This window comes from Corynebacterium sp. sy017 (genome assembly GCF_017918135.1).
Classification (GTDB): domain Bacteria; phylum Actinomycetota; class Actinomycetes; order Mycobacteriales; family Mycobacteriaceae; genus Corynebacterium.
This window is the reverse complement of sequence record NZ_RZUE01000001.1, coordinates 403,701-634,386: the sequence shown is the minus strand read 5'-3', so window position 1 is coordinate 634,386 and position 230,686 is coordinate 403,701. Positions and strand designations below refer to the sequence as shown.

General features: G+C 47.4%; 197 protein-coding genes, 3 tRNA genes, 1 other RNA gene and 1 pseudogene (2 of these 202 only partly in view). 134 read left to right on the top strand and 68 right to left on the bottom strand.

The genetic code is table 11. From position 1 onward, the window contains the following. On the top strand, positions 1-1,115 hold the 3' portion of the coding sequence (locus EML15_RS02840) for a hypothetical protein (protein WP_144273320.1). The gene continues 337 nt to the left of window position 1, outside the view; the window shows 1,115 of its 1,452 coding nt (coding positions 338-1,452); the start codon falls outside the window, past its left edge; it ends in the stop codon at positions 1,113-1,115. A 65-nt stretch (positions 1,116-1,180) separates the two neighbouring features. Here EML15_RS02840 and EML15_RS02835 read toward each other — a convergent pair whose 3' ends face one another. From EML15_RS02835 to EML15_RS02790, 10 genes are all read right to left on the bottom strand, one after another. Beyond that, positions 1,181-2,614: an MFS transporter gene (locus EML15_RS02835; RefSeq protein WP_144273319.1), complete on the bottom strand. Its 1,434-nt coding sequence runs from the start codon at positions 2,612-2,614 to the stop codon at positions 1,181-1,183. A 4-nt stretch (positions 2,615-2,618) separates the two neighbouring features. Then, positions 2,619-3,335 (bottom strand): purine-nucleoside phosphorylase, encoded by a 717-nt coding sequence (gene deoD, locus EML15_RS02830; RefSeq protein WP_144273318.1) that lies wholly within the window; start codon positions 3,333-3,335, stop codon positions 2,619-2,621. Between the two features lie 63 nt (positions 3,336-3,398). After that, a complete protein-coding gene (locus EML15_RS02825; protein WP_144273467.1) occupies positions 3,399-4,874 on the bottom strand; it encodes an ABC transporter ATP-binding protein in 1,476 nt (491 codons plus the stop codon). Between the two features lie 37 nt (positions 4,875-4,911). Beyond that, on the bottom strand, positions 4,912-5,664 hold the full coding sequence (locus EML15_RS02820; RefSeq protein ID WP_246847001.1) for an ABC transporter permease: 753 nt from the start codon (positions 5,662-5,664) through the stop codon (positions 4,912-4,914). A gap of 98 nt (positions 5,665-5,762) precedes the next feature. Next, positions 5,763-6,707, bottom strand: a complete 945-nt coding sequence (locus tag EML15_RS02815) for an ABC transporter permease (protein ID WP_144273316.1) — start codon at positions 6,705-6,707, stop codon at positions 5,763-5,765. Further along, positions 6,704-8,290, bottom strand: a complete 1,587-nt coding sequence (locus EML15_RS02810; protein ID WP_144273315.1) for an ABC transporter substrate-binding protein — start codon at positions 8,288-8,290, stop codon at positions 6,704-6,706. Before EML15_RS02810 ends, EML15_RS02815 begins: the two co-directional genes overlap by 4 nt. Before the next feature lie 89 nt (positions 8,291-8,379). After that, on the bottom strand, positions 8,380-9,396 hold the full coding sequence (locus EML15_RS02805) for an LLM class flavin-dependent oxidoreductase (protein ID WP_144273314.1): 1,017 nt from the start codon (positions 9,394-9,396) through the stop codon (positions 8,380-8,382). A gap of 70 nt (positions 9,397-9,466) precedes the next feature. Next, on the bottom strand, positions 9,467-10,900 hold the full coding sequence (brnQ, locus tag EML15_RS02800; protein WP_144273313.1) for a branched-chain amino acid transport system II carrier protein: 1,434 nt from the start codon (positions 10,898-10,900) through the stop codon (positions 9,467-9,469). Positions 10,901-10,953: 53 nt separating this feature from the next. Then, on the bottom strand, positions 10,954-12,081 hold the full coding sequence (locus tag EML15_RS02795; protein ID WP_144273312.1) for an aminotransferase class I/II-fold pyridoxal phosphate-dependent enzyme: 1,128 nt from the start codon (positions 12,079-12,081) through the stop codon (positions 10,954-10,956). A 68-nt stretch (positions 12,082-12,149) separates the two neighbouring features. Continuing rightward, positions 12,150-14,012 carry an ABC transporter ATP-binding protein gene (locus tag EML15_RS02790; RefSeq protein ID WP_144273311.1) on the bottom strand — a complete coding sequence of 621 codons (1,863 nt, stop codon included), beginning with the start codon at positions 14,010-14,012 and terminating at the stop codon, positions 12,150-12,152. A gap of 146 nt (positions 14,013-14,158) precedes the next feature. Between EML15_RS02790 and EML15_RS02785 the strand changes: the two genes are divergently transcribed. The 3 genes from EML15_RS02785 (at position 14,159) to EML15_RS02775 (ending at position 17,219) form a co-directional block, all read left to right on the top strand. After that, positions 14,159-14,659, top strand: coding sequence for a hypothetical protein (locus EML15_RS02785; RefSeq protein ID WP_144273310.1), 501 nt, complete (start codon positions 14,159-14,161; stop codon positions 14,657-14,659). A gap of 138 nt (positions 14,660-14,797) precedes the next feature. Beyond that, positions 14,798-15,502 carry a DUF3558 family protein gene (locus EML15_RS02780; protein ID WP_185967147.1) on the top strand — a complete coding sequence of 235 codons (705 nt, stop codon included), beginning with the start codon at positions 14,798-14,800 and terminating at the stop codon, positions 15,500-15,502. A 46-nt stretch (positions 15,503-15,548) separates the two neighbouring features. Then, positions 15,549-17,219, top strand: coding sequence for a hypothetical protein (locus EML15_RS02775; RefSeq protein WP_144273308.1), 1,671 nt, complete (start codon positions 15,549-15,551; stop codon positions 17,217-17,219). Between the two features lie 37 nt (positions 17,220-17,256). Here the strand turns inward: EML15_RS02775 and EML15_RS02770 are convergent, their stop codons facing one another. Both EML15_RS02770 and EML15_RS02765 read right to left on the bottom strand, forming a co-directional pair. Next, a complete protein-coding gene (locus tag EML15_RS02770; protein ID WP_144273307.1) occupies positions 17,257-18,234 on the bottom strand; it encodes a phosphotransferase in 978 nt (325 codons plus the stop codon). Positions 18,235-18,239: 5 nt separating this feature from the next. Then, on the bottom strand, positions 18,240-19,796 hold the full coding sequence (locus EML15_RS02765; RefSeq protein ID WP_144273306.1) for a carboxylesterase family protein: 1,557 nt from the start codon (positions 19,794-19,796) through the stop codon (positions 18,240-18,242). Between EML15_RS02765 and EML15_RS02760 the strand changes: the two genes are divergently transcribed. From EML15_RS02760 to EML15_RS02750, 3 genes are read left to right on the top strand one after another with little or no spacing between them, the layout of a single operon-like run. Further along, positions 19,795-21,849 carry a M3 family metallopeptidase gene (locus tag EML15_RS02760; RefSeq protein WP_144273305.1) on the top strand — a complete coding sequence of 685 codons (2,055 nt, stop codon included), beginning with the start codon at positions 19,795-19,797 and terminating at the stop codon, positions 21,847-21,849. The two genes, EML15_RS02765 and EML15_RS02760, sit on opposite strands and share 2 nt — an antisense overlap. Before the next feature lie 5 nt (positions 21,850-21,854). Beyond that, complete coding sequence (locus EML15_RS02755; protein WP_144273304.1) at positions 21,855-22,139, top strand: hypothetical protein; 285 nt, start codon at positions 21,855-21,857, stop codon at positions 22,137-22,139. A gap of 6 nt (positions 22,140-22,145) precedes the next feature. Beyond that, positions 22,146-22,313, top strand: a complete 168-nt coding sequence (locus tag EML15_RS02750) for a hypothetical protein (RefSeq protein WP_185967163.1) — start codon at positions 22,146-22,148, stop codon at positions 22,311-22,313. A gap of 25 nt (positions 22,314-22,338) precedes the next feature. On the opposite strand, the gene malQ is transcribed toward EML15_RS02750, so the two are convergent. After that, positions 22,339-24,540: a 4-alpha-glucanotransferase gene (gene malQ / locus EML15_RS02745; RefSeq protein WP_144273303.1), complete on the bottom strand. Its 2,202-nt coding sequence runs from the start codon at positions 24,538-24,540 to the stop codon at positions 22,339-22,341. A 180-nt stretch (positions 24,541-24,720) separates the two neighbouring features. Between malQ and EML15_RS02740 the strand changes: the two genes are divergently transcribed. The 17 genes from EML15_RS02740 to EML15_RS02660 all read left to right on the top strand — a co-directional run bounded on the left by EML15_RS02740 (position 24,721) and on the right by EML15_RS02660 (position 42,218). After that, positions 24,721-26,550 (top strand): long-chain fatty acid--CoA ligase, encoded by a 1,830-nt coding sequence (locus tag EML15_RS02740; RefSeq protein WP_144273465.1) that lies wholly within the window; start codon positions 24,721-24,723, stop codon positions 26,548-26,550. Between the two features lie 170 nt (positions 26,551-26,720). Beyond that, entirely contained in the window at positions 26,721-27,407 is a 687-nt protein-coding gene (locus EML15_RS02735) for a hypothetical protein (protein ID WP_144273302.1), read from the top strand. 17 nt (positions 27,408-27,424) lie between these two features. Then, positions 27,425-28,615, top strand: coding sequence for a radical SAM family heme chaperone HemW (gene hemW / locus EML15_RS02730; RefSeq protein ID WP_246846891.1), 1,191 nt, complete (start codon positions 27,425-27,427; stop codon positions 28,613-28,615). Positions 28,616-28,678: 63 nt separating this feature from the next. Then, a complete protein-coding gene (gene hrcA, locus EML15_RS02725) occupies positions 28,679-29,728 on the top strand; it encodes a heat-inducible transcriptional repressor HrcA (protein ID WP_144273300.1) in 1,050 nt (349 codons plus the stop codon). 75 nt (positions 29,729-29,803) lie between these two features. Then, complete coding sequence (gene dnaJ, locus EML15_RS02720) at positions 29,804-30,940, top strand: molecular chaperone DnaJ (protein WP_144273299.1); 1,137 nt, start codon at positions 29,804-29,806, stop codon at positions 30,938-30,940. 38 nt (positions 30,941-30,978) lie between these two features. Then, complete coding sequence (locus EML15_RS02715; RefSeq protein WP_255455972.1) at positions 30,979-31,779, top strand: 16S rRNA (uracil(1498)-N(3))-methyltransferase; 801 nt, start codon at positions 30,979-30,981, stop codon at positions 31,777-31,779. A 133-nt stretch (positions 31,780-31,912) separates the two neighbouring features. Then, a complete protein-coding gene (locus EML15_RS02710) occupies positions 31,913-32,980 on the top strand; it encodes a PhoH family protein (protein WP_144273298.1) in 1,068 nt (355 codons plus the stop codon). Next, positions 32,977-33,606: an rRNA maturation RNase YbeY gene (gene ybeY / locus EML15_RS02705; RefSeq protein ID WP_144273297.1), complete on the top strand. Its 630-nt coding sequence runs from the start codon at positions 32,977-32,979 to the stop codon at positions 33,604-33,606. The genes EML15_RS02710 and ybeY overlap by 4 nt, the downstream gene beginning before the upstream one ends. 12 nt (positions 33,607-33,618) lie before the next feature. Beyond that, positions 33,619-35,040: a hemolysin family protein gene (locus EML15_RS02700; RefSeq protein WP_144273296.1), complete on the top strand. Its 1,422-nt coding sequence runs from the start codon at positions 33,619-33,621 to the stop codon at positions 35,038-35,040. A gap of 51 nt (positions 35,041-35,091) precedes the next feature. Then, complete coding sequence (pdxY, locus tag EML15_RS02695; protein WP_144273295.1) at positions 35,092-35,943, top strand: pyridoxal kinase PdxY; 852 nt, start codon at positions 35,092-35,094, stop codon at positions 35,941-35,943. A 137-nt stretch (positions 35,944-36,080) separates the two neighbouring features. After that, complete coding sequence (gene era / locus EML15_RS02690; protein WP_144273294.1) at positions 36,081-36,998, top strand: GTPase Era; 918 nt, start codon at positions 36,081-36,083, stop codon at positions 36,996-36,998. Beyond that, positions 36,998-37,741, top strand: a complete 744-nt coding sequence (gene recO, locus EML15_RS02685; protein ID WP_144273293.1) for a DNA repair protein RecO — start codon at positions 36,998-37,000, stop codon at positions 37,739-37,741. The genes era and recO overlap by 1 nt, the downstream gene beginning before the upstream one ends. 78 nt (positions 37,742-37,819) lie before the next feature. Beyond that, a complete protein-coding gene (locus tag EML15_RS02680; protein WP_144273463.1) occupies positions 37,820-38,566 on the top strand; it encodes an isoprenyl transferase in 747 nt (248 codons plus the stop codon). Then, a complete protein-coding gene (locus EML15_RS02675; protein ID WP_144273292.1) occupies positions 38,563-39,732 on the top strand; it encodes a VIT1/CCC1 transporter family protein in 1,170 nt (389 codons plus the stop codon). The genes EML15_RS02680 and EML15_RS02675 overlap by 4 nt, the downstream gene beginning before the upstream one ends. Positions 39,733-39,844: 112 nt before the next feature. After that, the gene (locus EML15_RS02670; protein ID WP_144273291.1) at positions 39,845-41,230 is read left to right on the top strand and encodes a glycine--tRNA ligase; all 1,386 of its coding nucleotides are present in this window, start codon (positions 39,845-39,847) and stop codon (positions 41,228-41,230) included. Positions 41,231-41,232: 2 nt separating this feature from the next. Next, a complete protein-coding gene (locus EML15_RS02665) occupies positions 41,233-41,775 on the top strand; it encodes a hypothetical protein (RefSeq protein ID WP_144273290.1) in 543 nt (180 codons plus the stop codon). Next, complete coding sequence (locus EML15_RS02660) at positions 41,772-42,218, top strand: hypothetical protein (RefSeq protein ID WP_144273289.1); 447 nt, start codon at positions 41,772-41,774, stop codon at positions 42,216-42,218. Before EML15_RS02665 ends, EML15_RS02660 begins: the two co-directional genes overlap by 4 nt. Before the next feature lie 27 nt (positions 42,219-42,245). On the opposite strand, the gene EML15_RS02655 is transcribed toward EML15_RS02660, so the two are convergent. Next, a complete protein-coding gene (locus EML15_RS02655; RefSeq protein WP_185967146.1) occupies positions 42,246-44,312 on the bottom strand; it encodes a TPM domain-containing protein in 2,067 nt (688 codons plus the stop codon). Between the two features lie 315 nt (positions 44,313-44,627). Here EML15_RS02655 and EML15_RS02650 point away from each other — a divergent pair, with 315 nt between their 5' ends. From EML15_RS02650 to EML15_RS02625, 6 genes are all read left to right on the top strand, one after another. Further along, complete coding sequence (locus EML15_RS02650; protein WP_144273287.1) at positions 44,628-46,103, top strand: hypothetical protein; 1,476 nt, start codon at positions 44,628-44,630, stop codon at positions 46,101-46,103. Positions 46,104-46,436: 333 nt separating this feature from the next. Then, complete coding sequence (locus EML15_RS02645) at positions 46,437-47,765, top strand: hypothetical protein (protein ID WP_144273286.1); 1,329 nt, start codon at positions 46,437-46,439, stop codon at positions 47,763-47,765. A 197-nt stretch (positions 47,766-47,962) separates the two neighbouring features. Further along, positions 47,963-49,231, top strand: a complete 1,269-nt coding sequence (locus tag EML15_RS02640; RefSeq protein ID WP_144273285.1) for an MFS transporter — start codon at positions 47,963-47,965, stop codon at positions 49,229-49,231. 375 nt (positions 49,232-49,606) lie between these two features. Beyond that, a complete protein-coding gene (locus tag EML15_RS02635) occupies positions 49,607-51,070 on the top strand; it encodes a hypothetical protein (protein ID WP_144273284.1) in 1,464 nt (487 codons plus the stop codon). A gap of 219 nt (positions 51,071-51,289) precedes the next feature. Beyond that, positions 51,290-51,871 (top strand): hypothetical protein, encoded by a 582-nt coding sequence (locus tag EML15_RS02630; RefSeq protein ID WP_144273283.1) that lies wholly within the window; start codon positions 51,290-51,292, stop codon positions 51,869-51,871. A gap of 11 nt (positions 51,872-51,882) precedes the next feature. Continuing rightward, positions 51,883-53,157 (top strand): deoxyguanosinetriphosphate triphosphohydrolase, encoded by a 1,275-nt coding sequence (locus EML15_RS02625; RefSeq protein WP_144273282.1) that lies wholly within the window; start codon positions 51,883-51,885, stop codon positions 53,155-53,157. Between the two features lie 29 nt (positions 53,158-53,186). On the opposite strand, the gene EML15_RS02620 is transcribed toward EML15_RS02625, so the two are convergent. After that, complete coding sequence (locus EML15_RS02620; RefSeq protein WP_144273281.1) at positions 53,187-53,696, bottom strand: ribonuclease domain-containing protein; 510 nt, start codon at positions 53,694-53,696, stop codon at positions 53,187-53,189. 101 nt (positions 53,697-53,797) lie between these two features. On the opposite strand from EML15_RS02620, the gene glmS reads away from it, so the two are divergent. Beyond that, positions 53,798-55,675, top strand: coding sequence for a glutamine--fructose-6-phosphate transaminase (isomerizing) (glmS, locus tag EML15_RS02615; RefSeq protein WP_144273280.1), 1,878 nt, complete (start codon positions 53,798-53,800; stop codon positions 55,673-55,675). On the opposite strand, the gene EML15_RS10185 is transcribed toward glmS, so the two are convergent. Then, the gene (locus EML15_RS10185; protein ID WP_255455971.1) at positions 55,636-55,764 is read right to left on the bottom strand and encodes a hypothetical protein; all 129 of its coding nucleotides are present in this window, start codon (positions 55,762-55,764) and stop codon (positions 55,636-55,638) included. The two genes, glmS and EML15_RS10185, sit on opposite strands and share 40 nt — an antisense overlap. Here EML15_RS10185 and dnaG point away from each other — a divergent pair, their 5' ends adjacent. Beyond that, entirely contained in the window at positions 55,765-57,657 is a 1,893-nt protein-coding gene (gene dnaG, locus EML15_RS02610; RefSeq protein WP_144273279.1) for a DNA primase, read from the top strand. 16 nt (positions 57,658-57,673) lie between these two features. Here the strand turns inward: dnaG and EML15_RS02605 are convergent, their stop codons facing one another. After that, positions 57,674-59,182: a PTS ascorbate transporter subunit IIC gene (locus tag EML15_RS02605; protein WP_144273278.1), complete on the bottom strand. Its 1,509-nt coding sequence runs from the start codon at positions 59,180-59,182 to the stop codon at positions 57,674-57,676. A gap of 3 nt (positions 59,183-59,185) precedes the next feature. Beyond that, on the bottom strand, positions 59,186-59,992 hold the full coding sequence (locus EML15_RS02600) for a PTS sugar transporter subunit IIA (protein WP_144273277.1): 807 nt from the start codon (positions 59,990-59,992) through the stop codon (positions 59,186-59,188). Between the two features lie 209 nt (positions 59,993-60,201). Between EML15_RS02600 and EML15_RS02595 the strand changes: the two genes are divergently transcribed. Further along, the gene (locus EML15_RS02595) at positions 60,202-60,582 is read left to right on the top strand and encodes an SdpI family protein (RefSeq protein ID WP_144273276.1); all 381 of its coding nucleotides are present in this window, start codon (positions 60,202-60,204) and stop codon (positions 60,580-60,582) included. 101 nt (positions 60,583-60,683) lie between these two features. On the opposite strand, the gene EML15_RS02590 is transcribed toward EML15_RS02595, so the two are convergent. The 3 genes from EML15_RS02590 to EML15_RS02580 all read right to left on the bottom strand — a co-directional run bounded on the left by EML15_RS02590 (position 60,684) and on the right by EML15_RS02580 (position 61,392). Further along, positions 60,684-60,926 (bottom strand): hypothetical protein, encoded by a 243-nt coding sequence (locus tag EML15_RS02590; RefSeq protein ID WP_144273275.1) that lies wholly within the window; start codon positions 60,924-60,926, stop codon positions 60,684-60,686. 140 nt (positions 60,927-61,066) lie between these two features. Then, positions 61,067-61,234 (bottom strand): hypothetical protein, encoded by a 168-nt coding sequence (locus tag EML15_RS02585; RefSeq protein WP_185967145.1) that lies wholly within the window; start codon positions 61,232-61,234, stop codon positions 61,067-61,069. Positions 61,235-61,319: 85 nt separating this feature from the next. Then, positions 61,320-61,392: transfer RNA gene (locus tag EML15_RS02580), tRNA-Asn, on the bottom strand. 217 nt (positions 61,393-61,609) lie between these two features. Between EML15_RS02580 and EML15_RS02575 the strand changes: the two genes are divergently transcribed. Together EML15_RS02575 and EML15_RS02570 are read left to right on the top strand one after the other, a co-directional pair. Then, positions 61,610-61,683, top strand: a tRNA-Ile gene (locus EML15_RS02575). A 48-nt stretch (positions 61,684-61,731) separates the two neighbouring features. Next, positions 61,732-62,574, top strand: a complete 843-nt coding sequence (locus EML15_RS02570; RefSeq protein WP_144273274.1) for a serine hydrolase — start codon at positions 61,732-61,734, stop codon at positions 62,572-62,574. A 5-nt stretch (positions 62,575-62,579) separates the two neighbouring features. Here the strand turns inward: EML15_RS02570 and EML15_RS02565 are convergent, their stop codons facing one another. Beyond that, positions 62,580-62,879 carry an acyl carrier protein gene (locus EML15_RS02565; protein ID WP_144273273.1) on the bottom strand — a complete coding sequence of 100 codons (300 nt, stop codon included), beginning with the start codon at positions 62,877-62,879 and terminating at the stop codon, positions 62,580-62,582. A gap of 71 nt (positions 62,880-62,950) precedes the next feature. On the opposite strand from EML15_RS02565, the gene EML15_RS02560 reads away from it, so the two are divergent. Beyond that, the gene (locus EML15_RS02560; protein ID WP_144273272.1) at positions 62,951-63,886 is read left to right on the top strand and encodes an alpha/beta hydrolase; all 936 of its coding nucleotides are present in this window, start codon (positions 62,951-62,953) and stop codon (positions 63,884-63,886) included. A 116-nt stretch (positions 63,887-64,002) separates the two neighbouring features. Here the strand turns inward: EML15_RS02560 and aceE are convergent, their stop codons facing one another. Continuing rightward, on the bottom strand, positions 64,003-66,741 hold the full coding sequence (gene aceE / locus EML15_RS02555) for a pyruvate dehydrogenase (acetyl-transferring), homodimeric type (protein ID WP_144273271.1): 2,739 nt from the start codon (positions 66,739-66,741) through the stop codon (positions 64,003-64,005). Between the two features lie 263 nt (positions 66,742-67,004). Between aceE and EML15_RS02550 the strand changes: the two genes are divergently transcribed. The 3 genes from EML15_RS02550 (at position 67,005) to cbiB (ending at position 68,609) form a co-directional block, all read left to right on the top strand. Next, positions 67,005-67,439 carry a DUF3052 domain-containing protein gene (locus EML15_RS02550; RefSeq protein ID WP_144273462.1) on the top strand — a complete coding sequence of 145 codons (435 nt, stop codon included), beginning with the start codon at positions 67,005-67,007 and terminating at the stop codon, positions 67,437-67,439. An 86-nt stretch (positions 67,440-67,525) separates the two neighbouring features. Next, positions 67,526-67,601: transfer RNA gene (locus tag EML15_RS02545), tRNA-Val, on the top strand. 72 nt (positions 67,602-67,673) lie between these two features. After that, entirely contained in the window at positions 67,674-68,609 is a 936-nt protein-coding gene (gene cbiB / locus EML15_RS02540; protein WP_144273270.1) for an adenosylcobinamide-phosphate synthase CbiB, read from the top strand. Here the strand turns inward: cbiB and EML15_RS02535 are convergent. The 3 genes from EML15_RS02535 to EML15_RS02525 form a co-directional block, all read right to left on the bottom strand. Beyond that, entirely contained in the window at positions 68,538-69,473 is a 936-nt protein-coding gene (locus EML15_RS02535; protein ID WP_144273269.1) for an SURF1 family protein, read from the bottom strand. The genes cbiB and EML15_RS02535 overlap by 72 nt on opposite strands. Positions 69,474-69,519: 46 nt before the next feature. Beyond that, positions 69,520-70,374 carry a zinc transporter ZupT gene (gene zupT / locus EML15_RS02530; RefSeq protein WP_144273268.1) on the bottom strand — a complete coding sequence of 285 codons (855 nt, stop codon included), beginning with the start codon at positions 70,372-70,374 and terminating at the stop codon, positions 69,520-69,522. Positions 70,375-70,464: 90 nt separating this feature from the next. After that, positions 70,465-70,932, bottom strand: a complete 468-nt coding sequence (locus tag EML15_RS02525; protein WP_144273267.1) for a low molecular weight protein-tyrosine-phosphatase — start codon at positions 70,930-70,932, stop codon at positions 70,465-70,467. A 79-nt stretch (positions 70,933-71,011) separates the two neighbouring features. Between EML15_RS02525 and cobC the strand changes: the two genes are divergently transcribed. From cobC to rnpB, 5 genes are all read left to right on the top strand, one after another. Continuing rightward, on the top strand, positions 71,012-72,103 hold the full coding sequence (gene cobC, locus EML15_RS02520; RefSeq protein ID WP_144273266.1) for an Rv2231c family pyridoxal phosphate-dependent protein CobC: 1,092 nt from the start codon (positions 71,012-71,014) through the stop codon (positions 72,101-72,103). A 14-nt stretch (positions 72,104-72,117) separates the two neighbouring features. Then, positions 72,118-73,272 (top strand): Nif3-like dinuclear metal center hexameric protein, encoded by a 1,155-nt coding sequence (locus EML15_RS02515; RefSeq protein ID WP_144273265.1) that lies wholly within the window; start codon positions 72,118-72,120, stop codon positions 73,270-73,272. A gap of 22 nt (positions 73,273-73,294) precedes the next feature. Beyond that, entirely contained in the window at positions 73,295-74,008 is a 714-nt protein-coding gene (locus EML15_RS02510) for a C4-type zinc ribbon domain-containing protein (protein ID WP_144273264.1), read from the top strand. A gap of 30 nt (positions 74,009-74,038) precedes the next feature. Next, on the top strand, positions 74,039-75,310 hold the full coding sequence (locus tag EML15_RS02505) for a bifunctional RNase H/acid phosphatase (RefSeq protein WP_144273263.1): 1,272 nt from the start codon (positions 74,039-74,041) through the stop codon (positions 75,308-75,310). A gap of 80 nt (positions 75,311-75,390) precedes the next feature. Further along, an RNA gene (gene rnpB, locus EML15_RS02500) (RNase P RNA component class A) lies at positions 75,391-75,793 on the top strand. Between the two features lie 67 nt (positions 75,794-75,860). On the opposite strand, the gene EML15_RS02495 is transcribed toward rnpB, so the two are convergent. Beyond that, positions 75,861-77,114 carry a galactokinase family protein gene (locus EML15_RS02495; protein WP_185967144.1) on the bottom strand — a complete coding sequence of 418 codons (1,254 nt, stop codon included), beginning with the start codon at positions 77,112-77,114 and terminating at the stop codon, positions 75,861-75,863. Positions 77,115-77,533: 419 nt separating this feature from the next. Between EML15_RS02495 and EML15_RS02490 the strand changes: the two genes are divergently transcribed. Beyond that, positions 77,534-77,743 carry a hypothetical protein gene (locus EML15_RS02490; RefSeq protein ID WP_246846887.1) on the top strand — a complete coding sequence of 70 codons (210 nt, stop codon included), beginning with the start codon at positions 77,534-77,536 and terminating at the stop codon, positions 77,741-77,743. 49 nt (positions 77,744-77,792) lie between these two features. Here EML15_RS02490 and EML15_RS02485 read toward each other — a convergent pair whose 3' ends face one another. Continuing rightward, a complete protein-coding gene (locus EML15_RS02485; protein ID WP_185967143.1) occupies positions 77,793-79,391 on the bottom strand; it encodes a CYTH and CHAD domain-containing protein in 1,599 nt (532 codons plus the stop codon). 42 nt (positions 79,392-79,433) lie between these two features. Further along, the gene (locus EML15_RS02480; RefSeq protein ID WP_144273260.1) at positions 79,434-80,165 is read right to left on the bottom strand and encodes a DUF2786 domain-containing protein; all 732 of its coding nucleotides are present in this window, start codon (positions 80,163-80,165) and stop codon (positions 79,434-79,436) included. Positions 80,166-80,344: 179 nt separating this feature from the next. Here EML15_RS02480 and glnA (EML15_RS02475) point away from each other — a divergent pair, with 179 nt between their 5' ends. The 3 genes from glnA (EML15_RS02475) to EML15_RS02465 all read left to right on the top strand — a co-directional run bounded on the left by glnA (EML15_RS02475) (position 80,345) and on the right by EML15_RS02465 (position 85,234). Beyond that, the gene (gene glnA, locus EML15_RS02475) at positions 80,345-81,685 is read left to right on the top strand and encodes a type I glutamate--ammonia ligase (RefSeq protein WP_144273259.1); all 1,341 of its coding nucleotides are present in this window, start codon (positions 80,345-80,347) and stop codon (positions 81,683-81,685) included. After that, positions 81,686-84,856, top strand: a complete 3,171-nt coding sequence (locus EML15_RS02470; protein WP_144273258.1) for a bifunctional [glutamine synthetase] adenylyltransferase/[glutamine synthetase]-adenylyl-L-tyrosine phosphorylase — start codon at positions 81,686-81,688, stop codon at positions 84,854-84,856. A gap of 69 nt (positions 84,857-84,925) precedes the next feature. Continuing rightward, on the top strand, positions 84,926-85,234 hold the full coding sequence (locus EML15_RS02465; protein WP_144273257.1) for a hypothetical protein: 309 nt from the start codon (positions 84,926-84,928) through the stop codon (positions 85,232-85,234). A 40-nt stretch (positions 85,235-85,274) separates the two neighbouring features. Here EML15_RS02465 and galE read toward each other — a convergent pair whose 3' ends face one another. Further along, positions 85,275-86,300 carry a UDP-glucose 4-epimerase GalE gene (galE, locus tag EML15_RS02460; protein ID WP_349236852.1) on the bottom strand — a complete coding sequence of 342 codons (1,026 nt, stop codon included), beginning with the start codon at positions 86,298-86,300 and terminating at the stop codon, positions 85,275-85,277. 155 nt (positions 86,301-86,455) lie between these two features. On the opposite strand from galE, the gene thrC reads away from it, so the two are divergent. The 3 genes from thrC (at position 86,456) to EML15_RS02445 (ending at position 89,982) form a co-directional block, all read left to right on the top strand. After that, a complete protein-coding gene (thrC, locus tag EML15_RS02455) occupies positions 86,456-87,889 on the top strand; it encodes a threonine synthase (protein ID WP_144273255.1) in 1,434 nt (477 codons plus the stop codon). Between the two features lie 48 nt (positions 87,890-87,937). Further along, the gene (locus EML15_RS02450) at positions 87,938-88,477 is read left to right on the top strand and encodes an NUDIX domain-containing protein (protein WP_144273254.1); all 540 of its coding nucleotides are present in this window, start codon (positions 87,938-87,940) and stop codon (positions 88,475-88,477) included. An 89-nt stretch (positions 88,478-88,566) separates the two neighbouring features. Next, positions 88,567-89,982, top strand: a complete 1,416-nt coding sequence (locus EML15_RS02445; RefSeq protein WP_144273253.1) for a Na+/H+ antiporter NhaC family protein — start codon at positions 88,567-88,569, stop codon at positions 89,980-89,982. Between the two features lie 88 nt (positions 89,983-90,070). Here the strand turns inward: EML15_RS02445 and EML15_RS02440 are convergent, their stop codons facing one another. The 3 genes from EML15_RS02440 to glnA (EML15_RS02430) form a co-directional block, all read right to left on the bottom strand. After that, positions 90,071-91,612 (bottom strand): glutamate synthase subunit beta, encoded by a 1,542-nt coding sequence (locus tag EML15_RS02440; RefSeq protein WP_144273252.1) that lies wholly within the window; start codon positions 91,610-91,612, stop codon positions 90,071-90,073. Next, positions 91,612-96,180, bottom strand: a complete 4,569-nt coding sequence (gene gltB / locus EML15_RS02435; protein ID WP_144273460.1) for a glutamate synthase large subunit — start codon at positions 96,178-96,180, stop codon at positions 91,612-91,614. Before gltB ends, EML15_RS02440 begins: the two co-directional genes overlap by 1 nt. Positions 96,181-96,511: 331 nt before the next feature. Next, positions 96,512-97,948, bottom strand: coding sequence for a type I glutamate--ammonia ligase (glnA, locus tag EML15_RS02430; RefSeq protein ID WP_144273251.1), 1,437 nt, complete (start codon positions 97,946-97,948; stop codon positions 96,512-96,514). 201 nt (positions 97,949-98,149) lie between these two features. Here glnA (EML15_RS02430) and EML15_RS02425 point away from each other — a divergent pair, with 201 nt between their 5' ends. After that, positions 98,150-98,623 (top strand): RDD family protein, encoded by a 474-nt coding sequence (locus tag EML15_RS02425; protein ID WP_144273250.1) that lies wholly within the window; start codon positions 98,150-98,152, stop codon positions 98,621-98,623. Positions 98,624-98,757: 134 nt separating this feature from the next. Here the strand turns inward: EML15_RS02425 and EML15_RS02420 are convergent, their stop codons facing one another. Together EML15_RS02420 and fepB are read right to left on the bottom strand one after the other, a co-directional pair. Then, complete coding sequence (locus EML15_RS02420) at positions 98,758-99,534, bottom strand: DUF4191 domain-containing protein (RefSeq protein WP_144273249.1); 777 nt, start codon at positions 99,532-99,534, stop codon at positions 98,758-98,760. Between the two features lie 194 nt (positions 99,535-99,728). Then, positions 99,729-100,805 carry a Fe2+-enterobactin ABC transporter substrate-binding protein gene (gene fepB, locus EML15_RS02415; protein ID WP_144273248.1) on the bottom strand — a complete coding sequence of 359 codons (1,077 nt, stop codon included), beginning with the start codon at positions 100,803-100,805 and terminating at the stop codon, positions 99,729-99,731. A gap of 584 nt (positions 100,806-101,389) precedes the next feature. Here fepB and EML15_RS02410 point away from each other — a divergent pair. The 4 genes from EML15_RS02410 to EML15_RS02395 all read left to right on the top strand — a co-directional run bounded on the left by EML15_RS02410 (position 101,390) and on the right by EML15_RS02395 (position 104,483). Then, positions 101,390-101,920 (top strand): hypothetical protein, encoded by a 531-nt coding sequence (locus tag EML15_RS02410; protein ID WP_144273247.1) that lies wholly within the window; start codon positions 101,390-101,392, stop codon positions 101,918-101,920. A gap of 66 nt (positions 101,921-101,986) precedes the next feature. Beyond that, the gene (locus tag EML15_RS02405; RefSeq protein WP_144273246.1) at positions 101,987-102,733 is read left to right on the top strand and encodes a hypothetical protein; all 747 of its coding nucleotides are present in this window, start codon (positions 101,987-101,989) and stop codon (positions 102,731-102,733) included. A 161-nt stretch (positions 102,734-102,894) separates the two neighbouring features. Further along, positions 102,895-103,632: a hypothetical protein gene (locus tag EML15_RS02400; protein ID WP_144273245.1), complete on the top strand. Its 738-nt coding sequence runs from the start codon at positions 102,895-102,897 to the stop codon at positions 103,630-103,632. A 446-nt stretch (positions 103,633-104,078) separates the two neighbouring features. Further along, positions 104,079-104,483, top strand: coding sequence for a hypothetical protein (locus EML15_RS02395; RefSeq protein ID WP_144273244.1), 405 nt, complete (start codon positions 104,079-104,081; stop codon positions 104,481-104,483). Positions 104,484-104,726: 243 nt separating this feature from the next. On the opposite strand, the gene lipA is transcribed toward EML15_RS02395, so the two are convergent. From lipA to sucB, 6 genes are all read right to left on the bottom strand, one after another. Then, positions 104,727-105,779, bottom strand: a complete 1,053-nt coding sequence (lipA, locus tag EML15_RS02390) for a lipoyl synthase (RefSeq protein WP_144273243.1) — start codon at positions 105,777-105,779, stop codon at positions 104,727-104,729. A gap of 62 nt (positions 105,780-105,841) precedes the next feature. Further along, positions 105,842-106,648, bottom strand: a complete 807-nt coding sequence (gene lipB / locus EML15_RS02385; RefSeq protein WP_144273242.1) for a lipoyl(octanoyl) transferase LipB — start codon at positions 106,646-106,648, stop codon at positions 105,842-105,844. A gap of 92 nt (positions 106,649-106,740) precedes the next feature. Beyond that, the gene (gene gcvH / locus EML15_RS02380; RefSeq protein WP_144273241.1) at positions 106,741-107,136 is read right to left on the bottom strand and encodes a glycine cleavage system protein GcvH; all 396 of its coding nucleotides are present in this window, start codon (positions 107,134-107,136) and stop codon (positions 106,741-106,743) included. Positions 107,137-107,274: 138 nt separating this feature from the next. After that, entirely contained in the window at positions 107,275-108,390 is a 1,116-nt protein-coding gene (gene gcvT, locus EML15_RS02375; protein WP_144273240.1) for a glycine cleavage system aminomethyltransferase GcvT, read from the bottom strand. A gap of 56 nt (positions 108,391-108,446) precedes the next feature. Next, the gene (gene gcvP / locus EML15_RS02370; RefSeq protein ID WP_144273239.1) at positions 108,447-111,302 is read right to left on the bottom strand and encodes an aminomethyl-transferring glycine dehydrogenase; all 2,856 of its coding nucleotides are present in this window, start codon (positions 111,300-111,302) and stop codon (positions 108,447-108,449) included. Between the two features lie 270 nt (positions 111,303-111,572). Beyond that, a complete protein-coding gene (gene sucB, locus EML15_RS02365; RefSeq protein ID WP_144273238.1) occupies positions 111,573-113,273 on the bottom strand; it encodes a 2-oxoglutarate dehydrogenase, E2 component, dihydrolipoamide succinyltransferase in 1,701 nt (566 codons plus the stop codon). Between the two features lie 197 nt (positions 113,274-113,470). Between sucB and EML15_RS02360 the strand changes: the two genes are divergently transcribed. Next, on the top strand, positions 113,471-113,806 hold the full coding sequence (locus EML15_RS02360; RefSeq protein ID WP_246846885.1) for an oxidoreductase: 336 nt from the start codon (positions 113,471-113,473) through the stop codon (positions 113,804-113,806). 77 nt (positions 113,807-113,883) lie between these two features. On the opposite strand, the gene EML15_RS02355 is transcribed toward EML15_RS02360, so the two are convergent. After that, a complete protein-coding gene (locus EML15_RS02355) occupies positions 113,884-115,416 on the bottom strand; it encodes a leucyl aminopeptidase (RefSeq protein ID WP_144273236.1) in 1,533 nt (510 codons plus the stop codon). Between the two features lie 144 nt (positions 115,417-115,560). Between EML15_RS02355 and EML15_RS02350 the strand changes: the two genes are divergently transcribed. Then, positions 115,561-116,667, top strand: coding sequence for a branched-chain amino acid aminotransferase (locus EML15_RS02350; RefSeq protein ID WP_144273235.1), 1,107 nt, complete (start codon positions 115,561-115,563; stop codon positions 116,665-116,667). Positions 116,668-116,734: 67 nt separating this feature from the next. On the opposite strand, the gene EML15_RS02345 is transcribed toward EML15_RS02350, so the two are convergent. Genes EML15_RS02345 through EML15_RS02330 form a run of 4 tightly spaced genes read right to left on the bottom strand, consistent with a single transcriptional unit; the run spans position 116,735 to position 120,051 of the window. After that, the gene (locus EML15_RS02345; protein WP_144273234.1) at positions 116,735-117,592 is read right to left on the bottom strand and encodes an adenosylcobinamide-GDP ribazoletransferase; all 858 of its coding nucleotides are present in this window, start codon (positions 117,590-117,592) and stop codon (positions 116,735-116,737) included. A 1-nt stretch (position 117,593) separates the two neighbouring features. Next, positions 117,594-118,667, bottom strand: coding sequence for a nicotinate-nucleotide--dimethylbenzimidazole phosphoribosyltransferase (gene cobT / locus EML15_RS02340; RefSeq protein WP_144273233.1), 1,074 nt, complete (start codon positions 118,665-118,667; stop codon positions 117,594-117,596). A gap of 56 nt (positions 118,668-118,723) precedes the next feature. After that, the gene (locus EML15_RS02335) at positions 118,724-119,281 is read right to left on the bottom strand and encodes a bifunctional adenosylcobinamide kinase/adenosylcobinamide-phosphate guanylyltransferase (protein WP_144273232.1); all 558 of its coding nucleotides are present in this window, start codon (positions 119,279-119,281) and stop codon (positions 118,724-118,726) included. After that, a complete protein-coding gene (locus EML15_RS02330) occupies positions 119,281-120,051 on the bottom strand; it encodes a DUF3043 domain-containing protein (RefSeq protein WP_185967142.1) in 771 nt (256 codons plus the stop codon). The genes EML15_RS02335 and EML15_RS02330 overlap by 1 nt, the downstream gene beginning before the upstream one ends. Positions 120,052-120,375: 324 nt before the next feature. Here EML15_RS02330 and EML15_RS02325 point away from each other — a divergent pair, with 324 nt between their 5' ends. After that, entirely contained in the window at positions 120,376-120,735 is a 360-nt protein-coding gene (locus EML15_RS02325; RefSeq protein WP_144273230.1) for an iron-sulfur cluster assembly accessory protein, read from the top strand. A gap of 120 nt (positions 120,736-120,855) precedes the next feature. Here EML15_RS02325 and asnB read toward each other — a convergent pair whose 3' ends face one another. Further along, a complete protein-coding gene (gene asnB, locus EML15_RS02320; protein WP_144273229.1) occupies positions 120,856-122,778 on the bottom strand; it encodes an asparagine synthase (glutamine-hydrolyzing) in 1,923 nt (640 codons plus the stop codon). Positions 122,779-123,295: 517 nt separating this feature from the next. On the opposite strand from asnB, the gene EML15_RS02315 reads away from it, so the two are divergent. The 9 genes from EML15_RS02315 to EML15_RS02275 all read left to right on the top strand — a co-directional run bounded on the left by EML15_RS02315 (position 123,296) and on the right by EML15_RS02275 (position 133,601). Further along, positions 123,296-124,387: a cytochrome c oxidase subunit II gene (locus EML15_RS02315; RefSeq protein ID WP_144273228.1), complete on the top strand. Its 1,092-nt coding sequence runs from the start codon at positions 123,296-123,298 to the stop codon at positions 124,385-124,387. Between the two features lie 12 nt (positions 124,388-124,399). Beyond that, a complete protein-coding gene (locus EML15_RS02310) occupies positions 124,400-124,852 on the top strand; it encodes a cytochrome c oxidase subunit 4 (protein WP_144273227.1) in 453 nt (150 codons plus the stop codon). Positions 124,853-125,379: 527 nt separating this feature from the next. Continuing rightward, entirely contained in the window at positions 125,380-125,997 is a 618-nt protein-coding gene (locus tag EML15_RS02305) for a heme-copper oxidase subunit III (protein ID WP_144273226.1), read from the top strand. Positions 125,998-126,067: 70 nt separating this feature from the next. Beyond that, a complete protein-coding gene (locus EML15_RS02300; protein WP_144273225.1) occupies positions 126,068-126,970 on the top strand; it encodes a cytochrome c in 903 nt (300 codons plus the stop codon). Further along, the gene (locus EML15_RS02295) at positions 126,967-128,187 is read left to right on the top strand and encodes a ubiquinol-cytochrome c reductase iron-sulfur subunit (RefSeq protein ID WP_144273224.1); all 1,221 of its coding nucleotides are present in this window, start codon (positions 126,967-126,969) and stop codon (positions 128,185-128,187) included. The genes EML15_RS02300 and EML15_RS02295 overlap by 4 nt, the downstream gene beginning before the upstream one ends. Beyond that, positions 128,187-129,812, top strand: a complete 1,626-nt coding sequence (locus tag EML15_RS02290; RefSeq protein WP_144273223.1) for a cytochrome bc complex cytochrome b subunit — start codon at positions 128,187-128,189, stop codon at positions 129,810-129,812. Before EML15_RS02295 ends, EML15_RS02290 begins: the two co-directional genes overlap by 1 nt. Positions 129,813-130,490: 678 nt before the next feature. Then, positions 130,491-131,123: a C40 family peptidase gene (locus tag EML15_RS02285; RefSeq protein ID WP_144273222.1), complete on the top strand. Its 633-nt coding sequence runs from the start codon at positions 130,491-130,493 to the stop codon at positions 131,121-131,123. A gap of 261 nt (positions 131,124-131,384) precedes the next feature. Continuing rightward, positions 131,385-132,419: an NlpC/P60 family protein gene (locus tag EML15_RS02280; RefSeq protein ID WP_144273221.1), complete on the top strand. Its 1,035-nt coding sequence runs from the start codon at positions 131,385-131,387 to the stop codon at positions 132,417-132,419. Between the two features lie 24 nt (positions 132,420-132,443). Beyond that, positions 132,444-133,601, top strand: a complete 1,158-nt coding sequence (locus tag EML15_RS02275; protein WP_144273220.1) for a glycosyltransferase family 4 protein — start codon at positions 132,444-132,446, stop codon at positions 133,599-133,601. Between the two features lie 35 nt (positions 133,602-133,636). Here the strand turns inward: EML15_RS02275 and EML15_RS02270 are convergent, their stop codons facing one another. Further along, positions 133,637-134,968: an MFS transporter gene (locus tag EML15_RS02270; RefSeq protein ID WP_144273219.1), complete on the bottom strand. Its 1,332-nt coding sequence runs from the start codon at positions 134,966-134,968 to the stop codon at positions 133,637-133,639. A 191-nt stretch (positions 134,969-135,159) separates the two neighbouring features. On the opposite strand from EML15_RS02270, the gene EML15_RS02265 reads away from it, so the two are divergent. The 6 genes from EML15_RS02265 (at position 135,160) to EML15_RS02240 (ending at position 140,323) form a co-directional block, all read left to right on the top strand. Next, entirely contained in the window at positions 135,160-136,116 is a 957-nt protein-coding gene (locus EML15_RS02265) for an ROK family glucokinase (protein ID WP_144273218.1), read from the top strand. A gap of 89 nt (positions 136,117-136,205) precedes the next feature. Next, a complete protein-coding gene (locus tag EML15_RS02260) occupies positions 136,206-136,937 on the top strand; it encodes a lysophospholipid acyltransferase family protein (protein WP_144273217.1) in 732 nt (243 codons plus the stop codon). A gap of 96 nt (positions 136,938-137,033) precedes the next feature. Then, positions 137,034-138,098 (top strand): acyltransferase family protein, encoded by a 1,065-nt coding sequence (locus EML15_RS02255; RefSeq protein WP_144273216.1) that lies wholly within the window; start codon positions 137,034-137,036, stop codon positions 138,096-138,098. A gap of 11 nt (positions 138,099-138,109) precedes the next feature. After that, positions 138,110-138,289: a hypothetical protein gene (locus EML15_RS02250; RefSeq protein WP_144273215.1), complete on the top strand. Its 180-nt coding sequence runs from the start codon at positions 138,110-138,112 to the stop codon at positions 138,287-138,289. Positions 138,290-138,302: 13 nt separating this feature from the next. Further along, positions 138,303-138,839 (top strand): polyadenylate-specific 3'-exoribonuclease AS, encoded by a 537-nt coding sequence (locus EML15_RS02245; RefSeq protein ID WP_144273214.1) that lies wholly within the window; start codon positions 138,303-138,305, stop codon positions 138,837-138,839. 95 nt (positions 138,840-138,934) lie between these two features. Continuing rightward, positions 138,935-140,323: a 3-deoxy-7-phosphoheptulonate synthase class II gene (locus EML15_RS02240; RefSeq protein WP_144273213.1), complete on the top strand. Its 1,389-nt coding sequence runs from the start codon at positions 138,935-138,937 to the stop codon at positions 140,321-140,323. Positions 140,324-140,433: 110 nt separating this feature from the next. Here EML15_RS02240 and EML15_RS02235 read toward each other — a convergent pair whose 3' ends face one another. Then, entirely contained in the window at positions 140,434-141,588 is a 1,155-nt protein-coding gene (locus EML15_RS02235) for a glycosyltransferase 87 family protein (protein WP_185967141.1), read from the bottom strand. Further along, entirely contained in the window at positions 141,578-143,791 is a 2,214-nt protein-coding gene (pknB, locus tag EML15_RS02230; RefSeq protein ID WP_144273211.1) for a Stk1 family PASTA domain-containing Ser/Thr kinase, read from the bottom strand. The genes EML15_RS02235 and pknB overlap by 11 nt, the downstream gene beginning before the upstream one ends. A gap of 132 nt (positions 143,792-143,923) precedes the next feature. Here pknB and EML15_RS02225 point away from each other — a divergent pair, with 132 nt between their 5' ends. Then, on the top strand, positions 143,924-144,313 hold the full coding sequence (locus EML15_RS02225; protein ID WP_168195061.1) for an Rv2175c family DNA-binding protein: 390 nt from the start codon (positions 143,924-143,926) through the stop codon (positions 144,311-144,313). Here EML15_RS02225 and EML15_RS02220 read toward each other — a convergent pair. Next, a complete protein-coding gene (locus EML15_RS02220; RefSeq protein ID WP_185967140.1) occupies positions 144,310-145,806 on the bottom strand; it encodes an alpha-(1->6)-mannopyranosyltransferase A in 1,497 nt (498 codons plus the stop codon). The genes EML15_RS02225 and EML15_RS02220 overlap by 4 nt on opposite strands. Positions 145,807-145,842: 36 nt before the next feature. After that, positions 145,843-146,943, bottom strand: coding sequence for a polyprenyl synthetase family protein (locus EML15_RS02215; RefSeq protein WP_144273209.1), 1,101 nt, complete (start codon positions 146,941-146,943; stop codon positions 145,843-145,845). Between the two features lie 151 nt (positions 146,944-147,094). Between EML15_RS02215 and EML15_RS02210 the strand changes: the two genes are divergently transcribed. Continuing rightward, on the top strand, positions 147,095-148,069 hold the full coding sequence (locus EML15_RS02210) for a methylenetetrahydrofolate reductase (protein ID WP_144273208.1): 975 nt from the start codon (positions 147,095-147,097) through the stop codon (positions 148,067-148,069). Between the two features lie 67 nt (positions 148,070-148,136). Here EML15_RS02210 and EML15_RS02205 read toward each other — a convergent pair whose 3' ends face one another. Further along, positions 148,137-148,811 (bottom strand): GNAT family N-acetyltransferase, encoded by a 675-nt coding sequence (locus EML15_RS02205; RefSeq protein WP_144273207.1) that lies wholly within the window; start codon positions 148,809-148,811, stop codon positions 148,137-148,139. 13 nt (positions 148,812-148,824) lie between these two features. On the opposite strand from EML15_RS02205, the gene EML15_RS02200 reads away from it, so the two are divergent. The 21 genes and pseudogenes from EML15_RS02200 (at position 148,825) to EML15_RS02100 (ending at position 175,540) form a co-directional block, all read left to right on the top strand. Beyond that, on the top strand, positions 148,825-149,328 hold the full coding sequence (locus EML15_RS02200; protein WP_144273206.1) for an SAV_6107 family HEPN domain-containing protein: 504 nt from the start codon (positions 148,825-148,827) through the stop codon (positions 149,326-149,328). 127 nt (positions 149,329-149,455) lie between these two features. Further along, positions 149,456-149,845, top strand: a complete 390-nt coding sequence (locus EML15_RS02195; RefSeq protein WP_144273205.1) for a DUF3040 domain-containing protein — start codon at positions 149,456-149,458, stop codon at positions 149,843-149,845. 525 nt (positions 149,846-150,370) lie between these two features. Then, positions 150,371-150,802, top strand: a complete 432-nt coding sequence (gene mraZ, locus EML15_RS02190; RefSeq protein ID WP_144273204.1) for a division/cell wall cluster transcriptional repressor MraZ — start codon at positions 150,371-150,373, stop codon at positions 150,800-150,802. A 201-nt stretch (positions 150,803-151,003) separates the two neighbouring features. Next, positions 151,004-152,068, top strand: coding sequence for a 16S rRNA (cytosine(1402)-N(4))-methyltransferase RsmH (rsmH, locus tag EML15_RS02185; RefSeq protein ID WP_144273203.1), 1,065 nt, complete (start codon positions 151,004-151,006; stop codon positions 152,066-152,068). Between the two features lie 34 nt (positions 152,069-152,102). Next, positions 152,103-152,879, top strand: coding sequence for a hypothetical protein (locus EML15_RS02180; protein WP_246858059.1), 777 nt, complete (start codon positions 152,103-152,105; stop codon positions 152,877-152,879). Between the two features lie 246 nt (positions 152,880-153,125). After that, positions 153,126-155,006 carry a penicillin-binding protein 2 gene (locus tag EML15_RS02175; protein WP_144273458.1) on the top strand — a complete coding sequence of 627 codons (1,881 nt, stop codon included), beginning with the start codon at positions 153,126-153,128 and terminating at the stop codon, positions 155,004-155,006. Between the two features lie 57 nt (positions 155,007-155,063). Continuing rightward, entirely contained in the window at positions 155,064-156,608 is a 1,545-nt protein-coding gene (locus EML15_RS02170) for a UDP-N-acetylmuramoyl-L-alanyl-D-glutamate--2,6-diaminopimelate ligase (RefSeq protein ID WP_144273202.1), read from the top strand. Next, entirely contained in the window at positions 156,601-158,118 is a 1,518-nt protein-coding gene (murF, locus tag EML15_RS02165; RefSeq protein WP_144273201.1) for a UDP-N-acetylmuramoyl-tripeptide--D-alanyl-D-alanine ligase, read from the top strand. The genes EML15_RS02170 and murF overlap by 8 nt, the downstream gene beginning before the upstream one ends. A gap of 114 nt (positions 158,119-158,232) precedes the next feature. Further along, positions 158,233-159,339, top strand: a complete 1,107-nt coding sequence (gene mraY / locus EML15_RS02160) for a phospho-N-acetylmuramoyl-pentapeptide-transferase (RefSeq protein WP_144273200.1) — start codon at positions 158,233-158,235, stop codon at positions 159,337-159,339. Between the two features lie 39 nt (positions 159,340-159,378). Then, a pseudogene (gene murD / locus EML15_RS02155) lies at positions 159,379-160,842 on the top strand (UDP-N-acetylmuramoyl-L-alanine--D-glutamate ligase); the annotation flags it as partial. A 67-nt stretch (positions 160,843-160,909) separates the two neighbouring features. Then, positions 160,910-162,661: a putative peptidoglycan glycosyltransferase FtsW gene (locus EML15_RS02150; protein ID WP_144273198.1), complete on the top strand. Its 1,752-nt coding sequence runs from the start codon at positions 160,910-160,912 to the stop codon at positions 162,659-162,661. A gap of 60 nt (positions 162,662-162,721) precedes the next feature. After that, positions 162,722-163,783 (top strand): undecaprenyldiphospho-muramoylpentapeptide beta-N-acetylglucosaminyltransferase, encoded by a 1,062-nt coding sequence (murG, locus tag EML15_RS02145; protein WP_144273197.1) that lies wholly within the window; start codon positions 162,722-162,724, stop codon positions 163,781-163,783. Between the two features lie 14 nt (positions 163,784-163,797). Next, positions 163,798-165,246, top strand: a complete 1,449-nt coding sequence (murC, locus tag EML15_RS02140) for a UDP-N-acetylmuramate--L-alanine ligase (RefSeq protein WP_246858058.1) — start codon at positions 163,798-163,800, stop codon at positions 165,244-165,246. A 58-nt stretch (positions 165,247-165,304) separates the two neighbouring features. Beyond that, complete coding sequence (locus EML15_RS02135; protein ID WP_144273196.1) at positions 165,305-165,964, top strand: FtsQ-type POTRA domain-containing protein; 660 nt, start codon at positions 165,305-165,307, stop codon at positions 165,962-165,964. 228 nt (positions 165,965-166,192) lie between these two features. Continuing rightward, the gene (gene ftsZ / locus EML15_RS02130) at positions 166,193-167,428 is read left to right on the top strand and encodes a cell division protein FtsZ (protein ID WP_144273195.1); all 1,236 of its coding nucleotides are present in this window, start codon (positions 166,193-166,195) and stop codon (positions 167,426-167,428) included. A 33-nt stretch (positions 167,429-167,461) separates the two neighbouring features. Beyond that, positions 167,462-168,190 (top strand): peptidoglycan editing factor PgeF, encoded by a 729-nt coding sequence (gene pgeF, locus EML15_RS02125; RefSeq protein WP_144273456.1) that lies wholly within the window; start codon positions 167,462-167,464, stop codon positions 168,188-168,190. Positions 168,191-168,292: 102 nt separating this feature from the next. Then, positions 168,293-168,754 (top strand): cell division protein SepF, encoded by a 462-nt coding sequence (sepF, locus tag EML15_RS02120; RefSeq protein ID WP_144273194.1) that lies wholly within the window; start codon positions 168,293-168,295, stop codon positions 168,752-168,754. A 184-nt stretch (positions 168,755-168,938) separates the two neighbouring features. Continuing rightward, positions 168,939-169,232 carry a YggT family protein gene (locus EML15_RS02115; protein ID WP_144273193.1) on the top strand — a complete coding sequence of 98 codons (294 nt, stop codon included), beginning with the start codon at positions 168,939-168,941 and terminating at the stop codon, positions 169,230-169,232. Between the two features lie 303 nt (positions 169,233-169,535). Then, positions 169,536-170,468 (top strand): DivIVA domain-containing protein, encoded by a 933-nt coding sequence (locus EML15_RS02110; RefSeq protein ID WP_144273192.1) that lies wholly within the window; start codon positions 169,536-169,538, stop codon positions 170,466-170,468. 299 nt (positions 170,469-170,767) lie between these two features. After that, entirely contained in the window at positions 170,768-173,956 is a 3,189-nt protein-coding gene (gene ileS / locus EML15_RS02105; RefSeq protein WP_144273191.1) for an isoleucine--tRNA ligase, read from the top strand. 189 nt (positions 173,957-174,145) lie between these two features. Beyond that, positions 174,146-175,540: a GntP family permease gene (locus EML15_RS02100; protein WP_144273190.1), complete on the top strand. Its 1,395-nt coding sequence runs from the start codon at positions 174,146-174,148 to the stop codon at positions 175,538-175,540. Here the strand turns inward: EML15_RS02100 and EML15_RS02095 are convergent. Next, entirely contained in the window at positions 175,527-176,009 is a 483-nt protein-coding gene (locus tag EML15_RS02095) for a gluconokinase (RefSeq protein ID WP_144273455.1), read from the bottom strand. The two genes, EML15_RS02100 and EML15_RS02095, sit on opposite strands and share 14 nt — an antisense overlap. A 103-nt stretch (positions 176,010-176,112) precedes the next feature. Between EML15_RS02095 and EML15_RS02090 the strand changes: the two genes are divergently transcribed. Together EML15_RS02090 and EML15_RS02085 are read left to right on the top strand one after the other, a co-directional pair. Further along, positions 176,113-177,537, top strand: coding sequence for an amino acid permease (locus tag EML15_RS02090; protein WP_144273189.1), 1,425 nt, complete (start codon positions 176,113-176,115; stop codon positions 177,535-177,537). 33 nt (positions 177,538-177,570) lie between these two features. Beyond that, complete coding sequence (locus tag EML15_RS02085; protein ID WP_144273188.1) at positions 177,571-178,935, top strand: DNA polymerase IV; 1,365 nt, start codon at positions 177,571-177,573, stop codon at positions 178,933-178,935. Here the strand turns inward: EML15_RS02085 and EML15_RS02080 are convergent. Continuing rightward, positions 178,927-179,865, bottom strand: a complete 939-nt coding sequence (locus EML15_RS02080; RefSeq protein WP_144273187.1) for an asparaginase — start codon at positions 179,863-179,865, stop codon at positions 178,927-178,929. The two genes, EML15_RS02085 and EML15_RS02080, sit on opposite strands and share 9 nt — an antisense overlap. 302 nt (positions 179,866-180,167) lie before the next feature. Between EML15_RS02080 and EML15_RS02075 the strand changes: the two genes are divergently transcribed. Further along, complete coding sequence (locus EML15_RS02075) at positions 180,168-180,785, top strand: hypothetical protein (protein ID WP_144273186.1); 618 nt, start codon at positions 180,168-180,170, stop codon at positions 180,783-180,785. A gap of 101 nt (positions 180,786-180,886) precedes the next feature. On the opposite strand, the gene EML15_RS02070 is transcribed toward EML15_RS02075, so the two are convergent. Beyond that, positions 180,887-181,885 (bottom strand): DUF6263 family protein, encoded by a 999-nt coding sequence (locus EML15_RS02070; protein ID WP_144273185.1) that lies wholly within the window; start codon positions 181,883-181,885, stop codon positions 180,887-180,889. 153 nt (positions 181,886-182,038) lie between these two features. On the opposite strand from EML15_RS02070, the gene lspA reads away from it, so the two are divergent. Genes lspA through EML15_RS02055 form a run of 3 tightly spaced genes read left to right on the top strand, consistent with a single transcriptional unit; the run spans position 182,039 to position 183,966 of the window. After that, positions 182,039-182,497, top strand: coding sequence for a signal peptidase II (gene lspA, locus EML15_RS02065; protein WP_144273454.1), 459 nt, complete (start codon positions 182,039-182,041; stop codon positions 182,495-182,497). Then, positions 182,490-183,416, top strand: coding sequence for an RluA family pseudouridine synthase (locus tag EML15_RS02060; protein ID WP_144273184.1), 927 nt, complete (start codon positions 182,490-182,492; stop codon positions 183,414-183,416). Before lspA ends, EML15_RS02060 begins: the two co-directional genes overlap by 8 nt. A gap of 13 nt (positions 183,417-183,429) precedes the next feature. Further along, entirely contained in the window at positions 183,430-183,966 is a 537-nt protein-coding gene (locus tag EML15_RS02055) for a hypothetical protein (RefSeq protein ID WP_144273183.1), read from the top strand. Here the strand turns inward: EML15_RS02055 and rarD are convergent. Further along, positions 183,947-184,822 carry an EamA family transporter RarD gene (gene rarD / locus EML15_RS02050; RefSeq protein ID WP_144273182.1) on the bottom strand — a complete coding sequence of 292 codons (876 nt, stop codon included), beginning with the start codon at positions 184,820-184,822 and terminating at the stop codon, positions 183,947-183,949. The genes EML15_RS02055 and rarD overlap by 20 nt on opposite strands. A 162-nt stretch (positions 184,823-184,984) precedes the next feature. Between rarD and dnaE the strand changes: the two genes are divergently transcribed. Then, positions 184,985-188,545 (top strand): DNA polymerase III subunit alpha, encoded by a 3,561-nt coding sequence (dnaE, locus tag EML15_RS02045; RefSeq protein ID WP_144273181.1) that lies wholly within the window; start codon positions 184,985-184,987, stop codon positions 188,543-188,545. Positions 188,546-188,555: 10 nt separating this feature from the next. On the opposite strand, the gene EML15_RS02040 is transcribed toward dnaE, so the two are convergent. After that, the gene (locus EML15_RS02040) at positions 188,556-189,527 is read right to left on the bottom strand and encodes an endonuclease/exonuclease/phosphatase family protein (protein ID WP_144273180.1); all 972 of its coding nucleotides are present in this window, start codon (positions 189,525-189,527) and stop codon (positions 188,556-188,558) included. A 123-nt stretch (positions 189,528-189,650) separates the two neighbouring features. On the opposite strand from EML15_RS02040, the gene ilvA reads away from it, so the two are divergent. The 4 genes from ilvA to EML15_RS02020 are packed head-to-tail and all read left to right on the top strand — an operon-like array spanning position 189,651 to position 192,278. Then, positions 189,651-190,988: a threonine ammonia-lyase IlvA gene (ilvA, locus tag EML15_RS02035; protein ID WP_144273179.1), complete on the top strand. Its 1,338-nt coding sequence runs from the start codon at positions 189,651-189,653 to the stop codon at positions 190,986-190,988. Further along, entirely contained in the window at positions 190,988-191,635 is a 648-nt protein-coding gene (locus tag EML15_RS02030) for a YigZ family protein (protein WP_144273178.1), read from the top strand. The genes ilvA and EML15_RS02030 overlap by 1 nt, the downstream gene beginning before the upstream one ends. A gap of 2 nt (positions 191,636-191,637) precedes the next feature. Further along, positions 191,638-191,871, top strand: coding sequence for a hypothetical protein (locus tag EML15_RS02025; RefSeq protein WP_144273177.1), 234 nt, complete (start codon positions 191,638-191,640; stop codon positions 191,869-191,871). 14 nt (positions 191,872-191,885) lie between these two features. After that, complete coding sequence (locus tag EML15_RS02020; protein ID WP_144273453.1) at positions 191,886-192,278, top strand: RNA-binding S4 domain-containing protein; 393 nt, start codon at positions 191,886-191,888, stop codon at positions 192,276-192,278. Here EML15_RS02020 and EML15_RS02015 read toward each other — a convergent pair. The 5 genes from EML15_RS02015 to EML15_RS01995 all read right to left on the bottom strand — a co-directional run bounded on the left by EML15_RS02015 (position 192,252) and on the right by EML15_RS01995 (position 198,313). Continuing rightward, positions 192,252-193,241, bottom strand: a complete 990-nt coding sequence (locus tag EML15_RS02015) for a GTP pyrophosphokinase family protein (protein WP_144273176.1) — start codon at positions 193,239-193,241, stop codon at positions 192,252-192,254. The genes EML15_RS02020 and EML15_RS02015 overlap by 27 nt on opposite strands. 65 nt (positions 193,242-193,306) lie before the next feature. Next, on the bottom strand, positions 193,307-193,924 hold the full coding sequence (locus EML15_RS02010) for a hypothetical protein (protein WP_144273175.1): 618 nt from the start codon (positions 193,922-193,924) through the stop codon (positions 193,307-193,309). A gap of 96 nt (positions 193,925-194,020) precedes the next feature. Further along, positions 194,021-195,436 carry an exonuclease domain-containing protein gene (locus EML15_RS02005; RefSeq protein ID WP_144273174.1) on the bottom strand — a complete coding sequence of 472 codons (1,416 nt, stop codon included), beginning with the start codon at positions 195,434-195,436 and terminating at the stop codon, positions 194,021-194,023. A 49-nt stretch (positions 195,437-195,485) separates the two neighbouring features. Further along, positions 195,486-197,705 carry a glycogen debranching protein GlgX gene (glgX, locus tag EML15_RS02000; protein ID WP_246846879.1) on the bottom strand — a complete coding sequence of 740 codons (2,220 nt, stop codon included), beginning with the start codon at positions 197,703-197,705 and terminating at the stop codon, positions 195,486-195,488. 38 nt (positions 197,706-197,743) lie between these two features. Then, complete coding sequence (locus EML15_RS01995) at positions 197,744-198,313, bottom strand: TetR family transcriptional regulator (RefSeq protein WP_144273173.1); 570 nt, start codon at positions 198,311-198,313, stop codon at positions 197,744-197,746. Positions 198,314-198,510: 197 nt separating this feature from the next. Between EML15_RS01995 and EML15_RS01990 the strand changes: the two genes are divergently transcribed. The 14 genes from EML15_RS01990 to lgt all read left to right on the top strand — a co-directional run bounded on the left by EML15_RS01990 (position 198,511) and on the right by lgt (position 209,485). Continuing rightward, the gene (locus tag EML15_RS01990) at positions 198,511-199,272 is read left to right on the top strand and encodes a hypothetical protein (RefSeq protein WP_144273172.1); all 762 of its coding nucleotides are present in this window, start codon (positions 198,511-198,513) and stop codon (positions 199,270-199,272) included. Between the two features lie 60 nt (positions 199,273-199,332). Next, complete coding sequence (locus tag EML15_RS01985; RefSeq protein WP_185967139.1) at positions 199,333-199,902, top strand: hypothetical protein; 570 nt, start codon at positions 199,333-199,335, stop codon at positions 199,900-199,902. Positions 199,903-199,982: 80 nt separating this feature from the next. After that, positions 199,983-201,308, top strand: coding sequence for a histidinol dehydrogenase (gene hisD, locus EML15_RS01980; RefSeq protein ID WP_144273170.1), 1,326 nt, complete (start codon positions 199,983-199,985; stop codon positions 201,306-201,308). Positions 201,309-201,350: 42 nt separating this feature from the next. Further along, complete coding sequence (locus EML15_RS01975) at positions 201,351-202,502, top strand: histidinol-phosphate transaminase (RefSeq protein WP_144273169.1); 1,152 nt, start codon at positions 201,351-201,353, stop codon at positions 202,500-202,502. A 38-nt stretch (positions 202,503-202,540) separates the two neighbouring features. Further along, on the top strand, positions 202,541-203,146 hold the full coding sequence (hisB, locus tag EML15_RS01970; RefSeq protein WP_144273451.1) for an imidazoleglycerol-phosphate dehydratase HisB: 606 nt from the start codon (positions 202,541-202,543) through the stop codon (positions 203,144-203,146). 56 nt (positions 203,147-203,202) lie between these two features. Next, positions 203,203-203,427, top strand: coding sequence for a hypothetical protein (locus EML15_RS01965; RefSeq protein ID WP_168195103.1), 225 nt, complete (start codon positions 203,203-203,205; stop codon positions 203,425-203,427). 95 nt (positions 203,428-203,522) lie between these two features. After that, positions 203,523-204,155 carry an imidazole glycerol phosphate synthase subunit HisH gene (hisH, locus tag EML15_RS01960; protein WP_144273450.1) on the top strand — a complete coding sequence of 211 codons (633 nt, stop codon included), beginning with the start codon at positions 203,523-203,525 and terminating at the stop codon, positions 204,153-204,155. 59 nt (positions 204,156-204,214) lie between these two features. Beyond that, on the top strand, positions 204,215-204,952 hold the full coding sequence (gene priA / locus EML15_RS01955) for a bifunctional 1-(5-phosphoribosyl)-5-((5-phosphoribosylamino)methylideneamino)imidazole-4-carboxamide isomerase/phosphoribosylanthranilate isomerase PriA (RefSeq protein ID WP_144273167.1): 738 nt from the start codon (positions 204,215-204,217) through the stop codon (positions 204,950-204,952). 1 nt (position 204,953) lies between these two features. Next, on the top strand, positions 204,954-205,727 hold the full coding sequence (locus EML15_RS01950; protein WP_144273166.1) for an inositol monophosphatase family protein: 774 nt from the start codon (positions 204,954-204,956) through the stop codon (positions 205,725-205,727). Between the two features lie 68 nt (positions 205,728-205,795). Continuing rightward, positions 205,796-206,587 (top strand): imidazole glycerol phosphate synthase subunit HisF, encoded by a 792-nt coding sequence (gene hisF / locus EML15_RS01945; protein WP_144273165.1) that lies wholly within the window; start codon positions 205,796-205,798, stop codon positions 206,585-206,587. After that, positions 206,571-206,936: a phosphoribosyl-AMP cyclohydrolase gene (gene hisI / locus EML15_RS01940; RefSeq protein ID WP_144273164.1), complete on the top strand. Its 366-nt coding sequence runs from the start codon at positions 206,571-206,573 to the stop codon at positions 206,934-206,936. Before hisF ends, hisI begins: the two co-directional genes overlap by 17 nt. A gap of 12 nt (positions 206,937-206,948) precedes the next feature. Beyond that, on the top strand, positions 206,949-207,602 hold the full coding sequence (locus tag EML15_RS01935; RefSeq protein ID WP_255455970.1) for a TIGR02234 family membrane protein: 654 nt from the start codon (positions 206,949-206,951) through the stop codon (positions 207,600-207,602). 83 nt (positions 207,603-207,685) lie between these two features. Then, the gene (gene trpC / locus EML15_RS01930) at positions 207,686-208,492 is read left to right on the top strand and encodes an indole-3-glycerol phosphate synthase TrpC (RefSeq protein WP_144273163.1); all 807 of its coding nucleotides are present in this window, start codon (positions 207,686-207,688) and stop codon (positions 208,490-208,492) included. Between the two features lie 96 nt (positions 208,493-208,588). Next, positions 208,589-209,485, top strand: coding sequence for a prolipoprotein diacylglyceryl transferase (gene lgt / locus EML15_RS01925; protein ID WP_144273162.1), 897 nt, complete (start codon positions 208,589-208,591; stop codon positions 209,483-209,485). Positions 209,486-209,581: 96 nt separating this feature from the next. Here lgt and EML15_RS01920 read toward each other — a convergent pair whose 3' ends face one another. Beyond that, positions 209,582-210,880, bottom strand: a complete 1,299-nt coding sequence (locus EML15_RS01920; protein ID WP_144273161.1) for an MFS transporter — start codon at positions 210,878-210,880, stop codon at positions 209,582-209,584. 537 nt (positions 210,881-211,417) lie between these two features. Here EML15_RS01920 and pyk point away from each other — a divergent pair. Then, positions 211,418-212,836 (top strand): pyruvate kinase, encoded by a 1,419-nt coding sequence (gene pyk / locus EML15_RS01915; protein ID WP_144273160.1) that lies wholly within the window; start codon positions 211,418-211,420, stop codon positions 212,834-212,836. 171 nt (positions 212,837-213,007) lie between these two features. Next, entirely contained in the window at positions 213,008-214,282 is a 1,275-nt protein-coding gene (locus EML15_RS01910) for a solute carrier family 23 protein (RefSeq protein ID WP_144273159.1), read from the top strand. A gap of 69 nt (positions 214,283-214,351) precedes the next feature. Here the strand turns inward: EML15_RS01910 and EML15_RS01905 are convergent, their stop codons facing one another. Together EML15_RS01905 and EML15_RS01900 are read right to left on the bottom strand one after the other, a co-directional pair. Then, positions 214,352-216,367 carry a fructose-specific PTS transporter subunit EIIC gene (locus EML15_RS01905; protein WP_144273158.1) on the bottom strand — a complete coding sequence of 672 codons (2,016 nt, stop codon included), beginning with the start codon at positions 216,365-216,367 and terminating at the stop codon, positions 214,352-214,354. A 33-nt stretch (positions 216,368-216,400) separates the two neighbouring features. After that, positions 216,401-217,369: a 1-phosphofructokinase family hexose kinase gene (locus EML15_RS01900; protein ID WP_144273157.1), complete on the bottom strand. Its 969-nt coding sequence runs from the start codon at positions 217,367-217,369 to the stop codon at positions 216,401-216,403. A gap of 315 nt (positions 217,370-217,684) precedes the next feature. On the opposite strand from EML15_RS01900, the gene EML15_RS01895 reads away from it, so the two are divergent. The 4 genes from EML15_RS01895 to EML15_RS01880 are packed head-to-tail and all read left to right on the top strand — an operon-like array spanning position 217,685 to position 222,793. Next, positions 217,685-219,103, top strand: coding sequence for an APC family permease (locus EML15_RS01895; RefSeq protein WP_144273156.1), 1,419 nt, complete (start codon positions 217,685-217,687; stop codon positions 219,101-219,103). Between the two features lie 60 nt (positions 219,104-219,163). Then, positions 219,164-220,462 (top strand): glutamine synthetase family protein, encoded by a 1,299-nt coding sequence (locus EML15_RS01890; protein WP_144273155.1) that lies wholly within the window; start codon positions 219,164-219,166, stop codon positions 220,460-220,462. Continuing rightward, a complete protein-coding gene (locus EML15_RS01885; protein ID WP_144273154.1) occupies positions 220,452-221,609 on the top strand; it encodes an amidohydrolase family protein in 1,158 nt (385 codons plus the stop codon). Before EML15_RS01890 ends, EML15_RS01885 begins: the two co-directional genes overlap by 11 nt. After that, positions 221,606-222,793: a M20 family metallopeptidase gene (locus EML15_RS01880; protein ID WP_144273153.1), complete on the top strand. Its 1,188-nt coding sequence runs from the start codon at positions 221,606-221,608 to the stop codon at positions 222,791-222,793. The genes EML15_RS01885 and EML15_RS01880 overlap by 4 nt, the downstream gene beginning before the upstream one ends. Here the strand turns inward: EML15_RS01880 and EML15_RS01875 are convergent. Both EML15_RS01875 and EML15_RS01870 read right to left on the bottom strand, forming a co-directional pair. After that, a complete protein-coding gene (locus EML15_RS01875; RefSeq protein ID WP_144273152.1) occupies positions 222,790-223,635 on the bottom strand; it encodes a MurR/RpiR family transcriptional regulator in 846 nt (281 codons plus the stop codon). The genes EML15_RS01880 and EML15_RS01875 overlap by 4 nt on opposite strands. A 53-nt stretch (positions 223,636-223,688) precedes the next feature. Further along, a complete protein-coding gene (locus tag EML15_RS01870) occupies positions 223,689-224,465 on the bottom strand; it encodes a GntR family transcriptional regulator (protein ID WP_144273151.1) in 777 nt (258 codons plus the stop codon). 173 nt (positions 224,466-224,638) lie between these two features. Here EML15_RS01870 and EML15_RS01865 point away from each other — a divergent pair, with 173 nt between their 5' ends. The 6 genes from EML15_RS01865 to EML15_RS01840 all read left to right on the top strand — a co-directional run. Further along, the gene (locus tag EML15_RS01865) at positions 224,639-225,754 is read left to right on the top strand and encodes a TIGR03364 family FAD-dependent oxidoreductase (protein WP_144273150.1); all 1,116 of its coding nucleotides are present in this window, start codon (positions 224,639-224,641) and stop codon (positions 225,752-225,754) included. Positions 225,755-225,900: 146 nt separating this feature from the next. Beyond that, positions 225,901-226,842: a phosphate/phosphite/phosphonate ABC transporter substrate-binding protein gene (locus EML15_RS01860; protein ID WP_144273149.1), complete on the top strand. Its 942-nt coding sequence runs from the start codon at positions 225,901-225,903 to the stop codon at positions 226,840-226,842. 38 nt (positions 226,843-226,880) lie between these two features. After that, positions 226,881-227,711 (top strand): phosphonate ABC transporter ATP-binding protein, encoded by an 831-nt coding sequence (phnC, locus tag EML15_RS01855; RefSeq protein ID WP_144273148.1) that lies wholly within the window; start codon positions 226,881-226,883, stop codon positions 227,709-227,711. After that, on the top strand, positions 227,708-229,432 hold the full coding sequence (gene phnE, locus EML15_RS01850; RefSeq protein ID WP_144273147.1) for a phosphonate ABC transporter, permease protein PhnE: 1,725 nt from the start codon (positions 227,708-227,710) through the stop codon (positions 229,430-229,432). Before phnC ends, phnE begins: the two co-directional genes overlap by 4 nt. 88 nt (positions 229,433-229,520) lie before the next feature. Next, positions 229,521-230,204 (top strand): HAD-IA family hydrolase, encoded by a 684-nt coding sequence (locus EML15_RS01845; RefSeq protein ID WP_144273146.1) that lies wholly within the window; start codon positions 229,521-229,523, stop codon positions 230,202-230,204. After that, positions 230,204-230,686, top strand: the beginning of a protein-coding gene (locus EML15_RS01840) for an alcohol dehydrogenase catalytic domain-containing protein (RefSeq protein WP_144273145.1). Its footprint extends 558 nt past the window's final position; 483 of the gene's 1,041 nt are visible here — the first part of the coding sequence; it begins with the start codon at positions 230,204-230,206; the stop codon falls past the right edge of the window. Before EML15_RS01845 ends, EML15_RS01840 begins: the two co-directional genes overlap by 1 nt.

The window sequence follows — 230,686 nt, the reverse complement described above, 5'->3', positions numbered from 1 at the left end:
CTGAATTGGATCTATCCAATGTTGAGCGTGATGCTACGTATGGTGTTACTCCGTTTTATAAGTTCACTGCTGAGGAATCAGAGAAGTTGAATCAGCCTCGTGGTGTTGAGCCTTCGTCTTTTGCTGATCAGCCTGAGTGGAATTTTTACCAGATTAGTTTGGGAATGAATGCTGGTGTTTATACTTTTGAGGTCACCGGTACTGTTGAGGCTGTTGGTGAGGATACGTATGTGCCGATTCGCGTTGATACCCTGTTATGGAGTTGCTCTGGTGAAGATGTGTTTGGTAGCGGTGAGGGTAAAGAGGGCTGTCAATCCTTGAAAGATTATGAGTGGGGTCGTACGGGTGAGTTGCCTCCTGTTACTACCAAAGAGCAGTCTGAGGATACTCGTAACAAGATTGTGGAATTATACGAGAATCAAGGCTCGAAACATGGTGTGACTGGTGTGGGAACCTGTGCTGTGACAGCAGATATTGGTCGTTTCGATACGATTGGTAGTGATATTGAGGCTACTGTTGGTGATCGTTATCGGAAATATGCGCAGACGTTTAATCTTCACTTGAATCCTCAGGTGAATTTTTATGGTTCGCTCAAAGGTGCTGAGGATAACTGTGATCAGGGTTTCCAGCATATTACGTTGTGTCCTGATGAGGATTCTGAGGTGCCGCCTAGTGAGGAGCCTGTAGAGTCTGAGGAACCTACTCCTTCTGAGGAAGAGGAAGTTGAGCCTACTAAACCTTCCAAGGAAACAGAGGAGCCAACCTCTAGCGAAGAACCACAGGAGTCTGAAGATCCTACACCTTCTGAAGAACCACAGGAGTCTGAGCAGGTTAAGCCTGTGAAGCCAGTTGAGCGTCCTGAGGAACGTGAGGAGCCTAAGATTCCTGTTGTTCCACCAACTGTGCCTGACACAGACACAGAGCAGGGTGAGATCGTTACCACCGTTGTAGAGCCTGAGCAGGACGAACCTGCCGATTCTAAACCAGAATCTAAGCCTGCACCTAAGACCGTTATTTCTGAAAGTGTGAAGGATAACGTCGCTAAGCAGGCTAAGACTGTAGCGAAGAAAGACCGTCCTAAAGTTACTACTGGTGGTCACTTGCGCGTAGCGTAACAGCTGTTTAGCGAAAAACAAAAGACCTTATACCAACTGGTATAAGGTCTTTTAGGTATGTTTAGTTAGTTTTCGGCACCTGCTGCTGTGTGTCCTGTGCGGTGGATGATTTTACTTGTCGCCAAGTAGAGCACCATGCCACCAAGCGCAATGAAGGCAAGAATCCACAAGAGAGTCGCTGCGGTCTGTTGTTCAGGAGTAGCAGCTCCTCCTGGAACGTAGGAGAGGAAAGCAAGCCCGGTTGGGGCTAGTTCCAGTAGCTTTGCACTGTAGGCAATGCCGACGGGGATTGCAATGTTGATAGTGAGGTTGTAGAAGCCGATGGCAACCCCAGATTTTTCTGCGCTAATCCTGCTTACTGAGGTAGAAACCAGTGGCGCGTAGATCGTCGCAAAGCCAGTGGGGAAGAGAATCATGGAGACTACCAACACGGCTACTGGCGCGTCGATAAAAATTGCTGGCAAAATCAGTGCCGCGGTAATGAGCACCAAACCAAGAATAATGGTGCGGTGTGAGCTGAGCACTCTACCAACTCGACCAGCGAAAATACCCGCCAAAATGGCGCAAATATACCCAGGTGCGAGGATATACGACGCACCACTGAGGTTAATGCCATGCAAGGAATCAACCATATAAGGCAAAAGAATGGCGGTATAACCTAGCTGCACTGAGTAGACAATAAGGACAATGAGCAAAATCAAAATATATTGTGCATTGCTAAAGAATTCCGGTTTGACCAGTGCGTTCTTATTGTATTTCACGTGCGCAGCAAAGAGCACAATACCAACGGCAATGGGAATGAGGAACACCGCATTGAATGCTTGGATATATAGAATAACCGAGGTGGCAATGACTGCAATAAAGAGCAAACCTAGGATATCCACATGAGCGCTGGTTTTTGCCTGGGGCGGTACAGTCTTAATCAGGAAAGGAATGGCAAGAACCAAAGCACAAGAGATGAGGAACATTGCTGTCCAGGAGATATAAGTGGCGATAAAACCTGAGGTGAGCGTACCAATCAGCATGGCTGCTTGGAAAGAAGATGTGGAAAAGCCCAAGTAGGTTTTTTGATCCTTTTCGCTGAGGTACTTAGTTACATAAATAACGTATAGTGTTTCTGCTGCTGCTAAGCCTGTGGTCTGAATAACTCGCCCGGCAAGAACCATTGGCCACACATTTTGGAACGCAAAACCAAGGATGGAACCTAGCGCTACCATGCTAATGCCGGCAATCATGAGTTTGCGGATTGAAATCGCGTCGGCAAGCGCAGCGTAGACCACAGCGCCAATACCAATGACGATACCTGCCAGGGTTGCTTGCAAACTTGCTGTTGAGGGGCTCAAACTGAGATCTTCGGCAATGGGTTTTGTCATGAACTTAAAGCCGTTATCGACGACCAAGCTAAACACAAAGCAGAACAATAAGATGGGCACAGCTGCCTTTGGTGAGGACACATTAGCTGTGGGTTTGCTGAGGTTATGTGCGTGAGAAGAAGTCATGGTGTTAGACCTTTGCTAGTGGTAATGCCAATTCCATCATGGTGGTAAACGCAGTTTCGCGCTCCTGGGCGCTGGTTTTTGCGCCGGTGCGGATATTATCGCTGACTGTAAAAATACCCAGTGCCTCCACACCAGCTTGAGCAGCTGTGGCATACAATCCAGCTGATTCCATTTCTACCGCCAACACGCCCATGCGTGCCCACCGCAGATGTGCATCTTCGGTGTCATTGTAGAAAATGTCACTGCTGAGGATATTTCCCACATGAGTATCAATGCCTGCTGCGCGTGCACGCGCTCGTACATCTTCAATGAGTCGGAAAGAACCAGTGGGGGCATAGGTGCCCGGAATATCATATTGGTGCAGGAATCGAGAATCAGTCGAAGCTGATTGGGCAATGATGACGTCATACAGGTTGAGGTTTTCCTGTAATGCACCACACGACCCTACGCGAATGAGTTTTTTCGCCCCAAAAAAATGAATGAGCTCGTAGGCATAAAGCGAAATAGAGGGAATACCCATGCCAGAACCCATCACAGAAATAGGTGCCCCCTCAAAGGTTCCGGTGTAGCCAAGCATATTGCGCACGGAGTTAAATTGCTGCACGTTATCTAAATAAGTCTCAGCAATAAACTTGGCGCGCAGTGGATCACCGGGCAATAACACTGTGGGGGCGATAGGCACATCACCAGGGTTAATGTGCGGTGTTTGTACGTTATTCATATAGTGAGCCTAAACTGTCTCATGCCTGACTGGCAATTGCTGAGAAAAACTAGGGGGAGCTGGCTATGATCTGGTGCGTCGGTGAAGGCGTGGTACTGCGTCGATAAGCGCTTGGGTGTAGGAGTGTTGTGGGTTGGCAAGCACGTCGGCAACTGCGCCTTGTTCGACGATCCTGCCTTGATGCATCACAACAAGATCATTGCATAATGCCTGGACAGCAGTGATGTCATGAGAAACAAACACAAGAGTGAGATTATGCTCAGTGACCAACTCATTGAGCAGGTCAAGAATTTTTTTGCGCACGCAAATGTCGAGTGCAGAAACTGGTTCGTCGGCAAGCACAATGCGTGGGCGTGGGGCGAGAGCACGCGCAATGGAAATGCGTTGGCGCTGTCCCCCGGAAAACTCATGGGGGAAACGGTGCATATGTTCTGGTTTGAGCCCTACATCACGCAGTACTTCAGCGACTCTATCTCGGTCAGGGGTGGGCAAAGTCTCATTGATAATGTGTTCGATACGCATACGAGGGTCAAGTGAGCCAAACGGATCTTGGAAAATCATCTGAAAATCCGCATGAATATGCACAGCACCTGAGCTGGGTTTTTCTAAACCTGCGATCATCTTGAGTGTAGTGGTTTTTCCAGATCCAGACCCACCCACAATACCTAGCCGCTCGCCGCCATGAACTGTGAGATCAACTTGCTCGACTGCCACCGTGTGCTTATATTTTTTCGCCACATCACGCAACTCAATAAGCACCTGTTTACTTGGTTGATGTGCGGGCGCAGGATCGAGAATAGACGCCGAGACAAGCATACGGGTATAAGAATGTTGTGGATCATGAAGCACAGTGTGGGTATCACCGCGTTCTACAATCTGCCCATCCTTCATGACCAGCACCTGCTCGCATACCTGGGCCACCAGACCTAAATCATGAGTAATAAACAAGAGGCTCATGTCGTACTTGTCCACTAGCGAGTCGATGAGCTGCATGATTGCCGCTTGGCTGGTCACATCTAAGGCAGTAGTAGGCTCATCACAGATAAGCAGCTGAGGTCTATGCGCCAGTGCCATCGCAATGATAATTCTTTGCCGCTGCCCACCAGAGAGCTGATGAGGATAACGCCCAAAAAGCTCAGCGCCTAATTCCACATCACTGAGTAATTCCAGTGCAATACGCTTGGCAGTGCGCCTGCTCATAGTCCGTCCGGCATGGATACGCACTGCTTCTACAATTTGCTTTCCGACGCTCATCAGTGGGTTGAGCGCAGTCATAGGCTCTTGGAAAATCATTGCTATGCGATTGCCTCGGATGGCACACAGCTGCTTTTCTTCGGTTGTGAGTAGTTCTTTTCCGTCGAAGATAATGCTGCCTTGGGCGTCGATAAGCCGCATAATAGCCAGGGCAGTGAGGGTTTTACCTGAGCCGGATTCGCCAATAATCCCCAGGCGTTGCCGAGCATGAATATCAAAAGACACAGAGTGCACTTGGTTAAGCACGCTGAGATTTTCCACACGCAGCACGCATGGCATAGTCATGTGCTCTGCTTTGGTGTCCTCGTTGTTTTTCTTGTTGTTATGCACGTGGATCATTGTTATCTCGCAGACCATCGCCGAGTAGATTAAACCCAAGGACACTCACTGCAATGGCACCTCCTGGTGCCAGAGCTAGGTGCGGGGCAGAACTCAAAAAAGAACCAGCAGCTTGGAGCATTCTTCCCCAGCTTGGAGTCGGGGGAGCAGTGCCTAGACCTAAGAAACTCAGTCCGGCCTCAGCCAAAATAGCAAGGGCAAAAGCAATAGAGGCTTGAACAATAATGACTCCCATGATATTCGGCACCACATGACGTAGCGCTACGTGCATATTGCTTTTTCCTGCACTATAGCTTGCTGCAATAAAGTCGCGAGTCATAACCGACAAGGTGGCGCTGCGGCACACTCGAGCAAAAGCAGGCACACTGGCTATGCCAATGGCAATCATTGCGGTGAGCGTCGAGCCGCCAAAGATGGCACTGGCGATAATTGCCATGAGCAAAGCCGGGAAAGCGAGGAAAAGATCAGCGCCACGCATGATAAGTATTTCTGCAAGCCCACGACGCATACCTGCATAGATCCCCAAAGGAATACCGAAACAAGCAGCAACGGCAACTGCTATTACTCCGACGAATAATGTAATACGAGCCCCCACCATAAGTTGGCTGAAAATATCACGACCATAGCGGTCTGTACCACACAGGTGCTGCCATGACGGTGCAGCTAGCCGCAGTGCTGGATCGACGTGGAGTGGATCATAGGGAGTCCAAAAGAAAGACACGATGGCGGTGCTCATAATGCCAATAACGATGACCAGACCGACATATCCAGTGGCAGAAATTCCGCGTAATGCCTTAGGAGCTTGCAATGCTTGAGGCGTGGGGGTGCTCATTGTTATGCCTTCTTTCGGATACGCGGATCAATGAGAATGCACAGTAGATCAACGACAGCATTGGTGACTATTGCAAAGACCACCAACACCATAACAATAGTTTGCACCGTAATGAGATCCCTACCATTGACCGCGTTGAGTAGCATTGTGCCCAGACCAGGTATGACAAAAACTTTTTCAATGACCACAGCGCCCACTATCAAGGAAGTCAGTTGCACCCCAGAGACGGTAATCACTGATAATGCAGCATTGCGTAATCCATGAGCTCTTAATGCGCCCAAGGCAGATAATCCTTTTGCTCTGGCGGTGCGCATAAAATCTTCATGCATGATGTCGAGAATCGCGGTACGCACGTAGCGGGTCATAATTGCAGCTTGCACAATTCCTAAGGAAAAAACCGGCAAGATGAGTCTGGCACAAAACCCAGAGAAGTCACTATCAGGGCTTACCCAGCCATTGGGGGGTAGCCAACTGAGTTTGATGGCAAACAAGGCAACGAGGAGAATCGCTGCCAAAAAGCTCGGGATGGCAATGCCAAGTTGAGAAAAAACCCCGATGAGTTTTCCGTCGATATGCTGCGTACGCCACGCAGCCCACACACCTGCAGGAAGAGCAATTACTAAAGCAAAGAACATGGAGCTAAGCACCAAAATGAGGCTCACGGCGCTGCGGTCGAATACCAGTGGAGAAATATCAGTACCGGAGGTAAGTGAGGTGCCAAAATGACCAGTTAACAGCCCAATGACCCAGGAAAAATATTGCACGGTCAGGGGGCGATCTAACCCTAGGGAATGTTCTAGCTGAGCTATGGTCTCCGGGGAGGCGTTAATTCCTAAAGCAATGTGTGCAGGATTACCAGGAACAATGCGTAGGGCAATGAAAATGATGAGGCTTGCTATCCATATGGTGAGTCCATAGCGGGCTAAGGTGAGCGCAATGGTTTTCATTGTTGCTCCTCATGAGCAGCTGTGGATGGGGTCGCGTGGGTGCTAACTCGGGGATTAGTTCCGGTATCAATTCCGGCAAAGGCTAAGCCGTCACTGACGATGTTAATGGGAATGTTGGTAATTGAGCGCCGTGCAACGACGATATTCGGCAAATTGAATAAGGTATCTGCCCCTGCATCATTCATGATTTCTGATACTGCTTCTTGCATGAGTGCGTTATAATCTGCTGCTGGTGCCTGATCGGCTTCTCGCAGTACATCTTGCACTTTTTTATTATCAAAGCCAAGGTAATAATGAGGGTCGGCGAAAAGAGTCGGAATATCGCGCGGTTCCACATGAGCCACAATCGACATATCGTAATCTTTTCCTTTCATTACCTTTGCTAACCATACAGCGGGGAACTCAGTGGACTCAATAGACACATCAAAACCAATATCACGCAATTGCGAGTACAACATTTCGGAGATATTTTGCGCATAAGGCAAGGACGGCACTGAAATAGTAATTTTGGCACCCCATGCATGAGCTTGGCGCATGAGCTCTCGTGCTTTGGCTGGATCAAATGAGTACGGTGAACTGCCTACATACCAAGGATCAGTAGGAGCCACAGGAGTGCCTCCAGTATCAACACCAAAACCATCCCAGGCTGCGTCGATAATTCCTTGACGATCCACACCATACAGTACCGCTTGGCGCACCCGAACATCATTAAAAGGGGCACGCTTATTATTCATGCTGAGTAGGACTTCACCTTGAGTAGACCCCACAGAAATGTCCAAGTTTTTTTGTCGTTTGATGAACTCAAGCAGCTCCGGTGATTGCAAACCATAAGCAATATCAATATCCCCACTACGAATCGCATTAGATAATGCAATAGGATCAGCAAAATAACGCAGCAATACAGTCTTTGCCTTAGCGGGAGCCCCCCAATAGTCTTGACGTGCTTTATAGCTTATCGACGTCCCGACCGACCAATTAGTGACGGTATAAGGACCAGTACCGATAGGGTCGGTAGCCAGTGTTGCGATCCCAGAAGGGGACATCATAGCGCCAATGGCCGTGCCCATATTCCATAACCAAGAATTAGATCGAGAATGGAGCACTACTTTTAAGGTGTAGTCGTCAATTACTTCTGTGCGAGCAACAACAGACATCTTGGTTTTTAAGCCATTTGTCCAGGCATCAGAACGTACGCGATCAATGGAAAATTGTGCGGTATGAGCATTAAAAGCTGTACCATCGCTAAAAAACACATTCTTTACTAAATGGAATATATATTCTGTGCCTTGGGCATTTTCTTCCCAACTATGCGCAAGCAGGGGTTCGAGCGTTCCTTGTTGATTGATACGCACAAGACCTTCATACACATTACCCATGAGAGCTTGGGGAATAGCAGCACCAGCGGTGGTAGTGAAATCCAAAGAAGCAGGAGCAGCAGTAGCACCAATGGTCAATGTGCGTTGTGTGTCTGATGGGACTGTAGATACAGCAGTATGCCCAGCGGAACACGCACTGAGAAAACATACTGCTAAAAGCACTAAAACGGAGCACAATTTGCCATGCTGCTGCTCATTATCAAGCATGACAGTAGGGTAACTGCGCTAGGCGACATGACACAAATATGGGGGTGATAGTAGCCATTGGTGCAGCTACCGCGTGTCTACACGAGTATCTATAGCGTGTCTATAGAGTTTAATTCCCATGCCTGGGCCAATAACCGCAATGATTCCATAGTGTCTTGCCAGCGTGGTGCACGCAAAGAAATCATCAGCTCATCTGCCTGCGCATGACGCTGGAATTTTTCTAAATAGTCTCGAACCTCATCCGCAGTTCCTACTGCGGTATAACGCATCATGTCCAAAATTTTACGACCAGCATAGGAATCCATAACTTGATCGAGCTGCACATCATTAAGATAACGTCCACGAGATGCCATATTCCGCACCCATGCACGTTGTACTTGCACAAAGCGCTCATGCGCCTGGGCACTTGTTGGCGCAGCTAACACATTGACAGCAGCAATAACATATGGCTTATCCCCAGAGCGCTGTGGCTGGAATTGTGCACGATACAAACTTACTGCTTGCTCCAGCAAATCAGGGGCAAAATGCGAAGCAAAAGAATAAGGTAGACCAAGACGAGCAGCCAACTCAGCACCAAAAAGCGACGAACCGAGAATATAGAGCGGAATATGAGTACCAGCTCCAGGCACAGCGCGTACCCCATCAATAATCGATTCATCAGCTAGATATTTCTGCAGCTCAACCACATCATCCGGGAAAGTTTGTGCAGCATCAGGTAAGCGTCGTAAAGCACGACCAAGTGTGAGCTGATCGGTACCAGGGGCGCGACCTAAACCTAAATCAATACGGTCAGGATAAAGCTCAGCAAGGGTGCCGAATTGTTCAGCAACAACATAAGGAGAATGATTAGGCAGCATAACCCCACCAGCGCCTAACCGAATACTATTTGTCTGCGCACCAATATGTGCGATAAGCACCGCGGGGGAGGCAGAAGAAATAGAAGACATATTATGATGCTCGGCATACCAAATACGCTGGTATCCGAGCTTTTCCGCCTCTTGTGCTAATGCTACTGAACGCTGGAAACTCGTACCTGGGCGCTCATGATCAAAAATCATGGCAAAGTCCAAAATAGATAAAGGGGCGCGAGTAAACTGTTCTGACATATTTTTTCCTTAGCAAAAGAAGCGATAAATAGCACGGTAATCTGTCAGAACAACGCAGCAGCAACGCCTTTTATTCCCGGCTAGTCCTAGCGCGATCGCTAGAAAGAACAGTCCCGCGTCGATAATCCACCCCGGTACCAATGACAGCAGCAAGCAGAACCGGCATAATCCAGCCCAGATCCATTGCGGACAATGGTACCCAAGCAACATAGTGAGGAACTACAATGCTCAGCGCACTAAAAATCGCTGCAGTCCACACCGCAAACGCAAAACCATAGTGAAGCTGAAGCACAGGGAAGAGCTTATCGACGATAGTAAGGAAAATAATGCTAATTGCAATGGGGTAGAGGAAAGAAATAATAGGAACTGCAATAGTGAGCACTGTGGAAAGCCCCAAAGAAGCCACAATAAAAGAAATCAGACTAAAGCTGATGACCCAGGTGCGATAAGAAAAACGCGGCAGTAGTCGGTGAAAAAACTCACTCGTTGCTGCTAATAATCCGACCGCAGTAGTCATGCACGCGAGCAATACGATTGCCCCTAAGACAATCTGACCAGGGCGACCAAGCATTGCATATGATGCTTGTGCCAAGAGTGCGGCACCATCGTCGAAACTTTGCCCATCGGGGATATTGTGCCCGATGAAAGCCAAACCCACATAAATAGCGGCGAGCAAAGAACCAGAGATGAGAGCCGCAATAGTAGACATACGCACTAAATTGGTGGGTTCTTTAATATCATCAGCGTCGATAATGCCACTTGGGCCGCTGGCAGCCTCAATTTCCCGAGAACTAATAGCTGACGAGTTCTCTAAAGCGGCATGACGCAGCGCCGAGGTAACCAGAATGCCGAAAGTCAATGCTGATAGCGAATCCATAGTCATATACCCCTCATGCAAGCCTACGGCTAAAGGATTCTGCGCAAACTTTTCGGTGGCTATGGCAGAGCTACCCGGTAACTGAAAGAAAGCCGTGACGATGAGCACTCCCAGCAAAACCAACAGGGCAGGGGTGAGCCACTTACCCAGGCGATCGACTAAACCGGTGGGATTAAAAGCTAAGGCAAGAGCTGCGCCAAAGAACAACACATTAAAAATCACCGACGCAAGCGTTGAGTCCAGACCAAAAACAGGTGTTATCGACATCGAAAAACTCACGGCACCAGTGCGCGGAATCGCATAAAAAGCTCCAATTGCCAGGTAAGTTGCCACCGCGAATGACACACTAAACACTGTGCCGCCACGTGCGCTGAGGTCACGAATATCCCTACCAGAAAGTGCAACAGCAATAATTGCAATCACAGGCAACACCACGGCACCAATTAAGAATCCAATGGTAGCGGGCAGGAAATTATCTCCCGAACCAGCCCCGACGACGGGCGGGAAAATAAGATTTCCCGCTCCAAAGAACATGGAAAAGAGCATAAGAGAAATAGCTACCAATGCCGAAGGCGGTACAGCGAGACGATGTCGTTTAGTTTTAGCGAATAAAGATTTGTGGGACATAAAAATTTTCTAGAGTAACAAAGAATAAAAATTAGGTGTGCGCACTATGGCATTCATAGTGCTTGTACTGCTTCTTCCATACGAGAAAGAGCACGGTCAAGAACCTCACGGGAAGTAGCAAAATTAAGGCGAACGCAATTTTTGCCCAACTCACCAAACCACTCACCGTCGTTCAGCATGACCTTTGCCTTTTCCAAGAAAAACTCAGACGGATTGCCAGGGACAACAGTATCGGAAAAATCAAGCCAAAGTAAATAAGTAGCTGCCGGTGCACATAATTTGATACCAGGGAAACGACGAGGTAATTCCTCAACCAAAAAGCGTCGATTAGCATCCAGATAAGCCAATTCCTCAGCCAAAAACTCGCGCCCATGCGTATAGGCAGCCTCGGCAGCAATCAGACCAAAAGTAGAAACACCGTCTTTGACAATAGGGGAAAGAGCATTCCACGTGCGTACATCCTCAGCATTAGAGAAAATAAGCTGTGCACATTTAAGCCCAGCAGTATTCCATGCCTTTGAGGTTGCAGTGGCTGTGATACACACCCGAGCCGCAGTGTCAGAAACACCAGCTGCGACAATATGCGTGCCCTCATACACCAGTGGGGCATGAATCTCATCAACCAAAACTCGAGCATCATAGCGCGCTGCCAGGTCACAGAGCTTAACGAGATAATCCTGCTTAAAGACAAACCCCAATGGATTAAAAGGATTACACAGCACAATCGCCCCTGCACCTTGTTGGAAGGCAGCTTCTACCTCAGCTAAATCAATGCCATCTCTGGCGTCGAGAAACACGCCTTCGCGGTTGGTCGTCGAAAGCAACTGGAAAAATGGTGGATAAGCAGGAACCGGAATAATAACAGCAGAATCTTTGCGGGTAAAATGCTCAATCGCGATACACAACGCACGTACCACATCGGGCACCGGAAAGATCCACTCCGGGCGCGCTGGATAACCATAATGATCCTGGTAGAACTGTGCCGTTGCTGCCGCAATACCCGCATTATCAGGTGGATAACCAAAACTCTCATGCTCCACGGCACGTGCAAGAGCCTCGGTAATTGCTGGACAAGTGCTAAAATCAGACTCGGCTACCCACAGCGGGATAACATCATCAGGGTAGCGAGTCCACTTTAACGTGCGACGATTCTTTAATTCTGCATAACTTGGAAATAACATAGGCTCCATACTAGACCAGTATTAGACCGTCTAGTCTATTTAAGTTCCTTAGAACTCCTTAGAGTTCTTTAGCCGTGAAAACCAAAGCGCTTGAGCTTGGCTTTGTTCTCTTCACTACTATGCAAAGTCAAATCCAATAACTGAGAATAAATACCGCCAGTGTGAGCCAATTGAGCAGGGCTGCCAATCTCATCAACCTCGCCTTTATCTAGCGTAATGATTGTATCCACATCGGCAATGGTCGAAAGCCTATGCGCAATGATAAGCGTTGTTCTGCCCACCATCAGCTCATCAAGACCTGCTTGTACCGCAATCTCTGCTTTTGCGTCGAGCGCTGACGTAGCCTCATCGAGAACCAAAATAGGCGCATCCTTGAGCATCGCTCGTGCAATGGAGACGCGCTGCTTCTGCCCACCAGATAAACGCAAACCGCGCTCACCAATCACAGTGTGATAGCCGTCGGGGAAAGCAGAAATAAAATCATGAGCATGCGCTCGCTTAGCGACGGCAATCACATCGTTCAGCGACGCATCAGGGCGACCATAAGCGATATTCTCAAAAATCGTTCCCGAGAATAATGATGCCTCTTGGAATACCACACCCACATTGGCGCGCAATTGCTCAGCTGAAAGATGCCTCACATCATGGCCAGCAACCATGAGCTGCCCTGACGTCGGACGATACAACCCAAGGAGAAGATTAACAATCGTAGATTTTCCACCACCTGATTCACTGACCAAAGCGATACGTTGATTCTTGGCGGCTTGAAAACTAATCGAGTTCAGTACCGGTTCGTTGCTCTCATAGGAAAAACTGACATTATCGAAGCTAATCATGACATCGGAAGCAATATCAGTTTCTGGCAATTGTTCTGGTTTATGGGTGCTCAGCTGTGGAACGTCGGAAGCCTGAGTAGCAGCAGCAATTTCTTTGTTGACGGTATTTTCAAGATTGTGTTCCATAACCTCGAAATAATCTTTGGAACCAGCAATCGCTCGCTGCGTGGTATCAACCACCCAACTCATCATGGTCATAGGCTGACGCGCCATATTCACCAACTGCAATAACAACACCATATCGCCCAGGCTAAACGCGCCTTCGAGAGTGCGGAAGAACAGCATGAGATAGATAGCGAAGAAAATCACATCCATCACTCCGCCGCGCAGCACATCCATAAGATGCCACCACGAGGATTGCGTCTTGGTGTAGTTCACCGTATGGCGATAGCGCTTCGCAAAAGTATCTAATTCGCGCAGCTCAGAGACAAAAGATTTCACAACTTTAATCTGACCAACAACTTCGGCAAACCGACCCCCGGCAAGATCAATCTGCTCATTTTTCTTACTCTCGGTACTCTGCCAGCGTTTACTGGTCAAAGAAGTAAGCCACATATAAATCGGGATAATCGCGGCAAGGAGCAAAGCCAAAGGCCAGTAGTACCATGCCGAAATACCTAGCACAGCGCCAAGGGTAATAAGCATGGGAAAGAAACTATTAGCCATCGACTGCAATGCTTGAGTAATGGAAGAAATAGACCGATCCAAACGCGCAATGATCGTACCAGTTACCTGATTATCAAAATAACGCTGCGGCATTCCCAAAAGCTGCGCAAAATACCTCGTAGAAAGAATCTGACGCATTCGTGCAGCCATAACATCACCAATGTATCCACCCACATTGCGCAAAATAGTGTTTAATAATTGGGCTACGAGCAACGCAATAGCAAGCACCATGAGATGGCTTTTTGCCTCAGCCCACCCCGATTTACCCGACTTGTCGGAGAGCGCTTCGACGATCGTATCTGTAGCATCGCGCAAAATAAAAGGAATAAGCAATGATAAAAGCGAAATAATAACTGCGCTGCTTATCACTCCCAAATAATAAGGCCATAAGGTTTTTGCGCTGCGTAAAATTCTTGTGATCGAACCCATTATGCAATAAACACCGAAACTTTCTAAACTCTTAAGACAAGCTAGAATCATAGTAACGAAGAAAACAATACGCTCATGTTGCCTACTGCGCTGCGTTGCGGCTGCATTGTTGTGGATATTGAGCTAGTTAGACAAAGGAATTATCAATGAAGAAAAAGAGCATTGCTGCTGTGACAATTATCGCCACCATGACGTTAAGTGCCTGTAGTGATGAACAAAAAACTGCTAATTCAGAAATCTCACTAGCACCGACCACTACCACTGCGCCAGCGTTTGTTGCCCAACCAGTTGAGCCTATTACCGTAACGGATTTTACAAAGCCTACGGAAGATCCTGGACTCCATATCTCAGTAGAGCTGCAAGGAACAGGGTATAACCAAGAAGGCGGAGGCAACTTTGTTTATGTGCTTATTACCAACAACAATGATGTTCCACTGCCGCCAAATGCACTTGGGCAGCCAACCTTAAGTATTTCTGGCTCAGAAGCCTCGAGGGTATCTGGAGGAACTATCGCACTTGACCTGCCACTTGGTCCCCACGCGTCGACTAACCTAGCCTTTGCTTTTGACACCAGCTATGGCAGCCTTTACGACGCTACCTTTAGCATTGGCAATCTTAGATTCACCGGTGACCTCAACAACGCATAGCGTGCTACCTGCGACTTTTCCTTTTAGTCGTCTCTTTTAGCCCCGTGGAACCCTTTTGCGTTTCTACTCGTCTATTTCTTTTTGAGTGTGAACTGTGTCTACTACGCAGCACACTAAAAAGAAGAGTAAGGAATGTTCATGATTTTTACAACGCAAAAGGATATGCGCAGTTACCTGGGCATAACGCTGCACAGTATGTTCATGCTGTGCAGCATATGTTTTGTGCTTTGCGCATGTTCTACCGCAGGCAGCAGCAAAGAGGAGGGGAAAGCTGCTGCTTCGTCAAAACTTGCCACATCGGTAGTCACATCAACATCAGGGAAACCGACATCCGCTGTGGCAACTTTTGACCGAGATTCCCCCGACTTTCACTACGTCAATATCTGCGCCGAGCTTTCGACGGAACAGTTTAGGGAGATGGGGCTGGAATTTACGGGGGAAGTTTATGAAGGAGAACATAAGTATCCACATATCGGATGTTCATTTGGATCACAGGAAAAAGATATTTCTGATTCTGATACTCCCGATATAGATGTATCAGGTGTGAGTAAATATCTTATTGTTTTGGGAGTGGATACCTCTAGCAGAGAGATGGTGGAAGAAAAGACAACAAGAGTATGGGATATTACAGACCCTATGTTGGTTGGGGCGTATGCTAGTTTGCTCCAGGGGCCACCTGAGCAATGTATGGCTAGTATAGCCACGCCTAATGGTCGTCTTTATGCTGCGTATGCTTCAGGCATTCATTCCGAAGTCGGAAACGAAGAATTATGCACAATGGCAGCACGAACATTGAGACAAATATATCTAATGAAGTGGGGGAACAATGGATCTATTGCTTGACATAAAGGAATTAGGGGCAGCAACGAACACTTTGATAGTTTTAGCAATGACCTCTACAACTGGGATTGGTTTTTCCGATATAGATACAATCTCAGGCGGCTATTCAAGCGTATCTGGATTAGACCAGTTAGGTGCTGGGCACGCTATGGTGTTGCATGGTGGCGTTGGTTCTGCACAAACGATTCTAAACTCTTTTAATCAGCAGCTTTCTTGGTTGAGCAAGAATGCTCGTATTACATTGCGAGCTTTAACAGGGCAAAATAGCTACATGGGGCGAGCAATGGATATTGCTGATGAGGGTGGCAGTGTTGGTGCAGAGGCGGCTCTTTTCCCAATGCGTCCACCAACGCGTTTCGAGAATTTCTTTTTCCCACCACCAGTAGTAGCACCAGCAACATCAATAGAAGCACTAGCAGCGTCGTTGGCGGCAACTAATGATGCTGATGTTGTGGCAGCAAGCACTACATGGAGAAATATGAGTAACCATTGTGCACAAGTCGCTGCTCAGCTACGTGGCGTAGCAGGACAAATCGCAGCAGCAAATAGTGGTGTTGTATTTGATAGAGCAGTAGCTCGAATCAATGAGATGGCTACGCAAGGTGAATTCTTTGCAGCCAATGCTCAGATATTAGCCAGTGACGTAGACAAACTATCAATGATTAAAGCAGCCATGCTCAGTGAAGTATCGGCAGCATTACCAGCGATAGAGGCGATCACTGATCCGGTAGAACGTAAAGCAGTAGAGCAAGGTTATCTTGCAAAAATGCAGGCTTCTTTGGCAAGCTATGTCGCTGCAGCGGTACCAAAGATTAACAATCTCATGGTCAACAATGCTGCACTCAGTGGGGGAATAGGTACTGAGATTGGCATGGATGCCATTGCAGGCAAGGGGCGGACCAACACATCTGGGTTAGGTGCCACAGGTGCACCAGTGGCCACGCATAGCGCAGCCGCACAACCCGGGGCAGGTAATTTCAACGCAATTGATGCGCAAGCAGCAAAACTCAATAATGCTGAAATGGCGCATATCGCAAGCAATCCAGCAGCAACAAATACGCACACTGGAGCTGGATCAGCAACACCCACTTCTGGTGTTGCGCCTACATCACCGCAGGGGCTATCTTCTCACAACGCGATGAGCACACCAGCTATGAACTCTGCACTTAATCCAGTTGCTCATAGTACACATGGTGGCTCAGAGTTAGCAGGTCATACTGCTACACGCAGTGCAAGTAGTGGATTAGGCGGACATAGTCAGTTTGGTTCGACAACTACTTCGCACGACAGTCATACAGCGCACAATGCTAAAAGCGCCAACAGGAAAGCAGCCTTAGCATCTGCTGGACTAGGTCTTGGCACACTCGGTGGTGTACGTGGTGCAGGATCACTTTCTGCAAGTGGTACTTCCGGGTTACCTCAGCAATTGGCAGGTACGTCAGCATTACGGGCTATGAATATGTCAGGTTCGGGCTCAGGTGCAGGATCATTGCCAGCTATGGCAAGTAACTCTGCACCACCAATGCAGGCAGTAGCACAAGGACGCGGGGCAAATATGATGGGAGGAATGCCAATGCAATCTGCTGCTTCAAGCGCCAAGTCCAATAAAAAGCCCAAAGGGATTATCACTGAGGTAGAGGTTGACGACAACATTGCGGCACTCATAGGAAAACGCGAAGGAGTTGTTCCGGGAGTGATTGGTGCCTGGGTAAGAAATTAACTCACGGCACTGTTAAGGAAAACAACGGCACCAATGGTTAACGCAGCACAGGGATGAAATGAGCGCTCGATAATGGGCGCTCTACCCAATCAGGACGATGGTTAAGCTCATAAATAACTTCATATAAGAACCGATCAACAATATAGGCAGATAGCACCATGTCATTGAGTGTTTCGTAGGAAGTTGTTTGTCGATATCCAGATAAGAACTCGTGTTGTGGGAACTCAAGACCAGCGTAATGAAAACTACGCGCGATACCAGCAATATCTCGCAGTGGAGAATCAAGGACTGTGTTGTCTGAGCCTGGTTCGCCCTCAAAATCGAGGAAATAAAAACCAGAAGTATCAGAGAGTATCTGTCCTAAGTGCAAATCGCCATGAATACGCTGGGTAGGAATCGTTGCTACCTGAGTAAGCTGGTTATACAGCTGACGTGCTGATGATACGAAAGGAGAAATGAGCTCACTAGCCTGGGCAAACTCATCAAGTCGAACATTGAGCTGATTGGCGAGAGCAACACCAGAAATATGTGAGTGTGGGCAGTTCCGGAATAGTTCTTGGTGAATCTCACCAAGACAAGTCCCCAGCTCAGCACTCCGCGCAAGCAAACGTGGACGCATAGAATCATTATGAATCGCAGACCAACAATCCTGTGCCGTGCCAAGAAACTCGGTAATAATACCAAGAGTGTAGGTATTCCCATCAAGAGAGTAAGTCATATAGCCCACCAAGGTAGGGATATGCTTCGTGATGAACTGAGGCAACACCACCTCAGGACTCAAACCATCAGGTAAATCCGCATAAAATTTCCATATAGTCCGAGGATAAGGTGCCCGCGCCTGATCAGCTCTAACCACAAAAGAGTCATTAGTTTGCTCAACATCTAGAGCTTGAGTGCAAACAATACCGAACTCATCAGGAACACACCCATGTAACTGCACCCCATCTGGAATATCTCCACTACACAGTGCCGCGATTAAGTCACCGCACTGTGCACTACTAAAAGGATTTTTCATCTGAATTACTCATCTCTACGGAACACACCACGCAAGTGTGCAAAAGGGTCAGCAACAAGTGTGGCGTGCGCATCAGCCAAAGAAACCGAAAGGACCTGAGCTGACTCACCATAGGGGTTCCAGTCAGGTTTATGACCACGAATAAACCGCACTGCACGCTCATGAGAACTCGAAACTAATTCCTGAGCAGGATCGCGTAACAACTCCCAGGAAGTTCCAGCGATTTCTGCTTGAGAATTAAATATCCACGGTATATCTGCACAATGCACCCCAGGAGCAGCATCACTTCCTGAGTATTGTATGACCCACGTCGAATGCGGCGCCGCAGCTGCTGTTTTTTCAATAATGCACCGGAAAAAGAAATCAGTGAGCAGTTGTTTATAAGAATCCCAACGATAATGTCGTGCAACCCGATACATTCTGCGCATAAAAGCACGCACAGGTGCAGTAGCACCATAGCGAGACTGGTCAAGTTTGATAGCAGGAGCAAAATTATAAAATTCTTGCTCCAAGCAACTCAACACAATAGGCACCTCTGCCAGCTCAGATGGCTGCCACGGATACGGACCCACGGTAAGATCCAGATACATTTTGCGAAATCGACGATACCGTCGCGTGAGTTTTTCTGGAGCTAGCTTTGCTAAACCTTCTCGAGTCAGCGGCACACCAAGGCTTGCCCGCAACAGAGTCTTACGACGGGCAAAGCTGCTAGCTGGAAAAGCAGGAGACATAAGCCATGCACGTCGAAAAGTTCCTTTATAGTGATCTTTTCGGCACAACCACAGTCCAATTCCCGCGCCCGCCGATTGTCCCATGAGCGTGACATTAGTGGGGTCACCACCAAAATCCTCAATATGCTTTTGTACCCAATCCAAAGCAAGCAAACAGTCATTAACACCGCGATAGTGGCCAGGAGTATCGGCATAAAAAGGTAAAAAACCAGCCAAACTGAGTCGATAACTAATAGTGACCGTAATGATATTGCGTGCAGCAAACCCCGTGCCAGAAAACCACGGTTCTTCTCTTGAGCCACCCTCATACGCTCCGCCATGAATAAAAACCACAACTGGTAAATCATCCCCGCTTTGTACAGTGGCAGGCGTAGTAATACTCAATTGCAAATCATGACCTGGAAAGGCATAAGAGGAGCTAGAGCCAGGAATAGTAGTATCTACTGCGGTTGTGGTGCTGGCGCTTGCTGCACCATGATCAGCACCCTGATTAGCACCATAATCAACATTATGATCTGGATAGCTCGCCAAGACCGCATCACCATAGGTGCTGCTGAGTTTCCCATAGCTGATATAGGGGTAAAAATGCTGTTCACTGTGGGTATTGCCTGCGCTATGTTGGGCATACGAAGTGCGTGAGTTATGTGTTTCACGCGTGCCATGTGTATTGCGTTTTATTCCAACAAACGTGCCTGCAGGGCAGAGTACCCGCTGGGCAGTGGTGTAATCGGGATAAGAATCAGCAGAATGTGGCGGCATGGACACCATCATAGCAATGCTCAAAACAAAAATAAGTGCTAGCCCTATAAAACCACTAACATAGATAAACATGAGCGAACATAACACACAAAACCCATTTTTTAGCCCCTCTACGTTGCCTTATGCACTACCTGATTTCCAAGCAATTAACCCTTCCCACTATGAGCCAGCTGTTGCACACGGCATTGCACAACAGCGTGCAGAAATAACAGACATCATTAACAATCCGGCTGAAGCAACATGGGAAAACACCGTCGAGGCTTTTGAGCGATCAGGAGCAATCCTCAACCGTACTCTAGATGTTTTCTTCAATTTACTTTCCACCGATAGCACCGAAGAATTAGAAGGAATAGCAGAAAGAATTATCCCTGCGCTTACTGCTCATGACGATGATATTTACCTCAACCATAATCTTTACCAACGCATAGCAGCAGTAACCCCACCACAAGACGCAGAGTCCGAACGCTTGCATGAGCATTTACTTCGCCTTTTTACTCGTCGTGGCGCTCAATTAGAGGGACACCAACGCGAGCGTCTTAAAGAAATTAACACCAGATTGTCTGTGCTCAGTGACCAATTTGGACGCAACTTACTCAAAGATACAAAAGAACTAGCAGTATCTTTTGACAATCCAGAACAATTAGCAGGGCTAAGCCCTAGCAGAATTGCCTCTGCCGCGGAAGACGCAGCAGCTTTAGGTAAAAGCGGTACATATGTGTTGCCCCTTGAATTGCCAACAGTGCAGTCTGAGCAAGCAAATCTCACCACGCATCAAGCACGTGCAGCACTCTATGAGGCAAGTCAGCAACGAGGAAAAACCAGCAATGCTCAGTTGGTGATAGAAACGGTGCAATTACGCGCAGAACGGGCACGGTTGCTTGGCTATGATACGCACGCAGACTACGTAATTGCAGAAGAAACAGCTGGTAGTGCTCGTGCTGCTCGTGAATTGCTCTATGACCTTGCTCCTGCAGCAGTCACAAATGCAGAACATGAGTTAAAACTCCTCAGCGAGGCAACCTCTGAAGAAATCACAGCTGCTGACTGGCCATATTGGGAATCACGCGTTCGCGCTCGTGACTTTGATCTCGATGAAGAAGAACTATCGCACTACTTCCCGCTGCGTCAAGTGCTTATCGACGGAGTGTTCTACGCAGCACAACGCCTTTATGGCATAAGCGTCGAACCGCGCCCAGATCTCAAAGGTTATGCCGAGGGCGTAGAAGTATGGGAAGTAAAAGAAGAAGATGGCACTGGTATTGGTTTGTTCGTGACGGATTACTATGCCCGTCCGTCGAAACGCGGCGGGGCATGGATGTCTTCTTTTGTGAATCAATCCCAACTATTAGATTCCAAACCCGTGGTAGTAAACGTGATGGGTATTACAAAACCTGCCGACGGCAGCGAAGCGCTCCTCAGTATTGATAACCTCACCACGCTCTTCCATGAGTTCGGACACGCATTGCATGGACTACTATCCAATGTGCGCTATCCAAGTTTCTCCGGCACCAATGTTCCCCGTGACTATGTGGAGTTCCCATCGCAAATCAATGAAAACTGGGCATTTGATCCAGTGATTTTGCGCAACTATGCACGCCATATCACAACAGGTGAGGTGATTAGTGATGAGCTTGTTGCCGCTATTGAAAAATCTCGTCAATTTGGGCAGGGCTTTGCCACCACCGAGTACCTTGCTGCTGCCATTATTGATCTCGCCTGGCATAGTTTGAGCCCCGAACAAGCTGCACAGTTGAGTGCTGCTGATATTGAACAATTCGAGAAAGAAGCATTGGCGGCGGCAGGTATTGAACTAGAGCAGATAGCGCCGCGGTACCGCTCTACATACTTCAACCATATTTTTGCTGGTGGTTACTCTGCCGGTTATTACTCGTATTTGTGGGCAGAAGCTCTCGACGCTGATGGATTTGATTGGTTCCAAGAACAAGGCGCTGCTGGTACTGGGGAAACTGATACCGCTGCGCGCCAAGCTGGTCAGCGGTTTAGAGATGTGGTTCTTTCTCGTGGTGGCGCTGATGATTACACCCAGGCGTTTATTGCACTACGCGGACGAGAAAAAGATATTACGCCTTTGCTGCGCCGTCGCGGGTTAGCAGGGGCGCTATAAAACATATGGGTGTGGTGATAAGCGGCGCATATCAGTGGTTTATTGCGCGAGTAGATGCGCTGAGTCAATTTTTAACCTCAGCGCCACTATGGCTGCAAAGCCCTGTGGTGCTTATGATCGTGCTGCCGCTCTGTGGTGTTTTAGCATTGATCTGGTTGCGCTGCGTGGACGCGTGCGGCACCTGGATTACGCGGGCTTTTTCCCTCGTAGCCCGACGGCTAGGATTAAAAACAGGATTAAAAACAAAAGTGCGCACACCTCATCTTGACCAAAGTCAAAGTCAAGACTGAGCTACCGTGACACAAAGAGACAACGATACAACTATGGCAAACCCAGAACAATTACGTAAAGAAGATCAACAGCTACCCAAACAAAAGAGAAAATACCCACAATCACGTGTTACCCAGGCATTATATTTATTGCTTGCGGTAGTTTTCATCGCGTGGCTTGTGAGTCTTCTCTAAAACAGTCAGCGCACCTATGTAGCACCTATGTGGCTAAGCGACGACTTGCCTGCGCTATGCGAGCAAATTGTTCTAGACCAGCAAGATCTTCTAACAAAAGAGCTTTCCCAGAAGCATCGCTAAGGGGTATGCACCAGTTAGGGTACATATCTTTAGTGGTTCCTGGTTGATTTTGGATACGAGTATCGCCAACCATGTCCACCAATGCTGTGCAGGTCAGGGCAGAAGGCGTTGCAGCAATAAAGCGATGTAACCCAACAAGAATATCCACCACATCGCCACGTTCCTCGCGCGTGAGGGAATGGAAATCGGTAGCGTCGAGAGCTAAACCGGAAAAAGCACCTTGTTCTTTAACTCGGTTGAGCACTTCGGCTTGCCAGTGCATATCCTGTGCATGATCCGCATGGGATTGTTCACTGTCTGCGCCTAGCAAACCTAGTTGTTGACGTAGCGCAACATGGGTGCCAGCTAAATAACCTGCCGTAGGCGGTAAGTCATGCGTGGTCACTGAACTAAGCGCTAATTGTCGATATTCTTCCTGATAGCGTGGACCTGGATGATGCTCAGAACTCTCGAACCACAAAATAGAGGTGCCCATGATGCCACGATGAGCCAGAGTATGCTGAATCCACGGCTCGAATGTGCCAAGATCCTCGCCAATAACGACGGCATTTGCTCGTGTGGCTTCAAGCGCGAGGATACCAATAAGCGCATTGTAATCGTAGTGAACATAAATGCCCGTTGCGGCAGGTTGCAGTCGCGGAATCCAAAAAAGTCGGAATAACCCGAGAATATGATCAACACGAATGCCACCACAATGGGCAAGGACAGTGCGCAATAAATCGCGCCAAGGAATATAGCCCTGCTCGGCAAGCCGTTCTGGATGCCAAGGCGGCTGGGACCAGTCTTGTCCGTGTTGATTGTAATTATCTGGGGGAGCGCCCACGGAAGCCTCAGGAGCAAGAACCGACGCTAATGTATGGGCATCAGCACCACCTGGGTGAATTCCCACTGCTAGGTCAGCTATGATGCCAATGCGCATCCCAGCGTCGCGTGCTTGGGATTGTGCGGCAGCAAGTTGCTGGTCGCAAATCCACTGTAGCCACATATAGAATTCGGCGGTTTGGGTGATATCTTCAGGCAAAGCATGGGCGCCAGTTTCTGAGTCAGCATGGTGTGACTTATGTTCCTGGGCACACCATAGGGCAAATTCTTTGAGTCCTTCGCCTTGGTCAGTGATAAAATCTTGGAAATCTTGTTCGCGTGCCGCTGCGCGCCCAATATGGAAAATTTCTTGCAGCACTTGTAGTTTTGCTTGATATATCCGGTTACGGTCGATGGTGTCGCTACTGTGGTTGAGGGCACGAAGTTCATTGGCGATGGTATGCACGTCAGCTTTAATATCTTCACTCAAGTCGAGATATTCTGGTATATCCTCTATCCGAATATAAATAGGGTTGATGAATCGCCTGGTGGTGGGTAGGTAAGGGGAGTCTTCCACCGGTGGGAAAGGTTCGGCGGCGTGCAGTGGGTTGATTAACAAAAAATCTGCCTCTGCTTCAGTGGCAAGCAGTTGCGCCAGCTGACCCAGATCATGAAAATCACCCATTCCCCAAGAATTTTTGCTGCGCACAGAATAGAGTTGTGCCATCACACCATGAGCGGGTTTGTCAAGGAAAGTATCAGCAGTATGCAAGCGTTCAGGAGTAATAACAAGAAAAGCGCTCGCCCTAAGCTCATGCGAGCGTAGCGTAAGTGTGTGCCAGCCCAGTGGTAAGTCTACAGGCAGCTTAAACGACGCTTCTCCCCAGGTAATGCCGTCGATAGTGCGTGGGGGAGTCCAGTTGTCGATTTGTTCTGGATAGGCCAGAGAGCCGTCTTCTAGCTGAATCTCTAGGTCGGCTGGGGCACCATCGTGAACGTGTACGTGAAATACATGAGGATCGCCTGCCACGGCCACAATTGCTGGTGGCAGTGGTTGGCTAAAGAGTGCGTTGTGGCGTGCTTGGATTGCGTGGCGTAATTGATCTTCAGTGGGTGCGTCAGAGTTTGCAGAATTTTCGGCGCCTGCGGCAGCGGTATCCTTGTCAAAGGTCACTCCGTAGGCATGGAGGATTTTTAGTATCGTATCGTTGCTTGCGGTTATGTATTCGCCACCAAATCCGTGGTAGCCAGTGGCAATGTGATAGGTAGCGGCGAGTTCATGCAGAGTTTCTTGGTAGCTCACAAGCGCTATTGTGCCATAGCTGTATTCTTGGTGCTAAGCCACGTCGATAAGCGAGAATATACAGTTTTGGTGGCAAATATGATTAAAATATGAGTAAAACATCAGTTTTAGTTCTCTGGTATGGCTGCCGACGATACGCCTACCAAGAAAACGCGTGCTTGCGTTAGGTGGAAAGAATATATGCAGGAAATAACTACAGAAGCTCAGTACACTATTGGGGAGAAGGAAACGTGTCTTACTGCCCTTATGGCTACTGCCCAGGCGCGCCCGTATGGTGTACTGTTTACCCGCCCGAAGAATTATGAGTGGATTAACGTTACCGCAGCTGAGTTTATTACTGAGGTTTATGATGTTGCGAAGGGGCTTATTAGTGCTGGTGTTCAGCAGGGCGATCGCGTGGCATTGTTGAGTGAGACTCGTTATGAATGGAATTTGTTAGATTTTGCGATTTGGGCTGCTGGCGCTGTTACTGTGCCGATTTATGGTTCTTCTTCCTTGAAACAAATTGAGTGGATCATTGAAGATTCTCAAGCTGTTTTTGCCATTACAGAAACCCGAGATCACACTGATTTAGTAAAACACCTCGAGTTGGGCGAAGATGGTACGCCTGCGTTGCAGGGATCTAATTCACAGTTGCGTCGGATTTTGGAGATCAATAGTTCGGCGGTGGAAACACTCAAGTTTGAGGGGCGTAGCATTGATAGTTCGGAAGTTGATGCGCGTATTGCCGCAACTAATTCCAGTGATCTTGCGTCTCTTGTATATACCTCGGGTACCACAGGTCGCCCTAAAGGGTGTCGATTAACTCATGCGAATTGGCTGGCAGAGGCACGTGCCGTGTTGACCAACCCTATTGGTGCCATTGCGACACCAGGTACTCGCGTGTTAACTTTCTTGCCGCTGGCTCATGTGTTTTCTCGGGCGGTGTCGTTGGCGGTGGCTATTGGCGGTGCGACGCAATCTCACTGGTCTGATTTTTCTACTATCTCCCTAGAGTTCCAACGCGCTAGACCAAACTTGATTTTGGGAGTGCCGCGTGTGTTTGAGAAGGTGCGCAATTCTGCAGCAACCAGCGCCTATGAGGATAGTTCACTCAAGGGAGCATTATTTATTCAGGCGGAAAAAATTGCCCAGGAGTATTCTAAAGCATTAGATACCCCAGAAGGACCTTCTCGTTTCCTCAAGCTCAAGCACGCTGCATTTGACAAGCTCGTGTATGCAAAAATACGTGCGGCAATTGGTAATTCGGTAAAATACTGTATTTCTGGTGGCTCTGCGATGAGCCCAGAGTTGCTCCATTTTTTCCGCGGCATCGGTGTGCCTATTTATGAAGGATATGGCTTAACTGAGACTACTGCTGCTGCTGCGGTTGATTTCCTTGACCAAAAGATTGGTACTGTGGGTAAGCCTGTGGGCGGCGTATCACTGAGAATTAACGAAAATGGTGAGATTCTCGTTAAAGGTAATGTCGTTTTTGACGGCTACTGGAATAATGAAGAAGCCACCAAAGAATCTTTCGACGGTGAGTGGTTTAATACTGGTGATCTTGGTGAGCTACTTGATTCTGGTCATTTGGTTATTACTGGTCGCAAGAAAGATCTGATTGTTACTGCTGGTGGTAAGAATGTATCACCTGGTCCTATGGAAGATGCTTTGCGCGCGCATCCGATGATCAGCCAGGCGATGGTTGTTGGCGATGGTAAGCCTTTCGTGGGATTGTTGATCACATTGGACGAGGAAGCTCTCAAACGGTGGCGTTTGGATCGCAATATCCCAGAATCTCGTTCGATTAGTGATTTGGCTACTGACCCTGTGTTGCGTGCAGAGATTCAAGATGCCGTGAATGCAGTTAATTCTACTGTTTCTCATGCTGAGGCAATTAAGAAATTCTACATTCTTGATAGGGACTTAAGCGAAGAGGCTGATGAGCTTACGCCAACGATGAAGGTAAAGCGTAATATCGTTGCGCGTCGTTATGCTGATGCTATTGATCATTTGTATAAGCGCTAACTCTGAATTAACTTATCTGCCAATAACGGCGAGCCGCCACCCAAACCTTGAAGAACTACTTTAGAGTTTTCTTTCGTAGAGAAGACGAGACTAAGGATATTTTCACATTCATCATAACTGGTTCTCATGGTGAATGGTTGGGAAGAATCAAGAAAAGGGGTGGCGCTGCCATGAAGGTACATGATGCAACACTGCGTCACCGTGAGCTTGTGCAAGAGATTTTTAATATCGGTGATGAAGTCGCCACCTATATTGAAAATCTTGCTGAGGCCATTGCGGATTGGGATGAAGAACTCGTCGAAGACTGCATCACAGAGTTCGAGGAAATTATTGCAGAAGCTAGTCAGGATTCCCGCACTATCTTGGCTGAGCTATATGGGCTAAACCAAGCACTTACTTCTGGTCTTGCTGCTGGTACTGTAGCACTTGGTGAGGAATCTTCCATTGCTCTTTTACCTACTCCTGTGCTGATTAACACGCATAGTTTGCGAGAGCGGTTTCCTATCACACAGTCACCGATTATCGTTGGTGAGCTAACTCAAGCTCTTGATTCTCGCACTGAACTGGTAAAGGAATATCTCGCCCATGTGACTCAGTGGGAACTGGGGCAGACAGAGTATGCGGCGCGGAATCCTGGCCTGAGTAACTTGCCGCGTTTGTATAACCGTACGCGTAATATGGTTCTTTCTGTTGGGCACGCGTGGTTGGCTGCTGTGGCTCAAGAGCACCCGCACTATGCTCGTACCATGCGCGGTAGCAATCCACCTCAATTCCTTAATGAGCGTGCACGCATTGATGCTATCGTCGCTAGAGTGCGTAGCAAGAAAAATAGTGTTGCTAGTGCTGACGCATCCTAGACATGGTGAGTAAATTCATGGTCGATTTCCCGCTTTTCGACGCCGTCTCAATTGATGAGCATACCCCTTTTGGACTCTATATCCATGTCCCGTTTTGTAGCTCAAGGTGCGGGTATTGCGATTTCAATACTTATACTCCTGGGGAGTTGGGGGCGCAGGCTTCTACTGAATCTTATCTTGATGCCTTAGAAAAAGAACTTGAATTAGCTGCGCATCTACGTGCCGACAAGGGCGATACTCGTTTGGTGCGCACAATTTTTATTGGTGGGGGTACGCCAAGTATGCTTGGCGCGGTTGGTTTGAGGCGGATTATGCGGGCAATTCGCAATAATTTTAGTATTTCGCCCGACTGCGAAATTACAACTGAGTCCAATCCGGAATCGACTTCGCCGCGTTTCTTCGATGAGCTTAAAGAAGCGGGTTTTACGCGTATTTCGTTGGGAATGCAGTCCGCGTCAGCACAAGTGTTAAAAGTGCTAGAACGCGCGCATACTCCTGGTCGTGCTTTTGCGGCGGCGAGAGAAGCACGTGCAGCGGGGTTTTCCCATGTCAATCTGGATATGATTTATGGCACGCCCACAGAGACAGATGCTGATGTTGCGCATACTTTAGAGCAGGTGCTTGCTACAGGTGTAGATCATGTGAGTGCTTATTCACTTATTGTGGAAGATGGTACGCGGATGGCGCGTAAGTTAAAAAAGGGATTGTTACCGCAACCTGATGAAGATACTTATGCTGATCGTTATCAGATGATTGATACGGCATTGCGTGGTCATGGTTTTGAGTGGTATGAGGTGTCTAATTGGGCGCAACCAGGTGGTCAGTGCGAGCATAATTTATGTTATTGGCGTGATGGTGACTGGTGGGGTGCCGGTCCAGGTGCGCATTCTCATATGGGGTCGGTGCGTTTTGCTCATCTCAAACATCCAGCTACTTATGCGCGTGCTGTGGCGCAGAATCAGTTGCCCATTGCAGATAGTGAATGGTTGAGTGCGCAACAGCGTCATGAAGAACGTGTGATGTTGGGTCTAAGATTACGCGAGGGCATTGATAAAGCTGAGTTGAGTGCTCGTGAATTACGTGTTGCGCAGAGTTTTGTTGAGCGTTCTTTGGTGCGTATTGATGACCGGGTAGCAGTAACTGATGCCGGGCGTTTGCTTGCCGACGGTATTATCGCTGACATACTCTTTGATGAGATAGATAACTAAATCGTGAGCTAGAAACCGGCAATACTAGGATCGGCAATAAGGGTAAAGGTAAGAGGAGGAACGATGGCATATTCAGCGCAGACAAGACGTAAACAAGTGTTGCAGGCGATTGTTGCTGATTATATTTCTTCTCAGGAGCCAGTGGGATCAAAGTCTCTGGTGGAGCGCTATAAATTTGGGGTTTCTTCTGCCACGATTCGTAATGATATGGCAGCGTTGGAATCTGATGGTTATATTGTTTCGCAACATACCAGTTCCGGGCGTATTCCTACCCAGAAAGCATATCGTCTTTTTGTTGATTCTTTGCATGAGGTGAAGCCTTTGTCTGTTGCCGAACGCAAGGCAATCCTGTCGTTTTTGGAAGATGGTGTGGATTTAGAAGATATCTTGCGACGTAGTGTGCAGCTTCTTAGCCAGCTCACCAGGCAAGTAGCGGTGGTGCAATTACCTAATCTCCATGTCGCTCGGGTAAAACATTGTGAGTTGGTATTACTGGGTGCTCATCGTTTGCTCTTGGTGCTTATTACTGATTCTGGTCGAGTGGAACAGCGCAATGTGGAATTAGTACAGGAATGTACCCAGCAGCAGGTTCATGTTATGCGCAATGTGCTCAATAGGGTACTTGGTGGTAAGACTCTTTCTGATGCGTCAGTATCGTTGACGCAACTTTTAGATCCCAGTTGCATAGAAGGCAGCGTGACTGTTGATATTCATCAGCACCTTGTTGCTTGTGCCACGGTGTTAATTGAAACTTTGGTAGAACAGCCTAATGATCGACTTATTCTCGCTGGTGCTTCGCATTTAACCAGAGCAAGCCATAGTTTTCCTCAAGGGCTACCGGCTTTGTTGGAGGCATTAGAAGAACAAGTTGTGGTGCTGAAACTTTTGGGTGCTGCTTCTGATTTGGGGCAGGTGAATGTGAGTATTGGTGATGAAAATGAGGACGAACATTTTAGTCAGACGTCGGTAGTTGCTACGGGCTATGGATTGCAAGGTCAGGCTTTGGGGGGACTGGGCGTGGTAGGACCGACATATATGGATTATTTGGGAACTATGTCTAAGGTGTCAGCCGTTGCACAATATGTTGGCAGGGTTTTGGACAATAGCGAGTAGTATATTATTTTTCTCTTGGCTAAAATACCTCGCCAGGAGTAGAACAAAATGAGAAAAGGAAGCTGTTAAAACACCGTGGCTCGTGACTATTACGCAATTCTAGGTATTGATCGTGGTGCAAGCGATAATGAGATTAAAAAAGCATATCGAAAATTAGCACGTAAGTATCATCCAGACGTTAACGATACAGAAGAAGCTGCCGAGCGCTTTAGTGAGATTTCTTTGGCACAAGAGGTGCTGTTGGATCCGCAAAAACGTCGTATTGTTGATGCTGGTGGTGACCCTATGGAGCAAGGTGGCGGCGCCGGCGGTTTTAGTGGCGGCTTTGGTGCTGGTGGCTTAGGGGATCTATTTGAGACTTTCTTTGGTGGTGGCGTTGGTAGTCGAGGTCCGCGCTCACGAGTACAACAAGGCTCCGATGCGCTGTTGCGTGCGCGTATTACGTTAGAGGAAGCCTTTAACGGTACGAAGAAAGAAGTAACTATTGACACCGCCGTGCTGTGTGATGAATGTACCGGTACTGGCTCGCAAACTAAAGCAAAACCAGTTACGTGTACTCAGTGTCAAGGTAGTGGTGAGATACAGAGTGTGCAGCGTTCTTTCCTTGGCAATGTGATGACTTCATCACCGTGTCCTAGCTGTTCTGGTACTGGTGAGGTTATCACTGATCCTTGCAGCAAGTGTGCTGGTGATGGTCGTGTTGCGGCAAGGCGTGATCTCAGCGTTAATATCCCTGCTGGTATTGCAGAGGGTATGCGCATTCGTATGGCTGGGCAGGGTGAAGTAGGTCATGGTGGCGGTCCTGCCGGTGATTTATTTATCGAAATATCTATTGAGCGCCACCCGGTTTTCCACCGTGATGGTGATGATCTGCACTTTAGCGTGAGCGTCCCTATGGTTGATGCAGCATTGGGTGTGGATTTTGAGGTAGAAAACCTCGCTGGAGAAAAAATTACTGTCACTGTTCCTGCTGGTACTCAACCTGGTGAGGATATCACTGTGGAAGGGCAGGGTATGCCGCGGTTGCGTCAGCAGAGCAGCGGCAATATGCACGCCCATATCAATGTGGTGGTGCCTAGCCATCTCGACGAAAAGCAGAAGAAACTTCTCGAGCAACTGCGCGGCACCAGTAAAGAGCGCACGGATGTGCATAAGCGCAAAGAGGATGAGAGCTCTTTCTTCGGCAAGTTCCGTAATCATTTCCGTAGGTAAAACTTCTGGTTGGCGTCGATAAGCGAGAAGGAGATTATGTGTCTTTGCCGGTTTTTATTCACGACCTAGAGGGCTATCTGAATGCCCTCGGCACTGAGGACGCGCAGGCGCGTACTCCTTGGGCGGTGTCTGTGGGGGAGCAGATAACGCTCAGTGGGGCAGAAGGTCGCCATGCCGTGAGTGTGAAAAGAATAAAACCTGGTGAGACTATTGAGCTTATCGACGGTGTGGGTACGCGTGCGCAGGTAGAAGTAAGCGCAGTGTCTGGCAAAGAACAGTTAAGTGGTGTGGTGCTCGCATATGAATATCAGAAGTTACCTGCTTTGCAGGTGAGTGTGGTTCAGGCGTTGCCTAAGTCGGAACGCAGCGAGTTGGCTGTGGATTTGCTGACCCAAGGCGGGGCAGATGAGATTCTGGCATGGCAGGCACATCGTTGTATTGCTAAATGGCAGGGGGCAAAGACCCATAAAGCGGTGTTGAAATGGCAGCAAAGCGCAATAGCTGCAGCTAAGCAATCCCGACGGGCACATATCCCTAAGGTCAGTGGTCCTTTTTCCACCACAGAAATAATTGATTACCTCAGTGTTGCTGGTCGGTTTGATATGGTCGTGGTGCTCCATGAGGAGGCAACGGTGGCTTTTCGTAGTCTAGAGTTTGGGGAATCTGGACGCGTGGCACTCATTATTGGTCCAGAAGGCGGGATTACCGATCAGGAGTTGGAACAATTCCATGCTGCTGGTGCTACCTCAATCAAATTAGGGGCAGAAGTGCTCAGAACGGCAAGTGCTGGCATGGTAGCGCTAGCCGCCATTGGGGCACGGAGTTCGCGCTGGTCATGATGATCTTATGTGGATAAGACCTGAATGGATGGTGTACGCGTGGAAAATACTGCACAATGAGCACAAGCGCAATATGATGGAAGTGCAGTCAAAGTGCATGAGTGTATGAGTGCATGAGAGTACACAAACAGTTATGTATGGTAGTGCAGAGAAAACTAAGAAAGTACATGGTGAACCTATAGTGGCGCACACTGAGTATGCAACGCGAACAGTTGAAGTAGATCCTGCTCATATTCATACGATATTGGGTATCAATGATGAGAACTTAAAAACTCTAGAAAACCAACTGGACTGCAATTTTGTTGTCCGTGGCACCAAAATTAGCGTCATTGGTAGGGAACATGAACTAGCCCGCGCACTGACAGTGCTCAAAGAACTGCAAGCTATTGCCCGGCGTGGTCATGTCATTAGCCCTGATTCAGTCAAGCATGCTATTAGCATTGTCACCACTCAAGCGCCACAATCATTTTCCCAAGCTCTAGCGCATGATATTATTCGTCGGCGTGGGAAAGCCGTTCGTCCTAAGACCTATGGCCAAAAAGAATATGTTGATGCCATTGACGAGAACACCATCACATTTGGGCTTGGTCCTGCTGGTTCTGGTAAAACATATTTGGCAATGGCAAAAGCGGTGCAGGCTTTGCAATCAAAGCAGGTCAATCGCATTATTTTGACTAGACCTGCGGTGGAGGCGGGGGAAAAATTAGGATTTTTGCCCGGTACACTCAATGACAAAATTGATCCTTATTTGCGTCCTTTGCATGATGCACTGCGCGATATGGTTGATCCAGAGGCGATCCCGAAAATGATGGAAGCGGGAATTGTTGAGGTAGCTCCGCTGGCTTATATGCGTGGTCGTACCCTCAATGACGCATTTGTCATTTTGGATGAGGCACAAAACACCACCCCTGCTCAAATGAAAATGTTTCTTACCCGCTTGGGGTTTGGTTCCAAAATGGTCGTGACCGGCGACATCACCCAGGTCGATTTGCCTACTGGGCAGAAGTCCGGTTTGCGCCTTGTACGTCATATTTTGCGTGGTGTACCTGGAGTGCATTTTTCTGAACTTTCTAGCCAGGACGTCGTCCGACATCAGCTTGTTGGTCGCATTGTAGAGGCATATGATCATTATGAAACTCAAACGCAACAAGACCAAGACCAAAATCAGAACACTACGCCTAAGACAGGGAGTACACAATGAGCATTGAGGTAGTAAATGAATCTGGTTTTGCTGGTGTCAACGAGCAAGCGCTTATCGACGTTGCCACCTTCGTTCTTGGCGAGATGGATGTTCACCCTCATGCAGAAGTAGAACTATCATTAGTGGATCTAGACACTATGAGTGACTTGCATATGCGCTGGATGGGGTTGGAAGGTCCTACTGATGTGATGAGTTTTCCGATGGATGAACTCACTCCTGGGCGAGGGAAACCACATGGAACAATGACTGAGCCTGCGGAAGAGCAAGAGGGGACAATTCTGGGCGATATTATCCTTTGCCCAGAGTTCGCCGAGCGCCAAGCAGAAAAGGCTGGTCATGATTTAGGTCACGAACTGGTATTATTGACCACTCATGGTTGTTTGCATCTGTTGGGCTATGATCACATTGAACCAGACCAAGAACAACAGATGTTTGCATTGCAGAATGAATTACTGCGCGATTGGTATGCTGATTGCCAGCGTCGTGGTGTGAGTTATCAACCAAAGCCTAGTGGAGCAGGGGCTTTTCCTTCTGCAGCTGATCGGGCGCAATTAGACTTGTTGGTTCCTGGCGGCGGTATTCCTGCTATTGCACAACCACGTGAGCATGACGAAAATAGTGAATAAGGTGGCTAATTAGTGAGTCCGTTTATCGCGGCATTGATTATTTGCGCAGCGCTATTGCTGTCTGGATTAGTAAGCACTATCGAAACTGCACTGAGCACTATTTCTGTTGCCCGTGTGGAAAATATGGCAAAAGAAGAAGGCTCACACGCTGTGCGACGTTTACTGCGCATGGTGCGTCGGCGAGGTGAATACATCAACTTGTTGGTGCTTGGGCGCACGATTCTAGACACCACAGCTGCTGTTTTTGCTGCATTGCTCGTCTACCATTTGATTGATACCTCTACCTGGGCATTAGTGATAGCTATTGCGGTTATTTCTCTGGTGAGCTTTGCGATTATCGGGGTGTTTTCGCGCACTGTCGGGCGCAAAAATCCGTATTCCATCTCGCTTGGTTCTTCCTTAGTGCTGTATATCTTCGGCACTATTTTTAGTCCTTTTTCTCGGTTACTCATCCGCATTGGAAACACTATTTCTCCTGGTGGCGATAAGGGCGATCCTTATGCCTCCGAGGTTGAGCTGCGCGAGCTCGTCGATAAGGCGCAACAGCAAGGCGTGGTGGAAGTAGAAGAACGCAGGATGATTCAATCAGTTTTTGATCTCGCGTCTACTACTGCGCGTTCTGTGATGGTTCCGCGCCCAGAAATGCTCTGGATTGAATCAGGTAAAACGGCGGGTCAGGCAACAAGTTTATGTGTTCGTTCGGGTCATTCTCGTATTCCGGTGATTGGTGAGACAGTGGATGATATTCTGGGCGTGGTATATCTCAAAGACCTGGTGGAGCGCACGTATTATGCCACCGACGGCGGGCGTAGTGTAACAGTAGACGAGATTATGCGCCCGGCTATTTTTGTGCCGGACTCAAAAAATCTGGACGCTCTTTTGCAGGAAATGCAGCATGATCGTAATCACATTGCCATGCTTGTCGACGAATACGGTGGCATTGCTGGGCTGATTTCCATTGAGGATATTCTCGAAGAAATCGTCGGTGAGATTGCTGACGAATATGATGAGCTTGAGGTTGCCCCAATTGAGCCGTTAGCACTTGAGGAGACTGATAGTGTGGCTTCTGCTGCGGGCAGTATGGCGTATCGGGTGGTGTCGCGGTTATCGCTTGATGATCTGGTAGAGCAGATTCACGAAGATCATGGAGATGAGGGAATCAACATTGAGTTTGATGAGGAGATACGCAACCAAGTAGATACTGTTGGTGGGCTTTTGGCATATGAGCTTGGTCGAGTGCCGCTACCAGGTACTACAGTGCGTATGGGGATGTTGGAGTTGAAGGCTGAAGGCGGTCGTGATCGTCGTGGGCGAATCCGAATGCAGTCGGTTGTGGTCACGCTCTTGACACCAGAACAAGAGCAAGAGGAACATACAGGTGCTATGCACGCGGTCGACACGGCAGATACTGCGCCCGCGGCAGAGGATAACTAATTTTTTAAGAAAAATTTATCAGGATAAGACAGGATAAGAGAAGATAAAGATATGAGTATTCTTTCTATACAATCTCACGTCAGCTATGGTCATGTGGGTAATTCTGCTGCAGTATTCCCATTGCAAAGAATTGGCTATGAGGTATTACCGGTTCACACTGTGAACTTTTCTAATCATACTGGTTATGGCCAGTGGGGCGGAGAGCTTATCCCTGCAGCTCAAGTGCGTAGTGTTCTTGAGGGGATTGAGGCACGTGGTGGCTATAGCGATATCGATGCGGTGCTATCGGGTTATCAAGGCGGTAGTGATATTGCTGATGTGATTATTGAGGCAGTTGAGCGGGTGAAAGAGGTGAATCCACGCGCGGTGTATGCGTGTGATCCTGTTATGGGCAATGCGAAGTCAGGGTGCTTTGTCTCGGATCTTATTCCACCGCTATTGCGTGATCGGGTGGTGCCTATTGCCGATATTATTACTCCTAATCAATTTGAGTTGGAGTATCTCACTGGTGTGGCAGCGCATGATTTAAGCAGTACGCTCAATGCTATTGAGGCGGCTCGTAAAATTGGCCCGGATACTATTTTGGTTACCTCGGTGTTGCGCCCTGATCGTCCTGATAACACTGTGGAGATGATTGCTGCTAATGATTCTGGTGCGTGGAAAGTACAAACACCATTTCTAGATTTTAAGCGCAATGGTTCCGGTGATGTGACGGCAGCGTTGTTTACTGGGCATTATGTGCGTAGCAATGATGTTGCTGATGCCTTAGCCCGTACCGCATCGAGTGTATTTGATTTGATTTCTGACACCTTTGCTGCCGACGCACGCGAGCTTACTCTTATTGACTCGCAGGAGCGTTTTGCTCACCCTGAGATGCAATTTGGTGTGGAAAAAATCGCGTAGTTGGTGCAAGTTTGTCAGCTGTAGACGCTAGTTGCTGTTGCTGGTGTGTTAGGCTGAGGAAAATAATTGATGGTGGAATGTTTGCGTGCTTGTGCTGTTGTGCTCAAACTATATCCCTAATGTTGTGAAGGAGTCAGGTGTCGTACACCGAAGTGCCAGCAGATTTCCGTTCTGGTTTTATTAGTTTTGTGGGTCGTCCTAATACTGGAAAATCCACTCTTACCAATGCTTTGGTAGGGCAGAAAATTGCTATTACTGCCAACCAGCCCGAAACAACTCGTCACCCTATTCGTGGTATTGTGCACCATGAAAAGGCGCAGATTGTCGTCGTTGATACGCCGGGGTTGCACCGTCCTCGCACATTATTGGGTGAGCGTCTCAATGAGGTGGTTAAGGATACGTATGCCGATATGGATCTCATTGGGGTTACTATTCCTGCAGATGAGAAAATTGGTCCTGGTGATCGTTGGATTATTGAGTCGGTGCGTCGGGTAGCGCCTAAAACAAAGCTCATTGGGATTGTTACCAAAATTGATAAGGTATCGCGGGATCAGGTTGGCGAGCAGCTTATTGCTGTGCATGAATTGCTTGGTTCGGATAGTGAAGTGGTGCCGGTATCTGCGGTGACTGGGCAGCAGCGTGATGTGCTGATCGACGTTATCATCTCTCAGTTGCCCCAAGGCCCAAAGTTCTATCCTGATGATCACATTACTGACGACGATACCGAGACTCGTATTGCGGAGCTGATTCGTGAAGCTGCATTGCGTGGGCTCAAAGATGAATTACCGCACTCTGTGGCGGTGCAGGTTGATGAGATTCTTCCCGATGATGATCGCCCCGGTACGCTTAATGTTCATGCGGTCATTTATGTGGAGCGACCTGGGCAAAAGACCATCATTATTGGTAAGCAAGGGCGTCGATTATCGCGTATTGTCTATGAGGCACGTCCTGAGATTATGAAACTCCTTGGGCAAAATATCTATCTTGACCTGCGTATCAAAGTGCTTAAGAATTGGCAGGGGGATCCGAAACAGCTAGGTAGATTAGGGTTCTAGTGGTTGCTCGTGGTCAATCTTATCGAGAGCGTGCTTTTGTGGTGCGCTCTTTTGATTTTAATGAAGCGGATCGCATTATTGTTTTGCTCACAAAAAATCATGGTCTTATTCGTGGCGTAGCCAAAGGAGTACGTCGAGCAAAAAGCAGGTTTGGTTCTAGACTGCAACCTTTTGTAGAGCTTGATGTCCAGCTGTACCCGGGTAAAAACCTTGAGTCCATAACTGGGGCAGATACTATTACGTATTTCGGCTCAGGCATTATCGACGATGTGACGCGGTATTTAGCAGCTAGTGCGGTATTGGAGGCCGTCGAAAAGCTCAGCGAAGCAAGTTTTGCTGAGGAAGAATCCCTATTCGATCTGGTCAAGGATACGATTGCCACATTACAGCACCATGAACATCCGTTATTGATTCTGGATAGTTTTTTACTGCAGGTTATGGATATGACTGGCTGGCAGCCAAGTCTTTTTGCTTGCGCGCAATGTGGGCGGGCTGGTCCGCATCATGCTTTTCATCCCGGTGCTGGGGGTGCGGTGTGTGTGCAGTGTCGTCCGAGTGGTGCGGCAGATATCGATCCAGAGGTTTTGCATATTATGTGGCTATTGCAGCATGGGCACCAGGGGCAGGTAGATCAGTTGCTCGACAAACAACGTTTGGCTAGTGTACATCGACTTACGCGTGCCTATTTGCAGTGGCACGTCGAAAAAAGTTTGAGCAGTCTTAATGTTTTGGATCAAGCGTAGTGCACGCCATAATCGAGCTAACTAGCCAGGCGACTAGGAAAACTGGCACAATAGGGTGCTGTGAGTAATGCACCTGAGATAACACAGCCTGACAGGGCACAGCCGCCGCATATTCCTAGCCAATTTTTACCACAGCATATTGCACTTGTGATGGACGGCAATGGTCGGTGGGCACAAGAACGTGGTCTGGCTCGTACGGAAGGGCACAAGCGTGGTGAGGCTGTGCTGCTGGAGATGGTGCGTGCGTGCCTGGAATTGGGCGTGCCTTACTTATCTGCTTATGCTTTTTCCACAGAGAATTGGCGCAGATCTGCTGAGGAAGTTCGTTTCCTCATGGGGTTTAACCGTGATGTGCTCAGGAGGCAACGCGATATTCTCCATGAATGGGGAGTGCGGATTCGTTGGGCAGGCAGACGCCCACGGTTGTGGCGCAGCGTAATCCGAGAGATTGAACAAGCCCAACAGCTCACGCAGCATAACACAAAGATGACGCTGACCATGTGCATTAACTACGGTGGTCGAGCAGAGATCGTCGACGGCGTGCGTGAGATTGCTCGGCAGGTGGCGGCAGGTGAGCTGAGCGTGGATGCGATTAGCGAGAAGAACTTTCCCCAGTTTTTGTATCAGCCGGATATGCCAGATGTGGATTTGTTTTTGCGCCCTTCGGGAGAAAAGCGCACCTCGAACTTTTTGTTATGGCATAGTGCGTATGCGGAAATGGTGTATCAAAATAAACTGTTTCCAGATTACACAGCAGCTGATCTCTATGATGCGGTATTAGAATATGCGCAGCGTGATCGCCGTTTTGGGGGTACTAGCAAATGAGCGGTGTGCAGGATACAAACCATAACTATTCGGGAGATGGTAAGCGATCTGAGCACCCAAGATCGCAGTCGCAGCCTAGTGCCAAGCAGATTAGGCGTTGGCAACAGTATCTTGCTAATGAACGTGCCGAAGCAGCAGTGTATCGGGAGCTGGCAAAGCACAAAGAGGGCGAAGAAAAAGACATTTTGCTGAGCATTGCGGATGCTGAGGCGCGCCATGAGCAACATTGGCGAACATTATTGGGTGATGAAGTGGGGTTTCCGCGCCGTCCCGACTTATCGACGCGTTTTCTGGGGTTTTTGGCGCGCAGATTTGGTTCGGTTTTTGCTTTGGCGATGATGCAAGCCTCGGAAGCCCGCAGCCCTTATGGTGCTGACGACGATGCCACAGAACAAATGCGTGCTGATGAAGCCATCCATGCAGAGGTGGTGCGCGGTTTGGCTGCCCGGGGCAGGGAGCGCATGAGTGGTAATTTCCGTGCTGCGGTTTTTGGCGCCAATGATGGTTTGGTGTCTAATTTGGCGTTGGTGTTGGGGGTGATGGCCAGTGGTGTTTCCTCTCATATTGTGCTTATCACGGGGATATCTGGGTTGCTTTCTGGAGCATTGTCGATGGGGGCGGGGGAGTATATTTCAGTAAAAAGCCAGAATGAATTATTGGAGGCTTCGACGCCTCATCCAGAGACTACAAAAGCGGTGCCGCAGCTTGATGTGGATGCTAATGAATTAGCGTTGGTATATCGTGCTCGTGGTATGAGTGAAGAATCTGCTCAAGAAAAAGCTGATTCAGTTTTTGCTCATTTGGCTACTATGCAGAACTCGGCGCATAATAGCGCGGAACATATGGCTGCCGTGGATATTGGCTTGGCTACGCATACAGCAGCTAATACAGGTGGGGCGTGGTCGGCAGCAGTGTCGAGTTTTTTGTGCTTTGGCACTGGCGCTCTTATTCCCATTATTCCGTTTATTTTGGGGCTTGGCGCACCGACGGCAGGAATATGTGCTTTGGTTTTGGTGGGTTTTTCTTTGATGATAACGGGGGCAATTACGGGTATTTTGTCTGGTAAACCTCCGCTCAAGCGAGCTATGCGACAGCTACTCATTGGGTTTGCTGCTGCTGGGGTGACATATGCGCTCGGTTCGATTTTCGGGGTTAGCGTCGCTTAGCTAAACTTAAGCACAGATAGCTGATAGCTTTGTGGGCATTGGTGCTGAGAAGCTACATAGAGTATCGCAGCCAGCGGTACTTCAAGAGAAAATAAGGAGTTGGCTATACCTCATGGCAACAAATACTGTCATTGATACTGTGGTAAACCTTTGCAAGCGTCGTGGGCTTGTGTATCCCTGTGGTGAGATCTACGGTGGTACTCGTTCTGCTTGGGATTATGGTCCACTTGGCGTGGAATTAAAAGAAAACATTAAGCGTCAGTGGTGGAGGTCAATGGTTACGTCGCGCCCTGATGTTGTGGGTGTGGATACTTCCGTTATTTTGCCACGACAAACATGGGTTTCTTCAGGTCACGTTGAGGTATTTACTGACCCGTTGGTGGAGTCGTTGCATACTCACAAGCGTTATCGTGCGGATCATCTTTTGGAGGCTTATGAAGAAAAGCATGGTCATCCTCCTGCAAATGGTTTAGCAGATATTAACGATCCAGAAACCGGGCAGCCGGGTGCGTGGACAGAACCAAAGGCTTTTTCTGGATTGCTCAAAACTTTCCTGGGGCCAGTCGACGACGAAGAAGGTTTGCACTATCTTCGTCCAGAAACTGCTCAAGGCATTTTCGTTAATTTTAAGAATGTGATGACCTCGGCTCGTATGAAGCCGCCTTTTGGTATTGCCAATATCGGTAAGTCGTTTAGGAATGAAATCACCCCGGGTAACTTTATTTTCCGTACTCGTGAGTTTGAGCAGATGGAAATGGAGTTTTTTGTTAAGCCGGGTGAAGATGAGCAATGGCACCAGCACTGGATTGACGCTCGCCACCAGTGGTACATTGACCTGGGGATTAAGCCAGAAAATCTGCGCCTTTATGAGCACCCTAAAGAGAAATTGTCTCATTACTCAAAGCGTACTGTTGATGTGGAATATGCTTTTGGGTTCCAAGGCTCTAAGTGGGGCGAGCTAGAGGGTGTTGCGAATCGTACTGATTATGATTTGCGTGTTCATTCCGAGGGCTCCGGGGAAGATTTGAGCTATTTCGACCAGGAGACGGGCGAGCGTTGGATTCCTTATGTTATTGAGCCTGCTGCTGGTCTTGGGCGGTCAATGATGGCGTTTTTGGTGGATGCTTATCATGAGGATGAGGCTCCTAATGCTAAGGGTGGCGTCGATAAGCGTGTGGTGCTAAAGCTCGATTATCGTTTGGCACCGGTGAAAGTTGCGGTGTTGCCGTTGAGCAAGAAGGAGCCGTTGACTGCTAAGGCGCAGGAGCTTGCGGCACAATTGCGGGCGATTTGGAATATCGATTATGACACTTCTGGTGCGATTGGTCGCCGTTATCGTCGCCAAGATGAGATTGGTACGCCATTCTGTGTCACGGTTGATTTTGACACGCTTGAGGATAATGCGGTGACTGTGCGTGAACGTGACACGATGGAGCAGGAGCGCGTGCCACTTGATGAGCTGCAGGCTTATTTGGCTTCTCGGTTGATTGGTTGCTAATCATGGAGCACACCAGGTGGAATCGCACCCGTGTGGCTGGCAGCAAAGTTGCCGAGCTGCGCAGCAATGACGATGTGCTATTGGCCAGTTTTGCGCAACCAACTCCTGAGCAGGCTGATGTAGAAGTTTTAGGGCACCATTGGCATATATGTGCCACGCATACTGAAATTCGAGCCACGTTGCCTGATGGTCGGGTGTACCGGGCTGTTCCGGAAGATGAGGGCAAGAAGTTCAGTAGGTCAAAGCGGGTCGTGGTGCGTACTGATCGGGATAGTTACGCTGTTAATGAGGCTAGACAAGATTGGGTGTATGTCAGCGCTGATGCTGCTGAGGATAAGCTCGGCCAATTTTCCGGTGGCAATAAGGGCGTGCGCCAGGCCATTACGGAGTTTGAGCCAGATTCTCAGCTCAGTGATTCCGAAAAGATCTTCTTTTCTTTGGTCACCCGCCACATTCTTGAGGCGCGGCTTGATTCCACCAGTTTAGTGCTGAGTATTTCGCTGTTAATTTTGACACCGGTTATTATTCTTTTCGCTATCCTATGAGCTTATCGACGTTCACCTGGGAAAAAGGCGATCTCATAACCCCAGAGGGCACTCTCATTGCCAGAGTGCGCTCTGATGTGCTTGAGTATGGGCAACAGCGTTTGCTTATTGAAACATCACCTGGGACACTGATGAGTTTTCGGATGCGTGCCACAGACCGTGATGGTCAGGTGTTTACACTACAAAAAGAAAAGATAACAGTGTTTGAGCTTATTGCTCAGTGCGCGGATCGAGCATATACGTTGTCTCGTACAAGTCATTGGCACCGTAGGCGTGTGATTAAGGTGGGAACTACTCCGGTGGCAACTATCCGAGCCTTGGTTGGTGGGGGGCTAGAGTTGGGGCTTTTGGCGGCTGCGGAGCAGGTTCCTATGCTCGATCTTGTATTTATGAGTTATGGTTGTTTTCTCATTGATGGGGTTACTGGTTACGTGCATCGCTAGTGGGCAGCGAGGTGAGAAACTACCCGGTTAGAAGCTGCCGCTGCGACCACTACCGCCGCCAAAGCTACCACCCATACCAGAGCCACCACCGAAACCGCCGCCAAATCCGCCGGAGTTTCCGCCGAGAATCTGCCCGAGCACCATGCCAGTGAGGAAAGAGGTACCGGAGCCACCACCAGTATTGCGACGCTGATAAGAATCCTCATCATGACGCGCATGACGCAATGCACTTTTCGCACTTTCTGCTGCTTGTCGAGCTTGCTGGGTAGCAGTGCGTGTGTGCGTGATTCTATTTTGTAGGGCTTGGGCAAAGAGTTGCTGGGCGTCGGCAAGCTGAGTGCGTGCACGAGAACCAATGACACGACCACGCGTAGAGATGAAGTCATTAGCGGCTTGGATTGCTGCTTGTGCTGCTGCGGCTTGCTGGTCAAAAATCCGCAGCTGACGCTCATGCTGGCTTGTTTGCTCGCGTAGTACATCGAGTTGTTCGTCTAGACGAGAGTCAATGTCGGTCAGTAGTGTCCACGAGCCAAGCGGATCGTTTTTCTTATTTCGTACTGTTTCGAGTGCGCCTTGTGCAGCAGCGACGATAGCGTCAAGTTCTGCCCAGTCTGCAGCTGTGCCTTGCTGTTGTCCTTGTTCGCGCAGGTGTAATGCCTCGGTGATTTCTTCATCGATTTCTGCTTTGAGTGCAGGCAGTTGTTCTTTCGCCAACAAGATATTGTCTTGTGCGTGCTCAATGGCGCTCAAAGAATTATCAGCGTGTGCTAATGCTTCTTCCGCATTACGAATCGCTGCTACTAAACCACTCTGTTGCCCAGCAGGTTTAGCCACAAGAGTTTTGCCCATTTCGAGGTTTTTCTCGGCCTGCTCGATACTTACCTGAGCTAGGTCAGGATTGTGCACAATGGATTCAAGAATTTCTGCTGGGTACGCCTGATTGAGGGTATCCAAGGTTTGTCGTGCTGCGCTAAGGCGTGCCCTTGCCTCGATAGTTTTCTGGGTGATTGTGTCGAGCAACTCTGGTGCGTTGATGAGCACATTGCGCAGTTGTGCAAAGTTTTCTGCTTCTTTATCGAGAGCGTCGTCGGCAAGCCCGCAGGTAGAGACAATTTCTACTAGGACGCTGCGTTTTTCAATTGGGTCTTTGATGCGCCCGGAGTTAATCTGCCCCATGAGCGAAAATGCTTTTTGCAAGGTCATCGTAGAGTGGTTCATTGCGCGAGTAAAAGTACGGATACGTTCTGCACCAAACTCTGCCTGAGCAAGCTCTAGTTCTTGTTTCGCATTGCGGATTGACTCATCAGTGGAAACCAATTCCTCTTCTGCCAAAGTATGCAAGGTTTCTAGCGGCAGCTGTTCTAGTTCCTCGGTTTTATGCGGTGCAATTGCGCGCCCAGCCTCGAGGTTTTGCTGGTGTGTTTCTTTGCGCCTGCTTCGGCTGTACGCCCATGCGCCACCACCGACAAGAGCTATACTGCCCACTCCTGCCCCGAGCCAGAGCGCACTATTACCACTGTTTGCGCTGGTATTCGTTTCTGTGCTTGGTGTATATGTGGAAGTATCTCGGGCTGCGGTGAGGAAAGCATCGATAGATGCGCCGACCGCAGTGGCATCATTTTGGAGTACCGCAATACTGTTTTCATAGAGGCTATCGACGTTGCCGCCACGCCAATTCTCGCCAACCTGAACCGCAAATTTACGTTCCTCCATACTCAGGGCATACACTGCGGTATTTGATTGTGTGCCACCGTTTTTGCTCAATACTTGTGAGCTCCACACCGTAGGGTTAGTGCCATCAAAGTTTTTTGCAATAACGACGACAATCCGAGCGCCTAGTTCCTGCTCAACATCAGTGATGGTCTGGGTAATGCGTGTTTTTTCTTCTTCACTGAGCACATTATCTGCGTCGGTAAGCGACTGCGGATACGATGCTGGTGCTTCAGCCAGGTAAGTCAGGTGCGTGGAAGGCGTGGTGGCACTGGCATAGAGTGGGGTGGCAGTAATACCCACAGCGCTTATCCCCGCGACGCAGCTAAGGCGGGCAGCTTTAGCGAAGAAACCTGATGATGTTGAAGAAAAAACCGTTGGCATAGTGTTCATCATAGTGATTTTGGGGGTATGAGGTTGGTTGAGGGGTGTGGTATCTGCTTGTTGTGGTGTATTGAGTGAACTTGTGGTTATGATGAGTGTGCTTTTAGGTTTTTCTCAGCTTTGTGTTTTGGGGCTGAGGGGAATCTGGAAAGTGTTTTTTGTTCTTTTTCCTAGGAGAGAAATAATGTTGTTGAATCGTTTTGCTAAGCGTGCTGCGGCTGTGGTTGCCGTGAGTATGCTTGGTTCGAGTTTTCTAGCCCCCCCCCCTCGGTATTAGCCGGCGGAGCTGAGAATGTTCATGGTTATTGGGGCGGTGTGAACTGTGATACCGGTACTACCTGTGTGAAAAAAATTGGTGATAAAGCAGAGGTTACCTGGCAAGTACAGGTAGCACCATTAGTGCAAGCTGAGGATCATATACAGACCTCGAAGGGTGCTGAAATTATGGTGCCTGCCACGGTTGATGTGACTTCTATTCGTTTAACTCATATGCCTACACGCCTTGAGCCTGGTGATGAGTCCAAGGGGGAGGATCCTGATAAACGCTATGGGAAAGATATTCAGGGCAATACTGTAGGAGGGGCTCTTGAAGATGATGGGGAATTTATTGCTGAGTTAAAGTTTGCTCCTGTGCAGGAAGTGGATTATGAGGTTCCCATCAAGGATAGTTCTGAATTGGATCTATCCAATGTTGAGCGTGATGCTACGTATGGTGTTACTCCGTTTTATAAGTTCACTGCTGAGGAATCAGAGAAGTTGAATCAGCCTCGTGGTGTTGAGCCTTCGTCTTTTGCTGATCAGCCTGAGTGGAATTTTTACCAGATTAGTTTGGGGATGAATGCTGGTGTTTATACTTTTGAGGTCACCGGTACTGTTGAGGCTGTTGGTGAGGATACGTATGTGCCGATTCGCGTTGATAACTTGATGTGGAAATGCTCTAGTGAAGATGTGTTTGGTAGCGCTGAAGAGGGTTGTCAGAGTCTGAAAGATTATGAGTGGGGTCGTACAGGTGAGTTGCCTCCTGTGATGACGAAAGAGCAGTCTGAATATACCCATGAAGAGATTGTGGAATTATACGAGAATCAAGGCTCGAAACATGGTGTGACTGGTGTGGGTACTTGTGAGGTGACGTTGAATACGGATCGTCTTGATACGATTAGTGTTGATCTTTATCCTGATTACTTTAGTAGTCGCTATCGGAAGTATAGCGAGACGTTTAATCTTCGCTTGAATCCTGCGGTGAATTATTATGGTTCACAGCTTGGTCGTGAGGATAACTGTGATCAGGGCTTCCAGCATATTACGTTGTGTCCTGATGAGGAGACTGAGGTGCCGCCTAGCAAGGAGCCTGTAGAGTCTGAGGAACCAACGCCTTCTGAGGAGCCACAGGAATCTGAAGAGCCTACTCCTTCTGAGGAAGAGGAGGTTGAGCCTGCTAAACCTTCTAAGGAAACAGAGGAGCCAACTTCTAGTGAGGAACCACAGGAGTCTGAGCAGGTTAAGCCTGTGAAGCCAGCTGAGTATCCTGAGGAGCGTGAGGAGCCTAAGATTCCTGTTGTTCCGCCAACTCTTCCTGATACAGACACTGAGGTTGAGCAGGGTGAGGTTGTTACCACAGTGGTAGAGCCTGAGGATAAGGAAGAACCTGCTGAGTCTAAGCCTGAGTCTAAGCCTGAGCCTAAGACTGTTATTTCTGAAAGTGTGAAGGATAACGTCGCTAAGCAGGCTAAGACTGTTGCGAAGAAAGACCGTCCTAAAGTTACTACTGGCGGACATCTGCGCGCAGCGTAATTTTTGTTTTATGCAAGAGTCCTAGCACCATTGGTGCTAGGACTTTCTTTATATCTTGGGTTATGATGGGAAACGCTTTTAGGTTTTTCTCAGCTTTGTGTGGTTGAGGATGGCTTGGAAAGTGCTTTTTTGTTCTTTTTCCTAGGAGAATAGAGGAAATAATGTTGTTGAATCGTTTTGCTAAGCGTGCTGCGGCGGTTGTTGCCGTAAGTATGCTTGGTGCGGGTTTTCTAGCCCCCCCCCTCGGTATTAGCCAATGTTGGCGGCAGTGCCAATATTAATGGTTCGTGGGGTGGTGCGAACTGTGATACTGGTTCTACCTGTGTAAAGCAAGTGGGGGATGAAACACAGGTCACCTGGAAAGTGCAGTTATCACCGTTGGTGATGTCTGAGGATCACATCCAAACCTCTCGTGGTGCGCAAATTATGATCCCATCTACAGTCAAAGATGTGTCGATTAACTTGGTGTATATGCCACTGATTTTTTCGTATGACGACGGTGAATGGCATGATGTAGAGGGCAATATCGTTGAGGTAGATCATCCTGAAGTGGTATATAACTATTCTGTCCCTGCACAAGAGGTGAGTTATCAGGTTCCTATTGTCGATTCTTTCGAGACGGACAATAAAGGGATACCGTATCTGATTGATAATGACACGTATAGATTGTCGTCATTTGTGAAGAATCCTTATGGTTCGTTGAGTGAAGTTGAAGATTCTGTTACGACGTATGGTGTGGAGCCTTCTACTTTTGAGAACCAGCCTGATTGGGATTTCTACCAAGTTGGTCTGAATGAAATGGGTATTTATACCTTTGAGGTTACCGGTACGGTGGAATCTGTTGGCGAGGATACCTATATTCCGATTCGTGCAGATAATACCTTGTGGAAGTGTCATAAAGAGGGGGGTGGACCTGGTAGTGCTGAGGAAGGGTGTGCACCGCTGAAGCGTAATTATGATTGGGCTCGTAGTGGTGAATTGCCTCCTGTGACAACTGCTGAGCAGTCTGAGGATACTCGTAACAAGATTATTGACTTATATAAAAAACAGGGTACTGCTGATGGTTTAACTGGTGTGGGAACCTGTGCGGTGACACAGAATACAGATCGGTTTGACATTATTGATACTGATATTGAAGCTGCTGCTCCGGGTAAATATGGTGCTTATCAGGAGGTGTTTGGTCTTGCCTTGAATCCTGCTATCAACTACTGGGGTCCTTTGCTTGACGCTGAGGATAATTGTGACCAGGGTTTCCAGCATATTACTCTTTGTCCTGATGAGGAGTCTGAGGTGCCGCCTAGTGAAGAGCCTACACCTGTAACTGAAAAGGAGGAGGTTGATCCTGCTAAGCCTTCTAAGGACACTGAGGAACCAACTTCTAGTGATGAGCCACAGGAATCTGAGGAGCCTACATCTTCTAAGAAATCACAGGAGCCTGGAGAACCTATTTCTAGTGAAGAACCTGTTTCTTCTGAGAGTAAGTTTGTACCATCTGCTCAATCTGAGCAGGACAAACCTGCCGATTCTAAGCCTGAATCTAAGCCTGCACCTAAGACCGTTATCTCTGAAAGTGTAAAGGATAACGTCGCTAAGCAGGCTAAGACTGTAGCGAAGAAAGACCGTCCTAAAGTTACTACTGGCGGACATCTGCGCGCAGCGTAATCCTGTTCCTTAGAAATCTAAAAGTCCTGGCACTAACCAGTGCTAGGACTTTTCTGTGTTTCTTAGGTTCTGATGGGAGTTTTCCAGCTAGGTTAGATTCAAGAGAAAAGTCTTTAGCCAACCGCGCTTTGCTACGTTTATTGCATGCCCTAACGGGCGTTTTGAGTTACAGTCACGATTGATCAGCGAGGAAAAGTATGAGACGTATTGAACGATACTATGCCAGTTCCAATATGTTCGACGCTTTCGCCGGACGCACTGTAGATCTAATAACGCAGCTTGTCGTAGTAAATCAGCTTGGATTCACGGGTACGGAGCTGGGATTTCTGAGTTCTCTCTCGATTGTCTTGTACTTAGTTTCCGCTGTACCCATTGGGAAGTTGGTCGACTCTTTAGACCCGATTAAGGTATTGATTTACGCCTTGACGGTTAAGGCTGCTCTCCTCACGGCATTCGCTTTTCTTTATTTGTCTGGAGGATTGTCATTTTGGACCATTCTGGTTCTTCAGGTTCTTCAATCGTTTGTCGGTATTTTCATCGACAACTCTCAAATAATTACAGCGGTATCAATCCAAAAAATTGTGGGAAATTCCAAGCTAGTTGCCCAGCTTGAATCTGCAGACAAGATGATCGGTATTGCTGCCCCTGGTGTGGTAGCACTGATTGCAGCAGGGGAATTCTATAGGGAAGGATATATTGGGGCAGCAGCACTCGCGATGTGTGCCCTAGCAATGATTGCATTCCCGGTAAGAAGAATGGTTCAGAATGTTAGCGATACTAACATTGACGAAAGCTCTAGCCAGCTAGAGGACACTGACGGTAAAGGAACGCTTCTTAGCGGCTTCTTATTCATTGCACAGAGTAAGGAACGTCTGATACCGGTACTACTCATTGCCGCAGGAAACCTTGGATTGGCCTTTATCGACTCTCCACAATCACTGTTCTTGCTGCGGGAAGTAGGAATGAATCCGTCGGGCTTTTCAACCCTGAACATAATCGACGCCCTTGCAGCTCTTTTTGCATCAGTGTTGGTAGTACGACTCATTGACCGTTTCGATTTCGCAAAAATGATTACGCTAGCAACTTTTGGTCAGGTGCTCTCAGCACTGTTTTTTCTGTTCGTGGTTATTTGTGACGCGCCAGCATTCATTTTCACGGCAATTTCGGGCGCACTGTGGTCGATAGCAGCCACGTTCATCAACGTCTCCGCAATGAACTACTTTGTTAGCCAGCTGCCTCAAGGGAAAATCGGCGTGGGACTTTCTTCAATGCGAACGTTTGTTATGGCGGTGGTTCCACTAGGAGCAATCTTGGGTGGATATAGTGCAGATCGTGTGGGATACGCGTTCTCTGTCATCGTTTGGACTGCAATAGCTATTGCGACGTTTCTCATTGGGCTGAGTCAGTTTTTAGGACGAAAATCTGCTCCATCTATTGAGCACGATGTAGATACAGAAATCGCTTAAGTAACTTCCTTGCCCTGTTTGTCTGTTTGCTTGCCTGTCACCGCCTGTTCTTCTGTGGAGTCCTAGTGCCAGTTGGTGCTAGGACTTTCTTTATATCTTGGGTTATGATGAGAAATGCTTTTAGGTTTTTCTCAGCTTTGTGTTTTGGGGTTGAGGGGAATTTGAGAAGTGTTTTTGTTCTTTTTCCTAGGAGAATAGAGGAAATATGTTTTTACAACGTTTTGCTAAGCGTGCTGCGGCGGTTGTTGCCGTAAGTGTGCTTGGTGCGGGTTTTCTAGCCCCCCCCCCTCGGTATTAGCCGGTGGTGGCTACGATAATGTTCATGGTTTTTGGGGTGGTGTGAACTGTGACACTGGTTCTACCTGTGTAAAGCAAGTGGGGGATGAAACACAGGTTACTTGGCAAGTGCAGGTAGCGCCATTGGCGATGGGTGAGGATCAAATCCAAACCTCGAAGAATGCACAGATCATGATCCCATCTACGGTCAAAGACGTGTCTATCAAATTGACGCATATGCCTGTTAAGCCTAACGAAGATATAGATCTTTATACGAGTTTTATGCCTGTGCGTATGGTTGATTATCAGGTTCCTATCAAGGATAGTTCTGAATTAGATTTATCTAATGTTGAGCGTGATGCTACGTATGGTATTACTCCGTTTTATAAGTTTACTGCCGAGGAATCAGAGAAGTTAGGGCAGCCTCGTGGTGTGAATCCTTCGTCTTTTTCGTATCAGCCTGAGTGGAATTTCTACCAGATTAGTTTGGGCAGTGTGGGTGGTGTCTATACTTTTGAGGTCACCGGTACTGTGGAGGCTGTTGGTGAAGATACCTATATTCCGATTCGCGTTGATAATGTGATGTGGAAATGCTCTAGCCAAGATGTGTTTGGTAGCGCTGAGGAGGGGTGTCAGAGTCTGAAAGATTATCACTGGGGGCTTACTAATGAGTTGCCTCCTGCGTCTATTCCGATGATTCCTGAGGATGAGTCTGCTTCTTCAGCTCGTAAAGCAGAGATTGAGCAGCGCAACAAAGAAATCGCTTTGGAGAATGAGAAGATTGCTGCTTTGTATGCTGATCAGGGTACTCGCCATGGTTTGACGAGTGTGGGAACCTGTGCTGTTACTCGTAATACGAATCGTTTTGACATGATTGGTAACGATATCGAGGCTGGTGGTGATAGATATGAGAAGTATGTAAATACGTTTAATCTTCACTTGAATCCTGCGGTGAATTATTTTGGTTCGCTCAAAGGTGCTGAGGATAACTGTGATCAGGGTTTCCAGCATATTACGCTGTGTCCTGACGAAGAATCTGAGGTTCCACCTAGTGAGGAGCCTGTAGAGTCTGAGGAACCAACACCAAGTGAGGAAACCCAGGAACCTACTCCTTCTGAGGAAGAGGAGGTTGATCCTGCTAAGCCTTCTAAGGAAACAGAGGAGCCAACTTCTAGCGAAGAACCACAGGAGTCTGAGGAGTCAACTCCAAGTGAGGAAACTCAGGAACCTACTCCTTCTGAGGAGCCTGAACAGGAGAAACCTGTGAAGCCAGCTGAGCGTCCTGAAGAACGTGAGGAACCAGTTAAGCCTGTTGTTCCACCAACTCTTCCTGACACAGACACTGAGGTTGAGCAGGGTGAGGTTGTCACCACCGTTGTAGAGCCTGAGGATAAGGAAGAAAAACCTGAGGACAAACCTGCCGATTCTAAACCAGAATCCAAGCCTGCACCTAAGACCGTTATCTCTGAAAGTGTGAAGGATAACGTCGCTAAGCAGGCGAAGAGTGTTGCGAAGAAAGACCGTCCTAAAGTTACTACTGGTGGTCATTTGCGCGTAGCGTAATTCTTGCTTAAGAGTTGAAAGCTCCCCGCTGGTTGGATCAGTACATGATTCTTAGCTGACGGGGAGTTTTTTACGTTAGCTGACTCAAGTGGTATGTGATGAGTGCTGTTTCGCGTCATGATGAAATGTGCAGCTAGGTGGATAGCTTAAATATCTTTTGACAGTCTTTCCTATGGCGGTGATACTGAGCTTGTCGGGCGTCTATGAAGGGATTACAGTATGCGCAACCACCGCAACCACCGCAATTATGGAAAATTACATACGCATATATCCTATATCCTTTGTTTCTTAGTAGTTTTACCTTTTCTTTCTTCTCTTGAAGCGAAGATTAGTTCTGATTTTCTCATTTCTTTGGTTGCTTTTCCGTGGTTGTGGTTATGGATTGGTTTTTGTGCTGCTTTGGTTTTTGCTGATGCAGGCGCGTTTGTGAGCATTATGCTTGGGGCTGTGTGTACTGGGGCAGCGTTAGCAATCGAAACTGGTACGGATGTGCTCTTAGGTGTTGGTGCTAGCTTTACTCCGGTTGTAGAGGCGGCAATGTGGTTTATTGTTGGTACTGGTTGTGGCTTTGTGGTGGCGTTTTTGGGTTGTGTTGTTATTACTGCACGTAGGCCTGTGGCATTATGCGCGTTGGTTACTTTTGCTGTGCTCATTGTGTTGTCTTTTGGTTGGGAGCTGAAAGTCAATAATCCGAGTGCTCGGTCGATTATTTATGGTGTGATGTGGCTTGTGGTTAATATATTCGCCCTGGTTGCAGTCTATCGACGCTGGATTGCTGGGCGAGGCACGAGAATCGTCTAGAATCGTCAAGGGTGAGCTACCACTACATTGATCAGGATTGTCAGCGCCGGTATTCAGAAGGGGAAAAGGGAAGTGTACTCATTGCGCACACTGACACTCGTCACCCTTTTGCGCGTGATCGTGCGCGGGTGTTGCATTCTGCGGCGCTGCGTCGTTTAGCTGATAAAACACAGGTAGTGGCACCTGGGATTGGTGATACGCCGCGTACTCGGCTTACTCATTCTCTTGAAGTGGCACAAATAGCGCGTGGCATCGGTAGCGGGTTGGGCTTAAATGCTGATTTATGCGAGATGGCTGGTCTTACTCACGACATTGGGCATCCACCGTATGGGCATAATGGTGAGCGTGCGCTCGACCAGGTCGCACAAGACTGTGGTGGTTTTGAGGGAAATGCTCAAACGCTGCGGATTTTAACTCGCCTAGAGCCAAAGATTCTTGACGAGAGCGATACTTCTTTTGGGCTTAATCTCACCCGCGCAGCTCTCGACGCTGCCTGTAAATATCCGCGCACCAAAACCAATACCGATGGCAGTATCAATAAAAAATATGGTTGCTATGACGAAGACCGTGACATTCTTACGTGGATACGCCAGGGGCATACTGATGACCGTCCTTGTGCAGAGGCTCAGGTCATGGATTTTAGTGATGACATTGCGTATAGCGTCCACGATGTAGAAGATGGCATTATTGCTGGCAGAATCACATTAAGTGTGCTGTGGGACTTCGTCGAATTAGCTGCATTGGCGCATAAAGGGGCACGAGCTTTTGGCGGTGAACCAGAGCAGCTTATCGACGCCGCGGATCGCCTGCGCGATCTTGACGTAGTAGCCAGTGCCGCAGAATTCCACGGTAGGTTGCGTGACTACACTCAGCTCAAAGCAATGACTTCGCAGTTGGTGGGCAGATATGTAGGAGCAGTAGTAAGCGCTACCCAAGAAGCAGCTCAAGGGCAGCCATTGGGGCGAATGTATGGCACGGTAGTTATTCCTGAACAGGTATGGGCTGAGGTGACGTTGCTCAAAACCATTGCGGTGCTCTATGTGATGGATCAGCCTGCGCATTTAGCGCGTCAAGATCGGCAGCGCGACCGTATTTTTAGAGTCTACGATTATTTTTCCGCAGGTGGCGCTGGTACTCTTGACCCTCTCTTTCGCCTGTGGTGGGAGCAGGCTGATACTGCTGCACAACGTGAGCGAGTCATTATTGATCAAATTGCGTCAATGACAGAATCGCGTTTGGAGCGGGTAGCTGCTCAGGCGGCACAGTGGTCGGGTTTCCTGGGATAGTCCTTTGCTGCCACGCTAGAGTCGTAGCGTTAGTTCTCAGCGTCAGGTATGGCGCAAAAACTCTCGTAATGATCCTCAGTGTAGTACCACACCTCGGGGTCGGTTTCTGTGCCGCCACCTGTGACAATCCTTTTCTCCCCTCGGTGCCCAAGACCTGGGGTTTCCACGGTATATTCGCGGTAGTAACTACTGCCTTGGCGGGGGAGTTTGCGCTCATAGTTGCCAAAGTGAGAACCATCAGTCTCTGGAAACTCATAGGGACCACCCTGCAAAATATCGGCTACGACTTCCTCGGCCTCTGCCGGTAAAGTATCCAGCTCACAGTTTTTGAGTGTTGCGCGACCTGCCTTAGCGGATTGCGTAGCACCAGCGGGTAGGCGTGCGCTTTTTGTGCTGGTTGCATGAGCGTCGTTAGTGGAATTATCGGTGGAATTATTGTGCGAAATGCCAAACCAGATGCCGGCTAATGCGAGTGCAGTGGTGCCAGCACCGGCAATCAATTTTGAGGTAGTTTTGGGTGACCGTGATTGTCCACTCATAGTGCTATGGTGGCATAGTTGTTCCTGGAACGCTAGTAGAACCTTTTGGCAGCCCCAAGCCGTGCCCCACTAGAGGCATATTTGGAGTAGAATGCGACACTATGTGTGGAATTGTTGGATATGTAGGCTCTTCGCAATCAGCTGCAGAATATACAGCTTCAGATGTTGTTTTACAGGGGCTTAAACGTTTGGAATATCGCGGTTATGATTCCGCAGGTATTGCCGTTGCCTCTGAAAAGGGCATTGCTTTTTGTAAAAAAACTGGAAAAGTTGCGGTTTTAGAAGACGCTATTACCCAATCACCACTAGGCAGTGCTCAGGTTGGCATTGGGCATACGCGTTGGGCAACTCATGGTGCGCCCAGTGATACTAATGCGCATCCGCATATTGTTGCCGATGGTCAGGTTGCTGTTGTCCACAATGGCATTATTGAAAACTATGCTGAGTTAAAAAAAGAGCTCACTGATAAAGGCTATAACTTTGTTTCTGAAACAGACACAGAGGTAGCAGCTACGCTCTTAGCTGATATTTTCGCTCACGACGCGCAGGCTCAAGGCGATTTAAGCCATGCCATGCGCCTGACCAGCAAGCGTTTGGAGGGGGCGTTTACCCTTCTGGCTATTCATAAGCAATGCCCGGATCGTATTGTGGCATCGCGCTCTGGTTCACCCTTGCTGGTTGGCGTAGGCGAGGGCGAGTTCTTCCTGAGTTCTGATGTCAGTGGTTTTATTGAATACACGAAAGACGTCGTCGAGCTGGCAGATAACCGAGTGATTACGCTTACCGCACAAGGTTATGACATTACTGATTTTGACAATAACCCTGATGAGGGCAAGAAATTTGTGGTGGAGTGGGATATTTCTGCTGCTGAAAAAGGCGGCTATGACTTCTTCATGGTCAAAGAGATTCATGACCAACCCACTGCCGTGCGCGAAACCCTCATGGGGCGTTTTGATGAGAATAACAAGCTCACTCTCGACGAACTCCACATTGATGAGGCAGTGCTACGCAGTATAGACAAAATCATTGTTATTGCCTGTGGTACAGCTGCTTATGCTGGTCAAGTGGCACGCTACGCCATTGAGCATTGGTGTCGTATCCCTACTGAAGTAGAGCTCGCGCATGAGTTCCGTTACCGCGACCCCATTGTGAATGAGAAAACCCTGGTGGTTGCGTTATCTCAATCTGGTGAGACGATGGACACGCTCATGGCAGTGCGCCACGCTAAAGAACAAGGCGCAAAGGTACTCGCCATCTGCAACACCCGTGGTTCCTCTATTCCACGCGAGGCAGACGCAAACCTATACACCCATGCTGGTCCAGAGATTGCAGTGGCCTCGACCAAAGCATTCTTGGCGCAAATCACAGCATCCTATCTGCTGGGTCTGTATTTAGCACAATTGCGTGGCAATATGTTTGCTGATGAGATTGAGCTTATTGTGCGTGAGCTCAAAGCCATGCCAGATAAAATTCAGCAAGTCATTGATGCTAAAGCAAGTATTGAAACCCTGGGCAAGAATATGCAAAATGCTAACTCGGTGATTTTCCTTGGTCGCCATGTTGGTTTCCCAGTAGCACTCGAAGGTGCCCTGAAGCTCAAAGAAATTGCGTATCTCCACGCAGAAGGTTTTGCTGCTGGTGAGCTCAAACATGGTCCGATTGCCTTGATCGAAGAAGGACAACCCGTGTTTGTGATTGTCCCTTCTGCAAAAGGGCGTAATTCTTTGCACGCAAAGGTAGTGTCTAATATCCAAGAGATTCGGGCACGTGGCGCGATTACCATTGTGATCGCTGAGGAAGGCGATGAAGTCGTAGACGCTTACGCTAACCATGTGATTCGGATTCCTCAAGCCCCAACACTGTTGCAGCCTTTGCTTGCTACTGTGCCATTGCAGATTTTTGCTTGTGCCGTTGCTGCGGCTAAAGGCTTGGATGTGGATCAGCCACGCAATTTAGCTAAGGCAGTTACTGTGGAATAATCCACGGCACGCGCCTGGGATACGTGGGATTGTGAGGTAGTAGCGGTGCCCAGGGTGGCATCTGCGGTGAAAGGAGGTTGAGCAGACATATGAGAAAAGGAAAAATACCGGCATCTGATGTGCAGGCAATTCGAGAGAGAATTAGCCTAGAGGACGTCGTCGGTGAGTATGTGCAGCTCAAGCCTGCCGGTGCTGATTCGTTGCGCGGGCTTAGCCCATTCAAGGACGAAAACACCCCTTCTTTCTTCGTACGTCCGCAACACGGCTACTACCACTGTTTTTCCACTGGAAAAGGCGGAGATGTGTTTGCTTTCCTCATGGAAATGGAGCACGTTTCTTTCCCGGAGGCAGTGGAAATATGCGCAGACAAAATTGGGTACCGAATTAACTATGAGGGCGGTTCCACTGGTGCCCGCAGAGAAGAACCTGGAACCCGTAAACGCCTCATTGAAGCTAACCGAGCAGCACATAAGTTTTACCGAGAACAATTAGAAACCCCTCAGGCAGCCACTGCACGTAATTTCTTACTCAACCGTGGGTTTTCTAAAGAACTCATCTATTCCTTTGAGTGCGGTTATGCCCCCGAGGGCTGGGATACTCTCACCAAGCAGTTACTTCGTCAAGGCTTTAGTTTCCAGGAACTAGAGGCTGCTGGTTTATCGCGCATGGGTAAACTCGGTCCCATTGATCGTTTTCATCGCAGACTACTCTGGCCGATTAAAAACATATCGGGTGATGTAATCGGATTCGGCGCCAGAAAACTTTTCGACGACGATAACCTCGGTAAATACATGAATACCCCGGAAACGCTCTTGTATAAAAAATCAAAGGTACTCTTTGGCCTTGATGTGGCAAAGCGTGATATTGCTACCAGACACCAGGCGGTAGTCGTCGAGGGCTATACCGATGTGATGGCCATGCACGCAGCAGGGATTACCACAGCAGTAGCAGCCTGTGGTACTGCTTTTGGCGATGATCACCTGCAAATGATCCGTAGGCTCATGCTTGACGATAACTTCTTCCGCGGGGAACTCATCTATACTTTCGACGGCGATGAAGCTGGACAAAAAGCAGCTATGCGTGCTTTTGAGGGGGATCAAAAATTTACTGGGCAATCCTTTGTTTCAGTGGCACCAGAAGGAATGGATCCTTGTGACCTGCGTCTGCAACGCGGTGATAGTGCTGTGCGTGAGCTCATCGCCTCAAGGGTTCCCATGGTGGAGTTCGCACTCCAAACCCTCATTGCCCAATACTCTCTTGATTCTGTGGAAGGGCGCTTACAAGCACTGCGCCGCACAGTTCCAGTGGTCGCAAGTATCAAAGACAAACCACTTCAAGATGAATACGCCAGGCTATTAGCTGGGTGGATTGGTTGGCAAGACCCGCATGAGGTAGTGCAGCAAGTACGAGCACAAGCACGCAAACCCCGTACACCACAGCGCAAAGCACAGCGTTTTCATAATGCTGCCCCTGCCGCTCAACCTGACTCAGTGCTATCTTTGCCCAACCCCAAAGATCCGCGGCTTTGGACACAGCGCGAATGTCTGAAAATTGCCCTGCAATACCCTGAGGCTGTGGGAAAGCGATTCGACGACCTTGCCCCACAAGTATTTACCCATGAGACATACCGAGCGCTCAAAAAAGCAATTGATTCTGCTGGTGGGTGCAGTGCGCAGCAATCAGGGGCGCAATGGATTTCCTCGGTAAGCGATCATATGCTCGATCTCGTAGGAAAATCATTAGTATCTGAACTTGCAGTAGAAGCATTCCACGTTACTGAAGAAGATTTCTTGCCACACATCGACACCACATTGGCTAGATTGCAAGAGCAACAGATCGGCAACCAAATTGCCCTGCTCAAAGGCAAAATGCAAAGAATGCGCCCATCAGAAGATGAGCGCACCTACAATGCGTTATTTGCCGAACTTGTGGAATTAGAGCAGCGTCGTCGGGAGCTATTGGACTTAGCTTTTGGCAGCTAAGGCGCTCCTTGGGTCATTACTCATAGTCAATATGGGCTGGTGGAATAGGAGCCCCATGCGGGCGCGGAATTTTGGGATAATCATGCTGTTGCCTAGCAGCAGATACCTTAGGTGTTTCTTGAGCAGCTAGCGGTGCAAGATTTTTCTGCGCAAGCAGAGCCAACCCCAGCACCCCAACACCAATGAGCAGAATGAGAATCAGTCCCACGGCCTGTCCGGCGTGAGTGCTGTATCCGATGAGCAAGCCCAACCAACCAAAGTCGGCGTCGCCAAAAGTGGTGGTGTTTGAGCTGAACTTACCCAAAACAGACATCAAAAACGCAGGTAAGAATGTGATGATGAGTCCATTAGTCAGCGCGCCAAAAAATGCTCCCCGACGCCCACCAGTGGCATTACCATACACACCAGCCGCACCACCGGTAAAGAAATGTGGCACAAGACCAGGCAAAATAAGAGCCACACCGAATGCGGGTGATAACCATGCAGAAAGCACAGCCAAGCCAAGCAGTCCGCCTAAGAATGAAGCAAAGAACCCAATCAGCACTGCGTTTTGTGCATAAGGGAACACGATCGGACAATCAAGAGCAGGAATCGCACCAGGAACCACCTTATCGGCAATGCCTTGGAATGCGGGAATCAGTTCACCCAACACTGTACGCACCCCGAAAAGAATAATGGCAACACCAACACCAAAGGTGAGCCCTTGGGTGACAGACTGCATAAAGTAATTACCCACTGAACTGGCCTCTTGCTCAAAAATGGCAAAGGCATCCGTGTTGCCTAGTCGTGGCAGTGCTATTGCCGCAATGATCACATACATCAGTGCCATCGAAAGCGCAGTAGTGACCATAGAATCACGCAAGAACTTTAACCCAGAAGGCAGTTGCAGATCCTCTGTGGAAGGGGAGGGGCGAGCTATTTTATTCAGTGCGCTGCCAACGCACGCCGAGCTAACATAGCCCAAGGTGCCAAAATGCCCCATTGCGATGGAATCATCGCCAGTGATTGTGCGGGTCCATCGCTGGGATAGTGCCGGCAAAGAAACCATCATAATGGCAAGCACAATAGCGCCGACAAGAATCACAGTCACACTGTTATATCCTGCGGTGGCAAGGATAATGGTCAGCATTGTTGCCATGAATAAGGCATGGTGACCAGTGAGAAACACATACCTCAGGCTGGTAAAACGCGCAATGACTAGGCTAAGTCCAAAACCTAATATCAACAGCCAGGCTACTTGAGAGCCATATTCTGCTTGCGCAATTCCTGCGATTGCCTCATTGGTGGGAATAACACCTTGTGCGCCGGTAGCCGCATTAATCATTGCCCCCAATGGTTCGAGTGCGCCCGATACTACACCAGCGCCTGCACCAATGAGCATGAAACCCAGCACAGCTTTTAAGGCAGCACCAATGACATCACCAACACTGCGTCGTAGTGCAAACAATCCGACTGCGGTGATGATACCAATGAGAAATGCGGGCACTGACAAAATCTCATTAACAAGAAACTCTAGAATCTGCATAGGTCATTCTCCAAGGTCATAGATGGTACGAAGCACATGATCTACTTCTTGTGGGGAAGAAAAATTCTCAATAACATACACCGGTATGCCAATCTCGCCCAAGGTGCGCGCGATAGCGTCGGACGTGAGAACAAAATCAGCCGACTGGGCTTTTCCCTTTGCAGAAATTGTGTCTGTCGCCTCCACCGAAACATAGCTTGACCAGCCCCAACGCTCTAGCACCTGTTCGAGGGTGCTTTTGAGGAAAAGCGAAGTACCCAATCCATTGCCGCACACGGTCAAAACGTGACCAGTGCTTTCTTGCTTTTCGACGTTCGCCTGAGCCTTCTTCAGTGCGCTCGTTGTGCTCGTTGTGTTTGGTTGGGCACCACCAGCAAGTATCTCTGCAATCTGCTCCGGGGTCTGCGCTTGGCTGAGTGCTTGGCGAGTGCTCTTGGTAGACAAGAGGGTAGCAAGGCTGCGCATAGCGTCGATATGTGCGTGAGAATCAGCTGCTGCCAAAGCAAAAACTATATGTACTGGATCATTCTTGGGGTGCCCAAACGTGATGGGGGTACGTAGCCGCACAAAAGAAAGACAACTGCGTATAACAGCGTCAGAGCTGCGGGCATGAGCAAAAGCAATACCAGGAGCAATGACAATATAAGGACCATTCTCAGTGACATTATCAATCATTGCCTGAGTATAGGCGGCAGTAATACTATTGCTGCGCTCTAATAATTCACCTGCAATGCTTATGGATTCTTGCCAGCTATCAGCGCTAACATCGAGGAGAATCCGATCCTCAAGGAGATCATTAAGACTAGACATGAGCTCTTTTCTTACAAGTAGTAAAAACACGAAGTGATTAACTATCCTAACAGCGGCAGCCGACGTTACTAAGCACGATATGGTGCAAGAAGGGGCAAAATTAAAAGAAAGTAAAGGTTCGATGAATCTTTCATCACGAAGGACTACGAGGTCACCGCGGTTATTTACAATAAAAGAGCAGGGACGTTCACAATAAGGAAGGAAAAACCATGCAGATTGCTGCTGTATTCATCGCTGCTGTGGGACTGATTCTATTGAGCACATTGTGCTTAAGTATTCCTAACACAGCTACCTCGGGAAAACTATATCGCAATTCAATAATGGGACTACGTACAACACAAACCAAAAAATCTGATGCAGCGTGGCTGCAGGGTCATAAAGAAGCCGCACCTATCTTGAAAGTGACAGGAATGCTCGTTATTGCCCTCACCGCAGTGCTACTCATTTCAGCATTTTTTGTGCAGGATGTTCCATTTGTTTCTTTGACCACCGGAGCTATCTCTTATGTCTTAGCGATAGGTGGAATCATCTGGGCAGCTGTTATCGCAGATAAAGCTGCAAAAAAGGTAAATAACCAGGTAGCGGCATAATTTATTTCCGCTGTTTTGCGTCGTGCGGCTTGTCTAGTGCGACAAAAAGCTCTTGGTCACCGTCGATTGTGTTGAGATCGCGGTAGCCAAGAGCTTTTGTATTAGTCGTGATCTGGTTCCAAAATAGTGGAATTATCTTTAGTCCTAATGTTTTTTACTTCCTTCATCCGTGGCTGTGGATCAATTTTATTAGCAATCACCCGACGAGTGGTGGTCACTGCCTTTTTAGTAATAGGAGAATTAACGGCTGTGTGATAGCCCTTCTTGATTTGTTCATATCTGCGTCGCCCTGCTTTAGTACCAAAAATATAGCCAGCAGCTGCACCTACGACGAATTGAATCATGAAAATAGCCTCCCATATTATTGTGAACCTTCTGCCCACCACTATACGGGTTTTAGCACAGGAAGGGGGAAGGAAGTGGTGGCAGGTCAGCTGTTAACACACTTGCGTGGGATTACCCCTATCCGCATTCTCTTTGTGCATTACTCGTTTGTTTCCTCTAGTGTCATCCGCTTAGTCATTTCAACAGTTTGTTTCCAAGCCTGACACACCTCATCACTTGTCATTCCTGGTCGCCAAGACTTCAACAACAAAACCGACACCAGTTCCACACCAACAGTCACCGAAGTCATCAATATAGCCGACGACACAAACCCCACTATCGCATAGGTGAGCGCATAATACACAGCAGTAACTCAAAAAACCGCCTACACTTTTGTAGGCGGTAGAAGAAAGCTCCCCCAACTGGGCTCGAACCAGTGACCCTTCGATTAACAGTCGAATGCTCTGCCAACTGAGCTATGGAGGAATGTTATCTAGCTGAAACGCATCAACGCGTTCAACCGAAATAAACTATATCTACCCAATCTTGCACTTGCAAATCTGCAGCTTATTGCATATTTTTCTCGAAAGTTATTCTTCTGTCCATAAGCTACTTGCCCTTTTTTCACTAGAGAGCATTCTAGTGTTATACTTTTCTAGTCTTGCGTGCGGTTGCCCAGCAATCACACATAAGAATGGTGTTAGGGGCTATAGCTCAGTCGGTTAGAGCTGCGGACTCATAATCCGTCGGTCCCCGGTTCGAGCCCGGGTGGCCCCACACATAGGCTCCGCAGCAGTATCGCCGCGGAGCCTTATAATATGCCCTATGGATCTTGAAGCACATTTGGCACAATGGGACGTCACCAACAAAGCAGCAGCAGTGCTTGACTGGGGCGATAATGCCCATGCTCATGGCGTCGAAAGCGCACTCGTTGCTACTGCTGGCGATATTCACCGCGTCTTTGAGCTAGCCAGCGTCACAAAACTACTATGTGCCTACGGATTTCTCATTGCCATCTCAGAAGGGGTTGTTGAGCTAGATACCCCATGCGGTCCCACGGACGCTACAGTAAAACACCTATTAGCTCATGCCGCAGGAGTGGGTTTTAGCCAAGACGACCCAATCAAAAAACCTGAGCAGCGCCGCATCTATTCTTCCTACGGTTTCGAGCTACTCAGCGCGGCAGTAGAACGCGAAACAGACATTCCCTTTCCCGAGTACCTCCATGAAGCAGTATTCGCTCCATTGGGTATGCACAATTCTTTATTGCACGGCAGCGCAGGGCACGGCGCACGCTCGAGTGTTTATGACCTCACGCTTTTTGCTCGTGAGGTGCTATTCCCACAGCTTCTCGACGACCAGACAGTAGCACAAGCCTGCCACACCACATTTCCTGGTCTAGCCGGAATCGTGCCCGGCTATGGAATGTACAAACCCTGCGACTGGGGGTTGGGCTTTGAGATCAAAGGTGCAAAGAATCCACACTGGACAGGGCAGAGTATGCCCAGCGATGTGGTAGGGCATTTTGGGCAGTCGGGAACATATATGTGGCTGCATCGTCCTAGCAAGCGAGCAATGATAGCACTGACCGATCGAGCTTTTGGACCGTGGGCTAAAGAAGTATGGGGTCAAACCAATGACCACATCTGGCAGGAGTTAACCCACTGAGCACGTTACCCTTGGGCGGCGTCGATAAGTACTGCAAGATCAGCAATGCTCATGGTTGCCCGAACCTTGTCGCTACGTAGCTGCTGTGGAAACTCAATCTCCAAGCGCACTGCGATCTCAATGATATCGAGCGAACTCGCGCCGAGGTCTTGCAAGAGAGTGCTCGTAGCAATGGATTCTGGTTCTTCGCCAAGGACGCGGGCGATGATGGTACGAATTTTTTGTGCAGTTGTCGGTTGGGCAGTGCGCGCATCAGAGTCCTGGGTGCTCTGGAGTTTTGCTAATTGTTCTTGCAGCGAAGCCATCCTTGTCCTTTCTGCCCATGAAGATTTAGTTCCTTGCTAAGTTTATGCTGCACTCGACTAGACTACAACGCATGGCTTTTCTTCGACTAACGAAACGTTCCAAGCGCAATCATTGGCTTGCTAGCGTGCCGGCAACACCGCCACGCGGGGAAGAACATTTTTCGACCAAGCGCACAGTGGGCAAAAATACCTATTTCCTCACCGGCCCCGAAGATAGCGCAGTAACAGTCGTGTTTGTGCACGGCTTCACTCTTGCCGCAACCCAATGGCAATACCAAACTGAAGAAATAGCACATCGAGCTCGTTGCCTGCTGCCTGATTTTCGCGGGCATGGACAAACCCCCCAATATCCCGTGGCAGAATGCAGCGTCGATGGAGCTGCCGATGATGTCTATGCAGCCATCACCGACGCAAACATTACCGGACCGATTATTCTTGTCGGGCACTCTCTAGGTGGAATGGTCAGTTTTAATCTCTTACGACGCTACCCCAAGCTGCGCAAACAAATACGTGGCATGGTGCTCATAGCCACCGCAATCGAATCCTTTTCCGGAAAAGGTACCCCTCAACTCTTAAAGCTCCCCGTGGCAGATGACATTAGAAATGCTATGGAAATCTCTCCAGAAGAAGCGCAAAAACTACGCTCGGAGTTTGCGGCTTTGATTGCCCCCACGCTGGGTGTGACCATGTTCAAGAACAGTGGCATGAGCCCCGCGGTGAAACTGCACGCACAATTGCTCAATTCCACTCCCATAGAAACCTATGTCGGTTTCCTTGATGATCTAGAAAAACACGATGAGTTAGCAGCAGCCCAAGCAGTAGCTGATATTCCTGCTGTAGTCATCGTTGGTGACAAAGACGACGTGACACCACTGGCACAGGCAGAGAAGATTTGTGAGCTTATGCCGCACGCTGCGTTGCAAGTAATACCACAGGCGGGGCATATGTTGCCGCTAGAAAACCCTGCCGTTGTCAATAAAGCAATTGCACATTTCATAGCTCAGTAGTTATTGGGTTCTAGCTGCATACGCCACTCATATAGAAACGCGCTACCTCACCTAGGTGAGGTAGCGCGTTGAGCTTAATCGAGGTTTGTGGCGCGAAATGCGCCTAGCGCCATAGATTATGCTTTGGTTGGGTCGTTCAAGTTGAACTTTTCTGCTGCCTGGGCAACAATTTTGCGCTCAACTTTGCCTTGGCGTGCCAGTGCTGCCAAAGCGGCAACCACAACGGATTCAGCGTCAATGTTGAAGAATCGTCGTGCAGCAGGGCGAGTATCGGAGAATCCAAAGCCATCTGCGCCCAAGGTGGTGTAATCACCTGGGACAAAGCGTCGGATTTGCTCTTGGAGATCAGATGCGAAGTCGGAAACTGCAATGTATGGGCCAGCAGCCTTCTTCAACTGAGTTGTCGCAAATGCTTCTGCTACCTCAGCTTCTGGGTGGCGCAATTGCTCGAGTTCTTTCTTGCGTCCTTCACGAGCAAGCTCAACCCAAGAAGTCACCGAGAATACATTGGCACCAATGTTGTATTCGTCGCGCAAAATATCACGTGCGCGCAATGCTTGCTGCATACCGATACCAGAACCAAGCAATGATACTTCAAGCTCAGTGCCAGTTTCTGCCTTTTCATAAAGGTAAATACCTTTGTGGAGCCCTTCAACATCGAGGTTTTCTGGCTCTGCTGGCTGAGGAATCGGCTCATTGTAAATGGTGAGATAGTACATGATGTTCTCGCCACCATCTTTGCCGTACATACGATCAATGCCTCGATGGATGAGGTGAGCGATCTCATAAGCAAAGGCAGGGTCATAAGAAACCATTGCAGGGTTAGTGGATGCCAAAATTTGGGAATGACCATCCATGTGCTGCAAACCTTCACCTGTTAAGGTGGTGCGTCCTGCGGTAGCGCCAAGTATAAAGCCACGAGCCATTTGGTCGCCTGCTGCCCAGAAAGAATCGCCTGTGCGCTGGAAACCAAACATGGAGTAGAAGATATAAATTGGAATCATTGGTTCGCCATGCGTTGCATACGCTGTACCAGCTGCAATGAATGCTGCGCTAGAACCTGCTTCATTGATACCCTCGTGCATGATCTGACCATCTGTTGCTTCACGATAGGACAGCATGAGGTCATGGTCCACCGGCACGTAGTTTTGACCATGTGGGTTATAGATTTTCAGCGTTGGGAACCAGGAGTCCATACCAAAGGTACGAGCCTCGTCAGGGATAATAGGCACAATGCGCTTGCCCAATTCCTTATCGCGCATAAGCTCCTTGAACGCGCGCACAATAGCCATGGTGGTGGCAACTTCTTGCTTACCAGATCCCTTGCGGATACTACGCAGTTTATCCAGATCCGGTAATTCTAGTGGCGTGTAGTTTTCCCGACGCTCTGGCAAGAAACCACCAAGAGCTTTACGACGCTCCAGCAAGTATTTAATTTCTGGCGAGTCTTCACCTGGGTGGTAGTAAGGTGGCAAATAAGGATCCTTTTCTAATTGCTCATCAGAAATAGGAATGCCTTGCTTATCGCGGAATTTCTTGAGATCCTCGAGGGTGAGTTTCTTCATCTGGTGCGTTGCATTGCGTCCCTCGAAGTTATGACCAAGACCATAACCTTTAATGGTGTGCGCCAAGATAACAGTAGGGCGATCCTTGGTTTCTAGGGCACGCTTATAAGCTGCGTAAATCTTGCGGTAATCGTGTCCACCACGAGGAAGTTTCCAGATTTCCTCATCGGTCCAATCTGCTACGAGTTTTGCAGTACGTGGATCGCGGTTGAAGAAGTGCTCACGCACATACTTTCCGTCATTGGCCTTGAAGGTCTGGAAATCCCCATCAGGAGTGGTATTCATCAACTCAACGAGGGCACCGTCTTTGTCAGCCTCGAATAGCTGATCCCATTCGCGACCCCATACCACTTTGATAACTGACCAACCAGCTCCACGGAAGAAAGACTCAAGCTCTTGGATGATCTTGGTATTACCACGAACCGGACCGTCGAGACGCTGCAAGTTACAGTTGATGACAAAGGTGAGGTTGTCGAGGTTGTTCAGCGCTGCCATTTGGATAAGACCGCGTGATTCTGGCTCGTCCATCTCACCATCGCCAAGGAAGGCCCAAACGTGCTGCTGAGAAGTATCTTTGATACCGCGATTATGCAGGTAACGGTTAAAACGTGCCTGATAAATAGCGTCCATTGGGCCAAGACCCATAGAAACGGTAGGGAACTCCCAGAAGTCTCTCATGCCATGTGGGTGAGGATAAGAAGGCAAACCGCCTTGTGGGCGCGATACTTCCTGACGGAATCCGTCGAGGTCGTCCTCAGTGAGGCGTCCTTCAAGGAAAGCACGAGCGTACATACCAGGAGAAGCGTGACCCTGGAAGAAAATTTGGTCACCGCCACCTGGATGATCTTTACCACGGAAGAAGTGGTTGAAGCCAACCTCATAGAGTGGAGCTGCACCAGCATATGTTGAAATATGCCCGCCGACGCCAATCCCAGGGCGTTGAGCGCGGTGCACCATAATCGCTGCATTCCAACGAATCCAACGACGGTAGCGCTTTTCCATCTCCTCGTCACCAGGGAAATCTGGTTCCATGCTGGTAGGGATGGTGTTCACATAGTCAGTGGAGGTGAGCGGAGGCAAAGCTACTCGCTGTGCTGAGGCACGTTCTAGTAGACGCAGCATGATAAAACGTGCTCGTTCTGGACTTGAGTCTGCCAACATTCCGTCGAGAGAATCGATCCATTCATTTGTTTCTTCTGGATCGGCGTCGTTGAGATAAGACGCAACACCATCGCGGATCATCGCAAAATTAGTGTCCTCAGCGTGCTTTCCCTGAGTTGGGTCCGCCATTCCACACCTCCAAGTGAGAGTTCATGATTGTGTAATCACAATGAGATTTATATGTGCATGTATGTGCATAAAAAGGCACACATTACGTTTTCTAGAATACGCCAGTTGCGGTTGCTTTGCTCATGGTCAAACCCAATTAGGGGACAGTGGATATTTCTTGAACTGTTCTACGAACTATTCTGCGGTCTAATTTTTTCTAAAAATTAAGAAAATAACCCCAGAAAATGAGAGAAAATCACAGAATGGGAGTATTGTTCCTAGTGATGAACGAAACAGTATCGAAGGAGAAAAAAGCCGCAGTAACTCCTGCGGATCATGCACGCCGTTTAGGTTTTACAGACGGCATGGTGGTGCAAGAAATTGGCTGGGATGAAGATTGCTACTCTGAGCTAAGCGAAGCAATCGAAGACATCATCGGTGAAGAACTCTTAGACGAGGACACAGATGAGGTATGTGACGCCGTTTTGCTCTGGTGGCGCGAAGAAGATGGCGATCTAGTAGACGGTCTCGTCGACGTTATTCGTCCGTTGGCTGGTAATGGTCGCATCTGGCTATTGACTCCTGGTGCTGGGAAACCGGGTTCATTAGAGCCAGGCCTTATTGCAGAATCCGCACAGTTGGCTGGATTGGTGCAAACTAAAGCAGAACGCTTAGGAGCATGGCAAGGTTCATGCCTTGTACCCAGCGGAAACAAGTGAATTTTCTTTATTTCACTACTGTGTGTTAAGCTTTACGACGTTGCTAAGAGAGCTGCTGAGATATTCAGTAAGTTTCTCAGCATACTGCGCCTTTAGCTCAGCTGGGAGAGCAGCTGGTTTACACCCAGCAGGTCGGCGGTTCGATCCCGTCAGGGCGCACCACAAAAAGCACTTTCCAAAGGGAAGTGCTTTTATTTTTATATAGCCTATACCCTTAAAATATGCGGGGGTCATATGTTTCGTGGTCTATTGGCCGGAGTAATTGCCGACAGAATTATTGGCGATCCAGGAGGGCGGCTCCATCCCGTTGCCTTATTTGGTTCCTATGCCGCGCAGATGGAAAAAATCTGTTATCGCCCCACCAAAGCAGCAGGAGCAACATATGTATGTGCGTGCATTTTGCCGCCTACATTGGTGGTTGCGCTGTGGGCAAAGAAAAGACCACAATTGGCACTTGCGCTGGGATTATGGTCAAGTCTTGGTGGAACAACACTAGAAAAAATAGGTCAGCGGGTGCATGATGAACTAGCACAAGACAATATAACAGCAGCACGTGCGCTTATTCCTTGGTTGTGTTCTCGTGATCCAGAGGCATTGGATCGCGCGGGTATCATTCGCGCCACTGTGGAGTCTTTAGCAGAAAACACTTCCGACGCAGCGATCGCTCCGTTATTCTTTGCAGCTTGCGGTCGTTATGCCGCAGTAGCAGTAGTCGTGCACCGGCTTGCTAATACTCTTGACGCAATGGTGGGGTATCGCAGCCAACGCTATGCACAATTTGGTTATGCAGCAGCAAAATTTGACGATGTATTAGCGTTTATTCCTGCCCGTATTACAGCATTGAGCCACCTTGCCTATGGGTGGGTGCACGGCAATGCACGTCGGGTGCTTGGTGCATGGCGTACAGATGCTGCCGCACATCCTAGCCCCAATGCTGGTGTGGTTGAGGCAACGGCTGCTGGTGCACTTGGCGTGCAATTGGGTGGGAAAACTCAATATGCACATGGGGTAGAACAGCGCCCAACATTAGGTAGCGGAAACCCACCACAGATACATCATATTCAGCAGGCAGTGACGTTATCCCGGTGGGATCAACGCCTAGTAACGATTACGCTTGTTTCGATAATGATCGGGGCGCGTATTACCATAGCGGCTACGCGTCGGAAGTGATTGCTGTTGGGCGGACTCACTAGGGAGTGAGGGTTTCGTGTCGGCATTGTGGTCTTGAGCAGTAGGCGCGCTAAGCATTTCTGCTTCTTCTTCGCGCACGCGTCTGCGTTCGCGTAGCTCAGAGTACACCATATAGCCCAAGCCCAGCGGTGCCATAATGCCAAAAGCAATCCATTGGAAACCATAAGACAAATGATTCCCTCGATCTAACTTTGGCACTGGTATTGGATTAAGTCCACCAGCTGAATCCTCAGAAAGCTGCAAGTAGTCTGTGCCCAGGCTTACCCCGATGAGTTCGGAAATTTGTTGAGTGTTAATACCATAAACTTGCTGGTAACCACCGTCATTCATGGGATTGGTAGCTGGTTTTTGTTCATTGAGACGGGCATTGGCAGTGATCGTCATCTCGGCACTAGGAGGGGTGGGGATATCTGGTTTTTCACTTGCCTTAGTGGGAACCCAACCGCGATTAATGAGCATGACAGTGCCGTCGTCAAGCTGAAAAGGAACAAGAGATTGATAAGAAGGACCAGATTCTACCGGGCGTAATCGAAGCAACACTTCTTTATCGCTCAAAAATCTGCCGCGAATAGTCACACGCATCCATTCTTGCCCGTCTTTGACACTGCCATCATTAGTGAATACCGCGGTGAACGGTTGCGGGTCTGTTTTATAAGCCTTCTCGACGTGCTCATTACGCGATACAATTGCCTCATCCTTGCCCAGCTGCCATGGTGACAACACAGTCAGCGCAGCATAGGAAAAGGCAATAACTAAAAGGAAAGTAATAACCCACCCCGGGTGTAGAAAAGTTTTCCACCAAGGTTGTGTAGCATCTGTGTGCTTTTTTCGCTGCTTAGCCATGATGTCTTAAGAATACACCTCAGAGATTGACTGCTGCACTCAGCTCTTATACCGCGTGGGTATGGTGGAACAATAATAACGACAACGCCATAATGGCCATGCCTAGGATGACACCATAGATCGCTGTGTGCTGCTTATTGGTTGATAGAGCAGCCGGGAGTAATTTATCGAGACTGATAAAAACCATAACGCCGGCAACACAAGCAAAAATGATACCGAGTGCCATGCCATTCATAAAAGGCATAAGGAACAATAAACAAACAAGAGCACCGAGTGGTTCAGTAAGACCAGAGATAAGCGTCCACAATAGTGCCTTCTTTTTAGAACCGGTGGCTTCTCTAATCGGAACCCCTACTGCGATTCCTTCTGGGATATTGTGTATGGCAATTGCACATACCACCGGGAGTGCGATAGAGGCTTGTGCAGTACCGGCCACAAAGGAAGCAGCACCTTCAGGGAAATTATGAATCATAAGCGCAAGAGCAGCCATAGAACCTGTTTTCATCATTGCTTGTTGATGTTGGCGTGCTGCTTTATCTGACATATCATGCTCAGACACGTGCATGGGTTCTGGAATAAGACGATCGATGAGTGCAATCGCTGCCATACTTAAGAAAAACACAGAAACTGCTATCCATGAAGCAGTGTGCGCTGCATGGTCTGTATGCCCTGCATGATCGTGACTATGACTGGTGAGCGATTCAATGCTTTCAGGCAGTAGCTCAATAAAAGAGACATAAAGCATGACGCCAGCAGACAAGCCCATTGTTCCTGCCAAAAAATGCGGACCAGGGTTTTTCTTTGCAATGGCAATCAACCCACCAATTCCTGTGGCAAGTCCGGCGAAAACAGTCAATGCAAAGGCAAAAAGCACTGTCGAAACAGAATAATCAGTAATCATATTTATTTAACAAACAACCTAGAAAAGAGTAAAAATACCTAACAACTATCACTGTAGATTAGTTGTCAAATTACAAGGTCATTGCAGTTTCTACCCCTTATATTCTGCAGAAATATGCGCAATTATTCCTGGAATAGCAGCCTCGACCTGAGCTAAGGTGAGTGCAAAATCATCCAGCGAGCCATAATAAGGATCAGCCACGTCAAGATCGCCGTCTGCTGCAGGATCGAAACTACGCAGCAAACGGATCTTTTCTGGTGCAACGCCAAGCGCTTGTAACTCACGCACATGCCCACTATCAAGAGCAATGAATAAATCAGCTGATTGATGTGACGCACCAAATTGTGCAGCCCTATGTGCGGAACCATCATAACCAGCAGTTTCTAATGTGCGAAGCGCACGCGAATCAGCTGGTTGCCCGCTATGCCAACCACCAATCCCACAGGAAGAAACCATAACCTCAGCCATAGTGCTCTTGCGTAAATGCTGTGTTAGTACCACATCAGCAATAGGGGAACGACAGATATTGCCAGTGCATACAAAAACCACATGGTACATTTATGTTTCTCCTTAAAATTTTATGAGCAACCGCCGGGAAAGAACTCTAGCTACATACACTGCTATATACAATAGGCGAGTGACGGTTCCACCACCTCCTACCAGAGTACGAATACACGGCGACGAAGATGCCAGAGGCGCAACGCTGAACTTTAGCGTCAATGTGTTAGATAATATGCCCCCAACCTGGCTTCAAGAAAGCCTGGCCAAACATATTCCCACCTTGTCCGCGTATCCCGACGCGCGCCTTGCCCAAAAAGTACGCACATCTATTGCTCAGTATCACAATGTGCACCCAGAAAACGTGCTGCTACTCAATGGAGCAGCAGAAGGTTTTTCCCTCTTGCCGCGCCTGGCACAAAAACCAGCAATTATTCACCCTGGTTTTAGCGAACCAGAGCTTATTTTCCATGAGAGTGGCGTCGAGAGCGATCGGATTATTCTCCAAGAACCTTTTAAGGACTTAGGCGGTATTTCCGAGCAGCTACAACACAATGACAATGACATGGTCATTATCGGCAATCCGACAAACCCTACAGGGGTTCTCCATGACCGAGAAAACATAGCTGAGCTTGCCACTCATACCAGGGTAGGAACTCAGCAGAAACCTCTGCTCGTCGTCGACGAAGCATTTTTGGATATTGTTCCAAATGGAGAATCCTATAGCATGGCGGCAGCTATTTCCTCAGGTGAAGAGCATATCATTGTGCTGCGTAGCCTTACGAAAACCTGGGGATTAGCCGGCTTGCGCATAGGCTACGCACTGGCCAGTACCAAACTCATTGCCCAACTAGAACGCGGCAGAATGCACTGGCCCCTGGGGAGTATGCAATTAGCTGCTGCGGCAGCAGTATATGAACGTGGCATCACACAATTACCGCAATTACAGCAACAGGTCGCCAAACAACGAGAAGCCATGCAACACAGCTTATCGACGGCAGGCTTTCGCCTTGCAAGTGATTCCCTAGCACCATTCTTATTGGTAAAAGTACCCCATCCTCATCCAGAACCTATCCGACAAGCACTTTTGCAAAGAGGAATAGCAATTAGGCGCTGCGATACCTTCCCCGGACTTGGCGTAACGTATTGGCGACTCGCTGTGCGAGAGCAATCCCAAGTCAAGGCATTCTTGGCGGCTTTTGCCGAAGAGAGCCAAAGAATAGTTCACTAACAGGTACACTGATAATGGTGAATACCACTGTAGAAGACGTCAGAAAAGTAATGGATAATGCCTATCCGCCGTATTTGGCGCAAAGCTGGGATCAAGTTGGTTTAGTGTGTGGTGATCCCGCTGCAGAAGTGTCGAAAATTGTCCTAGCCCTAGATTGCACTCAGGAAGTTGCCCAAGCAGCAGTGGACCAAGGCGCTGATATGCTTATCACACACCATCCGTTGCTTTTGCGAGGCGTAAGCTCAGTAGCAGCCGATACCCCCAAAGGCGCGATTATCCATCAACTCATTCGCTCAGGTGTGGCATTATTTAGCGCGCACACTAATGCAGATTCCGCGCGCCCCGGCGTGAACGACAAACTAGCAGAGCTTGTGGGCATTAGCTCTGGTCGACCGATTCAACCCCATGCTGAATCCTTAGATAAATGGGGCGTATATGTTCCTGCTGCGGACGTCGACAAGCTCAAAGAACAAGTCTTTGCGGCAGGTGCAGGAAAGATAGGAAACTACAGTGAGTGTAGTTTTGAGACACCTGGAACAGGGCAATTTCGCCCACAATCAGGTGCTCAACCAGCACAAGGCACAGTGGGAGAACTAGAACGCGTTGCTGAGATTCGGGTGGAATTTGTGGCTAAACCACAAGAACGGCAACGGATTATGGCAGCATTGCGTGCCGCACATCCTTATGAGGAACCTGCCTACGACGTTGTGGCATTGCACGATACTCAGGAGCTGGAACACGCTTATGGGCTAGGGCGCGTTGGGCAATTGCCGCAGCCTATGCGTTTGCGTGACTTTGTGCAACAGGTCGCCAACGCACTGCCAACTACCACGTGGGGAGTACGTGCCGCAGGTGATCCGGATGCAATGGTACAGACCATAGCAGTATCCTCTGGTGCTGGCGATAGTTTCTTGGACGCAGTACGTGGACTAGGCGTTGATGTATATGTCACCTCAGATTTACGCCACCACCCAGTTGATGAGTCATTGCGTGCTGGCGGACCATTCATTATTGATACTGCGCATTGGGCAAGTGAGTTTCCTTGGACTGAGCAAGCGGCACAGATTCTGCGAGAACAATTGCCTGAGGTAAGCGTCGAAGTGCTTGATATTCGTACTGATCCGTGGACTATTTCTGTGCATTCGACACATTTGGTACCGGAAAGATAATGAGGAAAGTAGAGGAAAACATATGAAACTATCGCCACAACAGCAAGAAGAACTTTTAGAACTGGCAACGCTCAGTCGTGCTCTAAAACATAATTCTCATATTGAGCCAGAACCAAGCGAAGAACATAAAGAACTAGCTCGGCTCGTTGATGAACGAGAAAGAATGGTGCAAGCTGCATCCTCTGCACAATTAGCTGTGGATGATATGGAATTAGAGATTGCGCGCATTCAGGCTGATGAGACAAAGCTGCGGCGTCGAGAAGCTGATGATAAACGACAACTTGGCGCAAGTATCGACAGGGAAACCCGTAAAGATTTAGAGCATGACCTCTACTCGGTAAAGTCGCGCATTGCAGATTTAATGTCTGAGTTGCAAGAAGCACACAATCAGATTCATGCACTGCGCAATAATGTGGCTGTGCATGGGGCGCATTTATCAGAGTTGGATCGCAAAATTGAGCTTGCCAGCCGTGCTGCCGACGCAGCGCCAACGGCTTGGAGCTTACAAGAAAAACATGAGCGCATTGCGCATTTGCGTGCGACATTACCCCACGATAGTGTTGCTCTTTTTGATCAGAGTTTTGCGGAAAATGGGGTGGGGGTAGCAAAGTTTAATGGACGCAGTTGTAGTGGGTGCTTTATTACATTGCCGCCAGTAGAGATTGCTAAAATTCGCCAAACGCCAGCTGATGAGCTTGCGCAATGCCCTGATTGTAATAGTTATTTAGTGCGCTAAAAATCGCTGAAGAATCAAGGACACACAATTATGGCAGAGATTATCCTCGAAACAGATGGTGGTTCGCGTGGTAACCCCGGCATAGCTGGTGCAGGTAGCGTTGTTATTGATGCTGCTAGTGGCGTAGTAGTGGAAAAAATAGCCTATGTGGTGGGGGAAGCTACTAACAATGTTGCTGAGTATTATGGGTTGCTCAATGGGTTAGCTGCGGCACAGCGTCATGGTGCCACGGTGGTTCATGTGAAAATGGATTCTAAGCTGGTGGTAGAACAAATGACCGGCAGATGGAAAATCAAGCACCCTGATATGCAACAGCTTGCATTGCAATGCAAAAAAATAGCTAACTCATTTTCCACAGTGACGTATTCGTGGATTCCGCGTAAAGAAAATGCGCGTGCGGACGAACTGGCCAACCAAGCTATGGACGCCTTAGCGGCAGGAGCGCCGATTGGGGTGCTGGGTAGTGGTAACAGTGCTACAGGCGGTGTTGATACTGCTGATACTGGCAGTGCTGTTTCTGAGCATGATGCTGATACTGGTGTGCGTGGTGCTGACGCTGCTCGTGCTGCTGAATCAGTGAGCCAGAATGAGACGTGGCATGGTGCGTGTACCCAGCCCACGCGTTTTATCTTATTGAGGCATGGACAAACGGCGATGTCGGCAGCAAAGCAATATAGCGGACACAGTGATCCAGAATTAACACAGTTGGGTCTGCAACAAGCCCAAGCAGCAGCACAATGGTTGGTGCAGCGTAGCGCTACCGCACGTAATAGCGTGTTGGGCAGTGCAGATCCTGTTTGTGCTGTGGGAGATCTGGGCGTGATTGATGCGGTAATTTCTTCTCCACTGCAGCGAGCACAACAGACTGCAACTATTGTCGCGCAGGAACTAGGACTCAACCTTAAAACTGAGCCAGGGTTAAAAGAGATGAACTTTGGGGATTGGGAGGGGTTGAGTTTTAACCAGGTGCGTGACCAATATCCTAAGTTGCATAGTCAGTGGCTTATTGATTCAACAGTAGTGCCACCTGCAGGAGAATCTTTGGATATGGTAGCGCAGCGAGTGGCAGACACAATGACGCAACTAAAGCAGAAATATGCAGGTAAAACTGTGGTTTTGGTAAGTCATGTGACACCAATTAAATCAGTTGTGCGTAGTGTCTTGGGGGCACCAGCCGACGTGTTCCATCGACTTCATCTTGATCTGGCAGCAATCTCTATTGTTGATTTTTATGCTGATGGACCAATGTGTATGCGCCTATTTAATGGTGTTGATCATCTCAAAAACTTACCAAGTGCTTAGCGTTTGCGCGTGTGTTTATCTACGTATTGTCACTATTTGTGCTTTTGTACTTGGCATGGAGTAGAGTGTGAAAGCGCGATTGAGTTTTCCAGGCGATCGCGGTGAAATGTACCGAGGCCTATATTTTATTGGCTTGCTGGCGTTTTATCGAGGAAAGTCCGGACTCCACAGAGTGCGGTGGTTGCTAACGGCAACCCGGAGCAATCCGCGGGCAAGTGCCACAGAGAGAAGACCGCCCAGTAATGGGTAAGGGTGAAAGGGTGCGGTAAGAGCGCACCAGCATGGTAGGTGACTATCGTGGCTAGGTAAACCCCACCGGGAGCAAGGTAAGAAGATACGCATTAAGCGTATCTGCGCGGACGCTTGAAGGCTACTCGCTTGATGTTCGCGGGTGACTGCTTGAGGCGAACTTCGTTCGTCCAGATGGATGATCGCCACCGTGACATAACGGTACAGAATCCGGCTTATCGGAAAACTCTTTCGCCTCTACTTTTTATCATTGGGGATAACAGGGATGGATATACAGGTAGGGGCGTAGCCACGCCATGTGTTATTCCTTAAAATGAATGCTTGCTGCCTCACCAGCACTTAACGGAATGATGATTGCGTCTTTCGCATCACACGCGTCCAGAAATTCCTCAGCGTTATTCTCTGAAACAATTGCCAAAATCGCACCAGAGACACCGGCACTAAGACTGCGTGCGCTCAGTGCATTGTGTTGGCGAGCAAAAGCATGAAGAGCAGTGTCGATATTGGTAAGACCATAGAGTTGTTGAGTATTGAATTGTGAACGTTCTAGCAGTGGGAAAAGCTCAGTGTGTCGTCGGGAGCGAATTGCTTGCGCTGCCTGGATGACGTCTTGAGTTTCTTGATGAAGAAACGACAACCAATTACTTGCGTCTGCAATGCTTGGCATACCGTCATGACCATTGACCTCATGAACCGCACGCAGCCAATCAATTACTCGCGACGGCGCCTCAGGGAGCAAAAACAAAGTTTCTGCACCAAACGCGCGGGTTGCCTGCTCGATGAAAGCATTGCGTTGCGCTACTGCTTGCTCACAAAGAGCAGCCGTATCTCCGGTGCGTGGAACAAGAAAGAATCCCGCTGTTTGAGTTGCAGCTCCAACGGGGTGAGATGCTTGGGTGATGGAGCCATCGGCATAGTTGATGACATTGATTGCACTGCCATGACCACGCATGATGGTGCTATACCTGGATCGGGACGCAGGTACTTCGCTATAGGTGTTTGCTGCTTGAAAACATACGTCAGCAATTTTTGCTTTGGTTGGGGCGGAATCAGTGTCTTCGATATTGCGAGCAACTGCCAGTGCCGTTGCTACATCGACGGCGGCACGATACCCTAGGCCTTCGTCGTGAGGAATGGTGCCGAGGATTGTGATGTCGAACCCGGTGGTGTCCCGGGAAAGTAATTGGCGCTGAGTCATGGTAAAAATTACGCCGCAGAGGCGGTCAGCAGTATTTTTATCAGCTTGCGCAGCACTGATCTGAGTAATGTTTGATAAATTGCTGTGCCATTGCTGTGTATGTGGAGTTTGAGTCTGAGGATCCACAAAGACCTCATGCACGTTGATACTTGTGTCTTTGCGCGGCGAAATTGCGACGGCAAGCCTAAGGTGCGATAGGCCTGTGAGCACCATGCCGCCATAATGATCAGTGTGTTCGCCCATGAGGGAATAAGAAGCAGGGGCAGTAGCAGCAGCTGTTGGCTGCCCAAATTTTTCTCGATGAACACGTACTGCATAATCGGTGAGATCAAACTCGACGACCTGCCACACTGTCATGGACACTCCTTGTATTAAAAAGTTATTCATGTGCACGCGACAGCCTACCGACGTGTATCGAGCGTATATCGAGTCTGTCGATGAGGAAAACTGGCTCAACGGTGGTGCGTGCACTGGGCATTGATATTTTATTTTTTTAATCCTTTTATTACCTTTTATACCTTAGCGCCTGACTATGCGTCATATGAAAGTCATGTGACAAGCTCAGATGATAAGCCCAGATAACAAACAACGTGCGCGCTAAGACTTACCGGCTTGGGTATGCTGGGACGTGATATGCGTATTAGCGCACTGCATTGGTGTGCAGCATTGTTGTTATTGCTGCACTTCTATGTACTGTGGTGATAAGCCGCATGAGGAAACATACTTGGAAGAATATGTCGACCGAGAGGCGACTGTGACTAGAGGCGTAGAAAGGCATGATGATGTTTGATCATGACACTGACCCCGATGAATTGTGGTACTACAATCAAAAAACTGGACAAGCAGAACAAGGACGTGTTTCTGGTTTTTCCCAGCGACTTGGACCATACAAAACTCGTGAAGAGGCAGAACACGCTCTAGAGATTGCTCGGCAACGCACAATCATTGCTGATCAACAAGATGAAGCAGACAATGAACAGTGGTAGTAGGGATAGCTCGTGGTACTAGACCGCGAGCTATCTTCTTTGCACCAGCCTACTTTTTCTTCTTAGAAGTACGCTGCTCCTTGTTCACTTTGCTCACCTGACGATAGGCTTTTTCTACTAACACAAAGGCCTCATCATATTGCCCGAGAGCTTGCTGAGCACTATGTTCTTCACTGCTGTAGAGAATCCCATACTCAAAAGTATTCTGACCATTACGATAAGCCTGTTCAGCAAGAGTGCGAATAGTATCACGCGAGGTAAGCGCATCTTGATAATCACCAAGTACCTTTTGCAGATGCTTACAAGCGCGGGTGAGATTTTTAGTATTTACATGACCAGAACGCGTGACTGCTTCAGAGCAATACCGCAATTTCTTTGCTGCTTTACGCACATCATGCACGCGATTTTCTTGTTCTGCTACAGTTATCCCGCGATCTTGCCAACCACGAATAGCAAATTTATGACGCTTTTTCAGCGCCGCGAAACTTTTTTCTAACTGCCGCGCCAATGTTTGCCCTGCGTTGAGTTCCTCTGAAGTAGAAGCACCGGAAGCAGGAGCGAGAACTGGTTGAGCAATAAGCTCATCGAGTTGATTAAGCATAGTGATATATGCTGTGGAATCGAGAGCCTTGAGAATATGTTGGTGCGCACGGTGATAACGTGCAGCAATACTAGAGTGAATAGAAGCGCCTACTTCCTCACTGATATTGCGGTGTTCAGGTTGTGCAAGAAGCCAATCAAAGCGTTCGGCCACGACCTCCGCGTCGCGCGCTTTGCCCAGAATATGCGCCAATTGTTTGAGGGCATCTTCCACATGACTATAGTGCTTCCTATCAATAATGCCGTCGAAAGATTGCAAAAGACTACGCAACTGACGACTAGCAACACGCATCTGATGGACAGAATCATCTGTGTTCCTACGAACTTGTGGATCCCAGCGAATCAGCTCATCTCGACTAGCCTGCAATGCACTCAGCACACTATATGCGGGGTGATCTGCTGAAAGAATAAGCTGCCGGGAGGAATCAGAAACATTGTGAATGGAATCGCCTAATGCCATGAGCAACTTCGATGGGCTATGGGATAATTGTGCCCCTGCTTTTGTCAGGATTGTGTGAGCTGAGTGCAATAACGCATCAGATAGAGCTAATTCTTGCGCTTGGGTGGTTAATTCCATTTCCCACTCGCGCCATTGAGTGCGCTTGCCACCAGGCAAGAAAGAGGTAGCGGTGACATGATCGTCACAAAATTCGGCTACGACGTGATCTCCATGCTGCAACATACTTTGGTGACGTTCATTATTGACCTCAGCAATAGCAACCAGTTCTTCATCACGAATAATGGCACGAACAAAGTGTAAGAGTGACTGCGGCGGCTCATCACTGAACTCATGATGTAATTCAATACGACCATGAGAACTTGGTATCTTGATATGCCAACCAGCATCATGACCACCACTACGTCTGCGCAATGTGATTTTTTCTTTACTCAATCGCAAATCAGCAGTATCAAAATATGTGGCAGATAACTCCAAAATTTCTGGTTCACTTACCTGCGTAATATATTCAATCGCGCCAAGGTGAGGTAAGGCTGTATCTGCTGCAACGGAGAACTTTGTCTCTACTTCGAGTTGCTCTTTAATGCTCATAATCATGTTTTACCAGGAATAGTGTTTGTGTGATAGCTGTACTCACTGTGAATAAGCACTCTTTAATGTGCTCAAGCCATCCTTGCAGCCGTACGTCATTCCGGCAATACGCGGATTAGTGCTTAAAAGTTTCATTCTTTCTGCTTCATGAGCTTGTATGGAGTGGATATTGGTGTTGGGGGAATTGACGGCAGATCTGTTGCGTAGGTAATGATGATGGTGTTGATGAAGTGCAATTACATTATTGCTCTGAGTGTAAAAATTTAAGTCGTGGTTTGTGCGCATCAGTCCTGTGTGCAGTGCATAATGAGTGCGAAATGTGCGAATAAACGCTTGATAGTAATTATTGATAAAAGTACGTAATTCATGGTGGGTAAATGTGCTTGTGGTGTGTGCAGTATGTGCCAAAGTGTGTAGTTGATTGACGATAAACGTAATGGTTTCCCATGAGCGTGCCAGATGAGATCTATTACCGCTGACCACAACAGCATCTATGGCTTTATCCATGATGGCGTTGAGCCCATGAAACTGGCAGATTGCTTGGATGAGCTGGTATTGCCCTGCTTTGCGTAGTGGGCGTAGTGCAAAAGATACCGATACCAAATGAGAGCTAAAAAGATGATGCTGCTGTAGCAACGCATGAGCTTTGCTCTGGTAGCAGCGCTTTTCATGTTCATTGGTGCTCGCATGAGCTTTTTTCAGTAACGCCTGATAACGACGCCATGCCTTACTCAGTGCTTGTGCATCCTGATTACTTAACATTATTGCCAGCATTTTTCTCCTTTGTGTTAGTAAATGTTAGGAATTTTCTCCACAACCCTTGATTATGGAAAGTATGTTCGATAGAGTTGAGTAAAACATTGAGGGGCGACATGTCACCCCAAACGGGGGAGGGGAATCATTAAGGCTCGCTTATCTCGTATAAATCCGCAGATAGAAAGTATCGTAGAAACATGGAATCACAAATGGAATATGTGCTGCGCACCGTCGAAGAGCGTGACATCAAGTTCGTTCGCCTATGGTTTACCGACATTATGGGATCGCTTAAGTCTGTATCAGTGGCTCCGGCAGAATTAGAGTCTGCTTTTGAGGAAGGCATTGGTTTTGATGGTTCAGCCATTGAAGGATTTTCCCGAATATCTGAGGCGGATACCATTGCTCGTCCAGACCCCTCAACATTTCAGTTATTGCCTTTCGACGATGATGACTCGCCCTTAAAAACTGCACGAATGTTCTGTGACATTATGAATCCAGATGGCAATCCGTCGTATTCTGATCCACGTCAAGTCTTGCGTAAGCAAGTAGAAAGTGCTGCTGACGACGGTTTCTCATGTATGGTATCGCCTGAGGTTGAGTTCTATCTTGTCCGTTCCTTAAAAACTGAAGGCCAGCCACCTATTCCTACGGACAATGGCGGGTATTTTGATCAGGCTAGTCATAATGACGCCCCGCAATTTCGTCGTCAAGCGATGATTGCATTAGAGGAAATGGGGATTCCAGTAGAGTTTTCTCATCATGAGACTGCACCGGGGCAGCAAGAAATAGATTTACGTCATGCTGATGCTCTCACAATGGCAGATAACATTATGACTTTCCGCTATGTGATGAAGCAGGTCGCATTACTCAATGGGGTAAGTGCTACTTTTATGCCTAAACCTTTTACTGAGCACGCAGGTTCTGCAATGCACACGCATATGTCTCTTTTTGAGGGAGATATGAACGCCTTTCATGATCCTGATGAGGAGTACAGCCTTTCTACCACAGCAAAGCAGTTCATTGCTGGTATTCTCACGCACGCAAGTGAGTTTTCTGCCATCACTAACCAATGGACTAATTCCTATAAGAGGATTCTATTTGGTAATGAAGCACCTACTGCTGCCAATTGGGGTGTATCTAATCGTTCTGCTCTTGTTCGCGTCCCCACATATCGAATAACCAAAGCAGAGTCACGTCGGATTGAAGTGCGTTCTCCTGATTCAGCGTGCAATCCTTATTTGGCACTTGCTGTTTTGCTTGGCGCGGGTCTGAAAGGTATTCGTGAGGGGTATGAGCTTGGCGACGCAGCTGAAGAAGACGTTAGTTTACTCAGTAGACGAGAGCGTCGTGCATTAGGTTATGTAGATTTGCCGTCTAGTCTCGATCAAGCACTACGCGAAATGGAAAAATCTGAATTTGCCGCAGAAGTTCTTGGTGAACACGTATTTGAGTTCTTCCTTAGGAATAAATGGCGGGAATGGCACGACTATCAGCGCCAAATTACTCCCTGGGAATTGATGCATAACTTGGAGTATTAAGTGACACATCCACGTACCAGCAGAAAAGCACTACCTACCCCAGCTAGTTTGAGTCTCACTGGTGCCCATGCCAAAGAAGACCTAGAACGCCTGGGGTGGCTCAATGAACAATCCACAGAACTTTTGTGGGCGCTTAGTGGTGCTGCCGACGCTAATCTGGCATTAAATAACCTCATTCGTCTTATGGATGCACTTCAAGAAGATGAGGCTGCAACAGGTGGCTATAAGCAATTAGATGAAGCTATGCGTACTGATATAGCATTGCGAGTGCGTTTGATTGCATTGTTAGGTGCGTCTTCAGTGCTTGGCGATCATTTGGTTGCTAATCCTACTGAGTGGAAATTTCTTGCAGAAGATATACCTAGTGCAGCAGAAATGCTCAGTACCCTTTTAGGGTGTGTAGGTGCTGTTCCTGCTTTTGATTCGAGCTGTTCGAGTGAGCAACATGGTGATGTTCAAGTAGCAGACCATCAGGTAGTAGGCCAAGAACAACAGGGAAATATGCCACGAGATACAGCCTGTTCTCAGCGCACAACTGTTGGTACTTACCGTGCTGCTTTAGGTGGGGTGGAAGCAGAAATAACCTTAAAAAAGGTGTATCGCAGTTTACTTATGCGCATTGCAGCACATGATTTAGCAGGAACTTATCCAGAAAATGATAAACGCCTAGGTCAGCCTCACGTTCCCTTTAGCGTGATTAGTAGATCGCTCACAGATTTGGCTGATGCTGCACTAAGTGCTGCGCTTAGCGTAGCAGTACGCAATACCTATGGAGAACAATCACTTAATGCGCAACTTTGCGTTATTGCGATGGGTAAAAGTGGTGCTCGGGAGCTCAACTATATTTCTGATGTAGATGTGGTCTTTGTCGCCGAGCCTGCAGACTCAAAAACCACCCGCTTGGCTAGTGAGTTTATTCGTATTGGATGTCGATCCTTTTTTGAGGTAGACGCAGCGTTACGTCCGGAAGGAAAGCGTGGCGCATTGGTTCGTACCCTAGAATCACATATTGCTTATTACAAGCGGTGGGCGCATACATGGGAATTCCAAGCACTACTAAAAGCTCGTCCTATGACGGGCAGTATGAACCTGGGCAAACGCTATCAAGAAGCATTGTCGCCAATGGTATGGAATGCGAGCCAGCGAGAATCTTTTGTCGACGATGTGCAAGCGATGCGTGGACGTGTCCTTGACAATGTGCCGAAAAACCTTAAAGACAGAGAACTTAAACTCGGTGAAGGTGGCTTACGCGATGTTGAGTTCGCTGTGCAACTTTTGCAGATGGTGCATGGGCGTAGCGATGAGTCTTTACGTACACCTGCCACCATTGACGCATTAGCGGCCTTGATAAAAGGAGGCTATATTGGGCGTGAAGATGGTGCAGAACTGATTAACTCTTATGAGTTTTTGCGCCTATTGGAGCACCGACTCCAGTTGCAAAAAGTTAAACGAACCCATACTTTGCCAGAACACGATGACCAAAAAAACTGGCGCTGGCTCGCTCATGCTGCAGGTTATCGTGGGCATGAACAGTATTCAAGCGTTGATAAACTAGATACGGATCTCAAAAAAGTACGCTCTACCATTGCCCAATTGCATAATCGCTTATTTTATCGACCACTGTTGAACTCGGTGGTGAACTTTTCTACAGACGCGATCAAACTTTCTGAACAAGCCGCAAAACTACAACTTGCTGCACTGGGCTATAAATATGCCGATCGTGCTTTTGAGCACCTTAAAGCCTTAGCCTCAGGGAAGAGTCGTAAAGCAAAAATTCAAGCAATGCTCTTGCCAACGCTTATGGACTGGTTATCCGATACAGCTGATCCTGATGCTGGTTTGCTCAACTATCGTAAGCTCTCCGACGCAGCTCATGACCGTATTTGGTTCCTGAGAATGTTGCGTGATGAGGGGATTGTTGGGCAGCGTTTGATGAAGATTCTTGGCAACTCGCCCTATACCTCTGATCTGCTCATCTCTGCACCTGATGTGGTCAAGCAGCTTGGTGACGGGGCAGCAGGACCCAAGCTACTAGAACGGCGAAGCACGAATCCAGCAGCATCATTGATCAAAGCAGCAAGTAGACATAAAGACCCTGATAAAGCTATTTCGGTAGCACGTGCCCTCAGGCGAGTGGAATTAGCTCGCATATCGTCGGCGGATATTTTGGGAATGTTAAGCGTACAAGAAGTATGCCTTGATTTGTCATATATTTGGGATGCCGTATTAGAAGCAGCATTAACTGCAGAAATTGCAGACTCACTGAATAAAGGGGAAGTGGAAACGCAACCTGCGTCGATAAGCATCATTGGTATGGGGAGATTGGGAGGCGCAGAACTAGGGTATGGTTCTGATGCCGATGTGATGTTTGTGTGCGACCCCTGTGAAGGAGTTGAAGAAAATGATGCAGTACGCTGGGCAATCACAATTTGTGATCGGCTACGAACACGTTTAGCGAAACCATCAGGTGATCCACCACTAGAAGTAGATTTAGGATTACGTCCTGAAGGTCGCTCTGGGGCAGTGGTGCGCACCCTGGAATCCTACGATCAGTATTACCAGCGCTGGGGTGAAATATGGGAGATACAAGCCTTATTGCGTGCGACATGGATCGCAGGGGATAAAGAATTAGGACAACGGTTTTTACACATGATTGACAAATATCGTTATCCCGAACAAGGCGCTACCGAAAAAGTTATTCGTGAGGTGCGTCGCATGAAAGCGCGAGTGGATAATGAGCGCTTGCCGCGCGGGGCAGATCGTAATACGCATACAAAACTAGGGCGTGGAGCACTGACCGATATTGAATGGACAGTGCAATTGCTGACATTGATGCATGCACATCAATATGAACAACTGCATAATACCTCTACCCTTGAAGTCCTAGACGTTATTAAAGAAAAAGAAATCATTTCTGCGCAACAGGTGGATATTCTCAAACAGGCATGGTTGACTGCAACAAAAGCTCGAAATGCCATTGTTCTTGTTCGCGGAAAACGAACAGATCAAATACCAAAACCAGGAGCGCAGCTTGTTGCTGTTGCCGGTGCAGCCGGATGGGACCCACATAATTCTCAAGAATTTGTTGAGAATTATCTCAAAGTGACTAGGCGCGCACGGCAAGTAGTCGACCAAGTCTTTTGGGGAGAGATGATAAGCGAGCATGAATGATTTACCATCCACATATAGTGAGCTTATAGTGAGTTAAGCTCTCACCAATAACACGATAAGGAGTACAGAATGAACACTAATAACCCTTCCGCAGTAAAAATCTCTCTAGCAATTAACGACCTCACTTTTGGGCAATTGCGCACTTTGGTCGAAGCTGGGGAAAATATGCGAGTGTCTGATGACGCTGCCGTGCATATCACAGAGGACTACATAGAAATCATTGTGGACGGCACTACCCCTGCATCACCGCTGCAATCAGACGCTACGCGTACACAGCACCATAATTATCATGACGCACCCAAGAAAGATGCCAGGGATAGCGCTGCGTCGGTAGTGCTCAATGGCTTAATTGAAGAACTGCTCAATCGACGCAGCTAGGCACTAAGCTAGGCATTAATCTGCCAGACGCAGTTAGGCATTAATCTGCCATTAGTGTGTTTTCCTTTTCGAGGATTGCCGGTAGTTTTTTGCCCCACTCGATAGAATGCAACACTCCCTGAGCAATGCTGAGTTCAGCCTGCCACCCCAATAGTTCGGCTGCTTTATTGCTCTTCGTGGCACAGCCGATGACATCACCTAGTCGTGGCGCAGCAGTGACAATTTCGAGTGCGGTACCTGTTGCTTCTTGGAAAGCAGCGGCAAGTTCATACACTGTGGTTCCAGTGCCGGTGCCAAGATTGATAACCTCATAACCAGGTTGTGCAGCGGCAGAGATAACCTGGTCAAAGCGCTCAAGAGTAGCAATATGAGCGCGAGCTAAATCCCACACGTGCACATAATCGCGCAAAGCTGAACCATCACGAGTATCCCAATCCACTCCAGTGACAGTAAAGGCACGTCGTTCGTTATGTGCCTCAATCATCTTCCCCAGTGCATGCGTCGGATGCGGATCTTGCAGTCCACTACGCATATGTGGATCAGCACCAATGGGATTGAAATACCGCAAAGAAATAACATCTAATTTTCCAGTGTGTGCGAAGTCAGACAGTATTCTCTCTAGCATCCATTTTGAGGCAGAATAAGGGCTGTGTGGTGCAACTACAGAGTGTTCGTCGACAAGATGATCCTCACCTGCTTCATACATGGATGCAGTAGAGCTAAGAATAAACCGCTTAATACCAAGTTCAGAAAGAGTGCGAATAAGCGTAATAGATTTGCCGACATTGTTGTGATAGTAATCAAGGGGCTGTTCGACAGATTCTGGAACAACAATTTTGGCAGCACAATGAATAACTGCGTCAATATCATACTCGGTGGTGATTGTTGTGAGGAGCTTAGTATCGGCAATGTCGCCTTCATAGAAAGCATATGGTTGGGCGAAGGTACGTAGTCCTTTGCTCAGGTCATCAAGAATGATGGGGGTTATGCCATTGTCTACGCAACAGGCGGCGATGGTGGAGCCGATGTACCCCGCCCCCCCCCCGTAATAAGCACTTTCATACAAAACTCCTTGGGCACTATGCGAAACGATATTCGTTTAGCCATTTTAGTTACTAAACCACGCTAAGAGAAGAAGCTAAGAGAAGAAAAAGTAGAAAAATGAAAATAATGTCGAGCAAAAATAGCTAGTTCTATGAGTAAAGCACTAGGCTGGTCAGAGTGTATTACATTTCAACCCGTGATCAGTCCCGCACTCCTGCTTCCTTTAGCGATATTCTGCTGCGCGGTCTAGCCCCCGATGGCGGTCTTTATCTTCCTAGCAGCTATCCACAGCTTGACGACGACACCCTCAACTCTTTCCGCACGATTCTCCAAGAGCAAGGCTATGCGGCGTTAGCGGCAAAAGTGCTTGCGCTTTTCATCGACGAAAATGATATCCCTGCCCAGGATCTTGCTGCTATGACAGCGCGTGCCTACACCACGCCAAAGTTTAGCGCTGCTGAGATTGTTCCGGTCACTGAGTTGGAACCAGGAATGTACATTGCCCATGTATCCGAAGGCCCAACAGCGGCGTTTAAGGATATGGCTATGCAGCTTTTAGGTGAGCTATTTGAGTATGAACTTGCTAGGCGCGGTCAGAGTCTCAACATCCTCGGTGCGACCTCTGGCGATACGGGTTCTTCTGCTGAGTATGCTATGCGTGGGCGTCGGGGGATTAAAATTTTTATGCTCACCCCTGCAGGTCGTATGACTCCTTTCCAGCAGGCGCAGATGTTTGGGCTTCATGATCCTAATATCTTCAATATCGCTCTCGACGGAGTTTTTGATGACTGCCAAGATGTTGTCAAAAGTGTTTCTGCTGATGCGCAATTTAAGCAGCGGTATCATATTGGGGCTGTTAATTCTATTAACTGGGCGCGTCTTATGGCGCAGATTGTGTATTACATCTCTTCGTATTTGCACGTTACCAAGTCCAATGATCAAAAAGTAAGTTTTAGCGTGCCCACTGGAAACTTTGGTGATATTTGTGCTGGTCATATCGCTAAGCAGATGGGGCTGAATATAGATAAACTGATTGTCGCCACTAACGAAAACGATGTGCTCGATGAGTTTTTCCGCACAGGGGAGTATCGAGTGCGTAGCAGTGCTGATACTTACGAGACGTCTTCGCCGTCGATGGATATTTCCCGCGCGTCGAACTTTGAGCGGTTTATTTTTGACTTGCTGGGGCGCGATGCTCAGCGCGTCGCAGAGCTTTTTGGCACTCAGGTAGCGCAAGGTGGTTTTTCACTCGGTGCAGATCCTGCTTTTGCTCAAGCGGCTGATAAGTATGGGTTCCGTTCGGGCAAGTCCACGCATTCGGATCGCGTGGCGACAATTCGTGATTGTTATGAGCGTCTTGGTGTGCTTATTGATCCGCATACTGCCGACGGTGTGAAAGTGGCTCGTCAGTGGCGTGAGGAAATTGATAGTCCGATTGTGTGCTTGGAGACGGCGTTGCCGGTGAAGTTTAGTGACATCATCGTGGAGGCAACGGGAACGCAACCGCCGGTATCGGAGCGTTTTGCTGCAATTATGGATGTAGAACATCGTGTGATTGCTCTGCCTAATGATGTGGCTGCGGTGAAACAGCTTATCGAAGAAAATGCTTAGCAAGATGTTAAGAATCGTACTATCAGTTCGGTACTGAGGAAGAATACTATGCCAACTCCAGAGTTTATTGTGCGGTTGCGGGAGAAAATTGGTCATGAGCAGTTGTGGTTACCTGGGGTGACTGCTATCGTGCTCAAGGATGTGCCAGCTGGTGCTCCTATTGGTGCGGTTCCTGAGGTGTTGTTGGTTAAACGCTCGGATAATGGCGAGTGGACACCGGTAACGGGAATTGTTGATCCTGATGAAGAGCCTCATGTGGCAGCGGTGCGTGAGGTAAAAGAAGAAACTGGGCTTGATGTGCAGGTTGAGGCTTTGCTTGGGGTGGGTAAAGTAGGACCGATCACCTACCCTAATGGTGATGTGACCAGTTATGTGGATACTGCGGTGCGTTGTACTGTGCTTGATGATACGGCTGTACCGTATGCTGCTGACGGGGAAAATACTGAGGTGGGTTGGTTTTCTGTGATGCATATGCCGCCCATGCAGCCTAGGTTTCGGCTAGTTGTTGGGGATGCGGTAGCGCAGTTGCGACGCCCAGAGGGGTTTAGACCTAGATTGGGATTTCATAAGCGAGATCGTTTGCGCTAAAAGAGTAATTTTATGTGCAAGTAAAAATTATATGCACTAATTGTGTGGTTATTTCCTGAGCAACAATACCGTACCGTAGATTAAAAAGCATGAATGCTGTTTTAATTGCGGTGCTGGTCATGCTTATTCTTGCTGCAGCCCGTATCCATGTTGTGCTCGCCTTATTTATTGGCGCGATTATTGGTGGTGTTGTTTCCGGTATCGGACTAGAAGCAACGATGGTTGCTTTTCAAGAAGGACTCTCTGGTGGGGCAAAAATTGCATTGAGTTATGCGTTGCTTGGTGCTTTTGCTATGGCAGTTGCTCATTCTGGGTTGCCGGTGCTGTTGGCGCAAAAAATTATGCGTCGGATTAGCCCCAGTCAGACCAATGCACACGCAAACACCAGCGCGACAGGTACCGCACACGCAAAAAACCAGCATAGCCAGCATGAACCTCAGGTGAGTGTACGAGCGGTGGCAGTAACCAAGTGGCTTATGGTTGCTGGCATTTTGGCAATGTCGATGATGAGCCAAAATCTTATCCCCGTGCATATTGCGTTTATTCCACTGATTATTCCGCCTTTGCTGTCGGTTATGAATAAGATGCGTGTGGATCGTCGCCTTATTGCGTGTGTGTTGACCTTTGGTTTGGTCACGACCTATATGTGGATTCCTGTTGGTTTCGGCTCTATTTTCTTGCACGAGATTTTGCTCAACAATATCGAGCAGGCGGGGATGGACACCAGTGGTATCAACATCATGCAGGTCATGGCGATTCCTGCACTTGGTATGTTCCTTGGTTTGCTCATTGCTGTTTTCTTTAGCTATCGACGCCCGCGCGATTACGTCGATAAGCCAGTAACTAATGTGCAGGTAGAAGATATTTCTCCCTATAAAATTTCTGTGGCAATCATTGCCATTATTGTCACTTTTGTGGTGCAAGTGGTGATGCAGCTTTCTGGCTCTGAGGCTGATTCACTCTTGATTGGCGCGCTGAGTGGTTTGGTGATTTTCATGGTCACCGGTGCCGTTAATTGGCGTGAAGCAGATGATGTTTTTGGCCAAGGCATGAAAATGATGGCCATGATTGGATTCATCATGATTACTGCGCAGGGATTTGCGGCTGTTATGCAAGCAACAGGACAGGTAGAGTCACTGGTGACCACTTCTGCCGCCCTTTTTGGTGGCAATAAGGCGGCGGCAGCATTTGTCATGCTCGTGGTTGGTCTTATTGTGACCATGGGCATTGGTTCTTCCTTTTCTACGCTGCCCATCATCGCCACAATTTATGTACCGTTGTGTGTCTCTCTGGGCTTTAGTCCTGCCGCAACTGTGGCAATCATTGGCGCTGCCGGCGCATTGGGAGATGCGGGTTCACCAGCATCAGATTCCACTCTTGGTCCTACATCGGGACTTAACGCAGATGGGCAGCATGATCACATTCGCGACTCTGTGATCCCAACATTCTTGCACTATAACATTCCGTTGATCATTGCTGGCTGGTGTGCCGCAATGGTGCTCTAGCGCAGACAAAGGCAGATAAAACCATGAAGGCCAGCGTCGAAAGTAAGAAAAGCTCTCGACGGTGGCCTTCATGTTTATTGCTGTTCTCCTATGCCCCCAGTGGTGCAGTGCGCGGGGTGACTGCAATGGGGAGGGAGGTTTCACCCATGAGATCGGCATCTACAGCTGCCGCACAGGCGCGTCCTTCAGCAATCGCCCACACGATGAGTGACTGTCCACGACCACAGTCACCAGCGACGTACACCTTTGGCTTGAAATCAGGGAAGAGTGGTTTGATTGAGGCTCGGTAGTGCTCATCGCGAACCATACGACCACGTTCGTCGAACGCAACCCCAAGTTCATGGATGACACCACTGCGCTCTGCCCCAGAAAAGCCCAAGGCAAGCAAGACAAGATCAGCGTCAAGGTCAAACTCGGTGCCTTCGATAGGCACACGCTTGCCATTTTCGACGCGAACCTCATTAGCACGCAAGGAACGTACATGGCCGTCTTTGCCATGGAAAGACACAGTATTAACCGAGTAAGTGCGATTACCGAGTGTATCGCCAACCTTACGAGTAGCTAGACCAAGGTCTTCGATTTCTTGTGCAGACTCATTACCCGTGACGATATATTCGCCTTCCTCATGTGCTGTTGCAGTGCGATAAATAAGCGGATATGTTGGCCACGGTGTAGAACTAGCACGCTGTTTTGGTGCTCGTGGTCGAATATCAAATTGTGTGACACTCGCAGCCCCTTGGCGCAATGCGGTACCAAAGCAGTCTGTACCGGTATCACCACCGCCAATGATAACGACTTTCTTGCCGCGGGCATCAATGGTGGAGGAAAGCGTATCGCCTTCACATATGCGGTTTTGGAGGTTGAGATAGTCCATAGCGGGGTAAATACCACCTAGTTCTCGGCCTTCCACAGGAAGATCACGAGGCACTGGGGTACCGGTTGCCAAAATAACAGCATCATAGCGGTCAAGATCTGCTGCAGTAGGTGAAACACCTGTGCGGAACTCAATCCCCTCAGCACTCATTTGCGCTAAACGACGGTCAATCCACTTATTTTCCATCTTGTACTCAGGCACACCATAGCGCATAAGTCCGCCAATGCGATCATCACGCTCAAACACAGTGACGCCATGACCTGCGCGGCGTAACTGTTGCGCTGCGGCAAGACCAGCCGGACCGGAACCGACCACAGCAATACGGATACCAGTATCAAAAGAAGGCGTGATGGGAGTTACCCAACCTTGGGAAAAACCATGCTCGACAATAGCTAATTCCACATTTTTAATGGTTACTGCGTCATCACTGATACCAAGCACGCACGCACCTTCGCAAGGGGCAGGGCAGAGCCTGCCAGTAAACTCTGGGAAGTTATTGGTTGCGTGCAAACGATCGAAGGCTTCACGCCAACGGTCTTGGCGAACCAGGTCATTCCACTCAGGGATGATATTGCCCAACGGGCAGCCTTCATGGCAAAACGGTACACCGCAATCCATGCAGCGAGTTGCTTGCTGTTGAATTTGCCCAGCAGGAGCTTCTTCATAGACTTCTCGCCAATCCATTAAGCGCAAAGGCACAGGGCGATGTGCTGGTTCTTGGCGAGGAAATTTCTGGAAACCATGTGGATCAGCCATTATTTTACTGCCTCCATAATTGCTGTATTAACGTCTTTGCCTTCTGCTTGTGCCTGCTTAATCACATCAAGAACTTTGCGATATGGACGCGGCAGAATTTTAATCATCTGCTCGGGTTGCCATGACACGCTTGCCCCAGTACGACGCTCGTACTCGTCAAAAAGCCTCCGCAAGGTAGCAAGGTCTGCGTCGTCAAGCTCCTCGATACTATCTGCAACATCATGATTGAGCTTGGCGGTTAGTCCCTCATGTGGCGCAATATACGCAACCCCACCGGACATACCAGCACCGAAGTTCTCACCGATCTCGCCGAGGATAACAACGGTACCACCAGTCATATACTCACATCCATGATTGCCAATGCCATCGACGACCACCGTAGCACCAGAGTTACGCACACAGAAACGCTCACCGACACTACCATTGATAAACATTTCACCACTGGTAGCACCAAAACCAACCACATTGCCAGCAATAATGTCAGGATTATTGTCCAATTGTGTTGGTGCTTGCGCAGGTGGACGCACCACAATTCGACCACCAGATAATCCTTTGCCCACAAAGTCGTTGGCATCACCGACTAGATCAAGAGTCATACCGGCAGGAATAAACGCGCCAAAAGAGTTACCCGCAGAACCGTGGAAACGCAACTTCAACGTATCGCTTGGCAAACCATGCTGACCAGCAGCACGCGTAATACGAGAACCGGTCATGGTACCAACACACCGGTTGATATTAGAGATAGGGTATTCCAATTCAATAGTTGGATTTTCACCCGCAGCCATCCAACTCGGTGCATTAGCAGAACTCTTTGCCGCAGCCGCATCAATAGTCAACTGAGTCGCCCGAATAATTTTATTATCGAGAGCTTCTTCTAAACCATGCTCCTGAGTCTTTGTACAGCGCAAGTTTTGATTCCTAAAGTGAACTGACTCGACTCGCTCAAAGATAGGGGAAAGATCCAATTTACTTGCTCGCGCGTGTGCAGTGTTTTTATTCATGCGCAGCACTTGAGATTGTCCCACCGCTTCGTCGATAGAGCGGAATCCAAGTTCAGCCAAGTATTCCCGCACCTCTTGAGCAATGAAAGTAAAGAAATTCACCACGTGTTCTGCCTTACCCGTGAACTTCTTGCGTAGGTCTGGGTTTTGGGTAGCAATACCCACCGGGCAGGTATCCAAATGGCAGACACGCATCATGACACAACCTTCCACCACAAGTGGGGCGGTAGCAAAACCAAACTCCTCAGCACCAAGCAGAGCAGCGATAACGACGTCGCGCCCAGTTTTGAGCTGACCATCAGCTTGGATTCTAATGCGATCACGCAAACCATTGAGCAAGAGGGTTTGTTGTGTTTCAGCAAGACCGAGCTCCCATGGACCACCAGCGTGTTTAAGGGAAGTCAATGGGGAGGCACCAGTACCGCCATCGTGACCAGAGACGAGAACCACATCTGCGTGGGCTTTAGAAACACCGGCAGCCACAGCACCAATTCCTTGTTCCGCAACCAGCTTGACGTGAATACGTGCATCTGGATTAGCGTTTTTGAGGTCATGGATGAGTTGAGCAAGATCCTCAATGGAGTAAATATCGTGGTGTGGTGGTGGCGAAATAAGCCCCACACCAGGGGTGGTGATACGTACTTGCGCAACCCAAGGATAGACCTTATTTGGTGGCAACTGTCCACCTTCACCAGGTTTAGCACCCTGAGCCATCTTGATCTGAATATCAGTACAGTTGGACAGATAATGGCTGGTAACACCAAAGCGCCCTGAAGCTACTTGCTTAATCGCACTGCGACGCCAGTCGCCATTGGCATCAACGTCAAAGCGTCGGGCGTCCTCGCCACCTTCACCTGAGTTAGACATACCACCAATGCGGTTCATTGCAATGGCGAGCACTTCGTGTGCTTCGGCTGAAATGGAGCCATAAGACATTGCACCAGTGGAGAATCGTTTGAGAATATCTGCTACTGGTTCGACTTCATCCACAGAAATAGGTTCGCGATCAGGTGCAAACTCAAAGAGTCCGCGGATGGTGGCAAGGCGTTTGGATTGGTCATCGACTTTGCGTGTGTAATCCTTAAAAATTGCGTATTGCCCTGTGCGGGTGGCGTGTTGGAGCTTAAAAATAGTCTCTGGGTTAAAGAGGTGGTATTCCCCTTCACGGCGCCACTTATATTCACCACCAAGATCAAGCTCGCGGTGTGCATTTTCTTCAGGGCGTGGCAAGAATGCTTGACGATGCCGCACCTCGACATCAGCAGCAATATCTTCTAGACCGATACCGGAGATTGGTGAGGATACCGCCCCAAAGTATTCATCGAGTAGGTCTTGGTGCAAGCCGATAATGTCGGCAAGCTGAGAACCTCGATAAGAGCTGACTGTTGCAATACCCATTTTCGCCATCACTTTGAGCACGCCTGCGGTGGCTGCTGTAATGTAATTGCGGCAGGCTTCGTCGAGGCTGAGCTGGTCAAGCTGCCCTCTGGTGCGTAGCTCGTCGATAGTCTCAAAAGCCATGTAGGGGTTGATTGCATCGGCGCCAAAGGCGATGAGCATGGCCAAGTGGTGTACTTCTCGAGCGTCACCGGATTCAATAACCAAAGAGGCTTGGGTACGGGTACGCTCTGCGACGAGGTGCTGGTGCACTGCTGAGGTCAAGAGCAAAGTAGGAATCGGGGCAAAACGCTCATTGGACTCTCGGTCGGAAATCACAATGATAGTGGCACCTGCTGCAATAGCTTGGGATACTTCTCGACGCACGCGATTAATCGCTTCATGCATTCCTTTACCGTGATGCGCTACTGGGTAGAGGCCAGAAATAACTGCCGCACCAAAACTTTCCCATTCGCCGTGGTCATTGGCATGGATGAGGGTAGCCAATTCATGATTGTCAATGATAGGGCGATCCAGGTGGATGCGTCGCGCTGCTTGTGCAACAGGGTGCAAAACATCTGATTGCGCGCCCAGGAGGGTAAACATACTGGTCACTGGTTTTTCTCGGATAGAGTCCAGTGGTGGGTTGGTTACCTGTGCAAAGCGCTGGGCAAAAAAGTCAAAGAGCATACGTGGGCGTGCCGATAGGGCAGCGATAGGAGTATCGGAGCCCATTGAGCCAATAGCTTCTGCTGCATTGCGTGCCATTGGTTTAATGATGAGGTCGACATCTTCCTCGGTGATACCAAAGACTCGTTGGCGCAGCACTACACGATTATGCGGCATATACTTATAGCGCGTTTGTGGCAGAGTATCAATTTTGACGAAGTTCTCTCGAATCCACTCCCCATAGGGTTGTGCGCTGGCAAGCTCTTGTTTAATTTCTTCATCGCTAATTATTCTGCCTGCTGCGGTATCAACAAGGAACATTCGACCTGGTTGCACTCGTGTTCTTTTGACGATATGAGCTGGGTCGAGATCTAAAACACCTGCTTCGGAAGCCATGACGACGAGTCCGTCGTCGGTGATCCAGATGCGACCTGGGCGCAAACCATTGCGATCAAGGCTCGCGCCGACGAGTGTGCCGTCGGTAAAAGCAACTGCGGCAGGACCGTCCCAAGGTTCCATGAGACAGGAGTGATATTCATAGAAATCGCGCAATTGTGGATCGATGTTATCGGCGTGTTCCCATGCTTGCGGAATGGTCATCATAATCGCGTGTGGCAGGCTGCGACCGCCAAGGTGTAGCAGCTCTAGGACTTCGTCGAAACGCGCGGTATCTGAGCCTGTAGGAGTACAAATGGGCAATACGCGGTCGAGTGGACCGAGTTTTTCTGATTCAATAAGCGATTCCCTCGCGCGCATCCAGTTCTCATTGCCACGCACAGTATTGATTTCGCCATTATGCGCCACTAATCGATAAGGATGAGCTAGCGGCCAAGACGGGAATGTGTTGGTAGAGAACCGAGAGTGTACAAGCGCAATAGCGGTGCGCATACGAGGATCTCCAAGATCAACATAGAACTGTGGCAGCTGTGGGGTAGTGAGCATACCTTTGTAGACCACAGTGCGTGCCGAGAGGGAAGGGAAATAGACGGTATCTTCACCATTTTTGGTGCCGAGCTCGCGTTCGCAGCGCTTACGAATAAAGAACATGATGCGATCAAGTTCTATGCCGGTTTTCCCTGGTACAGCCAAGAAGATCTGCTCAAAGTGGGGCATAGCTTCTTTAGCCATTTCACCAATCATTGATGAGTCGGTTGGCACTGTTCGCCAGCCCAGTACCTGTGCACCTTCTTCTCGGGCGATGGCTTCTACTTCGCGTTTTGCATCTAGCATAGCCATGCGAGCTTGGGGGAGGAAGGCAATACCAGTGGCATAGGCACCGGCTTCAGGCAGCTCAAAATCAGTGACTTCTTGGTAGAAAGCATCGGGGAGCTGCATGAGGATACCTGCGCCATCGCCAGTGTTTTTTTCTGCTCCGGCGGCACCGCGATGTTCCAGATTGACTAATGCAGTGAGGGCTTTGTCGACGAGATCTCTCGTGGCGCGACCATGCATATCTGCAACAAATGCCACACCACAAGCATCGTGTTCCCAAGCGGGATTATAGAGTCCTTGTTTTTCGATTTTTCTGTGGTAATTCATCGTTTCCCTCACACTAAAATCTTGCAAAACTATCTATTATCCAATAGATAAAATGGCATTAAGTAAAGTAAGGGGCGCCTAATATGTACTGCCCTATGGAAACGAAATCCTACATTTTGAGATAAAAAAGAAAGAAAAGTGCTGTATAAGGGCGCTATAACAAAAATAAAATTTTTAGCGTCCTGGGGTAGTAGCGGGTGGGTTGGGGTGAAAACAAAGAAAAGTAAAAAGCATAAAACTCCCCGTCATTCTGATTGGAATCAGCATGGGGGAGTTTTGTGCTTTAACGAGCGCTCATAAGCGACAGCAACCTTTATACGTCGAAGTACATCTCGAACTCTTGTGGGGTTGGGCGCAAGCGAACTGGAGTGATTTCATTGTCGTACTTGAGCTTGATGTAAGTATCGATGAGATCCTCAGTAAATACTCCACTGTCGGAAAGGAACTCATGATCTGCTTCCAGAGCCTTGAGTGAATCAACGAGCGACGTTGGTGCCTGTGGAATCGTAGCTGCTTCCTCAGGAGGTAGCTCGTAGAGATCCTTATCAACTGGAGCGTGTGGTTCGATACGGTTCTTGATACCGTCAAGACCAGCCAACATCATGGCAGCAAAACCAAAGTATGGGTTACCACTTGGGTCTGGAGCGCGGAACTCGATGCGCTTTGCCTTAGGGTTAGAGCCGGTAATTGGGATACGAACAGCTGCAGAACGGTTACGCTGTGAATACACCAAGTTAATAGGAGCCTCGAAACCAGGAACCAAACGGTGATAGGAGTTCAAGGTTGGGTTGGTGAACGCCAAAACAGCGCCAGCGTGGTGCAAAATACCACCAATGTAGTAGCGGGCAATGTCAGAAAGACCAGCATAGCCTGCTTCATCATGGAATAGTGGTTTGCCGTCTTTCCAGAGAGACTGGTGAGCGTGCATACCAGAACCATTGTCGCCAGCAAGTGGCTTTGGCATGAAGGTAGCAGCTTTGCCATGAGCCGCAGCAGTATTTTTGATGATGTACTTGAAGGTCTGGAGATCGTCGGCAGCGTGGAGCAAGGTGTTGAACTTGTAGTTGATTTCTTGCTGACCGCCAGTACCTACCTCGTGGTGGAAACGTTCAATGTCAAAACCTGCATTGATCAGGTTAAGGGTCATGGCGTCGCGAACATCTTGGGTTTGGTCATAAGGTGGTACTGGGAAGTATCCGCCTTTGATACGAGTCTTGGAGCCAAGGTTTGGGCTGCCGTCGGAGTTGGTTGCTTCACCACGGTTCCACCAGCCCTCATCGGAATCAACTTCGTAGAAGCTGTTGTTGATGTCGGTGGAGTAACGAACAGAATCGAAGAGGTAGAACTCTGCCTCTGCACCGAAGAAGCACGTGTCTGCAATGCCGGTGGAGGAGAGGTATTCTTCTGCCTTGAGTGCTACTGTGCGTGGGTCACGAGAGAAAGGCTCGTGAGTGAAAGGATCAGATACGAAGAACTTGACATTGAGAGTCTTGGTCTTGCGGAAAGGATCTAGGGTTGCGGTAGCGAGGTCTGGGATAAGGCTCATGTCGGATTCATCAATGCTGGTGAAACCGCGAACGGAAGAGCCGTCGAACGCAAGACCTTCATTGATGGTGTCCTCATCAAAGGTTGAGGCCGGAATGGTGAAATGCTGTTCGATACCTGGAACGTCAGTGAACCGTACATCAACGAATTCGATATTTTCATCTTTGATGTACTTGATGATTTCTTCTGCTGTCTTGAAAGCCACTATGACTCCTCGTTCGATTAGTGGTGGACTTTTTGTACATTAAGCACTTTAGCTTATTTTCTATCACTCTATCAAAAAATTGCCAAGTAGTGTGCACCCAGCGTGAGGATATACCCAAAGCATAGGGGAAAGACAGCCAAAAAGCAGTAAAAGAGCTCCGGGAAAGCCACCTATCTCACCAGTCATATTAGGATAGTGGATATGAGTGAGCAAAAGAGAAGTTGGCTGGATGGACCACAAATCCCTGCACAACATTCAGATGATGTTATGCCACAGTGGCCAGGAGAACTGCTCGGACTTCCCAAAGAAGGGCCAGGAGCTTTAGCTTCAGTAATGCGTCGTAGTGGTGGAGTGGCAATCGACTGGGGAATGTGTTGGATCATTGCAGGGTTTATTCGTATGTTTACCCCTGCCTTTGGTGGTACAGCTTTTCTTACCCTGTTATTATTTGTGCCGCTAGGGATCATCAGTGTTACTGTTTTTGCACGCACTCCCGGACAGGCAGTGCTCGGCATGGGGGTGGCGCGTGTGGATAAAGTCGATGAACGTGTTGGGTTTATTCGTGCGTGTGCGCGCACGATTTTTACCATTTTCGTATTGCCCGCAGCAATGGTTGATGTTGATGGGCGTGGAATGCACGACCGTGCCACCGGAACAGCAGTAATTTTAGGTTAAACGGCTGTAAGTTAGCGTAGTAAAAAAGGCGTACTCACATAAGTGAATACGCCTTTTTGCATCGAACTACTGCTGTGATAGGTAGCCGTTGCTGCTTATGCCTACTGCTTACCTATTGTTGTTGCCCGCTAACACTATTGCCCATTGCGCTGTGCATGACGGCGCGCCCTGCGGTTCATACCAGCAACTTTTCCACCTTTAGGTAGTGGTCCTTTAGGCAACGAGCCTTGTTGTCCGCTTGCATTGTCCATCGCTTCAATGCGTGCAGCAATTTGATACACCTCATCTTTTTTGTAATGACGAGGCAGGCGCACCAAAGTGTTTTGGAGCTTTTTAAGTGGTACTTGGTTTTCTCCTTCGCCAACATATACCTCATGTACGGGAACGCCAGGAGCAATGCGATTCAAGCGCTTTTTTTGCTGGTTAATCAGCGGCTTGAGGCGGTGTACTTCGCCTTCACCTACGAGAACAAAACCACATACGCCAGTGACGCGGTGTACCAGATCCATGTTGGTAGTAGCTGCTACTGCGGTTTTAGTGCGCCACACCACGGCAAAGTTATTGCGCATATTTTCTAGTGCAAAGCCAGCGGAACCGCGTTGATCAGCAGCCTGGTCATATACTGAGTTTTGCAGACGACGACTAAACAGGAACATTGCTAAAGTGGCGCCAAGTAATAGACCAATGATCAGCATGAGCCATTGACCGTGCCAGAGCATACCAATAAGGAAGAATAACAAGCCAACGCCAAGGAAAGCGCCAAGCATGATAGGGATTAGTGCCTTATCGCGTTTGCGCTGGATATTAAAGGCTTGCCAGATTTGTGACCAGTTCTGGCGTCGTTGCGCTTTCTTTTGAGCGCGTTGCTGTTTCTTTTCTGCTTTTTCAGCTTGTTTCTTTGCGTCTGCCATGGCTCCTACCTTAGCGAATATCAGGGGATAACTGGGAATCGACGAGGGGAATCTCGACAATGAAGGAGGAAGAATGAGGAAACGGTGAAGAGGCGGAGAGAACAGGAAAGGAACGAGAGGAATGGAATGAGGCATAAGAAACCCCACGAACCTCATAGGAACGTGGGCAATGGTGCAGTGATATTTGCTGCTATTTACTGCTTGAAGTTTTCTTGAATGAACTCAAGAGTCTTCATCGCGGAGTAATAATCAACGCGGAAGAAATAAGGTGGTAGTTCGTGAACGGCATCTGCGGTAACTGCAGCATTACCTGCTAGTTGTGGAAGTTCTTTCACCTTATCCACGAGTGAATCGCCACCGTCGGGGTTGAGTACGAAAATGGTCTTACCGGTTAATGCAGGATCAAAGTTTTCTGCTGCAACGGATTTCACATCTTTACGACCAGCAAAGCGAGGGTCGCCATTAGCAAATTCTTCAGCAGGTACTGCAATTTCCCAGCCGAGTTGGCTTAACAACTTACCTTGGGCGGATTCTGCAGTCCATACGTTAAGAGTATTGCCGCCTTGACCAAAAGAGATGATATTAACTGGTTGTTCAGGAGTGCTGATGCTATCAGCTACCTCTTGTACCTTATCCTCATAAGACTCAATAGCCTTTTTGGCTTCAGTTTCGTGACCAGTCACTTCACCGAGTTGTTCGAGTACGCTTTCCCAGGTGCCAGTCACAGAATTGACGATAACCACAGGTACAACTTCAGAGATCTGGTCGTAGACACTTACCGCGGAGTCTGCACCAGCTGCTGACATAATCACTAGGTCAGGATTAGCAGCGAGGATGGCCTCTGCATTTGGTTCACGCTCGTAGATTGTGGCGAGGTTTTTCTCCTCGGCAACATCTGCCCATTGCGTGAAGAAGCCTTTGTCGTCGGCAATGCCGTTGCTCTTTGACTGTACGGCAGTACCCGCTAGCGGTGCGTCGATGGCAAGCAGGCCACCGGTGAGGCTTACTGCGGTAGAGACAATGTTTTCCGGTTTCTTCTCAATGGTGACGTCAATGGTTTCTTGAGGATTGGTTGGGCTTACGCTCTTGATCGTGCGCGGCCATTGTCCCTCGTCTGTTGATTCTGCCTCTGCGGCAGCGGTGGTTTCTGCGGCGGTAGATTCGCTATTTGCAGAGTCATTGGAATTGCTGCATGACACGAGTGAGAATGCTACGGCAGTGGCAGCTACGGCTGATGTAATCGCGCGACGAGTTGTGCGTAGAGAAAACATCCTGCTCCTTAAAGTCTAAAAAGGTACATAAAAATGTGTGGTGCGCACACCACAGAGGGATTTTCCGCTTGATGTCTTACGGTAAGACAGCGAAAAACCGTCCAACTAAGTATAGGTTTACCTTCCTTCTGGGGCAATAATGGTGTGCAATAAAGGGGGTGGAGTGAATAAAAATGCTTTACGACGGCGCGGCAAGGTGGGAAAATTGACAATGGAAGGCGTGTTTTTCAGGGGTTATATTCCTTTATCTGTGTGGGTGACGAACTCCATTCGATAATGGCGACGGAACATTCTCTGACCCGACTCAAGGCATCATTGTTAAAGGTCATTGTGACCGCAAAACAAATAAGCATTCTTTTGATGACGGTAAGGGTGGTCTGAAACGTGCAGAGGCTATAGACAAGACACTGACCACAGCACCGCCTGAAGACGGTCCATATAACCGCACTTGGTACAACGCCACAGAAACACAAGACCCTAATGATGGCGTATTTCAAGATGAACAAGGAAGATGGCAGAATGGGGCGCGAGCAACGAGTGATGATTTTACGCCGACATATCGTTTAGAGGACAATAGTTTTTTGGTGGGGCAGAAGAATTATGCTCCTCTTTCAGAGGAAGAGGATCGCATTGAATGGACATTAAAAAATCCAGAAGGTAAGTATGCTAAAGCAGAAAATGTGACCTTTGATAAAAATGGCAAACCGAAAGTTGGGAAACACGGAGAATTTCTCACTCGTGAAGAATACATCAGTCAGGGTTCTTACATTCCTACGAAACTTGATTCCGCTTTTGCTGTCTATGACGGTTTTTACTACACAGTAGAGGAGATAGCCAAGGAAGGAGCATCAGCTGATGATAAAAGATTCATAAAACGAACTAGTCCTGCTTTCGGTGCGATTGGTGCAGGAGCATCAACGCTAGCAGATATGCCAGAAGGGAGAGATACACGCGAAGCAATAGTCATTAATGGTGTGGGCACTGGTGCATCGGCGTTGGTGCTTAAAGTGGCAGAAACGATGGCAGAAGCAGAAATTATTAGTGGAGGTACTGCAACTCCAATTGTGGTAATAGGTGTATTATCCATTGGAATTGGTTTTTGGCTGCTAAGGTAGCTGAAAATTGGTTTGACCAGAATAATCGGAAACGTGTAGTTGAACAGATTGATGAGTAAGTGCGATATGCCTCTTAAAATTTTTCTGGAAAAGATACTTTATTTGCTCTTTTGCTTAGCATTGATAGCGGTTGGTATATGGATTCTTTATGACTATCAAAGATTTTGGAATTACGTAAGCAAGGGAGTTGTTCTGGGAGCACCGCTTGCGATTCTTGTAGGAAGTGCGACGCTTATCATGCTTTTTCCTAAGTGGTTTGGTTTTATTCTTAGGTGCATTGCTACTGTTACTCAGACTACTGATTATTTGGCAGTTTATCATCCCATATGGTTAAGACCGGTAAGACTTATGGGGCTTTCTTTGTTTTTAGTTTTGGCGTTTGTTGGAATCATTTGGGATATGTTTATAGCGCATAGCAATAGTCTGTTTCTTTATACAATATGTGGAGTTCTTTCGGTTGGTATATTTTTTAAGATGGTTCTGATTCTGATTGATACAACACCACGGAAAAAGCGTTTTCTTGTTTTGGAAGTGAGCAATACTGCTATTCGATATTACGGTGCTGAATTATTGCCTGGAACAGGTATTATCCTTGATAAACCTAGTGTTTTTCCGGTTATTTTTATACGGGGACAGTGGAAAATACCGCATAGGAAAAAAGAGAAAGAAAAGGTAGAAGCTATTACTGTGCGTATTATTGGCGCAAGGTGTTTTCCTGTTGAGTTGGAGGACATTCGGCAGCGGATTGAACGAACTGGTTTGCTTATGTCACCAGAAGCTCGAGCGGAATGGGAACGCGAAAGAGAAGTATAAATATAGCGGGAAACAAACATCTATACAAAGAAAACGCTGAGCTTCACCACCCCAACGAAAACTTACGTATCGCCTTAGCTTTTTATAGCTGAGTTTGACCAAACTTTACTCCAGTTCATTTTCCATGAAGTATTTTGGAAAAAGGAAAAGGGCAATAAGATATGGACTCTCTTTCTATGTCGCAAATGATAAGCCGATTATATTGGCGTGCATTCCATTTGCTCATGATATGTGCAATCGCATATCATCTATGGACACATTATGCAGATAATAATATTGACTCTGACTTCTGGAACTTCCAAGCTATAGATATATATCTTTTCCTCTTTTTTACTGGTATTTTGATTCTTTCTCTCGTAATAAATTTTCCGTACCAGATGTATTTTCTTCGCTCAAAGTTCATAACGATCATCAGAACTGACACTGAGCTAGAAATATATGATCGTTTTTCTTTCTTTTTTTATTTCATCATAATCGCTTTATCTTTTCTTCCTCTTTTATGGTTTATTGGGATAGGTATGCTAAGAGCAGAGTACATATCAGTATTGATGAGAATTATTCTCTTCACTATACCGATTCTCTTTACTATCTTATGGATATGGGGAATAGTTCGTTTTTTCCGTACCCCTGCCAAGCGTCGATATCTTGTTATTAGTATTGTGCCAGGTAGAATTGAAACTAAGACATATACTCTTGTCCCTGGTATCGCGGAAGTTTTTGATAGTTACAAACTTCCGTCGATCGCTATATGGGGACAGTGGGAACTTGTAGAATCAGCTAAAGGAAAAATAAAGAAACCAGAAAATAGGCGAATATTGCCCTATGCCCTTTTGGCTCCTGTCACTCCAGAAGAAATTAAACAGCGAATCGAAAACGCAGGAGTATTGCATACAAAATAGTTATGATGCAGATGTGCTATCCATTGTGGTTGGTTTTTGCTGCTAAGGTAGCTGAAAATTGGTTTGACCAGAATAATCGGAAATATGTAGCTGAACAGATCGATGAGTGAGTGTGATATGCCTCTTAAAATTTTTCTGAAAAAGATACTTTATCTGTTCTTTTGCTTAGCATTGATAGTGTTTGGTCTGCAGAACCTTTCTGATTACCAGAGAATTTGGAATGGAAGTAAAGCATTTGTGCTGGGAGCACCATTTGTGATTTTTCTGGGAACTATGCTGCTTACCATGCTTTTTCCTAAGTGGTTTGGTTTTATTCTTAGGCGCATTGCCACTACTACGCAGACCAGTGATTATTTGGCGATATATCATCCTGTGTGGCTGCGACCAGCAAGGTTTGTAGGGTTATTTTTTTCTGCGTGCTGCTTTATGCTGGAATTGTTTGGGATATGTTTATAGCGCATACTATTGTTAATCTTTTACTTTCTACTATATGCGGGGTTGCTTTAGTTGTTGCGTCATTTAAGATTATTCTACTGTCGATTAAAGAAGCACTAAGGAAAAAGCGTTTTCTTGTTTTGGAAGTAAGCAATACTGTTATTCGATATTGTGGTGCTGAATTATTGCCTGGAACAGGTATTATTTTTGATAGGCCTAGTGTTTTTCCGGTTATTTTTATTAGGGGACAGTGGAAGATACCGCATAGGGGTAAAGTAGAAACTATTACTGTGCGTATTGTTGGCGCAAGGTGTTTTCCCGTTGAGTTGGAGGACATTCGGCAGCGGATTGAGCGAACTGGTTTGCTTATGTCACCAGCAGCTCGAGCGGAATGGGAACGCGAAAGAGAAGCCTAAAGCATAAGACGCATAATAAAACAATCATTCATCCATGTGTTCACATTAGTATGGCAGAGATCGACTGATCGCGTAAAAGATTCTTGTAATTCACTGTATAAGTATTCTTGCTCATACCTGCTGGATGGTTTATTGCCTGCTCTATGAGCCTATTTACCCAGCGTACGAAAAACACACCATAACCAGTGAACACCACTAGCTTTAACCTTTGTAGTGCTCACCAGTGTGCGTCGGCAGTGACTCTTATACGCGAGAAGACACCACAGGCGTATCTTGGGACGGACCATATTTGTCGAGTAGGGTACTGGCCTCTTGCGCGGTAGAACCAGAGGTAGTATGAGCTAGGTGAGCAAGATGCTCCGGCAATTGTTCACCACGAGCTTCCAAAGCCTGAGCATAGAGTCGACCAGCGCGATAGGAAGAACGCACCAAAGGTCCGCTCATGACGGCACCAAAACCAAGTTCACGAGCAAAATCAGCGTGCTCAATAAACTCTTCAGGTTTTACCCAACGGTCAATGGGGTGATAAAGCGCACCAGGGCGTAAATACTGCGTAATAGTGATAATGTCACACCCTGCCGAATGAAGATCAACGAGTGCTTCACGTACTTCTTCTGGTGTTTCCCCCATACCAAGGATGAGGTTTGATTTGGTCACTAAACCAAAGTTACGCGCTTGGCGAATAACATCAAGAGAACGCTCATAGCGGAATGCTGGGCGAATACGCTTAAAAATACGCGGTACAGTCTCTAGATTATGTGCAAATACTTCTGGGCGTGCCTCGAAAACTTCTTGAAGTAAGTCGGCTTTACCAGAGAAATCAGGAGTGAGGTTTTCCACGCCAGTGTGCGGGTTGAGCTTGTGAATCTGCCGCACCACTTCCGCATACAACCAGGCACCCTCGTCGTCGAGATCGTCACGGGTAACACCTGTGATGGTGGAGTAGTTTAGTTCCATTTCTCGTACTGATTCCGCTACTCGACGTGGCTCATCACGATCTAGCGGTTCTGGTTTTGCTGAATTGATCTGGCAGAAATCACACCGTCGAGAGCAATTAGCACCACCGATGAGGAAAGTTGCTTCGCGGGATTCCCAGCACTCGTGGATATTCGGGCAGCCAGCTTCTTGGCATACAGTATGCAAACCAGAACCAGCCACACGCTTTTTAATATCTTGGTACTCAGGTCCTGTTTTTACCGCAGTACGAATCCACCGAGGCTTAGCCTCGATAGGGGTTTGCGAGTTTCTTGCTTCAATACGAAGTAGTTTACGTCCTTCAGGTGCTGATGTAGTCACATCGCACAGACTACTCCGCCTTTGGCCGTGCGTCGAAAAGCCCTGCTTAAAAAGGGTGATTTTTAATCCAAAGAGAGATTTAATGGTTGCGGTTTAAGCGGCATATGTGTCGCAGAACGCCGCGGCAATCCCTTAGTCGGGTCTGGTGCTTGGGCAAAAGTGTGGTCTGCTACTTGCAGACGACCAGACAAAGCCGCATCAAGAGCCTCAAGAAGAGGATCGGTCATCTCTGAGGTACTTATCTCACGCCCTAATTCTTGCGAGAGGGTAGTGACACCCGCGTCGGTGATACCACAGGGAACAATGTGATTGTAATAGTCAAGTGTGTTATTGCAATTAAGTGCAAGACCATGCATAGTAACGCCACGCGTAATGCGAATGCCCAAAGCAGCAACCTTACGATGAGCCCGACCACCGGTGCCCGGTATCCATACCCCAGAGCGCCCATCAATTCTGCCAGCATTACTGATACCAGCGTAATTGCGTATCACCTGGATTAGTGCTTCTTCAATGCGGCGCACATAATCGACCACATCAATAGGGTCAGCTAATTTGATGAGCGGATAAAACACTAATTGCCCCGGACCATGCCACGTAATACGCCCGCCGCGGTCAACATCAATGACTGGTAAACCATTGGTAGGGCGATCTTCAGGCTGAGTACGCTTTCCAGCAGTGTAGACGGCTGGATGTTCTAACACGAGGACTGTGTCGCCAATATCGCCAGATACGCGCTGGGCAACGAGTTCATTTTGTAAATCCCATGCTTGTTGATAGTCAATTTCGCCTAAACGGCGAATACCCAGTGGCGAATTATCAGCACGGATTGATTGATCAGCGGGGAAGAAGGGATCACGAGGAGCAGTCATGAATTACAACATACTCCTGTTATGCCGTGCGATGAAACGCACGGCATAAGGAGCGCGGTATAAGGAGAGGAAAACCAATATAAACTCAGGAATTATGCAACACCATTTGCCTGGGCATATTCATCAGCGCTCATGAGTTCACCGCTAGCACTGACTTCAACCTCAAAGAGCCAACCCTCACCAAAAGGATCATTATTGATAAGCCCATAGTCAGCGTCGATATTGTCATTGACTGCAACGACTGTGCCAGAAACCGGTGCGTATAGGTCAGAGACAGACTTGGTGGATTCCACCTCACCACAGGTTTCACCAGCTTCAATACTATCGCCAACCTGAGGAAGCTCAGCGAAAACCACCTCACCAAGACGATCAGCAGCAACAGAAGTGATCCCCACCTTTACAGTGTCACCTGCGCTGACCTGCGTAGTATTGATCCACTCATGTTCTTCCGAATAAGAGTAATCCTGTGGCAAAGCAGTAGTAGACATAGCTTGATCCTTTCCTGAAAATAAAATATGGAGCCAATGAAGGCCAATAGAGTGAGTGAGCAGCAGATACGGCACACGCCACCACTCCTCATACCAGTGTAAGGGATAAGGCGGCGGTTCGTTGCCACAATAAGCTCATTAATCACGAGAATAAAATGGCAGCTTAACAACCTCAAAAGCATAATGCTTACCGCGAATGTCAGCACGCAAAACACTACCAGGTTCTTGATATGCGCGATCAACATAAGCAAGCGCAATAGGATGACCGAGCGTGGGGGACGGCTGCCCAGAAGTTACCTCACCCACTACCTGATCGTTTTCGTCGAGTAGTGGGGTATGTGCGCGTGCTGCTCGCCGCTCCTTGCTAACCAACCCAACCAATACCTGAGTTGGTTGCTCAGCATTGCTCAGCGCTTGCTTGCCGACGAAATCCCCCTGCTTTTTCTTAGACACCAAAACACCAAGACCCGCAGAAATAGGAGTACGCTGTCTGGAGAGCTCATTGCCATAAAGCGGCATTCCCGCCTCGAGACGCAAAGAATCACGCGCAGCAAGACCAGCAGGAATAAGCCCAAACTGGGCACCAACTGCAAGCAATTTTTGCCATAGAATTGTAGCCTGTTCTGCAGAAACATACAGCTCAAAGCCATCTTCACCGGTATAACCAGTGCGGGCTAAGAGTACCGCGAGCTGATCAACCATAATCGGAGCGCACGCATAATAACGCAGACTACGCACTACCTCTGGATCTGTTTCTGGGGTATTCGCTGTGGCTGCAAGCACAATTTCCTCAGCCCGAGGCCCTTGAACTGCAATAAGCGCAGTATCCTTCGACTCATCTACTACAGAAACCTCAAACCCGGCAGCACGTTTTTCTAACTCAGCAAAAACCGTGGTTGCATTGCCTGCATTAGGAACCACAAGGTATTCCTGCTCGGCAAGACGATAGGTGATCAGATCGTCGATAATGCCCCCATCTTCAGCAACAATCATGGAGTATTTTGCTTTGCCCACGGGCAGGGCAGACAGCAAAGAGATAAGGGCATAATCCAAGAACTCACCAGCTTGAGCACCTGATACGCGAATCTCACCCATATGAGAAAGATCGAATAATCCAGCAGCACTACGCACTGCCCGGTGTTCTTCTAGCTCAGAGCCATATTTTAGCGGCATATTCCATTGCCCGAATGGGGTAAACCGCGCCTCTAGTTTCTCATGCTCATTATGCAATGGGGAATGAATAAGCTCAGACAATTTTTCTCCTTGGTGCGCTTTGATACTTCTTGGTACACGCACGTGTTAGTTCGTGGTTAATCCTGGTAATCAAATGCTTCTGGTGGTGGACACGTACAAATGAAATTGCGATCACCATAGGCTTCGTCGAGGCGACGCACCGGTGGGAAGTATTTTGCCTTCTTGAGATGGGCAACCGGGTATACCGCCTGCGAACGAGGGAAAACGTAATCCCACTCGTCAGCACATACGTCGTGAGCAGTGAACGGTGCATGGCGTAGCACAGAGTCTTCATAAGCAACCGCACCCTGGGCAATAGCATCAATTTCCGCTCGAATGGTACGCATGGCTTCAATAAAGCGATCCAACTCTGCTAAATCTTCTGACTCGGTAGGCTCCACCATGAGTGTTCCTGCTACAGGGAAAGACAACGTTGGTGCATGGAAACCAAAATCAATCAGACGCTTTGCGACGTCGGTTGCAGTGACACCAGTCTTATCGGTGATCTCACGCAGGTCAAGGATACATTCATGCGCCACAAGACCATGAGCGCCAGTGTAGAGGATAGGGAAAGAATCACTGAGCTCATGAGCAAGATAATTAGCGCCCAAAATAGCTGAGGCAGTAGCCTCCTTGAGGCCAGCGCCTCCCATCATGGCGATATACGCCCAAGAAATAGGAAGGACACCAGCAGAACCATACTGTGTGGCTGCAATAGGAACACCAGTGTTTAGTGCTGCGTCAGTGTGTGGATCGGCAGTATTCGGGTCAGTAGGCAAGAATGGCACAAGGTGTGCAGCAACTGCCACAGGACCAACACCTGGACCGCCGCCGCCATGTGGAATGGTGAAGGTTTTATGCAGATTCAGGTGAGAGACATCTCCACCAAATTGACCAGGCTGTGCAATACCTGCGAGTGCATTGAGATTAGCACCATCAAGATATACCTGCCCGCCAGCAGCGTGTACCTTATCGCAGACGGTGCGTACTGTCTCCTCAAACACCCCGTGTGTAGAGGGGTAAGTAATCATAATTGCTGCTACATGACCAGAGTGCTTTTCGAGTTTTGCGTCTAGATCTTCCAGATCAATCGAACCATCGTTAGCGGTTGCTACCACCACTACACGCAAATTTGCCAGGGTAGCAGATGCAGCATTAGTGCCATGAGCTGATTGCGGAATAAGGACGATATTGCGCTCAGTATCTCCACGAGAAAGATGATAACGACGAATCGCCAATAAACCAGCAAGCTCGCCTTGAGAACCAGCATTAGGCTGCACAGAAACTTTGGCATAGCCAGTAATCTCTGCTAGCCATGACTCAAGTTCTGCAATAAGCGCACGCCAACCAGCAGTATGCGATTCAGGAGCATAAGGGTGGATATTGGCAAACTCAGGCCAGGTAATTGGTTCCATACCCGCACTAGGATTGAGCTTCATTGTGCATGAACCCAATGGAATCATGGTGCGATCTAAAGCCAGGTCTTTGTCTTTGAGAGTGCGCAGATAGCGCAACATTTGAGTTTCGGAATGTACCGAGTTGAAAATGGGGTGTGTTAGTGCTGTCGTATCGCGTTGAGCATAATCAGGAATAGCGTTGTGCTCTGTTGCTGGCTCATCTGCTACCTGAGCATCAAAAGCCGCTGCAAGCTGTACCACATCTTCGTGAGTTGCAGATTCGCCGAAGGCAATAGACACTTCGTCCTGCCCAATGGCACGCACAAGATACCCTTGCTCAGCCAAGCGATCTGTGATTTGTGCAGCTTTTCCTGGTGCTGAGACTGTGACAGTGTCAAAAAACTCATGTGACACAAGAGTGACATCAGTGCAGGTATCAATCGCACGAGCAAAAGATACCGCTCGGCTATGAATTCTTTGGGCAATAGTTTTCAACCCTGCGCCACCATGCCACACTGCATACATCGAAGCACACACTGCGAGCAAAGCCTGAGCAGTACAGATATTGCTTGTTGCACGCTCTCGACGAATATGCTGTTCTCGGGTCTGCAAAGCCAAGCGATAAGCCGGACGACCAGCTGCGTCAATAGACACACCGACGATACGACCAGGGAGTTGACGTCGCAAAGCATCTGTGACTGACATGAAAGCTGCATGAGGCCCACCGAAAAAGAGGGGGACACCAAAACGCTGTGAGGAACCAAAGGCGATATCTGCGCCTAACTCACCTGGTGACTTGAGTAATTGCAAAGCAAGCAAGTCTGTGGCAACGGCAGCTAGACCACCGCGAGCATGAATATCTGCAATGGCGCCAGAAATATCTTGAATATCGCCTTTGGTGCCAGGATATGCCAGCACCACGCCAATGAGATCATCACCAGCTAAACCAGAGGTAGGGTCGCTAATTTCTACTTCAATATCAATAGCGCGTGCGCGCTGAGCCGCAACTGCTAGCACTTGCGGGTGGAGGCGTTGGTCAAGGATAACCCGACGACCTTTTTTCTGTACTCGACCCATGAGAGCAATAGCTTCTGCGGCAGCACTTGCTTCATCAAGCAATGATGCGTTGGCGACAGGTAAACCGGTGATTTCCTCAATCATGGTCTGGAAGTTGAGCAATGCTTCCAAGCGTCCTTGAGAAATTTCTGGTTGATAAGGCGTATAGGCGGTGTACCAGCCTGGATCTTCTACGATATTGCGACGAATAACTGGTGGGGTGAGGGTGTCGTAGTAGCCCTGCCCATAAAAGGATTTCAGCACTGTATTTTGCCGTGCATAGGAACGAAGTTTTGCTTGTGCTTCTTCTTCGCTAAGGGCTGGTGCTAAGGTTGGTGCCTCGCTGCGGATTGAGGCGGGAACTGCGGCAGTGACAAGTGCTTCGAGGCTGTCATAACCCAGCCGCTCTAGCATATGTGTACGTTCTGCATTATCCGGGCCGATGTGGCGGGATAAATATGGTGAAGAAGATAGCGTCATTATGGCTAGAAACTCCTTTGCATGATGTGTATGCTGCAGTGAACTATCCCCGTCATTATATGGCATTACTTATTGCGAAAGTAGGGCTTGGTAGGTCGAGATATGCGTAGGGTAATTCAGTGCGATATGCTGGCACCTTTTCGCTGTATAAGATGGAAAATATGCAATGCTGCGCATAGTTTTTCACCCCTGCTTTAGGGTAAGGAAAATCCCCGGAACACGGCAATTGTTATACCGTGCGCCGGGGAGGTGTGCTGCCGTGACAGGCAACTAGAGCTCTAGCTCTGCCTCAAAATTAGCGGTTTCGAGACGATCCTTGATTGTTGCGGTGAAACGACCAGCATCTGCACCGTCAACAACTTGGTGATCATAGGTAAATGGCAAGTAGCACATCTGACGAATCGCAATAGCGTCCACACCGTCTTCGGTAACCACAACAGGGCGTTTCTGAATCGCTGCAGTTCCCAAAATTCCTGCTTGTGGTGGTACAAGAATTGGGGTATCAGATAATGCCCCTTCAGAACCGATATTGGTAACAGTAAATGTTGCCCCGGTCAGATCATTTGGCTTGAGCTTATTGTTGCGTGCCTTATCAGCCAACTCGACGATAGCCTTAGCAATATCAACCAAGCTAAGATCCTGAGCTTTATGAATAACAGGGGTCAGCAAACCACGAGGAGTATCAACCGCAATAGCAACATTAACGTCTGAGTGGTAGGTCATTTCCTTAGTCTCTGCATTGTACGATGCATTGACATTCGGGTGGCTAATAAGCGCCTCAACAGTAGCCTTAACAAAGAATGGCAAGTAAGTAAGATTTACCCCATGCTTTTGCTGGAACGCAGGCTTATGTTGCTTACGCAACTCAGCAATTTTTGTGACATCAACTTCCTGCAAGTGCGTGAGCTGCGCAGAAATCTGCAACGCTTCAACCATCTTGGCAGCGGTAATCTCACGGATACGATTAACTTTCTGCGTAGTGCCAATAAGCTCTGCCTTAGCAGGATCAACAGACTTCGTTGACCAGTTCGCGCGTGGATTGGCAGCCTGAGCATTGCTCTTGCTCTGTGAATCAGTAGCGCTACCTGCGTCAGCGCCATTAGCAGCAGCAAGCACATCCTGCTTACGGATACGACCGCCAACACCAGTGCCCTCGACGGTAGACAAGTCCACACCATGCTTTTCTGCCAGCTTACGCACAAGTGGTGTCACATAAGGCACATTGCCGTTATTCACTTTTTCAGGCTGCTGTGCTGGCTGTGCGCTCTGTGCTGGTTTTTCTTCGGCAGCTGGTGCTGGTGCTGCTTGTTGCGCTGGTTGTGCAGGCTGCTCGGCAGGAGCTTGTGTTTCGGTTGGTGTTGCTTGTTGTGTTGGGGCAGCGCCTGGGGTTCCGATTCGGACGATAACGTCTCCTACGTCGACGGTGTCGTCTTCTGCGGCGAGGATTTCAAGGATGGTTCCTGCTACTGGTGATGGTACTTCGGTGTCTACTTTGTCTGTGGAGACTTCGAGTAGTGGTTCGTCTACTGCGACGGTGTCTCCTACAGATTTGAGCCATTGGGTGATGGTGCCTTCGGTGACTGATTCACCAAGTTCTGGCATAACAACGTCGGTAGCGTCAGCAGCATCTGCACTCTGTGCTGGTTGTGCACTCTGTGCTGGTTTTTCTTCGGCAGCTGGTGCTGGTGCTGCTTGTTGCGCTGGTTGTGCAGGCTGCTCGGCAGGAGCTTCGTCTGCGTCACCAATAATCGCAATGACTTCACCAACGTCAATGGTATCGTCCTCTTGCGCTTTAATCTCCAATAGTACGCCTGCTACTGGTGATGGTACTTCGGTGTCTACTTTGTCTGTGGAGACTTCGAGTAGTGGTTCGTCTACTGCGACGGTGTCTCCTACAGATTTGAGCCATTGGGTGATGGTGCCTTCGGTGACTGATTCACCAAGTTCTGGCATAACTACTGAGTGCGCCATTTTTGTTTTAGACTCCTCGGATTTTAGTGTCTGGAAAACGTTAATACTTTAGAGAGTACCGTCTAAAGGAACTTTATGTGACTTTCGGGGGCAATGCGGTTAAAAAAATCTTTAGAATATGAGCTGTGTTCAATTTATTTGGTCGAAAATCTAGGCAGAAAACAACCTCCCGACGGTCGCACTCTGCTCACACTCATATGAAGAAAATGCAGGAAGAAGACGTGCAATTCTTGGTGCGTTGGACAACTGAACATATGGGCGTCGAAGGTTTTGTGGAACCAGAAACCCTCATCAATGAAATGTCGATTGTGCTGGTTGACATCACCGGCGAGTTTACGCGCCGCAGAATTGGTGGCCCGCGAAGCATTGATATGCTCGCACAACGGCTTGATATTCCAATTTATGATGTAGAAGAAACAGGGTATCCCCAGCGTATGCGTGAGAAAATTGAACGCGATCGTATTCTTAAAAAACGTGCAGAGCAGAAGAAACGTCGAGAAAAGTTTGAGCGAGAATATCGCGATAAGCAATAAAGAAAAGGGCTGTTATCAGGATCAGGGGAGGGGAAGCACAGCGATCATAAAGACAAGAGATAACAGCCCAGAATGCGTTAGTTAGCGTCGGCAAGCTCACTGAGCACTTTGAGGAATGTACGCACTGGCACACCTGTCGCACGTGTGGGGGTATAACCGTGTTCACCACTGGTATTAAACGATGGTCCGGCAATATCAATATGTGCCCACTGCACATCATCAGCAACGAACTCCTGCAAGTAGCAGCCAGCCACTAACATACCGCCCCCAGAATTAGCACTGATATTACGTAAATCAGCCACAGGGGATTTGATTGCGTCGCTAAGCTCAGTAGGCAATGGCATCGCCCATGCTTGTTCGCCTACAGTCTGACCAGCAGCAACAACACGATCACGGAATTCATCTGAACCCATGACACCTGAGATACGATGTCCGAGTGCAACAATCTGGGCACCTGTAAGAGTCGCTGCTTCGAGCAGATACTGTGGCTTATCCTCACACGCCCTGGCAATAGCGTCGGCAAGCACAAGGCGCCCTTCTGCATCAGTATTGAGCACCTCGGTCGTGATACCGCCATAGTGAGTGATGACATCGCCTGGACGATATGCGTGACCACTAGGCATATTCTCTGCCAGCGGAATAGTAGCGGTGATACGTACATTCAATTTCAAGCGTGCTGCAGCTAGAACCGTAGCAACAACGGCTGCAGAACCACCCATATCAGAAATCATGTGATCCATCTGAGCACCCGGTTTGAGTGAAATACCACCAGTATCAAAGGTAATTCCCTTACCCACCATTGCTACATGAGGCAATTCTTTAGCGGTATCCTTATCCTTCGGTGCCCATGATAAGCGCACCAGCCGAGGGGTACGAGCTGACCCCATACCTACTGCCAAAATGCCACCAAAACCCTGCTTTTTGAGCTCTTTTTCCGCCAGCACCTCGACGTCAATCCCAAGTGGTTTGGCAAGTTGTTCAATAATGGCTGCATAACTTTCCGGGTAAAGATGTGCAGATGAAGTATTGACTAAATCGCGAGCTAAGTTCACCGCATTAACGGTCACTTTGGCATTGCGAACTATCTCTTTATCACCTTTAGCGTTATGTAAGAAAACTACTTTCTTCACTGGCTCGTTATGTGCGGTATTTTTGGCATTGCTCTTGTGATTTTTTAAGCCGCGATAGTGATAAGCACCGAGTCCAAAGCCCTCTACGGCTGCTTGCATCCCAAAAGCGCCAATGGTTGTGACAACAGTATTTACCCCGGTTAGTGCACGTGCAGCAGCGCCGGTAGCGCGACGGATTATTTCCTCATCGAGTTCTTGGCTATCACCTAGCCCCACAGCAAGAACAAAATCCGCTGGAGAGTTCTCGCCAGCAGGAACCTTTGTGAGCTCAGCTACTTTACCTGTTGCTCCTACTGCAATCAGCGACTTCCATATATCCAAGTTGGCGGTTTCGGAGAAATAATCGCTGGCTGCTAGTTCTAAATCGTGTTCTCCTTGAAACACAGGAACAACTAAACAATCAAAAGATTCAGGGAGCTTTTTCGCTAAGGTGAGCTTTGTTTTTGTGCCACGTGCTGGCAAATCAAATTGAGATGTCACAATACAACCTTCCGTAATCGTTATGCTTTCCCCGCGCTTGCATGATGCGCTTGAATGAGTAGAAAAACATATCTGGGAGTATTTCTACAATAGCGGAAAATATGATTTTCTCCCTGCTCTGAACAAGGTGTATATTCAAGGAGCATGACGTCTTCTACTTTCACAGTTCAGAAAACCACAACTCCGACGTCACCAGAGCGGCTCCAAGAAATCCTTGCTAACCCAGGTTTCGGTAAGCATTTTAGCGACCATATGGTGACAATCAACTGGAATAAAGAGCAAGGTTGGCACGATGCCAAAGTGGTGCCGTACCAGCCGATTTCTCTTGATCCAGCAACAAGCGTGCTGCATTATGGTCAGGCAATTTTTGAGGGACTCAAAGCCTATCGCCATGCCGACGGAAGCATTAAGACTTTCCGCCCACTAGAAAATGCACACCGCTTTCAAGCATCAGCACAACGTCTTGCTATGCCAGAGTTGCCGGAAGAACTGTTCATAGAATCCATACGCCAACTTGTTGATATTGACCGTGATTGGGTTCCAGCTCCAGGTGGGGAAGAAGTGCTCTACTTACGCCCCTTTATGATTGCTACAGAAAATACTCTAGGGGTTTCCCCATCGCAGTCATATATGTATATTCTTATCGCTTCTCCTGCAGGAGCATATTTTGCCGATGGGATCAAACCGGTATCAGTATGGTTGAGCACTGATTATGTTCGCGCTGCTCCAGGAGGAACAGGTGCGGCAAAGTGCGCTGGTAACTATGCTGCTTCTTTGCTCGCCCAGGCTCAGGCAACAGAAGAAGGCTGTGAGCAAGTGGTATGGCTTGATGCCAAAGAACGCACCTATATCGAAGAAATGGGTGGCATGAATATGTTTTTTGTGCAGGGGAAAGGAAAAGACGCACAGGTCATTACGCCGAGATTATCTGGTTCAATTCTGCCAGGTGTCACCCGACAGAGCATTGTTCAGCTCGCTCAAGATCTTGGCTATCATGCACAAGAACGCTTAATTTCTGTCCAAGAATGGGAAGAAAAATCGCGTAGCGGTGAGATGAGCGAAACTTTTGCTTGTGGTACCGCAGCAGTTATTACCCCTGTTGGTTCTGCAAAATATCCACAAGGGCAATTCAGTATCAACGGCAATCAACCAGGAGAGATAACCATGCAATTGCGTGAAAAACTCACTGGTATCCAAAAAGGCACTGAAGAAGACATCCACGGTTGGATGTATACTCTTATCGAGCCTTAAGGGCGCTATTTTCTTTGCCGCTTACCTGGTGCACATGGTGTGCACCAGGTTTATTTATGTGCAGCACTCATGGCAGTAGCGGCAATAGAACCGCGAACACCACAGAACAACTTACGACGCTCATCTCTAGGATAAAACCGTTGGTGTCACCATTGAGTCCGCGAAAACGTCGAAAGCAATGAATGGCACAGATGGTGGCAACGATAATACTCACCACCAAGGCAACACTCACACTGAGCATAAGAGCCATAACAGGTGCTGCGCACATCAGGGCTAAGGAAAAGCACAAAACTAACGCCAAGAAAGCCCATAATGCTACCCACCAGGTCTGCACATGACCGATGAACAATGCGCCAAAACCTTGGGTGTGCATAGGGTAAAAACGCCGATGAGCACCTATCATGGCACAAATTCGTGAAATAACCGGAATGAAGAAGATACTAATCAGTAACGTCGGGGTGCTGATGCGGGTAGTCATAGCAGCATCTAATAAACAAAAAATAGCTGCTATTTCGACGCCCAGGGCAAGGACCACACTGGCAATAGCAATAAGGCCGGCATGCGGGTCGGAAAGGATGTCGCGAGCTTTTTGCGGCGGAGCATAGGAACCAAGTGCATCGGCAACATCAGCAAAACCATCTAGATGCATGAAACGATTAAAAAGCTGCCATGCGCTAATGATCAGTACAGCGCTGAGAAAAGGAAAAATATGTAGCGAGAGAAAAAGCCATGCTAAAGCACTACCTACGATTCCAAAGACGATACCAACCACAGGTAACGATGCCATTACGCGAGCACCGGTAGTACGGTCAAATGCTTCGGCACCACGAATAGGTATGATGGTTAGCCAACTCAGTGCTGTAGCTGGTCCTTCAAGCCAAGCAGAACCGTGGCTACCAGGGACAAAGTCCACTTTTCCTGACATACTAGGAGCAATCCTTAAAGCGGCCAACAGGAACTGCATCACTACCAGAAACCCCAGCTGAAGCAAAGGTTTCCATATCATTCATGATGTTGGCGCTCATCATTATCAATGGAACAGCTGCTGCTGCACCTGAACCTTCACCCAAGCGCATGCCCAATTGAAGTAGGGGATTGAGCTCTAAATACTCCAGTGCAAAAGCGTGTGCCGGCTCAGCAGATTGGTGCCCAGCTTGCATCCAGGCTTTAGCACCAGGAGCAAGATTTTCTGCAAGCATTGCCGCTGCTGTAACCACAACACCGTCTAAGAGGATAGGGGTGCGTCGAATAGCTGCTTGAGCAAGAAATGCTGCCATAGCTGCTAGCTCAGGTGAGGTTACTTTGCGCATGAGCGTGAGAATATCGTGACGATCTTTGCGCGCACGGAACATAGCGTCACGTACAGCAGCTGTTTTACGTTGCCACCCTTGATCATCGACCCCCGAGCCACGTCCGGTGACAAGCACAGGTTCTTTATGAGTAAGCAGTCCAATTATTACTGCCGAAGGAGTGGTGTTGCCAATGCCTAGATCACCAGCCATAAGCAGGTCAGCACCTGAATCTACCTCTTGGTCTGCAATGGTTTTACCAATTTCGATTGCGCGGTGGAGTTCTTCCTCGCTCATTGCATCTTCCACATCAATCGAACCACAGGACTGAGAAACACGCTCTGGGCCGGTGGCCTCGTGGAATAGTGAAATATCAGCAACGCGTATTCCCGTGCCTGATTGTTGAGCAAGGGCATTAACACCAGCACCACCTTGACGGATATTTTCTGCCATCTGCACAGAAACCTCAATTGGATATGGTGAAACATTTTTCGTAGCAATGCCATGATCGCCCGCAAAAACCACTAATCGTGGTCGAGTAATTTTCTTAGGAGGCACGCACCCTTGGCAAGAACTCAACCATACTCCCAGAGTTTCTAAGCGTGCTAGTGAGCCGGTAGGTTTTGTTAGCGTGAGCTGAAAATCACGCGCTTGTTGCGCTATATCTGCGTCAGGGGCGTGAACTTTAGGGAAAAAATCACTTGCGTGCATAAGAAATCCTCAACGACTCTCAAAAGGCTCTCACAGGAAAAATAAAGATTGTAGCCTCAATCGTAGCTTTTATGCAGCTCTAATGCTTGTCCTGCCACTACGAACAAACTACGATCGACGGCACTGGCTATCATCTGATTGAGTAGCCCTAATTCATCACGAAAAAGTCTACCAGCGTGATACTCAGGAATAATGCCCATCCCTACTTCAGGAGAGACAAAAATAAGATCAATGGTGCTCGGAAAAGCGCTAATTTTTGCAACTAGCTCATCAAAAAGGTGGTGGAGACTTCCGCGAGGTTTATCCCACGCCTTGTGAATGTCATATTGATAGCTAAGCCAGGTGCCCAAGTCGTCGACAAGAATATAATCCACCTCGGGGCGATGAGACTGAGGGCGTGTGTACTCCTCAAGTATTTCAAGGAGATCACGTTCCTGCTCAGTGAACCAGTGCGCAGGCCGACGCGACTTATGCCGGGCAATGCGCTCTGCAAAGTCATAATCACCTGGTGTGGGGCGAGCAGTGGCTATATAGAGACACGAAGCCTCGCCGATAAGATTCTCTGCGAAACTAGATTTTCCAGAGCGCGCTCCACCCAGAATAAGCGTGCGCATTAACTCACCTTTTCTCCTAAGGACACACGTGGTTTAGGAGTACGCCATTTTCTCGGTTGGGTGGCGCGACCATAGGCATAAAAACCTAGACCAAAACCAGACTCGGTAGTATCGGGGAACTTTGCTTTCGTTGCACGTGCTGCCGCACGACCAAGCCAGATGCCCTCGGCAAAGAAAATCAGCATGATAATCATTGCTACGAGAGAAATTATCGACGCAATTTGTGGCATACGTTGACCAATAATCAAGATGAGTAGCAGCACAATTGCGAAAGGCATGACGTAATTATTGAGGTAGCGTCGGGAGTCAATAAAATCACGAACAAAACGACGCTCCGGTCCTTTGTCGCGTGCAAGAAGATACTTTTCTTCTCCACGATCCATTGCCGCTTGAGCTTCGCGTTGTTGCTTTTGCCGTTCCTGCTTTTCTTTCTTCTTATAGTCTCGCCACTGCTCAGCGCTCATCGACGCTTTGAGCTCCTTGCGTTTTTTTCGATTCTCGCTGTATGTTCCTTGCGGAGCATAGCGCGACTCAAATGTCCCCAAATGCTGTTGCGCCTGCTTACGAGAAGGCGTGGCATGACCTTTCTTGGGAGTGTATGCCTTTGAGGTCTGCTGAGACTCTTGAGGCTTTGTCTCTGAGGTTTCTGCAGCCAGAGGTTTTTGCTCCTCCCCAGGTTGCTCTTTTGCTAGTCGACGTGCAGTTCCTGCCGAAGCAGCTGATACTGATTCTTGCTCTTGCTTTTTCTCATCATTCCAAGGAAGTTTCACGTTCCTAAGGCTACCAATTAGAAGCGACAAAGTAACAACTCCCATACACCCGAACTTTGTGGAATGCGCGCGCAATGTGTGCGGAATGCGTATGGAAAATGCGTATGGAATATGTGCGGGAATAATTTTTAGCGTCATGTGTTGCACATAAAGAAGTTCCGAAGAAGTTTCTTGAAGCCTAAAAGAGTGTAATGCTCTAGCATATCTAGCGTAAAAGCCAAGATAAGGGTAGCGTGGGGATACTTGTATTTTTTGATACAGTTCTCACAAGAACTTCTCATCAACTTAGGTTCCTATGTCCACAATGTTAAGGAGAAAGTAGTCATGACAGCACCTTCTACAGATACCAAAGATACCAATACGGGGGTTATTCTTTCCGAGGCTGCTGCTGCTAAGGCAAAGGCATTATTAGAGCAAGAGGGTCGTGATGATCTTGCTTTGCGTATTGCAGTGCAACCAGGTGGTTGTGCAGGATTACGCTACCAACTCTATTTTGATGATCGCCAGCTTGATGGAGACAAAGAAGATATTGTTGGGGGCGTACGTCTTGTCGTGGATAAGATGAGCATTCCTTATCTCACTGGGGCCCGTATTGATTTCGCGGACACTATTGAATCGCAGGGCTTTACCATTGATAACCCTAATGCAGGTAGTTCTTGTGCCTGTGGAGATTCATTCAACTAATTATTCAATGTACTCAACTCTGCTGCCATAGATGCTGCAGATGTTATAGATGCACAAAGCCGACTCCTAGTCCTAGTGAGTCGGCTTTTGCGTTTGTAGCTGTCTGCGAGAGCGTTAATTCTAGAGATATACCGGGTATTCTTTGTCCTCAATACCTGGATCAATGCGTTCTTCCACAAAAATGCCATGCCATACCATGAACGCCAATACTGTCCATAGCCTGCGAGAATGATCTGATACACCGTCGCGATGCTCATTGAGCATGGTGAGAATAGCTTTTTTATCAAAAATATCTTCAGTCTCTGACTGCGTGATTTGATCTTGCGCCCAGCCAAATAGTTCATCGCCAGCTAGCCAGTGGCGCATGGGTACGGGGAAGCCCAATTTCTTGCGATGGAGCACATGGGCAGGGACAATTTGCTCCATAGCCTTGCGCAACGCATATTTTGTGGTGTTATGGGAGATTTTGAGGTCATAAGGGATTGTTTCTGCAACGGCAAAAACTTCCCGATCCAAAAATGGCACGCGCAACTCTAGAGAGTTTGCCATGGTCATTTTGTCTGCTTTGACCAAAATATCGCCACGCATCCAGGTGAACAGGTCAAGATGTTGCATTCGGGCAACCGGGTCCATATCGCGGGAATGTGCGTAGATCGGTGCTGTTACGTCCTTGTGATCCCACTGAGTTTTTGCCCACGGCAATACGCGCTGGAGCTGGTCGAAATTAAAAGAGCGAGCATTGCCGTAGTAGCGTTCTTCCATGGTCATTGCGCCACGCTCTAGTAGTGATTTGCCTTTCATTCCTGTGGGCAATATCTGCGAGAGCTTGCCTAAACCTCTGCGCAAAGGCGATGGTATTTTCTCGAATGGTGCCAAGGAAAGTGGTTCTTTATAAATGGTGTATCCACCAAATAATTCATCAGCGCCTTCTCCAGAAAGAACCACTTTGACGTGCTTTCGTGCTTCTTGCGCCACAAAATATAGTGGCACAAGCGATGGGTCTGCCACTGGGTCGTCAAGATACCACATAATTTTTGGAATAGCTGCAGCGTATTCTTCTGGTGACACAATTTTCACCACGTGTTTTACCCCGATTGCCTCTGCAGATTCTGCAGCAACATCTACTTCTGAGTAGCCTTCTCGCTCAAAACCTGTGGTGAAGGTTATCAGATCCGGGTTATGACGTTTGGCTAGTGCAGCAATTGCCGTGGAATCAATGCCGCCAGAGAGGAAGGAACCTACGGTGACATCAGCACGCATATGCTTTTCGACGGAGTCCTCAAGCGCACGAGCGATACGGTCGAATAACTCTTGTTCTTTTCCTTTTGTTACTGGCTGCGCAGGGAACCGAGGTGTGAAATAGCGTTGTTGCTCTAGCTCGCCACCTGGCTTAACTGTGGCAATACAACCAGACTCGAGTCGTCGAATAGCGCTATGGAGGCTTTCTGGCTCTGGAACATATTGCAAATCTACATAGTGTTCGATCGCGCGCTTATCGAGCGATAAATCAAGGCTCAAGTCTTGTTCCATTGCTAGTAAACACTTTTTCTCGGAGGAGAAAGCAGTGCCCTTGGTAGTGGCCGCATAATAAAGTGGCTTAATGCCAAAAGGATCGCGTGCCAAAAATAGTTGCTTTTCGACGGAGTCCCAAATAGCAATGCCAAACATTCCGCGCAAGTGAGAGACGACATCTTTGCCCCAGTGATGGAAACCAACAATGATTGGTTCGCCGTCGCCAGAAGTATTAAAGCTGTAGCCGTATCCTTCTAATTCCTGACGCAGCTCTACGTAGTTATAAATCTCCCCATTGAATGTCATGGCATAGCGCTCTGGCTGCTCTGCTGGCCCCCAAGTTAATGGCTGGTGAGAATGTTCAAGGTCAATAATCGAGAGGCGATTAAAACCGAAAATAACTTGGTCATTATGCCAAGAACCCGCCTCGTCGGGACCGCGGTGGCGCATACATGGCAGCGCTTTTTCGATGCTGCTGGTAAAGCTGGCAGCGCTAGAGTCGGCGCTGAGGAAACCAAGAAGTCCGCACATAAATAATCAGATCCTAAAGTCTTTTCATTCTTTTAATCGAGTTACTTACACAGACTATAGCCTGCTTTAGCTATTCGACGAGTTACCGTGCTGCTTGGACGGGGTATTTATTTCTTGGACTCAATGCCGTTGGGTAGCGTTCGACTGAATTAAGAGTGTGAGGGAATAAAGCGTTAGGACGGCGGGGGTAATACGGGTGAAACTTGTGGGTATCCATAAGGTTGATACGTCTCGTATGTTTTGTGAAATGGATTACATTCAACGGGAGTGTTTGCCTACTGCGGTGCAGGGTAACGGATAAAAAACCGTTGTGAAAAGGGGAAACGTTTTTTTGCCGTATTTAGTGCTGAAATCATTTGTGCTTGTTGAGTTAAAGGAAAGGGCAATTGTGCGCTATCCTGCATATTTAGGTGGGTTCTTGAAGGGAACAAGAAAACTACGTCACGCTCTATGTGATGTGTGACGATCAAGAATCTTCAGAGAAATATATTGTTCAGATGAAGGAAGGCAGACGCGCGTGAATCAGCAGCAGAAGCGTGGCATGAGCCGTAAGGTGCTCCTAGGTGCCCTTCTAGGTGTCAGTGGCTTCGCACTTGCCGGATGTGACGTCGAAGCGCCAGGTGGTCTTCTTGGTGAGATCTTGGCTTTTGGTTGGCCAAAGGGTATTACCCCTGAGGCAACTGCAATGTATAACTTCTGGTCCTGGGTATGGGTTGCCGCATGGATCATTGGTTTTATTATGTGGGGTCTGTTTATTTATGGAATGCTGGCTTGGAATGCAAAGCGTGCCAAGAAAGCAGGAAAAGATGAGTTCCCACGCCAGACGCAATATAACGTTCCATTGGAGTTAGTTCTTACTATTGTTCCAATCATTATTGTGATGGCTCTATTCTTCTTTACAGTTCAGACTGAAGATAAAGTCAATGCACTGAATAAAAATCCAGAAGTAACTGTTGATGTTACTGGTTATCAGTGGAACTGGAAGTTTGGTTATCAGCACGTTGCGGCTGAACTAAGCCCAACTGGTTCTGATTATGACGGTGTGGATCAGGAACGTCAGGCACAGGCAGAGGCGTCAAAAGTTGATCCAAACGGCGATAACCCAATCAATGGTCGTTCTAAGAATGATACTTCTTACCTACGTTTCAATCTTATTGAGACTCTAGGAACCAGTGAGGAAGTACCAGTTCTTGTTCTTCCATCACAGACGCCAATTCAGTTCGACTTGGCTTCTAACGATGTTTCCCACGCTTTCTGGGTTCCTGAGTTCCTGTTCAAGCGAGATGTTTATTCTCACCCAGAGGAGAATAAGCAAGAGCGTCGTTTCCAGATCGAAAAGATTGAAAAGGAAGGTGCTTTCGTCGGTCGCTGTGCGGAGATGTGCGGTACCTACCACTCCATGATGAACTTTGAGATTCGCGTCGTTTCGCCAGAGAAGTTCAAGGAATATCTCAAGATTAGGCATGACGATCCATCCTTGCCGAACTCAGAAGCTCTTGCGAAGATTGGTGAGCAACCTTATGCGGTGACTACACACCCATTCAACGTTGATCGCATGACTCGTGATGGCGACAATGCAGTAGACAATAACGAGCTTGCGAAGAGATAAAGGGGATTATCGATGAAAGCAACTGCAAAACTCTTGTATGGCATGGCGGTATATCTCTTTGCTGCTACTGTGGTGTATTTCTTCGCCACTACCTACGTTCGTGATGATGGAAATCTTTATAAAGAAGGTGCAGGCACATACAACTTCGAGTGGGCAGGTGGTGTGTCATTGGTATTGGCAACTGCATTGATGCTCATGCTTGCTGGTTATCTCCATTTCACTGACAAGCATGTCGATGTTCTTCCAGAAGACTGGGAAGAAGCAGAGATTGCTGATGGTGCTGGCACACTTGGTTTCTTTAGCCCTAGCTCTATTTGGCCTGCTGCCATGAGTGGTGCGGTTGCAGTTCTTGGGTTTGGTATCATCTTTATGCATTATTGGCTCATTGCTGCAGGTGCAATTTTGTTGATTTGGACTACTACTATGCTGAATCTGCAATATGGATTGCCAAAGGAAAAACATTAAAAGTTTTGTTTGCTGTTAAACGCGGAGCCTTCGAGTTGGGTAGCTCGAAGGCTCTTTTGTTATTTTTGTGTAGGTGGGGGCATGAGCGCGATAGTCGTATGGAATGTGAAAAAGTTCCCGAGACGTATGAAAAAATTTTTCCGACTATTCTTTAGGTTATTTTTGGTTCCAATACCCGCATAATGCCAGGTAACTAAGGGGCATACTAAAGTTTGATATGGCAAAAATGCCCCTGCTTTCTTGTGTGATAAAACTCTCAATATTTTCTTTCTGGAAACGCTGAAAAATAATTATTTTTTGTCCCGCATGTACTTCTTATCTGACCTTCTGTCAATGGCGCGAATAAAAGCGGCGTGCTGACCTGCGCCAATGTGTAATGCGGTGAATTCTGGAATATGTACGTATTCTTTTTAAGAAATAGTGACAGGAAAAAGCCAATTTTTTAGGCCAGAGATGGCCATCAAACCTTTGGCTAATGTGGGGGGCGTGAAGTGACTTAAGGCGATAAAACAGCCATACTAGATAACGTGACGAGCGCAATTGGAAATAAAGATATGGCAGCACCACGACGTGTTGCGGCACTGAACCGACCCAATATGGTCAGTGTTGGCACAATCGTGTTTCTGTCTCAGGAATTGATGTTCTTCGCCGGTTTATTCGCAATGTACTTCACCTCACGTGCGAATGGTATAGGAAATGGATCCTGGAAAGAGGGGGCAGAGCACCTCAATGTTCCTTATGCATTGCTAATTACTGCTTTCTTGGTTTCATCATCTATTACTGCGCAGTTTGGTGTGTTTGCGGCTGAACGTGGTGATGTATTTGGATTACGTCGCTGGTTCGGAGTGACTATCTTGCTCGGTTTTGTCTTCTTGGCAGGGCAGGCCTATGAGTACATTCATTTGGTTGAGCATGGTATGACCATTCAGAGCAGCGTCTATGGATCAACCTTCTTCATTACAACGGGCTTCCACGCAGCACACGTGCTTGCTGGTGTCTTGGCTTTCGTTGTTGTGTTGCTAAGGGTTAGTAAAGCAAAGTTCACTCCTGCACAAGCAACAGCAGCAATGGTGGTGTCCTATTACTGGCACTTCGTTGATGTGGTCTGGATTGGACTCTTCATTACTATTTACTTCATTCAATAGGCGGTAGTAGCTTGTAAGGGCAGTTCCTTATAGCTCACAGTCATTCAATTTCCGAACGAGATTAAGGGAAATGATGGATAAGAACCCACAAAACCCCGACATGACAGCTCAAGCTAGATCTGTGTCGGCTACGCAAGCAAAGAAAAAGCGTAATCGTCGTAAGATACGCCGAATGTTTGCTGGTGCTTTGGCTTTTGTGCTCAGTTTGACTGGTGCGGGTGTGATCGTTAATGCGGTAACACCAACTGCACAGGTTGCTACTGCACAAAAAGATGAAAAGGCACTCATTCAAGAAGGTAAAGACCTTTATGACGTAGCGTGTATTACCTGTCACGGTGCAAACCTTCAGGGAGTAAAAGATCGTGGACCTTCACTGATTGGTGTTGGATCTGGTGCGGTTTACTTCCAGGTGCACTCTGGTCGCATGCCTATGCTGCGTAATGAAGCACAAGCTATGCGTAAAACTCCACGCTATTCTGAGTCTCAGACCCTGGCTTTGGCAGCATATGTCGAAGCTAATGGTGGAGGACCAGGAATTGTTAAAGATGAAGATGGCAATGTTTCTCTAGAATCGCTACGTGGCTCGCATTTTGATGGAAACATCAACCCTGCTGACGTTGCACGTGGTTCAGATCTTTTCCGTCTTAACTGTGCATCATGCCACAACTTCACTGGACGTGGCGGTGCGTTATCAAGTGGTAAGTTTGCGCCTGTTCTTGACCCAGCCAATGAACAAGAAATCTATCAGGCTATGCTTACTGGTCCGCAGAATATGCCTAAATTCTCTGATCGCCAGCTAACTGCCGAAGAAAAGAAAGACATCATTGCTTTCATTAAAACAGCGAAAGAGACACCATCCCCAGCTGGATGGAGCTTGGGTGGTCTTGGTCCAGTTGCTGAAGGTATGTTCATGTGGCTAGTAGGAATTGTTGTTCTTATTGCTGCTGCGCTTTGGATTGGATCACGCTCATGAGTAATACAAACGAAAAACAATATTCAGAAAAAGAACTCGCTTCCATGTCGAATGAAGAATTGGCACGGCTGGGAACCGAGCTTGATGAGGTTACTGTTGCTTATCGCAAGCAGCGTTTCCCGATTCCCAATGATCCTGCAGAGAAGCGTGCAAGTCGTGCAGTAGCAGTTTGGTTAGTTCTCGGCATTATTTCTGGTCTTGCATTTCTTGGCGTGTATCTCTTCTGGCCTTGGCGCTATAAAGGCCTTGGCGACGCGGGTCTATGGACATACACTGTTTATACGCCGCTATTGGGGTTGACCGCTGGTTTGACCATTCTTTCTCTTGGCTTTGCTGTTGTCCTCTACATTAAGACAATCATGCCGGAAGAAATTGCAGTACAGCGTCGTCACGATGGTCCTTCAGATGAAGTAGATCGTCGTACTATGGTTGCGTTGCTTAATGATTCTTGGCAGACTTCCACCCTTGGTCGTCGTAAAGTGCTTCAAGGATTGCTTGGTGCTGGTGGTGTGTTGAGTGGCCTCGTGATTGTTGCTCCACTATTTAGCATGATCAAGAACCCTTGGAAAGAAGGACCACTGGGTATTCAAGGTGATGGTACTTTGCATACTTCAGGTTGGTCTTTGTCTAAGAAAGGCGTAAAGCTCTATCTTGGTCGTGACACTGGCGCTACTGCTGCTAAGCACAGCAACTCGGTGGGGGAGCACTACACTACCCAGGGTGTTACTCGTCTCGTTCGTATGCGCCCTGAAGACCTAGCTGCTGCGGGTATGGAAACTATTTTCCCACTTCCTGAAGACTTGGTAAATGATGGCGATAAATACAGTAAGACAGCAGATGTGTATGAGGAGCATATGCACTCCATTCATGGTCCACGTAATGCTGTGATGCTTATTCGTTTGCGTCACTCAGATGCGCAAAAGGTCATTGAACGTGAAGGTCAAGAGGACTTCCACTATGGTGACTACTACGCATATTCCAAGATCTGTACTCATATTGGTTGTCCAACCTCATTGTATGAGGCGCAAACCAACCGTATTCTTTGTCCATGTCACCAGTCACAGTTTGATGCGTTGCATTATGGTAAGCCTGTGTTCGGGCCGGCTGCACGTGCTTTGCCTCAGCTACCAATTACGGTTGATGAAGAAGGATACCTCATCGCTGCTGGTGACTTTGTTGAACCTGTTGGCCCTGCATTCTGGGAGCGTAAGTCATAATGTCTACTAAACTTGCTCAAATTGGCGAAAACATTGATTCACGCTATACGGCTGCTGCTGGTCTTCGCCGCCAAATAAACAAAGTATTCCCGACCCACTGGTCGTTCATGCTTGGTGAGATTTCGCTTTACAGCTTTATCATCTTGCTGTTGACAGGTGTATATCTGACCCTATTCTTTGACCCTTCCATCACCAAAGTGATTTACGAAGGCGACTACCTTCCACTTAACGGTGTGGAAATGTCTCGTGCTTATGAAACAGCACTTGATCTCTCTTTTGAGGTTCGTGGCGGGTTGTTCATTCGCCAAATGCACCACTGGGCAGCGCTCATGTTCGTCATCTCCATGACGGTGCATATGCTGCGTATCTTCTTCACTGGTGCTTTCCGACGTCCACGCGAAGCAAACTGGATCATTGGTTGTATCCTCTTGTTGCTTGGTATGGCTGAAGGCTTTATGGGATATTCTCTACCAGATGATTTGCTTTCTGGTGTTGGTTTGCGAATCATGTCCGCCATTGTTGTGGGTCTGCCAATTGTTGGTACCTGGTTGCACTGGCTCATCTTTGGTGGGGACTTCCCTTCAGAGATCATGCTTGATCGCTTCTATATCGCACACGTATTGATTATTCCTGGCATTATCCTCGGCTTGATTGCAGCGCACCTTGCACTTGTCTGGTATCAAAAGCATACGCAGTTCCCGGGTGCAGGTCGTACGGAAAACAACGTAGTTGGTGTGCGTATTCTTCCATTGTTCGGTCTTAAAGCTGCCGCTTTCGGTTTGATCACAGCAGGTGTGCTTGCTCTTATGGCTGGTCTTACCACCATCAACGCGATTTGGACTCTAGGACCATACAATCCAGCACAGGTATCTGCAGGATCTCAGCCAGATATTTATATGCTTTGGACGGATGGTGCGGCACGTGTTATGCCAGCATGGGAACTATACCTCGGTAACTACACAGTTCCAGGTGCATTCTGGGTAGCAATGCTATGTGGTGTTATGGTTGTCCTACTGGTTGCATACCCATTCATTGAAAAGAAGATTACTGGCGACGATGCTCATCACAATCTTTTGCAGCGTCCTCGTGATGTGCCTGTGCGTACTTCCTTGGGAGTTATGGGCATTGTATTCTTCTTCTTGCTCACTCTTTCTGGTGGAAACGACCTCTTTGCTTACCACTTCCAGATTTCCCTGAATGCTATGACCTGGGTAGGACGTATTGGTCTTATCGTGTTGCCACCTGTTGCATATTTCATTACGTATCGCATTTGTCTCGGTCTACAGCGCTCTGACCGTGAAGTGCTTGAGCATGGTATTGAAACCGGTACAATCAAGCTCCTCCCTAATGGTGCCTTTATTGAAGTGCATCAACCGCTTGGACCAACGGATGAGCATGGACATCCAATTCCATTGCCTTATGCGGGAGCTGCAGTTCCTAAGCAGATGAACCAGCTTGGACTATCTGGTAAGCCAGGTCGTGGCTCATTCTTTAAGCCAGACTCTGCAGAAATCGCACGCAAGGCCGATGAGATTGAACACTCCAACCATGTTGAAGAAGTAGAGATGCTAGAAAATCTTAACCGCGTAAATCGTGAACAAGATAAGAAAGATGGACTTATCTAAAAATAAGTGCTGTCTCTAGTTATCCACAGCTCTCACAGTCAATAAAAAGACTGTGAGAGCTTCTTTCTTTATTGTGCACTCTATCGCCCCATATTCCTTGTATATCTTTCTTACTTTCGACGTGAAATATATGTGAATTATTGTGATAACTGTTTTTTGAGTTGCACAAGTAGAAAATAATTTTGTTCCCTTTTCTCCCGATTCTGCTATGTATTTACTGCTCCAAAAACAGAAAAAAAACAACTGTGTGACATAAATAACTTATTCTAAGGTTTCGTCTTTTTTGCGGTGGGGAAGTTGGCTGGGTGAGTGTGAGAATGGGGCGCATAAAAAATATCATGCACAGAATATGTGCAGCTTAACCAACCTTTTGGCTTTATGTAACATTGATTGCGTGCTTTTCTAGGGACACTTTTCTCGTTATGAGAAAAAGTGACGTTATCTTAGATAACGACTCGATAACATTTTGGAATCATTGGGTTAATTGGACATCAGTCGTTATTTTTTCGTAATCTATTCGAGACAATTAAGCGACCAAAGCAGTCGTGTCGTCAAGAAGAAAATCGATAAGCCTTATTGGTATCGCTGAAACAGCTCAAGATTTCGGTGGTAGCAAACCGGTCAGTGTTGTGAATGACAGTGCTGATTGGTGGTTCAGAAAAGTTTGGAGATTCATTCATGGCTAAACATCGCCGTCGTGGTCAGCACAATCTATGCGCAGCAGCTGTTGTGGTTGGCACAACAGTGACTCTTGCTAATCCAGCACAGGCTGCTGAGCTTTCCGTGCCAGGTTTGGGTGCGGTTAATGTTCCTGGTTTGGAAAACTTGCAGCAAATTACGAATAATCCTGCACAGATCCTTCCTGCACTTCCAACTCTTCCAGGTCAGGCTGCTCCACTAGATTTGGGAGCAATTCTTGGCGCACCAGCGCCAGCTCCGGGCGCTCCTTTGGTTGCTGCTCCTAGCAGCAATGGTCAAGCTATTGTGGATGCTGCACGCAGCAAGATTGGTTCGCCATACGTGTGGGGTGCTGCTGGTCCAGATGCTTTTGACTGCTCTGGTCTTACTACTTGGGCATATTCACAGGTAGGTAAGTCTATTCCACGTACCTCTTATGATCAGGCGGCACAGGGAACTCCTGTTTCTCGTGACCAGCTTCAGCCTGGCGACATTGTTGTTTTCTACTCAGGTGCTTCTCATGTAGGTATCTACACTGGTGTAGGAACTGTTGTTCACGCTCTTACTGAAGGAACTCCATTGTCTGAGTCTCCGATTGACAGCATGCCATTCCACTCTGCAGTACGCTTCTAATAAGGCTGTGGTGTCGCAAAGCAAAGAGCTGGCATCAGTACCTCTGTGAAACGTGCAGTGTAAGCACTGTCGACTGTAAATCCCCGCTAGACCTTTGGTTTGGCGGGGTATTTATGTTTGGGGGTAACTGATGAATAACATAGAACTCATTTGTCACATAAGGAACATTTTTACTGTTGGGGCACCATTTTTTGATTTAAGTATGTATAGTGAACAGGTCAGTATTTATAGGATCGTTATCATTCTAGTTTTGGTTATCGCATGAATAAGTCTCGTCGTTTTTTTGGAAGTGTTGCCACCGTAGTGGCAGGTATCAGTGTATTGAGTTTAAGCCCAGTCGTATCAGCTGATGAGCTTGATACTCTTCTTGCCTCAATGGAAGAAGTATCACAGCAAGCTAATGCTAAGAATGAGGAAGTAAAACAACTAGAGATTGATCTTGAGAATCAAGGTAAAGAACTGGAAGTTTTAGAGCAAGAAGTAAAAGACGCTTCTGCTTTGGTGGATCAGGCAAAGTCTCAAGAAGATCAGTATAAAGAGCAGATTAACCGAATCTCTGGAACCAAGTACAAGGGTACTTTGGTTGATCCTATTACTAACGCAATTTCTTCTGATGATCCTCAGCAAGCAATTGATCGTGCTGCATATTTGAGTACCTTATCCAAGAAAACCCAAGGACTACTTGGAGAATTATCCGATTCCACTCGGCAAGCTGCTAAGGCTCGCAATGATAAATCACGTGCTTTAGCAGAAGCTAAGCATAAGCGTCATGATATTGAGCAAAAGCACAAGCTCTTGCTTAAGGAGCGTGAAGAGTTAGAGGAACAGACTAATGAGCTTGCTGCTCAGGTGGATGGTCTTTCTGAACAAGATCGTACGCGTTGGATAGAAAAGAATGAGCCTGTCTTGGATTTTGTGGCTCAGGAGTTTTCTATTCCAAGTGGAGGTAGTGAGACAGCTAAGGCCGCAGTAGCAGCCGCAATGAGTAAGCAAGGTGCACCATATAGCTGGGGAGCGATCGGACCAGATGCTTTCGACTGTTCCGGTCTTATCTATTGGTCTTATCAGCAAGCTGGTCTTACTGTGCCACGTACTTCTCAGGCACAGATGGCGGCAGGCACTCCTGTGAGTCGAGAAGAACTGCAACCAGGTGATGTTGTTGGTTACTATCCTGGTGCTACTCACGTGGGCATGTATATCGGTGACGGAATGCTTATTCACGCCTCAGATTATGGCATTCCAGTGCAGGTGGTTTCTGTTGATTCGATGCCTTGGTATGGCGCACGTCGTTTCTAGGCATTGTTTCTGAGCATTTCTAATATGCCTAGAGTTCTTCTCGTAACAAATGATTTCCCGCCAACTTTAGGCGGGATTCAATCCTATCTGCGTGATTTTGTGGCAACATTGCCAGCGAATGATGTGGTGGTTTTTGCCTCAACACAAAATGAGTGTGATGCTCAATCATGGGATGCACAGCAGCAATATAAAGTCTATCGGTGGGGTGCCAAGGTCATGTTGCCTACACCTGCAACTGTGCGTCGTCTGCAAGAGATTATTCGTGCGGAAAAAATAGATACGGTCTGGTTTGGGGCGGCAGCACCTTTGGCAATGATGGCAGGTGCAGCTCGTCGTGCAGGTGCAAAGAAAGTTATTGCTTCGACGCATGGACATGAGGTTGGTTGGTCTATGCTGCCAGGAGCACGGCAGATATTGCGCTATATAGGTAATTCTTGTGATGTTGTTACCTATATTTCGTCCTACACGCTTAATCGGTTTCGTCGTGCGTTTGGTGATAATCCGCATTATGTTCATTTGCCCTCGGGGGTATCACTAGATTATTTCCAGCCAATTGCTACTTCCCAAAAAGAACAGAAAGCAGCGGCACTTAATTGGCATAGTGGTGGACCGCATATTGTATGCATTTCCCGACTCGTGGCACGCAAAGGGCAAGATCTGCTTATTCGTGCGATGCCCGACATTGTGTCTGAGTTTCCCAATGCGCAGTTGATTATTGTGGGGGGAGGGGCATATGAGGCAAAATTGCGAAAACTTGCTCTTAAGACTTTTGGTTTACATAGCTCGCACATAGTTTTTAGCGGAAAATTGAGTGATGGGGATATGCTTAGCGCTCTGCAAGCAGCTGATGTGTTTGCTATGCCAGCGCGTACTCGTGGGGCGGGGCTAGACGTCGAAGGGCTTGGCATTGTGTATCTAGAAGCTCAAGCGTGTGAAATACCAGTTGTTGCCGGTAATTCGGGAGGTGCGCCAGAGACAGTCACTCATGCTACTGGAGTAGTTGTTGATGGTCGTGATCGTGCTGGGCTTGCTTTAGCGTTGTGTGCCATTCTCAAGGATAAAAAGCGAGCACAAAGAATGGCACAAGCAGGTCGTGTCCATGCGCAAGATCGATGGACCTGGGAGATCATGGGGAAGCGATTGGCTGATATTGTGCGATTGTCGAGTGAGCCCAGCCGCTAACGGATATCTCCAGAAGATACCTTTAGTTGCTGCAGTTATTTGCGAGCATAAGCACTGCTTTCGCTATTGTCGATCGTGGAGTGGGTGCGGTTATCATGCATGAAGGACACCGCGATGAGTCCTAGAACGGCCATGGCAACAATATACCAAGGGAATAGTTGACCGATGCCAGCATCTTTCATGCCCAGCGCAACGTATTCTGCAGAACCACCAAAGAGGGAATTGCCGATGGCGTAGGTAAAACCAACTCCCAGACCACGAATATACGTAGGGAACATTTCTGCTTTGACGATACCTGAAATCGAGGTATAGAAGCTCAGGAAGAATAATGGGATAAGCATCAAAAATCCACTGATAACCAGAGAATTTTGGTTGTTGATGAGGCTAAAGAATGGCACCGGAATAATAATCATGCTGATAACGTAAATCAACATGCAATTTTTTCGTCCGATCTTATCGGAGAGCATACCGATTAATGGTTGGAAGATAACGAAAACCAGTAAGCACAGAGTCATGACTTTAGCTACGTCAGACTTGCTATACCCAACAGTGTTAATCAGATGTTTCTGGATGTATGTGCTAAACGAATAGAAGGTAAGAGAACCGATTGCTGTAAAACCAAGAACTACCCAAAAAGCTCGTGGATGAGCCAAAACTTCACGGAACGTTCCAGCGCCTTTTTCATTTCTTTCTTCGGAAGATGTGGTTTCATGCAGATGGGACCGTAACCATAACGCCACCAAACCAGCAAGGGCACCGATAACGAATGGCAGGCGCCACCAACCGCCTGAAATTTGTTCTTCGGAGAGGAAAATGGTCATGATCACAGCTAGCAGGCTGGCAAGTAGTTGTCCACCAATGAGCGTCACATATTGAAAGCTGGAATAAAACCCACGACGCTCAGGAGTAGCTACCTCAGACATATAGGTAGCGGTAGATCCATATTCACCACCGACGGAAATGCCTTGGAAACACCGTACCAGTAGCAATAAAAATGGTGCTAAGGCGCCGACGCTTTCTGCCGTGGGGAGGACAGCCATGAGTAATGACCCCAGGCACATGGAGATAATAGCGATGAGCATAGAGGTTTTGCGTCCACGTCGATCCGCAATGCGTCCAAAGATATAGCCGCCAATGGGGCGCATGAGGAAACCAACGAACAAGATGCCGGCAGACTTAAACAACGCACCGGTTTCTCCAGTTCCGGTGAAGAATTTTTCTGCGAAATACACACTGAAAAAGGCGTAAATATAGAAATCAAACCATTCCACTAAGTTGCCGCTCGAGGCAGCAATAATTGTGCGAATAGTATGAGTTTTTTCAGTGTTTTGTGCGCTACTAGCGTTCGTGGAAAGTGGGCTAGACATAGTGCGTGCCTTTCGATCGACAGAAATCTAGTGAATAACAGCAAGGTACACGGTGAATCTAACCGACGCAAGATAGGGGTACTAGGATCAGTGTGCCTCGGAGGAGGATGGTTATACACGCATAAGCCAGACACAGTTATAATTAAGGGGTTATCTTAAATTTACAACCTTAAAAGTGAGACGTGCAGTTTATGTCTTTAAGCGCTCCGACGGTTACTGTTGGCTTTGATATCGGCGGTACGAATATGCGTGCTGCAGTTGTGGCAGAATCAGGAAAAATACTGGATACGCAATCAATTCCTACTCCGCGGACTCAAAGTGGACTAGAGCGAGGGATAAAAGAACTTGTCACCTATTTTGATCGTTCGTATTCTGTGGCAGGGGTAGGGGTAGCCGTCGCTGGTTTTTTGGATCCTGAATGCGAAACTGTTCGATTTGCTCCTCACCTTTCCTGGCGAAATCAACCTGTGCGCGCCCAGCTAGAAGAATTATTGCAGGTGCCAGTGATCCTAGAACACGACGCTAATGCTGCGGCCTGGGGAGAATATGCCTTTGGCGGCGCACAGCAACATAAGAACTGGGTATTCTTTGCACTTGGAACAGGTATTGGCGCCACACTGATGATTGATGGGGAAATTTATCGTGGCGCGTTTGGAACAGCACCGGAGTTTGGACATATATGTGTAGTTCCGCAGGGAAGAAAATGCGCTTGTGGTAAAAGGGGCTGCTTGGAGCGTTATTGTTCGGGTACTGCTTTGGTGGAAACAGCTAAAGAACTATTGGCGCACACAGACCATGACTCTTCTTTGCTTCAGCTTGGCGTCGACGGTTGTTTAACTGGAAAAGCAATTATGCTGGCAGCTCACAATGGTGATGAGTTGGCGCAGCAGGTAGTGGCTGATTTTGCGCGTTGGTTAGGTCATGCGCTATCCACAGTAGTGGATATTTTGGATCCAGAGTTGATTCTCATTGGTGGTGGGGTTTCTGGTGGTGCTGAATTATATTTGGATGCGGCACGTGAGTATTGTGTGCAGAACATTGTTGGTTCAGGCTATCGACCAGTTCCTGAGATTAGTTGCGCTACATTAGGAGATGAAGCTGGTATGATTGGGGTCGCAGATTTGGCTAGAAAACGTCAACTTTCTTAACTCCTGTCACGTTTTCCATGTGGAACGAGTTGGGCAGTATAACGCTGTAGATAGCAGTAGATGGCATAGATTGGTAAGGATATAAGGCGATGCAGAACAAACTTTATTGGTTCTTAAAACATATTGTTGTCGGTCCATTGCTGCATATATATAACCGTCCGACTATGGAAGGTAAGGAAAAAATACCTGCACATGGTTCTGCGATCCTTGTATCTAACCATCAAGCTGTTATGGATTCTTTTTATCTGCCGTTGTTGTGCCCACGTCAGATCATTTTTCCAGCGAAAAAAGAATACTTCACTACTCCAGGCGTTGTTGGGGCAATTCAGAAATGGTTTTTTAGTGGTGTTGGTCAGGTTCCCTTGGATCGTTCTGCCTCAGATGCAGGGCAGGCATTACTCGAAGCTGCACAGGATGTCTTGAATAAAGGGGAGCTTTTTGGGATTTATCCTGAGGGGACTCGTTCACCTGATGGTCGGCTTTATAAGGGAAAAACTGGTATTGCTCGAGTTGCGTTAACGACAGGCGATAAAATTATTCCTGTAGCGATGTTTGGTACTCGTGAGGTTAATCCTATTGGGTCGTGGATTCCGCGTCCTCGTAAAGTGCATATTAAAGTAGGCGATCCTATTGACCCGCATGAATATGTGCGTAACGCTGGCGTGGATCCTAATAGTTATGAAGCAATACGTGGTCTTACTGATCATTTCATGGCTGCTCTCGCCAAGTTAAGTGGGCAAACCTATGTCGACGTTTATGCAGCTGATGTGAAAAAATCATTAGAGGCAGGACAAGGCTATCCTGAGGAAGCACAGCCATAATCTCGTAACTAATGTTTACCTTTCTTTTCTGATTTTCTCAGATTCTGTACGCTGAACTTTTAACAGTGGACAGTAAAGAAAAACCAGAGGGAAAATATGGCGCAACGGTTAGCATGGCCTGATATTGCTCGTGGGCTATCTATTTTTGGAGTCGTCATCTTACACGTGACGTTAGCTGTTCCCAATGGAGCCCAAACCCAACTTTTTTATTACAACGGGTTATTTGGTTTGCTGAGAATGCCAGTATTCTTTCTTGTTGCTGGTTTTTTTGCACGCAAAGCACTCGGTATGACTCTTGGGGAAGTCATACGAAAACGCCTATGGTTTCTTCTCGTTCCCTATTTCATTTGGGCACCTGTGGAACTGTGGACAAAACAACAAGAGATGCACTATGGCATGGGCAACGAGATGCCTTCATTATTTTTTTATATATGGCATATCCTGTGCGGGCAAAATACCTACTGGTTTCTTTATGCACTAGCCATTTATACATTCATCCTATGCGCTAGTAAGCATTTACAGCGCAAAGGCAAAATTGTGCTACTGATCTGTGCAATCATCACCCCCAGCATTGTGGAATACTATGCCATCGTTAATGAGCAGTCTTCTCTCTTACCGATAATCGCTAATTTCAGTTATCTCGCAGTATTTCTTCTAGGTGCTTATCTGCGCCCAATTATCGAGCGCTACGCTGCTACTGCATTGAGTATTTCTGGGATTGGCATTGCACTTGCAAGCCTTGCTCTCGGCATTGTTCTTGGCTGGAACGACATCGTCTATGGCGGTTTTAGTCAGCAGATTATCCAGACGATTTTGTTTATCCCAAGTGCAATTGCCCTTTCAGTTTTATTGAGCAAAGTATCGGTGCTCAGTACCTGTATTCAATTCGTCGGGCGCAATACGTTGGTGGTGTATCTAGGACATCAGCTGGCTCTTACCTTGGTCTTTGGTTTTCTCTTCCGTTATCGTGGTTTTGCTTTTAGTTTAGAAGCAGATAATCTCGTCGACAGTACATATTTTTGGATCGTGCTATGCACTGTAGTTGCCTTTGGCGGCGGTGTGGTCATGCATTGGCTCAGCAAAGTCCCTGTTATCGGATGGACAATTAAACCTCCAGCATTACCAGTGCGAAACTACCCAAAAACCATTCCAAACGCCTAAACTGAACAATTATGCGTAAAAGAGTGATAGCAGCTGCTGCATTATTGGTGCTTTACATCATTCTGGCAGCTTTGGATATATATGGAGAAGTAGTAGCACCGTTTTTCTGCATAGCTATTGCTTTATTGCTATTTTTGCCAGTGCGCAAAGAACATAGTGTGTATCATGATCCTTCAACTAGACAACGCTAGGTAGGTCGTCGTAATGCGTTATTTTTATGACACAGAGTTTATTGAAGATGGACACACTATTGAGCTGGTGTCCATTGGTGTCGTTGCAGAAGACGGCCGAGAATACTACGCAGTGTCTACCCAGGCAAATCACGCAAAAGCTAATAAGTGGGTACGAGATAATGTGCTGGATAAGTTGCCCAATCCCTCCGACCCGGCGTGGCGTGATCTCCACACAATTCGTCAGGATCTTATTGAATTTTTCCGAGCAGGAGTAGCTACAGGGGGAGCTGCTGCATCATCCCCAGTGCAACTATGGGCATGGGTGGGAGCCTATGACCATGTTGTTTTAGCACAATTATGGGGTGATATGTCTGGTTTGCCATCGTTTATCCCGCGTTATACTCATGAACTCAAGCAGTATTGGGAAATGGCAGGAAAACCCCCATTACCGCATACCCCATCAGGCAATCATGATGCTTTGGTTGATGCACGTCATAATCGAGAGAAATTTCGTTGCTGCGCCCAAAAACTACCCTTGAGCATGAATAATGTAGTTCTTGGCATATAAGTGGGTGGAGCTGTGTCAAGTGTGAAATAGCTGATTGTGCCCAATAATATTCTGTCGATTTCGTTGGAGCTGGTCGACATGATAGACATAAGAGTGTGAGTTGGACAGTAGATATCCCTAAAGAAGCCCTGCCAGATTTACCTCCGTTGCCAGGTGCAATGCAAACACAATTTGAGGATGTTATTTCTCGTGACGCGAAACAACAGCCTACGTGGGACGCTGATGTTGCCGCTAATGTTCGCAAGATTCTTGAATCAGTGCCTCCCATTGTGGTTGCTCCTGAAGTTACCAGGCTCAAGAAACAGCTTGCCGACGTCGCTAATGGCAAAGCATTTCTCCTTCAAGGTGGCGATTGCGCAGAAACATTTGAGTCCAATACTGAGCCGCATATTAGAGCAAACATTAAGACATTGCTCCAAATGGCAGTAGTGCTTACTTATGGAGCGTCTACACCTGTAGTGAAAATGGCGCGTATCGCTGGTCAATACGCAAAGCCTCGTTCTTCTAATCTCGACGGCAATGGTTTGCCAAATTACCGTGGTGATATTGTCAATAGCGTTGAGGCTACACCCGAAGCTCGTCGTCACGACCCTGCCCGAATGATCCGCGCTTATGCTAATTCTTCAGCGGCAATGAACTTGGTTCGTGCTTTGACTAATTCTGGAACAGCAGATCTTAATCGCTTAACGGAATGGAATCGTAAATTCGTTGCTGATTCCCCAGCGGGTGCTCGCTATGAAGCATTAGCAAAGGAAATCGAGCGTGGTTTGCAGTTCATGGGTGCTTGTGGAGTATCTGACGATACGCTGCGTTCAGCGGATATTTTCGCATCTCATGAGGCACTTTTGGTCGATTATGAGCGTGCCATGTTACGCCTTGCGACCAATGAAGAAGGCAAGACAGAACTCTATGATCTTTCCGCCCACCAATTGTGGATTGGCGAACGCACTCGTGGCATTGAGGATTTCCATGTGAACTTTGCAGCAATGATTGCTAATCCTATTGGCATAAAGATCGGTCCTACAATCACTCCAGACGAAGCCGTTGCTTATGCTGAGAAACTCAATCCTGAGCGTGAACCTGGTCGGCTTACTATGGTTGCCCGCATGGGACACGATAAAGTTCGCTCTGTGCTGCCTGGTATTGTGCAAGCAGTAGAAAAAGAAGGACATAAGGTCATTTGGCAGTCTGACCCTATGCACGGTAATACGTTCACCGCTTCTAACGGTTATAAGACTCGTCATTTCGACAAGGTTATTGACGAAGTACAGGGCTTCTTCGAGGTTCATCGAGCTTTGGGCACACACCCAGGTGGCATTCACATTGAATTGACTGGTGAAAATGTTACCGAGTGCCTTGGTGGTGCAGAAGATATTACCGATGTCGATTTGCCAGGACGCTATGAGTCTGCGTGTGATCCGCGCCTGAATACTCAGCAATCATTAGAGCTGTCTTTCCTTGTGGCAGAAATGCTGCGCAACTAAAATTTCGTGATAATCCTAAACCCTGATTCTAGGAGAGTCATAAGCACTATATAAGCTGGGGAGAGCCATAATTTTTTATGGTTCTCCCCAGAGCTTATTTCCAGTAGATTTTAGTGCGCGGTTGCCACCTTAGGCAGACGCAGTGTTATGCACAAAATAACCAATGCAAAAATAACATAGTGCGCACCAAGCACTTGCTGCCACAGTGCCCATTCTGACTCTACGCCACCAGTTTGCGGTAAATAGTAGTGGAAGGGGAACACAATCGCAGCCAGCACACCCCATATCGCTAACCCACGATAGTTATAGATAAAGAGCACGATCACAGTAGGTACTAACCACACCCAGTGATGTGACCAGCTCACTGGAGAAACACATAAGCAAGCTAGCGCAATAGCAATAATCGCTAGGAGCGGTTTTTGCGCCACAGTTGCGCGTCGAGCAGCGAAAAAAGCTAATGCGGTAATTGCCACACATACGATCAGCCACACTAATTGACTATCGACGGTTCGTGCATTGATTCCTGAGATGGAAACATTTTTCGCATACTCTGGATTACCGATTCTGTTTGCATGAAAGACAACGCTGGTGAAGTATTGAATGCTTGTTGCAGGGTGACATATGAAAGCAAGCGCACTGGCGCCGAGAAAACCACCGATGACTCCTAGTGCGCCTTTCCACTGCGCTCGTGCTAAGAAATAAAGCCCAAAATATGCTGGGGTGAGCTTAATTGCAGCAGCAACACCAATGAGAATACCGCGAGGAAGTTTAGGAATAAGACCGGTGATATCAATAATCACTAATGTCATAAGAATGAGATTGATCTGTCCAAACTGGAAAGTCTCATGAACCGGCTCAAAAACGAGAGCCACAGGCAAGCACCACAGTGCCCATAACCAGGGTTTTTTAATATCAGCCGTACGCAAGATAGCACCCATGCTCAGCCACAGGCAAAGCGCGGACACCACAGTGAGGAGGGTTTCAGCGCCAACTTGACCTAAAAATGCAAAAGGAATAAAGAATAAAGCACCAAAAGGAGGATAGGTAAAAGGTAAGTTAATCAGCCGCGTGGCATAGTCCTTGTTGTAGAGCTCACCTTCACCTAAGAACTCAATCGCACCTAGTCTATATACATCGGTGTCAATGAGATAACGGATAAAATCCTCTTTGCCTCGCATGATATAAGCAATAATGCCGCAAGAGATAATGGTGGCGGTTATTGTGATAAGTCGAGTGCGTGTGGCAGATAGTGTGTTAATTTGCATGAAGTGTGATTTCCGTTCCTTCTTGGGCAGAATTGCTAACAATAAAACTGGTAGGTGATTGCCAGTAGACTTTGGCATTAGGTTTTGTCGATCCCTTCACCGTAGCGCTAAAGCCTGCGTCGCTAAGAATTTGTTTCGCTTCTTTTACCGTTTTTCCTACCACATTCGGTATCTCTACTTCACCTACGAGAATGAGAGTTACATTAGAGTTCGCTGGATCAAGCAGAGATTGTGCTTCAGGACTGGTGCCTACGACAGTATCTTTAGACTCACCAACCGCACTCGTAGAACGGGTAACTTGTTCTACGGTCACTCCTGCTTTAGCAAGACGTTTCTTCGCCTCTGATTCACTCAACCCAGATACATCAGGCACTTCAATAGCAGTGGATACTTTGAGCGTTACTGCAGATTTCTTCGGCAACATGGTGCCAGCAGGGGGATCTGTTTCGATGACGTGATCATTAGCAAAACGCGGGGAGAACTCTTTGACCACAGTAACGGATAAACCAAGATTTTCTAATTCTTCTATGGCGTCTTTGCTCTCTTTATCTTCAAGGCTTGGCACATTTACTGGAGCAGCACCTTTAGAAGTATAAACTGTGACAGTGGAATCTGTAGGTACAGTTTCTCCTGGTTGAGGATCTGTGCGGATGATATTACCTTCGGGAATGGTATCGCTATATTCTTGGATACCGGTAACCAGTTTGAGCGTACGCTCTTCTAATAGTGGCCGGTAAGCTGCAATTGTATTCGTATTTGGTATTGCTGGAACCGTAGGCTGACCACGTGAGATAAGCACTGTAATGTCTTTTCCCCGTACTGCGCGTTCGCCACTGGCAGGATTAGTCCCTACAGAGTGATGTGCTTCAATATCATTGTTATACACATCAGATGTGGTTACGCTAAACCCTGCTTGTTCGATCGTGGCGACAGCTTGGTTTTCTTCCATACCCAATACTTGCGGGATTTCTCCATATCGTCCTGAACCGAACCACCAGGCTCCCACAGCTACTGCTGCAGTAAATAATAAGACGGTAATCAACCATGCGATGAAACCAGTTTTGCTGCGATTGCTCAACGTTGGTGTATGCGCGTTCGTATTGGTGGATACCACAGCCTCACTTTGATCCGCAAAATGAGCGCTTTCGACGCCATAGCCAGCAGCAGTAGAGGCATGAGCATCCATACTTGGGAAAACCTGAGTTTCATGTGGTTGTTCTGCTTGAGGCAATGCAGTGGTGCGTGCCGTAGGTTCAGAGCCAGGTCGGTTGATATCCGTGGTGAATAAGTCTGTGTGAGCAGTTGATGATAGTTGTTCGGAAGCGCGATGTGCAGCAGAATTAACTGGAACTGGAATAGTGAACTCAGGGAGGTTGAGCGCAGTAGAAATATCGTCGAGAGCGTGTAAAAACTCGGTAGCATCAACAAAGCGTTCATCAGGATTGCGTGCTGTTGCGGTGGCGACAAGGTCGTCAAAAAGTTTTGGCACGCCGTCGATAAGCGAACTAGGAGCGGGCACATCTGACTCAAGACGGGCATAGGCATGAGAGATTTGGGTATCGCCTTGGAAAGGAGTCTGCCCAGTAAGAAGCTCGAATAACAAGATACCAGCAGAATAGACATCAGAGCGAGCACTGATATCATCCCCGGTGACTTGCTCCGGAGATAGATAGGAGACAGTACCGACGATCTGTGTTGATGTGGCGGTACTTGCTGACGCAGCACGTACTAAACCAAAATCCGCTAATTTAACCTGATGATCTGCATTGATTAGCACGTTATCCGGTTTAATATCTCGATGCACCATCCCTGCTTGATGCGCAACGGATAACCCAGTGAGTACACTGCGCAGTACCGCTGCAGCGGCATGGGCAGGCATCGGACCACGTTCTGCTAGTAGCTCACGCAATGTGCCACCTGTAATAAGCTCCATGATGAGGAAGATATGTTCTCCTTGGCTCGAGAAATCATATACCCCAACCAAACACGGGTGGCTCAGTTTGGCCATGGACTGTGCTTCTCGCTTAAAACGCTGCGTGAAGATAGGGTCATGGGCGTACTTATCATCCATGACTTTGGCGGCGACATATCGAGCCAAGCGAGTGTCTATACAACGATAAACTGTGGACATACCGCCGCGAGCAATCGGAGCTTCAATCTGATAGCGTCCTTCAAGTACATCTCCTACCTGTAACATCGTCATGGCTATAAGTATGGTCGAAATTGCGTATTATTCCCAACTCACACGACACAGCAGAACCATTTGCGTAGGTATGTGAAGAACTATTCTCAACTATTCTTACAGAAAACGCAGAACACGATAGAATAAGTAAGCGTGAACACATATGATAGAACTCCTGTCAATGTCCAAGCCCATTTAGCGCACGTTCTAGCCGGTGAAACACTACTGACAGTGCCGGAATATGCACAGCGTATTGGCGTGCCAGTCACAAAAGTTTTTCATCTACTCAATGACCATAAACTCATTTCCTTAAAGCTAGAGAAAGTCCAAAAAATCCCAGAGGCTTTCATTGCTGCAAAAGGAAACACGAATAGTTTTGTTCCAGGTGTTATTGCTCTGTTAGCAGATGGCGGCTATAGCGACGAGGAAATTTTTTCCTATCTCTTCACCGAAGATGATTCCTTACCAGGTCGCCCTATCGACGCATTGCATGGGCATTTGGCACGTGAAGTGATGCGTCGAGCGCAAGCGTTGGCGTTTTAACCTGTAGTTTGTTGGCCTTGGTGCTTATATGGGGTAAGAAAAATCCAATGCACTGCCCAGCAAGCAAGAATGCTTACGATAATCATCCACAGTGGTTGGTAGAACTGGTGGTTGCCGCCACCAGTAAAAGAAAGCGCAATAATAATAGAAAAACCAATAATAAGTTTTTTAGCCCATTTAGGTGCATGGATAACGCCAAAGAGAGTAAGAATACTTGCGTAATACCACGGTAGGGTTACTGAATTAAAAATAAATACACAGCAGTAAGCAACAGTGATACCGCGTAGAATAGCCAGTTTAGAAGTGCGGAAATATATCCAACTTGCTATTACTCCGATGAGCAAGAACGCCATCGATACAAGACGGATAACTGCTAACACTTTGTTATACGGGAAGTCAGGTATCCATACACTAAAAATAGAACTGATGATGCCACTGAGAAATGAGGGGAAAGCAAGTGGGTTAATTACTTTGGTATTGCCAGTCAGTTCCGCAATCCAACCCCAGGTTGCGCCAGAGAGCATCGTGATGATGTAAAGCGTTGCCAAGCATAAGAACACACCAGTGATGGAGCTAATAAAGAAAGCCAGTATTTTCTGGCGTAAGTTATCACGTCGAAGTACAGCAAGCCAAATGAGAAAAGGCAAGGCTAGGGCAGCAGTAGCTTTGAGCGCCATTGCAATAGAGATAATCACTATTCCGAGGTAAAGGTTATTTTTAAGTGCTAGATAAATACCTAGACTTACTAATCCAACCATGACTGACTCATTATGCATTCCGCCGACGAGATGGAATACGATCACAGGATTGAGCACCCCAATCCAGAGTGCATAGCTAGGTTGCACATTAAATAATAGAGCGATACGTGCAATGGAGAAAGCAATAAGCGCAAAGCCGGCTAAGGAAATGATCTTAAAAAGAAAAAGCCCAAGTGTTAGGTTATCGCCGACGACACGAGTGATTAATGACCCGAGGTATAGATGGAGCGGACCATAAGGGGTGGTGGTATTGCGCCAGTCTGGGGATACCTCTACTAGATACACACCTGGATTAGCTGCAGCACCTTGGGTATATGGGTCAAAGCCTTTTTCTAAAAGTTTTCCTTGCATGAGATAGGAATAGACATCTCGACTCATAAGGGGACTGGCAAAGGAAAGTGGAAAAACCCACCACAACATGATGCGATAAATTTTCGTGACAGGAAACTCAATGTTGCGGTGAATCAGGTTGCGTCCTAATACCAGCCACGCAATGACAAAAAGAAAGATCCCGATCCAAAGAAAGACGTTACAGATAAGTGAACCATGTCCAAAAGTGAAAAAGTTTAAGCCAAAACGATCAAGAATTCCGCCATGATTACGAGTAGCACCTGCGCCAAAGGAAGAAAGCATGATGATACAGCTGGCAATAATGCCTAATGTATAAGGGGAAAGATGAGAAAAACAGCGGAAAAGACGTTGCCCCCACCAAGACTGTGTGGCGGTTTTTCTCACAGATGAGCTGTGGTTTAGCGTGTGCATGGTTGTCCTTTAGGTGCGTCGTGCCGTGGCGCGATGGGCTAATTGTATAAGAGCGTCACGACCACCTGGTGCTAAGTCGCATTGTTCTAGATGAGTGATACCGGATTCGGTAAGGGAGCTAATGAGTTGCTCCATATGTTCTTCAACGCCAGTGTCTCTGAGCGTTTGAGCTAATTGGGCGATATCTTCTGCTTCAGTTACCTGACCGAGATGGGTTCGGATATAGTCACTTCGTTGTGGATCGAGGGTTAGTGCAGTGGCAATAAGTACCGTACGCTTGCCTTCACGTAGATCATCACCAGCAGGTTTTCCTGTTATGGTGGGGTCGCCAAAAACTCCGAGCAGATCGTCGCGAAGCTGAAAAGCGATGCCAATGTCTTGTCCGTATGCTCTCAAGGCAGCAATGGTTTTTTCTGACGCACCTGCTAGTGCAGCACCAATATGGAGTGGACGCTCTATGGTGTATGCAGCGGTTTTATAGCGATTGACATTGTGTGCTCGGTCAATGGATTCATCGGCTGAATGTTCATTGATGATGTCGAGTAATTGTCCGCCAATAACTTCTGTGCGCATTGCCTCCCAGGGGATGCGGGCGCGAGTGAGTGCGTCAGTGGGAAGATTCGTGGAGTGAAACATATCATCTGCCCATACCATAGCCATATCCCCGATAAGGATAGAAAGACTGGCGCCAAAATGTTGGCTCGATCCTGACCACCTGCGCTGGTTGTGTATGTTTTCTGCTTGACGGTGCACGGTAGGGTGGCCGCGTCGTGTATCAGAAGAATCAATATAATCATCGTGGATGAGGGCACAGGCTTGGATAAACTCAAGGCTACTCACTGCCTGAAGAACTGCTTGTGGTGTGAATTCTGTGCGTTCCCAACCGTAGGAGCTGCTAAAACCAACCCAAGCATACATGGGGCGGATGCGTTTACCGCCGTTGAGTACATAGTTTTTCAGAATGGACATTGCCTCAACCACAGGTGAGCCAATTTTAGTGATCTCATTCCAGCGATGCTGAAAATAGTCGTTCAGACAGCGTTCTACATGGCGAGGTAATTGCTCAAAAGAAAAAGGTGAGCTAGAAAGCTCGCTGGTAGAAAAAGTCATGCAAAATCCTTGTGCTGAAACTGATGTAGAGAGTGCTCTACGAATGGGTTTTCACGCTCTATTATCGCTTGTTTGTCAGCTACAGTTCAATTCTTTTCATATTTGCCAAAGTAGTTTTCTTTCTTGGAGTAAAGCTCAATAAGATACTGTCATGTCTTTTTCCTCGGTTCCTGCTTCTTATCAACGCACCATTACAGATGTTATCTCCACAGTAAACCCTGGCAGAGTTCCTTTTTCCGTGGAGTTTATGCCACCGAGAGATGACGCGGCAGAGCAGAGGTTGTGGAAAGCGGCAGAGGTGTTTCATGATCTTGGAGCTGCTTTTGTATCAGTGACGTATGGAGCAGGTGGGTCGTCGCGAGAAAGAACAACGCGCATTGCTCATGAACTTGCTCATCACCCACTTACGACGTTGGTGCATCTTACATTGGTTAATCACACAGAAGAAGAATTAGTGTCGATTTTGACTGAATATGCGCAGGCAGGTTTGTCTAATTTATTAGCATTGCGTGGTGATCCGCCGGGAGCTGATCCGCTAGGGCCGTGGACGAAGACACCAGGGGGATATGAATATGCGCAGGAGTTGATTGAGCTTACTCGACGGTTGCCGCAAACGCAGCATTTTCAAGTGGGTATTGCTTCTTTTCCTGAGGGGCATTTTCGTGCGCCATCTTTGGCAGCTGATACTGAAGTGACGCTAGCAAAATTACGTGCGGGTGCTGAGTTTTCGATCACTCAGATGTTTTTTGATGTGGAATACTACCTACGGTTGCGTGATCGTTTGCTCAAAGCTGATTCGGAACATGGTGCCAAACCGATTATTCCAGGAATAATGCCTATCACCAGTATGCGTAGTTTGGCGCGACAAACCGAGCTTTCTGGTGCGCATGTGCCATCGCGGGTGCATGAGCAGCTTAGGCGTGCGGCAGAATGTGGCGGTGATGATGAGGTGCGTAAAGTGGGTATTGAATTGAGCACTCTTATGGCAGAGCGATTAATTGCTGAAGGCGCGCCTGATCTGCATTTTATGACGCTTAACTTTGCTAGGGCGACCCAAGAGGTATTGCATAATCTAGGAATGGCACCTGCTTGGGGTGCAGCTTTGGGGCATGATGCTGTGCGCTAGTTGGTCAAGCCGTGCGAACTGCGATTGCTGAGGATTACTGAGGATTACTGAAGATTACTGCGGCAGCTTAATAGTCCAATGGCAGTGGGGTATGCAGGATAGCAAACGGTCGGTTATCGCCAGTGAAGAGGAAATGACGCAGAAAATCTGTGCAGCCAAGTCGTCGATAAAGCCGAAAAGCAGCGTTATTTTCTGCTGGTACTTCTGGGGTGGACAATAATAAGTGTTTGGCGTTGATTTTGTTTGCACAACAAGCTAGGCGAGTGAAAAGTTCTTGACCAATGCCTTGCCCTTGAGCTTGCGGGGCGACGTGTATCTCTGCTAACTCAAAAAAACTGTTAAGAATTTTTTTCCGGATCAAAAATTCGTGATCGCTCATTCCTTTCTCTGTATAAAATTGTGCGATACCTCGATCGATTTCTGCTCCCCACCAATGATGAGTAGTAGCGCGATATCCATAGGCTATTCCAAGAATTGAGGTATCGTCATGGGCTAATATCGCATGGAAACCTGGTTCCATACTGTCTTTATGCCAGTGAAGTACTCGTTGTTTCTTGATGGATGGATCGTACTCCATAGCTGCGATATACACATCAACAAGATGTGGAGTGAGACTGAAGAATTGGTTTCTACTGAGCAGGTCATAGTGTATAGCCACATTAGATAATCTAATCGCTTTATTTTTTCTTCGCTTTCGACGGTCAGGCTCACCTTTTTCATCTTTTAGAACAAATGTTCGCATATGGGTGTATGCTATGTCGCAAGGGGTAGGTAGGTTAGTGCTTGCTCAAGATGATAAAGATCAAATTATGGAGGTCATGATGTCGGTAGTACAGATGGAAACAAAGAAAGTTTCATCGAGTGGTTACTCTAAAATGCCAAAGCATAGGGCTTTTCTGTTGAAGGCTTATGGTCTATTGAAAGAGGCACAAGATAAATATGATTCTGAAGAATATGATGCAGCGCTAGAATCTGCTTATCGGTGTGCATTGCGGGTGGCTGGTGCCAAGGTGTCTTTGTCTCGTATTGCTCGGCGGTCGCGTAAACCGCAAAGCGCTTGGCTGCAATTGCAGCTCGTTGATGATGTGGGTCGAGAATGGGCAAAGAAATTTTCTGCTTACTCGCGCATTCGTTCGCGCGTAGCTAGTGGGATGGAATATGGTGTTTCGCCGCTTTTAGTGGAAGAGCTTATGGCTCTTGTGCGAGATTTCCTGTGGGAGGTGGAGTACGAGGCCGGGGAGCTTATGCTGGCAGCTTAAAATGGGAAGTGAGATTTTTCTTTTTCTGGCGTGATAATGAGTGGGAACTTTATAATTGTTTTTAGCGTTATCGTATGTAGCTGCAACATAAAGCTGCTAGAACACTTTATTCCCAGAGGAGAGCAAAATGTCACTGTCGGAACAGGAACAGCAGGCATTGCGTGAGATTGAACGTTCACTTATGGCAGAGGATCCAAAGTTTAGTGCCTCTGTCATGTCTGATAATGAGTCTCACGGTTCTGGTATGCAGTTATCGCTGAGGGGGATAGCGATTGTTGTTGTTGGATTGCTCATGCTCGTTGGGGGTGTGGCATTGAGTCCTTCTTCTACATGGTTTGTTGTACTGAGCATTATTGGCTTTTTGGTCATGCTTGCGGGTGGAATCTGGATGCTTCACGGTGGTGGATCTGCTGCTATTAGCAGGGGATCTATGGCATCGAAAACTGCTAAACCTCGTTCTTCAAGTGGCCTAGGGCAGCGTATGGAAAATAATTTTCACCGCCGATTTGAGGCATAGACCTGAGGTAGTAGAAAATGCTCGGCAGCCTGGTGCTGCCGAGCATTTTCTTATCTTGGCTCATGTGAACTTTATAGAGGTGCGGGGATATATGATTTAGAATTCCCCACTTTCCCCCACATATTTATATGACTTAAGGGTATGTGGGGCTATGTTCTGTATTTTCTTGGGTTCGGTGCGCTTTACTTGGTCTTTTTAAGAGGTGATCCACCTTCCATATCGTTGTGTAAAAAAGATATCAAAGTGGCAATAGTTACTTATGTGACATAATTAAACCTTTGATGTCTCATGCGTTAAATGGATAGAGCATGGCGCCCCACGATGGGTTTGGTGGAGAAAAACCTGTTCAATGCGCTTTTTGTAATATATTTTTGAGTAAATATGCCTCATTTACCTGTCTAAGTGTTGAAAGTGGGGGAAAGTGGGGTAATGTGGGCAGTGGTGAAATTTTATACGTGAAATGCGTAGGGGTGACACCTAAAGAAAATGCTCAGTGGTTGTTGATTGTTTTGGAGGTGGGTGCCAATGTTTCTTGGTACATACACGCCAAAACTTGATGACAAAGGGCGTTTAACGCTTCCTGCAAAATTTCGGGAGAAATTAGCAGGCGGATTAATGGTTACTAAGGGGCAAGATCACTCTTTAGCGGTATATCCCCGTGAGGAGTTTGCAGCAAGAGCGCGGAAAGCGGCAAAAGTTTCTCGCACCAATCCTGCTGCACGTGCTTTCATTCGTAATCTTGCCGCTAGTGCTGATGAGCAAAATCTTGATGGTCAAGGTCGCATTAGTCTATCGGTGGCTCACCGAGAATATGCGGGTTTGAGCAAAGAGTGCGTGGTCATTGGTTCGGTTGATTTTCTGGAAATTTGGGATGCGCAAGCCTGGCAAAACTACCAGCAAGAAACGGAAGCTGATTTCTCTGCAGCCGAAGAAGATATGCTGGGGGATTTTCTTTAATTTATTCAGTTCATCGACCACATCGACACTAAGAACGATGGACGTATGAACTCCGTTTGAGCGAAAAGTTCTGGCATACTTCCCCGATGCCAGAGCCAAAACACTTGAGCGGGGTTTCTATGCTCGTCGTTCGCTTTAACTGCTAAACCCACAAAACAATCAAGTAGCTGCAAAGGCTAGCGCAATATGGAAGGAGGGAAAATGACCGTACCACACGATAGGCAAGATGAATATCAAGGTGAACGTCGCAGTGATGTGACGTATGATCTTGCGTCAAACCACGGTCATGTTCCTGTGTTGCGTGAACGCATGGCTCAGCTACTTGCCCCTGGTGTGGAAAAAACCCTTGCCGCACAGGACACCGCAGTGATTCTCGACGGCACCCTAGGTGCTGGTGGTCACACCGAGTATTTCCTCAACAGATTTCCCAAGCTAAGCGTCATAGGTCTGGATCGAGATACACGATCGCTAGATCAAGCAAAGCAGAGACTTTCTGCTTTCGGCGATCGTTTTCTGGGAGTGCATTGCCGCTTTGATCACTTTATGACTGCACTTGAACATAGTGCACACCCATTAGCGCAGCATACGCTCGAGCATGGTTTTGCGGGGGCTCTTTTTGATTTAGGTGTTTCTTCTATGCAGCTCGATCAAGTTGAGCGAGGTTTTGCGTATCGGGTCGACGCTCCTTTGGATATGCGCATGGATGATACTTTGCCGCTTAGTGCTGCTGATGTTCTTAACACCTATTCGCATGGCGAACTAGCGCGAGTGCTTAAGAACTACGGTGATGAACGCTTTGCGGGGAAAATTGCCTCCGCTGTTATTCGTGAGCGTGAAAAGACCCCGTTCAGTACTTCTGCACGCTTGGTTGAATTGCTTTACCAGACCATTCCTGCAGCTGCTCGACGTACAGGCGGACATCCTGCCAAACGCACTTTCCAAGCATTGCGTATCGAAGTTAATCGGGAATTAGAAGCGATTGAGAATGTCATTCCGGTGATCGTCGAAAAGCTCTTGCCAGGTGCGCGGGCAGTATTTATGTCTTATCAATCCTTGGAAGACAAAATTGTGAAACGGCATTTCCGTGAGTTCACTACGTCTAAAACCCCTCAGGGATTACCTATGGATTTGCCTGGTATGGGGGCACGTTTTCGGTTAGTGACTCGTGGTGCGGAAAAAGCCACAGAAGAAGAAATAGCCGAAAATCCTCGGGCGGCTCCAGTTCGAGTACGAGCCATTGAAAAACTGGAAATCGAGAAACCTTAACCAAAGTAATAACTAGAAGAACGGAGCAAGACAGATGACTATGACACAGGGGCGTTATCAGCAGTCAGCACGCTACTCCCATGTCTCACGAGACTATAGTGCTCAGACAGTGGGAGGCGTGGGCACACTTGCTCCGCTACGACATACACCAGAGCGTTCGACACCGCGTAGTGGGGTGCGGACTCTACCACGTCCGCATCGTGAACCACGACTATTGCAGAAAAAAGCTGGTTCCCGTCAGCAATTTAGTTATCGCGGTAGACGGATTGTAGAGAAGAAGAAAACCGATCCGCATACAGTACGTTTCTTGATCGCTATCACTGGTTTGTTGATTGCTGGCGTATTCATGTCAATGATGTTTTCTGGTTGGACCACAACGGCTTCTTTTGAGCTGCAAAAACTAACAAGCAAGGAAAAGACTCTCGATAACCAAATCGAAACATTAAATCGTGATATTGAACAAGCCTCGGCAACAGCGGAAATTGCTCGGCGTGCCCAAGAGATGAAATTGGTGGTACCGCAACAAGCTGGAGTACTGGCCGCAGATGAGCATGGAGCTATCGTCGAACAGCGACCAGCTGAGCAAGATACCCGCCCTATTATTGATGTCAATGGTAATCCAGTACGTGCCAGCGGAGCGACGAGTGATCCAGCAGCTACCCGAGAAGTAGGTGGTAACCTTAATGCTGTACCTGGTGCTGGAGCAAATAGTGGAACTGCAATTGCAGGGGTTGCTCCTTATGCGGCACATACTACTGCTAGCACTGATACTGCCGCTGGTACTGTGGAATCCCCACGCATGAGTAACTAATAGTAGGAACTAATTTTGCCTGGCAAAAATGATGAATCGTTTTATCCTAGACGTGCTTTGAGGGATCGTGAAGGCGCGTCACCCCACTCATCATCAACTCGCGCGTATGCTGATAGGCATTATCGCGATTACACACGAAAAAACTTTGTCCACGAGAATGGTTCTATGTCCCGCCGCTACCCAGAACAAGAACGAGAGCTAGGTCTGAAGCGTCGTTTTAATAATGCCGAAGAATACAACGCGCATATGCAACGACAGCAGACCATTAAGCGTATTCGCTTTGTTGGTATCGCAGCATTGTTTGCAGTAGTGGTTCTGCTCATTCGTCTCGCATTAGTGCAGCTATGGTGGGGTCCAGATCTATCTGCATTGGCACAGGAACAACGTACGCGTTCTTATACTGAAACAGCGCGTCGAGGTGCAATTTTGGATCGTAATGCAAAAGAGCTTGCTTATACGATGAAAGCCCGATCATTGACTGTATCGCCAAAGCAACTGCGAGAAGAACTGCGTTACACCGCTGATGTGGAAGTGCAGAAGAATAAGGATTTATCTGGTTTGCGAGGGCAAGCGCGGGAAGAAAAAATTAGTGAGTTAGTTTCTTCGTACTTAGAAAAGTATGCCAAGGAAATACCAGAGCTTATTGGTGAGGCAAATGCTAGTGCAATGCAAGTAGACTCCGAGGAAATACTCGATAAGCTGCACGCAGACACGTCGTATGAAGTGCTTGTCCGTAATGTCGATCCTGATATTGCAGAAGAAATAGCGAAAAAATATCACGGTATTGCAGCAGATATGCAGCTTATTCGACAGTATCCCAATGGAGCTATAGGCGAAAATATCATCGGCAAAGTAGATCATGAGGGTGCTGGTCAATATGGTTTTGAGGCATCGAATGATTCATTGCTTGCTGGTATCGACGGGCACAGCACCATGGATGTTTCGGTGAATGGGCAAGAAATACCAGGTACCTTGCGTGATGAAGTGCCTCCTACCGACGGGGCTAATATCACGTTAACGCTTGATTTAGACACACAAACCTATGTGCAACAGCAACTTGAACAAGCCGTGGTGAATTCCGGCGCAAAAGGTGGTCAAGCAGTGGTGCTTGATAGTGCTACTGGTCAGGTGCTTGCCATGGCAAATTCCGGCACTATCGACCCTATGGGGGATATTGAAAAGCAATTAGCTCAAGGAAAAGATTTTGGTAACTCCACGATTAGTGAGCCATTTGAGCCGGGGTCAGTAGCAAAAATTATTACCGCTGCAGGAGTGATCGAAGATCATCTCAGCACTCCCGATGAAGTTCTGCAAGTACCAGGCAGCATTGATATGGCGGGAGTTACGGTACACGATGCGTGGTCCCACTCGACCACAGGATTTACCACAACAGGTATTTTCGGTAAATCCTCTAATGTTGGCACGCTGATGTTAGCACAACGTCTTGGCGAGGATCGTTTTGCCCAATTGCTGCACGACTTTGGTATTGGCCAAAACACCAATATCGAGCTCCCATATGAATCTTCTGGCTTATTGCCGCAACGATCACAATGGTCAGGTGGTACATTTGCAAATTTGCCAATTGGTCAAGGTATGAGCTGGTCTTTGCTGCAAATGGCAAGTGTGTATCAAACTCTTGCTAATGGTGGTTTGCGTATTGAACCAAGAATTATTGCTGAGGTCAAAGATGCGCAAGGAAACATTGTGGAACAGCCAGAGCCAAAGAAAGTACAAGTTGTTTCCCCACAGACTGCGCGAACAGTAGTAGATATGTTTAGAGCTGTTATCCAAAAAGACCCAAGTGGTTTACAACAAGGAACCGCTTATGATGCAGTTCTTGAAGGCTATCAGCTATCCGGTAAAACAGGTACTGCACAACAAATTGACGAAAATACAGGTGCGTATTCCAACTCGAATTATTGGATCACCTTTGCTGGAATTGCGCCAGCTGATAATCCACGCTTTGTCGTGGCGTTAGAACTAGATAGACCTCAGCGTGGAGTACACGGTCAAGGCGGGCAATCGGCAGCACCGTTATTCAAGGATATTGCCTCATGGTTGCTCGATAAAGAGAATGTGCCGCTATCAGCACCGATGGAAGGACAGTTGATATTGCAGACTGGATAAAACACGGGAAATTCCGTATTGCAATCTGAGTGTTTTATAAGGTTTAAGGAGAAAAGAATGTCCACATCATTATCGCATTTGTGCGAACTTGCCGGTGGCGTATTACATAATGTTGAGCACGATGCAGCCGAGGCACTGACCATTAGCGACATTGGTCTTGATTCCACAACCTTAGCGCCACAGGCACTTTTTGCTGCTTTGCCTGGAACCTCAAGGCATGGGGCAGTTTTTGCAGCAGATACTCAAGCAGCAGCAGTGCTTACCGACGCACAAGGAGCAGAGATTATTTCTGCTGCTGGTCTAGCAATGCCACTGATTGTCGTCGATAATGTGCGTACTGTGCTCGGTAAAGTATCTGCAGCTGTGTATGATTATCCGTCACAGGAATTAACCATCATTGGGGTAACTGGTACCAGCGGTAAGACTACAACGAGTTACTTATTAGAAGCCGGGTTAATGGCAGCTGGTGCCCATGTGGGACTCATCGGCACCACTGGTACTCGCATCAATGGGCAAGCAATTCCCACCAGTTTGACCACACCAGAGGCACCCACATTACAGGCGTTGTTTAGACGCATGGTTAATGAAGGCGTAAGCCATGTAGTAATGGAAGTATCTTCTCATGCTTTAGTGCTTGGGCGGGTGTCTGGTACGGAGTTTGATGCAGCTGGTTTTAGTAATCTTTCTCAAGATCATCTTGATTTCCACGAAACAATGGAAGAATACTTTAGTGCTAAAGCCCTCTTCTTCGACCCAGATTCTGCACTTCATGCACAGAAATCTGTGATTTGTGTCGATGATCAGTGGGGGGAAAAGATGGCAGCTCTTGCCAGTGCACCGATGCGCGTAGGACTTGATACATATGCGCATGATGAACCACTTGATCTCGTAGCTTGTGACATCAAGAGTTCTGTGCAAGGAACCCAGCGTTTTAGCTTGAAAGACAATGTGCACAACCGCATTTACTCAGTTGAGCTGCCTCTTCCCGGATTGTTCAATGTAGCCAACGCCACCTTGGCATGCGGATTGGCATTGGCAGTAGGAATTGATCCTCATGCCTTCCTCCAAGGTGTTTCTCAGGTATCCGTACCAGGTAGAATGCAAAAAATTGACTGTGGTCAAGATTTTCTTGCAGTAGTAGATTATGCGCACAAACCAGCAGCGGTAGCAGCCGTGTTAGATACAGTACGTGCCCAAATTACTGGTCGGTTAGCTGTAGTCGTGGGAGCTGGTGGTGATAGAGATGCTGCCAAACGCCCCATCATGGGACAAGAAGCAGCCCAGCGTGCAGATTATGTCATCATCACTGATGATAATCCACGCTCCGAGCCACCTGCAGCGATTAGACAAGCGGTCCTTGAAGGCGCTTATAACGGACAAAGGCAACGTCGTGAAGCTGGTGAGGAAGTGACAGTAGCGGAAATAGGGGATAGGCGCGAGGCAATTGCGGCGGCAATATCGTGGGCGCGTACGGGAGACGCTGTGGTTATTGCTGGTAAAGGTCATGAGGTGGGACAGCTTATCAATGGCGTGAATCATCATTTCAGCGATAGTGAAGAAGTAACTGCAGCATTACACCAGAGGGAGAAAAATAATGCTTAATCTTACTCTTGGTGAGATTGCGCGCATTGTGGGCGGTACAGTTCACGGTGATCCTGAGATCACCATTACTGGCGCAGTTGAATTTGATTCACGCAAAATCAACCAAGGAGATCTCTTTGTGGCTCTTGGTGGAACGCGTGTTGATGGTCATGACTTTGCGGTGGCGGCACAAGAAAAAGGTGCCCATGCTACTTTAGCTTTTCGACCGGTTGAGACTCCGGCAGTGCTTGTTCCTGCGCTCAAGGAGTACAGCACTGATAGTTATGCTACAGAACATGATCGTGATGGGTCAGTTGCTGCGGTACTAGCGGCACTAGGAAAATTGGCTCGCTATGTCGTCGATACCCTAGCGCAAGAACACCATACACATACTGGTTGCCAAACAGCACTCACTGTCATTGGAGTAACGGGTTCAGCGGGAAAAACCTCCACAAAAGATATGATGGCAAGTATTTTTTCGGCACAAGCTCCTACAGTGGCGCCACCTGGATCTTTTAATAATGAAGTGGGGCATCCCTACACAGTTTTGCGCTGTAACCAAGATACTCAGTACTTAATAGCAGAGCTTTCTGCTCGCGGTATTGGACACGTGGCACATTTAGCTGCGATTGCCCCACCACATATTGGTGTGGTGCTCAATGTCGGCAGTGCACATCTGGGACAATTCGGCAGCCGTGCGACGATTGCCCAAGCTAAAGGAGAGCTTGTTGAAGCATTAGCTGATACCGGTAGTGCTATCTTGAATGCTGATGATGAGTATGTTGTGGCAATGGCACAACGAACAAAAGCACGCGTGCTGTATTTTTCTGCAACAGGACAAAAAGAAATAATCCAAGGAGATTCTCAAATCGCCGTGGATTTTTATGCTACCGACGTCACTCTCGACGAATTAGCCAGACCACAATTCCAACTCCATGTTCTAGGACAAGCTCCTCGCAAAGTACATCTTGCTGTGCATGGTAAACATCAAGTGGCTAATGCGCTTGCCGCAATTGCTGCAGCATATGCTGCAGGAATAAGCACAGAGCAAGCACTTAAAGCATTAGAACAGCACCACAATCTTTCTGCGCACCGCATGGATGTACGGCTGCGAGAAGATAATGTCATGATTATCAATGATGCTTATAATGCCAATCCCGAGTCGATGAAAGCAGGCATCGAAGCCTTAATCAGTGCTGCTCGCCATCGAGAAAACGCGCGTTCATGGGCAGTATTGGGGGCAATGGGTGAGCTTGGTGATGATGCCGATACAGCACATCGACTATTGGGAGAGTTTATTGCTCAAGTCGGCGTCGATAAGCTCATGGTTGTGGGTGATAATGATCAGGTTGCAGCACTCGCTGAGTCTGCCGGTACACATGGTGTGGACACTGTGCGCGTGGCAGATAATGCACAGGCTATTGCTACTTTGACTACCCAATTGGCGGCAGGGGATGTAGTGCTGCTTAAAGCCTCTCATGCGGCGCAATTGTGGACCATTGGACAGGGGATTGCAGATTCTCCTGGATAGGCACGATGACAACAGCAAAGTGTAGTGGAGTGTTATGTGGGTAGTGGTTTCAACTACCCGTATAATCTGATAGTTAGCTTAAATTTTTAGTGAGAAGTAGCAGGTGATGAGGCAGTGGGGCAAATAATTATTGCAGGTGCCGTGGGTTTTTTGGTATCAATTTTTCTTACGCCGGTGCTTATTCGACGCTTTAGCGAGCAAGGTTTAGGGCAAGAAATTAGAGAAGAAGGCCCTGCCTCACACTTGCGTAAACGTGGTACCCCAACAATGGGCGGTATTGCCATCATTGCCGGTATTTTTACTTCGTATTGTGTAGCAAGCACGTATGGGTTACTCACTGGTGGGCAAGGTTTTCGAGCTTCTGGCCTATTAGTATTAGGACTCACCTTAGCTCTTGGCGCTTTGGGGTTTGCCGATGACTTTATCAAGCTCTATAAAGAACGCAATCTTGGCTTAAACAAAAAAGCAAAGCTCATTGGGCAATTCGTTGCTGCCATTGCCTTTGGGTTACTTGTCCTGTGCTTTCCGGATGACAGCGGTTTGACTCCTGGCTCGCAAAAACTTTCTTTTGTGCGTGATATTGACACAATTGATCTTGCTGTGGGGGGCGGAGTAATTGGCGTGATCGTCTTTCTCATTTTCATGTATTTTTTGGTATCAGCGTGGTCCAATGCAGTGAATCTCACTGATGGTCTAGATGGCTTAGCTGCTGGTATTAGCACAATAGTATTGACGGTGTACCTGGCAATTACATTTTGGCAGCACAATAATTCTTGTTCTGCACAGCCAGCACTGGGCTGCTATGACGTGCGTGATCCATTGGATCTCGCAGTGCTATGCGCCGGTGGATTGGGTGCTTGCATTGGCTTTTTGTGGTGGAATGCGGCACCTGCAAAAATTTTCATGGGCGACACCGGTTCTTTGGCATTGGGCGGTTTAGTTGCTGGATTATCTGTTGTTTCTCGTACTGAAGTGCTCATGATTATTATTGGCGCTATTTTTGTCATCGAAGTTATTTCTGTGGTCATTCAGATTTTTGGTTTTAGAACTCGTGGTATTCGAGTATTTCGCATGGCGCCCATTCATCATCATTTCGAGAATGGTGGTTGGGCGGAAACTACAGTGGTGATTCGCTTTTGGATCATCAGCATTGTATGTGCCTTAATTGGTGCCGCATTATTCTTTGGCAATTGGGTGCACCTTGCTGGTATTGCTTCATAACCTCACGTCGTTGGGCAATCAGCTCACAATGGTAAAGGAACACATATGACCTCGCAGACACAACTACCTGGATATTTGCGCGGGACAGTGCTTGTGGCCGGTGCAGGAGTAACAGGAATTGGGACTGTTAAACTATTGCACCATCTTGGTATTGCAGTAGAGCTTGTCGACGCTCATGCACAATCTTTAGCTAATGCCCAAGAACAAACCGGTGTTGTGATTCGCTCACTAGAAGAAGCAATGGACCGGATCGGCACATATTCTTTGGTGGTCACTTCTCCTGGTTGGCGCCCCGATACTCCTTTGCTATGTGCTGCGCTGGAAAAGGGCTGCGAAGTCATCGGTGACGTAGAGTTATGCTATCGCCTTGATCAGGCACAGATGTGTGGGAAAACAAGAACGTGGGTTGTTATCACAGGTTCTAATGGTAAAACCACGACTACAGCTATGACTACTGCAATGCTGCAAGCTGCTGGTTTGGCAGCTCAAGCTGTGGGTAATATCGGAGTGAGCGTTGCTCAAGCACTTATGGATGAACAACGCAGTGATATTTTCGTTGCCGAACTTTCTAGCTTTCAGCTGCATTGGACTAAGGAACTTGTTCCAGATATTGGTGTATTGCTCAACATCGCTGAAGATCATTTGGATTGGCATGGTGATTTTGCAGCGTATAAGAAGGCCAAAGCCAAGGTTCTTGCCGCGCCAGTTGTGATAGTCGGATGCGATGATACTCATGTGCAAGAAGCAATGGAGGACTATCAACGCACATATGTTTGTGCCGAGAATGAGTCTAAGTCTCAGACAATTATTCCGTTTAGGAATAGCTCACCCAAGTCTGGTGAGTTCGGTGTGCATGAGGGGCAGTTTTATGATCACGCTATCCATAATATGCCCGAGGGGAGCCCTGTTGCAGGAACAGCTCATATTGAGCCTCCTGGTCTAGCAGGCATCTACGATGCTTTAGCCGCAATAGCCGTGGCGTGTGCATTAGATTGTTCGCATGAGGCCATTAGACAAGCATTAGGGTCATTTCAGGTTGCCCCACACCGAGGGCAAATAGTTGCTCGGTGGCCGTCGCACGCTGATCTTACTGGACAAATAGTTGCTATCGACAATTCTAAGGCCACTAATCCTCATGCTGCAGATACCGCCTTGAGTGGGTATGACAGTATCATTTGGGTTGCTGGAGGTCAGCTTAAAGGCGCTGATGTAAATGCAATTGTGGAAAAGTATGCTACAAAGCTCAAAGCTGTGGCCTTGCTCGGACAGGACAGAGAAATTATTGCTCAGGCAGTGCGAGAAAAAGCTCCTCATGCTCTTCTTATGATGACAGAATCTCGTGATCCTCAAATAGCAATGGCAGAAGTAGTGGCATGGTCTATTGCACAGGCAAATGCCGGTGACGCAATTATTTTGGCTCCTGCTGCAGCAAGTTTAGATATGTATAGTGGCATGGCTGAGCGTGGCACAATGTTTGCACAAGCCATTGCCACCTACACTTAAGTGGTAAGACTCAAGAATCTTCGTCAGGAACCATATAATTTTCGTCACCACGAACTAGGGAGCGTAGATGACAAGCCCAAGCACATCACCGCGAGGTAGACGCCGCCATGTGGCTGGGTCACGGCAATCTGCTGATAAAACCAGTGCAGGTGTGGAACAAAGAAAGAAACAAAGTGCGCGCGTTTTAGCTTCGGCTTCAACTAAGTCGCGAGATCAAGCCACTGGGCAGCGCTCACTACTTAGTCTATTGCGACGAGCTGGGCTAAGGATTGTTGAATGGCGTACTCGTCCCTTTAGCGACTACTACCTGATTTTGATTATCGTTAGTATTTTGTCGATTCTGGGGCTGGTCATGGTGATGTCTAGTTCTATGGTAACTGCGGTAGACGCAGGGCAAAATGTGTGGAGTACTGCTTCCAGGCAAACAGTCATGGTCATCGTTGGTTTTCTTGCCATGTGGTTAGCATTACGCGCTCGACCTGCTTCCCTTAAAAAATATGGTGTGTGGTTGCTATTATTTGCATTCCTTACGCTTATTCTTGTGCTTATCCCCGGAATTGGTACCGGTAGGGAAGAAGTAGGATCGCAGTCCTGGATTGTGGTTGGTCCTCTACGATTACAGCCTTCAGAATTAGCCCGCGTGGCCATTGCAGTATGGGGAGCGGGATATCTTTCACAGCAGAGTACATCTGGTGTGGCTGAGCAGTCGATGGAGGAATCAAAGCGCACTCGAGTAAAAATACCGCTTGCAAAGAATAGGCTACTGGTGTTTAGTGGTGTCTCCATTTTGATGGCATTACTTATTTTTGCTGAGGGAGATGCTGGTATGGGTATTTCCTTCTTATTGGTTGTCGCTATGATGGCAATTTTTGCCGGATTGGATCTACGGTTCCTGGCATTTTTTGGCGGTCTTGGTTTGATTGGTATAGCAGCTCTTGCTTTGTCTGATGGCTTTAGATCGGATCGGTTTACTGTGTATTTTGGGGCACTATTTGGACGTTTTGCCGATACTGGCGATACTGCATATCAAAGCTATCAGGGCTTCTTGTCGTTATCAGAAGGATCGTTTTTTGGTATTGGTCTAGGGCAGTCGCGAGCCAAATGGTTTTATTTGCCAGAAGCGAAAAATGATTTTATTTTTGCGATTATTGGTGAAGAACTTGGTTTCTGTGGGGCTACCATTGTGATTGCCTTGTTCTTCCTGCTATGGATCATTGGTTTGCGCACCGCCCGACGTTGCTCTAATCAATTTTTAACTTTGTTATCAGCTACTTTGAGTACAGGTGTGGTACTGCAAGCATTCATCAATATCGGGTATGTGGTTGGTGTTTTCCCAGTAACCGGTATCCAGCTGCCAATGATTTCTGCAGGTGGTACGTCTGCGATTATTACTCTGGGAGCTATGGGGCTTTTAGCTAATTGCGCACGTCATGAACCAGAAGCTATGGAAGCTATGTCATTTTATGGACGACCAGCACTGGATCAGATTTTCTTTCTACCAGAACCAAGCCTGAGAGGACTGGTAGATGAAGAGGAACATGATGCTGATTTTGCGCACATGAAGTATCAAAGAGCACCGCAGCAACGTCGAAAAGCATCCTCCTTTTCTGCACGTTCACGGAAGTCGCAGACGCAGCTAGCGCCACGTCCTACACAGCGCACACACTATCGGCATGTGGAATCTTCTCGCCATACTGCTGCGCGCCAAACGCGCCCTCACTATCCAGATCAGGTAGAGCAGAATAGAAATCGTGGTAACCACAGCAACTATATGATTGACTCTCGTAATCAGATTAGAGATGACCGGCGCGGTAGCTAGACAAGCCCGTAGCAAAAGACACAAAGACACAATGAGAATGAAGGCACACTGGAGTAAAAAATGAAGATCAATGCAGTAGTGGCAGGCGGCGGTACTGCTGGTCATATCGAACCAGCGCTAGCAGTTGCGGAGCAATTAAAGACGCAGGGGGTTGAGGTTATCGCCCTAGGGACAGAGCGTGGTTTAGAAAAAAACATCATTCCCCAGCGTGGTTTTGAGTTAAAGCTCATTGAGGCAGTTCCTATTCCGCGTTCGATAAATGCGGAGCTGGTGAAATTGCCGTGGAAGATTCTCAAGAGTTTTCGGCAAACGCGCGCAATACTCAAAGCACATAATGCTGATGTGGTCATTGGATTTGGTGGTTATGTTGCCGCATCAGCATATTTAGCGGCACGATCTTTAGGGATTTCTTATTTTGTTCATGAGGCTAATGCACGCGCAGGTTTGGCAAATAAGCTAGGTGTTTTCCTGGGGGGAACTGGTTTTAACGCTGTAGCAGGTTCAGGTCTTCAAGGCGAAGTAGTTGGTATTCCTATTCGTGTTTCGCTTGCTGAAGATACTCGTGCTGCTCGTTCTCGGGCATATGAGCAGTGGGGATTGGATCCACGTCGTAAGACAATTGTTGTTACTGGTGGTTCACAAGGAGCACGCAGTATTAACCAGGCAGTGAGCGCTGCTGCTGAGGAATTGACTACGCAGGGGTATCAGATTCTTCATGCTTATGGCAAGAAAAATGAAGCGCCAGTGCAGGTGCCGCACTATGTTGCAGTGCCCTATATCGACGATATGGCAGCAGCATATAGTGTTGCAGATTTTATGGTGTGTCGTTCTGGTGCCATGAGCGTGGCAGAAATTACTGCTTTAGGTATTCCGGCGCTCTACATTCCACTTCCGCATGGCAATGGCGAGCAAGCGCTTAATGCGCAGGAGGTGGTGGCAGCAGGTGCCGCACGATTGATGAGTGATGAACAATTATCAGCACATACTCTCATCCAACAGATCAACGAAACTATCGGCAACGAAGAAGTATATGAGCAGATGGCTCAAGCTGCTGATGCCGCAGGACTAGGAAATGCGGCAGCTATCATTGCTGAGCGAATGTGTGCGGCAGTAAAGAAATAAAGGGAGGTCGTTATATGGTTGAGCAACCGATGTCAGGATCTATTGATTTATCCCGAGTACATCTCATTGGTATTGGTGGTGCTGGAATGTCGGGCTTGGCTCGCATTCTGCTAGCCCGTGACGCAGTGGTATCCGGTTCCGATGTGAAAGACTCACGCTCTGTTTTTGCTTTGCGGTCGATGGGCGCAGAGATTGCAATCGGCCATGATGCGAAGAATCTTCAACTCAGTGGTGCCTTGCCGACGGTCGTCGTAACGTCTTTTGCTGCTATTCCTCATGACAACCCTGAACTTGTTGCCGCTCGAGCTGCTGGTATTCCGGTCATTCGACGCTCTGATCTACTAGGAGAGCTACTGGAAGGCAACAAGCAGGTACTGATTGCAGGAACGCATGGAAAAACCTCGACTACGTCACTTGTTGTGTCAGCTTTCTATTCCGCTGGCATGGATCCGAGCTTTGCCATTGGTGGGCAGTTGAATCGTGCGGGAACTAATGCACATCAGGGTGCAGGGCAGTGGTTTATCGCAGAAGCAGATGAATCCGATGCCTCCCTATTGCGCTATCGACCAGATATCGCGGTTATTACTAATATAGAGCCAGATCACCTCGATTTCTTCCATACCGCTGAGGCATACTTTGAGGTTTTCGAGAAGTTTACTGAGCGTATCGTCGAAGGCGGCTCGCTCGTTATTTGCCTTGACGACGACAAAGCCGCTGAATTAGCTACGCGTGTGAGCGATCGGATCAATGTTGTTGGCTATGGTAGTTCTCAAGCTGCAGCTCGGTATCCAGATCTGATGAAATGTGTTATTGAACGCATGGACGTTGCGGCATCGGGAACACAGGCACGCGTATTACTTGGCGAGCAGCAGGTGACTTTTACTGTGCGTACCCCTGGTCAGCATATGGTTGCCAATGCTGCAGCAGCGCTGACTGTAGGGATGTTAGCTGGCGGTGATGTGGAAAAACTTGCTGCTGGAATTAGTGATTTTGATGGCGTACGACGCAGGTTTGAGAGCCACGGTGTTATAGAAAGTGGTGCTTATGCGGGGGTAGAAGTCTACGATGATTATGCTCATCACCCCACTGAGGTAACTGCTGTGCTTAAGGCTGCTCGGGAAAAAGTTGATGCACAAGGAAAAGGTCGCGTTGTGGTAGCTTTTCAACCGCATTTGTACTCTCGTACTATTGAATTTGCTGAAGAGTTTGCGCATGCTTTGTCTTTAGCTGATGAGGTAGTTGTACTTGATATTTTTGGGGCACGAGAAAAACCAGTGGAAGGTGTGGATTCTCGTATTATTAGTGAGAAGGTAACTGTACCTGTCTGGTATGAACCTCATTTCGCTGCAGTTCCAGAACGCGTGGCAGCTATTGCGCGCCCTGGAGATCTCATTCTTACGATGGGTGCAGGGTCAGTGACTATGCTTGCTGATGAGATCCTCAATACCCTTGCGCAGGGTTAAGTAGTCTGGGGAAGAACAAGACCCCAAGGCAGGTAATAAGAAAACCAAAGGCACATAGATGAGTAGAAAAAAAATTGTCGTCAGTCTCATAGGCATTCTCTTAGCTCTTGGTATTGCAGGTGCCTTGTTGTGGTTTCGACCAATTTTGACAGTAAAAAACTTTGTGGTTGATGGTGCAGTGCATGAGAGCAAAGAGCTTATCTCGCAGACCTCAGGAATTAATCTTGGCGACAATTTAGTACGTGTGAATGCTCATGCTGCTGCCTCGAAAATTAGCGAATTACCTTGGGTGGATTCAGCGTCGGTGCGTATTTCTTTTCCCAGTAGCGTTGCTATTTCTGTGGTGGAACGTCGGGTAGTGCTTTTTAGTGAGCATGAAGATGGTGCGCATCTTATTGATCAACATGGGCGTCCATTTAGCATTGAACAACCGCCAATAGGGGTTCCTAAAATTACGGGTATCACCGATGACATAAAAATTTTGCGAGAAGCAATAGCAATTGTAGAAGGGCTTGATGAGCCAGTGCGTGCTCGTATTGTGGAGATCAATGCGAAAAGTGCGGTGGAATTAACTTTGATTAGTGATGACGGAAAACGCATTTATTGGGGATCGAGTGATAATCGTGATGCCAAACTTGCTGCCGTTGCTGCGGCTTTGAGTAGAGCGGAACAGAATGTAGATATTTCTGGTGCACCCATGATTGCTGTGCGTCCTTAAGGGGAAAAATAATCATATTTTTTCGGAGAGAATGTGGTGATTTCCTGTATTTTCCCAGCTCAAACCCTCAAGTAATGGTTTAAGGTACCGACACGCCGCCAAAATGTCCTCATTTTTTCTCAACTTTCATCGAAGATGGAACATGAATGCAAAAAGCAATGCTCATCATTGTGGTAAAGCAAAAGTTCATCTCAAGTTACAAGGAACAAGGAAGGCGAGTCTGCTTTTATGACTTCCCTAGATAATTACTTAGCTGTCATTAAGGTAGTCGGTGTTGGCGGTGGCGGAGTTAATGCCGTAAACCGCATGATTGAAGAAGGGCTCAAAGGGGTTGAGTTCATTGCAGTGAATACTGACTCACAGGCTTTGATCTTCTCTGACGCTGATGTGAAATTAGACATTGGTCGTGAAGCAACGCGCGGTCTTGGTGCTGGTGCGAACCCAGAGGTAGGGCGTCAATCTGCAGAAGATCATAAGAGTGAAATTGAAGAAGCGCTCAAAGGTGCGGATATGGTGTTCGTTACCGCTGGTGAAGGTGGCGGAACTGGTACTGGGGCAGCACCAGTAGTTGCGTCTATCGCAAAGAAGATGGGTGCTCTGACTGTTGGTGTTGTGACTCGTCCGTTTAGCTTTGAGGGGCAGCGTCGCTCTCGTCAAGCTATGGAAGGTATTGCAGCTCTAAAAGAAGTATGTGACACCTTGATCGTTATTCCTAATGATCGCCTGCTACAACTTGGTGATGCTTCTTTAACCATGGTGAGTGCATTCCGTGCCGCTGACCAGGTGCTTCACAATGGTGTGCAGGGTATTACTGACCTGATTACTATTCCTGGTCTGATTAACGTCGACTTTGCTGATGTGCGTTCCGTTATGTCTGATGCCGGCTCTGCATTGATGGGTATTGGTTCTGCGCGCGGTGATAATCGTGTGATGACTGCTGCGGAGCAAGCGATTAACTCGCCTTTGCTTGAGAACACAATGGATGGCGCAACAGGAGTCTTGCTTTCTATTGCTGGTGGTTCCGATCTTGGAATCCAGGAAGTCAATGATGCTGCATCTATGGTGCAAGAAAAAGCAGATGTTGATGTTAACCTCATTTTCGGTACTATTTTCGACGATAATCTTGGTGATGAGGTTCGTGTTACAGTTATCGCCACTGGTTTTGACAGCAATCGTCAAAATGGTGCTCATCAGGTAACTGAAAGCGCATCCACCCCGGTGAGCAACCCAACACCTGCACCTGCACGCGAGAACTCTGCACTATTTAGTGATGATGACCAGGGGCGTCACCGTCGTGAAGCTCAAAGCTATGAGAGTCAACGTAATGAATCTTCTAGCTATACTCCGCGAGATAATCGTGGTGGTTTGTTCACCTCACGTGAAGATAACCAGGAGCCTTCATATCAGTCGCAGCAGCGTCATCGTGATGTCGATGATCTGGATATCCCAGACTTCTTGCGCTAATTCTTAAAATTTGGCTAGAGAAATATGACTGAGATGAACACACAAGATCCTACTTCTCGCCCTGTCCGCAAGGTATTTACTACTCGTGCGGGCGGGGTTTCGCCTTATCCCTATGATTCTTTTAATCTGGGGAATCATGTTGGCGACAATCCTGCCAATGTCACAGCTAATCGGGATCGTCTAGCGCAAGCGCTCAAGTTGTCTCCGGATGCGTTTGTCTGGATGGAGCAATTGCACACAAATACCGTCACTGTTGTGGATAGGCGGCACGCCGAGCCGGTGCCTGCTACCGATGCGCTGGTAACGAATACGCGCGGGTTAGCGCTTGCTGTGCTTGTTGCCGACTGTGTACCTGTGTTGCTTTCCGACGATCAAGCAGGGGTTATTGCTGCGGTTCATGCCGGTAGAGGTGGGGCGCGTAATGGCATTGTGGCCAAAACGGTCGAAAAAATGATGGCATTAGGAGCCAAGCCAGCTCGGATCCATGCGCTTCTTGGTCCGGCAGCTTCTGGTAAAAACTATGAAGTTCCCAAAGAAATGGCGATGGACGTCGAGCGGCATTTGCCAGGCAGTCTTTGTAAAACGAAACAAGGAACAAGTGGTCTTGATATCCGTGCTGGCTTGGTGCGGCAGTTACTGAGCCTAGGGGTGCGGGCGATTGATGCAGATCCGCGATGCACTATTGAAGATGATACTTTTTTCTCGTATCGTCGCCAGGGCACGACGGGACGTCAAGCTGGGGTGGTGTGGCTGCCAGAATAATGCGGCAACACACCGTGTCGGAACTAAAAGACCTTAATAACAGCACTATCTTATAAAACAGTACGTAAGCAAGAACGCGCCATATCCGAAGGAACCACCGTTATGTCATTTGTGAAAAAGACAAAAGAATTTTTTGGTCTCGCTCCTTATGAGCTTGAAGAAGAGGCTGCCTACTCCTCCTACTATGAGGAACCACGTTATGAGGGTTCGGCTGCTTATGCACCAGATTATGAGGATCGCAGCTACAGCAAAGTAGATAGCTCTCGACGTGACGCTAGCGCAAGCTATAAGCCTTCTTATCCAGCAACTATTGTTCCGGTGTCGATTGAGCGCTATAACGACGCTACTGAGATTGGTAATCCTGTTCGAGATGGTGATGTTGTGGTATTTGACGTTAAGCGTCTTTCCCATGACGAGGCAAAGCGTATCATTGACTTTGCTGCTGGTCTATGCTTTGGCTTGTACAGTCAAATGAAAAAACTTGATGCGGGTGTGTTTGCCATTATTCCTAAGGGCGTGGATGTAACTACTGTGGAGCTAGAACGGGCTGCCGGATTGCGTTAATTTTCCACTCAGTATGGTTTTATCCATGCTGTATCAACGTGGAACTAGATCAGTGCCTCGACCGTTGTGTATGAAGATATGTCTCATGCGTCGGCGGTTGGGCATTTTTATTTTGCATACTGCATCTCAGGAAGATGCTGTTGCGCTCTAGGTAACTGAAAGAATGGAATAGGTTGACATAGTAATGACAGAATTTCTTTTATTACTATATTGGGTGGTTGAGATTTATACGCTCATGCTTGTTGGGCGCATTCTTATTGAGGTAATTCATGCTTTTTCGCGTAATTTCCGCGCCCCAAGGTGGTTTGTGATCATAGCGGAGTTTTTGTTTGTGCTCACTGATCCGCCAGTAAAGTTTTTGAGAAAACTTATCCCACCAATGAGATTGGGTAATGTAGCGCTTGATGTGTCTATTCTTGTTCTCTTCTTTGCTTTACAAGTGTTCCAAATTGTGCTTGGCGTAATGATGCATTCATAATTTTGAGGGTAATGAAATAAAATTTTGCGTGCTATGTGGTAGTTGAGCAGCAGACTTGCGTACGTGTATGAAGAGTGTCATGTTCTTATGCAGCTCTCCTGCTATACTGGGTGTAGTTTTGCCGAAGGCTGTGCACATGGAGTACATAGGTTCTTGTAATTCATATGGCTGCTATGCACTGCTTGAGTAGAATTTAAGAAACATTTGTTAAATATCTGGGATTATTGCATTATTATGTGCAAGTAATACCAATCGTAGGTGAAGATCGTCTACGGTCAGATTAATCTTGGAAGGATAAGCTCAATGCCTTTGACTCAGACCGATGTGCGTAACATCGCTTTCAATAAGCCGCCAATCGGCAAGCGGGGCTACTCCGAAGATGAGGTAGATCAATTTCTTGATCTCATTGAGGAAAGCCTTGAAGAGCTACAAGATGAAAATGATGATCTTCGCCAGCGGGTAGAAGAGCTTGAAGCAGAACTAGAGCAGGCACAAAAGTCTGGTTCTTCTCCAGCGGCATCATCAGTTTCTTCTCAGAAAGTAGATGAAGCTGCGCTGCGTAAGAAAATTGAAGCTGAACTGCGTAGTAGCTATGAGCAGCGTCTTGAGCAGGCACGTCAAGCACAGCAAAAAGCTGAGGCACAGGCACGTGAGGCACATAAGCAAGTAGAAGCAGCCAAAGCAGAAGGCAAGAAAGCAACTGCTGCTGCTCCTGCTCCTGCTGCTGGTGAGTCTAGCGCTACTCCTGAGACACACTTGCAAGCCGCAAAAGTTCTTGGTTTGGCTCAAGAGATGGCTGACCGTATTACTGCAGATGCACGCAATGAGTCTAAGGATATGCTCGATAAAGCTCGTTCTAGTGCAGAGTCTCAAATTGCAGACGCTGATTCACGTTCTAAAGCAACTCTTGAAGAGGCTCGTCGTAAAGCGGAAGCACAGCTTGCTGAGGCTGCACGTAAGTCTGAGCAGACTATTAGCGAGGCTAATTCTCGTGCTGATGCTCGCTTGAAGCAAGCGGAGGATAAAGCAAAGTCTCTTCAAGAAGATGCTGAGCGTAAGCACACTGAAATTATGGCTGTGGTTAAGCAACAGCAGAGTGCTCTTGAGACTCGTATTGCTGAGCTGCGTACCTTTGAGCGTGAATACCGTACTCGCTTGAAGACTCTGCTCCAATCTCAGCTGGATGAACTCGAGTCACGAGGAACATCAGCACCTGCAGCGAATAACGAGAGCTAAAACCCTGTTCTCGTATCTGTACTTCTCATGTTCTGCATAATGAAGAACTGGGAAGTACAATTAACTTTATTGGCAGTGATCCGGCAATCACCGGGGAGCCTTTCAGAAGAAAAGAACCGTATTGTCATATGAGGTTCTGAGTAGAACTGAACGGGTAAGACCGACATCTCTTTCACAAATGAAGCGGAGCATAAAATGCTCAAGCAGGGTGGTACCGCGTTATTGCTATGTGCTGATAGCGTCCCTGCATATGAATGCGATAGTTAATATCCAGATATGTTCATTGTGTGGAGGAGAAAATGAGTAACGTCGGTGGGGTTTACCCGAAAGTAGATATGACCAATGGTACAAACCATTTTCCTACAATAGAAGAAAATGTGTTGGCCTATTGGAAACAAGATAATACATTCCAAGAGTCGCTAAAAAAGCACACCGATAATTCTGAGTATGTGTTCTATGATGGTCCGCCATTTGCTAACGGACTACCTCATTATGGGCATTTGCTTACTGGCTATGTTAAAGATATCGTGCCACGGTATCGCACCATGCAGGGGGATTTAGTCAACCGTGTCTTTGGCTGGGATTGTCATGGTTTACCAGCAGAATTAGAAGCGGAAAAGCAATTAGGAATCAAAGATAAAGGGCAGATCGAAGATATGGGTCTGGCTGCCTTTAATGATTACTGTGCACAATCGGTACTGAAATATACCCAAGAGTGGAAAGAGTATGTCACTCGTCAAGCTCGTTGGGTTGATTTCGATAATGGCTATAAGACCATGGACATCGACTTCATGGAATCAGTCATGTGGGCATTTAAGACTCTTTATGATAAAGGGCTCATCTACCAGGGATTTCGTGTTCTTCCGTATTCTTGGGCAGAGCATACTCCACTATCAAACCAAGAGACACGCCTAGACGATTCATACAAGATGCGTCAGGATCCAACCGTGACTGTTACCTTCCCGATTACTGCTGTAAAAGAAGGAACCCAGGCTCATGCTTCTCTCGTTGGCGCCTATGCACTGGCATGGACCACAACACCGTGGACTCTACCCTCGAACTTAGCGCTTGCAGTCAACCCTGAGGTGAGCTATGCGCACATTGCAGTAGGGGATGATGGAGCTGAGGCAATCGTCGGTAAGCGTGTGTTGCTTGCACAAGCCCTTGTTGAGGTATATAGCAAAGAACTAGGCGAGTATGAGTTGCTTTCGACGCACACCGGATCAGAGCTGGTAGGACTATGCTATGAACCAATTTTTGACTATTTTGCTGATCACGACAATGCATTCCAGATTCTTGGCGCAGAGTACGTGACGACGGAGGACGGTACTGGTATTGTTCACCAAGCACCTGCATTTGGTGAAGACGATATGGAGACTTGTCAGAAAAATGGAATTGATGTAGTTATTCCAGTGGATATGGATGGCAAATTTACCCAGGCTGTTCCAGAATATCAAGGTCAGCTTGTTTTTGACGCTAACCCACATATCATTCGTGATCTCAAAGCAAAGCAGCGAGTGGTACGTCATCAGACCATTGAGCACTCGTATCCGCACTCCTGGCGTTCTGGAACACCACTGATCTACATGGCCTTGCCATCCTGGTTTGTTGCCGTGACAAAGTTCCGTGACCGCATGGTGGAGCTGAACCATGAGCAGATTGATTGGGTACCGTCCCATATTCGTGATGGTCAGTTTGGTAAGTGGTTAGAGGGTGCCCGCGATTGGAATATCTCCCGTAACCGTTACTGGGGTGCGCCAATTCCTGTGTGGGTATCTGACAGTGAGGAATACCCTCGCATGGATGTGTATGGTTCCTTGGAGGAACTTGAGCGTGATTTTGGGGTTCGTCCACGCAGCTTGCACCGCCCTGATATTGATGAGTTGACTCGTCCTAATCCAGATGATCCAACAGGTAAGTCCATGATGCGGCGTGTGCCTGAGGTATTGGATTGCTGGTTTGAGTCTGGTTCTATGCCTTTTGCCCAGAAGCATTATCCTTTCGAGAATAAAGAGTGGTTTGATTCCCATTCACCTGCTGATTTCATTGTTGAATATTCTGGTCAGACCCGCGGTTGGTTCTATACCTTGCACGTGCTAGCGACTGCTCTTTTTGATCGCCCTGCCTTTAAGAAGGTTGTGGCTCATGGCATTGTGCTGGGTGATGATGGCCTGAAAATGTCGAAGTCTAAGGGCAATTATCCTGATGTGAATGAGGTGTTTGATCGTGATGGTTCTGACGCTATGCGTTGGTTCCTGATGAGTTCACCGATTTTGCGTGGTGGCAACCTTATTGTGACGGAGCAGGGTATCCGTGAGGGCGTTCGTCAAGCATTATTGCCAATGTGGAATGCGTATAGTTTCCTCCAACTCTATTCCTCACGCCCAGCTACGTGGTCAGTAGATTCTACTGATGTACGCGATCGCTATATTCTTGCGAAGCTGCATAACCTTGTGGCTCATGTGACGCAAGCACTAGACAATACCGATATTGCTAGAGCGTGTGATGAAGTACGTTGGTTCTGCGATAGTCTCACCAACTGGTATGTGCGTCGTTCCCGTGAGCGTTTCTGGGCCGGGGATGAACAGTACCCTGAGGCGTTCAACACGCTTTACACTGTATTGGAGACTCTCGCAAGGGTTACTGCACCATTGTTGCCATTGGTTTCTGAAGCAATGTGGCGAGGATTGACAGGTGAGCGTTCGGTGCACTTGACTACATTCCCTGAGGCGCAGCAGTTCCCTGCAGATGAGGAATTAGTGGATGCAATGGATGAGATTCGTGGCATATGTTCTGCAGCAAGTTCAATCCGTAAAGCGCACAAACTCCGCAACCGCTTGCCATTGCCGAAGTTGACTGTGGCAGTACCTCAAGCACAGCGCCTTGAAGCATTCGTCGACATCATTAAAGATGAAACCAATGTGAAAAGCGTCGAATTGCGATCCGACGTTGCGGCTGTGGGTACTTTCCAAGTAGCTGTGAATGCTAAAGTGGCAGGGCCTCGTCTAGGTAAAGATGTGCAGCGAGTAATTAAAGCTGTCAAAGCTGGAAACTACACACGTCAAGGCGACAGTGTACTCGCGGATGGTATTGAGCTGAAAGCTGGTGAGTTCACTGAACGCCTTGTTGCTGCTGATCCCGATTCCACAGCACAAATTGATGGTGTGGAAGGGCTTGTCGTATTGGATATGACAGTAACTGAAGAGCTAGAAGCTCAAGGTTGGGCAGCAGATATTGTGCGTGAACTACAAGAAGCCAGAAAGCGTAGTGGATTGGATGTTTCCGATCGCATTCGGGTACAGCTGTATGTGGATTCTGGGTTATATGAGTGGGCGACGCGACACCAAGATTTTATTGCTGGTGAAGTTCTGGCAACAGAATTTAAGGTACATTCTGGTGAACCTACCCATACCGACGAAAGTGAAAACGGGCACATACATTCCCTTGCTCATGGAGTCAGTGCGCAAATAACAAAGAATAACGCATAAATTGTGTAATTACTGTTTTTCGCGGGGCTAATCCTGAGCTGCACAATAGAGCATAACTGTTCTTCGGTTATGCTCTTTTCTATTATCTTTTGATTCTTGTACATGAGCATGAGCATGAGCCTATGAGTATGGCGGGAAGATAAGCAGAATATAAAGAGGCAGGATGAAACGGAGAATAACATAATGGATATGTCTACCTGGCAACCGACGCTAGGGGCTGGACCTTTATTATTGATCGCAGCAACGGCAGTGGCATTGATTTTGCTCATGATCATTAGATTTAAGATTCATGCTTTTGTGACGTTAATCGTGGTATCAGTTGTGACTGCATTGGCTGCAGGCATTCCCGTTGATGGTGTTGTGCCTACCTTGACTGCAGGTTTTGGTACTACCTTGTCGTCGGTAGCGCTTTTGGTTGGACTAGGCGCTATGCTTGGGCGCTTAGTGGAGCAATCAGGTGGAGCACAGTCTTTGGCAAATGCGTTGGTAACTCGCTGCGGACAAGAAAAAGCACCACTAGCATTAGGTATTGCGGCGTTGCTCATGGGTTTTCCTATTTTCTTCGACGCCGGGCTCATTGTTATGTTGCCAGTAATTTTTGCGGTGGCGCGAAAATTGAATGGTCCGGTACTCACGTATGGTATTCCCGCTGCTGGAGCTTTTTCTGTCATGCATATTTTTGTTCCACCGCATCCAGGTCCAGTTGCTGCTGCTGAGTTTTATGGGGCAGATAGTGGTTTGGTGTTATTGGTTGGGTTATTAGTTGCACTGCCGACGTGGTATATCTCCGGTTATCAGCTAGGTAAATATCTGGGTAAGAAATTCAATTTCCGCGTGGTTGATATGCTCAGCGGTGCACCTTTGTCAGCTGAGGAGTTGCCTGATAATCCTGCTCGTTCTGGCCAGGTGATTGTTATTTTACTGATGCCGCTCGTGTTGATTTTTGGCAACACTGGATTATCGGCTTTAGCGACGGCAGGGGTTATTACGGATCAGTCATGGTGGTATCGGGTTGTGGTATTCCTTGGGCAAACGCCTATTGCCTTATTGATCACATTACTGATGGCGATTGTGATATTGGGACTAAGGCGTGGTGTACCAGCTAAGACAGTAGAGAAAACGATGGAATCTGCTCTGGCTCCTATTTGTTCAGTTGTGCTCATTACTGGTGCCGGCGGAATGTTTGGTGGTGTATTGCGCACCTCAGGTATTGGTGATGCGTTGGCGCACGCGATGGCGGGGATAGGTATTCCAGTAATTTGTGCGTGCTATCTTATTGCTGCTGTACTGCGTGTTGCCCAAGGATCAGCAACGGTGGCATTGACAACTGCCGCGGCGTTGATGGTTCCTGCTGTGAATGCGGGAGACTATTCCTCATTGCAACTGGTTTTGATTGTGCTTGCCACTGCTGCTGGTTCGGTAACTGCAAGCCATGTCAATGATTCTGGGTTTTGGTTGGTTGGTCGCCTAATGGATATGGATGTGCCTACTACGCTGCGTACCTGGACGATTAATCAGTTGCTCATTTCTGTGATTGGGTTTAGTATTGTCGGCACAATTTTTGCTCTGACTACTGTTGTTTAAGACTGGTCAGCCACTGATATACGTGCCGCACAATTTCTGTTGGTGATTGTTCAACATTACAGATAAGACCGAGTTCGTCCTCGGATAGTGGTTCCAAAATTGCGTACTGAGATTCTAATAAAGAAGCAGGCATAAAATGTCCGGGGCGATTGCTGATTCGCGCATATAGTACATCGAAGTGTCCGTGGGGATGGATAAAAATTGCCCCAGGACAATGAGCACGGATGATATCGCGGTATGTGCGTTTTAAGGCGCTACAACTAATCACGCAACCATGAGGGTTATGTGCTAAACGATCTCCTACTTTTTTGAGCCAGGGAATACGGTCTGCGTCGTTGAGCGCGATGCCTTGGGACATTTTCTCGATATTTTTCTTGGGGTGCAGATCGTCGCCGTCATAGTAATCAAGACCTAATGTTTGGCTCACTAAGCTACCTATAGTGCTTTTCCCGCACCCAGATACTCCCATGACAATGATATGTGGTGTACGCACAATGTTGCTTTCTGATTATGTTATCTATTTTTCTCGGTTACTTCCCTAAACACCCCTTGGTAGACTAAGCTGTCTATGTATGTGTTCTGAGGCTACTTCACACCATAGCTTTGATGATTTTCATGCACAAGAGACTGCAGGCTATCGCAAAGATCTGAAACATAGGCATATCCATATGATTGCCCTTGGCGGGGCATTAGGAACCGGGTTATTTCTTGGTGCTGGTGAAAGATTAAACATTGGCGGACCTGGACTGGCATTGGTCTATGCAGTGTGTGGCATTATCGGATATTTGATGCTGCGTTCGCTAGGGGAAATGGTGATCTACCGCCCAACCTCTGGTTCCTTTGCCTCCTATAGCAGAGAGTTCCTTGGACAAAATGCAGCCTTTTTCGCAGGATGGATATATTTCATCGCATGGGTAACAGTCGGTATTGCTGAGCTGACTGCTATTGCGGTGTACCTCAAGTTTTGGCCGCTTTTTGCACAAGTTCCTCAATGGATTTTGGTTGCATGTGCTTTGTGCCTGGTAGTTGGGGTAAATCTCATAGGGGTTAAGTTCTTTGGCGAGGCAGAATTCTGGTTTGCTTTTATCAAAGTAGCTGCAATTATCATCTTCATGCTTATTGGAGTAGCGATGATTGTTAGCGGTACGACAATCAATGGTCATGCCCCGGGCTTATCGACGTTGGGCGAAGGCGGCGGCTGGTTTCCTCACGGAATCATGCCATTGATTGTTATGACTCAGGGGGTTATTTTTGCATATGCTGGAATCGACATGATTGGCGTGGCGGCAGGTGAGACGCAGAACCCAGGCAAAGAGATACCTCGAGCAATTAACACTACAGTTGTGCGTATTATCTTCTTCTATGTTGGCTCTGTCTTTCTTCTTGCATTATTGTTGCCAAGTTCTGCTTATTCCGGCACGGAAAGCCCGTTTGTGACTTTCATGAATGCTATCGGAATTCCTGCTGCTGCCGACATCATGAATATGGTTGTGCTCACTGCTGCTTTATCGTCGGTTAATGCGGGACTATATGCAACGGCACGTATTCTCAAACCGTTAGCACACCAGGGGCTTGCGCCGGTTTTTCTGGCAAAAATGTCTTCTCATGGTGTTCCCACAGGCGGAATTTGGCTTACGACGTGCTTCTTTGTAGGTGGGGTGGTGCTTAACTACGTCGTTCCAGCTCAAGCATTTGAGATTGTGTTAGGTTTGGGTGCCATCGCGATTTTGGGAATGTGGGCGATTATTTCCTGTACCCATATTGGGTACATACGAGCGGCGAAGAATGGGAAAATAATGCGGCATAATTATCGAACCCCTGGTGGGATTGGTGCCGATATTATTGTTTTGCTCTTTCTTGGCGGAGTCTTTGTCCTCATGATTCTGGATTATCCTCAAGGTACCTATACAGCCATTATTGCTCTTATCGTGTTTTTCTTGTTATTTATTGGTGGTTTGTGGCTAACACGAAAAAACGCTAATCGAAAATATGTTTGACTGTGGTGATTGCTGACATTACACTTTAGGTTTATGCAGCGTTGGGTTCTCCATATTGATATGGATGCATTCTTTTCCTCCTGCGAACAACTTACTCGACCTACTCTGCGGGGTCGTCCGGTTGTTGTTGGTAATACTAGTGGTCGGGGAGTGGTAGCAGGCGCTTCTTATGAAGCACGTGCTCTGGGAGCCAAATCTGCGATGCCCATGTATCAAGCCAAAACTCTCATAGGTATGCGAGGAGTTGTGGTGCTACCGCGGTTTAGCGTATATCGGCACCTTTCTAAGCAAGTGATGGCAATCATTGCTGAGCAAGGGGGTGTGCTAGAACAACTATCGGTTGATGAAGGTTTTATTGAACCTGCTGAATTAGCAGGAGCGTCGGTGGAGCAAGTACACCAGTGGGCGCATGATCTTCGTGAGAAAATCTACAGTCACGTAGGTCTTCGCGCCTCGGTAGGGGCGGGGTGCGGAAAGCAGTACGCAAAAATTAGTTCTGATCTAGCAAAACCTGATGGTATTTTTGTTATGCCACGAAAGGATCACGCCACCGTACTGTATCCATTACCGGTGAATAAACTATGGGGTGTCGGTCCTGTGGCGCAGCGGAAATTAGCACAGCTTGGTGTGGCTACTATTGGCGATTTGGCCGCATTATCGCAAAAAGAAGCAGAAGCATCTTTGGGCGCTGCGGTGGGGAGAACACTATGGTCAATGGCGCAAGGCAGAGATGAACGCCCAGTGGCTCCGCGAGCAATTGCTAAGCAAATATCTGCCGAATATACCTATCCGCAAGATCTACACACAAAAACCGAAGTGGATGCGGCAATCATACGGGCTATACAGAAGGCGCATAGTCGTTTGCTTAAAGATGGTCGAGGTGCGCGCACAATAAGTCTCAAACTCCGTATGGCGGATTTTCATATAGAAGCTCGCTCAACGACGTTGCCCTACGCAACCGATGACTATGAGATTCTCAAAGCTGCGGCTTTCTTATTGGTACGCTATCCAGATCAACTTGGACCAATTCGATTAGTAGGAGTCGGTTTTTCTAGCCTGGAAACAGCACGACAAGAGGTGTTTTTCCCTGAACTTGATTTACTTAATCACCACAGCATAAAAGAATCAGAATATGAAGTAGGTGTTCGTGCACAGCAACACAACTACGAAGACCAAGCTGAAGAAGTTTTGCCGCAGATTCTCGTGCGTCATGGTAGGTTTTGGACTACTCAAGATGTCAGCCACCCAGATTATGGGCATGGGTGGATTCAAGGAATAGGGCACGGTCGAGTAAGCGTGCGTTTTGAGACGAAAAGCACTACCAATTCTCAGGTAAAAACCTTTGATAGTGCAGATCCATTGCTCACTCCTGCTGATCCATTAGACAGCTTAAAATAATGTAGCTGGGTGTACCCCAGACGCAATTGCAATGGCAAGAAGCACTCGTGCTTGCCCACTATGAAAATATCGAGCTCCAATAGCGCCCTGTGCAGCTAGTGTTGCTCCGCCACCAGCGCCACCATATTTTCCAGCAACTTCACCGCGCGGAACTCGAGTTGTGATAACCACAGGGATACCTGCTTGCAGTGCGTCACTTATTCCCGCTGCTAATTCTGTGCCAACATTGCCTGAACCTAGTGCCTCAACAATTATCCCTTGAGCACCAGCGTTGCGAGCAGCGTCGATAAGCGTACGGGAAGCACCAGGGTAGGCGGTAATTGTTTCAATATAAATATCACCGAGAGGGCAAGGAGAAACGGGATCGGCTCGTTGTGGCTCTTCAGGACCATTTGTCGCAAAGGCAAGTTCATCTGTGGTATGCCATTTGGTTGCTCCTCGTGCAGGTATAACTGCACGTCCAAAAACGATAAGTACCCCAATGCCACGTGCCGAGGTGTCAGAAGCAACCATAATTGCCTCGAACAGGTTGCGGGTACCATCTTCTTCTGGGTGATCATGGGGTTTTTGAGAGCCAGTCAGTACAATAGGACGTTGATCATTGTGGAAAGTGTCAAGAGCAATGGCTGTTTCTTCCATCGAATCTGTGCCGTGTGTAATAACAACCCCAACTACATCAGGGTCGTTGAGAGCATGATGTGCTGCGCTGACAATTTCATCAATGTCAGCCAAGGTCATAGAAGAAGAATCAAGACGATTAAGTTCGCGCACCTCAATGCTGAGAGTATCAGCAAAACGCGGAATGATGGGGGCGATGAGCTCGGCACCACTGACTGTGGGAATGAGCGCACCCGTTGAATCGCTGGTGCAGGAAATAGTGCCGCCAGTGGTCAGCACTACTATTTTTTTGACAGATGAATCAGAGGCCATAGGTATTAGAGTGCCATAAAAATGGGGAGATATTTTATGTGACTCGGTCAGAATCCTAAGCAGAGAATGGAAAAGCACGAAATCAAAAAGCAGATAGCGCATTTGTATGCGTAAAGAAATTATTTTTCCTGATGAGATAATGCGTGTAGAATCGGTAGACGTTATCGGCGTAGTAAGACGCTGACATTCCTGGGTATGCCATGATGCGCTATATCTGGAATGTGCCGAGTAAAAAATATGACTATTAGGCTTGATAAAAGCTAAGAGGATCGTACCGTGATCCACATAAGGAAAGGGACCCTGTGCAATATTCCAAGGTTTTCATTGCTACTATCGCTGCAAGTATGGCTTTAACTCTGGGAGCTTGTGCCCAGGATAATGATAAAGCAACAAACACGAAGACCAGTGAGAAATCAGATTCTTCCGCTGCTGGTTCTGCAGTGGTACCAGAGCAAATGCCTACTGTTGAGCAACTGAATGCAATTCTTGCTACTGCCACAGATCCTGCTGCAACAATCGAACAAAAGACCGCCACAGTACAAGGTGGTGAAACCGCACCTGAGCTATTTGATACCATGGCTCGTCTCAAAGAAGAATCTGGTGCTAATTTCCAGGTTGTAGATCCAATTTTGCCTAATGCTGAGCCAAATAGCGTTTTGACTACTTTGTCTTTGACCTATCCGGATCAAGAACCACAAACAGTGGAAAACGTTATTTTTGTCTATGAAGATGGTGTTTGGAAGATCTCTCAAGACTGGGCTTGTACCCTCATCAGTGTTTCACTAGGGGATGCACAATTGCCACCAATGTGTGTTGATCACGTTGCACCAGCAGCGCCAGAAGCTGCTGCTCCAGAAGCACCGGTTTCAGACGCGCCAGCTGCTGAGGCTCCTGCTCCAGAAGCACCAGCTGCACAATAACAATCAAGAACATTAGTACCCGCATAGCTTTCGACGTGAGCTATGCGGGTACTGTTGTATTTTCGGTTTTGTCCAGGGTGTGTCGTGTTTCACCAAGGAGATTAAATTGAGCCAAAAGAAATTGCTTGAGTGCTATCTTGCACCACCCGAGTTTGCGTTGATTCTTCACCGTAGACGACACGCGTCGTAAAGCCAATATCGCCACTTACCGGGAGTGGTTTATGTAGATCGACCACAATTTTTCCCTGGGAGGTAGTGGTGGAACTGAGTACAGTTAAAGAACGTGTTTGGTCATCGATGGGTAAAGATAAAGCGCCAAGAACTGGACGTTGTTCGACCGAGACATCAAGATGCACCGTGTCAGCCACAAGGTCTGTCACCGTATAAGTAGTGGTTTGTAACATTGTGGAATCATTAGCGACTCGAGATTCCACTTTCCATGACCCACCTACACTGATGGGATCTGCGGGAAACACCACAGTGAACGGGACGAGTTTCATATAGTATTGCTCAATTATGCTTCTCCCAGCGTCGGTAGCTTTGCTTGGTGCCGCAAGATTTACTGAAGAAATCTGACCTGCATCACTGGCGAACCAACCAAAGCGGAACCCCTGCGTGGTATCTAAATCTTGGTTATCCGCTAAGTTATCTGATGAGCTATCTGTGATAGATAAAGAAACTGAGCGTTTACTATCACTATTCTCTGGGGTAATTGTTTCGGCTTCTAGCGAAGACGTCAGTGTTGTTACCTCACCACCTGCTGGGGCTTGTGGATCAACAGCGTCGTTGTTGACCACAGATTGTGCAAAGCCTTCGGATATTTCCAAGGTGAGTTTTTGCTTGTCGGTTTCACCATTGGCAAGGTCTAGGTAGCGTAATACTTTTGCGTTGGTGCTTGACGTACCTGAGCTAAGCATTGTGATTTTTACTGGATCCACCTCAGCACCGACAGGAGAGTCAACCAGTGTCTTTTCTTCAGTGCTGCACGCAACTGTGGCAGTGCTCATCAGCACAAGCAGCCCCATGATAGAGACAATGGTGCGTATTCTATGCTTGTCTGGGATCAACCGCAGTTTGCTATGTTGTTGTGGGATATTCACGCTCCATAGATTACCTTACTTATTGTTGTAGCTAGAAAAACTGATATTTTTCCCGTCGTCCCGCGCGTGCGTTTTTATCTTGAGAAGGTCTTTGCAAAGATAGATGATGTGATGGAAACCGATAGGGGAAAAATAAAAAGCTATGTTCGCCCGATGATAGTCATTGCGCTCATTGTGGCTATACTTGACCAGCTTACAAAAACTCTTATGCTTGATCTTCTTGAGGACGGGCCACTGTATCTTATTGGTGATTGGTTTCGTTTTCGCCTGCTTTTTAATTCCGGTGCTGCTTTTTCTATCGGGCAAAATTCCACATGGCTATTCACGTGTATTCAGATCGCTTTTATTTGTGGTATATCCGTGTATGCTCGCAAAATTGAGGATATTTACTCTGCTACTGGTCTTGCGCTTATTGCTGGTGGGGCTTTAGGCAATCTCTATGACCGTCTTACTCGAGAGCCTGGTTTTTTTGTCGGGCATGTGGTGGATTTCATTTCAGTGGGTAATTTCGCAGTGTTTAATGTTGCCGATTCTGCTATTAGCGTGGGCGTGGTGATTTTCTTGTGCTCGCTATTTTTGTCCGCAGCACCGCAAGGAGAAAAAGATGCGTGAGCAGCGTAGTTTACCTATTCCTGAGGGTTTGGAAGGGATGCGCGTTGATTCTGGTTTGTCGAAGTTACTTGGGTTATCGCGTACTGCCGCTGCAGAGTTAGCATTAAGCGGTGATGTGCTTATCGACGGTCAACCTGTAGGAAAATCCGAGCGTTTACTTGCAGGGAGTTGGCTTGAGGTAACCTTACCTGAAACTGATAAAGAACTTGTTGCGCAGGAAGAACTCGTCGAAGGAATGAATATCCTCTATGCTGACGACGATGTCATTGCAGTGGATAAGCCTGTGGGAGTGGCGGCACATCCAACGGTAGGCTGGGATGGGCCAACCGTCGTTGGTGGGTTAGCAGCTGCAGGGTTTAGGATCTCTACTTCTGGTCCTCCTGAGCGCAAAGGCATTGTCCAGCGTCTGGACGTGGGTACTTCTGGTGTGATGGTTGTTGCCGCATCAGAACAAGGCTATTCAGTATTAAAACGTGCATTTAAGCAGCGTACTGTGAAAAAAACATATCATTCTCTGGTACAGGGGCATATGGATCCGCTGCAAGGAACCATCGAAGCACCAATTGGGCGGCACCCTAGTTCAGGATGGCGTTTTGCCGTGACCAATGATGGCAAACACGCGGTGACGCATTATGAAACCTTGGAGGCTTTTGCTGAGGCATCATTGCTCAAGATCCATTTAGAAACTGGGCGGACCCATCAGATTCGTGTCCATATGTCTGCTTTGCATCGACCATGTTGCGGCGATCCTATGTATGGGGCAGATCCGGCATTATCGCGTCGCTTGGGGCTTAATCGGCAATGGCTCCATGCTGTATCTTTAGGTTTTTACCATCCGCATGATGGACGTTGGATGGAAATAGAATCGTCGTACCCTGCTGATTTACAACATGCCCTCGATATACTCAGGTGTGATTAAAGGAAGAGCTACTGTGAAAAGTGATCGCTTTTATGGTGTCGCCGCAACAGTTGCTTTAGTGCTTTTTTGTGTTGTGGGAATTATCGTTGGTGAGCAAAAATATGATGGTACGCCACCTGTTAACGGGGATATGGTAGGGCAGGAAGAAGGCGAAACATTATCAGAATACGTGCAGCGTGCGGCGCAAAGCCTAGCTCATGCACAGCAACCAGCCTTTGCTTTTGTTTATTTTCGTACTCCTGTTACTGCACATGAGGCAGCTCAAGTAGTAGAAAATGCTCAGATTACTCGGGTTAATGCGGCGATAACAGTTATTGGCTCTATTGCTGAGCTACCCGAACCGAGTGCAGGGGTAAGTAGGCAACAATTACTAGAACAACAGCTAAAAATGCGTGGTTATGTCGATAGCATTAGAGGATTCATTGTGTATGACGATGGTGATTCTTTGCGTCAATTAGCAAAAAACGAAGCAGTGTTGAGCATAGAAGTATTACCTGAGGACGCCAGATGGGGTTTCTTTGGGATTCGCCCTATTTTTCACCAGAATTAGCACGTTTTTGTTTTCTACTGAACAAGAAAGTATCTAAAAGATAGAGCGATACCGAAATCCAGATGATGACAAAGCCAAGCCATCGGATTACATCAAGTTGTTCATGTACCACAATCACTGCCCACAGCATCTGAATACTAGGCGTGATGTATTGAAGCATACCGATCGTCGAGAGCTGTGTCTTGTGTGTGGCAGCACCAAAGAGCAGTAATGGTATTGCAGTGATAAATCCTGAAGAAATAAGTAGTAGCGAGTGCGTCATACCGCCTTGTATAAAAGTACCAGTGCCATTGAGGGCAAGAAAGATGAGATAACCGCAGGCGAGAGGAGTAAGCACGAAAGTTTCTCCGGCAACCGATGCTGAGGCGGACAGAGGAAGTCCTTTTTTCAACAAGCCATAAAAACCAAAACTGAAGGCGAGCAGTAACGCTAAAATAGGTGGTTGAGAGCTTGCTAGTGTCAAAATAATAACGGCAAGTGTGCTGATCATAATGGCAATTTTTTGTAAGAACCGCAATCGTTCGCCAAGGAAAATCATCCCAAGGATCACACTGACCAATGGGTTAATGAAGTAGCCTAGTGCGGCTTCTGAGACATGACCAGAATTCACTGCGACGACATACACGAGCCAATTCGTAGCGATCAGTAATGAGGCTGCTGCTACCCGTAACCATACTTTTGCCGATGCGTTGCGCAGCTCTTGCCACCGTCGGGTGCATAACAGGAGAATGAACATGAATACACATGTCCAGACAATGCGATGTGCAATAACCTCAAGTGCGGTAGCAGGTTTGAGCAAGGGGAAATAAGCAGGAAAAATCCCCCACAACAAATATGCGAGTATGCCATACACCATGGTCTGTAGATATTAGCCCAAAGTGCGTTGTGGTGGTTTGCCAGGATTGAATAGTGCTTGAATAGTGCTTGAACAATGCTTGACTGCTGGCGATTTTATTGGTTGAAAGTAGCGTGAACAGCAGCTATGCGAAGATGAGATGGGTGCTCTAGACTCTGTTTCATGGCAAAAAAATCTTCTTTCGTTCATCTTCATAATCACACGGAGTATTCCATGCTCGATGGTATGGCGAAAGTTGATTTATTGGCTGAGGAAGTAAAACGACTAGGAATGCCCGCTGTGGGCATGACAGATCATGGCAATATGTTTGGCTCCGATGCTTTTTACCGAGCTATGACAGCAGCTGATATTAAACCAATCATTGGTATTGAGGCGTACATGGCGCCAGATTCTCGTTTTAATAAGCAGCGTGTTCGTTGGGGTGAACCGCACCAAAAAGCTGATGATGTCTCAGCATCTGGCGCATATCTGCACCAGACCATGCTTGCTGAAACCGCTGAGGGATTGCATAATCTTTTTTATCTTTCCTCTATGGCTTCTTATGAAGGTCAGCTTGGTAAATGGGCGCGAATGGATGCGGAAATTATTGCCGAACATTCGACGGGGATCATTGCCACTACTGGTTGTCCTTCAGGAGACGTGCAAACCAGGCTAAGGCTGGGGCAATTCGACGCAGCTCTCGAGGCTGCAGCAATGTGGCAGGATATTTATGGGAAAGATAATTATTTCCTTGAGCTTATGGATCATGGGCTTGATATTGAAACTAGGGTGCGCAATGAGTTATTAGAAATTGGTCGTAAACTTAATTTGCCACCATTAGTTACTAATGATTGCCATTATGTTTTGGAATCACAGGCTCAATCACACGAAGCCATGTTGTGTGTGCAAACTGGTAAAACAATGAGCGATCCTGATCGCTTTAAGTTTGATGGTACTGGTTATTATGTAAAATCTGCGCAGCAGATGCGACAGACGTGGGATGACTTAGTCCCAGATGCGTGCGACAACACCTTATGGATTGCAGAGCGCATACAGGATTATGGGGAAATCTGGCAGCCGCATACTCACGATCGTATGCCGGTTGCTGATGTGCCAGAAGGTCACACCCCAACTAGCTGGTTGCGTGAGCAGGTCATGAGTGGTCTGCAGGAACGCTTTGATGGTGCCGAAGTGCCTCGAGAATATATTGAGCGCGCAGAATATGAAATTAATGTTATCGATATGAAGGGGTACCCTTCCTACTTCCTTATCGTCGCAGAGCTTATTAAATATGCACGATCAGTCGGTATTCGTGTGGGGCCTGGACGTGGTTCAGCTGCTGGAGCTTTGGTTGCTTATGCGCTCACGATTACCAATATCGATCCAATGGAACACGGTTTGCTGTTCGAGCGATTCTTGAATCCAGAGCGACCATCAGCACCTGATATTGATATTGACTTCGACGATCGTCGCCGCGGTGAAATGGTGCGTTATGCATCTGAGCGTTGGGGTGAGGATAAGATCGCGCAGGTTATTACTTTCGGTACCATTAAAACAAAGCAGGCTATTAAAGATTCTGCACGTGTACAGTTTGGGCAGCCTGGTTATCAAATTGCAGATCGCATTACCAAAGCACTTCCACCAGCGATTATGGCAAAAGATATTCCGCTGTCCGGCATTATGGATCCAGACCATCCTCGCTATAGCGAAGCCGGTGAAGTGCGTGGCTTGATCGAAACTGATCCAGATATTAAGAAAATCTATGATACTGCGCGTGGTTTAGAAGGCGTGGTACGCCAAACAGGCGTGCACGCTTGTGCAGTGATTATGGCTTCTGTTCCTTTATTGGATTGCATTCCTATGTGGAAACGCTCCCAGGATGGGGCGCTGATTACTGGATGGCCGTATCCAGCGTGTGAAGCAATTGGTTTGCTGAAGATGGATTTCTTGGGGTTGCGCAATCTGACAGTGATTGGTGATGCCATCGAAAACATCAAAATTAACCGTAATGAAGATGTTGATCTTGAAGCACTTGATACTGATGATCCCAAAGTATATGAGTTGCTTTCTAGGGGAGAGACACTTGGAGTGTTTCAGCTGGATTCTGGTGGTATGCAGGAGCTACTTAAGCGAATGCAGCCAACGGGGTTCAATGATATCGTGGCGTCTTTGGCTCTTTATCGCCCAGGTCCGATGGGTGTGAACGCGCACTGGGATTATGCTGATCGCAAGAATGGGCGTAAACCAATTGAGCCAATTCATCCCGAGTTAGAAGAACCACTGCATGATATTTTGGCGGAAACGTATGGTCTTATTGTGTATCAAGAGCAGATCATGGAGATTTCTCGAAAAGTAGCAAATTACACCGCTGGTGAAGCCGATGGTTTCCGTAAAGCGATGGGTAAGAAGAAAGCAGATGTGCTTGCTGCTCAATATGAAAAATTCTCTGCTGGGATGCACTCCAATGGGTATTCGCAGGCAGCGGTAGATGCGCTATGGGGCACAATTGAGCCTTTCGCGTCTTATGCGTTTAATAAGTCCCATGCTGCAGGATATGGTTTAGTTTCTTATTGGACTGCGTATCTTAAAGCAAACTACACAGCGGAATATATGGCTGCGCTCCTTACTTCGGTTGCTGATAAGAAAGATAAGTCAGCTATTTATCTTTCAGATTGCCGTCACTTGGGTATTTCTGTTCTTTCTCCTGACGTTAATGAATCCGCTTTTAACTTCTTACCTGTGGGCACTGATATTCGTTTTGGCTTGGGGGCAGTGCGTAATGTTGGTGAGGATGTGGTGGCCTCAATCATCAAAACCCGCAAAGAAAAGGGATTATTCAAGGATTTTTCTGATTACCTCGATAAGATCGATGTCATTGCGTGTAATAAACGTGTTACTGAGTCCTTGATTAAAGCAGGGGCTTTTGACTCGATGAATCATTCTCGTAAAGGCATGGTGATGGTTCATGATGATGCCATTGATTCTGTGATCAGCACTAAAAAAGCAGCGGATAAAGGGCAATTTGATCTTTTCGCAGGTTTTGGCGGGGAAGATACTCCTGTGGAGAATATCTTTGCTGTCCAGGTTCCTGAGGACAAGTGGGATCGCAAACATGAGTTGGCATTAGAACGAGAAATGCTGGGACTTTATGTATCAGGTCACCCATTGGATGGTTTTGAGCAAGCTCTTGAGGCACAAACAGATACTGCTTTAACGACGATTCTCAGCGGCGAATTAAAAAATGGTACTGAGGTACTCGTCGGCGGCATTATTTCTAGCGTGGATCGACGCTTCTCCAAAAAAGATGGTTCGCCGTGGGCGATTGTTACCATTGAAGATCATCATGGTGCTGCCGTGGAATTACTGGTGTTCAATAAAGTGTATGCCTTAGTAAGTTCGCAAATCGTGGAAGACAATATCATCTTGGCGAAAGCACATATCTCGATCCGCGATGATCGAACCTCATTATTCTGTGATGATATGAAAGTACCTGAACTTGGTCCTGGTAATGGCTCAGGTCTACCATTGCGCTTGACCTTGCGCACTGAGCAATGCACCATGAACACTATTGCTAAGCTCAAGCAGGTGCTTTTAGCTAATAAGGGCGAATCTGATGTGTATCTGAACTTGGTCAATGGTGAGGAATCATCCATGATGATTTTGGGCGAACACTTGCGGGTGAATCGTTCTGCTTCATTGATGGGAGATCTCAAAGCGACAATGGGACCTGGCATTTTAGGCTAAGAGATATAACCTAGAGCTCCACATCTGCCCAGACACCCAGGTGATCTGTTCCTTGTACATTCACAGTACCGCCATCAGCACAGCGTGCTGTGCTGAGAATATGATCAATGCGAATAACTGGTAGTGTCTGCGGCCATGTGGGCTTGTGCGCGAGATGACCAGTACAATCTGCTAAACCTAGTTCACGGTACTGCGGGTGGGCACGCGTGGAATTAAAATCCCCAAGGAGCACAAGGTCAGCATTGTTTGATTGCTGTTGTCTAGTAGAATGCGCCCAGCGTGCTAAGGATTCTAGCTCATTTGACCATAGTTTATTAGTGCCATTGGCTAGCAGGGGAGCCACGGGGTGAACACCGACAATGCGAGTCCCCTGGGCAAGTTCTAGTTGTGGCATTTGGGCAATGGTCATGTTGTCGACCATAGTGAATGTCCATGTGTTGTCGCGTTGGAGTTTTTCTAGGTAAGGGGCAGATACAAGGGTCACTACTGCACTAGCGCCACCGCCTGGTTGCGCTTCATTGAGCGCAGTATAACCGGTGTGTTCTGCTATAGCTGCTACCTCTTCAGGGTTTGTCTCAATGAGAATTAGTATGTCAGGGGATATTTCGGTGACTTTTTGGGCGATGATGCGGTCATCAGCATGAGCAAAGAAGGTATTAAGGCTCATGACACGAGTTGTGGGTTTATGCGCAGATTGAAATGGCATGGGAACTCGAGGAATAAGTACAACGCTGAGCATGGCTATGATCAGGATAATGAGTGCGCGTCGAAAAGAACGCAATAATCCTATACCTGTAATCAGTGTTATTGCGCCAAGGAAAGCACTGGCTTGGATTTGCGGAACTGGGAGAGCACTGTCAGCGTAATGTTTGGGAAGAATAATCGTGCCAAACCAGATAAAACCGATCAGGATGAGTAAAAAAGCAATGATACGACGGACATTATTGGTAAGGGATTGGTTTTTATCTTGTGAGGCTGCCATGAACGCGAGTCTACTTGAACGCTTTATCGACCAGTGCGCAGATTGGTATCAAAATAGTACCAATCTGGTGTCGATTAGCTATCAGATAGGTAAAAAGATAATTCGGTACTAGTATCTATCAGCATGGGTAGTTCTGCGGAAACAGACAAAGAAACAATACATAACGTAGGGTCTGGCGAAAAAGACAACAATAACAACAATGGAGTACGTGCTGCTGATATTCAGGTAGCTCAAGCACGAATTTCGGCGTTTATTGCGCCAACACCATTGCAGTATTGTCCGCGGCTGTCACAACTGACTGGGGCTCAGGTGTATCTCAAGCGCGAGGATCTTCAAGATGTGCGTTCCTATAAGATTCGTGGTGCGGTCAATGCGATCTCACAGCTGAGCAATAAACAACGCGAAATGGGTATTGTGGCTGCTTCTGCTGGCAATCACGCACAAGGAGTGGCTTTTGCCTGCCGGTCTTTAGGCATCCATGGGCGCATTTATGTACCAGCAGCAACGCCTAAACAAAAGCGTGATCGCATTATTGTTCATGGTGGCGAGTATGTGGAACTTATTGTTACCGGTGCTAATTTTGACGAGGCTGCTCAAGCAGCGCGTGCCGACGCAGCTCGGACAGGCGCTACAATGGTTGAACCTTTTGATAATCGAGACACCATTATCGGGCAAGGAACAGTGGCTGCTGAGATATTGTCACAGCTTACTGCGCTAGGAAAATCACTTGATAGTATTGTGATTCCCGTCGGCGGTGGAGGATTGATCGCGGGTAATCTCAGTTATTTAGCAGATATGGCTCCTCGTACCGCGGTGATTGGTGTGGAACCTGCAGGTGCAGCATCCATGACTGCTGCCTTAACCGCAGGTCAGCCAGTTACTCTTGAAACAGTTGACTCTTTTATAGATGGTGCAGCGGTAAAGCGTATTGGGGATCTTAACTATGACATTCTAGAAAAGAACCAGGGACGTTTGCACCCGCTCAAAGTCAGCGAAGGCGCAGTATGTACTGAGATGATTCATCTTTATCAAAATGAAGGTATTATTGCTGAGCCGGCTGGTGCATTATCTGTGGCGGGCTTAATGGAGATGAAGTTTTCCCCTAATGACGTGGTGGTATGTATTATCTCCGGTGGAAATAACGATATTTTGCGTTATTCCGAGGTGATGGAACGCAGTCTTGTGCATCGTGGATTAAAGCATTATTTTTTGGTCAATTTCCCGCAAGAACCCGGGCAATTGCGTGCATTTTTGAGTGATATTCTCGGTGAAGACGATGACATCACCCTCTTCGAGTACCTCAAGAGAAATAATCGCGAAACTGGTACTGCTTTGGTGGGAATTGAAATGGGCAATGCGGCTAATTTGACTGGTTTATTAGAACGTATTGTTGATTCTGGTATTGATTGTCGCAGGTTAGAGCCAGATTCTGCAGAATATGGTTATCTTGTAAGGATTTAATGGTGACACCAAGGCATTATGATCGACCTGCACCTGGTGAATACCATAGCGAGACAGAAATAAAACGCTCTAAATTTCTCTGTTTCATCTCAGCGGCTCCTGATGAACAAGGCGCAAGAGAGTTCATAGCCCAGATTAAACGACGATATCCCGATGCTAGGCATCATTGCAGTGCTTTTATCGTAGATGGTAGTAATACTCATCCAACTCAGCGCTCTAATGATGATGGTGAGCCAGCAGGAACTGCTGGTAATCCTATGCTTGACGTCCTAAACGGTAGTGGACTACGTGATATTGTCGCAGTGACTGTTCGTTATTTCGGAGGGATAAAATTAGGCACTGGTGGGCTAATCCACGCCTATTCCCACAGTGTTTCTTCTTGTTTAACTCAGGTGAGAACTTGTCGTCGTAGTGTACGAGAGCTCTACCAGGTAAGTATTTCTTATGAACAAGCCGGTAGAGTAGAAGCATATTTGCGTGACCGTGATTTTAGCGTCATAGCTAGTGAATACAATACTGGGGTAGACTTAACCCTTGCGGTGGTTCCTGGTACTTATGATGATTTAGCTAATACTTTGGCTAATTTAACCTCAGGAACAGCTACAATAAGACAACGTGGTGAGAGCTGGATAGACGAGAAGGGATAAGAATGTCGTTACAACATAGACCAAATAACCCTATCGAGTTACGTAAACAAGCTGTACGTCGTAATGCGGCCAAAGCCCTTATCTGCGTGGGTGGTGGCGTAGTTGGTGGGTTATCTCTCGGATTCTTATTAGCATCACAGACACTTATGGTGCTTGGCTTTGTTATCGCTGTAGTTGGCGGCGCTTTCTATGCCAATAAAGTGCGTTCTATTATCAATCAACGTGATAACTACTAAAAAATAAAAGCATGATGGAGGATACTTTACCCACTAACCCAGTGCGTATTGATGCCTGGGTGTGGGCAGTTCGCTTGGTAAAGACTCGCTCTCAAGCAATACAGGCGTGTAAAGCAGGGCACATCAAGTTAGCTGGTAAGGCGGTCAAGGCTTCGCAATCCATTACTCCTGGTGATCGTGTAAGAGTATGGGTGGATCATCGTGAATATGATGTGGAAGTAGTGCATACTATCAAAAAACGAGTAGGGGCACAGATTGCGCGAAGTTGTTATGTGGATCATTCGCCACCGCCTGTGCCACGAGAGATCATTATGTCTATGCCTAGAAGAGATCGTGGAGCAGGTCGCCCTACGAAAAAAGAACGACGCGAAATCGATCGATTACGTGGCAGACGTGAGCATTTCTAATCTATGCTTGAGTTTTGCTGGACGATGTAGGGCTCGCTTGCCAATTTTTTCTGTTTTCTTAATATGATCTTCGCGATAGCGATAGAGCAATAAGTCATCAATAATTCTTATTTGACCAGGTTGAAACCGATACTTAAAAGCACTTGATACTGCCTCAATATCCTGGTCATTAAGTAGGGAACGCAAGCTAGCTACACTTGTTATATCGTGTGCGGTGAGTAATTCATCGAGGAAACGATAATCTTGCATACGTGATTGAGGGAAACGCGTACCGACGATCATCGCAAGAATACCCGGTAAAGTTTGCGGGCTTAGCTCAAGGTCATTGTCTTGTGGTGTTTCTGGTTGCTTAATTGCTGCAATCTGATCAAATTGCTGATCCGCCAGCTCAATAAGTCCTGCTGCAAGAGTAAACGCACGATCAATCCGTGGATCCAATTCTTGTTGATTACGCTTATAACGAATATCATGCTCAAACTCTGCCCAGGCATGCTGAAGTACAGTACGAATTTGCACCTCGAATTGGTGCCCTGCGTAGCTGCTTAGTTCTTGAGACGCATGATCTACTTCAAGAATAAGATGGTGTGAGCCATACCCAAACCCACCAGCAATACGTGTTTGCGCAGCTTTATCGACGGAACGGTGCACGATAAACGTATCTTTGAGTACCTCAACAATTTGGGGAATATCTGTGGAATGAAAAGTGGTGATGCGTATGCCAATCAGGTCATGAATATCATTCCATGGCTGTGGGTACATAAGTTCGCCACTGGCAGTGCGCTTTTTTGCTTTTGCTTTGAGCGACTGCCATTCTTTGAGCCGTCCACTGACTCTATCGAAGGTTAAACCTGCGTCGGACAGCACATCTTCGATAGTATCGACAAGATCGTCAGGTGCATCAGGATGTGCATTGACGAACTTTTGATAAAAGCTATGCAATCGCTGCAGTTGAGCTTGTGGCACGATACCTCCGAGATGAAAGATGATGAAGATGGCATGGGATATTCAACGACATTTTATTATCTTCTTTATCCCACACTAATAGCACATTGAGCGTGTTGCGGGAGTACATGGGTAGGAAATCCCTGGGCACAATAAAAAACCGGCGGAATGCGGTGTGGATGGTGTGCGCAAAAATGTTCCGTTATCCAGGTACTTAATGAAGAATGATGCCCAGGTTGTGGGATTGGCTCAGCAAGGAGCATAGAATTATCAGGTGCATAATAGGCTAATGGTGCACCAAGCAATTGGGAAAAGTGTTTATCCAAAATACTAAAACTTAAGGGGTGGGCAAGCCATGACCCAATTGCGCTGCCGTGGGCGCGTATTTGGATACCAGTTGTTGCGCGAGAACTAAGGTAACTGCTTGGTCGATGCGAAAAACATATCCCTTGGGGACGCGTTGCCACGCGGATAGTATTCTGAGCACCTAAATCCCAGGCTTGTTTGATACTGAGCTGTAGCTGAGCAAGCTCGGTATAGCATAATCGTTTTCCACCCAGGCTAAACGTAGCGGCTAAATAGGGGGATAAGGAAATTGATGCATGAGAGGTATCAAAGTGCTGACTATGAGTTTGTGTGCGTTGTTTCCACGGCACAGGTGTTAGTTCTAGAAAGAGTTGCTCGACATTGGCAATATCGGTCATAGGAGGGTCCTTACACTATCAGTAGTATTTGTTGATTCTTTGATAGGGAATAGACGGATTGGCTATGACTATGGTTCCTCAGTTGAGCAAGAAAACTTAGAATGGTGGTTGTTCTTCTTCTATCTGAGTGGGGTCGAGTCCCAGAGCGTCGAAAAGCTCTCGAGAGGTCCACATGGTAATGTCTTGTCCTTTCCCGATAAGTTCTTCGGCACGTTTTTGCTTAGTGGTGATGGATTCCCATGCTCCGATAGCAAGTAACGTGGTTTTCTTTGTTACATTCTTGGCAATGATTCCACCTTGGTAAGCGATTTTTTCCCACAGCACTGCTTTATCGAAAGGCGAGAAATCTCCAGTGAGCGTAATACATTGTCCAAATAAAGGTGCTTGTGGATCGGCATGTTCATTAGGTTGCGGGATGTTTTCTGGTGTTGCTGCTTTTTCCCATTTATTACGATTGTGGCGAGAATTATTTTCGTGCTTTTCTTTTCCGACCCTAGATCCTGCCGTAGAGTCATCAGCTGAATGAGCGTTGTTCGTTGCGTCGTCAGTGATATAGGCGCTTGGTTGTTTGAGCACCGGGTACACACGATCCGCATTGAGGGAACCAAGATTAAAATGAAAATGCTCATATAGTCCCCGAATAGAACCCTCATAGTGTGCTTTTTGCGCAATCCCCAAAACAATTTCAGCACAAGCGAGCGCGTCTGCACAGGCATCATGGTGATCATGGAAATCGATCTGGAAAAACTGTGCCAGAGTAGGGAGCTTGTGATTTTCCACTCCAAGGTGTGCTGCTCGCGACAGAGTGAGGGAACACCCAAAAGCTAAGGTAGGAATGGGTGCACCTGCGGCCTGGGCAGCTCGTCGTAATGCTGTCATGTCGAATTGAGCATTATGCGCTATAACTATGAGATCGCCAATATACTCCACAACTTCGCCTAGTACCTGGGCAAATGGTGGTTCATCAACTACAGTCTCAGCAGTAATATGATGAATCGCGGTATTCATGGGATCAAAATAAGAAAGACTTGCTGGGGGTTGGCACAGCCATGATCGCTTGTCGACGACCACCCCAGCACGTACAATTGCTACTCCGATCTGGCAGATAGAACCCCAATCGCTATTAGCAGTCTCTACATCGAGAGCAGCAAAATTAAGTTCATGCTCTTCTTCTTGTTGTGGTTCTTCTTGCGGCTCTGGCTCAGGATCTGGGTGCTCATCAGGGAGAGAACCCATTTGTGCTTGGTGCAGCAGGTCGAGAAAGCGCTGTTGCCTTTGTGCGGTACCGGGAGAAAAAGTAAGTTCAGTTATGGTGCCTTGAGTAGAATGGATACGCACTGTGCCATGCTGAAAAGCAGTTGCTTGTTCGCTCAGTTCTGCTGTCGTAATTTCGGCAATATCTAGGCTGCGTGCTTCTTGTCCTAGTGCTGCAAGCAGAACTGTTGGGCGCATGATAAGGTGCTGTAGCGTTATCTCTAGTTCTACACCGTGTGCGCGTATATGTGCTGTCATAATGCCAACGAGGCCTTTCTGGTTCTGTTTCCTTTAGGGGATCCACACGCTAGTAGCGTTGTGCTGGGGCAGGTGCGTAATCATCGTGGGCAGGTGGTTGCTGAACTGGTGCTTCTAATCTCAACAGCATTGTTGATCTACTTGGAACAGTAATAGTGCCTTGAGCTGGAATAATAAGTGGTTCCTTGGGGTAGCCGATTGGTTCGGTAGTATCAACAATGAGTTTCCATTGTTGCCCGAATTGCTCATCTGGGGTACTAAACACAATGTCATCATGGTGTGCATTGAACATGAGTAAGAAAGAATCATCCACAATGGTGCGTCCACGCTCATCTGGTTCAACTATGGCATTGCCATTGAGATAGACCATGAGCGATTTACCAAAAGCAAAATCCCAATCATCTTGGGTCATCAATTTTCCAGAAGGGACCAGCCAAGCAATATCGCGCTCATTGGCCTCATGGTGCCCCAATGGACCTCCGGCTAAGAACCGTCGTCTGCGGAAAACTGGATGGTTATGCCGAATTTTAATGAGCCGCTTCGTAAATTCAAGCAGCGCTGCGTTTTCTTCGGCTAGCGACCAGTCAATCCACGATAGCTCATTATCTTGGCAGTAGACATTGTTATTGCCGTTTTGGCTACGACCAATTTCGTCCCCATGAGCAATCATCGGTGTGCCTTGACTGAGTAGGAGAGTGGTCAAGAAATTACGGCGTTGGCGTGCTCGCAGTGCCCGCACGTTTGGATCATCAGTATGGCCTTCGACACCGCAATTCCAGGAGCGATTGTAGCTTTCGCCATCTCGGTTTTCCTCCCCATTGGCATCATTGTGTTTGTCGTTATAACTGACCAAGTCAGTGAGCGTGAAACCATCGTGCGCCGTAACAAAATTGATGGATGCTGTCGGTCGCCTACCGTTATGGGCATAGAGATCAGAAGAACCAGTAAGACGCGAAGCAAATTCACCCAAGGTAGCTGGTTCACCTCGCCAAAAATCTCGGACAGTGTCACGGTATTTTCCATTCCATTCTGTCCACAGGGCAGGGAAATTGCCGACTTGGTATCCGCCTTCCCCTACATCCCAAGGCTCAGCAATCAGCTTGACCTGCGAAACAATAGGATCTTGCTGCACTAGATCAAAAAAAGAGGCGAGCTTATCGACGTCATGCAGTTCACGTGCCAGAGTTGCAGCTAAATCAAACCGGAAACCGTCGACGTGCATCTCTGTGACCCAATAGCGCAAGGAATCCATGATTAATTGCAAAGAATGGGGATGGCGCACATTCAAGGAATTACCGGTACCGGTGTAGTCCATATAACGCGCTTTGTCTTGTGCTACCAAGCGATAATACGCTGCATTATCAATTCCACGGAAAGCAATGGTGGGACCGAGATGATTACCTTCTGCAGTGTGGTTGTAAACCACATCGAGAATGACCTCAATGCCTGCTTCATGCATGGTACGCACCATACTCTTGAACTCGCTTACAGCACCGCCTGCTTTCTGGCTGGCAGCATAATCAGCGTGAGGTGCGAAAAAACCAAAGGTGTTATAGCCCCAATAGTTACGCAATCCAAGATCACGGAGCCGATCATCATGCAAGAACTGATGTACCGGCATAAGCTCAATTGCCGTAACACCTAGGTCTTGCAGATAATGAATGATTGCCGGGTGGGCTAAACCAGCATACGTACCACGTAAGTGTTCTGGCACTTCTGGATGCGTCATTGTCATGCCTTTGACATGGGCTTCATAAATAACGGTTTTATTATCTGGAATCCGTGGCGGTCGATCTGCACCCCAATCAAAAAACGGATTGACCACGACAGAGAGCATGGTATGCCCTAAACTGTCTTGAGTGTTGCGCGCCTGGAGATCATCAGGATTGGTGATGTCGTAGCTAAAAAGTGAAGGGTCGCCATCAAATTCACCGTCGAAAGCGCGTGCATAAGGATCAACTAATAATTTTGCCGGATCACAGCGAAGCCCTTGCGTGATGTCATATGGCCCGTGTACTCGGTACCCATAGCGCTGACCCGGAATAATGCCGGGAAGATAGCAATGCCAAATATGATGGTCACATTCTTCGAGCGTAATTCTTTCTTCCTTACCAGCCCGATCGATGAGACATAACTCTACGCGCTCTGCCACTTCGGAAAAGAGGGCGAAATTAGTGCCTGATCCATCATAAGTAGACCCTAAAGGATATGCCGATCCAGGGTAGACAATTCGATTCATATCCTGGTCACTTATAGTTTCTTGGCTCATATTTGGAGATTTTACCCTGTTTTATCCTAGAGACGAGATCAGTGGCTTATAGCGCCGTTGATGATAAGCCTAATGCCTGCTAAAAAAGATTCATCGCCGTGCGACTCTCGCTCAGGTGATGGCGAACTCATGCTGATTTCTACATCATGACGTTGTTGTTGGAGTTGTTCTACTGTAGTCGCACCAAGAATAAAATGAACAGTTGTTTGCACAACGGTTTCTCGTAATGCACTAGGGCAAAAATCTAGGGTGAGCATGAGTTGTTGTTCTAGTTCTTGTCGCAGATGTTCGTCCGCAAGCGCAGCACCAATTAATTCTGCACCGTCACGGTAACTAAGCATGAGGGTGCGCAATTGCGTGCAGGTTGTGATAAATCGGTGTGAGGTACTTGCAGGGGAGGAAACCGGAGTGGTATTTGCGAGAAAAGGCTTTAGTATTTCTCTGGCAGTAGCGTCGATAAGCGCTTGCTTATTCTGGAAATGCCAATAAAGAGCACCTGGGGCAACACCTAATTGGCGGGCTAAACGACGCATCGTCATATCAGCTAACCCATAAGAATGAAGAATATCGAGACTTGTCTTTATGATGAGGTCTTTACTCAACTGCACTTTTTCCAGAGTAGTCCAAAGCAGTCTAAAAATAATCCTAAAAGTAGAGACATGGATGACATGGGTTAGGGTGGAAAAGAAACGAAAATGTCCAACGCAGAGATAGTCTTTGCATAGGGTTTATAGCGTTTGTCTACAATGTCCCTACAATGGTGCTCAAAGAAACAGTAGTTAACAGTAGTTAGAGGAGAACAATAGTGTCACACCACAACAACATCAGGTTCAGCAAGCGCAATGCCAGGAAAACAGCGATTGTGATGCTTTGCGCTGCATCAACTTTTACACTTGTTGCGTGTGGCAATGATAAAGACTCTGCCGCATCTGCTGGCAGTTCTGCAACGTCGTCATCAGCGAAAACGACCGCAAGTTCAGCAGCAACTACCACAGAACACAGCGAAACCAGTGCTGCGTTAGAGTCATCACCTGCACCGGAATCAACTTCTGTAGCAGAACCATCGCATAATGTGGCACCAGAGCAACCACAAGGTCAAGCACCAACTCCAGCAGATGCTGCTGCACCTGTTGCACCTGCTGCGCCACCAGCTCCAGTGGAGCCGCCGGTTCCTCTGGGAAATGATGTGACAGCTCCTGGTGTTGCTGAGGTTAATGGTGGACCAGCTACACCAGAAGATGCCGCTGCAATTGAAGCGTTAGAACGTAATATCTCTCAAGCTACAACATTGCGCGAGTATGTTTCTTATGTTCCCAATAACACCTGTCGTCAGGTGCAAGCAGAACGTGGGGGCGAAGCTGCAATGAATACAGACTCAGTACCAGATACTCCATTGGCGCAGGTACCTGCATACCAGCAAGCTAATCCCACTATTGACAAGGTGAGCAATATCAAAGTTGAGGGTGATACAGCCTCGGCTCAGGTAACAGCAAGCACTGGTGGTACTCCTACCACAGCAACCCATCGTTATCTTAAAGAGGATGGGCGCTGGAAGTTCTGTAAGTAAAGTGATCACCCGCAAAGAGAATGAGAGAGTGCCTTGGGCTTAACAGCAACAAAACGCAGTGTGCATTCCTATGCCAGTGTGGTGCTTGCAAGCATTGCTCTTTTTGCTCTATGCGGGGTTATCTGGGCTGTTATCCGCCCCAGCTATCAGGTGACTGTTCTTGAGGACGGGCAAGGACAGTTAGGTGATGAAACCAACATAGAGTTTAGATCTTTTTTCTGGTTCAGTCTTGTTACTGTGATTGCAGCCTTGGTACTTAGTATCGGGGTATTTCACCGCATCCGTCCACGCAGCGTCATAATGATGTGGTGGCTTGCATTATGGACGCTCATTGGTTCTTTCGTATGCTTAAAAGTGGGCACTTCAGTCAGCGTTATGCTCTACGGGGTAAGTCAAAGCGATATTAGTGCTCTTGTCCCAGGGGAGCATATATCGTATGTTCCACCTTTTGAGAGCGGAATTGCGGTTTTCTTTCTGAGCCCTTTTGTCGCGGTATTGTCCTATTGGCTTGGTTGCCTAGTATATGTTGCTCCCGACGCAATGGATATGCCAGATGCAACTGTGGCAGTTGAAAAGTTTGATTCACATACTCGTGCAGATATTCCTACTCCTGTGCAGCGCAAATTATAATATCTATAGTGCTATCAAAGAACTGTATTGCAAGTAGGTGTAGCGTAGACAGTTCAAGTGAATCATGAAAGAAAAACTATATGCTCAATGTTATTGATTTGCGTGGTCACAATCCGACCACAAGCCAACTTCGGCGTGCCCTACCTCGTGGAAATACTGATATCAACGCTGTTCTTAGCACAGTGGAACCTGTGGTTGCTGCAGTACGTGAGCATGGTGCTCAGGCTGCGCTAGATTTCGGTGAAAAATTTGATGGTATTCGCCCAGAGCACGTGCGAGTGCCGAGCGAGATCATAGAGCAAGCACTAACCCAGCTTGACCCACAGGTACGCAGCGCTTTGGTAGAGTCGATTAATCGTGTTCGTACTGTACATCGTGAGCAATTGCCCACAACGCACACTACACAGCTTGCTCCTGGGGGGACGGTTACTGAGCGATTCATTCCAGTAGAACGTGTAGGTTTGTACGTTCCTGGTGGTCAAGCTGTGTATCCCTCCAGTGTGATTATGAACGTGATTCCTGCACAAGAAGCAGGGGTGGAGTCATTGGTTATTGCTTCTCCACCGCAAGCAGCGCATGGTGGTTATCCACATCCAACAATTCTTGCTGCTTGTGCGCTATTAGGTATTACTGAAGTGTGGGCAGTGGGCGGTAGTCAAGCCATTGCCCTGCTTGCCTATGGCGACGACGTCGAAAAGCTAGAGCCAGTAGATATGATTACTGGACCTGGAAATGTTTATGTTACTGCAGCAAAGCGGCTGGTTCGTTCTGTGGTAGGCATTGATGCCGAGGCAGGTCCTACAGAAATTGCTATTCTCGCTGACGAAAGTGCTCATCCTGTATGGGTTGCCTATGATCTCATTAGTCAAGCAGAACATGATGGTATGGCTGCTTCTGTGCTTATTACAGACTCGGAGTCACTTGCTCACGCAGTGCAAAAAGAAATTGCCCAGCGCTATGAGGTCACGCTGAATGCGTCGCGGGTTGCTCAAGCATTACAAGGTGAACAGTCGGGTATTGTTCTGGTGGATGATCGTGATACCGCGATTGGCGTCGCTAATGCTTATGCGGCAGAACATCTAGAAATTCATATGCAGGATGCTGCTGCGGTAGCACAGCACATTAAGCACGCGGGAGCAATTTTTGTTGGCGAGTTTTCTCCAGTTCCACTTGGCGATTATTCTGCAGGCTCTAACCATGTGCTTCCTACTTCAGGATCGGCGCGTTATAGCTCTGGCTTATCGACGCACACCTTCTTGCGAGCTGTTAATGTCATTGAATATAACCGAGATGCGTTATCGGAAATCGCGCCAACTGTGGTGGCATTAGCGCAAGCAGAGTCATTACCTGCACATGGTGAGGCGATTCGCGCTCGATTTGAGAACCTACCCACTAGCGCTGAATAAGAATTCATAAGAAACAAAGCACATAATCATAAGAGGGCACCCATGGAACAAGAAGAATACAATGCAACTGGCTCTATTTCTGTAGTTGATTTAGCTATTCGCGATGACCTACGTGGCAAGCAAGCCTATGGTGCGCCACAACTCAATGTACGGGTGCGGCTTAATACCAACGAAAATCCATATCCACCCTCCGATGCACTCATCGAAGAATTAGCACATCGTGTAGCGCGTCAGGCTCATGAGCTTAATCGTTATCCTGATCGTGATTGCGTGGAGTTGCGCCAAGAGTTGGCGGCCTATGTGACAAAACAAACCGGATATTCTGTCACAAAAGACAATCTTTGGGCAGCAAATGGCTCCAATGAGATCTTAATGCAGCTATTTCAGGCTTTTGGCGGACCTGGCAGAAAGGCTTTGGGGTTTTCCCCAAGCTATTCTATGCACCCTATTCTTGCAACTGGTGCCTATACCGAGTTCATTGATTGCCCTCGTGATGAACATTTTGATATTGATATGCGTGCAGCCCATGATGCAATCGTTGAGCATAAGCCGCATATTATTTTCATTACAACCCCTAATAATCCCACTGGCAATAGCACCAGCTTGGAAGACATTGAGCGCATTGTTCAGCTAGCGCCGGGCATTGTCATTATTGATGAGGCGTATGCAGAGTTCTCACAACAACCCTCTGCAGTCGTGTTGCTGAAAAAATATCCACACAAAGTGGTGGTGTCGAGAACCATGAGTAAGGCGTTTGACTTTGCTGGGGCTCGTCTGGGATATTGCGTTGCAGACCCTGCATTTATCGAGGCGTTGATGCTTGTGCGATTGCCGTACCATCTATCGGCTATTTCGCAGGTATCAGCGATTGTAGCGCTCCAACACAGTGATGACACTTTGGCTACCGTCGAAATGCTTGTTCAAGAGCGTGAACGCGTAGCAGGACAATTAGCTGCAATGGGGTTTTATGTGCTACCTAGCCAGGCTAATTTCTTATTCTTCGGGCTTTTCGACGATCAGGCTCAGGCATGGCAGGCTTTTCTTGAGGAACAAGTGTTGATTCGGGACGTGGGAATAACTGGGTTCTTGAGAGTGACGATTGGAACTCCAGAGGAAAATGATGCTTTCTTAGCAGCTGCAAAAAATGTTCTTAAAGTGGCCAATATAGACTGTGTGCGTAGACAAGGAGAATAATCATGACAACTAGCCCACAAGATGCTCAGGATAATGATATGCCTCATGTGCGTCGTGCCATGATACAGCGCACCACCAAAGAAACCGATATTAGTGTTGAGCTGAATCTTGATGGCACTGGAACCGTGGAAATCGATACAGGTATTGCTTTCTTTGACCATATGCTCACCGCTTTTGGAGTACATGGCGCTTTTGACCTTAAAATTAAAGCACAAGGTGACATCCACATTGATGCCCACCACACCATTGAAGACACAGCAATCGTACTTGGCCAAGCACTCGCACAAGCCGTTGGCGACAAAAAAGGCATGAGACGCTTTGGTTCCTGTCAGTTACCTATGGATGAAGCCCTCGTCGAAGCAATCGTTGATTTTTCCGGGCGCCCATATTTCGTTATGACCGGGGAACCAGAACATCTAGTGCACTCTGTTATTGGTGGACATTATGCGACGGTAATCAACGCGCATTTCTTCGAGTCGCTTGCTTATAATGCGGGCATCACATTACATATTCGTTGTCTTTATGGTCGGGATCCGCACCACATTACTGAGGCGGAATATAAAGCGGTAGCGCGTGCTTTCCGAGAAGCACTGAGTGCTGATGAGCGCCTAAGAGGTATTCCGTCTACTAAAGGAACATTGTGATACGAGAACTAGAGATAACATTCATGTACTATCCCAGGGACATCCTCGCGCAGACTATGGATGATTATGCCGAGTATGCCACGTTTTTTGCACGCAGCAGCAATGGCAGTGGGAATTATATCTTGGTCTATATCCTATTCCTCGTCGCTGGTCTTCTTGTTGGGGGAGTCTGGTCTGCATATAAAGCAGGTAATAAGCTCTTTGCTGTCATTTTGGCGCTATGCGCAGTTATTGCAGCGGCTGGAGGAGTGCTGTGGGCACTAGACTTCCTTGGCGGTTAACACTTATAGGCCTTATAGGCAATGTATAGGGGCAGGGAAACAATCGGGGGAAACATACAGTGTAAAACAGCACTGAGAGAGAAAAGGTAATGAGTATGAAAACTGTGGCGCTATTGGATTATGGTGCAGGAAATATCCGTTCAGCCTGCCGAGCACTCGAACGGGTAGGGGCACAAGTTGAAATAACCCAAGACCCACATATTGCTGTAGAAGCAGATGGATTACTTGTTCCAGGAGTGGGAGCCTACGCAGCTTGTATGCAGGGACTCAAAGCCATCAGAGGAGATCGTATTATTGGTCAGCGCCTTGCTGGATCGCGCCCAGTTTTTGGTATTTGTGTCGGTATGCAGATTCTTTTTGATCAAGGAGTAGAGCATGGGCAAGAAACCCAAGGATGTGGCCAATGGCCGGGAGTTGTGGAACAACTCAAGGCTGATATTTTGCCGCATATGGGGTGGAATACTGTTGTTTCTCCTGAGCAATCTGAACTTTTCTCTGGTCTAGATGCAGCTACGCGATACTATTTTGTGCATTCTTTTGGCGTACGACGTTGGGATTTTGTTGAAGATGGGCTAACACAACCGCCTCTTGTGACGTGGGCACAGCATGAAGATGACCGCTTTATTGCTGCTATAGAAAATGGTCCGCTGTGGGCAACACAGTTTCATCCAGAAAAATCGGGTGATGCCGGGGCACAGCTATTAGAAAATTGGTTAGCGCAGTTATAATCTTCACAGATAGCGAAAGACAAAGCGCAAGATAATAAGAGCAAGTAGGATCATTACACATGGCATTTACCCTCCTTCCCGCTGTTGATGTTGTTTCAGGGCAAGCAGTGCGTCTAGAAAAAGGTGCGGCTGGTACCGAAAAGTTTTATGGTAGTCCACTTGAAGCTGCACTCAATTGGCAGAGTCAAGGAGCACAGTGGTTGCATTTTGTTGATCTTGATGCTGCTTTTGGTCGTGGTTCTAATTATGAACTGATGGCGCAGGTCGTTGGCGCATTGGATATTGCTGTGGAATTAACGGGTGGCATTCGTGATGATGCTTCCTTGGAAAAGGCACTTGCCACTGGGGCACGTCGAGTGAATATCGGTACGGCAGCGTTAGAAAATCCAACCTGGATCGCACAGTGCATTGATAAGTATGGTGAGAAAATTGCTATTGATCTTGCCGTACTTGAAGAAAATGGGCAGTGGCGGGCACGTGGGCGTGGCTGGGTGAGTGACGGTGGCGATTTATGGGAAGTGTTGGAGCGTTTTGATTCCTATGGCTGCCAGCGCTTTATCGTGACAGATGTGTCAAAAGATGGGGCATTAAGTGGAGTTAATGTGGATCTTTTGCGTGAGGTTTCCGCAGCAACTGATGCACAAATTGTAGCTTCAGGGGGTATTTCAAGTATTGACGATATCCTTGCTGTGGCTCAGTATGAAAACGAAGGCATAGACTCTGCGATTATCGGAAAAGCCTTGTACGAAAACCGTTTTAGTCTCAAAGAGGCTCTTGAGGCGGTAGCAGGACAATAAGATGCACGATATTCGCGAGCTTTATCATATTGCTGAATCTGCAATAGCTGGGGCGGAAAAGATTTTTTGCGCTGGTATCCATAGGCAGACAGTGCAAGAGCTGAAAGCACGCGGCGATTTTGCTACTGACATTGATTTAGAGATTGAGCGCTACTTACGGACGCATTTATATGAAGCCACGGGGATTACCGTCGTAGGCGAAGAATATGGTGGTCAGCAGGGTTCCCCGCAATGGGTTGTTGATCCTATTGACGGCACAGCAAATTATGCTACGCATAATCCCATGTCTGCCATTTTGCTCAGTTTGCTTATCGACGATCAACCCGTCGTCGCGCTGACCGCAATGCCATTGTTATCGCAAACATTTGGTGCCTATAAGAACTCGCCTTTACTATGCAATGGACAACCATACCAGTACAATATGCGCTCTCGTAGGCGCTGTGCTCATGTGGGAATTGGTGCTATGGGGTCTGCTCATGATGAGATACCTAGCAGTGCTAGGCAGGAAATTTTCCAAAGACTCTGTACTACGTCCTTGCGCCCACGTATTACTGGTTCGGTAGGTATTGACCTTGCATATGCAGCAGCAGGAATTTTCGATGCTGCGATTAGTTTTAGCCCGAACATTTGGGATAATGCTGCAGGAGTGTTGTTGGTGCAAGCAGCGGGTGGAGTAGTAAGTGATTTGTCTGGCAAGCCTTGGCATCCTGGAGCCTGTGGATTGGTAGCTGGAAGTGCGGTAGCGCATGAAGAAATAATGAGTGTGCTTGCCTAGAATGTCAGCATTGAGATCCAGTATGCCAGGGAAAATGACAATAGCGGAAAATATAAGGGGATAAGTATATGGCAGTAGCAGTCAGAGTCATCGCTTGTCTTGATGTTGATCAAGGCAGAGTTGTGAAAGGAGTAAATTTCGCAGACCTCAAAGACGCCGGTGATCCGGTGGCATTGGCTGCTCGCTATGAGGCTGAAGGCGTGGATGAGCTGACGTTCTTAGACGTTTCTGCCTCGAAAGATGGTCGCGGTACGATGCTTGAGGTAGTACGTCGAACCGCAGATCAGGTTTTTATTCCGCTTACTGTTGGTGGAGGAGTACGTACTGCCGAGGACGTTCATGAATTACTACACGCGGGTGCAGATAAGGTCAGTGTGAATACTGCAGCCATTGCACGCCCAGAGTTGTTGCGTGAACTTTCTCAGCAATTCGGTGCTCAATGTATCGTATTGAGCATTGATGCGCGTCGTAGTGCAGATGGTAGTGCAACGTACCCTAGTGGTTTTGAGGTTACTACTCATGGTGGTACTCGTTCGGCAGGGCTTGACGCAGTGCAATGGGCACAGCAGGCTCAAGAATTAGGCGTGGGGGAGATTTTGCTTAATTCTATGGATGGCGATGGCACCAAGCAGGGGTTTGATCTTGAGCTCATCGAAAAAGTGCGTTCCGTGGTCACTATTCCCATCATTGCTTCTGGAGGCGCAGGTAGGGCTGAACATTTTCCACCTGCATTAGCAGCGGGAGCCCAAGCAGTGCTTGCCGCGTCGATTTTTCACTTCTGCGAAGTCTCGATAGCCGAGGTAAAAGATGCCTTACGTGAAAATCAGTGGGAGGTGCGCACCTATGAGCAACGAGGATAACCCAGCTCAGTATCAACTTGATCCTGCCATTGCACAGCGAGTGAAATTTAATGACCAAGGTCTTGTACCTGCTGTTGTTCAGTCTGAAACTCAAGAAGTATTGATGCTTGCGTGGATGGATGCACATGCTCTTGCTTATACCTTGGCTACGAGAAAAGGAACATATTACTCTCGGTCGCGTCAGCAATACTGGATCAAGGGGGCTACCTCCGGCAATGTTCAATATGTGCGGCAGGTACGCTTGGATTGTGATGGTGATACTGTGCTGATGGTCGTAGAACAAACCGGAGCTGCGTGTCACACAGGTACACGAACTTGTTTTGATGACGATGTGTTGCTTGAAGAATGATGGTGATCAGTGGTGGCTAAACAAAATATCAAAGCAGTTATCGGAATTCTTCTCGGCGGTGGCATCATATGGGCCTCATCGCGAATGCCGTGGATCTCAGTTGAGGCTTTCGACGATAAAGCAGGGCGCATTACCACTAGTGTTCGCGGTGCTCTATGGAGTAATGAGCTTACTGCATTTGCCTTATTGCTGGTGGCAGCTGCGGTAGTTTCTTTAGCTTTGCGACGGCTAGCCAGAAGAATAATTGCTGTCAATGCTGCGATTGCAGCGGCTTTAGGCGCATGGCCACCTATGCAATTATTACTGCATAAACCAGATTATGAACGCATAGTGCATTTGCTTTCCTCTGAGAATTCACGTTCGCGCGCGCAGGATCCAGTTGTTCTTAATGATTGGGCAGAGATTATCAGAGCAGATGTGCAGACTTTATCGTTGTGTGTGGCATTATTTGGTTGTGCTCTAGCTTTTGTAGCGGCAGTGGTGTTGGTGCTACGACCAGGTACGGATGGTGCGCGAGCCAATCAGTATGAGCGCAAAGCTCAACGTCGTCAGCGTATCCGTGAGGATCTCATTTCTGATCCTGAATCTGGGCGTGTGATTTGGGATGCGTTAGACGCAGATATCGATCCAACAAGTGACTCGTCTGGCTCATCGAGAATGCCTTGAATTCGTTATCTGCGGTGAAGGCGTTAGGCTATGAGAGTAAGGTGCCAGTTGGGCTATACCGGGTTATGGTGAAGGATCGCGTTATGACTACAGTATTCGATGAGATCATTGCTGGGGTTATCGAAGATGTATCTGCACGTGAAGCAGAAATTTCTTATAAAGAGATGAAAGCGCGTTCTTATGACTGTCCACCACCTCGTGATGCGATGGCCGCACTGAAAAATGTTGGTTGCAGTATTATCGCTGAGGTTAAGAAGGCGGCTCCAGGGCACGTCATTGCCCATACTATTGAGCCAACGGCACTGGCTGCAGAGTTTGAGGCCGGTGGAGCACATATGATTGCGTGTCAAACAGAACGGCGGAATTTTAAGGGCTCATTAGAAGATATGTATGCGGTGCGTCAAGCAGTAAGCGTGCCAGTGATGTGCCGTGATTTTATTATTGATCCGTATCAGATACATGAAGCGCGTTATTATGGTGCAGATATGATTCCACTAAGAGTGGGGGCGTTGACGCAATCGCGTTTGGAGTCGTTAATTGATCGCACAGAGTCTTTAGGCATGACGGCTTTAGTGGAGGTGCATACTCCTGCGGAGGCTACGCGTGCTATGCAGGCATCGGCTAAGGTGATTGGGATTAATGCTCGTGATTTATCAACAATGACCATTGATAAGAAAATTTTTGCTGATATAGCTCCTGGTTTACCGCAAGATACTATTCGTGTTGCTTTGTCTGGGGTGCGTTCTAGTAAAGAATTACTCACGTATGCTTCTCAAGGTGCTGATGCAGTAGTCATAGGTGAGGAATTGGTGAGGGCTGCGTCACCGCGTTCTTTTACTCGCGCATTAGTAGCTGCTGGTCAGCATCCCTCTTGTCCATCGCGTTTCTAAGGATTCGTAGCACTCAATCGGGGGACTAGGGGTGGCATAGTGAGGTTCTATCAGGCACACTAGAGTGGTACATTTTGGTCGTCGAAAAGGCAGTAGATGAACGTCACGCAATTAGCTTTTATTCCGTCACCGCCGCAGGGAGTGTGGCATATTGGTCCGGTTCCTATTCGTGCTTATGCTTTATGCATTATTACAGGAATTATCATTGCCTTGTGGGTAGGAACTCGTCGATATAGCGCACGAGGTGGTAATAAAGATGTTGTTTTCGATGCAGCGATAATTGTCATTCCTGCAGGTATTTTGGGTGGACGCATTTATCATGTGCTCACTGATCACGACAAATACTTTTGCGATTCATGCAACCCTGTCGAAGTTTTCGCTATTACTAATGGTGGCTTGGGTATTTGGGGTGCCGTTATGTTGGGTACTGCGGCGGTATGGTTATATCTTCGCCATAAAAAAATTCCTTTTGCCCCTTTTGCTGATGCGATTGCCCCTGGTGTCATTATTGCTCAAGCAGTAGGTCGATTGGGGAATTGGTTTAACCAGGAACTTTATGGTGCCCCAACATCTGTTCCTTGGGGGCTAGAGCTTTATTATCGTGTGGATAATAACGGTAATTTAGCGCCTCTGACAGGTCATTCTACTGGTGAGGTTATGTCAGTGGTTCATCCGACTTTTCTTTATGAACTGCTGTGGAATGTACTTATTTTTCTCGTGCTGCTGTGGGCGGATAAGCGGTTCACACTAGGGCATGGGCGAGTGTTTGTGCTCTATGTAGCGGGTTATACTTTTGGTCGTTTCTTCGTAGAGAATATGCGCACTGACGACGCTATGCTCATCATGGGTATGCGTATTAATGCGTGGATGTCTATCATTGTTTTCATTCTTGCGTGCATTGCTTTCTTCGTGATGAAGAAAGGTCGCGAAACTCCTGAGCACGTCAGAAGGGAGACTGCTGAAAATAGTGAAGATAAAGCTGTTACTGCGTAAGTATTAGTAGTTATTAAAAACCGCGTTGTAATTGAGGTATGGTTTCCTCGGTGACAACGCGGTTTCTGTTATTCAATGCAATCATGCTTTTGTTTATTAGAGTTCTCGTTGAGCAAGATCTCTTGGAGTGCGTAGAAGTGCGATGATAGAAATTACACACATAACGGCGAGGTAGACACCAATTGTCCAGCTAGCGCCAGTGCGGTTGAGTAGCAATTGGGCGATCGTCGAGGCAAAGGCCCCGCCGAGGATAGACCCAAGGGCGTAGGAGAAAGCTACACCTGAGTAGCGGATTTCTCGATCAAACATTTCGGCGTACAGAGCGGATTGTGGTCCATAGCTTAGCGCTAAACCAGGGGTAAGGAGCAGCATGGCTAGAGCGAAGAGCCAGATTGATTTCATGTCGATCATGAACCACATAGGAATAGAGATAGCTAGCAAGAGGAGGTAGCCGATTAAGAATGTTTGTACTCGTCCGATGCGATCGCTGAGTGCGCCACTCCAGAGGGTAAGGAAAGTCCAGACGATAGCAGCGATAATAACGCATACAAAAATCTGTTTTTGCGGCATTCCTAAGGTTTTTACTGCATAGGATGCCATGAATGCAATCACCATATAACCAGCAACATTGTTGGCGGCAAAGATCAATGCTGCTTTGAGCACAGTAGGGAAGTGATGTTTGAGCAAGACACCCAGTGGTGTGCTTGATTCGGCTTTGCGTCCGCGGATCTCCTCAAATACGGGTGATTCGCTTACTTTGCGACGTACGATAATGCCGACAACAACCAAAATAAAGCTAATGAGGAATGGGATGCGCCATGCCCAGTTCAGGTATGCTTCTGCACCGAAGAGAATGTTGAGCAAGAGCAACACTGAGGTAGCAAGAGTAAGACCAAGTGGGACTCCGATTTGTGGGAATGCTCCGAAATAACCGCGTTTGCCTTGTGGCGCGTGTTCGACAGAGAGCAAAGCTGCACCTCCCCATTCTCCACCGGCAGAAAAGCCTTGGAGGACGCGTAGGATCACGAGCAAAATTGGTGCTGCAATACCAATGGAGGCGTAGGTAGGTAGCGCACCAATAAGGGTGGTGGTAGCACCCATGAGGATTAGAGTTGCAGAAAGAACAATTTTTCGCCCATAGCGGTCACCTAGGTGACCAGCGATAATAGCTCCAAGTGGGCGGAAGAGGAAGCTGATTCCCAGTGTTGCCCAGGCGAGGATTTGTGCGATGGTGCCGTCGCCAGCTGGCTTAAAAAAGTGGGTTGCGAAAACTAATCCAGCTGCTTGGGCATAGATGAAAAAGTCGTACCATTCGATTGCTGTACCCACAAGGGTTGCGCCGAGGACTCTACGACGTTCTTGCACTGAAATAGTATTGTGCGAGTCTTGAGACATATGCTAGCTTTCTGGTCAATCAAAAAGATAAAGAAGGGGAAGAACACAGAATATAGGAATAGCTCTTCTGTACTCACGCTTAAGCGTATATGCAAGAGATGTTCGTTATCAAAAATTAACCAAAATTTTCCTTAGGTTTCATATTGGGAAAATACAAAGTCCTTGCCCGAAAGAAGGACTAGGGTGGAAGAGGCGTTTGCAGCACACGGTATTTGGCTGATGATTTTTATCTTTTCTCTGGAAAATCCCTTTTAGAGGGTAGTTTTTCTATTGTTCTTCTAAAGAATCTACGTCCTTGTTTGTGTTACAGGATTTCACATATTGTTATGTATTCCATATTTATATCACATAAGTGGTATTCATTATATTTTGTATCATGTGCAGTGGAAAACCGTTCGAGGCAAAGTTGCTTTACGATGTTGCCTTACCATTTTGAGGGGATTGTGACGGGGAATTGGAGTGACATAAAATTCTCGGCATAGTAAAGTTTCTTGTCTGATCTAGCACTAACGAGAAATGAAGATTAGGCTTAAACACATGGAACGTCGCACAAAAATTGTTTGTACATTAGGCCCTGCAGTAGCAAGTGAAGAAAAAATACTTCGACTGGTGCAAGACGGCATGAATGTGGCTCGCTTGAATATGTCGCATGGTGAGCATGAAGATCATGAGAAAAACTACCATTGGGTGCGCAAAGCAACTGATGAAACAGGAAAAGCAGTCGGTATTCTCGCTGATCTCCAAGGGCCAAAAATTCGCCTAGGGCGCTTTATCGACGGTGCAACAGTATGGGAGAACGGTGAAACTGTGCGCATCACCGTCGAAGATATAGAAGGAACGCACGATCGCGTATCAACCACTTATAAGAACTTGGCTAAAGATGCAAAGCCTGGTGATCGTTTGCTTGTCGACGATGGAAAAGTAGCATTGGTATGCACTGGTGTCGAAGGCGACGATGTTGTTTGCGAAGTGGTAGAAGGCGGACCAGTATCTAATAACAAAGGTGTTTCTTTGCCGGGTATGGACATTTCGGTACCTGCTCTTTCTGAAAAAGATATTCGTGATTTACGTTTTGCCCTCAACCTTGGTGTTGATTTCATTGCACTTTCTTTTGTGCGTTCCCCGCAAGACGTGGAATTAGTTCGCGCAGTTATGGATGAAGAAGGCAGGCGCGTGCCAGTTATCGCTAAGATCGAAAAACCAGAAGCAGTTGATGCTTTGGAGTCAATTGTTTTGGCTTTCGACGGCATTATGGTCGCTCGTGGTGATCTTGGTGTTGAAGTGGCGCTTGAGCAAGTGCCACTGATGCAAAAGCGTGCTATTCAGATTGCTCGTGAGAATGCAAAGCCAGTTATTGTTGCTACTCAGATGCTTGATTCGATGATTGAGAACTCTCGTCCTACTCGTGCTGAGGCATCGGATGTGGCAAATGCAGTGCTTGATGGTGCAGATGCAGTTATGCTTTCTGGAGAAACCTCTGTGGGTATTGATCCGCATAACGTAGTGCGTACGATGTCTCGTATTGTGAAATACGCGGAAACTTCTGGTCAGGTGCCAGATTTAGCGCATATTCCACGTACTAAGCGTGGTGTTATTTCTTATTCAGCGCGAGATATAGCAGAGCGCCTTAATGCTAAGGCCTTGGTTGCTTTTACTACGTCTGGTGATACCGCAAAGCGTGTGGCTCGTTTGCATTCTCAATTGCCATTGTTGGTGTTTACTCCTTCGCAGGCAGTACGCAGTCAATTAGCGTTGACCTGGGGTGCGCAAACCTTCCTTACTCCAGAAATTAAAGATACTGATGATATGCTCAAGCAGATTGATGAGCAATTATTAGCAATGGAAGAATATGAACGTGATGATATGGTAGTTCTTGTTGCTGGTACACCACCAGGAATTTCTGGAAACACCAATATGATTCATGTGCACCTGTTAGGAGAAGAAGTACACGTATAGCGTTTGCGCTTTATCACTACCTGAATCAACACTCGATAAGTAAACTGATGCGTTTATGGGCATGATGCCCCAAAGAAACGCATCAGTTTTTCTTTTATCCGGTGGGGTAAGGTGCACAAAGTTTGTCGAAACTTTGACTAGCCATTTTCTACTAAGCAATAATGAGATTTTGTGACGAAAAGATTTGGTTGGTCTATCCACGGAGATGGAAAACATATTCATCCGGGTGCAGTAGTTGCCCCTGAAGAGCGCCTTTCTTGGGCGCGCACTATCGGTGTTGGTATGCAACACGTTGTAGCAATGTTTGGTGCGACCTTGTTGGTGCCCACTTTAACTGGTTTTCCAGTTAATACCACATTATTATTCTCTGGTCTTGGCACGATCATATTCCTGCTTGTTACCAGGAATAGGCTCCCATCCTACTTAGGCTCTTCTTTTGCTTTTATTGCACCTCTTAGTGCCGCACAGCATTATGGTATTGGTGCTCAGGCTGGTTCCGTGCTCGTGACTGGTCTTGTACTTATTGCCATTGGCATTATTGTAAAAATAGCTGGTAAAAGAGTTATTGATGCTGTTATGCCGCCGACGGTCACCGGCGCCATTGTTGCATTGATTGGTCTTAATTTAGCGCCAAGTGCAACCACTAATTTTCAGGCACAACCGCTTGTCGCGTGTGTGACTTTGCTGGCGATTTTGATTTTCGTAGTAGCAGGGCGCGGTATGGTTTCGCGTTTAGGTATTTTATTTGGCGTTATTGTCGGCTGGATTTTTGCGGCTATGACTGGCAATATCGCCGAAGAAGCACGCCAGAGTATCGCTGAAGCTGCGTGGGTTGGGGTTCCACAGTTCCATACTCCGCGATTTGAGATTTCTGCTATTGCAGTGGCACTTCCGGTGTTGGTGGTATTGATTGCGGAAAACATTGGTCATGTTAAAGCTGTCAGTGAAATGACGGAACGCAATTTAGATGATCTAGCAGGAGATGCTTTGATTGCCGACGGTCTTGCTACGTCTTTGGCAGGTGGTTTTGGTGGATCTGGGACTACTACATATGCAGAAAATATCGGTGTTATGGCAGCTACACGTGTCTATTCTACGGCTGCCTATTGGGTAGCTGCTGCTACTGCTATCTTGTTGGCGTTTATTCCTAAGTTTGGTGCTTTGATTTTTAGTATTCCCGCAGGAGTGCTTGGTGGGGCAACAGTAATGCTCTATGGTTTGATTGGTATGCTTGGCATTCGTATTTGGCAGGATAATAAAGTGGATTTTAATAATCCTGTCAATCTTAGTTGCGCTGCTATTGCTTTGATAGCAGGTATCGGTAATTTGACATTAAGTATTGCCGGGATCCAATTAGAAGGAATTGCATGGGGCTCCGCGGGGATTATTATCGTGTACCCGATCATGAGATACTTGTACGCAGCTTGTGGTGAAGGTTCGCGCTAGATTGTGCTGGGGAATATATACAAGCAGCACCTAAGCTCCTAGAGATGTTCTCTAGGAGCTTAAGTTTTGTTATGCGGGGGTGTTGACTGTTTCTTGGAGGGTTTTATTGGGAAGAGCTTGTTTTAATACGAGTACGGAAATGGTGCTGACTACGATTCCACCTAGTAGCGCAATGACATAGCCCCAGATTGGGTCGATAGCGAAGAGTACAAAAATACCGCCATGTGGTGCACGTGATCCTACGTCTAAAGCCATGCTCAGTGCTCCTGTAGTGGCACCGCCGAGCATCATCGCTGGGATGACACGCAGTGGGTCTGCTGCCGCAAACGGAATTGCCCCCTCAGAAACAAAAGCGAGTCCCATTAACCATGCTGATTTGCCATTTTCTTGTTCTACAGGGGTAAAGAGATTTTTCTTTATCAGCGTAGCTAAAGACAGTGCAATAGGTGGAACCATGCCGGCTGCCATAACAGCGGCCATGATATGCATGGAGGCGGGGTCGCCGGTTGATAACCCGGCAGTGCCAAAGAGATAGGCTGCTTTGTTGATTGGTCCGCCAAGATCAGAACACATCATAAGACCTAGAACAATGCCTAAAAGGATCGCAGAAGAACCAGACATACTTGCCAACATATTCTGCAAACTTGTCATGATATATGCCAGTGGTGCACCTAAAAATAAATACATCAAACTACCGACGATCAAAGACGTCATGAGTGGGATAAGCATGACAGGCATGAGTGAGGCAAGCCAGCGGGGTGTTCTCCAAGAACCAATCCACATGGCTATGAAACCAGCAAGTAGTCCAGTGATTAATCCTCCGATGAATCCAGCGCCAACACTTACTGCAATGGCACCACCAGCAAATCCAGGTGCGATTCCGGGGCGACCGGCTAAGGCGAAAGCGATATAACCTGATAGTGCAGCAACAATGAAGCCCATAGCTGCTTGACCAGTGGCAAAGAGAACTGCTCCGAAATAAAGAGCAAAACCAGAACGCTCAAATGTCATAGAATTCACCTCATGACCCGGCAAGTTGGTGAGGCTATGCTGTGTGACAATATCTTGCCAGCCTTGTGCCATATCTGCACCACAGAATAAGAAACCTAGTGCCAAGAGCAGACCACCTGCGGCAACAAAAGGCACCATATAGGACACGCCTGTCATAATGGCTTGTTGGAGACGTTTTCCCCACCCAAGTTGTGATTGGTTAGTGTCTGTGGGAACACGAGAGCTTGTCTTGCCAGACACAGTACGTGCTTGCGGATTGTGTGCTGCACTTATTGCTTCTTTGAGCATGGTATCGGGTTCGTTAATTGCTCTTTTGACACCAGATTCAATGACTGGTTTTCCGGCAAATCTTTCTCGGTCGCGAACCCCAACGTCGGTAGCGAAAATAACAGCCTGAGCGTTGTCAATAACTTTTTGATCCAGAGGGGCATTATGAGATGACCCCTGAGTTTCCACTGCAAGTTCCACATCATTGCGTTTGGTTGCTGCCTGGGTGAGTGCATCTGCTGCCATATAGGTATGCGCAATGCCTGTAGGGCAGGCAGTGACAGCAACGATAGTGGTTTTAGCGGAGCTAGTGCTTGCTTTACTGGAGACAGGGGCAGTGGAGGTTTTCTTCTCAGCGGTTACCACGTCTAGCACTAATGCGACGATTTCATCTTCGTATTGCGCAGTGCCTAGTGCAGCAAGAAAATCAGGGAGAACCAGTGCTCGTGCTAATTCAGAGAGGATTTTGAGGTGCTCTTTTCCGCCGTCGGCGGGTGCGGCGATGAGGAAAACAAGATGCGCATCACCATCAGGACCAGCAAAATCAACCGCAGGATTTAGGCGAGCAAAAGCAAGGGTCGGTTCTGATACTGCTGCACTACGACAATGAGGGATAGCTACTTTGCCTGGAACACCTGTTCCTGCCTTTTGTTCTCTGGCAATTGCTGCTTGTGCTAGTTCCGTTGCGTTGTTTGCGCGTCCAGCTTGATAAACAAGTTCGGCAAGATGAGTAATAACGGACTCAGGTGTGGTACCGCAATCCTTATCGAGAGTGACAAGATCAGTGTTAATGAGTGCGGAAGTCATGATCATGTTTCTTTCTGTCGAGTTGTGAGAAGATTAAAAGGCTAGTTCTGTGATAACAGTATCTGTGGTATTGATCAGCTCTGGTGTCGGAATAGTAGTCCCAGGTAGTGCTGTGGCAGCAGAGCCATAGGCAACTGCTTGTTGCAATGCTTGGGCAAAAGTTTTTCCTTCAGCTCGAGCCATGAGATATCCTGCTAAACAGCAGTCACCTGCGCCAACGGTAGATACAACTGTAATAGGGGGTGGACTTGCGTGCCAGATACCAGAACTGGTGGCAAGAAGAGCACCTGCATCGCCTAGGGTTACTAATACTTCAGAAACACCACGACTAATGATGGTGTGAGTTGCTTTAATGATATCGCTGAAATTTCCTTGTCGTGCTGCATTTTCTAAAGCATTACCATCGCAGCCGACGAGCTGGCCTAATTCTAATCCATTGGGTTTAAGCAAGTTAGGTGCTGCGTGATGAAGATGTTTCCCGAGTGCTTTTAGCGGTGCGTCGGAAGTATCAACAGCGATACGTACGTGAGGCAGTTCTTTGCGTAGAACCTGGCAAAGTGTAGCGTAGAACTCTACAGGCGTGTTTTGGGGTAGTGATCCTGCAAGAACCACCCAATTTGCGTGCGCTGCTTTATCAAGTAACGCACTCATCAGCTGTGTTTGATGCGTGCTACTAAGATGAGGTCCTGTCCCGTTGAGCTTAGTGGTTACTCCGTGGGGATCAGTGATTGTGGTGTTTACTCGAACCTTGTCGTCAAGCGTAATGCGGCTATACGGTACGGCTATTTCCTCCAAGAGGTTAATAAATTGATCATGCTGTGCAGCAGGAAAGAGTGCGTGTGTTGCTTTTTGTGCTTTATGAATGGCATGAGACACATTGATACCTTTGCCGCCAGCAACATGGCTTATTGATTGTGCTCGATTAACAGTGCCTAGTTCGAGTGGGGAAGAAAGAGTGACGGTAGCGTCAATGCTTGGATTTGGTGTGAGAGTCACGATCATGGAGTAGCGACCTTATCTTATGTATCTTTATTCGCGCGACGTATGCGATATATGCGATGTGCATGATATACACCATCAATACTTGTCTGCTTATGTCTGATTGTCAATGCGACTGTGTTGTTTTGTGTTTATTTCTGTGGGGTTATTTTTGTAATGGGGGTGGTGTTGGGTGATTAATTTCTATAATTTGCTAGAAAGTCTAATGATTTTCATGGAGGATGTTTATTATTTATTACAAATAATTACGATAATTACATTTTGTAATGTTTGTTACTAAATGTAATTTCTCGATTCATGATTAATTAGGAGCAGACAATGGATCATGAACCAACTCAAAGAACATTAAAAACATGGGAAATTACGGCCATATCATTGGGATTCATGGGACCAGTTATGGCTATGTCTCTCAACGGAATTGGCATCGCTGGTTTAGTAGGAAAATCAGTTCCCTTTACTTTTTGTCTGGCCTTCATCGGCACACTATTAGTGGCGTATAGCTTTATTCGCTTAACTGGTTTTATCGGTCATTCTGGATCAATTTATGCATTAGCAGGACTAACTATAGGCCCACGTGCTGGATTCTTTGGTGGGTGGGTTTTACTCGGAACTTACATATGCTTTTCTATGTGTATCGTCGGCGCATGTGCAGTTTTTGGTACTGCTTTCTTTGCAGAATTAGGGATTGAACTAGACGGTCAGCAATGGATGTTCATTGCTGTATTTGTGCTGGCGATTGGGTTATTTCTCAACAGCCGGGAATCGAAAATAACAGCACGATTTCTGCTCTCAGTGGGCTTCATCGGAATTGCTTCCATGCTTTTCCTTGCAATTTTTATTCTCATAAAAGTAGGAACAGATATAGACAGTGCACCAGTAAAAACCGGAATAGATTTTTCCGTATTCACCCCTGGAAACTCACGCTGGACGACGATTATCACTGCATCCGTGTTTGCATTTTTATCATGGGCAGGTTTTGAGTCTGGGAGTGCCTTAGGAGAAGAAACACACAATCCAACGAAAATAGTGCCGCGCTCTCTGCTCTATGCAGTTGTCTTAGGCGGGATAACATACATCTTTGTAATGTTCGCAGTTACCATTGGTTTTGGCACAGACTCACAAGGAATAGCAGCTTTTAGTGCTTCTTCATCAGCGTTAACTGAACTGTCTACGCGCTATATCAACCACGGTTTTGCTGTGGGGATGGCAGCTGTTGCATTCTGTGTGGCTCTAGCTGCTTTTTTAAGTTCTACTGCAGCAGCTTCACGTCTGCTCTATGCCTTAGCGCGTGATGATTGCGGACCACGAGTTTTTGCTTATATCTCGAAAAAGCACGCGATTCCGCTTTATGCTGTCTGGTTTTGCATAATTCTAGCTGTCGGATCAGCTCTTGCATTAGGACTGATGGGAATGTCAAGCGTAGATATTTATTATTACTTAGCAACAATCGGCACCCTATGCATGGTAGTTGCCTATGCCACCACGTCGTTAGGCGTTATATTTTTCATTTTGCAATCTCGTCGCGCTATACCGCGCTATGAAATTTTTATTCCGATACTTGCACTGTGCTACCTGCTTTTTGTCTATTTCATTCAGATACATGATCAAAGCGCACCTTTTACTTATTTCCCGTATATAGCTGGGGCATGGTGCTTTTTAGGAATAGTAATAGCCACAGCTCGACCACGATTAGCAGAAAAAATAGGCAAAGAAATGAGGGATAAGAATCCTATATAGAGACAAAGACACGAAAAACAGCAACCGAAAGCAAGATAATAGAAAGCAAGGTATAGGAAAATGGAAGCCACCAGTAACACAACTGAATTATTATTCGTTGCTACCAGTGATATTTCAGCACGAGCAAAAGGTAGAGCGATGCTGATGAGCGATTACTCACCGAAGTCGTCTTTAGGCTGGGTGCCGGCAAACTTGGGGATAGGAGCATTAGGACATATAGCACCAGGATCTGCTTTTGGCTCTAGCGGTGATTTGCGACTACGACCAGATCCTACTTCACTGAGCACGATCAAGACACCAATGCATACCGTCAACATTGTACTTGCTGATTTAGTGGAACCAGATGGGAAAGAATGGTCGTCATGTATGCGGACATTCTTAAAACGTGCAGTAAATGATTTAGCCGATTATGGTCTTAGAGCGACGGTGGCATTTGAGCATGAGTTTATGGATACGAGCCAATCCACAGAACATCACCCGTTCTCGTTAAGAGACTTTCGACGTGCAGAACCTATAGGAACTCAGTTGATGAATATCGCGAAAGAAGCTGGTCTAGAACCAGAAACATGGCTGCCGGAGTATGGTAAGCATCAGTTTGAGATGACATTACGTCCTGCAGATCCTGTCACAGCTGCAGATAGAGCTATCGTATTGCGAGAGCTTATTCATGATGTGTTCGAGCAAGCAGAGAGAAATGTGAGTTTTTCTCCACTTGTATCTCCTGATTCAGTAGGCAATGGAGTGCATGTTCATTTTGGCCTGACTGATTTGATGGGGAAACCAGTATGTTTTGATCCCGCGCAGCCTGGAAGACTCAGTAAAAAGGCGGCACAATTTGCTGCTGGAATTATTAAATATGCGCCTGCGTTCTCGGCATTATGCGCTCCACTGACTATCAGCTATAAGAGACTTGTACCGAATAATTGGTCAACAGCTCGTGTTTACCTAGGACTAAATAATAGAGAAGCATTGTTGCGTATCCCATCAACAAATGAATTATATGGACGTGACCCTGCACCGCAGTTGCATTTTGAGTATCGAGCTAGTGATATCGGTGCGAACCCCTGGTTATTGATTGGCAGTATTTTGCGTGCAGGTATGCAAGGTTTACATGAGCAACTACCACCGGAACCTGTAATAGAAGGTGAGCTTGATCTTGATGGTGAGCATAAAGATTTTGCACAATTACCGCATAGTTTACCTGCAGCTTTAACAGAACTTTCCGAGAATGAGATAGTTAAATCGTGGTTTTCGCAAGAATTTCTCAGTACGTTCCTTGCCATAAAGCGTGATGAGTGCGAGGCATTACAAGGTCTTTCTTTAGCACAACAATGTGAGGTTTATTCTCGTGTCTACTAAACAATTGGATCTTAGTCAGCTGGAATTATTTGATCATCATTGTCATGGAGTCGTAGAGCAGGAATTATCTCGACAAGATTTTGAGGAATTGATATCAGAGTCAACGTATGATCCAGCAAAAGGAACTACGAGATTTGATACTCATATTGGATTTGCCATAAGGAATTATTGCGCACCTATTTTGGGATTACCAAGGTTTGCTACTGCTGAAGAATACGTAGAAAAACGTCGTGAGCTAGGTGCGAGAGAAGTTAATAAACGTTTGTTACGCGATAGTCGCATGACAACTTTAGGTATTGAAACTGGTCATGCACCAGATCGTATTCTTGGTGCTAAGGAAATGGGATGTGCTGCGGAGGCACAGGTTTATGAGATTGTGCGCCTGGAACGTGTAGCAGAAGAAGTTGCTATGGCACATCGTCGTCAAGCATTGCCAGTAGAGATCTTATGGGACGCGATTACGACAATGTTAGAGCATAAACTGCGTACAGCGATTGGCGTGAAAAGCATTGCAGCGTACCGAATTGGGCTTGACTTTAATCCCGAAGCACCGACAGATACAGAATTGGATCATGCCCTTTGTCGTTGGTATGAAAGCGTTTCCGACGATAAACACCCGAGATTAGTAGACAGCACTATTATTCGAGCGCTTATCTGGTTCGCCATTAAAAAATCGCTACCTATCCAATTCCACATTGGATATGGCGATAACGACGTGGATCTGCATCGCTGCAATCCTTTGTTACTGACAGATCTGTTACGAAAATCTGTACAGTATGGCGCAACTATCATGCTCTTGCACTGCTACCCATTTCATAGAGAAGCGGGATATTTAGCGGACGTTTTTCCGCACGTCTACTGCGATGTGGGGTTGGCAATAAACTACACTGGGGCGCGCTCAACAGCGATTATTGCTGAATCTATTGAGCTAGCCCCGTTTACTAAAGTGCTCTTTTCTAGTGATGCTTTCGGATTAAGCGAGCTCTATTACACCGGGGCAAGACTATTTCGGTGTGGCTTAGAAAAAGTTTTACAAACATATATTGAAAAGCATGGTTGGCCCATAGCCGAAGCACAACGTGTAGCAGAAATGATTGGCTATCGTAACGCTATGAGAGCATACCACTTGGAGAATAAAGAGAAATGATGGCGAGAGATCTAGATAGCTTTGCGGATAAGTTTTATGAACTACTTTCTGCAGAAATAGGTATGGCTCAGGAATTGCGAAAACGACTGCATCAAAATCCACGAGTTTCTGGTGAAGAGTCAGAAACAACGCAAGAAATTATTGCTTACACTGGTTGCGAATTTTCTACTATCGCAACTACTGGCGCATATACCAGAATCGGAAAGAAAACAGGACCTGCAGTTGCTATTCGTGGCGAACTTGATGCTTTGGCTATCACCGAGAAAACCGGTGTGACGTGGGCAGCTACAAATGGGGCTATGCACGCCTGTGGTCATGACGTGCATTTAGCTGCTTTAGGCGCAGTGATACGAGCAGCACGACAGATCGATCTTCCTGTTGCCTTAGTACCAATTTTGCAGCCTCGCGAAGAGACATATCCCTCAGGTGCATTAGATATCAAAAAAAGTGGTATTTTTGAGCAGCAAAACATACAGTATGCAATAGGTGCACACGTTCATCCCTCATTACCTTGTGGCAGCGTGGCAACCGGTGCGGGAGTTGTTAATGCTGCGGCAGCTGAAGTGCATTTTTCTATCTCTGGCCAAGGCGGTCATGGTGCTTATCCGCATAAAGCAAAAGATATTGTTGCTCCAACTGCCCAAATAGCACTAGCAATCCCAGAAGTAGTGCGTAGAACATTGGATCCTATGAATCCTGCATTAGTAAGTGTTGGGCAGATGATCGTCGATAGTGGAGGAGCAAATGTTCTTCCTGAAACAGGAAAAATTACTGCTACGATGCGCACTACGAGAAAAAACGATGCAGAAACGCTGGTTCAAGCATTATCGGAGTTAGCACAAGGAATCGCATCTGCCTATGGAGTAGTTGCAAAGTTAGAGTATCGCCAAGGAGAACCGGTTTTGCATAATGCAGAGGAATTATGCAAGGAAATGGATGTTTTTTTACGACAAGCAGGATTAGAGCTTGCACCTCCTATGCGTTCTTTGGGCGCTGATGATTTTTCATTCTTCAGTGCTGCAGTTCCATCAGTAATGGCTTTTGTCGGTACTGGTAGTGAGCATAATATGCACATTCACCTGCATGATGCGCGATTTTTACCTGATGAAGATGCCGTGCGTCGTGTGGCATTAACTATGGCTTCAGGATATCTTGGTGCAGCAAGAAAAATACTTGCTGCTTAGGATTCGATACGCAAACGTAATTGATCGAGTTTCTCTAAGCGGGTTGTAGCCAGGGGAGTCAGTGTGGCTGCAACCTGGTTACATACATACTCGGTAACAGCTAAAAGCGAAACAGAACTGTCATTGGCACTATCTGATTCAACTTCTGCTGGAATGACTACATCAGCAAAACTTGCGATAGGAGAAAGCCATTTATCGGTGAAAAGTACAATTTTCATCCCTAATTCTTTCGCAGCTTTTGTTATGCGCAATGTATGTGGACTGTAGCGTCTAACATCATAGACGCACAGTATGTCGCCTTTTTTGCTATCACATAGGGTTGCCGCAGCCAGAATTGCTTTGCTCGGTAAGAGGTGGACATATGGGCGTAGCTGAATAAGTTGGAGAACAAGATGTTCGGCAGCTACTGATGAGTAATCACCACCAGTAGCAAAAATTTTTTTCGAGGTAGCACCAAGAAGGGTAATTGCCTGTTGTAGTTCTTTTTCTGGGATTGTGATCAGAGATGATTCGACTTGGTGCAATAAATTTAATGCAGATGAAGTCGCAGATGGAGTCTGTGCTTGTTGATCAGAGACTTGTTGCAGCGTCGATGTTTCTCTTTGACTTAGTTCTGTGCGCAGACATTCTTGAAAATCTTTATAGCTAGCAAAACCAAGTTCATTGATGAATCGGATGACAGTAGGCGCACTTACCTTTGCTTTATCGGCAAGAGATGCCACGGTTGATAAACCTGCAGCAGGGTAGTCTGCGAGTAGGACTCGTGCAATTTTTTGCTCTGATTTGGTAAAAGAGTGTTCGTTGCCGATGAGTTGCAGGGCGATATTTTTGACAGCAGACATGAACCTATCCAAGAAATAAAACTAGCTAGTGTAATGTGATTCTACTACTTGAGCTAGTCATTGATTGGATCATCTTCGGAGTTGTTTTGTGCGTTGACCATAGAAATTGGTGAGGGGGTTCCACGCACGGTTGTCATAGTGAAATTTGCCATATGGGAGAGATAGCGATCGTCGGAGGCTTCAATGGGGGTACCGTCTTGGGAAAAAGTATGGCGACGCACTCTCAGTAGGGGAGTTCCGGGAGTAACACCAAGTAAACGGGCGTCTTCTTCTGCTGCTGGTATCGCATCAATGGTGCGAATTGCGTAGGCAATAGAGATACCGGAATTGATGAGTTGTTGGTAGATGGATCCCGAATCAGTATCAAAAATGAGAATGTGCTTACCTACTTCCAGAGGATAGTTGAGGCGTTCTACCATGGCAGGTTCGCCATCCATAAGTCGGAGACGATATACCGAGACAATCTGATCGGTAGCAGAGATATTCAGGCGCACAGCCAATTCTGATCCTGCTGGACGACGAGTAACCCATTGAGTTTGCTGACCTGGTTCGATTCCGGAGTTCTGACACCACTGTGAAAAAGAGATAACTCCGTCAAAGGACTGGGTTGGGACAGTGTCAAGGACACGGGATCGCCGTCCTTGCCCTGAGGATAGTAAGCCTTCGGTGCGTAGTGTTGTGATAGCTTGACGAATTGTGCCTCGGGCACAATGAAATTGCTGGCATAGCTGGGCTTCTGAAGGAATTGCTTGACCAGGGGAGAATACACCTGTGCGAATTTGCTGTCGGAGATGAGCTGCGATCTCTTGGTGCTGCTGCAGTTTAGCCACTTCTATGAATATGCCTTTCTGGATTGATGATGTTTTATCCAGCACTTTGCGGAAATATGACTCTAATGATAACCCGATAGCGACCCAATTCTGGTTAATAGTTGGCAAAAAATACCTTAACTTGTCTATTCAAGTATGGACAATAGGTGTTTATTGGGTGCACAATAAGGGGTATGAAAACTGATTTGATTGTGGTTGGTAGCGGCATTGTAGGACTCGCTACTGCGTTTTTGGCGCATGAAAAAGGGCTCTCAGTTCGTGTTATTGATCGATCGGAGCGTCCTGTTGGTTCCTCAATTATGAATTTCGGTCATGCTTGCTTTACTGGTCAGGCTGATTCAACTATGGATATGGCATGGGTATCGCGCCAAGGGTGGATCCGGGCAGCTGAAACTGTGGGGCTATGGGCAAAAAATTCTGGGACATATGTGCCTGCTATGACAGAAGCGCAAATGCAGGTACTTGAAGAGTTTGCACGTCATCGAGGTGATGAACAAGTCCAACTCCTCGAGTCAAAAATGGTGGGTGCCAAAATTGGTAATCCGGGCTTGCCAAGTGTCGGGGGAGCATGGTTTCCACTGGATATGCGAGTAAATCCACGTGAAGCGGCACCGAAACTGGCTGCATGGCTTGCGCAACAGGGGGTAATTTTTCAGTGGTTGCATGAAGTGCGTGAGGTTGCCTCTGGCACGGTTGTAACAAATCGTGGCGTATTTGAGGCTGAACGGGTGATATGTTGTCCGAACTATTTTCTTACACAATTATTTCCGCAGTTAGCAGATAAGTTTTCTGTTCGAGTATGTACTTTGACTATGGCGTTGATTGAGCGACCAAAGCGTGTTCCTGCTGATATTGCATTATTTACTGGAACGTCTCTTGCTCGTTATGACGGTTTTACTGGTATGCCAAGTATGTTAAAGCTCAAAAAAGAGCTTAAGGAAAATGCTCCTGAACTTGTAGATTGCGTTGCTAATCTCATGGCTACTGGAATACCAGAAGGTATTTTTGTGGGGGACTCGCATAGCTATGCGTTGTCTCCGGATCCTTTTATGGATCATGATGTGGCGCAATTACTCATCGATGGTGTTGGTGAATATTTTGCCATTAAAAACCCACGAGTTATCCAGCGTTGGCAGGGGCGTTATGCTGATTCGCCTAGTGTGAATGTAATTTTGGAACATCCTGATGAGCAAACGGTGGTGGCGGTAGTAACTTCTGGCATAGGTATGACTTTATCCTTTGGGGTTGCTGATTTGGCACTTAATGGTAGGGGTAACGTCACTTTTTAGGGTTAACGTAGGTTACTTGTATATGAATTCTTTTAACTCGACTAGACAAGTTGAGTATGTCTTATCAAAATATTTTCTAGTACACATTGCTTTCCGGCGTCTCTGCGTGGCAGAACTTCGTCATACACGAAAATGAAAGGATCCTCATGAAGAAGTTAAAGTATTATGCAGCCGTTGCATGTATGTGTCCTGTGTTGGTTTCTTGTGGCGGACATGGCAGCACAAATTCAAGTGTTGCAGATGAGACTAAAGATACCCTGATCTTTGCAGCAGTTCCTGCGGAGACTTCCCAAACTCTTAAGTCGTCTTATGAAAATTTAGCAAAACTCATTGAACAAGAAACACAAGTACACGTGGAGTTTCAAGATGCTACCGACTACGCTGCAGTTATTGAAGGGCAGCGTGCTGGAAAAATCGATATTGCATCTTATGGTCCCTTTTCTTATGTCTTAGCTAAAGATTCTGGTGTCCCCATTGAACCCATAGCAGCTCCTACTAATGATGAAGCACAAGCACCGGCATATACCTCGTTGGCTTACGTGAAACAAGATTCTCCTATTTCCTCTCTGAAAGATCTCAAAGGGAAGAAGGTGTGTTTGGTAGACCCTAGTTCCACTTCAGGTTATTTAGTGCCGATGAAAGGTTTTATGGACAGTGGTATCGATATGCTCAATGATGTTGAACCGATTATCACTGGTGGACATGACGCATCATTACTTGCGCTCAAAGGAGGCGACTGTGACGCCGCTTTTGCCCACGACGCTATGCTGACCACTTTGACAAAAACAGGTCAGATAAAAGAGGGGGAAGTGAAATCCATCTGGGAATCTGACCCTATTACGGAAGATCCTATAGCAATTAACACAGAATCAGTACCTGCTGAACTCGTAGCGAAAATTCGGACTGCTATTCGCGAAAAAGCAAATAAGCCTGCGCTAGTAGCAGCAGGTATTTGTTCTTCAGTAGAGCGTTGTGTGCTACCGGAAGAAATTGAATGGGGATATAAAGAAATCAGTGATGCTGATTTTGACACCATCCGTAGTATTTGCGCCACGACGAAAGCACAGGCTTGTGCTGCTATTTCCTAATACACGGTCACTGATAGGGCAATAACGGAGAACTTGGCATGGTCACTTCGCAACTACAGCACGAGATTGATACGCACTATGCGGTGCAACTGCAGAATGTAAGCAAAGATTTTGGTGGTGTCCTTGGTCTTGATAACGTAAAACTTGGTTTCCGCACAGGAGAAATCACTGTCTTATTGGGATTATCGGGGTCCGGAAAATCTACATTATTACGTCATATCAATGGCTTATGTTCCCCGACTAATGGCAGTGTGCGCGTACTTGGACAAGAGGTTAATTCTCTTAGCGCTCGTCAATTGCGTTTTCTACGTAAAGATATTGGCATGATTTTCCAGGCATTCAATTTAGTAGGACCGATGTCTGTGTTGGAAAATGTATGCACAGGGGCATTGGGAAGACTCACTGGTCCTCGGTTATCGCTGATGATGTATCCTAAAGCAATAAAACATGAGGCTTTGGCAATGCTTGAGCGTGTTGGACTTGCAGACCGAGCGCATCAAAGAGCCGATACTTTATCTGGTGGACAACAACAACGTGTAGCTATTGCACGATCTCTTATGCAGCACCCCAAAATACTATTAGCGGATGAACCTGTTGCTGCCCTTGATCCTATTTCTTCTGATGCGGTGATGACTTTATTAAAGCAAATTTGCGTCGAAGATAAGATCACTATCATTGCGTCCTTGCATCAGGTGCAATTAGCCATAGACTATGCGGATCGTATTGTTGGCTTAGGATCTGGTCGGGTGAAGTTTGATCGCTCAACAAAAGCAATGACGGTTGAAGATGCAGCGCATGTATATCAATCCATAACTGCGCATTCTGCTGGTACTGCGGAAGCAGCTCTTACCACGGAAGGTGTGAGATGACTGTTTCTTCAACTTATTCAGCACATCCGTCGAGCATACTGCGGTATAAGAGTTATAAGGGCTATAAGAATAAGCACCGTATTACGGCGTATCTTTGCTTTGTTTCCCTAGCTCTAGCGGGTTGTTGGTCAGTCATTTCTATAGGAATCAACATCAATAGTCTTGTTGAATCTGCCAGCAATGCTTCCGCTTTTCTAAAGCGTATGTTTCCGCTGCAGTTTCCAGAGATAACGGAATTACTATCATTGATTTCTGAGACACTGGCGATTGTATTCCTAGCAACATTGCTCTCAGTAGTTTTATCTATGCCACTGGCTTTAGGCGCAGCAAGGAAAATCTCACCCAACTCTAGCGCACGGATTGCATCGCGTGCCTTAATAGTGATCGCTCGAGCAATACCCGATCTTGTTCTTGCCATCATTTTCATGCGGATATTCGGCCTCGGGTCCGTAGGTGGTATTTTAGCTATGGGAATTCACTCAGTTGGTATGGTTGCGAAATTATATGCTGATGCGATTGAAGAGCTTGACGACGGTCCTCGTGAAGCTATCGAATCTGTTGGTGGCACACGAAGGCAACAAATTATCGCTGCTATACCGCAGGCGCTTGCCCCTCAGATAATCGCTACTGCTTTGCATCGCTTTGATATAAACCTCCGTACTTCAGTGCTCTTGGGATACGTTGGAGTCGGGGGAGTGGGCATGGCGATAGCTGATTCCTTACGAATGATGAATTATCGCAGAGGCATGGCATTGGCTCTCGTTGTTTTGGTGCTATGCATCGGTATCGAGTTACTTTCTGCTGCATTGCGTGCGGCTATCCTACGCAAAGCGAGCACAGATTTTTCTCCACAAAAGAGAGCGCGGACATGGGCTGATACGTTCTTTTTGCCACGTAATCCAGAAAGAAAAGAGCAGGTAGAGCCTGCTAAAAATACTTCTAGCGTGAAACCTCCGTGGACTTTTTCCCGCGGACAGCGTGTAGCATCGATAGCGCTTCTAGTCTTTTTTACATGGGCTGCTGCCGCAAAAGTTGGAATAACTACACATCAGATACTCGATGGTGTAATGAATATTCCTGCTACTTGTGCATTATTTTTTCCACCATCGTCGGAGAATATGGCACCCGAACTTTTTGCATTACTGTTCGATACAATCCGTATTGCTCTAGCGGCGACGTTCTTAGGGGCAATATGTGCGATCCCTATTGGAATTCTTGCTGCTCGGAACGTTATTTCTCATCCTGCTGTCCATATTTTTGTGCGGAGTTTCATCGTTATTATTCGAGGAATTCCAGAACTGATCCTTGCCATTATTTTTGTTGTTATATCGGGTCTTGGAGCTGTGGCAGGCACTCTAGCGTTGGCACTTGGCGCAGTAGGGCTGTTGTCAAAATTGGTAGCAGATTCGCTTGAAGAAACAGATATTGATGTGCAAAGAGCAATTTTTACAGCTGGAGCGACAAGAGCACAAGTATTTTTTGCAGCGACATTACGTCAAGCAGCACCAGCTTTTATTGCGCACACTCTTTATCTTTTGGATATCAATATCCGGTCGGCCACGTTATTAGGCGTAGTCGGAGCTGGCGGTATTGGTTTTCAATTGCTCAATGCTGCTCGTGTGAATCAGTTTCAAGTAGTAACTTACATTCTTTTACTCATCATTGGCGTAGTACTATGTGTGGAATTTCTTTCCATGTGGCTACGCAAAGCTGTGCGATAGCCATTAAATACTAGGATGCCTTCCATTCATAAGGCGCGCATGAGCGATTTTATCAGCCACAATTCTTTTCACCTTTAAGGGATAAATAATGTACAGACTAGCAATTTTTGATATGGCGGGAACTACTGTTGATGAACGCGATGAGGTCTATCGCGTATTGCGTACAGCAGCCGAACGCGAAGGTGCCAGGATTAGCGATGAGGTATTTCAGTCGTATATGGGTACTGAAAAATATTGGGCACTAGGTCAGTTATTAGAAATTGGTGGGGTGCCACTAAACAAAGACATACATGAAAGAGCATGGCAATGGTTTCGGGCTGAACTGCGTCGAAGCTATATGGCTGAGCCACCAAGTCCGTTTGCTGGAATTGAAACAATGTTTTGCCTTTTACGAGAAAAAGGGATAAAAATCGCTCTCACTACAGGGTTTTCCCGTGAAATAGCTGATCTTATTCTAGAAGCGATGGGGTGGAATAACGGTGTTATTGACTGCTTAGTTGCTGGTGACGAAGTGCCTCTTGGACGTCCTGAGCCTTTCCTTATTGAAAAGGCAATGCAAGAACTTGGTGTAAGTGATCTAAAAGAGGTAATTAGTTGTGGCGATACTCAAGCAGATGTGGAAAGTGCACAAAGAGCAGGAGTGACGAGTGTCGGAGTATTGACTGGGCATCTTGATAGAGAAAAATTCGGTTCTTTCGGTGCTGATTTTGTCTTAGATTCTGCTGCTCAACTACCTTTACTTCTGGCTGACCCTTCCGACGAGGCAGAATAATGAGTTTGCATACATCACTGAGCGAACCAATTAATGCACTTGTATGGATGGGGGGACTTAACTTTGAGAATGTTGCTTTGGCTGCTCCTCAGTTACAACCCGGAGAGAGCTTGGTGCGTATAACCACGGCGAGTATTTGTGGTTCTGATCGTCACACAGTAACAGGGCGGAGGAAACAGGCATGCCCGTCAGTTCTTGGCCATGAAGGAGTCGGTATCGTTGAACAAACGCGTAATCCACTTTTAGTGCCCGGTCAGCGTGTGACTTTTTCAGTTACTGCACCATGTATGTCATGTGATCGTTGTGAGATGGGTTGTACTGCCAAATGTCGCAATCTGCTCAAGACTGGACATGAGCCTTTTAATGGGGACTGGTCACTATCGGGGACGTATGCTTCCCATATTGTGCTTCGGGCTCACCAGCCAGTAGCTGTGGTACCTGATACGTTAGAGGACGTGCCGGCGTCTATTGCGTCATGTGCA

Bases quoted from the DNA above. Each gene is read 5' to 3' on its own strand.
- EML15_RS02835 (WP_144273319.1), bottom strand. From the start codon at position 2,614: ATGACTTCTTCTCACGCACATAACCTCAGCAAACCCACAGCTAATGTG.
- deoD (WP_144273318.1), bottom strand. From the start codon at position 3,335: ATGAATAACGTACAAACACCGCACATTAACCCTGGTGATGTGCCTATC.
- EML15_RS02825 (WP_144273467.1), bottom strand. From the start codon at position 4,874: ATGACTATGCCATGCGTGCTGCGTGTGGAAAATCTCAGCGTGCTTAAC.
- EML15_RS02820 (WP_246847001.1), bottom strand. From the start codon at position 5,664: ATGAGCACCGCCATCGTGTCTTTCTTTTGGACTCCCTATGATCCACTC.
- EML15_RS02815 (WP_144273316.1), bottom strand. From the start codon at position 6,707: ATGAAAACCATTGCGCTCACCTTAGCCCGCTATGGACTCACCATATGG.
- EML15_RS02810 (WP_144273315.1), bottom strand. From the start codon at position 8,290: ATGCTTGATAATGAGCAGCAGCATGGCAAATTGTGCTCCGTTTTAGTG.
- EML15_RS02805 (WP_144273314.1), bottom strand. From the start codon at position 9,396: ATGTCAGAACAGTTTACTCGCGCCCCTTTATCTATTTTGGACTTTGCC.
- brnQ (WP_144273313.1), bottom strand. From the start codon at position 10,900: ATGTCCCACAAATCTTTATTCGCTAAAACTAAACGACATCGTCTCGCT.
- EML15_RS02795 (WP_144273312.1), bottom strand. From the start codon at position 12,081: ATGTTATTTCCAAGTTATGCAGAATTAAAGAATCGTCGCACGTTAAAG.
- EML15_RS02790 (WP_144273311.1), bottom strand. From the start codon at position 14,012: ATGGGTTCGATCACAAGAATTTTACGCAGCGCAAAAACCTTATGGCCT.
- EML15_RS02785 (WP_144273310.1), top strand. From the start codon at position 14,159: ATGAAGAAAAAGAGCATTGCTGCTGTGACAATTATCGCCACCATGACG.
- EML15_RS02780 (WP_185967147.1), top strand. From the start codon at position 14,798: ATGATTTTTACAACGCAAAAGGATATGCGCAGTTACCTGGGCATAACG.
- EML15_RS02775 (WP_144273308.1), top strand. From the start codon at position 15,549: ATGACCTCTACAACTGGGATTGGTTTTTCCGATATAGATACAATCTCA.
- EML15_RS02770 (WP_144273307.1), bottom strand. From the start codon at position 18,234: ATGAAAAATCCTTTTAGTAGTGCACAGTGCGGTGACTTAATCGCGGCA.
- EML15_RS02760 (WP_144273305.1), top strand. From the start codon at position 19,795: ATGAGCGAACATAACACACAAAACCCATTTTTTAGCCCCTCTACGTTG.
- EML15_RS02765 (WP_144273306.1), bottom strand. From the start codon at position 19,796: ATGTTTATCTATGTTAGTGGTTTTATAGGGCTAGCACTTATTTTTGTT.
- EML15_RS02755 (WP_144273304.1), top strand. From the start codon at position 21,855: ATGGGTGTGGTGATAAGCGGCGCATATCAGTGGTTTATTGCGCGAGTA.
- EML15_RS02740 (WP_144273465.1), top strand. From the start codon at position 24,721: ATGCAGGAAATAACTACAGAAGCTCAGTACACTATTGGGGAGAAGGAA.
- EML15_RS02735 (WP_144273302.1), top strand. From the start codon at position 26,721: ATGAAGGTACATGATGCAACACTGCGTCACCGTGAGCTTGTGCAAGAG.
- hemW (WP_246846891.1), top strand. From the start codon at position 27,425: ATGGTCGATTTCCCGCTTTTCGACGCCGTCTCAATTGATGAGCATACC.
- hrcA (WP_144273300.1), top strand. From the start codon at position 28,679: ATGGCATATTCAGCGCAGACAAGACGTAAACAAGTGTTGCAGGCGATT.
- EML15_RS02710 (WP_144273298.1), top strand. From the start codon at position 31,913: ATGTATGGTAGTGCAGAGAAAACTAAGAAAGTACATGGTGAACCTATA.
- ybeY (WP_144273297.1), top strand. From the start codon at position 32,977: ATGAGCATTGAGGTAGTAAATGAATCTGGTTTTGCTGGTGTCAACGAG.
- pdxY (WP_144273295.1), top strand. From the start codon at position 35,092: ATGAGTATTCTTTCTATACAATCTCACGTCAGCTATGGTCATGTGGGT.
- EML15_RS02675 (WP_144273292.1), top strand. From the start codon at position 38,563: ATGAGCGGTGTGCAGGATACAAACCATAACTATTCGGGAGATGGTAAG.
- EML15_RS02670 (WP_144273291.1), top strand. From the start codon at position 39,845: ATGGCAACAAATACTGTCATTGATACTGTGGTAAACCTTTGCAAGCGT.
- EML15_RS02665 (WP_144273290.1), top strand. From the start codon at position 41,233: ATGGAGCACACCAGGTGGAATCGCACCCGTGTGGCTGGCAGCAAAGTT.
- EML15_RS02660 (WP_144273289.1), top strand. From the start codon at position 41,772: ATGAGCTTATCGACGTTCACCTGGGAAAAAGGCGATCTCATAACCCCA.
- EML15_RS02655 (WP_185967146.1), bottom strand. From the start codon at position 44,312: ATGCCAACGGTTTTTTCTTCAACATCATCAGGTTTCTTCGCTAAAGCT.
- EML15_RS02640 (WP_144273285.1), top strand. From the start codon at position 47,963: ATGAGACGTATTGAACGATACTATGCCAGTTCCAATATGTTCGACGCT.
- EML15_RS02630 (WP_144273283.1), top strand. From the start codon at position 51,290: ATGCGCAACCACCGCAACCACCGCAATTATGGAAAATTACATACGCAT.
- EML15_RS02620 (WP_144273281.1), bottom strand. From the start codon at position 53,696: ATGAGTGGACAATCACGGTCACCCAAAACTACCTCAAAATTGATTGCC.
- glmS (WP_144273280.1), top strand. From the start codon at position 53,798: ATGTGTGGAATTGTTGGATATGTAGGCTCTTCGCAATCAGCTGCAGAA.
- EML15_RS10185 (WP_255455971.1), bottom strand. From the start codon at position 55,764: ATGTCTGCTCAACCTCCTTTCACCGCAGATGCCACCCTGGGCACCGCT.
- dnaG (WP_144273279.1), top strand. From the start codon at position 55,765: ATGAGAAAAGGAAAAATACCGGCATCTGATGTGCAGGCAATTCGAGAG.
- EML15_RS02605 (WP_144273278.1), bottom strand. From the start codon at position 59,182: ATGCAGATTCTAGAGTTTCTTGTTAATGAGATTTTGTCAGTGCCCGCA.
- EML15_RS02600 (WP_144273277.1), bottom strand. From the start codon at position 59,992: ATGTCTAGTCTTAATGATCTCCTTGAGGATCGGATTCTCCTCGATGTT.
- EML15_RS02595 (WP_144273276.1), top strand. From the start codon at position 60,202: ATGCAGATTGCTGCTGTATTCATCGCTGCTGTGGGACTGATTCTATTG.
- EML15_RS02590 (WP_144273275.1), bottom strand. From the start codon at position 60,926: ATGATTCAATTCGTCGTAGGTGCAGCTGCTGGCTATATTTTTGGTACT.
- EML15_RS02570 (WP_144273274.1), top strand. From the start codon at position 61,732: ATGGATCTTGAAGCACATTTGGCACAATGGGACGTCACCAACAAAGCA.
- EML15_RS02565 (WP_144273273.1), bottom strand. From the start codon at position 62,879: ATGGCTTCGCTGCAAGAACAATTAGCAAAACTCCAGAGCACCCAGGAC.
- EML15_RS02560 (WP_144273272.1), top strand. From the start codon at position 62,951: ATGGCTTTTCTTCGACTAACGAAACGTTCCAAGCGCAATCATTGGCTT.
- aceE (WP_144273271.1), bottom strand. From the start codon at position 66,741: ATGGCGGACCCAACTCAGGGAAAGCACGCTGAGGACACTAATTTTGCG.
- EML15_RS02550 (WP_144273462.1), top strand. From the start codon at position 67,005: ATGAACGAAACAGTATCGAAGGAGAAAAAAGCCGCAGTAACTCCTGCG.
- cbiB (WP_144273270.1), top strand. From the start codon at position 67,674: ATGTTTCGTGGTCTATTGGCCGGAGTAATTGCCGACAGAATTATTGGC.
- EML15_RS02535 (WP_144273269.1), bottom strand. From the start codon at position 69,473: ATGGCTAAGCAGCGAAAAAAGCACACAGATGCTACACAACCTTGGTGG.
- zupT (WP_144273268.1), bottom strand. From the start codon at position 70,374: ATGATTACTGATTATTCTGTTTCGACAGTGCTTTTTGCCTTTGCATTG.
- EML15_RS02525 (WP_144273267.1), bottom strand. From the start codon at position 70,932: ATGTACCATGTGGTTTTTGTATGCACTGGCAATATCTGTCGTTCCCCT.
- EML15_RS02515 (WP_144273265.1), top strand. From the start codon at position 72,118: ATGGTGAATACCACTGTAGAAGACGTCAGAAAAGTAATGGATAATGCC.
- EML15_RS02510 (WP_144273264.1), top strand. From the start codon at position 73,295: ATGAAACTATCGCCACAACAGCAAGAAGAACTTTTAGAACTGGCAACG.
- EML15_RS02505 (WP_144273263.1), top strand. From the start codon at position 74,039: ATGGCAGAGATTATCCTCGAAACAGATGGTGGTTCGCGTGGTAACCCC.
- EML15_RS02495 (WP_185967144.1), bottom strand. From the start codon at position 77,114: ATGACAGTGTGGCAGGTCGTCGAGTTTGATCTCACCGATTATGCAGTA.
- EML15_RS02490 (WP_246846887.1), top strand. From the start codon at position 77,534: ATGATGATGTTTGATCATGACACTGACCCCGATGAATTGTGGTACTAC.
- EML15_RS02485 (WP_185967143.1), bottom strand. From the start codon at position 79,391: ATGAGCATTAAAGAGCAACTCGAAGTAGAGACAAAGTTCTCCGTTGCA.
- EML15_RS02480 (WP_144273260.1), bottom strand. From the start codon at position 80,165: ATGCTGGCAATAATGTTAAGTAATCAGGATGCACAAGCACTGAGTAAG.
- glnA (WP_144273259.1), top strand. From the start codon at position 80,345: ATGGAATCACAAATGGAATATGTGCTGCGCACCGTCGAAGAGCGTGAC.
- EML15_RS02465 (WP_144273257.1), top strand. From the start codon at position 84,926: ATGAACACTAATAACCCTTCCGCAGTAAAAATCTCTCTAGCAATTAAC.
- EML15_RS02450 (WP_144273254.1), top strand. From the start codon at position 87,938: ATGCCAACTCCAGAGTTTATTGTGCGGTTGCGGGAGAAAATTGGTCAT.
- EML15_RS02445 (WP_144273253.1), top strand. From the start codon at position 88,567: ATGAATGCTGTTTTAATTGCGGTGCTGGTCATGCTTATTCTTGCTGCA.
- EML15_RS02440 (WP_144273252.1), bottom strand. From the start codon at position 91,612: ATGGCTGATCCACATGGTTTCCAGAAATTTCCTCGCCAAGAACCAGCA.
- EML15_RS02425 (WP_144273250.1), top strand. From the start codon at position 98,150: ATGAGTGAGCAAAAGAGAAGTTGGCTGGATGGACCACAAATCCCTGCA.
- EML15_RS02420 (WP_144273249.1), bottom strand. From the start codon at position 99,534: ATGGCAGACGCAAAGAAACAAGCTGAAAAAGCAGAAAAGAAACAGCAA.
- fepB (WP_144273248.1), bottom strand. From the start codon at position 100,805: ATGTTTTCTCTACGCACAACTCGTCGCGCGATTACATCAGCCGTAGCT.
- EML15_RS02405 (WP_144273246.1), top strand. From the start codon at position 101,987: ATGCCTCTTAAAATTTTTCTGGAAAAGATACTTTATTTGCTCTTTTGC.
- EML15_RS02400 (WP_144273245.1), top strand. From the start codon at position 102,895: ATGGACTCTCTTTCTATGTCGCAAATGATAAGCCGATTATATTGGCGT.
- EML15_RS02395 (WP_144273244.1), top strand. From the start codon at position 104,079: ATGTTTATAGCGCATACTATTGTTAATCTTTTACTTTCTACTATATGC.
- lipB (WP_144273242.1), bottom strand. From the start codon at position 106,648: ATGACTGCTCCTCGTGATCCCTTCTTCCCCGCTGATCAATCAATCCGT.
- gcvH (WP_144273241.1), bottom strand. From the start codon at position 107,136: ATGTCTACTACTGCTTTGCCACAGGATTACTCTTATTCGGAAGAACAT.
- gcvP (WP_144273239.1), bottom strand. From the start codon at position 111,302: ATGACGCTATCTTCTTCACCATATTTATCCCGCCACATCGGCCCGGAT.
- sucB (WP_144273238.1), bottom strand. From the start codon at position 113,273: ATGGCGCACTCAGTAGTTATGCCAGAACTTGGTGAATCAGTCACCGAA.
- EML15_RS02360 (WP_246846885.1), top strand. From the start codon at position 113,471: ATGAAGAAAATGCAGGAAGAAGACGTGCAATTCTTGGTGCGTTGGACA.
- EML15_RS02350 (WP_144273235.1), top strand. From the start codon at position 115,561: ATGACGTCTTCTACTTTCACAGTTCAGAAAACCACAACTCCGACGTCA.
- EML15_RS02345 (WP_144273234.1), bottom strand. From the start codon at position 117,592: ATGTCAGGAAAAGTGGACTTTGTCCCTGGTAGCCACGGTTCTGCTTGG.
- cobT (WP_144273233.1), bottom strand. From the start codon at position 118,667: ATGCACGCAAGTGATTTTTTCCCTAAAGTTCACGCCCCTGACGCAGAT.
- EML15_RS02335 (WP_144273232.1), bottom strand. From the start codon at position 119,281: ATGCGCACGCTTATTCTGGGTGGAGCGCGCTCTGGAAAATCTAGTTTC.
- EML15_RS02325 (WP_144273230.1), top strand. From the start codon at position 120,376: ATGACAGCACCTTCTACAGATACCAAAGATACCAATACGGGGGTTATT.
- asnB (WP_144273229.1), bottom strand. From the start codon at position 122,778: ATGTGCGGACTTCTTGGTTTCCTCAGCGCCGACTCTAGCGCTGCCAGC.
- EML15_RS02310 (WP_144273227.1), top strand. From the start codon at position 124,400: ATGAAAGCAACTGCAAAACTCTTGTATGGCATGGCGGTATATCTCTTT.
- EML15_RS02300 (WP_144273225.1), top strand. From the start codon at position 126,068: ATGATGGATAAGAACCCACAAAACCCCGACATGACAGCTCAAGCTAGA.
- EML15_RS02295 (WP_144273224.1), top strand. From the start codon at position 126,967: ATGAGTAATACAAACGAAAAACAATATTCAGAAAAAGAACTCGCTTCC.
- EML15_RS02290 (WP_144273223.1), top strand. From the start codon at position 128,187: ATGTCTACTAAACTTGCTCAAATTGGCGAAAACATTGATTCACGCTAT.
- EML15_RS02285 (WP_144273222.1), top strand. From the start codon at position 130,491: ATGGCTAAACATCGCCGTCGTGGTCAGCACAATCTATGCGCAGCAGCT.
- EML15_RS02280 (WP_144273221.1), top strand. From the start codon at position 131,385: ATGAATAAGTCTCGTCGTTTTTTTGGAAGTGTTGCCACCGTAGTGGCA.
- EML15_RS02275 (WP_144273220.1), top strand. From the start codon at position 132,444: ATGCCTAGAGTTCTTCTCGTAACAAATGATTTCCCGCCAACTTTAGGC.
- EML15_RS02270 (WP_144273219.1), bottom strand. From the start codon at position 134,968: ATGTCTAGCCCACTTTCCACGAACGCTAGTAGCGCACAAAACACTGAA.
- EML15_RS02265 (WP_144273218.1), top strand. From the start codon at position 135,160: ATGTCTTTAAGCGCTCCGACGGTTACTGTTGGCTTTGATATCGGCGGT.
- EML15_RS02260 (WP_144273217.1), top strand. From the start codon at position 136,206: ATGCAGAACAAACTTTATTGGTTCTTAAAACATATTGTTGTCGGTCCA.
- EML15_RS02255 (WP_144273216.1), top strand. From the start codon at position 137,034: ATGGCGCAACGGTTAGCATGGCCTGATATTGCTCGTGGGCTATCTATT.
- EML15_RS02250 (WP_144273215.1), top strand. From the start codon at position 138,110: ATGCGTAAAAGAGTGATAGCAGCTGCTGCATTATTGGTGCTTTACATC.
- EML15_RS02245 (WP_144273214.1), top strand. From the start codon at position 138,303: ATGCGTTATTTTTATGACACAGAGTTTATTGAAGATGGACACACTATT.
- EML15_RS02235 (WP_185967141.1), bottom strand. From the start codon at position 141,588: ATGCAAATTAACACACTATCTGCCACACGCACTCGACTTATCACAATA.
- pknB (WP_144273211.1), bottom strand. From the start codon at position 143,791: ATGACGATGTTACAGGTAGGAGATGTACTTGAAGGACGCTATCAGATT.
- EML15_RS02215 (WP_144273209.1), bottom strand. From the start codon at position 146,943: ATGACTTTTTCTACCAGCGAGCTTTCTAGCTCACCTTTTTCTTTTGAG.
- EML15_RS02210 (WP_144273208.1), top strand. From the start codon at position 147,095: ATGTCTTTTTCCTCGGTTCCTGCTTCTTATCAACGCACCATTACAGAT.
- EML15_RS02205 (WP_144273207.1), bottom strand. From the start codon at position 148,811: ATGCGAACATTTGTTCTAAAAGATGAAAAAGGTGAGCCTGACCGTCGA.
- EML15_RS02200 (WP_144273206.1), top strand. From the start codon at position 148,825: ATGTCGCAAGGGGTAGGTAGGTTAGTGCTTGCTCAAGATGATAAAGAT.
- EML15_RS02195 (WP_144273205.1), top strand. From the start codon at position 149,456: ATGTCACTGTCGGAACAGGAACAGCAGGCATTGCGTGAGATTGAACGT.
- mraZ (WP_144273204.1), top strand. From the start codon at position 150,371: ATGTTTCTTGGTACATACACGCCAAAACTTGATGACAAAGGGCGTTTA.
- rsmH (WP_144273203.1), top strand. From the start codon at position 151,004: ATGACCGTACCACACGATAGGCAAGATGAATATCAAGGTGAACGTCGC.
- EML15_RS02180 (WP_246858059.1), top strand. From the start codon at position 152,103: ATGACTATGACACAGGGGCGTTATCAGCAGTCAGCACGCTACTCCCAT.
- EML15_RS02175 (WP_144273458.1), top strand. From the start codon at position 153,126: ATGCAACGACAGCAGACCATTAAGCGTATTCGCTTTGTTGGTATCGCA.
- EML15_RS02170 (WP_144273202.1), top strand. From the start codon at position 155,064: ATGTCCACATCATTATCGCATTTGTGCGAACTTGCCGGTGGCGTATTA.
- murF (WP_144273201.1), top strand. From the start codon at position 156,601: ATGCTTAATCTTACTCTTGGTGAGATTGCGCGCATTGTGGGCGGTACA.
- EML15_RS02150 (WP_144273198.1), top strand. From the start codon at position 160,910: ATGACAAGCCCAAGCACATCACCGCGAGGTAGACGCCGCCATGTGGCT.
- murG (WP_144273197.1), top strand. From the start codon at position 162,722: ATGAAGATCAATGCAGTAGTGGCAGGCGGCGGTACTGCTGGTCATATC.
- murC (WP_246858058.1), top strand. From the start codon at position 163,798: ATGGTTGAGCAACCGATGTCAGGATCTATTGATTTATCCCGAGTACAT.
- EML15_RS02135 (WP_144273196.1), top strand. From the start codon at position 165,305: ATGAGTAGAAAAAAAATTGTCGTCAGTCTCATAGGCATTCTCTTAGCT.
- ftsZ (WP_144273195.1), top strand. From the start codon at position 166,193: ATGACTTCCCTAGATAATTACTTAGCTGTCATTAAGGTAGTCGGTGTT.
- pgeF (WP_144273456.1), top strand. From the start codon at position 167,462: ATGAACACACAAGATCCTACTTCTCGCCCTGTCCGCAAGGTATTTACT.
- sepF (WP_144273194.1), top strand. From the start codon at position 168,293: ATGTCATTTGTGAAAAAGACAAAAGAATTTTTTGGTCTCGCTCCTTAT.
- EML15_RS02115 (WP_144273193.1), top strand. From the start codon at position 168,939: ATGACAGAATTTCTTTTATTACTATATTGGGTGGTTGAGATTTATACG.
- EML15_RS02110 (WP_144273192.1), top strand. From the start codon at position 169,536: ATGCCTTTGACTCAGACCGATGTGCGTAACATCGCTTTCAATAAGCCG.
- ileS (WP_144273191.1), top strand. From the start codon at position 170,768: ATGAGTAACGTCGGTGGGGTTTACCCGAAAGTAGATATGACCAATGGT.
- EML15_RS02100 (WP_144273190.1), top strand. From the start codon at position 174,146: ATGTCTACCTGGCAACCGACGCTAGGGGCTGGACCTTTATTATTGATC.
- EML15_RS02095 (WP_144273455.1), bottom strand. From the start codon at position 176,009: ATGGGAGTATCTGGGTGCGGGAAAAGCACTATAGGTAGCTTAGTGAGC.
- EML15_RS02090 (WP_144273189.1), top strand. From the start codon at position 176,113: ATGTGTTCTGAGGCTACTTCACACCATAGCTTTGATGATTTTCATGCA.
- EML15_RS02085 (WP_144273188.1), top strand. From the start codon at position 177,571: ATGCAGCGTTGGGTTCTCCATATTGATATGGATGCATTCTTTTCCTCC.
- EML15_RS02080 (WP_144273187.1), bottom strand. From the start codon at position 179,865: ATGGCCTCTGATTCATCTGTCAAAAAAATAGTAGTGCTGACCACTGGC.
- lspA (WP_144273454.1), top strand. From the start codon at position 182,039: ATGATAGTCATTGCGCTCATTGTGGCTATACTTGACCAGCTTACAAAA.
- EML15_RS02060 (WP_144273184.1), top strand. From the start codon at position 182,490: ATGCGTGAGCAGCGTAGTTTACCTATTCCTGAGGGTTTGGAAGGGATG.
- rarD (WP_144273182.1), bottom strand. From the start codon at position 184,822: ATGGTGTATGGCATACTCGCATATTTGTTGTGGGGGATTTTTCCTGCT.
- dnaE (WP_144273181.1), top strand. From the start codon at position 184,985: ATGGCAAAAAAATCTTCTTTCGTTCATCTTCATAATCACACGGAGTAT.
- EML15_RS02040 (WP_144273180.1), bottom strand. From the start codon at position 189,527: ATGGCAGCCTCACAAGATAAAAACCAATCCCTTACCAATAATGTCCGT.
- ilvA (WP_144273179.1), top strand. From the start codon at position 189,651: ATGGGTAGTTCTGCGGAAACAGACAAAGAAACAATACATAACGTAGGG.
- EML15_RS02030 (WP_144273178.1), top strand. From the start codon at position 190,988: ATGGTGACACCAAGGCATTATGATCGACCTGCACCTGGTGAATACCAT.
- EML15_RS02025 (WP_144273177.1), top strand. From the start codon at position 191,638: ATGTCGTTACAACATAGACCAAATAACCCTATCGAGTTACGTAAACAA.
- EML15_RS02020 (WP_144273453.1), top strand. From the start codon at position 191,886: ATGGAGGATACTTTACCCACTAACCCAGTGCGTATTGATGCCTGGGTG.
- EML15_RS02010 (WP_144273175.1), bottom strand. From the start codon at position 193,924: ATGACCGATATTGCCAATGTCGAGCAACTCTTTCTAGAACTAACACCT.
- EML15_RS02005 (WP_144273174.1), bottom strand. From the start codon at position 195,436: ATGACAGCACATATACGCGCACACGGTGTAGAACTAGAGATAACGCTA.
- glgX (WP_246846879.1), bottom strand. From the start codon at position 197,705: ATGAGCCAAGAAACTATAAGTGACCAGGATATGAATCGAATTGTCTAC.
- hisD (WP_144273170.1), top strand. From the start codon at position 199,983: ATGCTCAATGTTATTGATTTGCGTGGTCACAATCCGACCACAAGCCAA.
- EML15_RS01975 (WP_144273169.1), top strand. From the start codon at position 201,351: ATGGAACAAGAAGAATACAATGCAACTGGCTCTATTTCTGTAGTTGAT.
- hisB (WP_144273451.1), top strand. From the start codon at position 202,541: ATGCCTCATGTGCGTCGTGCCATGATACAGCGCACCACCAAAGAAACC.
- EML15_RS01965 (WP_168195103.1), top strand. From the start codon at position 203,203: ATGGATGATTATGCCGAGTATGCCACGTTTTTTGCACGCAGCAGCAAT.
- hisH (WP_144273450.1), top strand. From the start codon at position 203,523: ATGAAAACTGTGGCGCTATTGGATTATGGTGCAGGAAATATCCGTTCA.
- priA (WP_144273167.1), top strand. From the start codon at position 204,215: ATGGCATTTACCCTCCTTCCCGCTGTTGATGTTGTTTCAGGGCAAGCA.
- EML15_RS01950 (WP_144273166.1), top strand. From the start codon at position 204,954: ATGCACGATATTCGCGAGCTTTATCATATTGCTGAATCTGCAATAGCT.
- hisF (WP_144273165.1), top strand. From the start codon at position 205,796: ATGGCAGTAGCAGTCAGAGTCATCGCTTGTCTTGATGTTGATCAAGGC.
- hisI (WP_144273164.1), top strand. From the start codon at position 206,571: ATGAGCAACGAGGATAACCCAGCTCAGTATCAACTTGATCCTGCCATT.
- trpC (WP_144273163.1), top strand. From the start codon at position 207,686: ATGACTACAGTATTCGATGAGATCATTGCTGGGGTTATCGAAGATGTA.
- lgt (WP_144273162.1), top strand. From the start codon at position 208,589: ATGAACGTCACGCAATTAGCTTTTATTCCGTCACCGCCGCAGGGAGTG.
- EML15_RS01920 (WP_144273161.1), bottom strand. From the start codon at position 210,880: ATGTCTCAAGACTCGCACAATACTATTTCAGTGCAAGAACGTCGTAGA.
- pyk (WP_144273160.1), top strand. From the start codon at position 211,418: ATGGAACGTCGCACAAAAATTGTTTGTACATTAGGCCCTGCAGTAGCA.
- EML15_RS01905 (WP_144273158.1), bottom strand. From the start codon at position 216,367: ATGACTTCCGCACTCATTAACACTGATCTTGTCACTCTCGATAAGGAT.
- EML15_RS01900 (WP_144273157.1), bottom strand. From the start codon at position 217,369: ATGATCGTGACTCTCACACCAAATCCAAGCATTGACGCTACCGTCACT.
- EML15_RS01895 (WP_144273156.1), top strand. From the start codon at position 217,685: ATGGATCATGAACCAACTCAAAGAACATTAAAAACATGGGAAATTACG.
- EML15_RS01890 (WP_144273155.1), top strand. From the start codon at position 219,164: ATGGAAGCCACCAGTAACACAACTGAATTATTATTCGTTGCTACCAGT.
- EML15_RS01880 (WP_144273153.1), top strand. From the start codon at position 221,606: ATGATGGCGAGAGATCTAGATAGCTTTGCGGATAAGTTTTATGAACTA.
- EML15_RS01875 (WP_144273152.1), bottom strand. From the start codon at position 223,635: ATGTCTGCTGTCAAAAATATCGCCCTGCAACTCATCGGCAACGAACAC.
- EML15_RS01865 (WP_144273150.1), top strand. From the start codon at position 224,639: ATGAAAACTGATTTGATTGTGGTTGGTAGCGGCATTGTAGGACTCGCT.
- EML15_RS01860 (WP_144273149.1), top strand. From the start codon at position 225,901: ATGAAGAAGTTAAAGTATTATGCAGCCGTTGCATGTATGTGTCCTGTG.
- phnC (WP_144273148.1), top strand. From the start codon at position 226,881: ATGGTCACTTCGCAACTACAGCACGAGATTGATACGCACTATGCGGTG.
- phnE (WP_144273147.1), top strand. From the start codon at position 227,708: ATGACTGTTTCTTCAACTTATTCAGCACATCCGTCGAGCATACTGCGG.
- EML15_RS01845 (WP_144273146.1), top strand. From the start codon at position 229,521: ATGTACAGACTAGCAATTTTTGATATGGCGGGAACTACTGTTGATGAA.